Raw genomic sequence first — 219,598 nt, 5'->3', positions numbered from 1 at the left:
TTTTTATATTGTTATTTATATTATTTTTTTGTTACATTTTGGTCTGTCAGTTATTAGGTTTTGGTAAGTTAGATATAATCTAGGCGTCTCGGCAAGAGCAGTCGTTCATGCAAACATGCAGCAATTCTATCTATATTTACATAAAAACACTCGGGAGAAGACGATGTTCAATTTGAAAATAAAAAGCAAGATGAAGAAGACCGCAGTTTTATGCGCTTCGATTCTTGTATCTGGCAGTTTATATGCACAACAAGACACAGGCGTTGTTACAGGTCAGGTGGTCACCTCGCAAGGGGGCAATTCAGTCGAAGGTGCCATTGTACGAATTAAGGAATTAGGCCGCCAAACCAGCACTCAAAGTGACGGTAGTTATCGAATAGGGGCTATTGAGCCTGGCACTTATACGCTTGAAGTCGATTACCTTGGCGCCGGAACGCAAAGCTATCAAATTACTGTGGAAGCAGGTGGTCGGGTCACCCAACTTGTGCAACTGCAGGGTGACGATTTTGAAGTGATTGAAGTCGAAGGTAATTTTGCCAGTTTAAACTCGGCTCGTAACTTACAACGAGCGGCTGATGTTGTGAAAGACGTGGTTGATGCAAGCCTTACTGGAAGATTTGCAGACTTGAATGTTGCGGAGTCTCTGCAGCGTTTGCCTGGTGTGAATATTGATCGAAGTGAAGGCGAAGGACGATTTGTGACCATTCGGGGTTTAGGACCAGAATTTAACTCTGTAAGTGTGAATGGCGTAACAATGGGTTCATCCTCCAGTGGTTTTGATTTAACAGGTTCGGCAGCTTCTCGTGCGGTGGCGCTTGACATTATTCCTGCTGACTTGATTGAAACCATTGAAGTATCGAAAACAAGAACACCCGACATGGATGGCGATTCAATTGGTGGTCAAATTGAGCTAAAAGCTTTGTCGGCATACGACCGAGGTGGGTATAGTTTTGATGTTAGAGTAGACGGGAGCTATCAAGAAATATCGGGAGATACTAGTCCTCGCGCTTCTTTTAAGTATACCGACTTTATTGACGATGATAAAAAATGGGGAATCGCCTTATCGGGTAGTTATTTTGACCGGTCTATAGAGGGTGAGGAGTTGCGTAATGGCGAAGGTCTGGCATTCGCTGAGTCATTTGTTGACCCAAATACCGGTATAGAAATAGAAGATGAAGACGCTCGTCCAGAGTTTTTGGTGATACAGGAGATTGATCAACGCCGAGAAATTGGGGAGCGCGAACGATGGGGTGTAACCGCGAATATTGATTTCCGGCCCGACCAAGACAATCAGTATTATTTTAGATATACAGGCACTAAGCTAACCGACCACGATACTCGACTACAGCAAGAATGGGAAATTCGTGACGCAAACTCCGACGATGAACTGCTTTTATTAAGACAAAACGGCGGTATTGTCACCGATGTTGATTTAGAAAAGCTCACCTTCTACAAGTTAACAGAAGAAAAAGTGAATACCTTCTCAATTGGTGGTGAACATTTCTTTAGCGATTGGAATATTGATTATCAACTTGCCTATTCTAAAAATGAATTTGATGACTTTGGCACACGGGGACGATTTCGTGGCGATGACATTGCAATGGAGTGGCAAGTCAACGGCATTTATGATGTAAGTGTTGATCAGTTTGATGGAGACCCAGATTCTCCTCCCCTCAATGCTGCAAGCAGCAGTGATTATCCAGGAAATGTAAACGATTTAGAGAGTTTTGAGTTTAATGACTTTTTATACATAAAGGATGCTACTCAAGATACCGTAAAAAGCTTTACATTTAATGCAGAGCGTTATATTGAGCTTGGTGATATGTTTGGTACCTTAAAAATGGGTATTAAAAATCGTATTCGAGAAAAAGAAAACGATCGCATTGAAGAGTTCAGTGCTGACCCTGAAGCCGACATTGATGAAATAACACTAAATTCCCTTGATCAGTACCGGCCTTACAATCCCAGCACTGAGTTGTTTGGACCTGAATTTCGTAATTTTGCCGATTTGAGACAGTTTCGTGATGTGATGTGGAATAACATCGATTTAGCTAGAGCAAATCAATCAGATAATCCAAATGCCTTCGCCAATACTGTGCGCGGTGACTATACCTCTGAAGAAGATATTTTAGCAGGTTATGTAATGGCGGCGATAGATGTGACTGACGAAGTTAAAGTAACTGCCGGTGTTCGTGTTGAACGTACCAAAGTTGAATCTAGCGCGTTTGAAACTCGCCGTATTGAAGTTGGCGGCGACTTTGACGAAATATTTGCGCCTCAAGTACTCGGTTTTGAACAATTTACCAACGAACAAAGTTATACGGATGTCTTGCCGGGTGTGCATTTACGCTACGAACCCACAGATGATATCGTTATTCGTGCATCGTACACGGAAGGTGTGCAGCGTCCGTCTTTTTTTGCTGCTATACCAAGGTTTGATGAGGTACTAGACTTAGAAGGGGATGACATCGTTGCTTATTCTGATGCCGACGTTGAAGTTGAAGTGTTTGTCGGCAATCCTGATTTAGAAGCGGCAAGTGCAACACAATGGGATGCCAATTTAGCATGGTATCCAAGTGAAACAACGTATGTCTCAATTGGCGTATTTTATAAAACGATTGATAAGTTCTTTGTAGACTCGCGTATTCGCGGTACACAAGACATAGCCAACTTAGGATTCAGCGGCAGTAATTTTAGTGTTGAAAATCAGAATACTGGCGAAATAGTCAACTTTGATGGCTCTTACGACATCATGAACATTACCTTGAATGGACAAGATGCCACCGTATCAGGAGTAGAGTTCGCTTACTCCCAGCAATTTCCTTATGGATTTTTTATCGACAGCAACCTTGCCATTATGGATAGCGAGGCTGTTTTAGGCGAGCCTCGTCCCGATGAGAAGTTGAGGTTACCAAACCAGGCTGACAGCACGGCGAACTTATCAGTTGGATGGGAAAATCAAAAGGTATCTGTTCGTTTGTCATGGAATTACAGGGCAGACATCCTTGAGCAAGTGTCTGGAAATGAATATGAAGATGTCATTCGTGAAAGTTATGAACAAGCAGATTTTGGTGTGAAATATCGAATCACTGATAAATACCGCGTATTTTTTGATGTTACAAATCTGTTCGAAGAAGAAGATGTGGCAGCTTATCGAGGTACTGAAGCAACAGGTCGCTTGTTTGAGAAAGTTGAGCGTTATGGCAGGACTTTCCAGTTAGGTATTTCGGGTAATTTTTAGCAACTAAGAAAATTGCGATATGGATAGGCGGTCATGAGTATTAATGCTTACTTTCGGCGCCTATTGATATCGTATTTATGTCGGGAGCTAGGCTATTGCGTTCGACTCGCTTGTTCTCCCTGTTAAGTAGATTTCTTTTAATTGGTTAATAGTAGATGGTATTTGACACAAACGAACATCCCCATCGCAGATACAATCCGTTATCCGATGAATGGATATTGGTGAGTCCGCATCGTAATAAGAGGCCATGGCAAGGAAAAATAGAGCCTTCTGTGGCGCAAGAGGCTGTTGAGTACGATCCCAACTGTTATTTGTGTCCTGGGAATCTTAGGGTAAATGGTAATCGCAATCCAAATTACAAAGGTCCATTTGTATTTGATAATGACTTTTCTGCTTTGGCTTCTGATGCACAAGCATATCGCCACGATGACACATTTTTTGTAGCAGAGTCTGTGCACGGCATAAGTCGTGTCGTATGTTTTAGCGAAGATCACGGCAAATCACTTGCCGAGCTTGATAGCCCTCAAATACTCGCCATTATTAAAGTGTGGAACGAGCAGTATCAAGAGCTTGGGCAAATCTACCCATGGGTTCAGATATTTGAAAATAAGGGCGCGATGATGGGATGTTCCAACCCACATCCACACGGACAGATTTGGGCTCATCAGCACATACCATCCCTTGTTCATCGAAAGCAAATACAAATGAGTAAGTACTATGAGCAACACCAAACTTCCCTGTTGCTCGATTATGCCAAGCGCGAGCTAGAATCGAAAAGCAGAGTAGTGTACGAAAATGATGATTGGCTAGTGGCAGTGCCTTATTGGGCTTCTTGGCCCTATGAGACGCTATTACTGCCTAAGTTTGCTATTCAACAAATGACTCAATTAAGCAATGTGCAAGCTCAAAATCTTGCAGATTCGATAAGCGTCCTGACCTGTAAATACGATAATTTATTCGAATGTAGCTTTCCCTACTCTATGGGATGGCATTGTGCTCCATTTGACCAGCAGTCTCATCCCGAATGGCAATTACACGCCCATTTTTATCCACCATTGTTACGCAGTTCAAGTGTTCGTAAATTTATGGTGGGCTACGAAATGTTAGCTGAAGCGCAGCGTGACTTAAGTCCAGAACAGGCGGCTGAGACCTTACGCCAATTAGATTCAATACACTATTTAAAGAGGCAGTAGTTGATGTTGAATAAAGTAAAATCTGAGTTTACGTCGATATTTAACGAAGCACCATTAATTACCCGATTTGCACCGGGGCGCGTGAATATCATTGGCGATCATACCGATTATAATGGCGGTTATGTCTTTCCAACTACTCTAAATATCGGAACTTATATCGCGGGTTCGTCGCGTAAAGACAAATTAGTAAATGTCCTTGCACTAAATTTTAATCAACAAATCCGCTTTGAGTTAAATGACATTCAGCACGACACCTTACACCCTTGGTCGAATTATATCAGAGGTGTGTATAAGGTGCTGCTAAATAAAGGATATCAGCTAAGTGGTGCAAACCTGGTTATTGGCGGTAACTTGCCGCAAGGTGCTGGATTGAGTTCCTCCGCCTCACTGGAACTTGCGCTACTTAAATTGCTGGATGACCTTCATCATCTTTTGCTAGACGGTACAGAGGCAGCCAAGATAGGACAGGCTACTGAGAATGAGTTTGTGGGCTGTCAGTGCGGAATTATGGATCAAATGATTAGCGCCAAAGGTCGAGCCAATTCTGGCATGCTTTTGCACTGCGATACTTTGCAGTATGAGTATATTGCTATACCTAAAAACGCACAGCTATTAGTCATCAACTCGAACATTCAACGCGGTTTGGTAGATAGTGAATACAATTTAAGACGAGAGCAGTGCGAACAAGCGGCGCAAATATGCAAAGTCGGGCACCTCAGCGAACTAAATATAGATACCTTAGAGGAATTCGAGTCAGCACTGGGTGCGCTATTATTTAAACGGGCAAAACATGTTGTTAGCGAAAATCTGCGCGTACTTGAATTAGCCGAGGCTATCCCTGAACTTGACTGGACTAAAATTTCAAATGTGATGCGCCATTCACATGCGTCGTTACGAGACGACTTTGCGGTCAGCACCCGCAACATGGATATACTGGTAGACATTATAGACACTGCACTTGCAGGTCAAGGTGGGGTCAGGATGACAGGTGGTGGCTTTGGGGGTTGTGCTGTTGTCTTGTGTGAGCCCAATCGAAAAAATGCTGTGATTAATGCAGTCTTAACGGAGTATTTAAAGTTAACGGGCTTGCAAGCAGAGGTATACGAATGCAAAAGTGTTGACGGCGCTTTTTACACCAATGATTCATCATCTGCCAACATCGCAAACGTTGTTGCCTCTAAAGTTGTGAGTAACTAAATATGCAGTTAGAAAATATCGATATCACTATTTTTGCTTTTTATGTGATTGCCTTAATCGCCATTGCATCGTGGATATCTCGACGTGACCATCATGGCCCTGAAAGCACTCAGGATTATTTTTTAGCCAACAAATCCCTTCCCTGGTGGGCAATAGGTGCGTCTCTTATCGCATCAAATATCTCGGCTGAACAGATCATTGGTATGTCGGGCTCTGGCTACGTTGTAGGACTTGCGATTGCGTCTTATGAATGGATGGCTGCGATTACATTGTTGTTAGTCGGGAAATACTTTTTACCGATTTTTTTAAAGCAAAAAATATACACCATGCCGCAATATTTGCTTCAGCGCTATGATCATCGAGTACGCACAGTGATGGCAATTTTTTGGGTAGCGGTTTATGTATTTGTGAATTTAACCGCTGTACTTTGGTTGGGTGGTCTTGCTATTAACACCGTTACCGGTGTTGATTGGTTAAGTGGCATGGTATTTCTTGCCCTATTTTCTGTTGCGTATTCTTTATATGGTGGCCTTAAAGCGGTTGCCTTTACTGATATTATTCAAGTGGTTTTATTGGTATTGGGTGGCCTAATGCTAAGCTACCTTTCTCTGAATGCGGTCAGTGATGGTAACGGCGTTATCGCAGGCTTTGCTCGGCTCACCGCCGAACTTCCTAGCCACTTTGATATGATATTGTCGTCCGAAAACCCACAATATATGAATTTACCGGGTATAAGCGTACTGATTGGTGGTCTTTGGATAATGAACATCTCTTATTGGGGATTTAATCAATACATTATTCAACGGGCTTTAGCAGCGAAAAACCTGGCAGAGGCGCAAAAAGGTATTGCACTGGCTGCATATCTCAAACTGCTAATGCCTATTATAGTGGTATTGCCCGGTATCGCTGCAGTTGTTTTGCATCCCAATTTAAGTGCGGCAGATAAAGCTTATCCCTCACTTATTGCGCTGATGCCAACGGGTTTGAAAGGACTGATTTTTGCAGCTTTAGTGGCGGCTATCGTGTCTTCCCTAGCGTCGATGACCAACAGCATTTCGACTATTTTTACAATGGATATTTATCGTCCAATCCGACAGAGTAAGTCAGAAAAGCACTATGTTTTCGTGGGCAGAATTGCGGCATTTAGCGCTTTAGTGTTGGCATTGGCTATTGCCCAACCTTTATTAGGCCAATTTGACCAAGCCTTTCAATATATTCAGGAGTTCACTGGATTCTTTACTCCCGGCATCGTTGTCATATTTTTAACCGGTATGTTTTGGCGAAAAGCAAATGCAAACGGCGCGCTCACCGCTGCTTTAGGTTCGGCGATTTTGTCTCTTGTTTTACGCGCTTGGTGGCCGGAACTGCCATTTATGGATCGCGTCGGTCTTGTGTTTGTTATTTGTTTACTATTGTCGATTTTGGTTTCTTCTTTAAGTAATAAAAAATCCGACTTGGCTTTGGCTGAGAATATCGATTTTTCTACAAGTAAAAGTTTTAACTTAGCCGCATTTGGCTGTGTGCTGGTGCTTGTCGCTTTATACAGCACTTGGTGGTAGTCGTTCTTTTTTATTCAATATTAAAGGTAGAATTATCAATGAAATCGTTGCGAAAAATATCATTGTTTTTATGGCTTGGATTTAGCGCCTTGCCCGGTACGAATTTTGCGGCAGAGAACCAAAAGCCGCCGATGGAGGGTGCACTCGACAGTGCTCCGGTTAATTTGTATGGCCGCGACACCTTAGATTTGTCGGGTACATGGCAATATATTGTAGATCCAATGCGCGAAGGTTTATATTTGCCCAGAAAAGGCATCCGCCACTTTGCTGATGACTCACCACGAGAGGGCAACCGTTTAATTGAGTATAACTTTAATTATTCTCCCGATATTCAAGTACCCGGTGACTGGAATACTCAAGTTGATGAACTATTTTGGTACGAAGGGCTACTGTGGTATCGACGCACTTTTGACTACTCACCCAATGATGACAAACGTCATATATTGTATTTTGAAGGCGCAAATTATTGGAAGCGTGTCTATCTAAATTCAACGCCATTAGGTGAACACGAGGGAGGATTTACCCCATTCGCTTTTGATATCACTGACGAACTGAAGGAAGGAAAAAACTCCCTAGTAGTAGCGGTAGATAATACTCGGCGCGCTCACCAAATTCCGTCTTTAAAATTTGACTGGTTTAATTACGGTGGACTTACGCGCACAGTGCACGTGTTTTCGGTGCCCAAAACGTATATCCAGGATTATGAGCTTGCTTTGCAGGCCGATGGCAGTATAGCCGGTATGATTCAGCTCAACGGTGATAGCCCCACTGAGCAGGAAGTATCGTTGAAGATTGATGAACTCGGTATCGATGTTAGGGGTAAAACAAACAACGATGGCGTTTATCGCTTTTCATTTACACCCAAAAACCTATCACGTTGGGCACCTAGCAATCCAAAACTGTATGCGGTGGAGATACACAATGGAGGCGAAAGTTTAAGCGAGAATATAGGCTTTCGCACGGTAGAAACCAAAGGTCAAGACATTTTATTAAATGGTCAGCCGGTATTTCTTGCAGGCATTAGTGTGCATGAAGAGGTGATTGGCAGTTCGGGCGGACGCGCAATAACATGGGCTGAGGCAAGGGCGCTGTTACATGAAGTTAAAGCCCTAGGTGCTAACTACGTGCGTTTAGCACATTATCCACATAGCGAAAAGATGCTTAAGCTTGCTGATGAATTGGGCTTGATGGTGTGGAGTGAAGTACCGCTTTGGCAAGAGTTGACATTTAATGACTCGCGTACTTTTGATATTGCCAGTCAAATGATAGAAGAGAGCATCGACCGAGATTTTAATCGTGCCTCGGTGGTTATTTGGAGCGTTGCGAATGAAACGCCACAAACCGAAGAGCGTTTAACTTTTTTGCGTAAGCTCATCGACAAAATGCGTGCACTGGACGACAGCCGTTTGATATCGTCTGCTTTAGATAAAAACAAAGAAGTAGACAAGACATTTCGCGTGGTAGACCCATTAGGTGAATACCTCGATATTTATTCGGTAAATACCTACGAAGGATGGTATGGAGCTCGAACGCCTGAACAGATTGGTGAACTAAACTGGGAAAGCATTTACGACAAACCTATGACCTTCAGCGAATTCGGTGCGGGTGCACTTAAAGGTCATTACGGACCGGAAAGCCAGCGTTGGACTGAAAATTATCAGCTTGCTATTTATCGAGAGACACTCGAGCTAGTTAATCGTACGCCGATGGCTAGAGGAATTTCGCCCTGGATATTAAAAGATTTCCGTTCCCCACGCAGATACCACGGTTTTTATCAAGACTATTGGAATCGCAAAGGCGTGATCAACGAAACGGGACAGCCTAAGTTAGCTTATGACTTACTGCAATCTTGGATCACCGATAAAGTTGAAGAGCAGAACTAACTATGAAGAATCGTAATTTATTGTTAGGTATATTCTTGCTTGCAACCTTGCTTGTCAGGGATGCCGTGGGCAAAGAGTTAATCTCGACCCCGAATGACTCTGCCATTGAGCAGTGTAATGGGTGCGAAGTCACACTCGCTGATAAGCATTTATTGATTGCCAATCAGCACTTTGCGCGAGAATACGATTGGAATAATGGGCAGATTATTGGGCGCAGCATTACTGATAAGCACACCGGAGAACGCATTGTACTCAATGGTACTGAACCAGATTTGGCGTTTCCAGGAGAGATAAAAAGAAAAGGTACATTGCAGTACGAGTGGGTGTCAAACGATAATATCGTGCCGGAGCACCTGTTGATTACAGTGTTGAGTCAAGTGGATGCACTTTATATAAAACGTCAATGCAAGTTATTTCCTGATGTGCCTTCGCTGCCGTGTCAAACCAGCATAAAAGGCACATTGAGCGCGGATATGATAAATGTGATGGATGCTCAAACTCCAGTGATATCTGATAGAAGTGTGGTGGAGGATCCGCATAAAAAAGCAGCTTCCGCTGATAGCTTGCAAATTGATCAATTAAGACTCGATGGCAAACATTGGCAGGCTGAGGCAGTCGCATTTACAGTGGCTACTGATTATCACGACACCCTTGTCGAAAAAACGCATGCCATGGTATTTCGTAAACCCCTTTCGCTTAAGGGGAATGTATTACTGTTGCGCGACCCTGTATCGCAACAACGCTTATTTGTGAGTAAATCTTCTCCAGCGCAATCCGATCAGTTGAATTACCCAGGCTTTGATTTTCAAATTGATAACAGTGGTGTTGGCGTTTTTGGAAGCGGCTTGTTCTCAAATGATATTCAAGTAAATGAGTGGACACCGATGTATTCGGTTAGCGTCGGTGTAGGCGGCAAAAGCGAACTAACTCAGTTGTTGGCGTTTCGTCAACTTATGTTATCTCAACGACAGTGGATAGCTGATAGAGATGATATGGTGCTGATGAATACATGGGGAGACCGCTCAAGAGATGGTCGCGTCAATGAAGCATTTATTTTAAATGAATTACCCTTAGCTGCTCAATTAGGGGTTAGCCACTATCAAATTGATGATGGCTGGCAGGCGGGTTTGTCACAAAACTCTTCGAGCCCGAGCGGCGACCGCTGGAGTTACTGGAAGGATGAGGATTGGCAGGTCCATCCCACTCGTTTTCCTTCTGGTTTAGGGGCTGTGGTAGATAAGGCGAATGGTTTAGGGCTTAATATTGGCCTATGGTTTAATCCCTCTAGCGCAAATGATTATCAATATTGGGAGCGCGATGCGAATATCATTATTAATTTATTTGATACCTATAAGATCACCACATTTAAGATAGACGGAATTGAAATTCCTAATTTAAAAGCGCAGCAAAACTTGCAAAAATTTTTCAAAAAAGTGCTCGAGGCGACTGATAATCAAGTCGTATTTAATCTTGATGTTACCGCAGGTCGACGAGGTGGATTTTTTTATACGAATGAGTTTGGGAATATTTTTTTAGAAAATCGATATACCGACTGGGCGAATTACTATCCCTATCGCACTTTAAGAAATCTTTGGATGTTGAGTCGGTATGTGCCCGCTCAGCATCTGCAAATAGAGTTTTTGAACATTTGGCGAAATACTGATAAATATAATACGAATGACCCTTTAAGCCCAGCACAAGTGCCCTTTGATTATACTTTTGCTACGACCTTGATAGCTCAGCCTCTAGCGTGGTTTGAGGCTTCTGGTTTACCTGACAAAGCGTTTGCGATCGGCGAGACTATCAATTTGTATCGCGCGATACAGCAAGATATACATGCCGGCATAATATTACCGATTGGTGAGGAACCGAATGGTACTAATTGGACAGGGTTTCAGTCTTTAAATGACAACAAAGGTTACTTGCTGATAATGCGCGAGTTTAATCAGCAGGCCAGTGCTTACATTAACACTTGGCTTAGTCCCGGAAGCAAAGTAAAGCTCAATGCTGTTTTAGGGCATAAAGAAAACGTAGATGGCATACAAACTGTTGCAGAAAACGGCGACTTGCTTGTTAATTTGCCAACGCCGCATAGCTTTACCTTGTATCGTTATGAAGTATTAACTGAAGAGTAAACTTAGGCCCAATGCCTACCCTCTGATGGGTGGGCAAAATGAAAGTTAGTATAAACATTCATAATTAAGCTTACTCAAATAGCACTGCTTTCATCATGTCGTCTAACATATTTTTCACAAGCGAGAAGGCCGCTAATGAGTTGCCTTTATCGATTGCATGGAATATTGCTTCATAAAATGCTAAGTTAATAAGTTTTATACCCTGCAAGCGATTAGAGTATCGTTGCGTGACTCGAAGTGCAGTACTCACAAAGTCAATTAGTTGTAGAAAGAATCGATTATGCGTGGCTTCGAAAATTGCGGTGAAAAACGCAATGTCAGCTTCAAGTGAATCATCTAACCCTGCGTCAGCATCGCGAACTCTTTGTAAAGCAGCTTCAAGTTTACTTATATTGTCGGTATTGGCGTGAGTAGCAGCAAGGCTTGCAGCTTGCGAGTCGGTAACAATACGCATTTCAAAAAATTCGCGTAACAAATCGAGAGTAGGTTTGCTGACTAAGGTCCATTTTAAAACGTCGGCATCAAACATATTCCAATGACGTTCTTCTTGAATTCGAATACCTTGTTTGGGGCGAGAGCGTATTAAGCCTTTAGTGGTAAGGACTTTGACGGCTTCTCTGGTTGCACTTCTGCTAACGCCATATTGTTCGCATATGTCTGCTTCAGAAGGTAAAGAATGCTTGAAATCTCCTCTTACAATCGCCAAGCCTAGTACGTGCGTCAGATTTTGTGTAATATTTAACGCGCTGCCCTGATACATAACAGTAAAACAACCTCACAGTAATTTATATTATAAATAGCATAAATCATTTGTGCGCGCTTTGCCTACGTATTTTATTGTTGGCAATGGTGTAGTGAGGATATTAGCTACTCAATTAACCGCAGAATATATCTCTAAAGTGTATGTCAGACAAATTTGTTAACTGCTGAATAAACCTTTCATGATTGGACCACATTAGCATGTTTTTGCCGATACCGAGTGGCTCGTACGTAGCGACGTAACGACCTGAACTGCGATCAACATTCCACTTTAATTTGCATCCGAGCGTCGTCATAAATAAGTTGTCATATCGCGTGGCTAATTTTACTAAGAGTTGTTCAAGGGTATTTCGTTGTTTGACACTACACTGAGGTAATAAAGAAATATCTTGCTTCGGCCGTATGAACGTTTGATGACCAACAAAGGCATGACTGGGGCATACAACTTCCCACTCGCTGTTTGCAAGCACCACATGACTTTTAGTCGAACTTGCATTCGCATAAGCATCTAAGGAGCCGATGCATAAATTAAATTCGCTACCCTCGGTCACTAATGTGTTGCGCATGTGCTGCTTTTCCTTAGCGTTTCGCAGCCATAAATCAATAAAGCTAAGCCTCTGCTCATGCGATAGTTCGACAAGAGTTTCTTTTGTACTAAGTAATGTGGGTGTGTTTTTTAAGTCACTCGCTCGCGGGTAACTAGATGGAAAATAGCTTTCTGTTGCTATATGAGTGGCTGATTCACGTAATGACAACATAAGCATTCCTCTTAAAACGTTAAAATTACGTTAAAAGGGTATACGCTTTCCCTTTGGTAGTCAAAATAAAATTTACGTAATTTCTTTACACATAATTAACAATAAGATATATATTTGATTTAACTAAATAATTCTATAAAAATACATTGTTCAAAATATTTCTTGTGGAAGTGAGGTTTTGTCTATGCTCATATTTAGAATTTTCCTAGAAATAGGGTATTCGCTTACCCTTAGTGGTTGCTTTTTCAAAGTGTTGGTATAAAGACGTTTTTGGTAGTCAATGTTCCTACAATAAAGGCCAACATGCCCTGAGCAAGCTAATTAATTTTCGTCTGTCGATTAATTCATAATAGAATGTTGAATTTGCACGACAACATAGAGCATTTAAGTCCTATATCATTTATAGAAGGTAAGTATGGCAACCATGAAAGAAATTGCGGAAGCTGCAGGGGTGTCTCAAGCGACTGTCTCAAGGGTATTAAACAATGGTCCAAAGGTAGGCCTTATTACACGCCAGCGTGTTCAACGTATTATAGAAGAGCTAAATTATCGGCCAAATGCAAATGCCAGAGCGCTTGCAACAAAAAGGCGTAACGAGATCGGAGTGGTGTTAGCTGATTTATACGAACCTTTTTTTGCAACCTTAGCACACGGTATAGATGTAGTAGCGCGTAAGCACCAATGTCAAATTTTAATAAGTTCAGGTTCAGTGGGCGCCGACTCAGAGCGTAATGCGATTGAACCTCTGCTCGAACATCAATGCAATGCGATGGTCATTCACAGTAAAAGTTTACCTGACGAATATTTCGTAGACTTAGCCAGAAGTGTTCCTGGTTTAGTACTTATCAATCGTCACATACCAGATATCGCTAACAGGTGCGTTTGGTTAGACAATATTGCTGGCGGAAAACTGATGGCAGAATATATTGTTCGTCAAGGGCATCGCGATATTGCAGTCGTATCGAGCGATTTCTCCATAGATGATCCTATAGACAGAATTAGTGGCATACGTCAGGCCCTAAAAGAAGCAGGTGTTGAACTCAAAGAAAGCAACATTGAATATGCCGAGCCGAATCCAGAGGGTGGAGAAAAAGCGGTGCAAAATTTACTGGCAAAGGGAGCAAAATTCACGGCAATTCTTGCATACAACGATGCCATGGCCTCTGGCGCGATAACCACCCTAATTGACCATAACATTGATGTACCCAACGATGTCTCTATCATTGGTTATGATGATATTTTATTAGCAAAGTACTGTCGCCCGAAGCTAACCACTTTACGCTATCCCATTGAATTAATGGCAAATAGAGCAACAGAATTGGCGATAAGCTACGGCAATGGTCTTATCCCGGCACAAGACGCTAGTTTTAAATATAGCCCAACCCTTATTAGAAGAGACTCGGTGAAACGTCTTTAACAATCAAGTAAGAAAACATTTACACTCGCCAAAAGAGTGCAATAGTTACAATCATACGAAACCTAAAAAGAGATGATTAGTGTTCCCTAATAGCATCAATTATCGGACAGTGAATTTCCTCAATGATCTGAACTTCTCGTTGTAAACATTGCTCACGAACGCGAAAATAAAATTATCACTAGAATCAACGAAACCACCCAAAAAGCTGACATTAGCTGCCAAAATAATAGTCCTTTGCTATTGTCAATTTGAGGATCATCCAATAAAAAGTCTGGGTTGGGATGACTGACATCGCGCACAAAATCGATGAGTCGTTCGTAGCGTTTCTCTAAACGTAAATGGCAGCCTTTCTCTAATGCTCTGTCAAACCACAGCGGAATGATGGGGTTATGCACGATTGCACTTTTATAACGCAACTTGTCGAAATCGCTTGGGCTTTTACAGCTTTCAATTTTCTCGCCATAAGGTAAATGCCCGGTGAATAATTCGTAAGTAATGGTGGCAAGTGCGTAAATATCGCCCTGAATACCCGTATTTTTGCCCATGAGATAATGTGGGTCAGAATAGGTAGCTGTGCCCAGCGCGCCTAAATGTTCAATAGGAATGAATATTTCAGCGATACCGGCCACAAAAACCGAGCCAAAATCAATCACTTTAATATTCAAGTTCTCATCAATCATGATATTGGCAGGCTTAAGATCCTGATGAATGGTATCGGCCTGATGAAAAGCCTCAAGTGCGTTTGCAATTTGCTTAACAATTCCTATTGCACGCTTAGGCGAGGGCAAGGGGTTTTCTTGCATCCATTTATCCAGTGATATTCCGCTTACTACTTCCATCAGATAATACAGACAGGTGCGCGGTCGGTTTTGCTGGATTATCTTAACCACGTGTGGACTGTTAATACGTTTGCCTATCCATTCTTCCTGAATGAAGCGGTCGATATAATGGGTGTCATCCTCGAAATTGATTGAGGGTGTTTTCATGATGAACTGCTTTTGACTTTCCATGTCGGTCACCAAATAAATTTGACTTCGGCTGCTTGCAAATAGCGCCTTTTCGACTCGATATCCGTCAAGCGTATTGCCTTGGGTAAGATCAGGCGGAAAAGGCAGTCGCGTCAGTTTAGCATTGTAATCGTCGATACTTTCTTGAGGTAAAGCGTCAATACGAGCGACAATACAACTCACGTTATCATCACTGTTGTTACTAATTGCCTCACTAACGAGCATGTCGCTCAAGGTCTGCATATTCGGCGATGTTTTTGCCAGCTCTTGGTTACATAACTCAATGAGGCGTGTATCGTCGATAAAATCATGCAGGCCGTCGGTTGTGGCAATAAGGATATCTTGCTCTTCAAGGGCAAATTTGCCGTAATCCAACTGTAAGGTATTGTCCATACCAACAGCTCTTGCCAAGATGTTTCTGCCACCGCCGATGTTCACCGTATGGTCGCGTGTAATCTGTTTAAGCGCAGCTTTTTCAAACGAAGCGCTCGTTGCATCTTTGCGTAGAAGAAATAGGCGAGAGTCGCCAGCGTGAAAGAAGTGAGCGGTTCTTGATTTTATTACCACACCAATAAATGTGCATAAGTAACCCTTTTCCTGGTGAGTAAACTCATGACTTTTTTTAAACAAATGCAGATTAATGGCCGAAAGCGTCAGCTCACCTGCATGTTTAATCGACCAGGTATCGGGTGTTCGAAAGTATTCAGCGATGAAGGTGTCGGCAGCGTATCGGCTAGCCTCGCGCCCAGCTTCTGCGCTACTTACACCATCTGCTATTGCAAAGGCGGCACCTTTGTTACGGTTAAGGTGTGCTTCTGTCGCAAGATGAAAGTCCACCGCGTCTTCATTGACCGGTTTTACACCCGCAACAGAGGCGCTCCCCATTGAAACGATTAAGCGTTCTGAGTTTTCGGCCATATTATGTTTTACGCTCTTGATGCATTTAAACGCAACAAGCGCTACTTAAATTAGTAGCGCTTTCTCAACAATAAGATACTACGAACTAGCTTACGTCAATCATGTGAACACTGCCATCTTCTGCCACTTCTGCGATTTGTCCGCGAGGTTCATCCATAAATATTAAGGTAATCAATCCGATTACAGCGGTTCCGGCAATAACATAGAAGAAGGTGCTGTAATCCACAAAAGAAAGCACGGTCAGGAAGGTGACGGCGCCAACATTACCAAAAGCGCCTGTCATTCCTGCTATTTGCCCGGTCATACGGCGTTTGATCAAAGGAACAACGGCAAATACCGCACCTTCACCTGATTGTACGAAGAAAGAGCAACCCATTGCGATGGCCACTGCCAGCCACAAAGGCCATTGTCCATCAACCATACCCATTAGGGCATATCCACCTGCAAGACCAGCGGTTAGAATCATTAGCGTTGATTTGCGTCCAAATTTATCAGAAATCCATCCACCTGCCGGGCGAGACATTAAGTTCATAAATGCATAGGCACCTGCAACCAAACCCGCCAATACAGGGTCAAGGCTAAAGGTTTCAGCGAAGAAAAGAGGAAGCATTGATACTACCGCAAGCTCTGAACCGAAATTGGTGAAGTACAGAATGTCGAGCACGGCAACTTGCTTAAAGCTGTAGCGATGAAGTTGAGGTATTTCAGTGGTAAAAACCTCTTTATTAACTTGCCAAACTTTATACACTTCGAGTAAATACAGGGCAAACAGGCCAACATAAATGCTATTTACTACAAACTGACTGAGCATATCGACGCCAGCAGGTGATAGTTTCCAAGCCAGTAATGCAATTGCCGCATACATAGGCAATTTCATAATTAGTAGAAAAAAGAAATCGCCTTTAGATGTTACTTCCATTGCACCTAAATTTTTGGGTTTGAAATAGGTTGAGCCTTTGGGCGTATTTGTTACGTTAGCATAATAAATGAAAGCAAAAACCAGGCTGATAACTCCGGTTAGGCCTATAGCATAACGCCAGCCATCTTCACCCCCGAACAAAACCGCAACGGTAGGAAGCGTAAAGGCCGCAGCCGCAGAGCCAAAGTTGCCCCAGCCACCATAAATACCTTCTGCGGTACCTAATTCATTGTGCGGAAACCACTCTGATACCATGCGAATGCCAATGACAAAGCCGGCGCCAATAAAGCCTAAAAGAAATCGCGCTATAGCAGCCTGAATAAAGCTGTCAGCAAACGCAAACATAAAGCAGGGAATTGAACATATCGCGAGCAGGGCAGAATATACCAAACGAGGCCCGTATTTGTCTGTCAGCATACCAATGAACACGCGTGCTGGAATGGTTAAGGCGACGTTCAGAATGAGCAAGGTTTTTATTTCGTCACTCGTCAGGCCTAAGCTTTCTTTTACTGCCTGCAACATGGGTGCAAAGTTAAACCACACCAAAAATGTAATGAAAAACGCCATCCACGACAGATGCAGTATTTTCATTTTACCGCTGAATTTAAAGATGTTGAATGTATCGCTAGTCATGGGACTCTCCACATGGATATAAATAAAGTTGTGAGTATTATCGGCTCAGGTTCTTGACGTTTATTGATGTAGGTCAATGTGCGAAACGCCCTATCACTAAAGGTATTGAACTACCTATTTGTAGGTAACGAGGCGCATTTTTTAACTGAATCACAGCATTGAGTACAACTTAAGCTTCTACTTTCAAGCCTAAACCTTATGAAAATAATTCCTATTGCATCGAGTCGGTAGAAAGCGGTTTTTTAGTGGTAGCCATATTCAGATTCATTCATAAAAAATCAGATGGAAATTGCCTAAGATGTGTGTGTAGGGCTTATTTTTACAAGCTTGTGGCGATATACCTATAAAGGAGTAGTGAGTGTTTTCCCTAAACTCTGTGAGGTTTATTTACGCTAGAGAGAGAATGCGTGAGCGAGTATAGTTTGTAGCAATCCGCACTCATTCAACTTTATGCAAATCGTGGAATATCAAAGTTTAAAAAAATCCCAGTCAACAAAAGCGCTTATTATGGCGACCCTTGCGTTTGCTGTGAACTTTTCGGTGTGGACCTTGTATGCTGTGATGAGCATCGACCTTAAAGACAGTCTTGATTTAAGTTCAACCCAAATTGGCCTATTGCTTTCAGCCCCCATTTTAAGTGGGGCGCTTTTAAGACTACCGGTAGGCTTGTTGTGCGAGCGCTATTCCTCCAAAACAATCTATTTTTGGCAGATGCTTTTTGTTGTGCCGCCACTTTTCTTTTTATCTGAGGCGCAAAGTTTTTCAGCCTATTTATTAACAGGTCTTTTGATAGGCATATCGGGGATATCCTTTACCATTGGTATTCGATATTTAAGCGACTGGTTTGAAAGTTCTGAGCAAGGCACGGCCATGGGCGTTTTTGGGGCTGGCAATGCCGGGGCTGCACTTAGCCTTACCCTTGTGCCTTACATTCGAGACGTGTTTGGTACAGCGTTTGTTGGGCCAAGCTATGCCTCTATGCTCGGTGTCACCGCTGTGTTATTTTGGCTGATCGCACCGAATACGCCTTTGCATATTCGTAAGCGTGCTCCCAAACGCTTTGGTTTTTTTATAAAGCCGCTCGCGCATGCCCGCGTGTGGCGATTTAGTCTGTATTATTATTTTGTATTTGGCAGTTTTTTGGCCTTGCTTTTGTGGCTTCCTCAATACTATGTTAATGCCTATCAATTACCGGTTAATCAAGCGATGGCGCTTACATTGTTATTTGTTATCAGCTCAAGCATGGCTCGCGCTGCTGGTGGCTGGTTTGCCGACCGTTACGGGGCGCGTAACGTAAACTGGGGCGTTTTCTGGATATGCCTGATTTGTTTGTTTTTTTTAAGTTACCCACCTACCACCATGACAATTCACGGCGTAGAGAAAGATGTGAATATTAGCATCAATTTAAACCTGTGGATTTTCACCTTTTTGCTTCTGATCATTGGCTTGGCGCAAGGATTTGGTCGAGCAAGTGTTTATAAACTGATTAACGACTATTACCCTGAACAGATGGGGAGCGTAGGCGGAATGGTGGCGATGATTGGGGCACTAGGTGGATGCACACTTCCTATACTTTTTGGTTTGGCGGTTGACTTTGCAGGTGTCTATAGTGCGGCATTCATGTTGCTATACGGAGTCTTGGCGGTATGCATGTTTTTAATGCACTTTGCTATCAAACGCGAACGCTACCTGAATCGTTTACAACGTGCAGAGCAATATAATTTTTTGGAGCAAGATGAACTATGATCAATATCACCGATAATGCAAAAGAGCAGAAAATTATGCCTTTTTGGCGCTTGGGGTTTCGACCTTTTTTTCTGTTTGGCAGTGCATTCGCATTTATCGCGATAGCCTTATGGCTATTGGCGCTTAAAGGTGTATTGTCGAGTAGTCCTTTTCACAGCGTAATATGGTGGCATAGCCACGAAATGCTGTTTGGCTTTACCACAGCCATTATTGCCGGATTTTTGCTTACTGCCGTTCAAAATTGGACTGGTATTCCGGGACTAAAAGGAAAATCGCTCATTTTTCTCTTTTCAGTTTGGTTAGCTGCGCGATTGCTGCTTTTGGCAAATCTGGAAATACCCGTTTTCATTATTGCTTTGGTCGATTTAGTGTTTTTGCCGCTTGTCGCGTTTTTTCTGGCGCGTCCGGTGCTCAGAATAAAGCAATATCGCAACTTAGTGTTTGTTCCGCTTTTATTATTGATGACGATAGCAAATATCTTCACTTATTTGCCAGCCTTTGGCTTGAGTGAAAGTTTTGCGCGTCAGGGTTTTTACGCTATGGTCATGCTCGTGACTGTGGTTGTCGCCCTAATTGGCGGCCGCGTTATTCCTATGTTTACTGCAAATGGTACGCAAACACAAAAAGTGCAGCCTATTCGCTGGGTAGAGTTAAGCTGTATTGCGCTATTGATAGCCATAGCTGTTGGCATGCTGTTTTCACTTAACGCAAACATTCTTGGCGCTTTAAGTGTACTTGCAGCGGCTTTCCATTTATTTCGAAGCTTGTATTGGCGCCCGTGGGTAACACTTAAAGTGCCTTTAGTCTGGTCATTACACTTGAGCATGTTTTTTATCCCGCTCGGGCTTGGGCTGCTGGCGCTTCATTATTTCACGAGCCTTATCAGCTTAAGCGCGGCGATCCACAGTCTTACGGTAGGGGTCATAGGGGGGATGATAATCGCTATGATGTCTCGTGTTTCTTTAGGGCATACCGGTCGGATGCTGCAAACCTCATCAATTACGGTTATTGCTTATGTGGCCATTGCGCTTGCAGCAATTAGCAGAAGTTTGTTGGTGTGGTTAGTGCCTGCTCATATCACTAATCTATGGGTACTATCCGGTTTGCTATGGTGCCTTTCATTCGCATGCTTTTTATGGATCTACTTGCCGATTTTAATCAGTCCAAGAGTAGATGGGCGCCCGGGTTGACCTTGAGCGGGGGGGGTAAGTAAGGAGCAATAAACAAACCAAGAAGCGAGTTTTAAAAATCCTCACATAACTTTCACGAAGCATTTGATTAAATCATGGTGAATGGCAAATGAATATGACATTTGACAATTCAGTTTTTTTAATTAAGTGCTGTCACAAAAAATTAATAAAAAATTCATCAAAACATCAAAAAAATGTCATAATTAGTGTTCGTTTACTTAAACAGAGAGGTTTAATTTGCGCTTTCGCCTTACTCAATTGTTGCTTTTCATTGTGTTTTCAACAGTCTTTTACGCATCCAACGTGATTGCTGCCAATATTTCAGGTGTAATGGGGCCAAATATAGATCCGAATGACCGAAGTTTCCAAGTACGACTTGCCATGTCGCCCGCTGATGACGATGATCGATTTGGGGATATTTGGCTTTATCGGATGCACTATCAGCACGCTTTTAACGCAGATTTCCGTGGGCGTTTGGTTTTACAAATGCGTGATAGAGAGGGTTTCGAGTATGATTTCGCGCGCGCTGAATTACTTTATAATTTCAGAAAGGCCAGTGAGTATCGTTGGTCGAGTGCACTGCGCTTTGAGGTAAGAACCCGTCGGGGCAGTCGCCCTGATGAAGTTGCCGCTCAGTGGGGAAATGAGTGGGATTTAGGAAGCGCATGGCGTGCCAGAGCCACCCTGATTGTATCGCAATATATTGGTAGCAATGATGACGGTGGCGACTTGGGTATTCAAACGCGAGGAAGTGTGAGCAAAAAACTTGAAAATGGTGTGCGTGTGGGGCTTCAGCTTTTTAATAGCTATGGCGAACTAGGCGATTTTGGCTCTTATAATGAGCAATCCCACGAGTTTGGCCCTGCTGTTAGTGGCAAATTTGCCGACATTAACTATGAGTTCCGTTATCTGCATGGTTTAAGCGACGACAGCCGCAAACATAACTTTTTTATGCGATTTACTAAAAAGTTTTAAGTTGAAGGCAGTAAGAATAAGTGCTGGTGATCTTGTGAATCAATATTATTCATTTATTGATGAGTTGAGATGCAGACAATTAAAAATGTCAGGTGCGTGAAAGTTTTACATATCAGTAGCTGAAAGCGTAGAAGAGCTTACACAAGTGCATAATAAAAAATTGTGGATCTTAGTCGAGCAAAAAATCCGCTATCTATTTTTCGCTTACTATAGTAGTATTACGGTTTCATGACACTTTTGTTAAAAGTGTCCTGATTTGTTTTTGCTTGTTGTTAGTTAGTTGGCTTGTTACTTGCTAGTTGCCAATAGCGAATTGAAATAAACTATTTTACCTCCACATAATTTGTGTCGCGACATCACTCTAGATCACGTCTTTCATAACAAAAATAAAAACGCTAAAAATAGACGGTTTAACGAGCGCGATACACCATTAGGCGGAGTCTGTTTTTGAGAGGGGATTATGATATTTAAAAAGTTTTTTAAGCGAAAGTATCCTTATGCGCCAATCGCATTTTTAGGTAGAAAAACCGTAGAGCGCGCGCTTGATGCCGATATTCGAAAATTTAAAAAAGTCGAAAAAGAGCTTGAGCAAGAGCAAAAAGAGGATGCAAACTAGGGTGTTATGCTTTCTGCGGTATAATTTTATTGCACTGTGTGCGGAAGTTTACTGCTGAGGCCTAAAATGACGAGCAAACTGCGCAATCATCTTGTGCATTTACATTAAAGTTTTGCCAATGTGATTGCATGGCATCAAAAACTTGAAGTTGGTTTATCGCAGGCTTTCCAAAATCGCATAAAATTTTTATGGCTTCCAAAGCCTGCGAGGCGCCTACAATACCCACGACAGGTGACATAATACCTGACTCTACACAGCTTAAGTTTAGTTCGCCAAAAAAACGGCTAATGCATGCATAACAAGCACTGCGTTTTTCCGGTATTACACAAAAGATTTGACCTTCCATACGAATGGCAGCACCTGAAACTAATGACGTGCCATGTTCATAGCATAAGCGATTCAGTAAATTTCGCGTATCCAGGTTGTCGCTACAATCAAGTACAATATCGTGACTTTCAATCAGTTCCGGTAAATTATCTTCTGAGGCTCGTTCGATAATGGCATCGACGCTAACACCGCTGTTGATTGATTTAAGCGTGTCTTTTGCCGAACACGCTTTACGTAAACCTACATCCTTTTCAAAATGCAGTATTTGGCGCTGCAGGTTGGTAATTTCTACGGTGTCGTCGTCCATTACGCTAATGTGTCCTGTGCCGGCAGCACATAAAAACTGAGCAGCACTGCATCCTAAACCGCCAGCCCCCACGATTAAGACCCTTGCACTAAGTAAAATTTCCTGTTTATCCAGGTCAAAGCCTGGGATCATAATTTGACGGTTGTAGCGCATTGCCTCAGCGGTACTCAATTCTCGCGTGCTTGTTTGCCTATTTTTTTGCATATTATTTTGCATTAAAAAAGCCACCTCTTTTGATAAGTTACTCAGATGTAAACGCTTGTATCACCTCGGCGAAACAGGTTCAATGCCTATTAATGGGTAAACTTGCCTAACCACAAAATCACCACTGAAGTTAATGTTGGTATCTTTATGTTTTTATTAATATTTTTCTTTAAAAAGTGAATTAAAGGCCTACAATCAATTTCATTGTTTTTACCATTCATTGCAGGAAAATATTATGAAAACACGTTTAGCCACATTGATTGGCGCAAGTTTAGTAGGTCTTGGTGCTTTAAGTACACCCACAATGGCAGCGAATGATTTTTCATTCGCAAATTTTCAAAGCGCAATTACTGAAGGCGATGCAGATCTTACTTTGCGCTACCGCTATGAGCGAGTGTCACAAGACAATATCGATAAAACCGCGAATGCTTCTACGCTTCTCACGCGCTTATCCTATACAAGTGGTGACTTCAATGGCTTTTTTGCTGTTGTCGAGTTTGATAACGTCAGTGCAATTGGCAATGAAAACTACAACAGTACTGTAAATGGAAACGTGCAGTATCCGGTAGTGGCTGATCCAACCGACACCGAAACAAACCAAGCTTATGTTGGCTATAAAGCAGGTGATTTTGTGTTTAGTGCTGGCCGTCAACGCATTAATCACAATGATCAGCGTTTTATTGGCGGGGTTGCGTGGCGTCAAAACGAACAGACCTACGATGGCTATCGCTTACAATACAATGGTAATCAGGGATTGCATGTTGACTACAGCTTCATCCACAACGTTAATCGAATATTTGGCACTGACAGTCCAAATTCTGATTTAGCAGGCAATTTGCACTTACTCAACACACATTATCAAATAAATGATAAACATAAAGTCACCGGCTTTGCCTACAGTTTGGATTTTGACTTGGCCAATGCCATCAGCACAAAAACCATTGGTGCAAGTTACGATGGTACGCTTGCAATGGTAACGGTGCATGCATCGCTTGCTCGTCAAAGTGAGGAAGGTGACAATCCCAATGATTTCTCTGCTGATTATCTGGCATTGGAGTTATCTACTCCTGTATCTGGCGTAAACTTGGGTATCGGATACGAATCCTTAGGAAGCGACAATGGAGTGGGCTTTAGCACACCTTTGGCAACCTTACATAAATTTCAGGGCTTTGCAGACAAATTTTTAAATACACCTGCACAAGGCGTGAATGATTTATACGTTAAGGCATCAGGTAAACTCGGCGATTTAAAACTTAGCGCCATATACCATCAATTGGAATCTGATGTAGGCAGTATAGATTATGGCAACGAACTTAATCTGGTCGCCAATTATCCGCTTGCTAAAAACACAGGTTTGTTGCTCAAATATGCGAATTACAGTGCAGATGAATTCTCAGTCGATAGCAATAAATTTTGGGCAATGGTGACGGCAAAGTTTTAGGCCGTGTACCTACTAGTGAGTATTCCTTCAGCATCATTTCAATTTGGTCTTTTTTGGACCACAATAGTTTGTATCACAATTAAATGAAGCTATCACTTCGAGCATGTCAACCTAAGGCCAGACAACACGTCTAAACGTCTGACTATGGGTGGCATGCCGCGATTCAATCAAATTCATTCAGTTTTGACTTTATTGTTTCGCCGGGTCAGGATAAGAAATTGCCTGGCCTCCCGACGAGTTTACTCGAAATTGGAAAGGTGTTTGTGTGGAAAATCAAAAGCAGCAATTACAAGACTCATTTGGCAGGCGCTTCAAGTATCTGCGCCTGTCCATTACAGAACTATGCAATTTCAGATGCAATTATTGTCTGCCTGACGGTAATCCTTGCGATACGCCAAAAGGCGGCATGTCACTGTTGCAGATCGAAACCTTAGTAAAAGCATTTGCCAGGTTAGGCACAACAAAGATACGAATTACAGGCGGTGAGCCTGCATTGCGAAAAGATTTATGTGAAATCATCGCCCTATGCAAGTCGGTTGAAGGTATCAAAACCGTGGCATTGACGACAAACGCGTTTTTGCTCAAACGTGACGCGCAGGCTTATAAAAATGCAGGACTTGATGCGCTAAATGTGAGTGCAGATAGTCTGGATCCTAGAATGTTCGCTGCTATTACGGGTAAAAATAAACTTCAGGATATTTTAGCTGGCGTAGATAAAGCCGTTGAAGCAGGTATCGCGCAGATCAAGTTCAACACTGTGATGCTCAAACAATTTAACTACAAAGGCCTCGATGCATTTTTTGAGTATTTGCGCAGTCATCCAGTCACCTGGCGCTTTATTGAATTAATGCAAACCGGCGATAACGGACAATTTTTTAAAGCGAATCACGTTGCTGGAGAACAAATAAAAGAAACGCTTTTGGCTCAAGGTTGGCAACGTATCATTCGTGGTGAAGAAGCCGGTCCTGCTCAAGAATTTTCACATGCTGAATTTGCAGGCAATATTGGCTTGATCATGCCATATAGTAAAGACTTTTGTGCGACGTGTAATCGTCTGCGCGTGTCGTCTCAAGGTAAATTGCATTTATGTTTATTCGCCGAAAATGGCGTAGATATCGCTCCGCTTTTAGCGTCTGGCGATGTGGATGCAAGCTGTGAAGCCATTCGTCATCATGTCATGGAGAAAAAGTTTGGACACTTTTTAGATGAAGGTTTTACAGGCGCAACAAAACAGCTTGCCATGTTAGGCGGCTAAAAGAGGATAATATGCAAACATTAGGTGTAGTTTTAGCAGGCGGACGCTCTTCTCGAATGGGTCAAGACAAAGCCTTGCTTGAAATTAATGAGCTAAGCTTGCTTGCACGAGCAATAAAAATCCTCTCAGGCACATCAGTTGACGAGGTAGTTGTAAGCCGAAATGATGGCCATCGTGGTCATATTGCGGATCTAATTCAAAACAAAGGTCCGCTTTCGGGCATACATGCAGTGGCTAACCGATTTGTTCAGCATCATCTACTTATTTTGCCCGTCGATGTGCCGTTAATTGAAATAGAGGCGCTCGAATTTATGCTGACGGTGGGCCGAAAACAGAATCTAAACGTCTCAATTGCCGGACATAACCTACCGCTGTATTTACGTAATACACCCACTACCCGCATAGCGCTTGATTATACCTTGCGCTGCGATTCATGCTACTCAGTGGGGCAATTTTGTCAGCATTTTCCAATGCAACGCATTCAATGCCAAAATAGTATTTCGTTACTCAATACAAATACGCCAGCAGATTGGCAGATGGCAAAAGAATTTTTGGTAAATAATTCCACATTGATTTCAGGAGAGTTTGCTCATGGGGCATGCTAATAAAACATTTACCGCATTAAACATAGCGGTATTAACCATTTCTGACACGCGAACCTTTGAAACGGATACCTCAGGTGAGTTTCTGGCTACCAGTGCAAAAGAAGAGGGGCATAGTGTGGTGCGCCGCGATATTGTGATTGATGACGTCTATCTCATCCGAGCCAAGGTATCAGATTACATTGCCGACCAGAATGTACAAGCCGTGCTTATTACAGGCGGAACGGGATTCACCCAACGCGATTCAACGCCAGAAGCTGTTAGCGTTCTGTTTGATAAGGAAGTTGAAGGTTTTGGCGAGCTTTTCCGCTATTTGTCTTATAAAGAAATTGGCACATCGACCATTCAATCGCGAGCAATTGCAGGTTTGGCGAACGGAACAATTATTTTTTGTGTACCCGGTTCAACCGGGGCATGCAGAACAGCGTGGCAGGGCATTATTCAGCCACAACTTAATGGTGCGCAGGGTCCTTGTAATTTTGTGCCGCACTTATCAGATGCACCGGCATGCAAAAGCAGAGATACAGCTTGACTCTTAACGGATTGATGAGCGAGCAGGTGCTGTGAAATAGAGAATAGAATGATGATTAACATTAAATTTTTTGCCGACTTCAGAGAAAGAGCCGGTGTAGCCTCACTCAAGCTTGAGCAAAGCGGCGAAACGACGGTGGCTTCTTTAGTAGAAACCTTGCTCGAGCAAAATAACGATTTTGAATTTTTATCAAGCAAAAACGTCTTGATTGCGGTTAACCAGACGCTAAGCGCTTCAGACGCAAAAATAAATGACGGTGATGAGGTTGCATTCTTCCCGCCAGTGACAGGGGGATAATGATGATAAAAGTACAAAGCGCTGACTTTTGTGTGGGTGAAGAGTATTCGCGCCTGCGTCAAAACGCAGATAGTGACGGGGCCATTGTTACCTTCACGGGCTTGGTCAGAGATTTTAATCAAGATGGTTCGGTGTCGTCCATGTTCATTGAGCATTATCCGGGAATGACGGAAAAATCGCTTATGAAAATATGCAGCGAAGCGCGAATGAGATGGGAACTTGGGCAAATTAGCGTTATTCATCGAATCGGACATTTAACAGCTTCTGAACAGATTGTATTTGTGGGTGTGACGGCAAAGCATCGCAAAGAAGCTTTTGAAGGTGCGCAATTTATTATGGACTACCTTAAGAATAGCGCGCCTCTCTGGAAGAAAGAGGGCACGCTTTCAGGAATGAAATGGGTAGATAGCAAAACATCTGACGAGCAGGCCTTGACGCGCTGGTATGAAGACAAGCAGGTGTCATAATCCTGAGCTTTTGACTACACTAGTGTTCATGAGAGTTGTTTACATAAAACGATTTTAAGAAAAACGAACAGTAGTGTTATGGATGATTTAGCTAAACAATTTATTGAAAATAACCAAACAACCATCCACCTTGCCATTGCGCTTCTTTTAGGCGGTATCATCGGCCTTCAGCGAGGCTGGGATGCAAAAGAACAGCATGCAGGCGAACGTATTGCCGGTATCCGTACCTTCTCACTCATTGGATTGTTAGGGGGCATCGCAGTGGTGCTTGCCCAGGAAATTACTACCTGGGTGTTTCCCATCATGATGGTGAGTATCATCGCCATCGCCCTGGTAGCCTATCACGAACGCATAGAACAAATTCGCAATTTTAGTATCACAACCATGATTGGTATTTTGGTTACCTTTTGTTTAGGCGCGATGGTAGTGGCAGTGGATGCGATGGTAGCTACATCCCTTGCGGTAGTGACGGCCTTTATTCTCGACAACAAAAAGGAGATCCATGGCTGGATCCAAAAGCTTCAAGAGAAAGAGCTTGATGCCGGCTTAAAACTTTTGCTTATCAGCGTAGTCATGCTCCCGCTTTTACCCAATAGAGAAATGGGGCCGGGTGGCGTGCTCAACCCTCAAGAAATTTGGTGGATGGTCGTGATGATCGCCTCTATCTCATTTGTGGGTTACTTTGCTATTCGTATCGCTGGCGCGAAAAAGGGCATATTGTTTACCAGTTTATTTGCGGGTTTAAGTTCTTCAACGGCGTTAACCTTGCATTTTGCCAAGCGGGCGGCGAAAACACCTGAGTTAAACAATCAATACGCCGCAGGCATTCTCATCGCCTGTGGTACCATGTTTCCGCGGATCCTGATTTATTGCTTTGTTATAAATAAGGCTTTACTTCCCACTTTAGTTTGGCCTGTGGCTTTAATGACGGTACTTTTGTACGTCCCCGCTTATTTTTTGTGGCAACGAGACGATAAGTCTGAACAAATAAGTCAGCCTAATATGAACCAGAATCCACTCGATTTATCATCTGCTCTCATATTCGGTGGCTTACTCGTCGTTATTCTGCTTCTTGGCGAATTTTTGAAAAATGCTTTTGGCGATGCCGGTGTGTACGCACTAGCTGCAGCGTCAGGTATAGCCGATGTTGATGCTATAACTTTATCATTAACGCGCATGTCAACAGAAAGTATCGACCTTAGTACCGCTACGCTTGGTATCGTGATCGCAGCTGCGGTTAATAATCTCGTAAAATCGGGAATGAGCTGGAGTATAGGAAACAAACAGCTAGGCGTATATGTGGGTGTTCCAATGGTGGTTTCGCTAGGTGCGGGTTTGGCTTTAGCTTGGTTTTTATAGCTTGCTTATAACTGTGTTTAATTTATTGGTTGAAAGTATCTACGTTGGGTCGCTGTGCGTTAGATGAAAAATTGTTGCACAGCAACTCTTATTGCAAGTAGGACGACATCGCTTCGGCGTAATAAAGTTGCACAAATAATATTGTTATGGCTTAGTGGATAAAATATACACAATATATGATTGAGAAGGATTTTATGACCATTAATAAAGCAACAGGGATATTAGTGCTCAGTTTCATTCTGGGGTCTACTTTTTTGTTCGCTAACAACGCGCAGGCCGCACCGCGTGTTATTGATTGGCAAGACTATCCTTTTGCCCTTAAGGAAGATGTAAAAGACCGCGTTGCCTATGGTTCCGTCACAGTGAGCGCTTCTAAATCTGCGATGGAGCAGAACTATGGTGATGTCACACTGGCATTTGCGGTTGTTCAGGCTACGCCAGGCAGTTTTAGTGAAAATGCAATTTTAGCGATTCCGGGTGGACCCGGTCAGAGTGCGACTGATGTTGCGGGGCGTTTTGCGTCAAATCCGTTTTTCCAAAGGATTCTTAAAGAGGGAAAGCGCGATATTGTGCTTTTAGACCCCCGGGGAGTAGGCAAATCGACACCTTATTTGTGTAATGAGTTACATCAGTTGGACAAAACATACTGGTTTTTATTCGGTAAAAGTAAACAAGACGCCATCAACGAGCATATTGATGCCATCAATACTTGCAAGCAAAGACTTCAAAATACCGGCCTTGCATTTTCGCAGTACAGCGCAAAAAGCTATGCAGACGATGCTGAAACAATTAAAAACTTGCTTGGTTACCAACGATGGTTATTGTGGGGTCACTCTTATGGCTCTCGATACGGGCAGCAGCTGATGTTGTCCTATCCAGACTCAATAGAGGGCGCTTTTTTATCTGGCATTGTGCCCATCGAATCTTTCAAAAAGGAACGCGAGTTTCAATATTTTTACCAGGTACTGCAACGCATTTTTGATGAGTGTAAAGAAAATAGTGTTTGCGATGAAGCATATCCTAAGCTTGAGTCAAAGCTATATGACACTTTCAAACGCTTTAAAAACGCCCCCGTTAGTGTGCCGATTAATCATTCAAAACACTCTCATATAACCATTGACGAATTCGGATTGATGAATGCTATATTTGGGCTCTTATATGTAACAAACAGCATTGAAGTAGTACCATTATTTATCGAAAGTCTTCACAGTGGTGACGATTGGATACTGAATAATTTGGCGACAATTCTCTTGGATAAGTTTGCAGTTAATCGCAATGATAATTTCCTCGCGGTAAGCTGTAACGATGCGTCAGAAATCGATAAAGAATTGACGCAAGTGTCGATGCAAACAGATTTAGCTTCAGTTATGCGAGAGACTTGGCTTACCAAACGGCTAGGATTTTTTTGTGATTTGATCGGTGCTTCTGATGTGTTTGTACAGAAAAGTTTTCCCAGCAATGTTCCTGTTGTAATTGCCGATGGCGTTTATGATCCTGTAACACCGCCTCAGCGTTCTCAAGTCTTAATTCCACAAGTCGCTCAAGCCCAACACTTCACTTTGAGCAATCGTGCTCATGATGTGACCGCTGGCGCGAGAACAATATTACGCGTATTTTTGAGCAATCCTCAACAGCTTGTAAATACAGATGAGTATAAAAATTTGGGGACGATCGTCTACCGCACCGATGTGGTATTGAATAAAGGCATTGCAAACATTAGCAAGTGGATTATGAACGATACTATTTGGTCCAAAATCGCTATCTTGGCCTTAGGAGGTATATTGATTTCAGTTGCGCTCATAGCAAGCGTTTTTACCAGAGAATCGTCCATAACGGCAGTTATTTTCAGCAGTATTTTTGCAGTCGTTTTAGCGATATCACTAATTGGTGCATTTTATCAAAGTTGGTCGGCAAACCCGTTTCTGACATCTTTTGGTATGCTCTCGCACTGGGCATGGTTGCCTTATTTTGGATGGATTATGCTAGCTAGCAGTATTTATGCGCTTTACAGGATGACCACGCAGTGGAGAGACAAGCAAACACCTGTGAAAACCTGGTCGGCAATTAACTGTATTGGCACTTTTTGTATTGTGGGATTTTGTTTGTATGCAGGTGTTGTGTAGACATTGTCACTGCTTTAACGATCGTTTGAGAGCCGCTATTAAAAACGAATAAAAAATTTTTGTTCTAATAAACTTCGTTTGGCTGGGTTAGCCACACAAGCACCTTGAGAATTTAATAGTTTGGTGCTGTGTTGCTTCTCCAGGTGTGATGAAGAAGATCTTACATGGTTGATTGACTTTTGCAGTGTGCCATGTGTTTTTGGCACTATTAAAAAAGAGCCAGTTGTGCTCAGCGTTTTATGTTGTTCTAAATTATCAATACGCAAAACGACTTCTATTGCACCATGCAATAAAACAATAACTTCAACTCTAAAAGGATGAATCTTCCAAGATTGCCAATCTTCTGTGAACTCATAACATGACATCAATTCATGATGCTTGAATCCTGCAAAATTGGCTTCCAATAGTTTGTATAAAGCGACGTCAGCAGTTTCGATTGAAGCCTCTTTTGTAGGGGGTGATGAGAATTAAGTGATTAAAAAGTGATGGTTCCATTTTTCGTGGCAAGGAAAAGTAAGTCTGAACAAATAAGCCAGCCTAATATAGATCAGAATCCACTCGATTTATCATCTGCTCTCATATTCGGTGGCTTACTCGTCGTTATTCTGCTGCTAGGCGAATTTTTGAAAAATGCCTTTGGCGATGCCGGTGTGTACGCACTTGCTGCAGCGTCGGGTATAGCCGATGTTGATGCTATAACTTTATCATTAACGCGCATGTCAACAGAAAGTATCGACCTTAGTACCGCTACGCTTGGTATTGTGATCGCAGCTGCGGTTAATAACCTCGTAAAATCGGGCATGAGCTGGAGTATAGGGAACCGACAGCTAGGCGTATATGTGGGTGTTCCAATGGTGGTTTCGCTAGGTGCGGGTTTGGCTTTAGTTTGGTTTTTATAGCTTGCTCGTAGCACCGCAATGTGAAGCTAGCTATTGTTGTAAAATAGTAAGAGCATCAAGTTTTTTGAGAAACAGGCGTGCGCTTTGACGGTCGGGTCCAAATAAATAGATTCACTGCAAGCATAAAGCAAATCACGATCGCCTGAATAATAATACTGTCGATCACAAAGAGGAGCGGGTAAGTCACCAACACGAGCATAGAAATAGTTGAGGTCCACTTTGCCTTTAGACTAATCGCGCCATGCTGCTCCCAATCGATGATGATTGGGCCCAAGTATTTATGAGTTATTAACCAGTTATGCATGCGCACAGAGCTTTTTGAAAATAGAAAAGCGGCTAGCAGAATAAATGGCGTGGTGGGTAGTAGTGGCAGAAAAATGCCAATTACACCAATGATAATGCTAAGCCAGGCAAAGACAAAGTAGCTTGATTTTCTAATCACATTTTTGCTTACATTTTTACTTTAAGATAAGACTATTATTTGCTTCAAAAACAACACTGTCATTATAAAACCAATTCTATAAAAGCGGCTTCTCAAATGGCAGAATAGTGACTGGTTCGCCCTTATTTACGCTCGCCCGTTCCTGTTCCAATACGATATAACAATTACTGGTACAAAAGCTTGATAGAACCCCAGAGCTTTGTGAGCGGGCTGAGGTCACCACCAATTGATTATTTTCATTCCGTGTAAAATGACCGCGCTGGTAATCTGTTCGACCGGGCCGCTTTTTGAAATTTTGTCCTGCAAGCGCAACAAAACGCGCGGGTTCAACTGTATGCTCCCCACTTAAGGCTTTTAGCGCTGGTACGGCAATTTGATCAAAGGTCACCGCCGCGCTGACCGGATTTCCCGGTAATCCAAAAAAGAGACTATTAGCAAGCCGCCCAAAAGCAAGGGGTTTTCCAGGCTTTATGGCTAGTTTCCAAAAATCAATTTTGCCCATTTCATCCAGCACTTCACGCGTATAATCCGCCTCACCAACTGACACCCCACCACTGGTAATAACGCAATCCGCGTGAGTATCTGCGTATAGAAAGGCCTCTGTTATCGCGTCTTTACTATCTTTAATCAGCCCTAAATCAAGCACTTCAACACCCAAGCGTTTTAACATGGCAACGAGCATAGGGCGGTTAGAATCATAAATTTTACCCGATTCAAGCGGTGAGCCTAGAGAAAGCAATTCATCGCCAGTAGAAAATACGGCAACTTTAAGTTTTGGAAAAACATTAACGTGTTTGAGACCTAATGACGCTAATACGCCCAGCCCTACAGGTGTAATGCGTGTACCTTTTGCTAATACAGTCGCGCCTTGCTGAATATCATCACCGGCGGGTCGAATGGCTTCGCCTTTTCCGCTACATTTAGTAATTTCAATGCCTTTAATTTCGTCATGTTCGTCACGGTGAACAAGCGCATTTTCTTGCATGACCACAGCATCAGCGCCTTTGGGTATTTGGGCGCCTGTCATAATACGCACACATTGCGCTTCGCCCACTTTACCCTCAAAGGGCAAACCAGCAAAACTTTTACCGATTTGTTTGAGCATTTTGTGCTTGCTAAGATCAGCGCTTCGAATGGCGTAACCATCCATGGCTGAATTATCATAAGCGGGCACGTTTAAAGGGGAGACCACGTCTTCGCTTAGCACCCTGTCGACTGCGTCAGTCAATAATACACGTTCGCTTAGCTTGTTTTTTATTGCGGGTTTGGCGAGAAATTCGCGAATTAGCTCAGTAATCAAGGCTTGCGCATTTTCGATTGGCATAAGTCCGCTTGAGCTGCATCCACATTCCATTTATTGTGCTCCTTTTTGGTGGTTGACCATCCAAACAGCGGCCTCCACTCGAGAGCGTAAGTTCAGCTTCTTTAGAAAGTGTTTTACATGGACTTTAACTGTGCCGTCTGAGATATCCAGTTCTCGTGCAATCAGTTTATTGCTCATTCCTTTTGCAATCAACTTGAGTATCTCAAGTTCACGACTGGTTAAACTTGCCAGAGCGCGCGAGCCTGCGCGTTCAGGCTTGCGAAGCGCAGTTGCCAGAATTTCGGTTAATTTGGCGCTCATTACCATTTTGCCCAAGCTTGCTTCGCGCAATTTTTCGATGATTTCCTCAGGGTCCATATCTTTAAGTAAATAGCCATCAGCACCACAGCGGATAGCCTCAACAACATCTTCATCATTGTCTGAAACGGTGAGCATAATTATTCGAGCGTCAACCCCTTTATCGCGAAGCTGTTTTAAGGTTTCCAAGCCATCCATTCCCTGCATGTTAAGATCAAGCGTAATCAAGTCGGGCTCAAGCTCTAAAGCGAGTTTTATGGCTTCTTGCCCCGAACTTGCTTCACCAACAACCTCCAAGTCGTCTTCAAATTCAATGAGTTGATTCAGGCCTTTTCTTAAAAGGGGATGGTCGTCTACCATCATAATTTTTGCTGGCTTCTCTTCAAACATGCTTTTGCCTTACTGTTTTTACATAACACTATGATACATGAATTTAATTTGGTAGTTCAGGTACTTATAGGTAAGGTATCTACCCCATTAGAGGTACATGCTAACAAATGACGTTTGCCTTTGCACATGTGCCTTTGCGCCACGATTTCTTTTAAATTGGGGTAGCGGATAAACAAAACCAAGCGTAAATATCTTCCCACAAAATTCTCAGTTTGTACCCACTGATGCAGATAGGCAGTCACGCTAATTTCGCGCATAGTTTCCGCTGTAATTTAATCACATCTCAATGGAGAAGTAGCATGTCCGACCTACAAAAGTGGGATCCAGAAGATAAAGACTTCTGGGAAAGCGAGGGTAAAAAAATTGCTAACCGAAACCTATGGATCTCAATTCCCAGCCTTTTGGTGGGTTTTGCGGTTTGGCTGTATTGGGGCATTATTACCGTACAAATGTTGAACCTGGGGTTTCCCTTCCAAAAATCTGAATTATTCACCTTGATGGCGATAGCGGGTTTAACGGGCGCGACCTTGCGTATACCCAGCAGTTTTTTCATCCGATTATGCGGTGGAAGAAACACCATCTTTTTTACGACTGCCCTGTTAATGATACCCGCAGTCGGCACAGGCTTTGCCTTGCAGAGTCCTGATACACCTCTTTGGCAATTTCAGATACTGGCGCTTTTGTCTGGTTTAGGCGGTGGTAATTTTGCGTCTTCCATGTCAAATATCAGCTTTTTCTTTCCTAAAAAGCAACAAGGTTTGGCTTTGGGGCTAAATGCCGGTTTAGGTAATTTTGGGGTAACAACAATGCAAGTTGTTGTGCCACTGTTTATGACTTTTGCGGCATTTGGCGCGCTAAGTGGCGACCCCATGACGCTTATTAATACCTCAGGTACATTGATAGGTAAAATTCCGGCGGGTACCGAAAGCTATATTTCAAACGCCGGTTTTGTATGGTTGCTGCTGTTAGTACCGCTATTTTTCTTAAGCTGGTTTGGTATGAATAACATCCGTACGCAAGATGTGTCTCCTGATATCGGCAATCCACTGACCTCCTTTGCACTGATTACCGTTATGCTAGGCATTGGTCTTGTGGTGGCTGCCTTTGGTTTATGGCTAATGCTTCCGGAATCCGCAAATGGGTCTGGCTTCGGCGTTCCCAAAGAAGTGGTGTTAGTGCTGGTTGTGGTAGCAACTGTTGTAATCTTAAAAATGATGCCTGGAACCATCGGTCAAAGCCTGACTCGACAGTATAAAATATTTAATAACAAGCATACGTGGGTAATGAGTATTATCTATACCATGACGTTCGGATCGTTTATCGGATTTGCAGCGTCTTTCCCCCTTGCTATCAAAGTCATTTTTGGATACAGCCACGTGATGGTTGATGGCGTAATGACGCACGACACAGTCAACCCAAATGGCCCAAGCGCACTGATGTATGCCTGGATGGGGCCGTTTATTGGCGCCTTGATTCGTCCTGTAGGTGGCTGGATTTCAGATAAAATCGGCGGCGCTTTAGTAACGCAAATTTGTTCAATTGTCATGATTTTAAGTGCCTTAGGTGTGGCTTATTACATGCGAGAAGCCTATCAATCAGCGACCCCGGAAGAGTTCTTTATTCCATTTTTTGTCCTCTTTTTAGTCTTGTTTGCTGCAACTGGAATTGGCAATGGTTCTACTTTTAGAACGATTGCAGTAGTCTTTCCTAAAGAGCAAGCGGGGCCTGTATTGGGCTGGACATCAGCAGTAGCGGCTTACGGCGCGTTCTATATTCCAAAAGTCATAGGCGAACAAATTACCGCCACTACGCCAGAAGTTGCGCTTATCGGTTTTGCAGTGTTTTACGGCATATGCGTATTAATAAACTATTGGTTTTACTTACGCAAAGACGGTGAATTCTACAATCCTTAAGCAAGTGGATTTCCGTGTAGCAATTGGGGGCGATTTTCGCTCCCTTTTGTGCTTTCGAGAGATGATAGTCAAGAGCGTGTATGGAATATTTGTTCATTAAAAAGTTGCATATGATACTTGTTATAACAAGTATCAGTCTTTTCATACTTCGATTTTACTGGGCCTTAAATCAAGCAGATATGCTTCGGCATCAACTGATCCGCTCCTTGCCTCATATTATCGATACCTTGCTTCTTAGCGCAGGAATATATCTAATGATCAGTGCAAAGGTATGGCCTACGCAGCATCCATGGTTAGGTATAAAACTGATATGCCTTATTGTGTATATTGGTTTGGGTACGTTTGCGATAAAGCGTGGCAAAACGCAGGGTAACAAATTAATAAGTGGGCTAGGGGCTATTAGTGTTTTTGCCTATATGGCGGGCCTTGCCTTTTTCAAATCGCCGCTTTGGTTTTTGCCTTGATTTTATAAAAGAGCATCGCTGGTATCGAATAGATATATAAACACATTGGTGCCAAGAAAACTATCTGCGCGCATTCATTTCATCTCGTGAAAACTTAAGGTCGCCAGTTGATTTCGACTGAAGTTGCTTAATTACAAGCGTCGCGTCTTTGGCTCGATCCTGCTTTTGCTCCTCGTGCCAATGAATCGTTTTATAGTCAAAGCCTGCATCTAAAGTGGGTTTAATAATCTGAAAGTAGGGCGACAAATCAAAATCACGAGGTACAAAATGACTGTAATGGCGTTTTTGTAATTTGAGACGTTTAGAGGTTTTTGTAAACGGATTAAGTGCATGCAGAAGCGAGCTTTTTTTGGTTTGCGCCAATTCATGGCTTAAATCGATAGGTAAAATCGGATAATGAATAGCATGAAAGGCTTGTGCTACCAAAGTTGAACAAATCGCTTTGGTGGGATCGCCGCTCCCAAAGGCCAGCATTCGTCGCCTGAAACGTTGGGGGACAGGAGGGGTGGGGAACAAATAACGTAATAAGTCAAAAATGTGTTTAGTGTCGTACTGATGCCCAATAGAATCGTGAATGAATTTAACCAGTGTCATTTTATCTTCATCAGTCAAACCAACGGGACGACAAATACGCAAATTAAAACCTTCATACTTGTCGATCGGAATGCGTATGACGCCTTCTACAACATCTGCCTCAACGAGCGGAAAATTTTCTATGCTTTCTTCAACCTTGCTTTCTTTAACCTTATCTTCAGCAATCTTACTTTCACCAACAAAGATGCACACATGCGACCAAGTGGACTGAGTCAAATATTTTATCGCTGTGCTAACGCGGCTTTTCCCTTCCACCAAAAGCACATCACCCAATTGCAGGGTTGAGGCCAAGGCATCTTTGCTGATTGGGCTAAATGAGTCATATTCGGCGCTGGGTTTTGTTAAATAATTGGCAAGCCAATTACCTAAACGCTGTTTAACAGAATCAGACATTACTTTTAGGCCTGTTGCAATTTGAGCTCTGCCTGTTTTGCGTATTCTGGCACAAAACTAAATGATACAGTCGTGCCGCCTTTTTCATTTAGACTAATATCTATCGCGCCGTCCAAACTTCTGCTTCGCTCCTGCATAATGGCTAAACCATAGTGATTGAGTTTATTTGGGTCTTGCGGTATACCAATTCCGTCATCGGCGATTTGCATAACCACTTCGTTCAACGCGTTATTACTGATTTCAATAACAATTTTTGAGCCTTTTGAGTGGTAAAAACCATTCTGCATGGCTTCTCGCGCTATTTGTAACAAGTGAATTTCTTCCTGCGGAGAAAAGGGAATATTGCTTACGCTATAGTTCAGTTCAAACTCAAAATCTTCGTTGCGCGTTTTAAGTTGCGCAATGGTTTGCTCAAGTGCCGCTTTGATCCCTTGTCCATCAAGCTTCAAGCGAAAGGTGGTTAGCAATTCTCGTAACTCTGAGTAAGCCGCGCCCAAGCCACCCTTTAATTCTTCAATAACCTGATCAATCTGCTCATGACCATTGTCTTTTTGCCGTAAGCGCTGCAAGCGAGTCACTTGTATTTTTAAATAAGATAAAGCCTGCGCAAGAGAATCATGCAGCTCTCTTGCAATAACGGTTCGCTCATTCATCAGCGCCATTCGTCTGCTTTGTTCAAGCTGATGCTTCATGCTTAGACCATTTGCAACTTGTTCTGCAAACGCCTCAAAAAGCTGATGTTGCCAATCTTCCAGTTGGTGACTGTCGGAGGGGGTCACGGTAAATACACCATAGTTTTCGTGACCATGGCTAAGTTGATAGCGCATTTTGTTTGAGGATTCCTGAAAAATTTGAGAATGCTCAATACAGCCACTGCATTGGTGTTTAATACATTTGTCAGGTAAGTCTTTCTTTGTACTGACTAAATGCTCATAAGGTCCGTCACCTTGGGCTGTCATAATGCAAAGATCCATATCCTTAATGTCTGTGACGCGTGCTAGCTGGTCTAATATAGGCTGAAAATCAAAGCTTAATGGATCAACTGCATTGAGTTTTCGAGATAAAGAAAACAGCAAATCTAGCGACTCATTGCTTCGACTCAGTTTTTTGGTTTTTCGCTTAACCTGTTCTTCCAACTGATTCTGAGAGCGATATATAGCGTTGCTCATTTTATTAAATGTTCGCCCTAATATGGCAAGCTCATCTTGACCGGATTCGTCTGCACGGGCGGTAAAGTCACCTCTTGCCAGTTGACTGGCCACGTGAGTAAGTTTTGATAATGGCTTTTCAATATGTCGGTTTACAATCACCATGGCAAAAGCAATGAGCAATAAAGTACTAAACAAAGCCACACTTTGTATAAGCCTTATAGTGGCAATATTTTCTTCGGCATGACTTTGAAAATTAGTCACCAACTGTTCGATGCCTGAAACAAACTCTGCAATGAGCCGGTTGAGTGCTTGCCCGTCAACTTGCTCATTTTCAATTGCCTGCAATAGCATTGGTTTTATTGTTTCAAACCATTGCGCGGTGACTTCTTCCAGCAGTTTTTGCGATTGTCCGGTACCAATTAAACTCTGTTTATTTACCAAAATGCCTGTACTTAAATCATCCTCAAAATCGCCTATTTGTTTGAGCAATACTGCGATGTCTTCTGGCGTTTTATTTGGCACTTGCACATGACTTGCCAATCGATAGCTCTGCATTCTAAGCGAACCGGCTACGTTGATTGAGGCGGCATCATTTTGCGCACCATCACTGATAAACACAGAACTGAACATGCTCACAATGGCTAAAAAGCTAATAGAGAACATCAGCGCGGCAATCTTGAAAACAGTGGAGTGGAAAAATTGTTTATTCATACTGGTCACTTTTGTTATCAATTTGTGCGTTTTTTTGATTCTGAGGGGATACCTACAAAGAACAATCGCAAAGGCTGATAAGGCCAAAAAATGTAAACCTTAGTCTATACCCCTTTAGAACAAAGGAAAACCCCCATCTACCCCTATACCCCTTTGGTGGTAGCCCACTGTTTTTGCGGCATTTTGGCCCTCTTGTGCACCTTTGATGATTAGTCTTTAATCCATCCATAGCTTGAAATTGCCGCTCATTTTCAGCGCGCAGTTATTTACATTAAGGAGTTTGACGTGAGTCACTTTTTAGACAGATTGCAGTTTTTTAAACGCAAAGAAGAATCCTTTTCAGATGGCCACGGTGTGACCACCGAAGAGAACCGTGCCTGGGAGGATGGTTATCGTCGTCGCTGGCAACACGATAAAATCGTGCGCTCAACGCATGGCGTAAACTGCACAGGGTCGTGTAGTTGGAAAATTTATGTGAAAGACGGTTTGGTTACCTGGGAAACCCAGCAAACTGACTATCCTCGCACTCGACCTGATTTGCCTAATCACGAGCCGCGTGGATGTCCGCGTGGTGCAAGTTACTCATGGTACATATACAGCGCGAACCGCCTTAAGCATCCTAAAATTCGCAAGCGCCTGGTTAAACTTTGGCGAGCTGCAAAACAACAGCATTCGGACCCGGTTGCGGCGTGGGCCTCAATTGTTGAAGATCCGGCAAAAGCTAAAGAATACAAGCAACAGCGCGGACTAGGTGGTTTTGTTCGCGCAGACTGGCGTGAGGCAAACGAAATAATTGCAGCTGCTAACGTATATACGGCCAAAAAATACGGACCTGATCGTATTACGGGCTTTTCACCTATTCCAGCCATGTCAATGGTGTCTTACGCGGCAGGCGCGCGTTACTTGTCATTAATTGGCGGTAACTGCTTAAGTTTCTACGACTGGTATTGCGATTTACCTCCAGCGTCACCGCAAATATGGGGTGAACAAACTGATGTGCCTGAATCGGCCGATTGGTATAACTCAAATTACATTATTTGCTGGGGCTCAAACGTTCCGCAAACGCGTACACCAGATGCCCACTTTTTAACCGAAGTGCGTTATAAAGGCACCAAGGTAATTGGTATCACGCCAGACTATTCAGAAGTGGCCAAATTGACCGATCAGTGGCTTGCACCCAAGCAAGGTACCGATGCAGCGCTTGCGATGGCCTTTGGACACGTCATACTCAAAGAGTTTCATCTTGAGAAGCCTTCTCAGTATTTCACTGAGTATTGCAAAACGTACACCGACTTCCCTGTACTGGTAATGTTGGACAAAGCCGAAGATGGCAGCTTGCATCAGGGACGCTTTTTGCGCGCCTCCGACTTGTCAGACAATTTAGGACAGGAAAACAATCCTGAATGGAAAACTATTTCTATCAACAACCAAGATGGTGAACTGGTTTCACCCACAGGTTCTGTTGGCTATCGCTGGGGCGAAAAAGGCAAGTGGAATATCACCCAAACCGACGGTAAAACCGGTGATAAACTGGATTTACGCGTAAGCCAAAAAGACGAGCATGATGCTTTAGTTGAGGTGTCATTCCCTTATTTCGGTGGCGCTGAGCATGAGTTTGGCTATTTTCAGAATACGCAACACGATGACGTGCTTGTGCGCAAAGTGCCTGCGAAAAAACTGACACTTGCTTCGGGCGAAGAAGTGCTGGTTGCGACCGTATTTGACTTGACGCTCGCAAACTACGGCGTTGACAACGGCTATAATGACCCTAATGTCGCCTCAAGCTTTGATGATGACATTCCTTATACACCTAAGTGGCAAGAGCAGATAACCGGTGTGCCGGCTGCTGATGTAGTAAAGATTGCTCGCGAATTTGCCAGCAACGCAGATAAAACGCGCGGCCGCTCAATGATCATCGTTGGCGCGGGTATGAACCACTGGTATCACATGGACATGAACTACCGTGGCTTAATCAATATGCTAATGATGTGTGGCTGTATTGGTCAAAGCGGTGGCGGCTGGGCTCACTATGTGGGGCAGGAAAAACTGCGTCCGCAAACCGGATGGCAACCATTAGCCTTTGGTTTGGATTGGCAGCGTCCACCACGCCATATGAATGGTACTTCGTTTTTCTATAACCACTCTAGCCAATGGCGCTATGAAAAATTGGAAATGACCGAAGTCGTTTCGCCGATGGCGAATAAAGAAAAATGGTCTGGTTCGATCATCGATTTCAACACGCGTGCAGAGCGCATGGGGTGGTTACCGTCAGCGCCGCAGCTTGGCATGAATCCGTTGCAACTGTGTAAAGATGCAGAAGCGGCCGGTCAGAGCCCGCAAGACTATGCGGTAGAAAAGCTCAAGTCTGGTGAACTGAACTTTGCCTGCATGGAGCCTGAGAATCCTCAAAACTTCCCACGTAATATGTTTATTTGGCGTTCGAACTTACTCGGCTCATCAGGTAAGGGACACGAGTATATGCTTCGCCACCTTTTGGGCACTAAACATGGCCTGATGGGTAAAGACTTAGGTGAAGACGGCGGCAAGAAACCTCAAGATGTGAAATGGGTAGATGAAGCCGCTGAAGGTAAAGTGGACTTGCTAGTCACGCTTGACTTTAGAATGTCAACCACCTGTTTGTATTCTGACATAGTGTTACCTACCGCAACGTGGTACGAAAAAGACGATCTGAATACCTCAGATATGCATCCTTTCATTCATCCATTAAGCGCAGCGGTTGACCCTGTTTGGGAATCACGCTCAGATTGGGAAATATTTAAAGGCATTGCGAAAAAATTCTCAGAAATGACAGAAGGTCATCTGGGAATTGAAAAAGACTTAGTCACTGTACCTATTTTGCACGACACGCCAGCCGAAATTGCACAGCCATTTGGGGTTAAAGCCTGGTGGAAGGGCGAGTGTGATCTCATTCCGGGAAAAACAGCACCAAATATGGTGGTGGTAGAGCGAGATTATCCAAACACTTATGCGCGCTTCACTTCTTTAGGACCTTTGCTTGAAAAACTGGGCAATGGCGGTAAAGGCATAAGCTGGAACACCGAACAAGAAGTCAAGTTTCTTGGCGAGCTAAACCGAACGCATGTTAAAGAAGGCGCAAATAAAGGGCGTCCGAAAATTGAAAGTGCGATTGATGCTGCTGAAGTTATATTGTCACTGGCACCAGAAACCAATGGTCAGGTGGCAGTGAAGGCATGGGAAGCGCTCGGTGAATTTACCGGACGCGACCATACCCATCTTGCTAAACCCAAGCAGGAAGAAAAAATTCGCTTCAGAGATGTGGTTGCACAACCGCGCAAAATCATTAGTTCACCTACCTGGTCTGGACTTGAAGATGAGCATGTGTCTTACAACGCAGGCTATACCAACGTCCATGAATATATTCCATGGAGAACGGTAACGGGGCGTCAGCAGTTTTATCAAGACCATGAGTGGATGCGTGACTTTGGTGAAACCATGTGCGTATATAAGCCACCCATTAATTTAAAAACAGTTAAGCCAATCATGAACAAACAGCCAAACGGCAACACTGAGATAGCGCTTAACTTTTTAACGCCACACCAAAAATGGGGCATACACAGCACCTATTCAGACAATCTTTTAATGCTGACCTTATCTCGAGGTGGCCCAATTGTTTGGATGTCTGAAGTAGACGCTAAAAAAGCGGGAATTGTTGATAACGACTGGATAGAAGTATTCAACGTTAACGGTTCAATTGCTGCACGTGCCGTAGTGTCTCAGCGCGTACCTGAAGGGGTGAGCATGATGTACCACGCGCAAGAGAGAATTGTGAATGTACCCGGCTCGGAATTAACTAAAACCCGCGGCGGAATACATAACTCTGTTACCCGTGCAGTAATGAAGCCAACCCACATGATTGGTGGCTACGCACAGCAGTCTTATGGATTCAATTATTACGGCACAGTTGGCTGTAACCGTGATGAGTTTGTGGTGGTTCGCAAAATGGCAAAAGTTGATTGGCTCGATGACGATAGCGTCGACCAGAGTACAGCAGAATTTAATGATGCTGTTTTAAGTAAAAAGGCGGAGGGCTGATCATGAAAGTTAGAGCTCAAATAGGCATGGTGTTGAACCTGGATAAATGTATCGGTTGCCACACCTGTTCAGTAACCTGTAAAAATGTATGGACCTCACGCGAAGGCGTTGAATACGCCTGGTTTAATAACGTAGAAACCAAGCCAGGTATTGGTTATCCCAAAGAATGGGAAAATCAGGAAAAGTGGAATGGTGGTTGGAAGCGTCATAGCAATGGCAAACTGACCCCTAAGCAAGGTGGTAAGCTTCGCATTTTGGCCAATATCTTTGCCAATCCAGACTTGCCGACCATTGATGAATACTACGAACCCTTTGATTTTGATTATCAGCACTTACATAAAGCGGGTGAAAGTAAACACCAACCTGTTGCCAGACCGCGTTCTTTAATAACCGGTAAGCGCATGGAAAAAATTGAGTGGGGACCAAACTGGGAAGAAATTCTCGGTACGGAGTTCTCCAAGCGTAAAAAAGATAGCAACTTCAATCAGATGCAGGCAGATATTTACGGAGAGTTTGAAAAGACTTTCATGATGTATTTACCGCGTTTATGCGAGCATTGTATTAACCCTGCCTGCGTTGCATCGTGTCCTTCTGGTGCCATTTATAAGCGTGAAGAAGATGGCATTGTGTTGATTGACCAAGACAAATGTCGTGGCTGGAGAATGTGCGTCAGTGGTTGCCCATACAAGAAAATTTATTACAACTGGAAAACCGGGAAATCAGAGAAATGTATTTTCTGTTACCCCAGAATTGAAGCCGGTCAGCCTACCATATGTTCTGAGACCTGTGTTGGCCGTATCCGCTATCTTGGCGTAATGCTTTACGATGCCGACCGTATTCAGGAAGCGGCTTCTGTGCCTAACGACAAAGACTTGTATCAGGCTCAGTGCGACATTTTCTTAGACCCGTTTGATGAAGCCGTTCAAGAGGCTGCACGCAAAGAAGGGATCCCTGACGCATGGCTAAAATCAGCGCAAGAATCGCCGGTTTACAAAATGGCGATGGATTGGAAAGTAGCCTTACCGCTTCACCCTGAGTATCGCACCTTACCCATGGTTTGGTATGTACCGCCTTTAAGCCCCATTCAAAAGGCAGTAGAGGCGAAACAGGTACCTACGGTAGATGGCATTTTCCCTGATTTGCAGCAACTTCGCATTCCAATGAAGTATTTGGCGAACATGTTGACTGCCGGTGATGAAGCGCCTGTTGAACACGCGCTCCAACGCATGATGGCGATGCGCATTTTTAAGCGCTCACAACAGGTAGACGGAGAGGAAAATCTTGAAGCTTTAGAGCGAGTTGGTCTATCAGTAGAGCAGGTGGAAGAAATGTACCGCTATATGGCGCTTGCGAACTACGAAGACAGATTCGTCATTCCAACTAGTCATAAAGCCTATGCAGAAGACGCTTATGACATGAAGTCTGGCTGTGGCTTTACTTTTGGCAACGGCTGTTCCGGTGGCGATAGCGATCTGGACTTATTTGGCGGCAAAAAACAAACGGTTCGTCAGGTCATTCCGATTGAAGTGCAGGATGTATCTGACGTGCTGCCGGTGGAGGTAAAAAGCTAATGAAAATATTAAGTCTATTAGCAAAACTCATCGATTATCCCAATGAGCAACTTTATGCCCATAAGGACGATGTTATTAAGATGATCGAGGCAGACGCTGATTTAGCGTCTGCCGACAAAGCAAACATGCTTGAATTTGTAAAACCTCGTTTTAGCGATAGTTTGCTCGATTGGCAGGCAGATTACGACGGACTGTTTGAACGAGGTCGCTCATTGTCACTTCTGATTTATGAGCATATTCATGGTGAATCACGTGATCGTGGTCAAGCGATGGTGAACTTACTTAAGCAATATCGAGCCGCTGGCCTGGACATTGGCGTGAGAGAATTGCCTGACTATATTCCGCTCTTTTTAGAGTTTGTTAGCACGCAAGGCAGTGAGAATGCGGTGGGTTGGCTACAGGATATCTCACACGTTCTGTCACTGTTATATGTACGCCTTGAAAAACGTGAGAGCAATTATCAGCATTTGTTTAAGGTACTTTTATCGTTATCAAAAGCAGATATAGACCTAGACGCCTTGCGCGAGCAGGTTAAAGACGAAAAACGCGACGATACCAAAAAAGCATTGGATAAAGTCTGGGAAGAAGAAGCTGTGACCTTTGGTGGAGATGCCATCAACGGCGGGTGTCCTACTTCTCAGTCCAAGCCAAGTGAAACACAGCGCCGCGACCAAGATGTTCCCATTTCATTTGTAAACGCAGCTGACGCCACACCTAAAAGCGAACCTGCGCAAAGCTTAAGGAGCTAGTCATGCAATTTTTAGACATGTTATTTTTTGGCATATATCCTTACATTGCCACGGGTATATTCTTTTTAGGTAGCTTAATTCGCTATGACAGAGAGCAGTACACTTGGAAGACTAAGTCGAGTCAAATATTGAGCAACAAGCGTTTCCGTATTGCCAGCATCTTATTTCATGTGGGAATCATTATGATTTTGCTTGGGCATTTTGCCGGCTTGGTATTGCCATGGGAAATCTGGCATGCCTTAGGTATTTCTTTAGCTGTAAAACAGGTGATTGCGATGGGAATAGGCGGCTTTTTTGGTGCAGTGTGTGCTATCGGACTCACTATGCTTGTCTATCGTCGCTTATTTGACCCTCGAATTCGAGCCAACAGCAGTGCCATGGATACTGGCATATTATTACTAATATATCTCCAGTTAATTGTAGGCATGTTTACAATTGTGATTTCAACAGGGCATATGGATGGTGCGGTCATGTATAACCTTATGAGCTGGTCACGCCATATTCTTACTTTCCGACCTACAGAAGCCGTTGAGTTTATTTCTACCGTGCATCCTGTATATAAGTTCCATGTGACGTTGGGTATTACACTGTTTGTGCTTTTCCCATTCAGTCGTCTGGTTCATATTTGGAGCGTTCCAGTGCAATACGTACGTCGTAACTATCAAGTTGTGCGTCAACGCTAGCGAATAAGTAGGAGAAAAAGATGGCATTAACTAATACTCCCGAAATTATTGTAAATGGCGCAGCGATCCCCGCTGCCGCCATTGATGCTGAAGTTCAGTATCATCCGGCACCTACGCGACGACAGGCGATGGTTAAAGCGGCAGAAGCCGTTATTATCGCGGAAGTTTTGGCGCAAAAGGCGCAAGAAATAGGTATTGCATCTAATGCTCTGGCGCAAAAAATTGACCGAGAGCTCTTAAGCACAAAGCCTGAATTAATTGATGCTGTGCTCGATCAGGAAGTGGCTAAACCCAATGCTAGCGAAGAAGAATGCAGACGTTACTTTGAGCAAAATACAGAGCGTTTTACAACCTCACCCTTAGTTGAAGCCAATCATATTCTTTTAGCTGCTGATCCCGATGATTTGGAGCAGCGTGCTGAAATGAAACGATTAGCAGAAACGCTGCTGAATCAAATAAAATCAAAAGACATCGATTTTACCAGCGCCGCCAGACAGCACTCGATGTGTCCATCTAAAGAAGCAGGTGGAAATCTGGGACAGTTGTCAAAAGGCCAGACAGTCTCTGAGTTTGAGCGTCAAGTATTTGCTGCAAAAGAGGGTTTGATGCAAACCCCCGTAGAAACGCGCTATGGTTATCATATCGTTGAAGTTATTCGTAAAATTGACGGTGATGCGCTGCCCTATGAGTTAGTAAAAGAAAAAATTCAGATCTATCTAAACGACAAAGTACATCGTAAAGCTGTGTCGCAGTATTTGCATCGACTGATCAGCGAGTCGGATATTCAGGGATTTAACTTTGATTTTGACGATTCAATGCTAATGCAGTGAATTAGATAAAGTAATGAGGCACCTTAATTTAGGTGCCTATCATTTCTGCGTTTTTACGCTTTTTATTTCGTAGCTTTTTATTTCTAAAATGAGCACAGACAACAATCCTTTTCAGGCAAAATGGACGGCACAGGGACACACTCTTTGCCTGGGTCATTGGGAAATTCAATATCAGGGCAAAGCGATTGAATTACCGCAGCAAATAAAAGAAAACCACATGGATACTTTTGGTATATTTTCATGGTTATATCCTGACGATGAAGATTTTGCTGAAGGTCTCGAGTTAGCGGATTGGATAGCTGAAAAAGCCGATTGGCTTATTGAGTTGTTCGATGCACATGACATTCCATTTGAAGAGCAAACCATTGCGCAATTCTATGAAGCGGTCAATAAAAGCGATTGGCGCTGTGGCAGTTGTGGTGGATGTATGTAAATTTGTTTGTTCAATATGCACTATTTAGACATTGTTAAATGGTCTTTCGTCCTCAAATTATAGCGAGGAGGGCTTATGTCTCAACTTCATACTGAAACGGTTACATTCGTAAAACACTGGAACGAAACCTTGTTTAGTTTTCGCACCACGCGTGCTTCGCATATAACCTTTGAAAATGGGCAGTACGTCACCATTGGTTTAGAGATAGATGGTCGAGTGATAATGCGTGCTTATAGCATCGTTAGTCCTAATTACGACGACGAATTAGAGTTTTTTAGTATTAAGGTGCAAAACGGCGCACTGACTTCACACCTTCAAAACATAAAAGAAGGCGACAAAATACTGGTTAATTCAAGGCCCACAGGAACACTTGTAGACGGCCATCTGCTACCTGGGAAACACCTTTACTTACTTAGTACCGGCACTGGACTCGCGCCGTTTTTAAGTATTATTCAAGATCCCGATATTTATGAGACATATGAAAAAGTCATTCTGGTGCACGGAGTGCGCTTTCGTTCTGAGTTGGCGTATCAAGACTTTATTTGTAAGCAATTACCTAAAAACGAATATTTCGGAAATGAGCTTGCCAAAAAACTTATTTATTATCCTAGCGTCACGCGTGAAGTCTATCATTTTAATGACGAAAAACGAGTAGGTCGTATTACAACCCTACTCACGTCTGGTAAGTTATTTCTTGATATAAATATGCCGCATGCAAGGCCGCAAAGCGACCGCTTTATGATTTGTGGAAACGACGCAATGCTTAATGACGTAATGCAGATACTTAACCAACGAGGATTCAAAAAAGCAGATGAAAGTCAGCAAGGTCATTATGTGATTGAGCAGGCATTTATTGAACAGTGAAATTCTGCGTTCAATTGTGAATGTAGTTGTCAATAAAAACTTAATCACAATGCTGAGTTAATCATCTCACTGTGTTAACTTACGCCAAAATCATAACGAGAATCGATTTATCTAATGACATTACTAAAACCCCAAAAAACGCATCTTTGGGTTTGGTTGCTATGCTTAATGGGGTTTTACGCGGTATGGCTGTACTTAGTTGTGGGTAATGCCTTGTGGGATACGGCACTCGCTCATTGGCCCATGGCGCTGGCTATGGCTATTGGCTCCTATGCAGCAGGCTCTACGCCTATGGGAGGAGGCACAGTCGGGTTTCCCGTATTGGTACTATTGTTTGAACTTCCAGCCAGTTTAGGGCGAGACTTTAGTTTTGCCATTCAGGCAATTGGCATGACGAGCGCCAGTATTTTCATTCTTGCCAGACGCCAACCGCTGGCTGTTTCCATTTTAAGTGGTGCGATGCTCGGTTCGTTAGTGGGCTTACCTTTGGGCATTTTCTTTATTGCGCCGCAATTTCCTGAACTGTGGATCAAACTGATTTTTGGGGTGGTTTGGGCCAGCTTTGGTTTATTGCACCTGTACCGAATTAATGAGATCGCCGGACACACTGGCATGACTGAAATGGACGAACGCTGGGATTTTCGCTTTGGTATTTACCTTGGCTTAATCGCAAGCGCGACCGTTACATCCGTTACTGGCGTTGGAATAGATATGGTCATTTATACTGCGCTGATTCTAGTGTGCCGAGCAGATTTGAAAATCGCGATCCCAACCTCCGTATGTATTATGGCTTTTAATTCTATTTTGGGCGTATCGGTTAAAGTATTTAGTGGCCAAGGCTTACAGCCCGGCGTATTTGAAAATTGGTTGGCCGCAGCCCCCGTGGTTGCATTGGGCGCGCCACTTGGTGTTTATATTGTTGCTAAAATTGGCCGAAAACCAACGCTCTTGGTAGTGGCAGCCTTGTGTGTAGGGCAATTTATTTGGACACTGCATTCGGAGCAAGAGGTGCTTGGATTTTCGGGTATGGCAATTGCACTTTGTTCTGTAGCAGTATGCCTGATAGGCTTTGAGATATTGCGCCGTTGGGGCGCATCTCGACTCGAAGGACTGCGAACGCAAAGACCACTTAATTAAAGACGACGGTTCAATGCAAGGACATTTCAGGCACAGCTTAACTTTAATATTTAGATGAGGGCTTATTTTGAGCAAACTTACCCACGTAGATGCGTCTGGCGCAGCAAACATGGTAGATGTGAATGACAAAAACGAAACGACTCGACAAGCGACAGCAATTGGTTTTGTGTATATGTCGGCAGATACTATCGAAGACGTGCTGGCGCATCAAAACAAAAAGGGCGATGTTCTTACCACTGCAAAAATTGCAGGGATCATGGCGGCAAAGCGATGCAGTGAGTTAATTCCTCTTTGCCATCCATTAATGCTCAGCAAAGTCGATGTGCAGATTGAAGTGGAGCAAAGCAAGGGCCGCTTAAAAGTAGAATCACTTTGCAAATTAAGCGGTAAAACTGGCGTTGAAATGGAGGCTTTAACAGCGGTAAGTGTTGCTTGTTTAACACTTTTTGATATGTGTAAAGCCTCAGATCCTGCCATGCGAATAGAGGGTGTTAAAGTGCTCACTAAAACCGGTGGAAAGTCAGGCGATTGGACACATCCTGATAAAACCGATTATTTGAGGTGAAAAAATAAGTAAATGGTCAGGCTTATTGCGATAAGTAGCAGCGAACTAGCTATCCCCGAGTTTCCGGTTTGAGTAAAGTGGTAGATAGATAATAACAAGACCGTGATCACGCACAATGCAATCAGCGTTAAAAAGCAAATTTTTGCGAGCTTCGTGAGACTTTTAATATTCATAGGTTAATAAAACTTTGGCTATATGTTATTTGTCGTTTGGATAAGATAGCTCTTTCGAGCTATCTTATTTTTCGTGGACTAAGTTAGATTTCTTACTCCAATATATATTCCCCATGCGCCAGCTGCAGTGGCGCCACCTGCTGCTGCTCCTTTACCAAATGCAATTAATATGTCGGCACGCGTCACTGTTCAATCGCTAGGCCTACTATAGCCCAAACTGACGATATGATTTTGCACCTCATCAGACATCAAAAATGTTAGAAAATCCCGCGCAGTTACTTGGTTCTTTGCACCTTTAACAATAACAGCTTGTTGCTCTATGGGAGCGTAAAGTGAGGCGTCGATCAGCGTGTAGTTTAAGTATTTCTCATCGTTAAAGCTGGCATGGGCTTGCAACAACTGTGAAACAGACAGCAATCCAATGTTAGCGTTCCCACTGTCGACAAATTGAAATGCTTGCGCAACGCTATTACCCATCACCAAGTTTGGGCTTTGTTCAAGCGACATGCTTTGCAGAACTTGCATGGCGGCAAGTCCAAAGGGTGCAAGCTTGGGGTTAGCAATGCTTATTTTATTGGCGCTTTTGAGCTGCTGTTTTAGCGGTAACTTATCGTTATAAGGATACAAAGCAAGTTGACCCACCGCATAGCTAACTGGTTCACTACTCATACCTGCTGCAAACAAAAGCTGAGGGCGTTCGGCGTCTGCTGATAAGTATAAATCGAAGGGCGCGCCGTTTTTAAGCTGAGAATACAGCATACCGCTTGAGCCTGAAATCACCGTTACGTCGAAGTTGTGAGCGTGGGAGCTCAATATTTGCTGTAAAGGAAGATAAAAATTGCTCGCCACTGCCACAACCACGGCTTGCTTTTTTGTTTCATTTGAATCATGCGCTGAAGCATTCGTTGCATTCAGAATTAAGCATAAAAGAGCCAGGAGAAAGGTTCCCAGTGCTTTTTCTCTTGCAGTTTCTCTTACAGTTTCGCTTACTGTTTTGCGTAACTTAAGCAACGATGTATGATTCCATAGAAGCATTGAATTATGTCTGTTTAAACGTTTTACGCTATTGTAAGGCTTTACATCACAATCACTATACCTAAAAATGATTACTCCCTTCGCTTACTTGCTAACTGTGTAAATATAACGAAGACTAATACAAAATATTCCAAAGTGCAGGAGTTCACTGGCGACTTGACAGATTTAAGCCTTTTTACAGCATTGAGCCTACAAGATTGGCAAGCCATAAGACTTACGCTCAGTCTGGCGTTTTACACAGTGATCATATTGCTTGTGATTGGCTTGCCCTTAGCCTGGATAATTGCAAACTATCAAGGGGCCTTACGTCCGGTGATTGAAACGATTATCGCGCTGCCGCTGGTGCTGCCACCAACTGTGTTGGGATTTTATCTTATAACGGCTTTCTCGCCAGATACTTGGTTGGGGCAATTATGGATAGAAATAGTGGGTGGGCAGTTTGTGTTTTCTTTCACAGGCATTCTGGTCGGTTCTATCATTTATTCACTGCCATTTGTGATGCAACCGCTTATAGCAGCATTCTCAAGTATATCGAAAGGACCGCAGTTAAGTGCAATCACGCTTGGCATGCCATTTTACTACCGGTTTTGGTATGTTGTTCTCCCTATGGCAAAACCCAGTATCATCACCGCAAGTACCTTAGGCTTTGCTCATACCTTGGGAGAGTTTGGTTTGCTGCTGATGATTGGCGGCAATATTCCGGGATCTACGCAAGTGGTGTCAATTGCCTTGTTTAACTATGTAGAAACGCTTGAGTATGATGCTGCACACCGGCTTGCACTGCTTTTAATGATGTTCAGTTTTATTAGCCTTTTCTTGCTTTATAAATTTAATCGTCCTAAGTATTTATTAACGGATGAATAGCGTGCAAACCAATGTAGCAATTCACAAACTTGCGTTTTCAGCGAACTTTTCCTTACGCAAAAGCGGGCGGAACGTGATGCATGCGCAGTGTGAGTTCAAGAGTGCATCACCTTGCTTTAAAATTGGTATATTTGGCGCATCCGGAAGCGGAAAAACAACGTTGATGCAAAGCGTTGCTGGTTTGAAAAAAGCGGCAGACTATCATCTGTATTTTGAAAACCAGCATTACAACAGTTTTGCTGATATAAAACATCCCGGCGTATATGTGGGTGCTGATGCGCCGCTTTTTGAGCACTTAAGTGTTTTGCAAAATCTCGAATTAGCTCAGGGTAAAACCTATAGCGGTTCCAGGTTCAAAAGGTCAAACAAAAGTAGCGGTTTGGACCGAGAAAGCATGCTCAGACAGATTATCGAACGTTTTGAGATTGCTCAGTTACTGGAACAATATCCCAAAAGCCTCTCTGGTGGCGAAAAACAGCGCGTGGCTTTGGCTCGAGCCCTGGTGTGCGGTAAAAAATTACTCCTGCTAGATGAGGCGCTGTCTGCTTTGGATTGGCCGCGAAGAATGCATATGCTTAATCAGTTAGCGCACTTGTGCGCACAGCACAGTATTAGCGTTATAATGATAAGTCACTCTCTGCAGGAGCTGGCAATTTTTTGCTCGCATCTCATGCACATCGACAAAGCTAAGTTAATTGATGCTGGCGAGACAGAGCATATGCTTCCCAAGCTCTTGGCCGGCCAGACCGATTCGAGCCATTTTGATGAGCCCTCCATTGCACATCAACACTGGTGGACAGCATTAGATGTGCATTCACCCATACCGCAAACTAAAGAAGCATTAATTCAGTGGGAAATTACCGGGACTATTAATGAGGGTGAGCGTCGCCTCATTTATGAAAAAGCGAGTCTGAGCAACACGGAACAAGCATCGAATCGCAAGAAATTCGTGATTGAGGCATCGGATGTCAGCATTGCCAAATCACCCTTGTCAGATACCAGTTTTATAAACCAGATACCGGCTGAAGTGCTTGTTATCAATCAACTCTCCGATGCAGTTATAATTGAAGCCGGCTTGAGTGGGCAACGTGTATTTTCAAGAATATCTAACGCTTCTATGCAGCGATTGAATTTGCGTGTAAAAGACAAAATATGGCTAATATTTAAAGCGCTTGGCTAACTAACCTCAATTCGCGTTTTTATCGCCACATGGTGATAATTTAATAAGTACACTGTTTAAAACAAAGATCTGCGCTATCGCCTATCCCGAGTTGAACTTAAGTAAAAATTTGATAGGTTTGTTTTGAAGTTCAAAAAGCACTGATAACGGTAACGATCATTAAGGAGACAAATATGGATGCATTGACACAACAAGAGCGAAACGAAATTGAAGCAAAAGTATTGAGACGATTAATTGATCATCTCGATAGTCGAAAAGACGTGCAAAACATTGACCTGATGAATTTAGCGGGCTTTTGCCGAAATTGTTTGTCTAAATGGTATGTTGCCGCTGCAGATGAAAAGGGCATTGATGTAAATTTAGACGAGGCCAGGGAGTTCGTTTACGGCATGCCCTACGATGAATATAAAGCCAAGTTTCAAAAAGAGGCCACAGCGGAGCAAAAGGCCGAGTTTGAAAGCAATTTTCCTAAGAAAACTTAGTTATTTAGACAATACTTCTCTAAATACTCAAAATGGTTAGGTATCTTTGGTAAAGCGTTCTCAAGCACCTTTTCGATGTGCCTAATCTCATCAATCCGTTTTTCTTCCGGCATAATATCGGCCAAGGGATGAGGGGCATCCGGATAAATATTTTGACCTAAAAATACCGATATCCAGCTCGTTTCCCCAAACAACTCGCTATCTTGCCGCCAAAACCTGCCGTTATTCTGAAATAGATCAAATTTCTCTTGCAAGGTATCGGGAATAGTCATGTTTTTGCAATATTGCCAAAATTCTGAGTCTTCCCTTTGCGTTGCCTTATAGTGGAGAATGATAAAGTCTCTTAGACGTGCAAATTCGGCATAGGACACCTTATTGTATGCATCTATATCTGATTGTTTAAATTGCTTCGTCGGAAACATCACCAGTAATTTTGAGATAGCATTTTGTATCGTATGTAAACCTGTAGACTCGAGCGGTTCAACAAACCCTGCGGACAAACCTATTGCTACCACATTTTTAACCCACGGTGTTTTACGGCAACCTGTCACCCATTTTAAATCCCTAGGCTCAGCAAGAGGTTCACTTTCCATTGTCGAAACCAAATTATGAACTGCTTCATCCCGTGTCATGAATTTGCTTGAATAAACGCAACCATTTCCGACCCTGTGCTGTAAGGGAATTCGCCACTGCCAACCAGCAGAATGCGCGGTAGATGTAGTATGTGCGTTTACGTCGCTCTTGATATGACAGGGAGCTACCACTGCGCTATCGCAAGGCAGCCAATGACGCCAATCCTCGTAATGAGCGTCCATGGTTTTATCGATAAGCAAGCCATTAAAGCCTGAACAGTCTATGAATAAATCTCCGTTAACTTGTTGTCCGTTTTCTAAAATAAGGCTTTCAACAAATCCGGTTTGCTTATTTTTTTTAACCTGCTTCACTTTACCTTCAATTCGTCTTGCGCCAAGACTTAAAGAAAACTTCCTTAAGTATTTAGCGTAAAGCGTGGCATCGAAATGGTAGGCATATGCAATACTTCCAAGAGGAGAGTTGGGTAAGTTAGCGGGGCGCATAAATTTGCCCTCTCGGGCTGCTCTTGCCTCTATCGAATAATATTCTAAAGGTTTTAATTTGGAGACTTCTCTATTTTTGAGCCAATACTGGTAAAAAGATAGAGGACCAATTGTTGTGCCTGGATTGCCGAATGGATGAATGTAATCGTCACCAATCTGTCCCCAGTTTTTAAAGCGTATTCCTAACTTAAACGTAGCCTTTGTTTCGCGAAGAAACTCGTTTTCATCAATGCCAAGGACACGATTAAACTGCAAAATTTGCGGAATAGTGGCTTCTCCAACGGAAACAGTGCCAATATCCTCAGATTCAATTAGGATAATATTGCAATACTGTGTCGAAATTTGACGTGCGAGCGTAGCGGCGCTCATCCAGCCAGCACTTCCTCCACCTAAAATAACGATGCGTTTAATTTGTTGTTCTTGCGTATGATTTGATGAAATATGATGTTCCATGATTTTTCTTTAGATAGGAAACTACTAAATTTAGCACCACAATGAGTAAAACCCAATGACAACTTTTTAAGACAATTTTTTGCACTTGGTATTCAAAAATGGTTCAGCTAAATATAAAAATGCAATATACCTTCTCAGTATATTGCATTTTACCTTTACAATAAGCAACTCATAGTTCGACTAGAAGTTACCTCTCACAATAAGCGAGAATCTGCGGTCATTATTAAACCATGATCGGTTTAATCGTTTCCCGTCTTGTAACATAGTCAAATGAATGGTTTCGTCGAGCAGGTTTACTGCCTGAATACCTATATCGATGTTTTCTGAAACACTATAAAATATAGAACCATCCAGTTGCCCAGTTGCTTCATTAAATACAGGTTTTCTTGTAATTACATCCCGACTGGTCAGCAAGAACTCAGAACGCCAGTTATAAGCAAGGCGTGCACTCACACCAAATTTTTCATACATCAGTACAAAGTTAGCTGTATGGTCGGATAATTGCTCCAAAGGAAGCGTTTCATCGATATTTTCATCTAATGCGACACCATTTTCCAAATTGGCATTAGGAACACCTTTAGAACTAAGTCGCGTATAGTTTGCTTGAACGCCTATGCCATCAAATGGTTCAGGTAACATATTAAAGAACTGCTGATAGGCTATCTCGAAACCACGCATACTTCCATCATCACCATTTGTTGCACCATTGATGATTACATCTCGGGTTACGCCGGTTTCTGGATTCGTAATCGTTTCACTACGCTGTCCATTCACAAAGAAGTTTTTGAGATCTTTGTAAAACAACGATACTGTCAAGCTGTTTGCATCATCAAAGTACCACTCGTAAGATGCATCCAAATTGATAGACTCCATTGGTTTTAAGCCTGGATTACCGCCGCTTGCCCGATAAAAACTGACTTCGGCGTTTTCGATAACCTGAATCGGATCGCCGTCCTCATCAAGTAATATGTCTCCGTTTTCGTCAAAAAGAGGAACACGTTCTACATCAATCGTTTCAGCACCCACTGTCAAGAATGCACGTCTATTTCCTAATGATGGATACGCTACGGCTTTAGACGCTGCAAAACGAAGGTACATTCCTTCATCTATTTCTGCACGTATGTTAAAGCTTGGCAATGCTTTAGTGAATGTGCTTTCAAAGGTCGTAGGCGCTGAGATACCAGAACCAAAGGATCGGTCATCTGCGGGTAAGTTTAACTCCGGAATCCTTCTCGGATCCAAAACTTCGCCTGGGGGAGTTTCATTTTCAAATCTTTCTAGCGTGTAATCGGGGAATAAAACGAAACCGTTGGTTATAAAATCCGTTTCAACATACCGAACACCAAAGTTACCGTCTATATATGTATCTCCAAGTTCAAAATTATAATTTGCTTGTAAATAAATACCGGTATTGGTTTCTTCGATATCGTTAATTTCATCGCGCAAGAAATCGCCTCCATCGACTGTTCCCTCTCGCTCGTTGAGTAAGCGATAAGAATCACCCGGTAAGGAAATTTCTGACAGATTTTTTAGTAAATTAGAATATTCGGGTACACCGTAATTTTTCACAAGTTCCATAGTCGGTGCAATAAACCGTCCGCCCGCTACTATGGCACCATCGTTCATATCAGATAAATCAACGACTTCGTAGTATCTTGCTAAGGCCTGAATTTCCGGTGTATTTAAATTTACCCAGCCTGGACCATCGTTCTGAGACCAGTGTGGTTTGAGTCCTCGCCACGCATCGCTATAATCGGTCGCTCGGTTAGTTTGTTCACGCTCTGCACGTCTAGCACCGAACTTGATGGATTCGATAAACCCTGAATCAAATACTTTTTTTGCATCAAATTGGAAAGCCGTCGACTCACCTTCATTATCAGTAATGTGAGGCATACTTGCACGCCAATGTGCATTATTGGGGCTATCCAATCCTAATTGACCTTCAAAGTCTGCATCAGGCACCCAATAAGGGTCATAAAAACCAATATCAGCAATATCGTCACCGTTATCTTTATAATAAACAACAGCGCCTTGGCCAATAAAAACGGAATTATCTAACGTTGATTGGCTTGCTTCAACACGTTGCACGTCAAATTCTAAAAACCAAGAGTCGTCATAGACATGTTGAATATTCAACGATATGTCTTCAACAAGGTTCTCATCGTGCCTGAAGCGAGTGCTAGTTTCAATAAGTCCACCGTAAGGTGTCATACCTTCTACTGAACCATCCCAAGTTGTTGTGTTTGGCATGCGGCCGAATTCATCACCATTGAAATCACTGGAGCGATACTCAGCAACGGCTGTCTGAAAGCCCTCTACCATATATCCATGCGCATCAAAAATAAGAGGTGAGCCTTCTACTGGAATTAGCACTGCATCGTCGTTACGCTGATACTCAATGACTCGTTCTTGCCATTCTAGGGATGAATCAGAACGAATATATTCCGCGGTTACTAGTGTATTTTCATCAGGTGAACGCCATTGTAATGAAAGTGAACCGCCATCGCGTTCACGATCATCTATTTTTTGTCTTGCGCCTGCACCACGAACCGTTCGCTGAGGTATCGGATTACCAGAGGCGTCAATCACCTCATTACCATTAGAATCAGTTACATTTCCCAAAATCCATGCCGCATTTCCGGTTCGTGCATCATTTACAAGAGGATCAAGAATTGCGCGGTTATCCCATTGTACGGCGCTCTGAATGCCGTCTGACTGGAATTTGTTTTCAGCATGAGTATAGTTAATCAAAAACCCAAATTCACCAATGTCGGTGTTCCATCGATCGCTAAACAGTAGCGAAAACTGACCAGCGCCTTCTTCACGTAAATCGCCGTAAGAATATTCCGTATTAAAGGCGAATAAGCGGTCTGGATTGTCGAAAGCTTTTCGAGTTGTTAAGTTAATCGTACCTGATAAACCTCCCTCAACCATTTCAGCGGTTTGGTTCTTAAATACTTGTACTGAGCCAACTAATTCGGGAGGCACGTCTTGAAAGCTCAGACCACGGCCACTGTTGGCGCTAAAGGTATCACGTCCGTTAAATTCACTGCGAGTTTGCGTTAAACCGCGTATGACGACTCCGGTACCCTCTACACTAAAGTGGTCGGGGTCATTTCTTGCTGCAAAACGTTCAATCGCAACGCCAGGCACACGTTGCAAGGCCTCTGTAATACTTGTATCGGGTAAAGAAGAGATATCTGTGGCATCAATGGCGTCCAAGAATGTGTCAGCATTTCGTTTTAAATCGGCTGCTCTCATTAAGTTACCGCGCTGACCTTTGACTTCAATAGTCTCTGTCATGCTTTCTTCGTCGGACGGGTTTTGTTCCTCTTGTTCTTGTGCCATTACCGCGCCTGATGTCAGACCGGCTATAGCTAAAGCCAAAAGACTCTTTCTAAAACGGTTTTTTTGCGAATGTGTGTTTGGTTTTATGTGCCTAGCCATAAATACTCCGATTATTGATTATCAAACATCAATGAAGAGTGAGCCCATCGCCTTTAAGAAAATGTTGCTTCGAAGAGCAAAAAACTCACTCGATGTTATTTATTCCTTTCGAGTAACTGATGAATCGAGTGTGTGTACAATTTATCAATTACGTCCGTTGAACGCTTCAACGTACTAGCAAACTAAACGATAGCATTGAAAATGTAAACAATATGTAATAGAGGTAAAAATTCATAAACGAGAAAGGTGATACAAATTCAGCAAGCTATGCAACTTTTTAAGCTTTTTTGTCGAAAAATTCGTGAAATTGCCGTCTTTTCTTAAAATGCTAAGTAAAAATCATAAAATTTAAGTGAAAAAAAGCAACGTTAGAAAAGAACGATCTTTAAGGTTTAATCGTTTCAGAACATACATGGATACCAGCCTGTCAGTCCTATTTGTAAAACCTCTACAATGTCCATCGCAATCATTAGTTTTGACTTGTCTTGAGTTAAATAAATGAGAATTGTTAAATATCGTAACGATTCGTTCGTGTTTCTATTTGAGAAGAATGCAAGAAAGTCTGCATTTGGCGCAGCATCTATAAAAACCAGAAATTACTCTTGTAATACCTCTTTCATGTTGAAAAAATTACAAACTATTAACAACATGATTAATTCACTAAGTAGCGTCTATTGATTTAATAAATGCTTCATATAGACATTTGTTTCGGGTAATTGCTCACACGTAACTGAAATAATGTTTTTAATTCTCTCTAATATATCTCTCGTTTCAGAAGGTATAGCGAGCATTTTATTGTAATTATTTGGTGAGCCTGCTAAAACAAGAAGTATATTTAACCAATATGTATTATCGACTACTTGATTAGCTTCACTCATATATCGTCCGGTATTTTGATAAAGCTTTAGTACACGGCTCGCTTTCTCGCTCTTTAATTTAGCGGCTTGTTTTTTGCTCATCAGATGAATAACTAACTCTGCAAAGCTATTGTATTCATTGTGTCGTACAACAAATTGTCGATTGTATTCATTTCGAAGACTGCTGTGTGCTGATGTGTTTGGCGCAAGGTCTATAAAGCTCATCACGTTTTCCAAATGTAAGGCAATACTCCCTTGTAAAACTGGACAAAGCTCATATAAATTGCTTGCCTTGATAACATTGGCTTGCCAAGGCAATGACTTTAAAGGTTGCTTTGACGAAATAACTGTATTGACTTTACCTTTCGCAATCTCGTCATTGATTAAGGGTAGGTAAGGATAAGAGCTTGCAAATTTCCTAAGAGCCGTCTCCCCGTCAATCAACGAAACACCGTCTTGCAGAAAAAGTTGAAGGCAGAGAGTCTTCGAACTCGCTCTTATGAACAACTGGCCAACCTCCAGACTGAGACACTGAGGACTGAACAATCGCGGGCTATTTACTTCTACTGACATCGAAACTTGCCGTTGAATTGAGGGGCTTATATCGTTTTCGAAGATGTTATCAAGCTGCGCATCAGCGCGTAACGTGTAAGAAGATTCGGCACTATCAATGAGGAAATCAATGTTGTGGACCTCTAAAACATCTTTGCTTGACGTATTACAGCGCAAGGTTTTCACTTGATTTTCACTGGCGTTTTCACAAAACGCCCAGTCAAAGCTTAGTGTATCAGCATGAATAATTTCTATGTTTAGATATTTAGCATATGCATTCAGGAAATGAGCGAATTTGATGTTATCGACATTTACACCGTAATCGAAGCTGCTTAAAACGGAGTTATCATCATTGACAGGATGAACAAACTTCCCTTTTCTTGACATCTGAGCACCCAATGAAAATGCTTCAAATTCTTTACCATTAATTTTATTTAGGGTATTAAATGCGACCGAGTGAAAATCAAGTCCGTTGATGTTTGTGCCAATTGGCGAGAATGGCAACATTACATTGTAGGCATCCGCTGTTGTGACTTCTATCGCCGTACAATAAACACCATCCACTTCAGGTAACCATTGCTGCTCCTTCAAGCCCAATTGATTTAATATACGCAGAGTATCCGGTAAAAGCGTTTCAATATAGCGATGTGGTTCAGGTTGATTTATATCTTTGATCAAAATCACTTCACACGATAAGCGGACCTTGATTGCAATTGCATATAAAACAGCCTCAGAAGATTGCCCTAAAATAACGACTTTTTTCATTTTTCAGTGGTTCCATACAGAGACTTGGATGCTCTCAAGCGACTGTAAAGTTCATATTCCTTGCTTGATTTGTTGGCTAAAAATGACATTAGACTATCCTCATGATTTTTCATGGCAGCCGCATTGATGTAAATGTCGTTTTCAATATTTTCCATCATGTTCGTCAATTCAGTTGTATCCAAAACATCTACCGAAGGATGATAATGTTTAATTTTGAGCTTTTGACCAATTAATACAGCAAGCCAACTTGGGGCCAGAAACTCTCCCTGACCATAATTGACAATATGGCCTTGTGTCTCAAACACAGAAAGTTTATGCGCCAACGTATCGGGAATTTGCATATTTCGAACATAGCGCCAAAAATCGCTGTCGTCGCGATTATTAACATGATAGTGAGCAATCAGAAAGTCTCTTATGTGGTAAAACTCTTCGTCCATCAGACGATTGAATTCATTTTGCAGCTCTGCGCTGAAATCTGCGTCAGGAAACAAGTCAATAAGATTGCCAATTGCCTCTTGAATCAAATAAATACTGGTTGATTCGAGTGGTTCCATAAAACCGCCTGACAAGCCAATTGAGACAACATTCTTGTCCCAGAATTTGTCGCGCTTTCCGGTGATAAACCTAAGTTGAATTGGCTCTCTAATTGGATTGCCATCTAAGTGCATCAAAAGCTCATCTTGCGCATGTTGGTCTTCACAAAATGAAGAGCAATAAACGTAGCCATTTCCTGTACGGTGTTGTAATGGAATTCTCCACTGCCAACCTGCGCTCCTTGCACTTGCCCTTGTGTAGGTAATTAATGTGTCAGGCCGCTCGGACGGCACCGCCTGTGCACTATCACATGGAAGATAGTGCGACCAATCATGATATTTGACCTTTAAACTTTCTGAAATCAAAAGCCCTTTAAACCCTGAGCAATCAATAAAGAGATCACCGTCAATGATTTGACCAGAATCAAGACAAAGCGATTGAATAAAACCAGAGTCACCAGCCTGTTTAACTTGTGAAATTTTACCTTCAATTCTGACAACACCTCTCTGGTGTGAGTAATCTCGCAAAAATTTCGCGTATAGCCCAGCATCTATGTGATATGCATAATTAAATCGAGAAAGCATTGAGTTTTGATCGGGCTTTGGATGCTGGAATTTGTTGTTTTTTGCCGCAATCGCAGCCATGGAGTACTGTGTTATGTCTTTAGCAAGCATCAAATCTTTTGCGCGCAGCCACCATTGATGAAATTCGATATTTTGGTGGCGTTTTCCATATTCACCGAAGGCATGCATGTAGCAATCACCTAATTGTGCCCAATGACAAAATTCGATGCCCAGCTTGTAGGTTGCTTTTGTGGCAGACATAAATTCACGCTCGTCGATGCCGAGCTTTTGATTGAAAAAGCGCAAGTGTGGCAGCGTAGCTTCACCTACGCCAACTGTTCCGATGTCGTCAGATTCAATCAAAGTAATGCTTATTGATTGCTTTTTAAGTAAGTGCTCAAATTGATTTGACAACGCGGCAGCGGTCATCCAACCGGAAGTTCCCCCACCGACAATGACGATTTCGTTTATTTGCATGTTTGACATGGTGATTCAGCATAACGTTTGCTAATTTTTAAAAAGAGTAAACGAAATAGAAGCGCAGACTCAAGCTGTTTCTAAAATCACTGTAGTGTTAATTATCAACACACAGTTATTTAAACGCTTGGTACTGACTTCGATGCAGAACCTGAAAACCCCCGAAACTTTATGTCAAAGCTTCTAGATGGAATCTTTTTACAAAGAGAGTTAATGAAGCTAAAAACAAAAGTAGCTCACTCTTCTCGAATACGTGTTTTTCCCATCGTAATGTCTTTATTGCCTCGCAACATAATCATTTGGCTGTGCATCGCCAATATAGCTATTATCTGCCGTTGTTAAAGTCGCCGTATTCGAAAATACCTGTTGAACAATAAGTGGGGTAGGGTGAAGCACAAACTGTCTGTATTCATGCCCAAAAGTGTCGCTTAGTTGTTTAACATTAAACAAGGTTAGCCTGTCTCCCGGCTGGACTTTATGGTTACGTCCCAAGTTGATTTGCACCTGATTATTTGCCACTGCCAATACCCGCCCCATAGTAGGTTCGCACTGCGCAAACTCGTTAATATCGCTTAAACCCTTGTTGAGTTGTTTGATAACATTTTCACCATAAAGACTTCGCCAAAATTCTTTAGAGCCAACATCGACGCTTGCACGACTGTCAAATTCCCAAGGGGTCTTAGAGCGGTATGTTTGAGTAAATACGGTTTCGCCGCTTGCACCGTCAACCAAAGTGAGTGTGTAATCAAAAGCACGAACCTGTTGATCACCTTTATAAAATTCAAAAGCTGAACGCTTGTGTTTATCCACAGAAATATCATCAATGCTGACAAACACGGCGTATTGAGAATTTGCTTTTTCGGCCAGGTAACGCGCTTGTTTGGCAATATCCGCTTTATGCCAATCAAATACATAAGGCTCTAAATGCGATAAGGCTAGATGAGCACTTGTACGGTTAATTAAACCTTGAAATTTTAGCGCGACTTCTTTTCCAAGTGCGTGCAGTTGTCCATTTGCCGCCTGAGCCTGATAGCGAATAGGAAAATAGGTTGAAGCCACTCGCTTGGTATAATCAGCAGCGCTGCATTTTGTTTTATTTGCAAAAATGTCAGCGCGAATGGAGACGGTGACAATCCCGTTTTCATAGACTTCGTCAATCAATTCTACGGCCGATACTTCACCTGAAGCGCGTATTTCTAACTGTTCATCCTGAAGTAAGCCATTGCTAATTTGCTGCACGCTGCTTACCGATGCGCCAGCAAATAGAAGTGCTTGTCGAATCGCTTCTTCGGTTGCCTCTTGTCTGGCGGCCTCTCTATCTCCATGAATAACAATCGCTTGCCCGCTAGCTGTAAACCAAGCGGCATGACTTTGCCGACTATGACCAAAAAGGCTTGCTCCAATGATAATAAAAAGCAAAGCGTGGCTCGTGATGGCTATTAATCTCTGTAAGGTCATTTTCGTGTCTCGTTTTCAAACTACATTTTCATGTTTTGTATTCCATTGAGCTTTTCAAGTTATGTGCCATATATGCATGGAATCAGACGCTTTGCATGAGTTTGTATGAAGTAACGTATAAATTTGTAAACCAGCTTACAATGGCACAGCCCTTGCTAAAACTTGCAGTAAAATAAGCTTATAATTTATTTGGCGAGTGCCTAACTGAACAGCAGACATTCTGTTTTCAGTTGTGCGCGCGAAGCAGAGACAGTCTATGAAATTAAATCAATCGATCAAACATTCGGGTAGTCGACGCCCATTTAAAAAGCTTAGGCTTTTTACTCAGCAGAGCATTTTGCTTATTGGCTTAAGTACTGGATTATCTGGCTGCGGCTCAATGATAGCCAAGCATGTGGAGTGGGAAACGATTCAGCCAGAGACATACCCGGTGTTAAGCGCAGTGGGCTACGCGCCAATCCAATCTCAATTGGGCAATACTGAATCAAGCAAGCGATTACAGGCAATTAAAGCATCTAAACTCGATGCCTATAGAGAGTTAGCTGAACAGGTCTACGGTCAAAAAATTGATGGTGAGCAGTCGCTTGCCAATATGATCTTAAGCGATAATCAATTAAAAGCCTCTGTGGAAGGAGTGATTCGCGGCGCAAGAGTCGTTAAAAGCTACCCGGTTGGTGATGATACTTATGCGACTGAATTAGAGCTTGATATGGCAGTTGTCCACGATCTATATCTAACTACCGCAAAACCCAAGCGCGTTAAAAACGTTACTTACTACTAAATACTGGCATTAGTAATAGCGAAATGTCAGCGCTTTAGGTAATCAGTTTTTGCGTAGGGAAGTGGGGAGGAAGGGGGCGGTATTGTAATGTGTCCAAAGGCATGGATGCCTTTGGTCAAGCGGCCATGGATGGCGCACAGCGACATTACAATACCGAACCCTTCCTCCCCGCTTTTATACTCACAAACACAAACAAAAAACGCACTATTAAAAGTGCGTTTTTTTAGAGGTGGTGTTACGGTGAAACCTTAAACGCTGATCCCTTTGCCAGCGTGGTCGCCTTGTCTGCGGCCAGCGCGGTCGTAGGTCATAGACTCTTTCGCGCGAAGTTCCATCATCATGTTTCTTAGATGAACCAAACGTAGTTGCCCGTGCTCAACCGATTTCGCATTGATTTCGGTTAAATATTTGCATTCAGACAACACTTTTTTGCAGTCTTCTAACAAAGAATGACATGACGCAGGAACCTCAGACTTTTGCGCAACGCGGTTATACATAATTTCAACCGCTTGGTCTTGAGATTCGATGTCAGCCAACAACGCTTCTTTGTCTTGCAGAAGTTGCATCAAGGTTTCGGGCTCACGAGAGCTTATCAAATGTAGCTCTTGTTCAAGCACCGCTTTCAATTCGCACAAAAGTGCGAGTTGTTTACCAATAGCATTCTCAAGACTTGTACTCATAATTTACTCTACGATTTTACGCCTAAAATTTGTGATTCAAGTACAGCAATTTTGTTTGCAAGTACTTCAGGATTCACGCGGTATTCACCAGAGTTGATTGCCTTTTTCAAGCGATCGACTTTTTCTTGATTAACCGGTGCTTCACTCCCTTTTTTCTGCACATTTGCCAATTGCTGAGCAGACTGGGTTAAAGACACAGAATCCTGTTTAGCCGGTGCAGCGGTTTGCCGAGCTGCTGAGGCTTTTTCATTAGCAGATGATTGCGTCTGGCTTTGCTGTTGAGCAAGCTTCGCAGCATCTAGCTGTGATTTGTTTGAGTTGTTTATATTGTTTATTGACATAATAGTTGCACCACCATTTATTACCTCTACGAAAACTGTATCGGCCGCACTTTTGAAATCTTTAGTGCTAACTGCGACATTTTTTTGTCGCTTTTAAATATCATAGCATTTAATTGACATTTCACTACTGTGTATCACGAACTTAGCAAATCCTATACCAGAATATGGCCTATCAGATTTTAATGGTCACTTCATCTGTGCCAGCTACCGTCGCGAGTACCATTTTGTCTGAGGATATATTACGCACCTGAATAGTTTCTCCTAATGTTCCATCTTCCTCAGCCACGCCATAAACCTGAATGCTTAAGCTTCCGGTAACTGCGCTTATCGTGACTCTGTCTCCTTTACAGACGAAACAAAGCATCGATTCAGTCAGTACCGTTCCAGGTCTTACTCTGCGTTTTACTCGCGCTCCCCTGATATCTTCAAGAGAATAGAAAGCAGACCCGCGCAATCGGCTTTGCTCTATATCGGCAAGTTGAATGTTTCCTGAATTAATCATTGCACCAGGGCTAAGTGTTTCGCTTGTTACAACAACTTGCTTCATGTTTTGAACCTGAACGTGCGTGAATAAAAACCACTGTTTGTCAGGACAGCTTATTTTTACAGAAACATTAGATAAACGTGGATCAAAATTTGGGCTTTCGAATTGGAATCCTTGCGGACAGACTGGAACTTGAATGCGAGGATCGATTGAACGCACTTCAATTTGGGTGTCCTCACCTGGTGAATTCAATAAACTATCACGCACAAAATCAGCTGCCTGTTTCTCAATTATTCTGTGGGTTTGCTGACTGGCAATTGCAGCCATACTCACAAAAAATAAAGTAAAGACAATGCTCAACTTGGTCGATAACGGAATATGTGTCATGTAATGCATATATAAACTGCCTTTAAATACGCACTTATTTTAACGACCCAACATTTGTCAAATTTTTGCCAACAGTCGTCATAAATAAGTCGCTTTGCTTCTTATATATCGCATTACGCAACTATCGTGCCGAACCATTTTGGGGGTTTTCATGTCAGGTATTTTAGATTCGGTCAATCAGCGTACGCAGCTCGTTGGTCAAAATAGATTAGAGTTGCTTTTGTTTCGCCTTAATTCTCGGCAGCGCTTTGGCATAAACGTTTTTAAAGTACGCGAGGTACTGCAGTGTCCACCGCTTACATCCATCCCAAAGCTAAATGCTTTAGTAAGAGGGGTGGCACACATTCGTGGTCAAACGATTTCAGTCATTGATTTGTCGATGGCAACGGGCGGCGCTCCAATTGCCGACCTTAAATCTGCATTTATTATCATTGCTGAATATAATCGCTCAGTTCAAGGGTTTTTAGTTGGCTCGGTCGAACGCATCATCAATACTAACTGGGACGCGATTATGCCGCCACCAACCGGTGCCGGTAAAGCCAGCTATTTAACTGCGGTGACTGAAGTCGACAAAGAGTTGATAGAAATTTTAGATGTGGAAAAAATCTTAAATGAAATATCACCATTATCGACTGATGTATCATCTGAATTTGCTTCAAATGTTGATGTGTCAAAAAGTGATGGCAAAATTATATTCATCGCTGACGATTCATCCGTAGCGCGTAATCAGGTGAAGAAGGCCTTGAATACTTTAGGCTTGGAAATCGAAATGGCAAAAAATGGTCTTGAAGCATTAAAGCGTCTCAAGCAAATTGCCGAAGAAACGGGCGATGTAACAGACAGAGTAGGTATTCTGGTATCCGATATTGAAATGCCAGAGATGGATGGCTACACCCTTACCGCTGAAATCAAAAATACGCCAGAGTTATCACGCTTACATGTCATTTTGCACACTTCTTTGTCTGGGGTATTTAATCAGGCCATGGTGTCAAAAGTAGGCGCAGATGACTTTATTGCGAAATTCCATCCTGATGAGCTGGCAACTGCCGTTCAAAAGTGGCTTCAAACCGATTTGAAAGGCAAGGTATAAGTGACAAATACCGTAGATGATGCGCAGTATTTTGCATTTTCTCGCTTTTTAGCACAGCGATTAGGCATTACGCTAGGCAACAATAAACAATATTTAGTCAATAGTCGGCTCTCGCAAACCATGCGAGAGTTTGACATTACTGATATCAATGTTTTTATACAAGCTGCTATGTCAGGACAAAATCCCAGGCTGACCGATAGAGCACTCGAGTCGATGACTACAAACGAGACCTTTTGGTTTCGTGATGAATATCCTTATCAAATACTCAGTTCTACTTTATTACCTAATTTAGCCAAACAGGTCAAAAAGCTGCGTATTTGGAGCAGCGCATGCTCTTATGGACAAGAGCCATACTCCATCGCGATGACGGTTCATGAGTTTTTACGCAAACAATCAGGCGCGTTTGCCGAGGGGGTTGAAATTATCGCTTCAGATATTTCACAGCGCGTATTGAATGTCGCAAAGGAAGGGAAATATGATGAACTTGCCATTTCAAGAGGCCTGCCCATTGAAATGCAAAATCGTTATTTTGAGCCAACGACTTGCAATCGTTTAGCGGTAAATAACAAGCTGAAAAGCCTGGTGACATTTCGCCAGGCAAACCTAATGGATAGCTTTTATTCTTTTGGCAAGTTTGACCTTATCTTTTGCCGAAATGTGCTTATTTATTTTAGTAATGACGATAAGGCAAAGATACTGCAAAAGCTTACCGCTTTATTGCCACCTCATGGCGCCTTAATTTTAGGAGCGGCAGAATCTATCTCAGGTGCTGAAGACGTACTTAAAATGGAAAAATGTACTCGCGGCCTTTATTATTCCAAGCGCTAATAAGCTCTTTTACACTCTCCGTCACACAAATTTAATATCCTTCAAATTTTTTGGCACAAGCCTTGCTCATTCTAAAGCAACACGATCCACATATTGTTTTAAGGTTTAACTGATGGCCATTAATTTAGACCGACTAGCAGGCTTTCATCATAACGCGCTTAAAGTAAGAGCAGATAAGATGGAAGTTATTGCTGGCAACCTGGCAAACGCAAATACCCCAGGCTACAAAGCCCGCGATATTGATTTTCAAAAAGCGATGCAGCAGGCACAAGGTGCCCAATCTGGCAGCTCTGCAATGATACGTACACACGATAAACACATCGCTGGCACCAAGAATGCAAGATTTGAATCTGAGTTTAGAATTCCTAATCAGCCTGATACAGGTGATGGGAACACGGTAGATGTACAAACAGAGCGAAATGCCTTTTTAGAAAACGGTATGCGCTATGAAGCTAGCTTGATGCTACTTAACGGCAAATTCAGCGGTATGAAAAAAGCCCTTAGTAGCGGTGGAGGTCAATAATGAGCTTATTTAATGTAATGAATATTTCAAGCAGTGGTATGGCGGCAGAAAACGTCCGCCTGAACACCACCGCCAGTAACATTGCCAATGCTAATAGCGTGAGCAGCAGTTATGACCAGACCTATCGAGCGCGTCATCCTGTGTTTGCCGCTGCAATGGATCAGGCAAATGCTCAGCAATCCAAAGGCGTCGGAGTCGAGGTAAAGGGCATTGTAGAAAGCCAAAAACCACTTCAGATTGAATATGCTCCTGGCAATCCAATGGCAGATGAGAATGGCTACATCTATAAACCGAATGTCAACATTGTAGAAGAGATGGCAGATATGATGTCGGCCTCAAAAGCCTACGAAACAAATGTCCAGGTAGCAGACACCACTAAGCGAATTTTCCGCAGAGTGTTGCAGCTTGGTCAAGGGCAGTAAGCAGCGAAGCTGCCACTAAGAGGATAGGTAAATGAACGTATTAGAGCAACAAGGCCTGAATCGTGATTTGTACTGGAACACTGAGAAAGAAGTCAAAGTATCAGACGGGACAGAGCAAACGCTGAAGCAAGAAGATTTTTTCGCCTTGTTAACTGAACAATTGGCAAATCAAGATCCAACCAAGCCAGTAGATAATGACCAAATGGTTGCGCAGATGACTTCATTCACAACGGCCGATGGCATATCGCAATTAAATGAGCAATTCTCAAGTTTTGCTGCGTCAATGACATCAAATCAGGCACTGCAAGCCTCCAGCTTAATTGGTCAGCAAGTGCTGGTTACCGGCAATATCGGTTACAAAGAGAGTGCAGATAGCAATATCAGCGGCGTGATCATAAATGAACAAACTTCTCAAAACACTGAAATTAATATTTATAACAGTGCTGGAGAGGTAGTCAGAACCATGCAAGTAGGCACTCAGCCTGCTGGCAATATCGAATTTAACTGGGACGGCACAGACAAAAACGGCAATCCATTGCCGCCAGGTGACTACGCTGTTCAAGTTCAAGGGGAAGTGTTCGGTGAAGTAACTGCGCTTCCAACGGCAATCAACCGACACGTTGACAGCGTGAGTCTAAGTGGCTCAGGTCAGGGTGTGGTACTTAATTTAGACGGTGATGTCAGTATCAAGCTTGATGATGTCATTCAAATCGGTAATTCATAGGAGAAATACATGTCTTTTAATATTGCATTAAGTGGTGTTTCAGCATCGCAGAAAGACTTAGATACAACGGCGAACAATATCGCAAACGTGAATACAGTAGGTTTTAAGGAATCACGTGCAGAATTTGGTGATGTGTATGCGGCTTCTCTTTTGGCATCGGGTAAAACAAAAGTGGGTGATGGTGTACTCACTCAAGAAGTTTCTCAGCAATTTTCTCAGGGCAGTTTAAGTTTTACCAATAATGCTCTGGATTTGGCAATCACAGGTAACGGATTTTTTGCTACCGTTCCTGAAATTACCTCGCGCGATTTTTCATTTACGCGAGCAGGTCAGTTTAAATTAGACAACAACAATTTTGTAGTAAATTCAAATGGCGATAATCTTTTGGGCTTTCCGGTAAACCCTGATGGTACATCAGCGTCGGTCGCACTTTCTACCACTGTGCCTGTGAGAATTCCGGATTCCTCTGGTTCACCGCAAAAGACCTCTGAAGTGGATGTGCGTTTTAACCTACCGGCAGGTGATCAGGTCAAAAATCCGGCTGACTTTGACCCAACCGACCCTCTTACTTACAACGCGGCTACATCGGTTACCGTATACGACTCATTAGGTGATAGCCATGTAATGACTTATTACTTTCTGAAAGACAATGACCCGGCAGCTGTAAACGAGTGGTATGTTGTTGCAGCAGTTGATGACCAGCTTGTGGATATGACAAATTCTGATGGCTCTGATGCCGACCCGGCAACTGCGGTAAATGCATTAGGCCTTAATTCGGGTAATCCTGTGACAGGCGCTAAGCTTAAATTTACAGAGGGCGGGGACTTTCAGGGAATTGAGTCTGCGGATGGTTTGCCTCAGCTTGATAGAAAAATCATGACTGAAGCCTTAGGTGGCACTATTTTATCGAATGGTTCTGACGCAACACAGCAAATTGCTATTGATTTTAATCTGGATCCGATAGGCGCCAACCCTAATGAACCCACTCAATTTGCTTCTGCATTTGAGGTTACTTCGCTTGAGCAGGATGGTTTGCCGGTAGGGCGCTTAACGGGTATTGATATTTCGCCAGACGGTTTGGTAAGGGCGACTTTTTCAAACGGAACGTCTGAGCCTATCGTGCGTGTAGCCTTGGTGCGTTTCGCAAATGAGCAAGGCTTAACCCAGCAAAGCGGTACGCAGTGGAAAGAAAGTATTCTCTCAGGTGAGGCATTAGCAGGCGAGGCGACTACCGGAACCTTTGGTGACATTAATTCGTCAGCGCTAGAGCAAGCTAACGTAAACTTGACGACTGAACTCATTGATATGATTATTGCGCAGCGTAACTTCCAGGCAAACTCTCGTGCGCTTGAAGTAAATAATCAGCTTAACCAGACTATTCTGAATATCCGATAAGCGAGATGACGACTTAGACTAAAGGAAGGACGCCTATAGTCTAATGTCGCTGTTCGCCATCCTTGGCCGCTTGACCAAAGGCATCCTTGCCTTTGGACACATTAGACTATAGGCGTCCTTCCTTTAGTCTAAATCATCGGCTGCCACTATAGGCAAGTACTTCAGAACACATTGATTCGGCCTCTCTATCTTCCTCATTACTTATAAACATTACTTGGCATCCTTATTGCTTTTCCACTGTAAGTGTCAATTTTTGACGAACAGGCAGTATTTATGGATAAGCTACTCTACATCGCTGCAAGCGGCGCAAATCAAAACCTTTTGGCAACAAGCGTACGTGCCAATAATCTGGCTAACGCACAAACCACAGGGTTTAAAGCGCAGCTAGAACAGGCACGCGCTATGCCGGCATACGGCGAAGGTTTGCCGACTCGTGTCTTTAGCATGACGGAAAATCCGAGCAATAAGTATGAAGGAGGTGCCATGATCACCACCGACCGACCGCTTGATGTTGCCGTGCAGGGTGACGGCTGGTTCGCTGTCCAAACACCAGAGGGAGGCGAGGCTTTTACTCGTAATGGCAACTTCACCATGACAGCCGAAGGCGCTTTGCAGGATGCAAAGGGCAACCTAGTGCTTGGCGACAATGGGCCTATATTCTTACCTATTCCAGTAGAAAACATCACCATTGCCGGTGATGGCACTATTTCAACCAAACTGCAGGGTGCACCCGATAACGCGATTGAAGAAGTCGGCAGATTAAAGCTGGTTAAGCCCGAGCTTGATCAAATCAAACGCCGAGAAGATGGCTATTTCGATTTAAAAGACGGTGGTTTTATTGCTGCTGATCCAACAGTGAGTGTGCGCTCCGGCATGTTAGAAGGCTCTAATGTAAATGCCATTGAAGAGATGGTGCAGATGATTAGCCTACAGCGTCACTACGAAATGCAGGTCAAACTGATGAAAAAAGCGGATCAGCTTGATATGCGCGGCAACATGTTACTAAGAATGATTTAACGCGATAGTTATTCGCAGAGGTATTTATTATGCATCCAGCTCTTTGGATTAGTAAAACAGGATTAGACGCGGCGCAAACCGACGTATCGGTAGTGTCAAACAACTTAGCTAACGCATCCACTGTGGGCTTTAAAAAAGATCGCGCGGTATTCGAAGATTTACTGTATCAGAATATCAATCAGCCCGGTGGCAGAAGCTCCGCGGATACCGAGTTACCTTCAGGTCTAATGTTAGGTGCCGGCTCTAAAGTTGTTGCGACGCAAAAAACGCATACGCAAGGTAACTTGCTTACCACTGAAAACGCGCTTGATATGTCGATTCAGGGGCGAGGATTTTTTGAAGTGCAGATGCCAGATGGCAGTCAGGCTTACACTCGAAATGGTCAATTTACGCTAAATGATCAGGGTCAGATGGTCACGCCTGGCGCGGGCTATTTGCTGCAACCGGTAATTACTTTGCCGCCTGATGCACAGCAAGTCACGATATCACAAGATGGTGAAGTGTCGGCTCAGCTTCGAGGGCAAGCTGAGCCGCAAGTTCTGGGACAAATCAATATTGCTGATTTTATTAATCCTGTTGGTTTGCAACCTATGGGTCAAAACCTGTACGTGGAAACGGCTGTTTCCGGGGCACCAGTTCAGGGTGTGCCTGGCCTGGAAGGTTTGGGCACAATTGCACAAGGTACGCTTGAAACATCGAACGTGAACGTAACCGAAGAATTAGTGAATTTGATAGAAAGTCAGCGCCTTTATGAAATGAACTCTAAGGTGATTTCGTCAGTTGACCAAATGCTCGGTCAAGTTATTCAGCAGCTATAAAACCGTTTCTAACGACGCCTTAAAGAGACTCAAAATGAAATTACGAGTAATTTTTATGATTGTCAGCGCGGCTTATCTGGCCGGTTGTCAATCAACAGCATCGGAGCCTGTAGCGGCGAACGACCCCTTTTATGCACCAGCAGTGCCTGTATTAAAGCGTGATCAAATTGCAGAGGATGGAAGTCTTTTTACCGCCTCTTTAGCCAACAGTTTGTATTCAGATGTGAAAGCTCGCCGTGTGGGTGACATCATTACCGTGCGCTTGAGTGAAAATACTAATGCAAGCAAAAGTGCAGGCACCTCTACATCCAAAGAATCAAATGTTGATTTGCAGCCTATTCTTGGTTTAGGTGGCAATGCAATTAACATCGGCAAGGAATCTATCCAGTTGGGTGTGGATTCGGGCAGTGATTTTACAGGTGACGCGCAGGCAAGCCAAAGCAATAGTTTACAAGGGAATATCTCTGTCACGGTGGTCGATGTATTACCCAATCAAAACTTGATCATTCGCGGTGAAAAATGGCTTACGCTAAATAACGGAGACGAGTATATCCGCTTAACCGGCGTAATTCGTCCGGCCGACATATTGCCAAATAACGAAATTCAATCGACTAAAATTGCTAACGCTCGCATTCAATATAGCGGTACGGGCAGTTTTGCGCGTGCCCAGGAAAAAGGCTGGTTAACGCAGTTCTTTTCGTCCACATGGTGGCCCTTATGAATTTAACTATTAATAAAAACGCGATGCTTGTATGGGCCACCTTAATACTGTTTGTGTGTTCATCGATAAGTCCAGCCTTTGCTGCACAGCGCATTAAGGACCTTGCCAGTGTGCAGGGCGTGCGCTCAAACCAGTTGGTGGGCTATGGTTTAGTGGTTGGCTTGCCGGGTACGGGAGAAACCAGTCCCTTTACCGAACAATCTTTCAGAACCATGCTGACGAATTTTGGTATCAGCCTGGATCCCAATATCAAACCTAAAATTAAAAATGTTGCTGCTGTGGCCGTGCACGCAGAATTACCAGCTTTCTCTAAACCCGGCCAAACGATAGATATAACAGTATCTTCCGTGGGTGAGGCCTCAAGTTTGCAAGGCGGAACCCTTTTACAAACCTTTTTACGCGGTCTTGATGGCGAGATTTACGCTGTGGCTCAAGGCTCGCTTGTTGTGTCTGGATTTGGCGTGCAAGGTAATGATGGTTCGCGCATTGTAAGCAATACGCCTACGGTGGGAACCATTGCAAATGGCGCGGTAGTAGAACGCTCCGTTCCAAGCGGCTTAATGCAAAACGATTATTTGACGCTGAATCTGCACAGTCCAGATTTTAGTACCGCTCAGGCAATGGCCGATAAAATCAATCAGCGTCTGGGCGCCGATCCTAAAAACGGCTATGCAATTGCGACACCGATTGACGCAGCATCGGTGCAGGTAATGGCTCCCCGTGATGTTGCCCAGCGTGTTGGCTTTTTGGCCACGATTGAAAACTTTGAGTTTGAACCCGCGGCAGCGCCTGCGCGAATTGTGGTTAACAGCCGCACGGGCACAATTGTAATAGGACAAGATGTGCGTTTAATGCCTGCAGCTATAACTCATGGCGGGCTAACGGTGACAATTTCTGAAGACCCTCAGGTAGTGCAGCCTAACCCCTTTGGTGATGGAGAAACGGTGGTGGTACCGCAGTCGGTGGTGGATGTCGCGCTAGATGATAGCCGCATGTTTAAATTTGACCCGGGTGTGACGCTTGACCAGCTCGTGCGAGCAGTCAATGAAATTGGCGCCGCGCCAGGCGATTTGATGGCCATTCTTGAAGCGCTTCGTCAAGCAGGTGCGCTACAAGGTGAACTGATTGTTATTTAATTAAGCATGGAAAGTCTGGCTTCAAGGGAAGAGTATGCGACTAAACAATGACGCTTTGCGCCATCCATGGCCGCTTGACCAAAGGTATCCTTGCCTTTGGACACATTGTTTAGTCGCATACTCTTCCCTTGGAGTCAGACTTTCCAAACTGCATAAGAAAGAGAGCATGAATTGTGGATTTGACGGGTAATGTAAAAACACAGCTTGAAATGTCACGCAGCGTTCATGATTTGGGCGGGCTTGATAATTTGCGTGCGGCTGCTAAATCTGGCGATCAAGGCGCTTTGGAAGAGGCAGCTAAACAGTTTGAGGCTATCTTTGTTCAAATGATGCTTAAGTCGATGCGTAAAGCGCAGGATGCTATGGCAGATAAAGACAGTCCGTTCAATTCAGAGCAAGTTAAGTTTTACCGTGATATGCACGACCAGCAACTTGCCACCGATCTGTCAACCAATGGCAGCATTGGTCTTGCTGATATTATTGTGCAGCAAATGAGCTTAAACCAAGGCGTCATGCCTGCAAGTGCCGTGAGAAATGACGGAAATCTAAGCATGTTACATAAACAAGCTATGCATCAGGCAAGCTTGAATCGAAACCTAACTAACGAGATAGACGCAAATGCTAGCTTAAAAACACAAGTAGAAGCAGCTCCAGCAACATTTACTACTAAAAAACAAGCAGCCACAAAACAAGCTGCCTTTGATTCCCCAGCATCCTTTATTCAGTCACTCTATCCAAAAGCAAAAGCTGCGGCCGAGCGTTTAGGCATATCTGCTAAGGCGCTTATATCTCAAGCGGCGGTAGAAACAGGCTGGGGGAAATTTATGATCCATCAAGGCGATGGAAACAATGCGCATAATCTATTTGGCATCAAAGCAGACAAGCGCTGGCAAGGCGAAAAAGCGGTGGTCGACACCCTCGAGTTTGAAAACAATATGCCTAAAAAGCAACAGGCTGCTTTTAGAAGTTATAACGATTTTGAAGAAGCGCTTCACGATTATGTTGATTTTGTTAGTTCAAACCCACGCTATAAAAACGCGGTTGAACAGGCTGGCAATCCACAGCGCTACTTTACTGAATTACAACGGGCGGGTTATGCAACCGACCCAAATTACGCCGATAAAATCATGTCGGTTTACAATAGCTCAACCATGAGTGACCTATTACCATGATCCGTAACGCCGATCTTTTTTCTATTGCTAAAACCGGTATTAACGCCAGCAACCGTTTACTTAATACCACCAGTAATAACATCGCTAACGTCAATAGTGAAGGCTATGTGCGAGAGCGCACAACTTTTGGTAACCATTTACATGGTGGGGTTGATTTCGGGTTTACTGACCGAGTGTTTGACGTATTTGCGCAAAACCAGTTACGACGCGATACATCTTTAGTAGGTGAGGCGCAGGCGTTTTACGATAGAGTAGAAGGTTTAGATAATGTGCTCGCGAGCGAAGCAAATAGCATTGCAAGCTCCATGACGCGCTTTTTCTCGGCTATTCAAACAGCCAGTGATGACCCAACCAATATGCCTTCGCGTGATGCCATTATGGGGCAAGCTGAGGGGATGATGAGCCGGATTAATCAGCTGGGAGACTTCGTTAAAGCAAAAGAAGATGAAGTGGAATTACAAATCCAGCAATCGGTAGACCGAGCCAACGGGCTAATTCAGCAAATTGGCGATTTAAACGAAGCGATACAGGTGGCAAACGGTACATCGGTAGTCGATACGCCTACCAAGCTACTCAATCAAAGGGATCAGGCAATTCTTGAGCTGTCAAAACTTGTATCCATCGAAGTGCGCAATTCACCCAATGGTGATGATGGCTTGGTGGTAAACTTGAGCTCGGGCGAATCATTGGTGATGGCCGATGGTTCATTTAATGTATTTGCAGTCAATGGTGAACCTGATTTTACTAACCGTCAGTTAACGCTTAGAACCAGTTTTAATTCGCCCACTAAAAATGAATCCTCGATAAACATTTTTGAAGAAAATCTGGGCGGGGGTTTAGGTGGACTTTTTAAATACAGAGAAAATGTATTAGAGCCTGCTCAACGTGATTTAGGTAAATTAGCCACAACTTTGGCTGACGCGATCAACACGCAAAACCGCCAGGGAATGGATTTAGATCAGCAACTTGGTAGCGATATTTTTAAAATCGCGGATTTTCGAGGCATTAACTACCCCGACAATAGCAATTTAAGCTCGCTGATAAAGGGCCGTATAACACCGGGCGCAAGCGGTGAAATTACAAACAATGACTATAAAATTACGGTGTTAAGTTCGCCCACAGGGTCGCCTCCGCAATTTGACATTGAGGTGACGGCAATGAAAACAAACGGTCGTCCTCAACTTGACCCTAGTGGTAATCCGATCACGCAAACGCTTACCGTGAGCGCCGAGCCTGGCACCTACAATAAGGTGATGGGCGGCATCGAATTGGAATTTGCAAGTGGAGCAGGGTACGCAGCTGGTGATGAGTTTTTGGTTCAGCCCACTCGTATGGCCGCATCTAATTTAACAATGGCCACTACTCGTGGAGAGGATTGGGCCTTTGCCAAACCGCTGAGAGTCGATAGCGGTGCTAATAACCTAGGCGATGCTGTTTTAACAACAACCGCCTCAACTAACACCCGTGTTGGAACGGGACCGGATCAATCTGCATTTGACGGTGCGGGCGGAATTAAAACGCTCGCCGATTCGCCATCGCCTTTCTTTGGTGCACCTGTAAGCATACGTTTTACAGGCGCAGATTCCTACGAAGTTTTGGATAACTCAAGTCCGGCTAATGTGATTACTTCAGTAAGCGGTGTAAGCGATTTAAACAACCTGATTGAGCAAGCTAAAGTAAGCGGCAGCCCGGCATGGCCTGCTGAATTTGCAGCGCTTTCAGACTATCCGGGCTACGATTTTTCTTTGCAGGGCATTCCTAAAGCAGGAGATGAGTTTACGGTTTCTTATAATACAGACGGTATTAACGATAACCGCAATGCGCTGGCCTTTGGCGAACTGCAGCAAAGCGATGTAGTGCGCCAGTCAAACGCGGGCAACAATAATAAGACAACCTTTAATGAGTCTTATGCAGCAATTGTTGGTTTTGTAGGCGCAGCCGCTGCCAGTGCTGATGTGAATCTCGAGGCAGCAAAAGTCATGCAGGTGCAATCGTCTGAGTGGTTTGAATCAACAGCTGGCGTCAGTCTTGATGAAGAGGCGGCGAATTTGATCCAGTTTCAGCAATCTTACGCGGCAGCTGCACAAATACTTACGTCGGCACGAGAAATGTTTGACACGATTTTAGCGGTTACGCGCTGATATTTTTTGCTTGCTTTTAAAAGGAGCTTTACGCCTTAAATTAATGACGCTTTTCGCCATCCATGGCCGCTTGACCAAAGGCTTCCTTGCCTTTGGACACATTAATTTAAGGCGTAAAACTCCTTTCAGAGCAAGCAGAAATCAGCATTATTCACCCCAAAACATTGTGTAATTTTAGAATATGAGAATCAAATGAGAGTCACTACGAATTTAATTTACGACCAAAACTTCAGGGCAATAAATACCAGTCAGGGAGAGCTTTCAGACTTGCAGAGTCAGCTTGCCAGTGGCAAGCGTATTTTGCGACCCTCTGATGATCCGGTCGGGGCGACGCAGGTGATTCGTATGACTGAAGAGTTAGATAAGATAAATCAGTATGAGCGTAATATTGATTTAGCCACAAGTCAGCTTGAGCTTCAGGAAACCTCTATTCGCAGCATTAATGAAGTGGTGAACCGGGCAAGGGTGCTTGCTATTCAATCGGGTAACGGGATTTTTGCGCAAGCCGATCGCGAAGCGATTGCTGCTGAAATTGATCAAATTCGTAATCAGGTGATTGACTTGATGAACACGCAAAACGCGGCGGGTGACTATATTTTTGCCGGTTACCAGTCGCAAAAACAGGCCTTTGAATTCAATCCCGCCGATGCAGCGAACCCAATCAAGTTCGTTGGAGATGATGGAACAAATCGTATAAAGGTATCCGATAGTGTGTCTATTCAAAGTACCGTTTCGGGTAAAACCTTGTTTGAAAATGTCAGTGCGCGATTAAACTATAGTGTTGCGCCCTCAACAAGTGCGAGCATCAACACGTTTGACATTGCTGATCAGGGGGCCTTTGATGATTTTCATAAAGACAATTTTGACCCGGTAAACGCGGCAAACAATGAATATCGCTTTACCATTACAGCGGCAAATCAGGTGACAGTGAGCAATGTTGCCTCTGGGGCTGTGCTAGATACAATTAGCTTTAATGATTCACAGCCCTTTACGTTTCAGGGGATTGAATTGAATATAAGCGGCACCGTTGGAAACACCGTTGATATTAGTTTAAACCGACCTGAAAAGACAAACCTTGCTGAAACCTTGCACAGAATGTCGCTCGCTTTGAAAGACGATAGTCTGTCAGAGGGAGAATTCTCGAAGATAATCTCAGATACCTTGGTAGGAATCGATAATGGCTTGAACCAGATGTCGCGAGAGAATTCTGCCATTGGTGCTAGATTAAATATTGCTGAATCCATAAGAAGTTCACTGCTTGATGCAGAAGTGACCCATGAACAAGCCCGCTCTGCCATTCAAGATGTGGATTATGCTAAGGCATCGTCAGATTTTGCTCGCCAGGAAACGGCTCTAGAGGCCGCATTTGCCAGCTTCCCGCGTATCGCAAATTTGTCGTTGTTTAATTATATTTAATATATAGCAGCAATTTAGATATTTTCCATACGCTTTTGCTGGCTGCAAAAGCGTGCTTTATCTATTGCAGCCTGCACAGCCTCCAGCGCTTTGGTGTTTTTCCAGCATCGTGAGTGCAGCATTGATGCAACCAAATCAGCAACTTCTGCTGCTTCAAAACGAGCAAGCTTATCTAGAGAATCAATACCTACCTCTTCAAACCGTTTGATAACCGTCTCGCCTACTCCTTTAACGGATAGTAATGCTGATTTTTCTTTCTCAGAAAAAGGCATACAAGACAACCTAGCCTTGAAAAATTTAATTCAAACATTAATGCAATATGCCGCTAATCTCAATCTTGAAAGTCACTTTAAAAAATTTATTTAAAATTATTTTAAAAGCTTAAAAAGTGGTTTTTTCCCGACCAAATCCTTGTTTTACCTATTGCTCAGCTCAGTTCATTTTTTAAAAGCGGCAATTTTTTGCCGCTTTTTGTGATTTTTTTCAAATTTAGATTAAAGGGAATTTTTGTATTGTCGATAAAGTTTTCGAGAGAGCCAGTACATATGCTTTTCAAAACGACTTGAAAAGTGATGTTCTACAATTTGTAAATAAATCACCGGAGTTCGTCCGGCTGCCAGCAAGCGCTGGACTGAGAGTGTAGGAGAGACTTATGTCTATGTTCGTAAATACTAACGTTTCAAGCTTAAACGCACAACGTCAGTTATTCAATTCAAGTAATTCATTAAACACGTCTTTTGAGCGTTTATCTTCTGGTATGAGAATTAACCGTGCGTCTGACGATGCTGCCGGTCTTCAAATTACAGATCGTATGACTACTCAAATCAATGGCTTAAACCAGGCAGTAAACAACGCAAACGACGCTATTTCTCTAGCGCAAACTGCGGAAGGTGCACTTGGTGAAACCACTAACGCATTACAGCGTATTCGCCAGCTTGCTGTTCAATCACAAAACGGGATTAACTCAGCTGACGATCGTTTGGCACTTCAAAAAGAAGTTTCAGCGCTTAGAACTGAAATTACCCGTATCGCTGATACTACGCAATTCAATAAAACTAACATTCTTGACGGTACTTTGGACGCAAGTTTCTTGGTGGGTGCGAATGCAGGTCAAACAATTTCAGTCACTATCGGTGATGATTTTGACGCAGCTGGTCTTGGTATTGATGCTTTGTCTGTTTCTAGCCAAGCAGGCGCTTCAGCGGCACTGGCCACACTAGATACAGCAATTTCAGCGGTAGGTGCCCAGCGTGCAGACCTTGGTGCTTTAACTAACCGCTTCCAGTCAACTATTCGTAACTTGTCTAACATCTCTGAGAATGTGTCTGGTGCACGTTCACAAATTTTAGACACTGATTTTGCGAAAGAAACAGCTAACCTGACGCAACAGCAGATTCTTCAACAAGCTAGCACAACTATCTTGTCTCAGGCGAATCAGCGTCCACAGGCAGCACTACAGTTACTGGGTTAATATTTTACCCAGTAACATGACCCTTCTGTTTGGGGAATGAAGCCAGGAGGTAGTAACTTGTTTTCACAAGCCAAACAGTCTTAAGAGCACGCTCACTCTTTAATCGAGCGACTGGCCAGGCAATGCCTGGCCGCTTATTTCCTTTCTTTTTTCATCTTTTTTAGATTTTTTCTAAAGGTTTTTACGCGCGCTGACGATAACTAGTTTAAGCAGGGCGAAACAAAGCAACAACTTAATAAGACTCTGCATTTAGCACATGTTTGTGTTGAAAGTCATTTTGATTGATTGAAAAGAGAGTCTCACACTCCAGAGAACATCAAAATGGCGATTGGTTAGTAACCAGTCTAAAGCGTTAGGAGCGGTAAGCGACATGTCAAATGACGCTGCCACATGAGTGTCATCAAAATTTAAGAATGCACTTACACAAAAGCGTTAAACAAGTGAAACTACTATGCTTAGTTATGAGCACGACAGGGGCTTTATTTGAGCTTAGCTTCCTTTCACATAAGACATTACGCAAGCATTTTGCTTAACCAACTTCACACAAAAGAATAGATGACCGGTAGGTATATGAAAAGACGCATATCTCGCTGGACTGCCGACTGACAGGAATGATGCCAGGAGGTAGTGAGAGGTATGAGGTCTGGAACACCATACCTGCCGTCAGCAAAGAGCGAAACGCTCTATTACAGCTTATATGCTTTATCGATTGTAGTGAACATTCGATAAATCAAAGCAAGCATTATTAACGACTTGCTTCGCATATAAATAAGCACGTAACGTGCCAAAAAATATAAGTTACTCACAAAAATAATAATTACGAGTAGCCTTTTAAAAATCGTTAGGAGACTATTATGTCATTGTTTGTAAATACTAATATTTCGTCATTAAATGCCAGACGCTATTTAAATGATACAACCACTAATCTAAATACAGCATTTGAACGCTTATCATCAGGTTTGCGAATCAATAGCGCAAAAGATGATGCTGCGGGCCTTCAAATATCTGATCGCATGACATCGCAAATTCAAGGTTTGGATCAGGCAGTGCGTAATGCCAACGACGGCATCTCGCTTGCGCAAACCATTGAAGGCGCCATGCAAGAAATTACCAATGCCCTTCAACGCGTGAGAACTCTGGCAATTCAGTCTCAAAACGGTATAAATTCAGCCGAAGACAGACTGGCACTTCAAAAAGAAGTATCGGCGCTGAAGGTAGAAATTAGTCGAATCGCCGCAACCACTCAGTTCGCCGGGGTAGATGTATTAAAAGGGGATTTTTCATCCAAGTTCCTGGTAGGGGCTAATGCTGGCCAAACCATCAGTGTAAACGTAGAACGAGCTGGCGGCTATGGTACGAGCGGATTATTTCCAGGCTTTGACTTAACGGTTGCGACACCCGGGGAAGCCTCAGCTTCTTTAGTAAGAATAGACCAAGCCATTGAAGCAATTAACGGTAAACGGGCAGATCTTGGTGCTATTCAAAACAGATTCCAGTCGACGATCCGTAATTTATCGAACATTTCTGAAAACGTATCAGCGGCAAGATCTCGTATTAAAGATACCGACTTTGCCACCGAAACGGCAAATTTAACCCGCTTGCAGATTATTCAACAGGCAAGTACGACGATTTTGTCTCAGGCAAATCAGCGTCCGCAGGCTGCTTTGTCACTCTTGCAGGGATAACGGTACAAGGCTAATTGAAAAAACATATCTCAAACAATGACAATAAATTGGCGTTTCATCAATGATGAGCGTTAAGCAACTGACGAGTTAGTAGTGTAAAGGTTTGAAGGCTTGAGAGGCCCTCTCGATGCCATGGACGGCAGCTTTTATTCTTCGCTTGTTCAATACAATGCATGCCTAATAAAGGCTTGCGAATGCAGTTCAAACTAATAGCAATAACGATAGAGGTAAAACGTCGACTAACAAGACTGAGAGTGTAGAAGTTAGGTTGAGAGGCCAGTACTTACGTTCTACAATCCTGCCAGTCGACTAAAAGAGTTTGCTCCAACTCCTAACGTGAGCAACTTGGCCGAGCCGCCCCATGGCTCGGCCTTTTTTGTACTTGTCGTACTAAAGCAAATGCGCCTGAAAACAGCTGATAGTGTCCTATCACGTCCCTATTTTTATTCGACTAACTATTCAAATAATTATTCGATACTGCTTTTACGCCTTCCATAGCGCTGTTTAAACACGTCTTTCAACATTACTGAATTTAAAAGCAGAATGCGTGCCAATATTCTTGAGAGATCGTGATCAAAATTTTTTTAAAAAAGTGCTAAAGATTTTTAAGAGGCGGTCGATACCCTTAGTTGAGAGGTAATGCATTTCAAATTTACGCTTATAAAAACAAGCAATGATTGCATTATTAAAAGAGGTCGTTGATGCCGGAGTAGTGACCCGACATTAACAAATAAAAAAGTAGCCAGTGGACTGCCATGTTTAACGTTCACGCAACGCTGGCTTTTGGAGGTAGTATGTCATTATTCGTCAATACGAACATTGGAGCAATGAACGCGCAGCGCCAATTGTTTAGTTCTTCTAACGCACTTAATACGTCTTTTGAGCGATTGTCTTCAGGGCAACGCATAAACCGTGCATCTGATGATGCAGCGGGTTTACAAATTTCCGATCGTATGACTGCGCAAATTAACGGTTTAAATCAGGCCGTACGCAATGCAAACGATGGCATTTCTATCACGCAAACCGCTGAAGGTGCCCTCGGTGAAACTACAAATGCGCTTCAGCGTATTCGCCAACTTGCGGTACAGTCGCAGAATGGCATTAACTCAGCAGAGGATCGCCTGGCACTTCAAAAAGAAGTATCAGCACTTAAAACCGAAATTACACGCATCGCTGATTCAACTGAATTTAACGGAACTAGTTTGCTGGACGGAACCTTAGATGCCAGCTTTTTAGTGGGTGCAAACAGTGGTCAAAATATTGATGTTGCTATCGGTACAGACTTTGATGCAGCCGGCTTAAGCATCGATAGTCTGACGGTAGCTAGCGCCGGAAGCGCAGGTTCAGCCTTAAGTTTAATCGACAATGCGCTTTCTACGGTGGGTGCACAACGAGCTGATTTAGGGGCTTTAGCCAACCGCTTCCAGTCAACCATTCGTAACTTGAGCAACGTAGCTGAAAACGTAAGTGCTGCGCGCAGTCAAATTATGGATACGGACTTTGCAAAAGAAACGGCAAACCTGACTCAAAACCAGATCCTACAGCAGGCATCCATTTCGGTTTTAACTCAGGCGCGTCAAACGCCTCAGGCTGCATTAGCCTTGCTTGGATAAGTTCAAACTGGGTGAGCTGTTGATGAATCAATAGCCCTTTGATTGCAAACGCAGGAATGGATGCAATCGCCCGTTAAAAGTTGCGTTGAACGGGCGGTTCACCAGCAAAATCGGTGCAACCGCTCTTCCTTTTTAAATAGGAGTAGATTATGGACAATATAAATTCACAAATTGGTCAAAATATTGCAAGGGACGCTGCTAGTGTCTTGACAGAAAAATCATTCACTAGCAATAACTTGATTGGTACAGCTTCAGGAGCGAGCCAATTCGCAAAAAGTGATAATCCTGTTGTGATGCAGCAGGTGAGAAATCTGGATAAAACAGCATCATCAAATGCGGAAAACACACGCACTGATGAGCAAAAAAAGCTAAAGAATACGGGACTTACCGCCGATACTAACAAAGGAGAGGAAAGTCTTAATTTCGCGGCTACTTTAGATAGCATCAACAGTTTTATGCAAAGTGCTTCTACTGCTTTGTCATTTAGTGTTGATGATGCAACTGATCGACAGGTAGTGACTGTTAAAGATCGGCAAAGCGGCGAAGTGATCCGGCAAATACCTTCCGAAGAGGTGTTAAATTTTGCCGAACGTATCAAAGAACTAGAGTCTGAGGTTAGCAAACCAATAGGAGTGTTAATCGACAGGCAGGCTTAAATACACGGTTATGCCAGGCTTGTGGCATAACTACGGTATAGACATGAGGTAAATTATGAGCATTCAATCCCTTGGTGTAGGTTCAGGATTAGATCTTGAGTCTTTGGTACGCCAGCTTTTGGCAGCGGAACGCTCCCCAAAGCAAGCGCGATTTAATGCTCGAGAGGAAGCACTTGATGAAGAAATCTCAGCAATTGGAAAAGTTAAATCAAAACTTTCCGAGTTTGAAGATATCATTAAAGAGCTCCAGCTTTCGGATAATCTAAGCGGTCGAGAGCCGACCATAGAAAATCCCTCTGAAAGCAATGAACCTTTCAGCGCCACGCCAAGCAATTCGTCTTTGCCTGGGACCTACGATATCGCTGTTGAGCAACTTGCACGCGGCAGTCGTATTGAAACAGCCAGCGCAATAGACGGCGGATTTACTTCTTCCGATGATGTGGTGCTAAGCGCTGGCACTGCCGATTTAACCTTCAAGATTGGCAATACGGGAGATGAATTTACTATCACCGTAGCGGCTGGAACGACGCTTGCCGAATTAAGAGAGCAAATCAACAGCGACGAAAACAATTTTGGCATATCGGCTAACATTATCAATACCGGTACTGCCGACGGCGGCGCTCGCTTAGTATTTACCTCTGATATTACCGGAGAAGGTAATGATTTAAGCATTGTTAACACCAACAATGCAGCCGAACTTAATCGTGTAGCAACAACAGATTCATCAGAGACGGCAAGCTATTTAAGTGCAGTAGAAAATGCACAAAATGCGATCGCTTATGTTGACGGTATTCAAGTGCAAAGCGACACGAATAAATTTGAGAATACCATTCAAAGCGTCCGTTTTGATGTGAAAAGCATTTCTGATAAAGATTCCAATGGTGACCCTATTGCTTCGCAACTTACCATCGGTTTTGATCAGGAAGGACTGCGCGAAACCATTGATTCCTTTGTTGAAAAGTTCAACAGTCTTGTTGACGAACTCGATGAGCTAACAAAATACGGGTTGACGGAAGATGCCGAAGATGGCGCATTAGCCGGTGACTCCATGGTAAGAGGTATTCGTTCAGGACTTGCCAGCATTCTTGGTTCAAGCGTAAGTGGGTCTGAAATTGGCGGATTGTTTGCGCTTGGAATTGAATTGACCGCTGACGGTAAGCTTGAGATAGGCAGCAATGATTTTGGTTTAGGTTCAGGCAGTGAGCGATTGACCAACGCACTCAATGACAACTTTGATGATGTATCAAAATTATTTAGTGGCGAAACAGGCATCGCGTCGCGCATCCTCGCCTTTACCGAAGAGTATACCCAGGGTTCTGGTTTGCTTTCTTCCAGAGAAGATACGATCAAAGATCAACAAAGTGTCCTTGAGACCGATCGAGAACGTTTTGAACAGCGCATGGAAACCTATGAAGCCACACTTAGAGCGCGATATCTGAATTTAGATTCAACAGTGGCCAGTCTTCAACAAACGGGCAATGCACTCTTTGCATCCTTAGGATTCTAATATGTCTTTAAAAGCGATTAACGCATATCAAAAGGGAACGCTTAAGCAAGATATTGCCAATGCTGACCCTCACAAAATTACGCTGATGCTTATGCAAGGCGCGCTCGACAGGCTTGCTTACGCTAAAGGCTGTATTGAGCGCAATGATTTAAAAGGGCGTTCTGACTACCTTTCGAAAGTCATCGCAATATTCGTACATTTGCGTGATACCCTGGATTTAGAAGTGGGCGGAGAGTTTTCGTCTAACCTGTATTCGCTTTACAATTATTTTTTACAGCTGTTATCGGGGATAGAGAAAGATAATGGTAAAGCAGTGATAGATGAAGTAATCGAGTTATTCTCTCCCATTAGAGATGCGTGGCTTCAAATTCCGGAAACCGCGAAACAAGAGGCATATGCACAAGCCAACGCCTAATTGAAAATATCACACTTGAACTCACTCACGCATTCACAAACGCCTGAAGAACTTCAGGCCATCAACATTCAAATCGAAGCTTGCCTCTCTTCAGTCATTGAAGAACAGAGCAAGACCTTTGATCATGCACACTTTAAAGTGTTGGTCGACCAGCGTGCAAAACTGGTCGATAAATTGCTTAAGGTTTTAAGGCCCGCCAAATTACAAGCTTTTGCTGAAGAAGAAGTGAAGGTCAATCAGTATTTAACTGACCTGACCATTGAACTTCGTAAAGAAGCAAAACTTGCATTGACGGGCTTGAAAAAATCTTCTCAGGCAATTAAACAATACCGACAAGTGTGACAAATGCTAAATGATATAAGACTTCATCTAAATAAAAACGAAAACAAACAAAATGCGATAGAAGCTCAATTATCAAAAGCTTTACAGCAGCGCTATTCCAAAAATATAGCCGCTTTTGATTCATATATTCCTAACATTGGGGCACAACTGCGTGCTCGACACTTGCAGTCTATGCAGCTATTCGTCGATAAGAACGCGCAAGTTAATCTCGTGAATATTTCAACGGGAAAGACCTTTTACCATCTAGACGTCGATACGGAGATCCAAAAGCAGCTAAGCAATTATTCTCAGCACAGTTGTTTGCTTAATTTGGATAAGCCTGGTCAAAATATTGTCATTGAAGGAGAAGACTTTGATGGCTTTAAGACGTATTGCAACAAACTCAGTGAGCATATTGCTCAAAGCCAGATTGACGCGCTTGTAATGCTCGGCTTGGGAAAAGGTGCACATGTTTCTTCTCTGGTAGAACAGACTTCGCCACAAGTACTTATAATTTATGAACCGAGCTGGGATGTCTTTCAGGCATCACTTTTCGCAATAGACTGGCAGGGACTTCTTGAAGTGGCTAACGCTCGAAACCTGCCGATTTTTTTACAAGTAGGTAAAGACGCCAGCGATTTGGCAAATGATATTGGCGAGCTTAGAACGGCCATATCAGTTAATACGGCACTTATATACAAGCACTACAACCATCCTGTATTCGACGCCATCATGCAACTTGGTCGTTATACGCACTTTGACTTGCTGGCTCTACAGGGCCAAAAGATCACAGCCTCGCAGCAACAGGTGAACTTTGAGCACATAATTCAAACCTGGACGCCTTCGTTTGACATCGCACAATGGGAAAGTGTTAAACAAGATAATGAGGCATTTCAAGAAAATTTAGAGGCATTTGGTCAATACTTTCCCGATATTCATAGCAAGTTTGAAAACTATGAATCGCGCTATTGGCAGGTAATTAAACATAAACGCAGTCAGGCAATTAATCTGTTTCATGTAGCGTCTTGCACTGTTTTAAATAGTGAAACAGCGAAAGACTCCGCCTCTTTATTGGCACAGCATTATGCAAATCATCCGAATCAGGATGGTTTAATCTTTGGCTATAATAAGCAAAAGTTAAAGTTTTATTGTCACAATACCTTTATTGAGCGAGCAGCCAATATTTTAAAAGGGCTTGAGAGTGAAACTGCAAGCTTATCAAAAGACATCAAATCATTAGTGATTTTCGGCACTGAAAGCGGCTATATCGTAAATCATTTGCTTAAGACACATAAGGTAGAAAATCTTTTTATCAGCGAGCCAAATCCAGACTTTTTCTACGCATCCTTATTTGCCATCAATTGGCGAGCCATTTTCGAAGATATCGATGCGAGCGAGCGCCGAATTTACATTAATGTTGGGGAAGCAAGTTCCCAGCTATATGCAGATATTAATGCGCAGTTTATGGTGCTTGGCCCTCATTTACTCAACGAGACTTATTTTTTGCAGACTTATCAAAATAGTGTGCTGGATTTAGTCATCAAAGACGTGCGAGATCAATTGCGAATTACTTTTTCGCTCAGTGAAAATATCGATCATGTGATTTACGGCATGACGCATACGCGACATGCCTTGGCTCAAAAAATTCCGGTGATGGCAAAAGATGCCCCTAAACGCCTGAGCAAAGCAACGCGTAATTTACCCCTTTTTATTGTTGGAAACGGCGCGTCTTTAGACAATACCATCAATGAGCTTATTCAAGTACGCGACAAGGTATTAGTAGTAAGTTGCGGTACTGCGTTACAAGCGCTCTACCAATATGGTGTAACGCCAGATTTTCATGCAGAGGTGGAACAATGTCGAGCCACATTTGACTGGCCATCCCGTATTGCGGATTTTGATTACCTTAAAAAGATTACACTCGTGAGCATCAACGGGATCCATCCAGATACCTGCGCCCTTTATAAAAATACGCTGATGGCGTTTAAGGCAGGCGAGTCGTCGACCTTATCCGCTTTTGCAATGTTGGGTAAAGACTTTAGCAATAAAACCTTTGCTACCCTTAAAACCGCTTTTCCAACGGTAGCAAATCTGGCGCTTAATTTCTTTTTGGAATTAGGATTTAACAATATTTACCTGATGGGAGTGGATTTAGGCTTTGTGGATTACGACAAACATCACAGCGCTAAATCAGGTTACTACGAACAAGGCAAAGAAATCCTGAATTATCGGGCAAGCGTGGATAAAGGCTTACCGACATGCGGTAACTTCAGAGATACAGTCTATACCAAAGCTGAGTTTCATATTTCCCGGTTAATACTCGAGCAAACGCTGAGCGCTTACAAAGCAGATTGTTATAACTTGTCAGACGGCGTATTGATAAAAGGTGCAAGCCCCTTAGCAAAAGAAGATGTGTTCATCATTAACGATGACATTCCTCGCGAGGCGCTTGAAAAAGAGCTAAATAATGCATTTATTACCATTGGTGGAGACATACACCATATGTACGAAGAAGCATTTAATCAAACAGCTTTTACAGAGCAACTTTCCAAGCTCCACCAAATTTGTCTTAGAGATATTGCACAACCAAGCGATATTCATGAAATGATTGAAGATTGCAGAGAACATCTGCACAATTCGATACGCCGACACAATTCGTTTTTTGGTTATTGGTTTTTCGGTAGCGTTAATTATTTTTGCGCAACGCTTGGCAAAACCTTGCAAGCTAGTAATGAACTTGAAGCTATTCAAGCGGCAAATCGAATAAGGGACGCTTGGTTACTACTCTTAAACGATATTCAATCGCTCGATTTTACATGTGATTCACTATTGGATTCGGCCACTTCGTTTCCGGAAAAAAGGGAAAAAGTCCTGTACCAAGCAAACCCAATTAATCTTGTTTGTAGTAATCAGGATTTACTATCCTACATCGAAGCTTGTCTACCATCATTTGTTGAAAAAACAGATTCATTCGATGCTTTTCAGGACTTAAGCAAGGCCAAGCGGCAAGCTAGGATAAACAATGCACCAACCATAATTTTGTTAAGCACAATTGCTGAAGTCTTATCGCTTAAACAGCATGAAAATGCACTGCGAGAGCTAACACACCACTCCAATCTTATGCTGGTGTATACAAACGCGAAAATCCTTCCTTTTTTAGAAAATTTTGTAGCCGAGCTTAAATTAAGCAAAGGACGTGAAAGAGCGATTGATTCAGAAAAGCTCTGTCTGTGCTATATCACGCTCACACCATACTCTGAAAAAGAAGATAGCGCTTATCAACGCGCGTATGGGATCAGGGCTCCTCTTTTAGACAAACAAATTGCGGTGGATTTTCTCCTTGCCCGCGCAGCTGATATCGAGCGATATTCGCATATTTTTTATAAACCTCGATTTGATAAAAGTGGCTCAGATTCTGCTAGGTTAAGTTTTGAAGAGGCAAGTAGTCGCGCTTCTGACGCAGCTACCAGTTTAAATAGCGCGCGCACTAAACCTTATCGCGACAACTTTAATAATGGCGCAACCGATTATTTGGGCCATGTATTTTCGTCACTATTAAGTAAAGCTTATGCTTATAATTTTTACCCATATATTGGCTTTTGCGAGGAAAAACATGGGCAAACCATCGTTGATAGTCTAGCCAATAGAGGTTTACTCGTCAGTAGAGCGCTCGAGCCATTTGAATTGCTTGGTAATTGGTACAAACAAGATAAGGCGCAAGAAATTCGACTGACAAGTTGTAAGGAGCAAACAATCAGTGTTTGACAACAAAAGTATTTTTATCACAGGCGGAACGGGTTCGTTTGGAAAGCGATTTATTCGTCACATTCTTGATAACTACAAACCAAAACGATTGATTGTATTCTCAAGAGACGAGTTAAAGCAGTTTGAAATGCAGCAAACCTTTAATCAAAAATGTATGCGCTACTTTATAGGCGACGTGCGCGATAAAGACAGGTTGCTCACAGCAACAAAAAATGTTGATTATGTGGTGCATGCAGCCGCTTTAAAACAAGTCCCGGCTGCGGAATACAATCCGAACGAGTGCATCAAAACCAACATTAACGGGGCGCAAAACGTCATCGATGCATGTATCGCAAATGGCGTACGAAAAGTCATAGCCCTTTCAACCGATAAAGCCGCCAACCCTGTTAATTTATATGGTGCAACCAAGCTTGCTTCTGACAAACTCTTTGTTGCGGCCAATAATATAGCGGGTGCAGATGGCCCTATATTTTCGGTAGTGCGCTATGGCAATGTGGTTGGCTCTCGTGGTTCTGTGGTGCCTTTTTACCGCGATTTAATTCAAAAGGGAGTGAGTAAGCTTCCGGTCACTCATGAAGGTATGACTCGATTTTGGATCACGCTTGATGAAGGTGTGGATTTTGTATTAAAAAACTTTGCACGTATGCAAGGTGGCGAAATCTACGTGCCTAAAATTCCCTCCATTCGAATTCTGGACTTGGTAGAAGCGATGACTGGAAAGCGAGAGTATGAGCTAATAGGCATTCGCCCCGGCGAAAAACTTCACGAAGTGATGGTACCTGCAGAAGTTGCGCATCAATCCGTCGAGTTTAATGACCACTTTGTGATTACCCCGGCTATCAAATTTTCGGGACTTGACGTCAATTACGAGCAAAATGTTTTGCTTGAAAAAGGCAAGTTCGTAAGTGAACAATTTGAGTATCATTCGGGTACAAATCCGCATTTCTTATCAATTGAAGAATTGGTTGAACTGGATAAACAAACCTTATGATCTCTGACGCTAAGATCCCCTATGGCAAACACAGCATCAGTCAAACAGATATTGACGCTGTCGTTGAAGTCTTAGAAACGCAATATTTAACGCAAGGTACGCAAGTCCCCGCCTTTGAAAAGGCCATTTGTGACTATGTTGGTGCCAAGCATTGTGTTGCGGTAAATAGCGGTACTTCTGGTTTACATGTGGCGTGTTTGGCTTTAGGAATAGGCCAAGGTGATATTGTATGGACATCGCCCAACTCGTTTGCGGCTTCTGCAAACTGTGCGCTTTATTGTGGCGCAAGCGTTGATTTTGTTGATATCGATCCGCTTTCGCGGAATATGTGCCCCATCAAACTGGAAGAAAAACTACATTCAGCTCAGCAATTAAACGCACTTCCAAAAGCTATTGTTGTGGTACATTTTGCTGGCGCGAGTTGCGATATGCAAACCATTCACGCGCTTTGTGCTCCTTTAAATATTGCTGTTATTGAAGATGCCGCACATGCTCTAGGCGCTACTTATCATAACAAGCCTGTGGGTAACTGCGAGTTCTCTGACATGGCGGTATTTAGCTTTCATCCAGTAAAATCGATTACTACAGCAGAAGGTGGTGCGATTGTTACCAACAAGCAAGCACTGGCAGATGCGTGTGCGCTTTTTGCAAAACACGGTATCACTAGAGAGTTAGATAAAATGCAGGGCGAGCCGCACGGCCCCTGGTACTATCAGCAGTTAGTCTTGGGCTACAATTATCGATTATCCGATGTTCATGCGGCGCTTGGCATAAGTCAGTTAAAACGCTTGGATGACTTTATTGCGAAGCGAAGAGCAGCTGCAGACTATTATGTTAAAAAGCTACGTGACTTGCCTGTTCAGTTACCGTTATCAACTTCACCTGATTCAAGTGCCTGGCATTTGTTTATGATTGAGCTGAAAGCGCACGATCGACCGCAGATTTTCAAACAACTGCATGAGCATAACATTGCGGTTAACGTCCACTACATTCCAATCCATTGTCATCCTTACTATCAGTCTCTGGGATTTAAAGCGAATGACTTTCCCAATGCACTATCGTTTTATGAAAATGCAATTACACTTCCTTTGTTTGCCGATTTTCAGCAAGAGGAACAAGATAAAGTTGTGTCTGTGTTAAAAGACTTGCTAAAGTAACTAAAAATCCAATAAAGCTTAGCGCACATGGCAAAACGACTTGCTGGCAAACAACATGAACTAGGTGGCTTGGTTGTCACGCGAATTCTGCCGCATATTGAGAAAAAAATGGTGGGGCCATTTATTTTTTTTGATCATATGGGGCCCACTGAATTTGAAGCCGGGCAGGGAATTAATGTTCGCCCCCATCCGCATATAGGCTTGTCCACACTCACTTACCTTTTTACCGGTTCTATTTTGCATAGAGATTCACTGGGCAACCATCTGGAAATTTTTCCAGGCGACGTGAACTTGATGACAGCAGGAAAAGGTATAGTGCATTCTGAAAGAGAAACTTTCGAAGTGCGAGCCAACCCTCATTCCATAGATGGCCTGCAGTGCTGGGTCGCATTACCAGCGCATATGACAGAGCTTGAACCAAGCTTTCAACATGTTAAAAAGGCGCATTTACCCACCCTAACCAAAGAAGGCTTAATGATGCGTTTAATCGTAGGAGAAGCCTACGGGATGAGCTCTCCGGTCAAAACGTATTCACCCATGTTTTACCTGGATATTGCCGCTTGTGAAGGCAGTGAAGTATCGCTTCCTTGCTCAAATCAGGAGGCAGCGCTTTATGTGATAAGCGGTGAAATAACAATTGGCGATAAAACTTATACAAACGGCGATTTTATATTGTTTGAGTCAGAAGATGCCTTTTCATTTGAGCAAGCGGGCCGCGTGGTCTTACTTGGCGGTGATAAATTCGAAAAAGCGCCTCACATTACCTGGAATTTTGTCGCATACGATAAAGCAAGAATTGAGCAAGCTATTGAAGACTGGCGCTCGGGCAAATTTCCTCTTGTACCGGATGACAATAAAGAGTTTATTCCTTTTTGAACTTCATTCATCCACTGGTCACTTAAATAAGTAATCGAAAGCACCTCAATATGCGTAGCCATCAGTAAGCATAGTTACGGCAAGAGGCGCTTTAGTTCGTGGAACTCATTTTTTTCGATTTAGACGGTACTTTGCTGAATAAAGCATCTGAATTGACCCCATTCACGCGCGAAACCCTGACTTTATTGTCAAAAAAAAATGTCGCCTACAGTATTGCGACCGGGCGGACGATGTTGTCTGCCCAGTCCGTTTTATCCGGTCACCGTTTTAATTTACCTCATGTTTTTAATAATGGGGTGACGGTTTGGGATCCGAAAAACAACTTTGTGTCTTTTGATAATTTGTTATGTGCCAGTGAAATATCAACCATCATTGAGTGCGCGTTAAAAGAAAAAATCGCGCCTTTTGTTAATACTATCGTCAGGCATCAAAATGGGGATATTGAACATCATATTTATCATGGGCATTTGCACCATCACATCGAACAAAATCTGGTTGATAAGTATCTTGCCAAAACAAGCGCGAATCTTCAGCCACTCTCGTCCTTACCGGAAAACAGTCAAATTACCAATATCAGCATGATTGGCGATGCGAAGATCATCAAAAAGATTTGGCAATATTTAAATGAGTTTGACAGTTTAATTGCGTATTCAGGTCCGGCGACGGAGGGCGACCATTTTAGTTGGATGGATGTCCATCACAAACTGGCTAACAAGGGCAGCGCAGTAGAAAACCTCAAAAAACAGCTCGGGGCAAGCAGCCTGATTTGTTTTGGTGACAGTGACAATGATTTGAGCATGTTTTCACTCGCCGATGAGGCCTATGCAACGGCCAACGCAAAACCTTCAATAAAAGAATCAGCCAGTGCAGTCATTGGTCATCACGATGAGGATGGTGTTGCGCATTTTCTTCGAGAGCGATTTTCGCTTTAAAACACCTATTTAAAGGCATCTTGCTTGAAGGCAGTGCATGTCTGGATAGCGTTTTAACACACTTTAAAAAATAAAAAGGAGAGAAAATAAATGATTGATTATATTAATATTGCCATGGCGATTTTCAGCATCGTACTGGGCTTGGTGGGATGGCTAAAACCCGGCTATACCATGAATACTCTCGATTTAAAGACCGGAAATTCGGTGATGGGAATTTCTGAGATCCGTGCAGCATCCGGGGCGCTGTTTGTTGGCTTAGGCCTTGGCGCCATGTTTTTAGGTTCAGCGCATGCTTACGCTATGATTGGCTTTGCCTGGGGTGGCGCATCCATCGGTAGGCTTACTTCAATCATTTTGGACGGAGCAACCCGCAAAAAATGGGTGTTTTTTTTGTGCGAGATTGCGGTTGGGATTATTCTGATCAGTATTAATCTTCTCTAGCGATTTTATTGCTTATTGATCCTGCAATTTATTATGGTGACAGAGAGGTGGATATTGCCATGACGGAGCTATTTGGTGGTTTTCTCTCAGTCTTTTATGAGAGCTACAACGCGCATGCTCCCCTCAGTGACCTTTATCATATTAAAAAACACATCTACAACCTTTATCACAATCTTAATCATTTGAATCTTTTCGGAGAGGCTTACTTGGCGTCATGTCGCCAGAATATTGCAAAAATAGAGCAATACTAAATTATTTGATAGGAATCATGCAGCGAGAAACCTCAACTGCATGGCAGTAATGTGTAGCTGAGGAATATTGCGATACAAATTTCGCGACGCAAGTTTCCTTAATAAATAGGTTTTAGCTACGTAAAGCTTGATACTCATCATCAAGTTGCAGCGAATAGTAAATAAAATGACCGACAAAACCAAAAACCAAGGATAAGACTACCCATTTTGCCCGTTTGTTTTTATTGATTAGCACTCGGCTTGTTGCGGCTTTTATTGCAAACGTAATGTGCATAGAAGCGAATAGAAACAACATAAAATACTCGAACATAAACTGACTCCGCATTGATTTAACGAGATGTATTTTACCCTATCGAAATGCGGAATACGCAAAAATTGGTATCGATTTTATCGTCGCTTTAAACAGATTAAATAGATGTTGAAGGACCGCGATACTTGCACCTTTTAACGCCTTCCATGCCTTATGTTTTTCATTATAGGTATTTAGTAGTATGATTACGTATAGGTTTTGGGTAATATCCCACGAATAAAAAAAGAATATGGAAATAAGCGTAAGCAATGAGTGATATCTTGATCATCAGCGACAATCAGACTCGCATTGACCACCTTAATATCATTTTGACCTTTTTAGGTGAAAATACACGTCATACTGGTTATGCAGACTGCTTGAAAATTATCGGTAAAGGAGATAACTGGTCTGCGGTACTTATTGATGGTGAAATGCCCGAAGTTGCTGAAGACGTGATAGAAAAATTTCCTGAAGTTCCTTTTATTAATATTGGCTTTCAACTAAGTGGCGAACGAGAGTTTAAAAACCTACTTGGCTCCTTATTTGAACCTGTTACTTATCCAAATCTGACTGAGCTTTTACAAAAAAGTCATGATTACTACACCGCCAATCGACCTCTGGATACTCTTGTGTCGGGTAAAACCAAACTTTTCAGAAGCTTGGTTGGAAACAGTCGCGGCATTACTGACGTGCGTGACTTAATCGAGCAAGTTGCCCCGGTAGAAGCAAACGTGCTGATTTTAGGTGAATCAGGTACGGGCAAAGAAGTGATCGCGCGAAACGTTCACTACATGTCCAAGCGTCAAAAGGGGCCATTTGTGCCGGTTAACTGTGGCGCTATTCCCGGTGATTTGTTAGAAAGCGAATTGTTTGGTCATGAAAAAGGCGCCTTTACCGGCGCGATTAGCGCCCGTAAAGGCCGTTTTGAAATGGCAGAAGGTGGAACCCTGTTTTTGGACGAAATTGGTGATATGCCTTTGCAAATGCAGGTTAAGCTTCTTCGCGTTTTACAAGAGCGGATATTTGAGCGGGTAGGTGGCACAAAGACCATGCAATGTGATGTGCGCATTATTGCTGCCACTCACCGTAATTTAGAAGACATGATTGCACAAGGTAAATTCAGAGAAGATTTATTTTATCGCTTAAACGTATTTCCAATTGAGTCGCCGGCACTGCGAGAGCGGGCTCAAGACATCCCACTTTTACTTCAAGAATTGGCTTCGCGACTTGAAAACAGCAAACAGGATGCTGTGCGATTTACCCAAAGTGCCATGCGTTCATTAATGGCTCACGACTGGCCGGGTAACGTTCGAGAACTATCGAATTTAGTGGAAAGGCTTTCAATACTGCATCCTAAGCAGGTGATTGATGTGGAGCATCTACCACACAAATATCAATATGATGATGATGGACAGCAACAGCCGCTTGCGGCAGCGCAACAGGATGAAAACGCCGAGCGCGACGCCATTACTGCGATGTTTAAATATGCTGAAGCGAATCCTATTAGTACGGATGCGAATTTACCCACTGCTTCAGATACACAGTTGCCGAACGATGGCGTGAATCTCAAAGAATACCTTTCTGACCTGGAAATAAGCCTTATTCGTCAAGCGCTTGATAAACAGGATTGGGTGGTGGCTCGCGCAGCAGACCAACTGGGTATGCGCAGAACCACGCTTGTTGAAAAAATGCGTAAGTACGAAATTGTTCGTCAGAAAGAAACCGACGAGAGCGAATAACAAACCGGCTTTATAGCTTCAAAATGCCATCATTTTGACAGCGTCAAAAAATCAGTTTAGCTTAAGTTGTTGTAAATAATAGAAAAAATGTTGGCATATAGGATGCATTACTCCACGTAATCGTGAATTAGAGTATGCAGTATATGTCAACATTATCATTCAATGCCCACGAAGGCCTTCATCAACAAGGTAAAACGGTTAGCTATACAATGGCACCGTCTATTCGTGACGTATATGCTCAACGCACGGCGCTTGATAAAGCCAACAATCCATCGACTGAAGACAGTTCGCATAATCCCAATCGATTTTCTCATTTGGTGTCTATCATGCCTGCTGGCGTGGTTGTATTGGACCATCGCGGGATTATTACCTTGGCGAATCAGCAAGCCAGTAGCTTGCTCGACGAGCCGCTTGAGGGCGAATTATGGCGGGATGTTATTCATCGTGCCTTTACGCCAAAAGCTGACGATGGTCATGAAGTGTCTATGCGAAATGGGAAGCGCGTCAAAATTGATATCTCTCCTTTGACAGAAGAAAAAGGTCAGTTGATAGTGATCACTGATTTGACTGAAACACGACAGCTTCAGTCTCGCATGAGCCACATGCAGCGCTTATCGTCGCTTGGAAAAATGGTGGCATCTCTCGCGCATCAGGTTAGAACACCGCTTTCATCTGCCATGCTTTATGCAGAAAATATCAAAAGCGTTCAGCCTAATGATTCAATGTCTTCAAGGTTTAGTGAAAAGCTTATTCTGCGTTTAAAAGACTTAGAAGCGCAAGTTAACGATATGCTGCTCTTTGCCAAAAGCGGAGACAATCAAATCGTCAAATCAATGACAAGTTCTGATGTGATAAATGCCAGCGTGCATAATCTGGAGGCTCAGTTTGCACAGGCTAACACTAAATTGAGTGTTACAAACAAAGCCAAGAATGCGCCGCTATTATGCAATATTACTGCTTTGTCAGGCGCAATAGGTAATTTGCTTGGCAATGCTTTACAAGCAATAAGCACAAATCAGGCAACAACGGATACTCTTGATAGCGCCCGCAAAAACAGTAATAAGGGTTCTCAAGCCCATGTTGAATTGACGGCTAGTGAAGTCAGCTTTGAAAACAAGCCTTTTATCAACTTTGAAGTTAAAGACAGCGGTCCGGGGATATCTGAAGAGGAACTGCAGCGGATCTTTGAACCTTTTTATACAACCAAATCGCAAGGTACCGGTTTAGGTCTGGCCGTTGTCAAAACCGTTGCTCAGTCACACAAAGGTTTTGTGAAGTGTCAAAACCGAAGTGATCAACAAGGTGCGCAATTTAGCATATACGTGCCAGTTGCGTCACAAATGACATCGCAAGTCGCATTTCAAAACACAAACGTTGAGCAACTTAGCGCAAAGCGTACACAAAAATCAAGGCCAGATACCGCCGAACAAAACCCATTTGAAACAAGCAAGCAAGGAGTCAGAGCATGACAAAAACCAAAGTTCTTATCGTAGAAGACGATCACGGATTACGAGAGGCCTTAGTGGATACTTTGTTGCTTGGTGGCTATCAAGTCACTCCTGTTGAAAGTGCCGAATCTGCCATGATTAAACTGTCTGAAAATGAATTCGATCTGGTAGTGAGCGATATTCAAATGCAGGGAATGGACGGTTTGTCGCTTTTAAAAAGTGTCAAAAAGAAGTATCCAAAGTTGCCAATGATATTAATGACCGCTTATGCCAATATCAACGATGCCATTCAGGCGATGCGGGACGGGGCAACAGACTATTTGTCAAAACCGTTTGCACCGCAGGTGCTGCTTAATTTGGTGGGACGCTATGCGCCAGCACAGCGTGTTGAATCAACCAACCCCGTAGTGGGCGACGAAAGCAGCATGAATATGTTAAGTCTCGCTCGAAAAGTCGCTAAATCAGATGCGACGGTTATGGTGCTTGGTCCAAGTGGTTCAGGTAAAGAAGTGATTTCGAGGTATATCCATGATCAGTCGAATCGAAACGAATGTCCATTTGTGGCGATCAATTGCGCCGCGATCCCGGAAAATATGCTTGAAGCCACCTTATTTGGTTATGAAAAGGGTGCCTTTACAGGCGCTATCCAAGCCTGCCCTGGTAAGTTTGAACAAGCGCAAGACGGCACGCTGCTTTTAGATGAAATCACTGAAATGGATTTAGCCTTACAGGCTAAATTGCTTCGTGTGTTGCAAGAGCGTGAAGTAGAGCGTTTAGGCGGACGCAAAACCATTTCCTTAAATGTACGCGTTATTGCAACCAGCAACCGAGATTTAAAAGAGGCGGTAGCGCAAGGCAAATTTAGAGAGGATTTATACTATCGGTTAAACGTGTTTCCAATTACCTGGTTACCGCTTGCTCAGCGCAAAGGCGACATTTTGCCTTTGGCAAATCACATGATTGCTCGCCACAGCAAGCAGCAAAGTATAGCAATAAGTGAGTTGACGCCCTCTGCTCAGCATAAATTGCTAAGCCATGCCTGGCCGGGAAATGTCCGAGAATTGGAAAACGTGATCCAACGTGCTCTCATTCTGGCAGAAAACGGCATCATTGATGCCAGCGATTTATTAATAGAGCCCGCTGAATCCATTTTTGAAACCGCAAAGTCAGGTTTTTCAACAACACCTGCATTTTCTGCTCAAGAGAGCAGTGAAGATGCCGATAAAAAGTTATTAGGTTCAGAGCTTAAATACCAGGAGCATCAAATTATATTGGATGCGCTTCAGGCTTATAACGGAAAACGTAAAGACGTTGCCGAAAAGCTGGGTATCAGCCCACGAACCTTACGATACAAGCTCGCGAAAATGCGCGAATCAGGTATCGAAGTACCCAATTAAAGGTTTTTGTAAGCAGAAGGATATGGATGTCGATCCCTATTGCCGCTCTAATTTGGAGCGGCTTTTTTTTAGTTATTACTTGTGCTTATAATTTTTTTAGACGCAATTTGATAAATTGAATTAAAAGTCCGACTAAACTAGACATTGCCTGATACTCGATAGGCATTTCAGTAACGTAATATTGCTACCGAAACTATTGCTACAACCGTGTTACCTTCGTTCGCTAGATTTTTTTTAAAATTATAGTAATTGAAGTTTCAGAACAAAACCGGCTTCAACTTAAGATGCTTTACAAACGGCATAAAATCACGGTCGGTAAATAGCAAAGAAATGTGTTGCTGGATGCAGAAAGAGGCGATGATCACGTCATTTGTCTTTCTAATCGTGATCCCTTTTTTTCGTAGTTTTCGATAGTTTTGCGCGCTTTTCAAAGCAAGACCGTGATTTAGCATTGAATGTTGCTCTAAAAGAGATAACTTACTTTTAACCGTTTCAAACTGTTTGTCATCTTTTATTCCCTGCAGAATCTCAAGCAAAATCAAATCTCCCATCGCGACAGTGCCATCCAACAGGCACTGATCGAGAAGGTCTGTCTGGGTATTCATCGTTCCGTTTAAATAGTCAACCCAGACACTAGTATCGGCAATAATCAACCGCTTTCTCTCATTTCATCAAGGTTACCTTCCCAATCAATTTTTCCCCTCAATGTCCTTATTGACTGCTGTTTTTTTCGCTCTATTAGTAGCTTTAAGCCTTGTTCAACAACATCTTTCTTAGTCTGAAGGCCAGTCGCTTTTATTGCCTGCGCCATTAAATCATCATCAATAACAATATTAGTTCGCATAAAGCACCTTGTGTATAAATTTTATTTTTATACACATAATAGTTTCGTTTTGTAGCATCTACAAGTTTATTTATTTGCAACTAAAAAAGACGTAGGTACAAGTATGCGAATAATAAAGTCAAGTTTGAATCAAAAGATGTCACTTCAATAGGGCATACTTATCTTCATTGCCTTTCAAATAATGCTCGGCAAAATAGTCCATGGCATCAAAATAATGTTCTGCCATGCCTTGTTGATAAGTTTCATAAATATCGACGACGACTTCGTCTTGTCTGCCTTCTTCGTTGCAGGCTTTTAATAAGGCGTAATTCAAGCCTTCAAAATTATCAACGCTTTGATAGTACATGCGATTCATCATAACGTAAGCTTCTTCCATGAGTTCCTGCACCTTTTTATCGTTAACAGGGAGATGCGTTACTTTTAAATAGCGTTCTGTCCACTCATCAGCAACATGCTTTAAGGCATGAATGTCATCATCAGAAATTTTGCCGTACACCTCTAAAACCTTCTCGCCAGTTTCATGCTCCTTTATATCAGATTTCCACTTTTTGACTTTAGCTGATGGTAAGCCTTCAAAAAGTACATCCAAATTTGCTTCGCCTCTTGCTATTTTCATAGATACCTCGATTCGTTCAATCATTTTCTCAGTGTCATTTCGACGTTTTGTTAGTAGTTGGTGCTGCTTTTGCAGAACGCTGAGCAAGTCGAAGTCATCAGCTTGGATGATGGAGGCAATCTCATCTAAGGGCATATCCATTTGTCGATAGACGATGATTTGTTGCAGAAGAGCAGCATCATAATTTGAGTAAAAGCGATAGCCATTATTATCTCTTTTGGCTTTGAGTACGTTTTTCTCGTCGTAAAAATGCAGTGTTCGCACACTGACACCACTTAACTTACTTAACTGTCCTACGCTGTATTTACCTTTATCATTCATTTTGTAACCTGATTAACCCAGTCTTTTTCTACTAACGGTTTTTCTCTATTGAGAAAACCATCATGAAGTATCACCTTGCGTGAGGGTCAAACTATATTTGTAAAAAATTTTTTTAAGCTCGTCTATTTATTTACCAGCAAAGCTCATCCTGCAAGCCTTTGCCGTCTATTCGCCATATTTTGCCACATGCAACCATAAATGGCATTGCCATTGCATAGCCTTCAATAACTTAGGCTAAGCGCCATGAAACAGGCGCCTTTGTCCAAATGACATCAATAATATGACGGGTGAGGTAATTACGATGGACGTCAAAGCCAATTCGCTTTATCAAGAAATGCAGGCCATGGCCATGCAAGCAAGTGCAGCGCCAGCACCCATGCAGCGCATGGAAATTAGCAACTCGGGTAGTGAATTTGCCGACATGCTCTCGCAGGCAGTAAACAATGTAAATAGCATGCAACGCGAATCGCGCGAATTGCAACAGCGTTTTGAAATGGGTGACCCAGACCTGAGCCTGGTTGATGTGATGGTTGCAAAAGAAAAGTCTGGAATTGCTTTTGAGGCGACTGTGCAGGTGCGCAACAAGCTTTTAGAATCATATAAAACTATTATGAATATGCCGGTATAAGAAGGAACTAAGTTGTGGCCGAGTCAGCAAGCACCGAATTAGCCGTTTCAGAAGACATTAGCGATAAAGAAGTATCAGACGGGCGTCGGAATCCCGTCGTCGAGTCTCTAAGCAATGCTGAAACAATACGCCAGATGACAATGATCGTGACTTTGGTGATTTGTGTGGCCATCGCTATCTTTATTTTTTTATGGTCAAAAGAGCCTACGTACCGCCCTCTGGCACAAATGCAGCCGCAGGAGATGATTGAAACGCTTGATTATCTTGACCAAAACCAAATTCAATACAAGATTGAAGGCAACACGATCTATGTGGTCGAAAGCCAGTTCAAAGATGTGCGTATGGGCATGGTTCGACAAGGTATTACTTTGCAAGAGCAGGGCGGTAGCGACATCATCATGCAAGACATGGGATTTGGAGTAAGCCAGCGGGTCGAATTGGAGCGTCTTAAGCATGCCCGTGAGCAAACCCTTGCCCGAACCATTGAAGATATTAATGCAGTAAGTAAAGCACGCGTATTATTAGCCTTACCAAAAGAAAACGTTTTTGCTCGCAAAGAAAAACAAGCCAGTGCAACTGTTGTGGTGACTCCAGCAAGAGGTTCAGTGTTATCTGGCGAAGAAGTGGACGCAATTGTTGATATAGTGGCATCAGCGGTTCAGGGCATGGAGCCGTCTCGTGTTACGGTGACCGACAGTAACGGACGATTGCTTAATTCAGGCTCGCAAGATTCAATGAGCGCCAGAGCGCGTAAAGAATTTGAGCTTGAGAAAAAGCGCGAAGATGAATACATCCAAAAAATTGACTCTATTCTGATCCCGGTATTGGGCTTGGGTAATTATACAGCTCAAGTGGATGTCAGCATGGATTTTACATCGGTAGAACAAACGCAGCGTCGCTACAATCCTGATTTACCCGCGGTACGCAGCGAGCAGATTTCAGAGCAAAGCTCGGTGGGCTCGGTGATTGCCGGTATTCCAGGTGCGCTTACTAACCAGCCACCTCTTGATTCAGATATTCCAGAAAATGCTGTTGGCGGTAATGGCGGTGGTTCTTCTGTGCCGACTAACAGCACAAAAAACGAAACGCGCAATTATGAACTCGATACAACGATTAGTCATACCAAACAGCAAACGGGCGTTATACGTAGACTAAGCGTTTCAGTTGCGGTTGACCATATTAGTTCCGTAGGAGCCGATGGCGAGCCTGTTACCACGCCGATGTCGCAACAGGAATTACTGAATATTCGCCGACTGTTACAAGGTGGTATTGGATTTGACGTAACCCGCGGAGATTCGCTTGAAGTAGTAAGCATTCCATTTAACCGAATTGATTTAGGTGCGCCAGAAGAGCAAAAGGTATGGGAAGAAGAGTTCTTCATGCCAATTCTCAAATTGCTCGTAGGTGCTGCGGTAATTATTGTCCTCATCCTTGCGGTAGTGCGACCTATGCTCAAACGCCTCATTTTCCCTGAAGCAGATATGAGCGCCGTTGCCAGCGACGATGATATAGAGCTGGATCTGGGTGATGAAACTATGTCGATGCTCAGTGAAGACTTTGACGAGAGTAAAGTGGGTTTTGCTTCAGACGGCTCACTTACCTTACCTAATTTGAACAAAGATGAAGATATTCTTAAAGTGGTCCGCGCCTTAGTGGCAAATGAGCCTGAGCTTTCAGCTCAAGTGGTGCGCGGCTGGTTATTGGAAGACGAGTAAAGCATCATGCCTGAGAGTACAGAATTACAAACACAAAATGCTACGCCTGAATATGATGTAAGCAAGCTGGATGGTATCGAGAAAGCAGCCATATTATTGCTCTCGCTGTCTGAAGATGACGCAGCGCAAATTCTTAAATTTATGCAGCCTAAACAGGTTCAGGCTTTAGGTTCTGCCATGGCTGCGATGGACGATATGACTCAGTCCAAAATTAACTCGGTTCATAGACATTTTATTGAAGAAATACAAAATTATTCGACCATAGGCTTTAAGAGCGAGGATTTCGTTCGCCGGACCCTGACAACCGCACTTGGTGAAGATAAGGCCGCGCATTTGCTTGATCAGATTTTGGCAGGCGCGGGTGCGAAAGGACTTGAATCACTTAAGTGGATGGACTCTAAGCAGGTGGCGAATATTATTCGCAACGAGCACCCGCAAATACAGACCATTGTTATGTCTTATCTTGAGCCAGAGCAGTCGGCTGAAATTCTTTCGCAGTTTCCTGAAAAAGTCAGACTGGACTTATTGATGCGTGTGGCGAATCTTGAAGAAGTGCAGCCGGCCGCACTGCAAGAACTTAATGAGATTATGGAGAAACAGTTTGCCGGACAAGCTGGCGCGCAAGCAGCGAAAATGGGTGGCTTGAAGTCAGCTGCCAATATTATGAACTATCTCGATACCAACGTAGAAGCGCAATTGATGGACGCAATACGAGAGCAAGACGAAGAAATGTCGCAGCAAATCCAAGACCTTATGTTTGTGTTTGATAACCTTATTGACGTTGATGACAGAGGTATCCAGGCGATTTTGAGAGAAGTGCAGCAAGAGACGCTCATGAAAGCCATCAAGGGTGCAGATGACGATCTTAAAGCCAAGATTACGGGCAATATGTCCAAGCGAGCCGCTGAAATGTTGCTCGATGATATGGAAGCAATGGGGCCGGTTCGTTTAAGTGAAGTGGAAACGGCGCAAAAAGAAATGCTGTCTATTGCTCGTAAGCTTGCTGACGCCGGGGAGATTGTGCTTGGCGGCGGTGGCGGTGATGAGTACGTCTAATTATGAGCCAAGCCAGCAGTAAAGCAAACGATCAGGATAGCAATTCAAACTCGCAGGACTATTCACTTTCGTCTTTCGAAGAGGCAAAGCTGTGGGACTTACCTGTAGTTGATGACACTGCACCTGATGATGAAAACAAAACCACAGCGTTTAATAAACCGTTTACAAAATGGAAATATGAAGCGCCTGAGCAAGAAGAAGAGGTAACTCCTTTAACCGCCCAGGATATTGAAGAGATTCGGCAATCTGCCTATCAGGAAGGCTTAAGTGCAGGTCACGAAGAGGGCTTTGCAAAAGGTCATGAAGAAGGCCTTATAGCAGGTAAAGAAGAAGGACTGGCGCTTGGCAAAGAAGAAGGATTGGCACAAGGCAAGCAAGCTGCAGAAGATGCCGCTCGTGAGCATATCGACGCGTTGCAATCTTTCGTAAAACGCCTAGAGCAGCCTTTAAAATCCATTGATGAAGAAGTCAAGAATGAGTTAGTCCTGCTAAGCGTAAGTTTAGCTAAAGCGGTCATTAATACCGAGTTAAGTACATCAATCGATAGCCTGAAAATGGCCATAGAACAAGGCATTGCGGCGCTACCCATTAATGAAAGCGTTTATCAGATCCATCTACATTCGCAAGACAAGGCGCAAATAGAAGCGCATTTAACGCAAAACCCATCGTCTGAAAGTGAACTAGCTTCTGGCGCTTCAAAGTGGCAACTGGTTGCTAACGATGAACAAGGGCGCGGCGGATGTAAAATCATCAGTCAAAACAACGCGGTTGACATGTCAATTTCGCGGCGCTGTGAAAATGTGTTTGAACCACTTTTGCTAAATCAAGGCTTGGCCAATGACCCACGCGCTAATTGAAAGTCTGTCTAATATCCGTGCATCGGTTAATACACCCAGACCCGTCGCTTCTGGTAAGCTTGTAAGAGGCGTTGGCTTAACGCTTGAGGCGGTAGGGTGTCAAATTCCTATTGGCGGTCGTTGTCGCGTGCAAACCATTAGTGGCAAAGTAGAAGCTGAAGTGGTTGGGTTTGCGAATGACACCACGTTTTTAATGCCAACAGAATCCATAAAAGGCATAGTACCAGGCTCTCTGGTAGAGCCCATTGCGCATGATGCCGGACTTGGCGTAGGAGATGCACTGCTTGGCCGCGTCATCGACGGAAACGGTGAGCCCCTTGATGGCAAAGGTCCGATAAAGGTTAGCAAACGAGTTTCGACTTCTCCACCTCCAATTAATCCATTACAACGAAAACCCGTCTCAGAACCGCTTGATGTTGGTGTTCGCGCCATTAATTCGATGCTAACGGTTGGAAAAGGGCAACGTATGGGACTATTTGCAGGCAGTGGTGTAGGTAAAAGTGTGCTAATGGGTATGATGACCCGTGGCACAACAGCTGATGTTGTGGTGGTAGGCCTAATTGGCGAGCGCGGACGCGAAGTGAAAGAGTTTATCGAAGATATTTTAGGTGAGGAAGAGCGGAATAAAGCAGTAGTGGTTGCTGCACCTGCCGATACCTCACCTTTAATGCGTCTTAAGGGAAGCGAAACAGCTATTACCATTGCTGAATACTTTCGCGATCAAGGTAAAAATGTATTGCTACTAATGGATTCATTGACTCGTTATGCCATGGCACAGCGAGAAATCGCACTTGCCGTAGGTGAGCCGCCTGCGACAAAGGGCTATCCGCCCTCAGTATTTGCAAAATTACCCGCCTTGGTTGAACGTGCAGGAAACGGCAGTCCTCATCAGGGCTCAATCACTGCATTTTATACCGTACTGACAGAAGGTGATGATTTGCAAGATCCTATTGCAGACTCGGCAAGAGCGATTTTGGATGGCCACATTGTTTTATCGCGAACACTTGCTGAATCCGGTCATTACCCTGCTATAGATATCGAATCGTCAATTTCGCGTGTCATGCCTCAAGTGGTGAAACCTGAGCATGAACAAAATGCGCGAAGTATCAAACGCGTATATTCAGCTTACCAGCAAAATAAAGATCTCATTAATTTAGGAGCGTATGCCAAAGGAAGCGATCCTTTGATTGACCTTTCAATCGCCGCTGCTCCCGCCATCAATGCTTTTTTACAGCAAACGACCAAACAGGTTGTTCCGTTTGAAAAAGGTGAAGCAGCCATGCAGACACTTGGAAAAGGTTTGCAGGCGGCTAATCAGGGTCAATAGAGGTTAATTTGCCAGCCAGCATTAAACAGTTGAGTCTCGTTGCGCAACTTGAAAAAGAAAAAGAGCAAAAACTGTCTGAGCAATATCAGCAGGCTCGACAGCACTTATTCCAAAACCAACAAAAACTGTCATCGTTAGAGCAATATCGTTTGGACTACCTAAAGCTTATTCGCGAGAAAGCGAGTCAGGGCTTAGGCGCCAAAACGCTCATTCAACATCAAAGTTTTGTGGGAAAGCTCGATAAAGCCTGCGAGCAACAGGTGCAAGTCATCAATCAGGCTGTTTTGGTCGCTGATCAACGAAAAAACCAGTGGTTAAAACAGCAGACCAAAGCAAAAGCCATAGAAAAATTAATTAATAAACAGCAGCAGAACTTAAGGCTGCAGCAAAACCGACAAGAACAAAAGCTCTTTGACGAGCTTTCCAGCCTTGCATTTTCTAAACGTTAACAAAGACCTATCTCATTTTTACGTTTTTGGTACGCCCTTTGCAAAATTACCCTCAAGCACCAGTGTTATTTTACTTAAAATGTATAAATAACAATGGTTTATAGGATAATTGAATCAGGAATCCAGGATTATGATGCAACAACTTGCCACGTCATCATCAAAAGTTGCCGATAGTGCTTTGCCGTTTGATATGTCGAAAGACAGTCAAGATGTCATTCAGAGCTTTGAAAGCAAACGTTCTGCCTTTGAGCAAGCCTTTGATAGCGCACAAAACGGTGCTTTCAGGCAGGCATTCGATAACGATGTTATTCGTGAAAAACCGGTCTATACAGATAAAGTAGATGAGTCTGTCAGCGCTTTTACGGCAAGTGATGCAAAAGCAAACAGAAAAGCGCAGGCGCTTAGTCAAAATAAAGAGCAGGAAGGCAACGCTCTCGTTCATCGCGGTGACGCAGATAAAAGCGCCAATGCTGCTAGTACTGAAACGAAAGAAACGGCAAACCTAAAAAATGCAGTTGATGGCGAGCCGCAAAATACCATTATCAGTGAGGGTGAGGATACGCCTCGCATTCCAATGAGTTTTAAAGAGCAACTGCTTTCTAACCCTGATCCAAAAGAGGGTTTTGATTACGTTACCTTTGTTTCAGACTTGCAAGCCTTAACAAAAGACGCAAATGGCACTGTGATTAATGACGATTTATCGACAGCGGTAAACACTTTGACCGAGAGCACAGAATTAAATGGCCTCAATACCCAAAGTGAAGATAAGCAAGGCTTTATAAATATCAGTTTGTCTAAAGATGACTTACAAAATATCTTAGACGCGCAGGCAAGTGGGCTGGATTTGGATATGCCGCTTAGCGATGAACAACTCGCTAAACTATCAGAAACAATTCAAAAAATGCTCAGCCAATATAAAGAGCAAATAAGTGATGCACAAAACAAAACTGAGATTGTGCCAGAAATGAATGCCGACTTTGATGCGAGCGATTCAGAACTTGATGCCGAACTGCTTGCAATAATGCTGCAAAAAAATATTAAAACTGATGAAAATATAGTTGGTGCGGCACAAAATTTAGAAGCGCTCTCTAATGCAGACGCACGTAATCAAAACGCAAAAATGCTTAATGACACAGATCAGGTGTTAGAAGCTACGGCGTTAGAGAAGACTCTTGCAGAAGATGAAGAAGCATCGCTTCTTAAGTCTTTAGCGAGTGACTTACAGGCTTCTCTAGGTGCCAACTCACAAATTAACGCTTTAGAAACAACAGGTATTGCTGCCAAAGAGGAAGCAAAATTACTCGTTTCCCTCAAAACGCAAAATGCTGACAACCAGACTAATGAAAGTGATATGTCGATACTCAATCAGCTTTCTTCTCTGGATGAGCGTTCTCAAACTAATATTCTTGAAAATATCAAAGCCCGTGTAGAAAAGTTTGCTGCTGAACTTGGCTCAAGTCCAGCTAAAGGCAGTGAGTTTGTAGCAGCGATGCAAGCAGGCTTAAAGGAAATTAAAGAGCAGCTTCAATCGGGAAGAGAGCCAGGCATTGATTTAAAAGCCATGGTAAGTGAGGCCTTGAGTCAGGTAAGTGTCGAAATTCCACCACAGCAACAAAGCAAATTTGACAGTGCATTGACGCAGTTTGCCGGGATCTTAAATTTGGCAAATAGCGTTAATCAATCGACCTCTGCCCAAGCGCAGCAGATATTTGGCGTGACAGAAACATTAATAGCAAAAGAAAATAATCTTTTGCACGCAGAAGGTACGAAACTTGCTCAGCAAGCTCCAACAGCGTTTGATAAAGCCGTCAACATATTTAAACCCGACGGTCAGCAGCAACTGGCCGATAAAGTGAGATGGATGGTTAATACCCGAAATCCAGCAGCTGAGATTCGCCTCGACCCCCCTGAATTAGGGGCGATGCAAATTAAAGTGAATATGAACGGTGATGCAGCTTCAGTGAGTTTTACTGTTCAATCTGCTCAAGCAAAAGATGTCTTAGATCAGGCGGCTCCAAGACTGCGAGATATGCTGCAAGAGTCTGGCATTGAACTAGGGCAGTCATCGGTGCAGCAGGAAAGTCGCGGACAGCAGCAGAATGAACAATCCTTAGCAGACAAGGGGTCATCGAGTAATAGTAATGCTGCCTCGCTAGCTAATGAGCAGAACACCGATGCACAAAGCAATCAGTCAGTGATTGAACAACGAGTCACCAATGGTGCTCTTGGTGGCATAGACTTTTATGCCTAAACACCAATATATCAGCGCTTAAAGCAAAAGTGGTCGCGAGGGGATGACATATCCCGCTAGGATTTTAACCGTAATAAATAGGTAGTGGAGCAATGGCAGAGCCAGAATTAGAAGCCGGTGGTAAGAAAAAAAGCAAGATGATGTTAATCATCATCGTTGCCGTGTTAGTGCTAGGCGGCGGTGGTGCCGGTGCCTATTTTTTCTTATTTGCCGCAGATGATACGGTAAATACCGACAATTTAGATGGCGCCATGCCGCTTGCAGAAATCGAACAAAGTAGCGGAACCGCGCTTTATGTGGGCATGCCAAGACCCTTTCAATTTAATGCCCCTGGCGTGACGCGAGAGCGCCTGGTGCAAATCGAGGTGCAGTTGATGGTACGCGGGCCTGAAAATGAAGAGCGAGCTAAGCGTCATATTCCCATGATTGAGGGCACGCTTCTACGCGTTTTTAGTACCGCAAATGCAGACGATTTAGTTACCGAAGCAGGTAAAACAGAATTGCGTTCTAAGTCTACAGCGCAAGTGCGCCAGGTTATGAACGATTTAGAAAAAAGTCCAGTGGTAGAAGAGGTTCTCTTCACTGGCTTTGTGATCCAATAGACGAGCGAAACGGGATACTGAGTGAGCGATTTATTATCACAAGACGAAATTGACGCGCTATTACATGGTGTCGACGATGTTGAAGAAGAAGAGGTCGAAGAGGTAGAGCACGACGGCTCTGCGCTGGAGTATGACTTTTCTTCGCAAGACCGTATTGTGCGCGGGCGCATGCCAACCCTTGAAATAGTTAACGAACGGTTTGCAAGGCATATGCGCATCAGTTTATTTAACATGATGCGTCGCAGCGCAGAAGTGTCTATCAACGGCATACAAATGATTAAATTTGGGGAGTACATTCACACCTTGTTTGTACCGACCAGCCTCAATATGGTTCGCTTCAGACCACTAAAAGGAACGGGGCTTATTACTATGGAGGCGCGCCTTGTGTTCATCATGGTAGATAACTTTTTTGGCGGCGATGGGCGTTATCACGCTAAAATTGAAGGGCGCGAGTTTACGCCAACCGAACGTCGCATTATTCAAATGCTTTTGAAGTTAATTTTTGAAGACTACAAAGAAGCGTGGGCACCTGTGATGGATGTCTCATTTGAATATTTGGACTCAGAAGTTAATCCCGCGATGGCTAACATTGTTTCGGCAACGGAAGTGGTCGTAATTAGTTCATTTCATATCGAGTTAGACGGCGGTGGCGGTGATTTTCATGTGTCTTTGCCTTATTCCATGCTGGAGCCTATCAGAGATACGCTTGATGCGGGTGTCCAAACTGATAAAGAAGATACCGACTTTAGATGGAGTAAAGCGCTGCGTGATGAAATCATGGATGTGAAGGTTGACCTTTCGACTCATTTCCTGGATATCGAAATGCCCCTTGAAAGACTGATGAACTTAAAAGATGGGGATATCATCCCTATCAATATGCCTGAGACTGTAACCGTTTTAATTGAAGACTTACCAACATTCAGAGCAAAAATGGGTAAGTCAAGAGACTGTGTGGCCCTGCAAATTGTTAATAAAATCCCAAGACCAGTTTCGGTGAAAACCGAGCTGAACGCCTTTACCAAAGGCGGGAAGAAAATAGATAGTGATTCTGAATTACAAGTGCTTGAAGAAGACTTGTTAGATACCTTAGTGAGGAAGTAATTATGAGTGAAGAAGGCGACGATTTAGACGCATGGGGCGAAGCAATGGCAGAGCAAGCCCAGTCTGAAGCAAAGGCAGAAGCCAAAACTGAAGCAGGCGATGAGGCCGAATCTGTCGAGCTTGATGAGTTAAAAGAGAAAAACACTGCAAGTGATGACGGTGATACAAAGCTGGACACGATTTTAGATATTCCAGTGACCATTTCAATGGAAGTGGGGCGCACCAACATTAGCATCCGAAATTTATTGCAACTGAACCAAGGTTCAGTGGTGGAATTAGACCGAGTTGCCGGAGAGCCATTAGATGTTTTAGTAAATGGCACGTTGATTGCTCATGGAGAAGTAGTAGTGATTAACGATAAATTTGGTATTCGGTTAACGGATGTTATTAGTCAAGTCGAAAGAATTAAAAAACTCAGATAATAAAAAGTCTGCAAATGCATGTAAAGCAGGGCTTGTGGCCCTGTTTGCATCTTCTCTAACAAACCCGGTTCACGCGCAAGATACCGCTTCCTCATTGGGTAGCGAGTTTGGCGGGGCCTCTTCTTTTATATCAATATTTCTGTCTTTAGTGCTGGTGATCGCCATTATTTTTGCGCTTGCCTATCTTATGCGCCGGTTTAATGTCACTCAGGCAGGAAATGGTCAAATGAAAGTCGTTGCCAGCATGATGGCAGGGGCAAAAGAAAAGATAATGGTTATTGAAGTTGGGGATGAGCAACACCTTATTGGAATAACCAGCCACAACATCAATCATCTTGCCACGCTGAAACAAAACCTCGACGTCAGTAAATCCAAATCCGGTCTTTTTGAATCTCAATCAGGCAAAGTCGGCTTTCAGCAAAAACTGGTTCAAGCCATGGCGCAGACTATCTCTGGGCAGGGCATCAACGGGAATAAAACGGGCGCAAGCGCTCCGGCGACTTCTAAACCGGGAGTAGCTCGTGATTAAGCTTTCAATGTGGATCAAACTTGCCTTATTTATCTGCCTGGTTTTAGGCATCAATGCCGACTTATTTGCACAGCAACAAGGTATTTCTGCCGTTACCGTCACCACCAATGACGATGGCTCGCAAGAATATAGCATGACCTTACAAGCGCTGTTTATTATGACTGCGCTGAGCCTTATTCCGGCTTTTGTTATGATGATGACGTCTTTTACGAGGATCATCGTTGTACTGTCTATCTTGCGTCAGGCCATTGGTTTGCAGCAGTCACCTTCAAATCAAATATTAATCGGCGTCAGCTTGTTTTTGTCGATGTTCATAATGGCGCCCGTGTTTGAAGAAATGAACCAAACAGCACTTCAGCCTTACTTAAATGAAGAAATGACCTCGATGCAGGCCTTTGAGGCGGCCAAAGCGCCTATGCGTGAGTTTATGCTGAGTCAAACGCGGATAACAGATCTTGAAACCTTCGTGCGCATTGGCGGATACGAGGGGCAATTTGATTCACCTGAGCAGGTTCCCATGACAGTGCTTATCCCGGCGTTTGTTACCAGTGAACTTAAAACCGCTTTTCAAATTGGTTTTATGCTGTTTATACCGTTTTTGATATTGGACTTGGTAGTGGCTTCTATTTTGATGGCGATGGGGATGATGATGCTCTCCCCCATGATTGTGTCTTTACCTTTTAAGTTAATGCTTTTTGTATTGGTCGACGGCTGGAATCTGATTTTTGGAACGCTTGCTACCAGTTTTGGAATGGGAGTCTGACATGGCACCAGAGGCTTTTGTCGAAATCATGCGCGACGCAATGTTATTAATTGTTATTTTAACGAGCGCAATCATCATGCCTGGCTTGCTGGTTGGCTTAGTCGTTGCGGTTTTTCAGGCGGCAACTTCCATTAACGAACAAACCATGAGTTTTCTGCCGCGTTTGGTAGTGACCTTAATTGCCCTCGCGTGGTTGGGAAACTGGCTTGTCACAAAGCTGATGGACTACACCAATAACTTGGTGCTCAGTATTCCTTCCGTTATAGGGTAAGTACTCAGAGTGGATATCCTCAGCAGCACTATCATGGACGCCATCAGCGATTATATGCTGGCGTTTATGCGTATTTCAGGTTTATTTATTGCGATGGTAGGCATTAGCGCCCGGACTATTCCAACGCCGGTTCGCAATTTGCTGGCGATTTTACTGACCTTAATGATAGTGCCAATGCTCCCACCAGTACCCATTGAAAATATTGTATCTCTGGGTACCTTCATTGAAATTGGCAAGCAGCTTATTGTTGGTATCGCCATTGGCTTTATTTCGATGATGGTTATTAACACCTTTGTGTTGGCCGGGCAAATTATTGCGATGCAGACAGGTTTGGGCTTTGCGTCAATTGTTGATCCGATTAATGGGATCAACGTTCCAGCGGTTGGTCAATTCTATTTAATTTTGGCGACGCTGATTTTTTGGACAGTAGACGGGCATTTGTTGCTCATAAACATGATTGTTATCAGCTTTGATGCATTCCCTATTGATGGTCCTTGGTGGACGGGTGAACAGTTTAAGCAAATTGCACACTGGGCAGGGTGGATGTTTGTATCGGCGGTGACAATATCGCTGGCTCCCATTGTGTCGCTGCTTATTGTGAATCTAGCCTTTGGCGTTATGACCAAAGCTGCGCCGCAGTTAAACATTTTTAGTTTGGGATTTGCCATTGCGCAAATCATGGGTCTGGTGGTGATTTGGATCACCCTTTCAAACCAGGTATATCATTTCAATTTACAATGGGGCCGTGCGCAAGAATTTATGTGTAAGCTCCTGCTGACCTGCTAAGGCACAACTGGAAAAGTTATGGCAGAGAACGAAAACGGTCAGGAAAAAACAGAAGACCCCACGTCCAAAAAACTCGAGGACTCCCGAAAAAAGGGGCAAGTCGCGAGGTCGAAAGAATTATCCACTGCTCTTGTTTTACTATCAAGTGCCGTTGCCATGATGGCAATTGGTTCCTTTATCGCAACTGCGATGTACAAAATCACGCAACGGGCTTTTACGCTATCAAGGGATGAAACCTACGATTTAAAGCATATGTTTCAAATACTTGAAATGGCAGTGATTGAAAGTGCTGGGCCGCTTATGGCTTTTATGGCAATTGCATTTGTTGGTGGGGTATATGGCAGTATCGCTTTGGGTGGCTATAATTTTAGTTGGGAAGCTGCCGCGCCAAAAGCCAACAAGGTAAGTCCTATTCAGGGATTTAAGCGCATGTTTGGCATGAATGCCTTGGTTGAACTATTAAAAGGCATTGCAAAAGTGGTAGTGGTGCTGGGGATGGCTTATCTTGCCTTGCTAATATTTAAAGATGAAGCCTTACACTTGGATATAGAGCTTTATCCACTTAACCTCTTTCACGCTATGAATATGGTGGAATGGGCGTTTTTACTGCTGTGCGCGGCAATGATCCCCATCGCTCTTATCGACGTGCCGTATCAAAGTCATAAGCACAACGAAGAGATGAAAATGACGCTTCAAGAGGTAAAAGACGAGCGTAAAAACGCTGAAGGCGATCCACTTGTAAAAAGCCGCGTGCGACGTTTACAGTATCAGGCCGCGGCCAATCGCATGATGCAGGAAGTTCCGAATGCCGATGTGATTGTCACCAACCCAACCCATTATTCCATTGCTATTAAGTACGAAGAAAATGGCTCTCGAGCACCCGTAGTGGTTGCTAAAGGTTTGGATGAACTGGCCATGCACATTCGTAAGATTGCTAACGCGCACGAGGTACCCATCGTAGAATCTCCGGCTTTGGCTCGTGCGATTTACTATTCAACAGAAGTAAATCACGAAGTGCCGCAAAAGCTCTTTATGGCGGTTGCGCAAATTCTAGCTTATGTATATCAGCTTAAAGCCTTCAAATCAGGCAAAGGCAAACGTCCTAAGCCACTTAAGAAAGACTTACCAATACCGGATGAACTGAAGCGTTAGTGCATTTGCCATGCAATATTGGCTCTTGCAATACAGTGCAGACCGCTGCCCGCAATTTAACGCGGTCATCCTAAAGTAAAGACCGTCACCCTCGAATAAAGACCGTCAACCTCGAATAAAGGCCGTCATCCTCGAGTAAAGACCGTCATCCTCGAATAAAGACCGTCATCCTCGAATAAGACCGTCATCCTCGAGTAATCGAGGACCTCCTCAGGAGACGAACCGGCCTATTTTACAACCAAGTTTGCAGGCTCTTGTGTTGTAAACATTTTTTCGGTAACAGCTTTGCCCTCTAATGTATAAAGCGCTACTTTAATTTGATTGAAGTGTGTAAAGTCTTTTACTTGTCGCAAAATACTCCATTGACCGCGAGAGTTCCCCCATAGTGTGTCACTTGAGATATCTTGCTCTAGACCGTTATCTGCGATCCCTGTCCACTTGACGGCGAGTAGCGTTAAATCAGAATTGCGGTCAAGACCAGGCATATCCACACTAGGTTTCGCGCCATAATAAATTTTATCGTCGTCAATAAGAGCACGATCGAGTTGATCAGAGATCCAGTCCATCGATTTTTCTTTGCCGTATCCTCTATCATCTACGTAGCGAAATATTCCGGTTTCATCAAAGCTAACTTTACTGTCGATGTTGTCTACGTTAAATACATCGGCAAGTGCCTCTAGAATCCGGGAAAACTGTTCCTCAGAAAAGTGATGTGAAGAAAGAATATGTGGCAGCTGATGTCTTAAGAGACGCTTTGCGTGATCGAATTCGTAGGTTTTGTCACTACCGAACTCTTCAAGCTTCATTCGCTCAATACATCTTTGTAAGTTGCTAATTGGCGCTGGGGCAGAGCAGTCGACTCTGGCTTGAACAAGGAGATTGAGTCTACTATCGTCCTGCTCGACAGCAGTATCAATCAATTCTCGAGCTTTTTCCCAGCTTTGTTCTACTAGCTGGCCGGACATGTAGAGTTCTGCGAGTTTTCGTTGCGCATCAGCATCATGAAGTTCTGAGGCTCGTGTCAAAAGTTTTATGGCTTTGTTGATGTCTTTTTCGGTTCGCAGACCTGTCAAAAAGTTGCTAGCCAGCAATTGCATGGATTCTGGATGTTCGTATTTTGCTGCTTTTGAAAGATATTCCATCATAAGGCTAGGGTTCTCTTCGATATATCTGTTGCTTGAATAGAAGTTTCCAATCAGCGCGAAGTCGTCTCCTAATGCTTCTTTTTCCAAATGGGACAATGTGTCTATTTCGGGAAGCTCAATACCCAATGTATCTAAAATAAAGTCGTAAGTAATAGCAGATTGATGCCTATCGCCTATCCAGCTTTCGTGTCCGTGGCCAGTTTCTTTGTAGTAGATTTCTTTGACGGACTTATCATGACGCTTGAGCATATACGCAAAACGATGTGTGTGCTCGAAGCTTGCTCGTTTATCTTCTATCCCCGCCAGTAGTAATACTGGCACTGAAATATGCTGAGCAAGGTAAACGGGCGAACGCTTTTTGAGCAATTTACTGTACGGCCCGACGACTCTGGCAATTTTCTTACGTTTCAATTCTGTTGTTGCGTAGTTATTCTGATTAAATAGCAAGGGCAAATCGTAGATCCCAAATGAGCCAACCGCGCAGTCGTAAACATCGGGGTTGAGAATACTTAACATCATCGCTGAATAGCCGCCATAGCTTGAACCGACGGCGCAGACAAACTCAAAGCTATGCTTCAAAAGCAGTGCGTCAACGACAGTACTGATATCTTTTTCTATCAACTCGCCAAACTCTCCTTTGCCTCCGTCTTTAAAGCTTCTACCAAATCCTGCACTGCCTCTGAAGTTGACACGAAGCACTGAAAACCCGCGACTTGTGTAATACTGAACTTCTCGATTAAATCGCGCGCTCTCTTTTACTCCGATGGGACCACCGTGAGGCATAACAATCAAAGTGTTTAAATCGAGCCCGCTTGGTGTTGCTAAAAATGCTTCAAGTTTTTCGCCGTCTTCGGTTTGAATCTCAAGTCGCTTAGTACTGGCAAAAGTGCGTCCGGACAAATCTTCATTTACGGCAAATAAGCGTTCCAACACATCTTTTTGCCTGTCGTAGTAAAGATATTCTCCGGGTTGTTCCGGGCCCTCTACACGTATGAGGAGAATTTCGGCGCTTTCATCATAATCGACGTAATAAAATTCCTGTCCAGGAAAAGTCACCGAAAGCCGTTTGTCCAACGCTTCGCTTACGGGGTCGAACACTTGCCGTTGTGTGAGGCCATGTTCTTCATAACTAACTGCCAGTAGCAGTCCGTCGTCAGTAAATTGCGCTGACATTAGGTCATAATCTGGATGCTCGTAAAGCACGTCGCCAAATTGATTTGTAGCTGGATCAAACATTTGCAATGCAATTTTATCGGTTTCGAGGTTGGTCAATACAGCATATTGATTATTCGAAAGTTCAGCAACGGGTCTAAACAGGTGTTCGCCGGTCACTAGCGTGATCACCGTTTGCCACTCCCCGCCGGTAATAGGAAGCGTTTTTACAGTGAGCTCTTCTTTTTCATGGTCAAAGTCGAGACTGAAAAACTGGCGTTCTTTTTCATCAAAGTAATAATCCTCAACTTCATCTGAATCCAGTTCTATTTGTTGCGCATTATCAAAATTAAGCTTTTTAAGCTCTTCAATATCAACTATGTAGATCTCATCTTCAAAACTGAGTGAACTTCGGGAATAGGCTTTATGCAAAAACATCACTTTGGTTTGGTTTTCGGGGTAGTCATAAATTATTCTGCCCCGAGAATCCACCATCTCTATTTTTGCGTCATTGCCGTCAAAGTCGATGATAAAGTTTCGTTTCGACCGAGCACCGCGAATGTGTAAGTATATTTGAGAGTTATTTAACCATTCCAAATCAAGGATCGATCCGCGCTCTCCCAGGTCAAACGTCTTGACCACATGCTTTTTTTTTCGATCGAAAATGTGCAGCAGGTTTTCCTTTTGTCCATGAAAAGGCAGGACCATAAAATCTCCGTTGGGAGATAGCTTCACGATGCTTATACTTTCGTTTCTGTACAAAGATTCAGACTTTAAGATTTCAGAGGAAGCCGACTGCATTAGCTGAATACTGATTGTACTGAGAATTAAGCAGTAACGGATAAAAGCGTGCATCTTGCGAGAGGTATTCATGGGGCCACCTCTGATATCACATATTCTAGAAAATCATCCTCTCCTGGTCCGCCATATCGTATCGCGCGTTTCTCCAAAATATTCGGGAAGTTTTCGCTCATATAAACGTAGGCTTCACTGCTTCTGTTATCTAATTGAAGAAAACTGGCGAAGCCAAAGTAGCCTCGAGTAACTATTTCAAAATGACCCACATAGCTGATGGTGTTTGGTTTAACTGAGAATTTAAAGTTGAGCTCATCGTCGAAGGAAAAGGAGGTATGTTTAGTAGTATACAGTCGGCTAACCTCATAACTTCCGGCTTTGACTTTGGTCAGAATGTAGTTTGTTGAGTGGTCAAGATTGGCAGACGAAAGCGAATAATCGGAAGGTCCGTTAAGCGTAATTCTAAAGAGATCTTTATTTGTATCCAGCCCTATCAGGACGTAACCAAAATCCTCGGCGACTAGCTCATCCAAGTCATTTTCAACCGTTTTAACGGTCGTACGACAAGCCGACAGAACCACCAAACTCGCAACAAGAATAAATCCTTTATACTTCATAAAAATCCTTTTCACATCAACAACGGTTTGTTTGTAATACATCAACCCTAGCGTTGTCAAGGACCAAGGTGACAGGTGGCCTGAACTTAGCTTTTCCCGGGAGTTTCTGGGGAAAAGTTCGTGTCAATGCTGGCGATGTATTGACCCAAGTTATCCTAGTACTGCAGGTTGTTAATGTGCATGTCATGGTGTTTCGGTATTTTTAAAGCCCCGTCCTTAATTTGGCATCTGCCGTCTTTGCCGCAACTTTCGCTATACAATAAACTATCTCTTATTTAACGTGCAATGTACTTGGTCTTGCTTGCAATGCGCATATATTAAGCGCATGCTGAGTGTGCATATTTTTGGAGAAAGACATGCGACAAAAAGTGTCATGCAACACCACAATATCTAAATCGCTTTTATCTGAGGCTAAAACTCTTAATTTAAAGCTATCTGAAATTTTCGAATCTGCGCTCGCTCAAGAGGTCGCAAGGAAAAAGAGTGATATTTGGTTGAAAGAGAATCACGATGCAATAGCCAAACACAATCAAAACATCGTAGAGAAGGGCACTTTTTCAGAAAACACTGGCCAACTGAATGATTGAACAGTTTTCCTTATACAACTACTCATCAGTGTTAGTGGTAGTGCTCAATAATACGATTTTCAATGAAGTCGAAAGTATTTTAGTTGCTCCCGTAAAACTCAAATCAAATGAACAGCTTATTCAACATTTACAAATTCCATGCACCTTAGATGATAAACTACACTTTATAGACTTACTGGACATAGCAACAGTTTCCAAAAGAGGTCTTAAGGCAATTGAAGGGTTTCATTTACGTTTCAAACGAGATGAAATTAAGTCAGGGATCGATTTGTTAATTGATGGATTTTGATAACTCCATATTGAATAAGATTTTAATTGTCGCCAAAATACAGCGATGCTTGGGAAAAAGCGCGTTAAAACAGGCTTTAGCTCGCAAATTAAAAGAAAAATATGATGATATTGAAGGTTTATAAAAGTCTATGATAGAGACTGCAAAATTCCTCGCTGTACCTGGCTCCAATATTGAATTAACTAGCTTGGCTAGCAAAGAGCAAGTCGGCTTGTCAGAGCATGAAGGTAAACAACTAAAGCAGGTATTGGCCAAGCGCCTGAGAAAGTTGCAGGAATTGCTTTATGCGAGTCGACAGAAGGGCTTGCTAGTTGTTTTTCAAGGGCTTGACGCAAGCGGAAAAAACTCAACTATCAGAAGATCATTCCAAACGCTCAACCCCACAAATATTCGGGTGAAAAGCTTTACAGCACCAACAAGGCGTGAAAAACAACAAGACTTTCTTTGGCGAATACATTCGCATGCGCCAAGAAAGGGCATGATTTCAATATTTAATCGTTCTCATTATGAAGATGTGGTAACTGCCAGAGTGCGCAAACTTGTAGATGAATCATTATGGAGTCAGCGCTTTAAGCACGTTAATGCCTTCGAACAAATGTTGGCTGAAGAAGGCACAATCATTATTAAGTTTTACCTTCATATTTCCAAGGACTACCAGAAACAAAGGTTACAACGTCGATTGAATCGAAAAGATAAATTATGGAAATTTGATCCTGCAGATATCGAAGACAGACAACACTGGGAGGATTATATGCAGGCATATAATGACGCTATCCAGCATTGTTCAACGCCCTGGGCACCATTTTACATAGTGCCTTCTGAAACGAGATGGTATCGCGACTTGATTGTGATGCAAACTTTAGTAAATGCACTTGAAAAGCTGGATATGTCCTATCCTGATGTCGATTTCGATCCCTCTAAAATATCCCTAAGGTGATATAAGGCTACGAGCGGATATTCTGTTTGGCAAAATCAACCAGCCTTTATTGTTGCTAGTTCTCGTTCGCTTGTCTGAGCGTCTAAGAAGAGCAGCTATAGTGAGATACTCCGCCAGTGTCAAAAAATGCTTGAGGCCGAAGTTGGTAAAACTTTTGTTCAGTCTCGGCAGATTGCTCTTCATAGGGATTATTTAATACCTCTCGCAGCTCATGCAAGAGTGAATAGTCTCCTTCCATTGCTTGCTTATAGGCTGGCACAACCAGCCACTCTCGCCAAGTGAACTTTGGGTTTACTCTTTTCATCTTTTCAGAGACATGCGCGGGATCTTCACGCTTAAGTACCGCACTTCGCCATTTTGTCAGCCAGGCTTGCCATTGCTCTGAGAGAGCTTGCGAAGGAGCTTCGTAAAAACTTTTTTTAAGTTCCGACAATTCACTGGGTATTTTTGAGAGTTCCCGGAAGAAAATTGTATAATCTACAGAGCTTTGCATCATCAACTGAAATAGCTGCGTATACAGTTCATGGTCAAAAGCATTGAGGCCCAGCTTTGCCGTCCACATTTTTTCCAATTTGTCTTGCATTAGAGATGAAAACCCATCGCGGACATCGTGTAGTTTCTTAAGTGCATCTGATGTTACAGTTAATAACGGCTCCAGGGCCTTACAAAACATAATAAAGTTTGTTTGAGCAGCAGCACTTTGGTTAAAAAATGAAAAATGACGTCCGCCGCCAGTCCATGGCTGAAAATACGGGTCGAAGCGCTCACAAAATCCAAATGGGCCGTAATCAAGCGTGTAGCCGCCGCACGCGCAATTATCACTGTTAAAATTACCTTGGCAATATCCCACTCTCATCCAATGGGCAATAAGCGAAGTGAGTCGTTCTCGAAATTCAATGGCCAAGAGCACCACTTTATCGGTAAATGCTAAGTTCGCGTCAATCTGATTTCTATATTCTCTCTCAATCACATGTTCAACAATTAACTTTAGTTCGCTTAGCGCATTTGGATGTTCATTTTTGCGCGCGCGTCGCCCGAACAATTCTATTTGTCCTACACGCAAAAAAGAGGGGGCAACGCGTGTGGATATTGCGACTGGATTAGATACCATTATATCTGGATCCATGGAATATGAACCTTCGGAGTACCAAGGGCGGTTTACCCTTTCGGTTTCTGATACAAATAAGCTCAATGATCTCGAAGTAGGCACGCCTAAAGCATGCATATACTCTTGCGCTACAAACTCTCTAATACTTGAACGAAAAACCGCTCGCCCATCTGCACCGCGACAATACGGAGTAGGGCCCCCTCCTTTAAGTTGCATTTCCCAACGTTGTCCATTTAACACTGCCTCAAGCACCGAAATTGCGCGGCCATCTCCGTAACCATTCCCTGTGCGAAAAGGGCACTGTTGTGTATATTCAGTACCGTATATCGAAAGCGCGTAGCCTGTGGCCCAACCGTAAGGATTCATTGACTTTGGTAGCGCAGACGTGTCACCAGAAAAAAATTGCTTGAAAGCGTCAGTGTGAGCGAAATCGTCATCAAAGCCTAGCTCGCGAAAAAAAACTTCGCTGTGCGCCACGTATTGAGGATGCGCAATAGGGGTCGGTTTTACTGGTACATAATGCCCTGAAAAAACTTGTCGAGGGGCAAAATCTTCGCCCGACTCTGTTGCCTGCGGGTCGCAATTTAGCTTTTCTAATAATGAATAATCTGCGGCCTTTGCAAGGTCTTCGAGACTACGGACCTTTGTTGGCGTATCGCTGCTTGAAATCTTGGGCATACGGATAATTATACCTATAAATTAATTCACAACTTTTAGAGATGTGAGCCTTTTGTTTTTGCAATCTCTTTGTTTCGTACATTCACAGAATGTATTGCATAAATTTACGAATGTCGAATGTTACATCACTTCTAGCAAACATACTGACGCTAACTTGCAAAATGCGCACACTGCTGCATTGTTTGTTCAATAAACTCTGCGAATTTTTGTTGGTTTTGACTTTCTTCAAATGCATTAAGGGTCTCACTTGTTTGAGATTTAATGGTATTTAAACGGGTATCAATCAGCGCACCGTCTTTGTCTTCAAGCGCGCTAGCTTCTTGTTTGGCATTTAAGTAGATATCATTGAAGGTTTCGTGCCAGGTATCCATATCTTGATATAAGTTGCTTTCGTAGGATCTAAGCACCTCGCTTGATGCGGTACAAAAAACAGCTTCTGCCAAGCGCGACTCTCCCTCTCCTTTGGACAGTCCTATGTCTACCTCCGGATCCTTCTGAGAACAAGCGGATAGCGCGCTTATAAACAGGGTACACATAAGCATAGAACAGAGGCCTGGATTATTAAGACATTTATTCATAACTAGCTCCTTAAAATAAAATTTGCACGCGAGTTGAAATTGTCACTATTCGCTTATTCGAAAAACTTAAAGGTCAATAATTTAGTTAAGGTTAGTTAAACAAAAAGCGTTCCAAAACATTATGTAAAGAAAACAGAGGCCTACAAAATGATTGGCAACTCATTAAAGCGTTTATTCGCAATATTTTGAAAAGTTTTCATTCTGTTTGACCAAATTTAATTTCAAAATTTAATGTGCGGGCCAGTTACTGACTGACTCAACAACATAGAAGTTGCTATCAGGTTCTAGCAACATGCAGCTCTTGGGCATTTACATTATTAAGCATAAGATTGGACTGAACGTTGCTATCTTGAATAGATGGCTGCACATCGGCGCCATAATCAAACACCACGGCCAGCACCAATACAACTGATGCAGCCAGTGTTAATTTGATAAACAAGGGAAAACAAAATTTGAACCAAAGATGATAGGGGACGCCCGCCATTCCTATAATGCCCATCAATACCGCATTAGTTGGAATAATCATATTTGAGAAGCCGTCTCCAAATTGATAAGCCAATACAGCTATTTGTCTGTTAACGCCAATAATATCGCCTACAGGCGCCATTAAGGGCATTGTCACGTAAGCTTGTCCGCTTCCTGAGGGGATAAATAGATTCAGGATAGATTGCATCAGAAACATGCCCACAGAAGCGATTTCGGGTCCAAGATGTGAAAGCGGCATCGACATATAATGCACGAGAGTATGCAGAATTTGACCATCTTCCATAATCAGTGCAATACCTCTTGCAACGCCAATTAAAATGCCGGTAGTTGCCAAATCCTGCACACCTTCAATAAATCGAATTGCCGCTTCATCGGCACTGAGTCTTCCCACCAAAGCAGTAAAAATTCCCCATATAATGAATACTGCGCCAAGCTCATATAAATACCAGCCCTTTTGTGAAATTCCCCAAACGGCGATCCCAATGGAGATAACCAGTCCGCTTAAAATGAGCGCATGTCGCGCATTAAGGGGCGGGTATTCAGTTTGCTCAGTTCCGGCTAATGGGCAACTAAGTTCGGCAGTAAGTGACCTTTTAGGATCCTTTTGTACCATCAGCGCATATTTCCACACATGATGAAAGCCGATGAGCACGAAGGGAATGAATATCGCTAATCGTAGCTCAATGCCAGAATACAGTGGCACATCCGCAACTTGTTGCGCAACCATCACCGTGAAGGGACTGAAGGCCGATACGCCATAGCCAATGCCATAACCAACCACAACCATTCCCACGGCCGTCATTGCATCTAAGCGCATGGCTTTACATAGCCCGACTAAAATAAGCACAAAGGGTATGTATTCGCCAGCGGTGCCAATGGCGCCTGAAGCAAGGGCAAAGGTAAAAATCACCATAAAAATTAATAAATAGGGCTTTTCACCAAATCGCTCAAGCAATCTGCCTATTAGCGCGTCGATAGTGCCGGTCGCTCGCGCAATGGCGAGCACGCCTCCTACGATAAAGACAAAAAAGATGACATCCTGAGCGGCAGCTAACGCTCGTGGAATGGCAACAAAAAAGTCCTTAGGACTTAATCGTATTTGCGTGTCGGCCAAACTGTAAGTGCCTGCCACAACGGCTTCTCTGCCATTTTCTAAAGTGACCGTTTCAAAAAATCCTTGTGGAATAAGCCAGGTGGCGATGTAAGCCACAAGCATCATAAACAAGAGTAAAACGAGGGTGTGCGGGACTTTAAATTTGTCTGTCATTATTCTGTCTTTTTAATTTATCAAGCTGATACGAATGTTTTTCAGATTTGGCGCTATTGTTTGGTGCTTTCAATTTTGCTTTCGGTCTTTGCTTTCCATCTTTTGCTGTTAATACTGGCTGCTCTAAGGGTCATTGGTGCTATCAACTTCTTGAGGTCGGTTTGCGGCGTTGATTTCATCCAGTTTAAGCAATAGCGCTTCACGATATTGATAGGTATCTAAAAAACCTTTTGCCTGTTCGCTATTGTTTCCTCCCAAGGCGTAATATATGTTCATCGCGATATTTATCTGTTCATTTTCTGACTGAACTTTATGCAGGTGTTGACGAGCAAAGTCAGTATTTTGGTAGGCGCTGGTATTAAGGATGCGAGTAATTGCTTCCTGAGTATCAACATTTGTCTGCCTTTCCACCCAGTCCAAGGTTTGCTGAGGCGATACATAGCTTAGATGCGACGCAACGTCGTTAATACGTTGGCTCAATTCCGCAGGACTCGCGCTTTGCATATACCATTGGGTTGCAGCATCAAAATCCGACATCCCCCATACAGCCAATGCTTGGCGTTTGTAGTTAAGACTTTGCTCACCGTTGTAAGCAGTATCTAGCCACTGAGCAGCATCCACTGGTGATTTTTGAACCCAGGCTGTTACTGCAAAGTCATAAGCATATGGGTCATCAAATTGTTCCATTTCCTCAATAAACCCAGTAATTTGTGCTGTATCGTTAGCGCCATTAATTGCACCGGTAATGGCGGCGCTTACATTTCCGTTGGCATCTTCAAGCTCTCTGAGTTTTTCAAGCGTAAGCTGGATATCCTGCTTTGCCAAATGACTGAAAATAGGTGTTAATTCGACGCCCATATTACGAAACATGGCATGGCTCTGGCGCGGATCTTCATTTAGTACAAACTCAAAAGCCGCGAGGGGATCTTTTTTTGCCCATACTTGCATCACAGACGATCTACCCATCATTTCTAACTGGGGATCTTTAAGGGTACTTTTCAGCATCGACATGGCATGCATGGGATCATGTTCGGCAAGTTGTGCAAAAAATATCATAACAGGCTGAAAGTTTTGTTGGCTGCTACCCTCTTTGGGAATGAGGCGTATCACGTCCTCAATTTCGCTCACCGACATTTGAGAGATGAGGGCGTATATCTCGCTTAATTGCTTGAGATTAAGCGAAAATAAAGTGCCATCCAATAGCTGCCTGACTTCTCTAAGTAGTTTATCAGGGGGATAAGCATTTAACGAGGGTGCCTGATGACCTTCATCGCTAGTTGGTACTTGTGAAGTGGTGTCAATATCATCAACTGAGGCTTCATTGAGATGAGTTTCTGGATAAGGGGGTTCTTGTCTATCGAATGCATTGTTTTGCGTATGTCTGAAAACCGATGGGCTTTCAGGCGTATCGGTATAAGGCCCGCTTGCCACCAAAAAACCGGCTACAAAACATATCACCGCTGAAACGAACCAGAGGCTCGCAATTATTCCTTTACTCATCATTTTCCTTATATTGCCAAGCATCTTTTCTACATTTTACTTGCCGTTTGAAAAATAATCTACGCGCATTAATTGTGATTGATTCTATGGATCCTTCATTGTGACTGCACCTCGTAAATATTGCGTCTGCCAACTAAATTTTGATTATTTGTATAAGCTCACAAAGTCTGGCACGCATGTTGAAATAGACTCGATAATTATTCCTAGCTGTCAAAAATTTGTTGTATGCAATTAGCCTCTTACTTTCAGCGTGTCGATAAAAATCAATTAAAACAATTCACCACGGGTATGGGTGCGCCAATTATCGTGCTTGCACTTATGGGAATGGTCATTTTGCCAATGCCTCCGGTGCTACTGGATGTGCTATTTAGCTTCAACATTGCTCTTTCTCTTGTCATTATTTTGGTCTGTGTATTCACTGCAAGACCAATTGATTTTGGTATTTTTCCTCTCGTTCTGCTTGTCGCTACTGTTCTGCGTTTGGCCTTAAATGTTGCCTCTACCCGAGTTGTGTTGCTTGAAGGACACGAAGGTGGCGATGCAGCCGGTAAAGTCATTCAAGCCTTTGGCGAAGTGGTAATTGGTGGCAACTATGCTGTTGGGGTTGTGGTGTTTGCTATTTTGCTCATTATTAACTTCAAAGTTGTTACCGCTGGCGCTGGGCGTATTTCCGAAGTTAACGCACGTTTTACCTTAGATGCTATGCCAGGTAAGCAAATGGCCATTGATGCTGATCTTAATGCGGGTTATATCGATCAGGACGAAGCACGTCGACGCAGAGAAGAAATCACCACAGAAGCGGATTTTTATGGTTCGATGGACGGTGCGTCAAAATTTGTAAAAGGCGATGCAATCGCCGGGCTTTTCATCATGCTTATCAACATCGTTGGCGGCTTGTTCATCGGCATGTATCAGCACGATTTAGACTTTTCAAACGCCATGCAAGTATACACTATGCTAACCATCGGTGATGGCTTGGTTGCACAAATTCCGTCGCTTTTACTGTCGGTAGCTACAGCAATAATCGTAACCCGTGAAAATGACACCCAAGAGATGGGTGATGAAATTCGTGAGCAACTGTCAAACAAACAGGCACTGTATATTACATCCGGCATTTTATTTGTGATGGGCATTGTTCCTGGCATGCCGCACTTCGCATTTTTATCGTTTGCTGCTTTAGTTGGTGGCTACGCGTATTACCGAGAAGTGAACCGTAAAAAGGCAGAAGCTGAGGCTGCACGCGTTGAAGCTATGCCGGAGGTATCTAACGCTACGCAAGAAGTCAAAGAGCTTAGCTGGGATGATGTGCAGCAAGTTGATGTTGTAGGTCTTGAAGTAGGTTATCGGTTAATTCCCTTGGTAGATAAGTCGCAAGGTGGCGAATTACTGACGCGAATAAAAGGCGTTCGTAAAAAGCTTTCTCAGGAACTGGGTTTTTTAATTCCGCCTGTGCATATTCGCGATAATCTGGATTTCTCCCCTAGCGCTTACAATATCTCTATGCTTGGCGTGAGTGTCGGTGAAGCCGAGATCAGTCACGACAGTGAATTGGCGATTAATCCTGGTCAGGTTTTTGGCAAATTGGAAGGTACGCCAACTCAAGATCCTGCCTTTGGACTTGATGCAGTCTGGATAAAGAAAAGCCAGCGAGAACATGCCCAGACATTAGGTTATACCGTAGTTGATGCAGCAACGGTAATTGCCACTCATTTAAGTCAATTGCTTACAACGCATGCCCATCAGCTGCTGGGTCATGAAGAAGTCCAGCAGTTACTCGATATGCTCGAAAAAAATCATCCGAAACTGGTTGAAGGTTTAGTGCCTGATATCTTGCCCTTAAGCACGGTCGTAAAAGTTCTGCAAACCTTGCTGTTCGAGGGAGTTCCTATTCGAGATATGCGCACCATAGTGCAAACCCTTTCTGAATTTGGACCAAAAAGTCAGGATCCCGACGTACTGGTTTCCGCGCTTCGTATCGCGCTTAAACGTCTGATTGTTCAGGAAATTACAAGTGGGGCACAGGAAATTCCGGTGATTACACTTGCCCCTGAGCTGGAACAGATGTTGCATAAGTCACTTCAAGCAGGTGGTGAAGACGGCGCTGGCATTGAGCCAGGATTGGCCGAAAAGCTACAGGATTCGCTGGCTGAGGCGTATCAGCAGCAAGAAATGGCAGGCGAGCCTGCCGTATTACTGACGTCAGGAATGTTGCGTCCAGTTTTATCAAGATTTTTAAAACAGTCTGTAAGTGGTTTACACGTGTTGTCTTATCAAGAAATACCTGACGACAAGCAGATCAAGATTGTATCGTCAGTGGGTCAATAAGCTGACATGCGCTTAGGCAAATAATAAGCAAAGCACACGAGGAAGTTATGAAGATTAGACGTTTTTTTGGCAAAGATATGCGTGAAGCCCTAAAGCAGGTAAAGGATGAATTAGGTGCTGAAGCTGTCATTATGTCTAACAAAAAAGTGGCCGGTGGCGTCGAATTAGTGGCAGCGGTTGATCCAGCACCAGGTTATGCTAAAAGCTCATCCAAAAATGCGGCGAGAGAACAGGTCGCTAATAATCAGCGTTCCTCGGGTGACAATGCGAATCAGCAGGTTAGCTTTGCACAGCGTAAACCGGCACCAACCTTGAGCGAAGTAATTGGCGATGATATTCCGGATTCATTACAGGCATTGCTTGAAAAGCAACAAAGTCATTCTCAACATCGTGACAGTGAATCAAGTATGCATGTATCTCAAGGCGCGTCTCATGTATCGAGACAGTCAACTTCAGGTTACGAAAAAGCGCAAGCCATAGCCAAAGCAAAGGCATTTCAGGATGAACAGGCGCGTCAATCAGCGCGTGCCGATGAGACCATCGTTCGTTCTCCCGCTTTTGTTGACGATACAGATGCAGATTTAGAAAATAGTCAGGCAGCAAGCTTGACGCCGCCTCCAAGTGTATTGGAGCCAGACCAAATGGACATTATTCGTGCCGAGCTGGAATCCATTAAAAATGTGTTGAAATTTCAGGTTTCTGAACTGGCTGACGAGCGCAAAAAACGCAACAACCCCACTCATCATTATCTGCAAGAGCAGTTGATTGGAATGGGTTTAGGCATGCAGCTATCTCGCCAACTGATTGATTTCTTGCCGCATAAAATTGATGAAAAGCAGGGCTGGAAGTATTTGCTTAATTTACTTTCCAACCGACTGCAGGTTGGTGGTAACGACATTTTGACTCAATCGGGTGTAGTGGCTTTAGTTGGGCCAACAGGCACAGGCAAAACCACGACCTTGGCAAAATTGGCGGCAAAATATGCGCAAAAATATGGCGCAGAACAGGTCGCCATGGTCACTATCGACACATACCGAATCGCCGCGTTTGAACAATTAGCCACTTATGGGCGAATTATCGGCTGTAGCGTCAAAAAAGCGCAAAGCGCTGAAGAGCTTAACCAAATTCTTTATCAAATGCGGAACAAAAAACTTGTGTTAATTGACACGGCCGGTTTTTCTCAGCGCGACGCGCGATTAATTGAACAACTTAAAGAATACGAAACGGGTCTGTCGGTGAATATACGCAAGTATCTTGTTTTGCCAGCAGGCGCGCAATATCAGGTGCTTAATCAAACGGTGAAAGCTTATCATTCCACCGATATTTGTGGCTGCATTTTCACAAAGCTTGATGAGTGTTATAGCCTTGGAGAAGCTTTAAGTGTGATCATCGAAAACGATCTGTCGCTTAGCTATGTCACTGACGGACAGCGCGTACCAGAAGATATTAAACTCGCTGACTCTGCCAACTTGACACTGGTAGCGGCAAAACTCTACAAGCGCTATGGCCTTCCCATGACAGGGAGTGAGTCAGTAGCAAGTGCTGGTGGCTTATGATAGTGGATCAAGCAAGTAGTTTAAGAAGAATGAACACAAATAAACAGATAAAAGTAATCGCTGTGACTGGCGGTAAAGGTGGCGTTGGTAAGACCAATCTTACCCTGAACCTTGCCGTATCGGCAGCAAAACAGGGCCAACGAGTGATGGTGCTCGATGCCGATTTAGGCTTGGCCAATGTGGACGTGATGTTGGGGTTACGAGTTGACCGAAACTTATCTCATGTTCTAAGTGGAGACTGCACTTTGGATGAGGTGCTGGTGACAGGCCCTTATGGCGTCAAAATTGCGCCAGCCACCTCTGGAACAAAATCAATGGCTGAACTTGGACCCCATGAACATGCCGGGCTCATTCGCGCATTCAGCGAGCTGCAAACGCCTATCGATATGATGCTAGTGGACACAGCCGCCGGTATTTCAGACATGGTGGTGAGTTTTTCCCGGGCCGCGCAAGACGTCATCATCGTAGTTTGTGACGAGCCTACTTCATTAACGGACGCCTATGCACTTATTAAAATTCTAAACCGCGAACATGGTGTGTTTAGATTCAAAGTGGTTGCAAACATGGTGCGTTCAGAAAAAGAAGGCCGTGAATTATTTAGTAAGTTGTCAAAGGTAACAGGGCGCTTTTTAGATGTCGCTCTCGAATTAGTCAGTATCGTGCCATTTGATGAAAATGTTAGAAAAGCCATTAGAAAGCAAACTGCCTTGGTAGAGGCTTTCCCTGGTTCTCCTGCGGCTAAAGCGATTGCCAAGCTTGCAGAACGCACCATGACGTGGCCAATTCCCACACAAGCAGGTGGACACTTGGAATTTTTCATTGAAAACCTCGTGTCTTTGCATGAGTAGGTAAATAAAAGTGAGTAATAAAGTGACCGTATATCAACAACAAGTAGACAAAAACCAATTGGTTGAGCGCCACGCGCCACTCGTTAAACGAATCGCTCATCACTTAATGGCACGACTTCCTGCAAGTGTATTAATCGATGATCTTATTCAGTCAGGCATGATTGGCTTACTGGAGGCTGCTCGTAATTTTGATGGTTCAAAAGGCGCAAGCTTTGAAACCTTTGCCGGCATTCGCATTCGAGGCGCCATGCTGGATGAAATTCGAAAAGGCGATTGGACACCACGTTCGGTGCATAAAAACTCTCGCGCGATTACTGAAGCGATTAATCTCGTTGAAAAAGAAACCGGACGAGATGCACGCGATACTGAAGTCGCTGAAGTAATGAATGTCTCAGTGCAGGAGTACCATCAAATGCTTAATGAGGTCAATGCCGGTAAATTGGTGGGCATTGAGGATTTAGGTGTTAGTGAGGATGTGCTGACGAACGAAGAAGCAAAGGGCGCAGACAAACCTTTTGAAGAAATGATGCAAGGATCATTTCAGAAAGCGCTCGCGCGGGCGATAACTACATTACCAGAGCGCGAAGCGATTGTTCTTTCGTTGTACTACGACGAAGAACTGAATTTAAGGGAAATTGGTGAAGTGCTTGAAGTAAGTGAATCTCGCGTAAGCCAAATTCACAGCCAGGCCATGCTCAAGCTCAAGGCAAAGATGCAGTCATGGCGGACTGCGGAATAAATCGATTTATTGCTTGGTAGATAGCCATAGCAGAGTAACTAGTTAAACAAAGGTTCCATTGCGGAGGTAGTTTTGGACAAGAATATGAAAATCCTCGTTGTTGATGACTTTTCAACGATGCGGCGAATCATCAAAAATTTGCTTAAGGACTTAGGCTTTACTAACGTCCAGGAAGCTGACGATGGCAATACAGCTTTGCCCATGTTGAATCAGGGCGACTTTGATTTTGTGGTGACTGACTGGAACATGCCAGGTATGCAGGGTATTGATTTGTTACGTGCTATTCGTTCTGACGAAAAGCTCAAGCACCTGCCAGTGCTGATGGTGACGGCTGAAGCGAAGAAAGAACAGATAGTCGCTGCGGCTCAGGCAGGTGTAAACGGTTACGTAGTTAAACCTTTTACGGCGGCGACCCTAAAAGAAAAGTTAGACAAAATCTTTGAACGTCTAGGCTAAGAATCTTACATTGAGGTGACGTCAGATGACGAATGAAGCACCCTTGATTTCGCTAGACGAGGCGAAAGCCCTTGTGGCGCATCTGGAAGCCGGTGAAGTAGAGTCAGTCAATAACATTGTGCATGGCATTACGTTAAGAGAGTCAACGGAGTTATTCTCAGAAGTTGGCAAGCTTACACGTCAGTTACACACGTCTCTTACCAGCTTTCAAGTTGATGAACGCATAGCGAATCTTACAAAACAGCAAATTCCGGATGCTCAGTCACGATTAGAGTATGTGATTACTGAAACCGAAAAAGCAGCAAATTCCACCATGGACGCCGTCGAAAAGAGCATGCCAATAGCCGAAGCGCTCAACGACAGGTTAAATAGCGTCTTACCCGAGTGGAAAAAACTCATGTCGCGGCAGATAGAGCTTGGTGAATTTAAAACCCTGTGTTTGGATTTGGACAAGCTATTAAGCGATGCTCGAGACGACTCTGCTCAGCTTAACAGCATGCTTACTGAAGTTCTTATGGCACAAGGTTATCAGGACTTAACCGGTCAGGTCATTCGACGCGTTATAGAACTGGTCAAAGATGTAGAAGAAAGCCTGGTTGACATGCTGGCCGCTTTCAGTGACGAAGAGGGCAAGCGTGATAAGCGCAATGACACGATTGATAGCAAAGCTCAACCTTCTGCGAAAACTGACGATAAAGTAGAAGCCGAAGGGCCAATTATTAATGCAGCAGAGCGGGATGACGTTGTTCACGGACAAGACGATGTTGACGATTTGCTGTCGAGTCTAGGTTTTTAGGGGAGCAAACGAATGTCGTTTGAAGTTGACGAGGATATCTTGCAAGACTTTCTGGTGGAAGCTGGAGAGATACTTGAACAGTTGCAAGAGCAACTCGTAGATTTGGAAAATAATCCAGAAGATGCTGATTTGCTAAACGCAATTTTCAGAGGCTATCACACCGTAAAAGGTGGTGCTGGATTTTTGTCGCTTGGTGAACTAGTAGACATTTGCCACGGTGCCGAGAACGTTTTCGACGTTATGCGAAATGGTCAGCGCACGCTCACCCCCGAACTGATGGACGTAATATTACAAGCCACGGATGTTGTGGTTGAAATGTTTGAAAACGTTAAGGCGCGAGAACCTTTAGAGCCTGCACCAGCGCATCTGATTGAGCTTTTGCATAAACTCAGTGAACCTGAATCAGAGAACGAACAAATTTTTGAAAATACCGAAGCAGGCGGATCAGTAGCTTCAGTTGAAGAAGCAGTATCGCTTGAGCCAGAAGCGGCCAAAGTTGATACGCTTGCTGAATCAAGCAATACGTCTCAAGATGGCAGTATTGATGAAATCACCGAAGATGAATTCGAAGCGTTACTAGATGAGCTACACGGTGACTCAGCGCCGGGTAAAAAAACAGTTTCAGATTCTCAAACTGAAGTGAAACGAAGTGTCAGTTCACAAAGTGACAGCGGTAAGTCAGCAGGAAGCGACGATATAACCGATGACGAATTTGAAGCCTTACTTGACGATTTACATGGCAAGGGTAGTTTTAAAACTGATTCTTCAGTTAAAGTTGAAAACACTGCATCCAAAGCAGAAGCTGTGTCCACTGACGATGATGAAATCACAGACGAAGAATTTGAGGCCCTGCTGGATGATTTGCATGGTAAAGGTAAAGCGCCGGTAATAAAAGACGAAAAACCAAGCGCTGTAGAAGAAGTACTGGAAAAAAGCAGCACTGCAAACACGCCTGTTGCGTCAGGTCCATCAAAAACACAGATTGATAAGCCAGCAGCATCTTCTAAACCAGTTGAAAAACCTGCTACCACAACAGCTACTGTTACAAAACCTGTAGCCAAGAAAGCGGAAAAATCTTCACAGCCTCAAGCTGAAACTACCGTGCGTGTTGATACAAAACGACTTGATCAAATTATGAACATGGTGGGTGAGTTAGTTCTTGTTCGTAATCGGCTGTTAAGTTTGGGGATCAACGTTGCTGACGAAAGCATGACAAAAGCCATTGCGAATCTTGACGTTGTCACCGGCGACTTGCAAGGTGCGGTTATGAAAACGCGTATGCAGCCAATTAAAAAGGTTTTTGGTCGTTTTCCGCGGGTTGTACGTGACTTGGCTCGAACTTTGAAAAAAGAAATCACCCTGGTTTTGGAGGGGGAAGAAACCGATTTGGACAAAAATCTGGTCGAAGCCTTGGCCGATCCCTTGGTGCATTTGGTGCGCAACTCTGTCGATCACGGTATTGAGATGCCGGATGAACGCGAAGCTGCCGGAAAACCACGCATGGGTACGGTTCGACTAGCTGCATCGCAAGAGGGTGACCACATTCTTCTTACTATTGCCGATGATGGCAAAGGAATGGATGCAGAAAAACTCAAGGAAATTGCGATAAAACGCGGTGTGCTAGATGCAGATTCTGCCGCGCGTATGTCAGACGTTGAAGCCTTTAATCTTATTTTCGCGCCCGGATTTTCTACCAAAACTGAGATAAGCGATATTTCAGGCCGTGGCGTAGGCATGGATGTAGTAAAAACCAAAATCAATCAACTGAACGGCTCTGTCAATATCAATTCGGAGCTGGGCAAAGGAACAACACTTGAAATAAAAGTGCCGCTCACATTGGCCATATTACCGACCTTGATGATTGTCGTTGGGCAACAAACCTTTGCGCTTCCTTTAGGTTCAGTCAATGAAATTATCAATATGGATTTGAGTAAAACTAACACGGTTGACGGTCAGTTAACGATGATTGTTCGCTCTAAGGCAATCCCCTTGTTTTACTTAAACGACTGGTTAAACCTCGGTAAGCCAAGTAAAGATCGATCTCAAGGCCATGTGGTGGTTGTACAGATAGGAACAAAGCAAGTTGGTTTTGTGGTGGATTCGCTGATTGGTCAGGAAGAAGTAGTGATAAAACCGCTAGATGCTCTGTTGCAGGGAACGGCCGGTATGGCAGGCGCAACAATAACATCTGATGGGGGCATCGCACTTATTTTAGACATTCCGAGCTTACTTAAGCGATACGCATAAACTTGTGAAGGATTAAAAAAGGTCGCATCTGTAAAGGTGCGATTTTTTATTTCAAAAAAAAAAGTTGCGCATAAAAATTGCTTAATATCTTTACTCAAGACATTTATATTTCAGGCCGAAAAATAAATACATGCAAGTGTGGACAGTAGTAAATCAAAAAGGGGGAGTGGGTAAAACCACCACCAGTATCTCTTTGGCGGGGAGTCTGGCTTCGCAGGGAAAACGTGTATTGCTTGTTGATTTAGATCCACACGCATCTTTAACCTATTATTTAGGCTATGATGCAGAAGAGCTTGAACACAGCGTGTTTGACATTTTTATTGACGAGGCTGCCAGTAAGAATGACTTGCAGAGTGTCAAAAAAGCGATGCTCTCAAGCAATATTCAATCCCTTACCTTGCTTCCTTCGCATATTGCACTTGCCACCTTGGATAAACGCTTTTCAAGTGAGCCTGGCAAAGGTCTGGTCATTAAAAAGTGTCTTAAGCAATTCAACGGTCATTTTGATATCGTCATTATTGACTGTCCCCCGGTTCTTGGTGTGCTGATGGTCAACGGTTTGGTTGCAGCAGATAAAATCATAATACCTACTCAGACGGAACATTTGGCCCTAAGAGGCTTGTCTCGCATGTTGAGCACCATTGAGCAACTAAAACCCACGCTTAAAACCACTTTCAAACCAGAGCAGGATATAAAAGTGGTTGCTACCTTGTTTGACAGGCGACTGAATGCCTGCGTGAAAAGTTACTCACAAATGCGGCACGATTACAAAGAAACGATGTGGCGAGGTTATATCCCGGTGGATACCTTGTTTAGAGAAGCCAGTGAAAAACAAATACCGATTTGTCATTTAAAAGCGAATAGCCGTGGCGCTTTTGCCTATGACAAACTAACCAACGAGTTACTTAAAGATGTCGCATAGTACTGCATTTGATAGGTCATCAAAAAGTCCAGCTAAACAAGCATTAGACGATTACTTTCAGGCTTTAACTCAGTCAAATGAGCTAACAGAGATTCAAACTGACCAAATGCCATGCACTGAAAGTGAAGAATTGGCAATTGCCTCGCGATTGTTGGCACAAGCAGATGCAGTTCTATTAGAAGAAAGCGCTAGAACTGAAAATCATTATAAAGAAAAGACGCAAACGGTCGAAACAGTAAGCAGAGATGCAGAACCTGAGCCATTGCTTCTTAAAGATAGATTGCCAAAGCGTTTTCAGGCACTTTATTTTGAAGCTGCGGGTTTAACCCTGGCTATTCCCCTGACTGAACTTGGGGGAATTATAAAAATGCAAGCGCTTAGTCAGTTGCCCGGTAAAGCATCGTGGCTATTGGGAGTGCTTTTAAAAGATCAGAGTAAGTACCAGTGCGTAAACACAGCAAAGTGGGTGATGCCTGAAAAATATGGTCCGGCACTTGAAGCATCGATTAATTATGAATATGCCGTGCAGTTAGGGAAAACGCCATGGGCATTGGCCTGTGAAGTGCTCGAGAGCACGCACGAAATTAACCAGGACGAAGTTAAATGGCGAAAGCCTGATACAAAACGTCCTTGGTTAGCTGGCATGATCAAAGAAAAAATGTGTGCTTTGATTGATGCAGAAGCGCTAGTGAGGCAACTCGAGTCAAAGCAAAACACAAAGAGTTAATTAACGAGTATTGCAACGCTTATTGTCCTGTTTAACCAGTAGCACGCAATAAATAACACTACAGCGTATGTTGTAACGGAGTAAAATCTAATGTCTGAAGAAAGAGCAAGCGCCACCGCGGCTGACCCAAATGATGAAGTATTGCAATGGGTTACTTACCGCTTAGACGATGAGACCTACGGCATTAATGTAATGCAGGTGCAAGAAGTCTTGCGTTACACTGAAATTGCACCAGTTCCAGGTGCCCCGAACTATGTAATGGGGATCATTAACCTGCGCGGTAATGTGGTTACTGTAATTGACACGCGTGCTCGATTTGGTCTGCCACCATCGGAAATTACCGACAATTCGCGAATCGTTATCATTGAGTCAGACGAGCATGTAGTGGGTATTTTGGTAGACAGCGTGGCTGAGGTGGTATATCTGCGCTCTTCTGAAATTGATAGCGCACCGAATGTAGGCACTGAAGAAAGTGCTAAATTTATTCAGGGTGTGTCAAACCGCGATAACGAGCTACTCATTTTAGTCGACTTAAATAAACTTTTAAGTGACGACGAATGGGAAGATGTTCTAAATATCTAAATTTATCACTCTTCTCAGATATCCTTCTTAAATGGCAAGTTGCTTGAAGCGCTTGCCACTTTTCGTTGCATCCTTTACGTTTGTGCATATACTCATACCGTTCTAAATATTAAGGTTTCCACCTAAGATTTAAAGTAAACGGATCTAAAGCAAGTGCTTTAACACACCGAAAATAAAAACAATGTGATGAGTCGAATGAACGCGCTAGATGATAACACTCTAATGATTAAACTACTGCTCCTGTCTTCCCTCGTTTTATGTGCGCTACTGATTGCGCTCTGGCTTTACGTAAGGTCGCTAAAAGGTCGGCTTTTGCAGTCTGTCGGCTTAATTGATGAGCTATACAAAATTACACAGACTCAAGCTGCTACAAACAGCGCAAACGAAGCAAAAATAAAAAAACTGATTGATGCGACAGAAAAGCTAAAGACCGATATGCAAAGTCAACTCGCATCACAGTATGAAGCAAATATCCAAGCCTTAGATAAAAAGCTTGAGAGCCTGAGCGCCCAGATTGAACGCGTAGAAGAACAGGATCCAACGCTTAAAATGTACAGTCGTGCCAGCAAATTAGTGGAGCAGGGGGCAAGTATGGACGATATTATCGAAGCGAGTGGCTTGCCTAAAGCCGAAGTTGAAGTACTGCTTGCCTTAAACAAGCGTAAATAGCGCTGCGCTTATCTATTTATTCTTAAAACAGTTATAATAAACGTTTAGACGTCTAGACGTTTATTCTTGACTTTCAGATTAGTTCATCCACAATATCCTCATTCTTGACTAACCAGTTTTAATAAGTGCTATGCCAATTAAAATACCTGCGGAACTGCCAGCGTTAGAGGGGCTGCTTGCCGAAAATATTTTCGCTATGGACTCCACTCGAGCGGGTCAACAAGACATTCGACCTTTGAATGTCGGTATTTTAAATTTAATGCCTAATAAAATCGAAACTGAGCTACAAATATTACGCTTGCTTTCGAACACGCCTCTGCAAATCAATATCGACTTAATTCGCATTGACGATATTGCCCCAAAAAATACGCCAGCGGCTCATATGAACGCCTTTTACCATCCGTTTTCAGAGGTGGAATCGGTTAAGTACGATGGTTTAATTGTCACAGGTGCTCCTTTAGGAAATATGGAATACGAAGATGTACTTTATTGGGACAGAATGTGCGCTATTATGGACTGGAGTAAGCGCAATGTGCAGTCCACCATCTTTTTATGCTGGGCGGCCCATGCTGCCATGTATCGGTTTTATGGTGCACAGCGCGTATTACGCGAAAGAAAGCTTTCAGGCGTTTTTGAGCATCAGGTATTGGATGAAAAGAACGAACTCATGCGAGGTTTTGACCCGCTTTTTTGGGCACCGCATTCGCGAGTAGGAGAAATTCCTGTGGCAAGCTATGCGCAGGCACCTGATATTCAGATACTGGCGCAATCAGACGAAGCGGGTGTTTATATTGCCGCATCAGAAGATAAGCGTCAGGTATATGTCACTGGTCATCCTGAATACGATCCGCTCACGCTGGATCAGGAATATCATCGTGATATTGAGGCGGATTTATCGCCTCACGTGCCTGAAAATTACTATCAAAACGATGTTCCAGGCTCGTCTGTCTTGGTGCGTTGGAAATCACATGGTAATTTGTTTTTCACGAATTGGCTTAATTATTATGTGTACCAGAATACACCTTACGATTTAAATGAGCTGAAAGGCTAAACGACATTCTGCTCATTTTTTTCAATCATCTTTTTAACCAACGGAATTGACGTGACACAAGCGCAAAAAAAACTGACTCAGCTCGCTAAACAAAAAATTCTGCTACTTGATGGCGCAATGGGAACAATGATCCAGGCGCATAAGCTTGACGAGGCTGACTATCGCGGTGAGCAATTTGCCGATTGGCATTGCGACCTGAAAGGTAACAATGATTTACTAGCGGTCACTCAGCCTAAGATTATTAAAGATATTCACCTCGCTTATTTAGCGGCGGGCAGTGATATTATTGAAACGAATACTTTTAATGCTACGGCCATTTCCATGGCTGATTATGACATGCAGGATGAGGTACAAAGCATAAACCTTGCTGCCGCCAGGCTTGCCAGAGAAGCGGCTGACGAAATGACCGCGCAAACGCCTGACAAGCCGAGATTTGTAGCCGGAGTATTAGGCCCAACAAGCAGAACGGCTTCTATTTCACCTGATGTGAATGATCCGGGGGCTCGCAATGTCAGTTTTGATGAACTGGTGCTGACCTATAAAGAAGCCGCATTTGCGTTGATTAAAGGCAACGTCGATTTGATCATGCTGGAAACCATTTTCGATACGCTAAATGCGAAAGCGGCTGCTTTTGCAGTAGATGAGGTGTTTGAAGAACTTGACCTTTACTTACCTGTGATGATATCAGGCACGATCACTGATGCTTCTGGCAGAACGCTATCAGGACAGACAACTGAAGCCTTTTATAATTCTTTGCGCCACGTCAAGCCATTCTCGTTTGGACTAAACTGCGCCTTGGGGCCTGATTTGCTTAGGCAGTATGTTGCAGAGCTCTCGCGGATTTCAGAGGTGTTTGTATCTGCTCACCCAAATGCGGGATTGCCCAATGAATTTGGTGAGTATGATATGGAGGCCGATGAGATGGCAGCGCATATCGAGGAGTGGGCAAAATCGGGTTTAGTAAACATTGTAGGGGGATGCTGCGGAAGCACACCCGCGCACATTAAGGCGTTAGCAGAGGCTATAGAAGGCTGTAAACCGCGCGCCCTACCAAAGCTGGAAGTGAAGATGCGCCTGTCAGGCCTTGAGCCGTTTACGCATGCTTAATGTTGTGCAGGTAAATGTTAGTTATGACTCGAGCTAAAGAAGCAGACCCCATCGTTGCAAAGTGTCCAAAGGCATGGATGCCTTTGGTCAAGCGGCCACGGATGGCGAAAAGCGGCTTTGCAACGATGGGGTCTGCTTCTTTAGCTCGAGTCATCCTTGTATTATTGCGCACATAACGGGCGAGCGAATGAATAGTATTGAAGTGAGAGTGTAGTGAGTACTGAATTTTCGACATTTATCAATGTAGGTGAGAGGACAAACGTAACAGGCTCAGCCATGTTTAAGCGTTTGATCATGTCGGAAGATTATGAAGCCGCGTTAGATGTCGCGCGTCAGCAGGTGGAAAATGGCGCGCAAATAATCGATGTCAACATGGATGAAGCCATGCTTGATTCCAAAGCGGCAATGGTTCGTTTTTTAAATCTGATTGCCTCTGAACCTGATATCTCGCGTGTACCGATAATGATTGATTCGTCCAAATGGTCGGTAATTGAAGCTGGGCTTAAGTGCGTGCAGGGCAAAGCCATTGTAAATTCAATTAGCTTAAAAGAGGGCGAAAAAGAATTTTTAGAACATGCCAAAAAGATAAAACGCTATGGCGCGGCTACTGTTGTGATGGCCTTTGACGAAAAAGGCCAGGCCGATACACAAGTGCGCAAGTTTGAGATCTGCAAGCGAAGTTACGATCTATTAGTTAACACGGTTGGATTTCCGCCAGAAGATATCATTTTTGACCCTAATATTTTTGCGGTCGCTACTGGTATTGAAGAGCATAACAATTACGCGGTCGATTTTATCGAAGCGACCCGCCAAATTCGTCATGAGTTGCCCCATTGCCATGTGTCTGGTGGTTTATCGAATATATCCTTTTCATTCCGTGGCAACAATCCTGTTCGCGAAGCCATGCATTCTGTGTTTTTGTATCATGCCATTAGAGCTGGTATGGATATGGGGATCGTTAATGCCGGGCAATTAGAAGTCTACGACGAAATTCCGTCAGAACTAAAAGAAGCGGTTGAAGATGTGATATTAAATCGCCGCGAAGATGCAACGGATCGCTTATTAGAACTCGCCCCTAAATATCAGGGCGACGGTAAAGCCGCGGCGGTAGAAGATTTAAGCTGGCGTGAGCAAAGCGTAAATAAGCGTCTTGAACATGCGCTGGTAAAAGGAATTACTGAGTACATCATTGAAGATACCGAAGAAGCGCGGCTTGCGGCTGAGCGCCCCTTACACGTTATTGAAGGGCCCTTGATGGACGGGATGAACGTGGTGGGCGATTTATTCGGCGAAGGAAAGATGTTTTTGCCGCAAGTCGTCAAATCGGCACGTGTAATGAAAAAAGCCGTTGCGCATCTTCAGCCATTTATTGAAGCGGAAAAAAGTGGTGATAGTCAGTCTAACGGTAAAATTATCATGGCGACGGTAAAGGGCGATGTGCACGACATTGGCAAAAATATCGTTGGTGTTGTATTGCAGTGTAATAACTTTGAGGTTATTGATTTAGGCGTTATGGTGCCTGCGGCTAAAATTATTCAAACTGCCATTGATGAGAAGGCCGATATGATTGGACTCTCAGGGTTGATCACACCTTCACTTGACGAGATGGTGAACGTTGCGCAGGAAATGCAGCGACTGAAACTAAATATCCCGCTGTTGATAGGAGGCGCGACCACCTCAAAAGCGCATACAGCAGTAAAAATTGAGCAAAACTACGACCATCCTGTCGTGTATGTACCTAACGCCAGTCGTGCGGTTGGCGTATGTCAAAAGTTGATATCAAAGGAAGCACGCATTGAGTTTGCCAAGGCGCTCTCGCAAGAATATGAAAAAGTACGCGAACAACATGCACGCAAAAAACCGCGCACTCAAGCGGTAAGTTTTGAGCAGGCAAGAGCCAATCGTTTTACTTGTGACTGGGAAAATTATCAGATAGCGACACCTAATTTTACAGGCACAAAAACCATCTCTGTCGATTTAAATACACTGCGTCCCTACATTGATTGGACGCCATTTTTTCTTACATGGTCCTTGGCAGGAAAGTATCCGCGAATACTACACGATGAAGTGGTAGGAAAAGAGGCCACGCAACTGTTTAAAGATGCCAATCAGATGCTGGATGAAGTGATTAAAAATGCCAGTTTACAAGCTAAAGGCAGAGTCGGTATTTTCCCTGCTAACAGTCACTTTGAAGACATTAATATATACAGTCCCAACGATACGTCTGCTTTAATTGGCGTGGCGCATCACTGTCGCCAACAAACGCAAAAGCCAAAAGGCTTCAACTATTGTTTAAGTGATTTTGTGATGCCTGAAGGCGTAAATGGGAAAGATTATATTGGCGCATTTGCCGTAACAGCCGGTATTGGTGAAGATGAGCTGGCAAAAGCCTTCGAGCAGGACGGTGATGATTATAATGCCATTATGAGTAAAGCCATAGCCGATAGACTCGCTGAAGCGTTTGCCGAATATCTACACGAGCGAGTACGTAAAGAGTTGTGGGGTTATGCAAAAGATGAGTCACTCGATAACAATGCGCTCATCGCTGAAAAGTATCAGGGGATAAGACCGGCTCCGGGCTATGCGGCTTGTCCTGAACACACCGAAAAGCAGCTTATTTGGGATTTACTGGATGTTGAGAATACCATTGGTATGAAGCTCACAGAATCCTATGCAATGTGGCCTGGCGCAGCCGTTTCAGGCTGGTATTTTGCGCATCCTGATGCTCGCTATTTTGCTGTTGCTAAAATTCAGCAAGACCAACTGGAGGACTACGCAGCCCGAAAAGGATGGACCCTCGAAGAAGCGCAAAAATGGCTGATGCCTAATTTACAGGATTAATTGCGCAGGCTTGCGTAAATTGGACAGCGTTCGGTGAGCGCTTGCCACAGCTCAGTGGCTTTATCGTTTTCACCCTGTTCGCTGAACATTTGCGCCAGGTGACGCTGTGCGCCTGAACTTAATTGCTCTTTGTGATCAAATATACTTTCAAGAGACGTGCTTAACTGATTTTGCAAATGAGCTTGAAGCTTTGATTCGTCTTTAATAGACAGCAAGCGCCATTTGTAAAAGCGTTTATGCACTTCATCAGAGGTATCGGTTATGCCCAAAAGTTCGTCTTTTTCGAGCAAAGTAAGTGCCTTTTCATAGTTTTGACTGGCCAGTTCAGATTCGCCTAGCGCCAGATAGATGTCAGCGATACTTGCCCACACCTGATGAATGTTAATATTCGGCATTTTCCCAATCGCGGCGAGCTTTGCATCTAAAGCATTTTTGAGCTTGCCTTCAAAATAGTACAGGCTACCTAGCTGCTCGTAGCCTAAGTAATTGTCTGGGAACGTTTGATTTAGTCGCGTAAAGGTCATTTCTGCATCATCTGTACTGCCTTGACATAACTGCATTACGCCTAAATTGCTCAATATAATTTCATTTTGCGTCGTTTGCGTCGCTTGCTTAAAGCTTTGTATTGAACTTTCGATATCCCCTTGACGCAAATAAAGACGGCCTAAAGTATTGTGCGCTCTCCATTGAAAGGGATTTCTCTCAATTGCTTTTTTTGCGAATGCAACTGCTGTTTCAGCATCAACAACCTGGGCACTCTCCCTGAAACGTAAAAAATGAATGAGGCTGACAAGCTCTAATGCATCTGAGGAAGGGTAAGCTTGCGTGATAAGTGGATTTAGTAAATCTTGAGCATCATCGATTCGGTTTGAATGAATATAAAGTTCAGCTAAGGCTAAGGATGCTGTTTCACTTGTTGATGCTAACTGTTTGGCATAGTAACAATCTAAAGCGGCCTGCTCGAGCATATCCGGTGCTTCATTTACGTAGCTTTTTCGCACAATTGCCCGACATTTCTGAGAGTAGGCGTCAGCAAATTGCGCATCTTCAACTATAGCCTGAGAGAAGTAGGCTTCTGCTGCATCAAAATCAGGTGCAATGCTGCCGGTAAATAGCGTTCGTAAACCGTTTTGATAATGAAGATTGGCTTGAGAATTTTCACTTAGCCCGATTTGCCAGGGCTGAGAATCTAAAAACTGGCGTAAGTTATTGAAGATGCGAGAAAATGTGACATCCTGATGTTCAATCACATCCAAAGAGTAGACCAGGTCGTGGAATAACAGCGCATCCATCTTATCAGTCACTACGCGGACACGTAGCTCATCAAAGTATCGGCCCGTGTTCCGGCTTATTTCAATCACGAGGTGCGCTTTCCACTTGTCCAAGGCGGTATATACACCTATGTTTTTTAGATCATCGCTACTTGGAATAATGGCGTTGATGTTTGACTGATGATCGATAAAGCGTTGCAAAGAAGGGAGAAATAAACCCGCATTATCAACACCAAGAATGAGCACTCGTAAATCACCTAAAATTGCTTTAGGTGGGCTGAATTCTCCATTTGCATCATTTAGACCATGCAAAGCGCTCTCTTCAACACCTTGTTCATTTTGCGAAGAGAAAAAGAAAAAATACGCAAGCACTAATGATATGAGTAATAAAAAGGCGATATACCCGATATGCCTATTTGCGCCTATCTTTGTAATGCCTGGCTGAGTGGGTTCAGATTGCATAAGCACTGGGGGGACAGAGACGTTGTTTTGTTCACTGCCAGCCGCTAATTCAGCAAATTCAGGTACATCTTTAGAAAGGTAAACGGTGTGTGCTTCAACACCGAGCGCGTGAGCTATGCGAGCCAGGTTGTGTGTAGATACAGGTTGTTCACGAAATACTTTACTGACCAAATCCTTTGGCGGCTTTTCGAGATTTTCGTGCTGGGCGATTGCATCCGCGAGTTGACTTTGGGTATCAAAGCCCGCAGCTAGCATCGCCGCTTCAAGTTTTTCTCGAGAAGCTCTCACTCCTCTTCTTCGTTTTCGAACGTCCATTTAATCGTATTGGTTGAAGATAGCTGTTTATAGAATAAACAAAATGATGGAAAATTGCACAGCAATAAGAGATTTTCAGGCAATTTAGTCAGGTTAAGCGTATTTATGCGCTTCAAATTTATATCGTGATTCCTTAGACGTTTCGCATATCGTCAACTATCACAGCCTGAATCCTCTGCTCTCTGAGCAAATATTCTTAACTTATAATTGTTTTGACAAACCATTCTTCTGTGCAGTTTTTTTATACTCACAAACGTATAAAACTGTAATTGCTTCGATGTGAAGCAGCGAAGACTTAAAAACCGTTTCGTTTTTAGGTTATTTTTAAAAAAAGTGTTAATTATTAATCGGTTTTTCAAGCTGAATAATTGAAATACTTTTTGAATAGAAGGAATAATAAAGATGAATTCTGATAAATTACGAAAAACAGAAGAGATAACAGAGCAATCTACTGAAAGTGTAAGTGGCGGGGTACTTCCATTTATTGTCGCGGTTGTAGCATTCGATATAGGTTTGATTTCAACAATGGCGATAGTGCAATCTTCGATGGGGGAAAAGTAAGTATGACTTCTGAAGCTAATACCCAACTCCTTTCTAAAGAGTTAAGCGCAACCGAATTACAATTGGTTGCAGGAGGACTGGTTCCGCTGGTTTACATTGCCGCCAAAGGTCTTGCAGCAGGTTTCGGTGCTGGAGCAACGGCTTATGGTTTGTATTTTGCAGCAAGGAACTCTTAATATAACAATATAAAAGCTTCTCTTTGAGAAGCTTATTTTAATTAAGATTTGGATTGATGAAAACGAAACAAATAATTAAGATTTTTGTCTCAATATTATTGGCACTGAGTGGTTTTTTTTTATTCCTGCTAATACAGGATGAAGGAATTACGAAACGAGCCAGTATTTTTATGATTCTGTGGGGCGTTTTTACACTCGTTTTTTTTGCATTTCATGCTAGCAGAAATGACGATATAAAGAAAAAGCGTGACCTTGAGTAGTATGCATCGATTTTTTCAAGCAATGAAACTGCACAAGCTTTTTGATCTCATCTAAATAACCGTTCCTATTCTAAGATTTGAGCACTGGAGATAGAATACGTCACTTAACGACACTTAAGGGTGTTTTGCGTCGCTTAAGCGCTTCAGGCTTATTTTGAAAGCGTTTAATCGATGACTTCATTTTCATTACTGTCTAATTTATATCCTAGTCTATTCATTTTTGAACCAGCCAAAAAAGAAAAACAGGGATAAAGTCATGCAATACATAATGCTGCAAAGTGTTAATATCATTACAAGCTTAACGAAAATACCGCAGAATATAAAACAAACCCTTGCCGCCCTAATTGATGGCGTTAGAGTAAAGACAGTCACATTTGAAAACTCGCTTGAAAACACAAGAATCTGCGCGAGCACGGGAATAAGGAATTGTATATCGTCCGGGCAAATGCATTCTAGTTTTTGCCATAAAATTCTTAACAAATTGGCAATCGCACTTACAGTATGTATGACGTTGCAAGGTTGTCTATCAACTGACCCGAGTATGGGAGGCAGTAGCGGAAATATCGTCTCAGGCGGTGCCGCAGGAGCAAACAGTGCCAACAATAACACCGCACTTGAAACGTGCGACGAACCATTGGGTACAGCATCGCTATTTGAAGATCGCTCACTGCCTTGGTGGGGTGATTACCGTCGACGATATCCGGATTTAGGTTCAACCATCCCTGTTATTCGTACCATGGTTCAGCAATCAAACTGTTTTGTAATTGTTGAGCGCGGTGCCGCGATGAACGCAATGAACAGAGAACGTGAGCTAATGCAAGCGGGGCAATTGCGAGAAGGCTCAAATATTGGCGGTGGACAAATGGTGACTGCAGATTACACGGTGAGTCCATCTATTCAGTTTTCGCAAAAAGATACTGGTGGCTTGAAAGGTGTCGCTGGTGGTATTTTCGGCAGCATAGGTTCTGTGATTGGAGGCGGCTTGGGCAAAAACGAGGCAGCCACAACCTTACTGCTAATTGACAATCGCTCAGGGGTACAAGTGTCTTCAGCTGTGGGTAATGCTGCTAATTATGACTTTGATATTTTTGGTGGCTTTTTTGCAGGCATTGCTGGTGGCGCAAAAGGATATTCAGACTCACCTGAGGGTAAAGTGTTAATGGCATCCTTTGCTGATTCTTACAATCAAATGGTCATGGCACTTCGAAACTATAAACCGCAGCAAGTGAAAGGCGGATTAGGTACTGGTGGACAACTAAAAGTTGATGGTGCAGTGCAGGCAACCAACGATGCGACCATTGTATCAGGACCTAACCAGAATCGACCTGCAGTCATCTTAAGCACGCATACCACGACTAATGCAAAAACCATGAACCCGAGAATTAACGAATACGATGAGCGTGCCTTACAAAATTATTATGATATGTTGAAAGAGTTTTCGTCCTCTCTTTCGGGAATAAGTGAAATGGCGAGTGGTGAAGATGTCGACCCAAAAGTGAAGTCAACTTTGCGTATTGCGGTGAATATGTTCGTTGGACGCTTGGAAACCAGTCAGATTGAGCTTGCTGTATGGCCATATCAGGCAAAAGTTGAAGGTTGGAATACGCTAGGTGCCAGAATTGAACAATACAACACCATATTTAATCGAAACCGGGATAATGCGCTTAAGTCTGGCGTACTAGATGACGATATGGCCAGTCTTTTGTCGGGCGTGAATCTTATTACTAAAGAATCGCTATTAAATTAGTAAAGCGTGTACAGTTCTGTGTAAAAAAATTTGGATAATGCACGGTTAGCTATTGTTTATTCAACACTGTTTGGTTACAAAGGTTCAAGTAAACGTAAAAATCCAAACGAATGTTAGATATGACAAATCAGTTTGAAAAACCCTTTTCTCAAGCTTGCGAAAATAATAAAACGGCTATTCTAAATGTGCTATTAAGCGCTTTTTCCAACAGCAGGAAAGTCTTGGAAATTGGCTCAGGCACGGGACAACACGCGGTGCATTTTGCCAGACATTTGCCCCATTTGATGTGGCAAACTGCTGACCAGTACGAATATCATCCCGGGATTAAACAATGGATAAATGAATACCCCTCAGCTAATTTGATGCCACCATTAACGCTCAAATTGCCAGAAACCGGCCTGCCTGATACAGAGTTTGATGCAGTGTTTAGTGCAAATACTGCGCATATCATGCAAAGAAGCGAAGCGACGTGGATGATGCAGGCAATTGCGAAGCGTTTGCCGAAAAACGGAGTGTTTTGTCAGTATGGACCATTTACCTTTGATGGTGAGTTTACCAGTCAAAGCAATGCAGATTTCCATGCGCATCTTGTTCAATCTGGCTACGGTGGTTATCGCGATATTTCTGAACTTAAAAGTTGGGCAAAGCCGCTTAAGCTAGATGAAGTGATTGATATGCCTGCAAATAATCATCTCTTGGTGTGGCGAAAATCGTAAATAACAATCTGAAACAGTAAACCTAAGCGCTTACGCGCATGAAAAAGGCCGTCTATTGAGTGACGGCCTTATCGATAGCATGCGCGTTAAATGCGTACGCTAATCTTTATTACCAAATTCTAACGCGCTCTTCAGGCGCAAGGTATAAAGCATCACCCGGCTGCACATCAAAGGCCTCATACCAGGCGTCGTGATTTCGAGGAGCAAGCGCTCTGTAACGCCCTGGAGCATGAGTTCCTGCACGAAGCTGGTTTAACATGCTTTCTTCAGTACGTTTTTCGCGCCAAACCTGAGCCCAGGCCAGGAAGAATCGCTGATCGCCGGTAAGCCCGTCGATGACTGGCGCTTCTTCGCCATTGAGGCTGAGTTTGTAAGCATGATAAGCCATTGCCAATCCGCCTACGTCACCAATGTTTTCACCTAAGGAGTTTTCACCGTTTACAAAATTGCCTTCTATTGGCTCATAAGCGCTGTATTGCGCCGCAAGCTGCTTCGTTTTTTCCTCAAATGCTGCTCTGTCTTCTTCGGTCCACCAATTGCGCTGAATACCATTTGCATCCGATTTAGAGCCTTGATCGTCAAAGCCGTGCCCCATCTCATGTCCAATAACCGCACCAATGGCGCCGTAATTAACAGCAGGGTCAGCGTTTGGATCAAAAAACGGCGCTTGCAGAATGCCAGCCGGGAACACTATCTCGTTAAATGACGAGTTGTAGTAAGCATTGACTTGTTGAGGCGGCATAAACCAATCGTTGCGATTTGTTGGTTTCAGTTCATCTTCCACGCTCTTAGCCTGAAAGAATTTACGGATATTTTGAACATTGGTCACCAAATCGTCCGCAGTAAGCGTTAAGCCTTCAAACGACTCCCACTCATCGGGATAGCCAATTTTGGGGTTAAATGCTTCAAGCTTTGCCAGTGCATTAACTTTGGTTTCTTCTCCCATCCAGTCAAGGGTCTTGATGCGCTCGCCTAATGCGGTTCGTAAATTTTCGACCAATTCCTGCATTTGTTCTTTTGAGCTTTCAGGGAAATATTCATCGACGTAGACTTTACCAATCGCAAACCCCAGAGAGTTGCTTCCTGACATGGCTGAAACAGCACGCTTCCATCGTGGACGAGGCTCCTGTTGACCACTTAAGGTTGTGCCATAAAAGTCAAAGTTTGCCTGATAGATTTCGTCGGACAATAAACCAGCATTACTGGAAATAAGGTGATAAGTTAAATAGTCTTTCCAAACCTGGAGGTCGGTTTCATTAATTAAAGAAATGACGTCTTTAATAGGTTCAGGCTGAGATACATTTAGAGTAGGCACTTTAAATCCTGAGGGCTCGAAAAAAGTATCCCAATCAAAATTAGCGTACTCTGTATTTAAATCATCGCGAGATATTTGATTTAAGGTAAGGTCGCGGTTGCGTCGTTTTTCGCGCGGCCACTGTAGTTCAGCAATTTTTGTTTCAAGTGCAAGAATTTCCTTTGCTTTGTCCTGTGCATTCTCAATTCCAGCAAAACCCAGCATCGTTACAATATTGTCCAAATAGGCCTGACGAATATTTTCGAAACGCTCTGCTTCTTCAAGATAATAAGAACGGTCAGGCAAACCTAAACCGGATACGCCAATGCTTACCTGATATTCGTCAGGGTTTAAACGGTTAAAGCCAAGGCCGCCTGCAATGGGAGTATTTGTGCCGGTCAACCATGCGTTACCGAAAGCTCTTGTCAAATCGGTTTTATCGTCGATGCTTTGAATATCTTCAAGCATCGGTTTTATGGGTGTTATGCCTTTTTCATTAACAGCTTCCACATCCATGTATGCGGTATAGAAATTTGCGATTAGCTCCTGCTCTAATGTTTTGTTCTCAACATCAGACGCGCTCTCAATAATGCCTTTTACTCGTTCTTCCGAGCGCTCAGCCAATTTTGTAAAAGCCCCATAACGAGTTTTGTCAGCTGGCATTTCAAAATTGTCATACCAAGTGCCGCTGGCATACATGAAAAAATCATCGCCTGGTTTTACTTCTGTATTGCGTGCATCAAGTTCAATCCCAAAAGTCCCTAACTCCGGACCAGATACAGTCGGCTCTTGAGCCGTCTGCATTTCTTGGGTTTCGGTGCCGGTAGGAGCAGCGTTTGAAGCACTTTCTTGAGGCTGGCTACAGGCCATTAACGTTAATGAACTGGCAACTGCCAACGCTAGAATTGTCGGTTTCATGTAGATTCCTGTCTTATAAATCATTTTAGGTTTTGTAAACGAGGTCAAAAGTAAGCTTATTCGGGCATCAAAGCAATACTCAGACAAATTCTGTAACATTTTAGTTCGCTAATTAACTCTGTTTATACGGCAGAATAGCGCTGGCTTGTTCAAAATATTGTTCAATCGCCGGTTTTTCCCGTTTAACAAAGTCAGCCACTGCGTTGTCAAAACTTTCGTGAGCTAAAAAATGATTGGAATAACAAAAGCTAGGTGCGAAGCCTCGCAAGATTTTGTGTTCGCCTTGCGTTCCCGGATTGAAGGTTTGTAGCTGTTTTGAAATAGCGAATTCGATCCCGCGATAGTAGCAGCATTCAAAGTGTAGCCCAGATACTTCTTCCAGACTTCCCCAATACCGGCCGTATAAAGTGTGCGAATTATAAAAGAAAAGCGATGCAGCTATCATTCGCTCATCTTTAAATGCCCCTACAATGCATATTTGCTTGCGCATAACATCAATGAGCTTTTCAAAAAACGTGCGAGTTAAATAACCGGCGTGTCCGGAGCGTTTGAAGTATGTTTGCTGGTAGCATCGATAAAAGTCCTCGACAGTCTTTTTATCTAAATTGTCTTCAAACAAAGTGCGTATTTCGATATTCGATGTATTTACAAAGGGTGCTCGCTCTTTTCTAATGCTTTTTCTTTTACGCGACGTTAACGCTGCTAAAAACTCATCAAAATTTGCGTAAGCACGGTTTTGCCACACAAATTGAACGCTTAATCGCTGATGGAGATGATTATCTCTGAGTGCATCACTAATGCTTTTCGGTGTGAATAAAACGTGTAAAGAGGACGCGGATGCGCGTTTTATGATTTCGTCTTTTTGACGTGCGAGATAGGAGAATATCATCTCCTCATCAAGATTTATCTCATACGCTTTTGTAGACAATAATGCCCTGCTACCCGTTACCGGCGTGAAAGGTATCGCGACTACAAGTTTAGGGTAGTAAGGCAACTGGTATTGGTGATACGCATTTGCCCATGCGTGATCAAATACATATTCACCATAAGAATGGGTTTTCAAATAGCAAGGCACTAGCGCCAAAATCTTTTCATTCTCAATTTTATTTTCAGATATGCCCTGTTCAAATATAAGTATGTGATTCGATTGCCAGCCCGTGTCACCATCTACACTTTTGCTATTAGCTAATAACTGCAAAAAGGGCAGGCTCAAAAAAGGCGAATCGTTTCCAGTTGATGATTGCCATTCAATATCCGAAAGGCTCGATAAATCATCACAAAATCGCCATGACCATGATGTGAAAGTGTTTTGTTCCTCTAATTGATTCTGCGTCATTCAGTGTGAAGTCTCTTATCAATAAATAGGGTGGGTTAAGTGATTTTTAATGGTTTAGCTACGATGTAATACGCGGATTTTCACGATAAGTTTTTAAATTGCCAGCGTTGAGCAAAACGCTTCATCTTTTTCAGCATTAGCCACTTTTATGAATAAGACTAAAGGAGATATTAGACTAATCGCTGATATCGATTTGTATATTTAATGTTAACAGTTCTTAACGCTTGGGTTACACAACTCAATAGACAGCTCACCTTTGATTTTGCCCATTGGAAGGCATTTACGTTTTTTGTTCGTACCATTAACAAAGATAAAACACATCTCAAGCGATTAAATGTAAAACAATAGAAACATAATTTACTTTCAGTTAACAATGTAGCGCTTTCATTTCACATAGTATGAATTTGTTTTAAATCACTGCAACAAGTAAATACTTGATGGAGGACACTATGAGTGCAGAAATGACGGGAAAAACAAGTGCAGCTTCAGCAAGTAACACATCTACCATGAATAAAGACGCTGAGAATAAGCGCCATGTTGATAAAGACAGTTACGAAGCGAAACACAAACCAAGTAGTGAATTCGAAACGCGTGAGCAGTATTTGGAGCATGAGCTACAAATTATGGCGCCAAAGCGATGGCGACCTAACTTGCCGTTTAGAGATTACCGATTTGAATGGGAAGATACTATCCCGGCAATGGCAGGCACTATTGGCAAAGTTGTCATGGTAGGCGCAATTGCTGCAACCTTCGCCGGTCCTTTAGGCCTGGCAGATAATTTTGTACTGGAAAATGTGCGTTATGAACTCATCATCGTTTCATTCTTTATTATTTTATTTTCAGGTTTTTTACTGCCTACAGCTAACCTTGCGGGTACCCACGGTCCTTTAATTCCGCTGATCCCGATTGTAGTGGCAGCAGGTGGTCACCCCATGGCATTTGGGCTGTTGATTGGCGCCTTTGGTTTTTTACTGGCGATAAGCAAAGGGGGAAGTTTGCTGGCAAAGCTCACCAGTAAAGGGGTATGTGGAGGCTTACTACTCTATTTAGGGTTTATTGGAACCATTTCACAGGTCAAAAAGCTATTTAGTTGGGCAGATGCTATTCAAATGAGTCATATCGCTTTTATTGTGATCATTGGCACCATTCTTTTATATGCATTACTTGAACACTGGAAAAAACGTTGGCTTGCCGTACCTCTTAGCTGCTTGCTAGGTGGTGGTACTGCATTTTTATTAGGTGCGCCATTTAGTTTTAAAACTGCACCTGGCTTTCCTAACATGAACCCAATGTACTGGTGGGGTGAAAATACCGGATGGATGCTTGGCATGCCTAGCGTCGAAAGTTTTATTGTTGTGCTTCCTTTTGCGGTTTTAGCTGTCGCGATGTGGTCACCCGATTTTTTAGGACATCAGGTTTTTCAAAAAATAAGCTATCCAGAGCGCAGTGAAAAAGTGCAAATGAATATCGACGACACGATGGTCAGTGCGTCAGCTCGGCAAACGATTGGCTCACTTATGGGCGGAGCAAACTTTACCTCTTCCTGGGGAACCTACATTGTGCCAGCTGCCATCGCTAAACGTCCCATCCCTGCCGGAGCAATTTTGACCGCTATATTTTGTGTGATTGCCGGTTTATGGGGATATCCGATGGACTTGGCCATTTGGGAACCGGTGCTGTGCGTGGCGTTAATTGTTGGCGTGTTTATCCCTTTACTTGAAGCAGGAATGGAAATGACAAGAGAAGGGAAAACAACCCAGTCAGCTGCCATTGTTGTTTTTGCATCGACTCTGGTCAATCCTGCATTCGGTTGGTCACTTACGATGTTACTGGATAATCTTGGCTTAATTGGTTGTAAAGAGAGAAGCTCTGAACTCACTCGCATGAGTAGATGGATTATTCCGGGGATCATGTTTTTAACGCTTACCTCAGTAATGGCAATTGTTGGCTTGCTGCCAGGTATTCCAGCCTTATTGGAAGGGTTTCGTCAATAAATTAGCACCGTCAGGGCGTTGATGGCATATAGGACGGCAAAATTCAATACGCCCTGGTCTTGTGAGTTAAGTAAAAATGCTTATCATCCTAAGCAAACATAGTGATAAGCATGCCTTAATAATGAAAACTGAAAACACAAAACAAACGCAAGAGGAATCAACTGATACGCAGCGCAAAGCGATACGTCATGCAATTACTCGCATGTTGTCAAGACGCGAACATAGTCAGTTCGAAATACTGCAAAAATTAAAGCAAAAAGGCTATGAAGCGAGATTGAGCCAATCGGTTCTGCAACAGTTTATTAATAATAAGATTCAGTCAGACGAACGCTACGTTGAGAGCTTTGTAAAATCGGCGTATCAGAGAGGAAAAGGCCCCGCATTTATAAAACAAAGCCTCGAGCAACAGGACATTGTTAGCTTAAATTTAGAGTCATTTCTTTATTCAGAAGAATTCAACTGGTTTGAGCTGGCAGAAAACGTGCGCATAAAGCGCTTTGGGCCTGAAGTACCTCAAAATTGGGATGAACAACAAAAGCAAAAGCGGTTTTTGCAATATCGCGGTTTTTTAAGTGAGCATATTCAAGAAATTTTTTAGTCTCCATTGCGTTAGACCGCTTAATTTTGCTCCTTAACCATGATATCTTTGCGCGCTGGAAATAAGCCGCACAACCAAATAGGAAATTGCATGACCCGCTCTACCGCTGATATTCGACGCGCATTTATTGAGTACTTTTCAAAAGCTGGCCACCAAGAAGTAGCAAGCTCATCGCTCGTGCCGGCTGATGATCCCACATTGCTTTTTACAAATGCGGGCATGAATCAGTTTAAAGATGTGTTTTTAGGGGCAGAAAAGCGTAACTATACTCGCGCCGTTTCATCTCAGCGCTGCGTGCGTGCAGGCGGCAAGCACAACGATTTGGAAAATGTGGGTTATACCGCTCGCCATCACACTTTTTTTGAAATGCTTGGCAATTTTAGTTTTGGCGACTACTTCAAAGAACAAGCGATCAAATATGCATGGGAGTTTTTAACAAAAGAACTTGGCTTGCCTAAAGAAAAACTGCTAGTAACCGTGTATTCGGAAGACGACGAAGCTTTTGATATCTGGCACGACCAAATTGGTGTGCCAAAAGATAAAATCATTCGCATTTCTACTTCGGATAATTTCTGGTCAATGGGCGATACCGGCCCTTGCGGACCATGCTCTGAAATATTTTATGACCATGGCGAGCAGATTTGGGGCGGGCCTCCCGGGTCGCCTGAAGAAGATGGCGACCGATTCATAGAAATATGGAATCTGGTTTTCATGCAGTTTAATCGTCAAAGCGATGGCACCATGGAGCCTTTGCCGAAGCCCTCCATTGATACCGGAATGGGCCTCGAGCGCATCTCAGCGATAATGCAAAATGTGCACAGTAATTATGAAATAGACTTATTTGAACGCTTAATAAAGTCTGCCGCGGACATCACAGGCACGAAGGATTTAGAAAATAAATCACTGCGGGTTATCGCTGACCATATTCGCTCTTGCAGCTTCCTAATCTGCGATGGTGTAATGCCATCAAACGAAGGGCGTGGTTACGTACTTCGCCGAATTATTCGTCGGGCAGTCCGACACGGATACAAATTGGGCTGTGAAAACGTTTTCTTTTATCAACTTGTTAATCAACTGATTAAAGAAATGGGCCAAGCCTATCCAGAGCTTGCACAACAAAAGCAAGTGATTGAAAAAGTTCTGAAAGTAGAAGAAGAACAATTTGCCAACACCTTAAGCCGTGGCATGAGCATCCTTAACCAAGCCCTGGAATCACTAGACGGTAAACAAGTCCCGGGCGACTTGGCATTTAAACTGTACGACACTTACGGTTTTCCAGTTGATTTAACCAATGATGTTGCAAGAGAGCAGGGCTTGACCGTTGATGAAGCCGGCTTTGAAGAGGCAATGCAAAAACAAAAAGCATTAGCGCAGTCTGCAAGTAAGTTTGGTGCAGACTACAACGACATGGTTAAGGTCGATGAGGATACTCAATTTTTGGGTTACGAAGCCTTAAGCGGCCAAGGAAAAGTCATACAGCTTATACAGAACAACAAACCAGTGTTAAGTGCAAGTGATGGCGAGGTCTTGGTTTTTGTCGATGCGACCCCATTCTATGCAGAGTCGGGCGGGCAAATTGGCGATACCGGCACGCTAATGTCAACAAAGGCTCAAGGTACAGTGAGCGACACCCAAAAAATGGGCAAGGCCTTTGCTCATCAAGTAAAACTGTCAGGTAGCCTGAGTATAGGTGATGAAGTAAGGCTTGAAGTTGACGATACGCGTCGAGAAGCTATAAAGCTTAACCACAGTGCGACCCATTTACTGCACGCTGCATTGCGAAAAGTGTTGGGAGAGCATGTTACGCAAAAAGGTTCTCTGGTAGATGAAGACAAACTTCGCTTTGATTTTTCCCACTTTGAGAGTATTAGCAGTGAACAGTTGCAGACTATTGAGAACCTGGTTAATGCACAGATAAGAAAGAATCATCCCTTGACAACTAAAATGATGGCATTGGATGAAGCAAAGGCATCTGGCGCGATGGCACTTTTTGGTGAAAAGTATGATGATGAAGTGCGCGTGGTGCAAATGGGCGAATTTTCTACAGAACTTTGTGGCGGCACGCACGTAAGCCGAACGGGGGATATTGGGCTGTTTAAAATTGTATCTGAAGGCGGTATTTCCAGTGGCGTTCGACGAATTGAAGCCATTACAGGTGAAAAAGCACTTACTTTTGTACAAAATGAATCCTATACTTTAGTCGAGTTAGCTGCTCTTTTGAAAGCCGATAAAAGTAGTATTAAGCAAAAACTCGAGCAAGCGCTAAACCAGGCAAAACAGCAAGAAAAAACTTTGGCGAAATTAGAGCAACAATTGGCAGGACAAAAGTCCAGAGACTTGTTGTCTAATACAGTTGAAGTAAAAGGCATAAAAGTGCTTGTTGCAAAATTAGAAGGTGTGGAGCCAAAAGCCCTTCGAAATATGATGGATGATTTAAAAAATCAATTGCAGTCTGGCGTTATCGCGCTTGGACTTGCTGGGGATGGTAAGGTCAATTTGATCACAGGGGTTACCAAAGATCTTATTGGCAGAATCAAGGCGGGTGATTTAGTCAATCATTTAGCCTCGCAGGTAGGCGGAAAGGGTGGTGGTCGACCTGATATGGCCCAAGCAGGTGGTTCTCAACCTGAAAACTTAGATAAGGCTTTGTCTTCAGTTGAAGACTTTATTAAAGAATCAGTAAATTGAACGCAATTCGTTTAGTTTGAGTATATAAATTGCTTGGTTGTTGATTGAAAATGCGCCATAGCCCTGTTTTCTTGGCGCAACAAGAACTTATAGAGTATAGTTTTTACATGACTGTGAAAATAACTCATAACAAACAACTAGCGGTCATCATTTAAAGGAGCTAAAAATGCTTATTTTGACTCGTAGAGTAGGTGAAACATTAATGGTTGGCGATAACGTTACTGTGACTGTTTTAGGTGTAAAGGGTAATCAGGTGCGTATCGGCGTAAATGCTCCAAAAGATGTGTCGGTGCATCGCGAAGAAATTTACATGCGCATTCAGGCTGAAAAAGGCCAAGGCAACGGAAACAACGCTGACTAAGCGCCATCTGTTGCGTGATATTCAATAAATTGAAGCTCAGCCTTGCGCTGAGTTTTTTTGTTTTAATGTTAGGCTGTTTGATGATTATTTCACCAAATAGCATTATGATTGTGTAAAATACTGGCGAACGACTCAATCGCGCTAAAAAAGCATTGACTTAAGAGTCTGATTCAGTAAACTTGCGCACCACATTTAGGAGAGGTGGCCGAGTGGCTGAAGGCGCTCCCCTGCTAAGGGAGTATAGGGTTTGTAGCCCTATCGAGGGTTCGAATCCCTCTCTCTCCGCCATTTATGTACAGCGTGTAATTTATCGCGAACATAAGGAAAATGTGATTCGTCAAAGATGTAAAAGTCAAAGATGTAAAAGTGTAACAGCGCGTGCGTAGCTCAGCTGGATAGAGTACCTGGCTACGAACCAGGCGGTCGGAGGTTCGAATCCTTCCGCACGCGCCACTTACCTAAAAATTGTTGTACACCGGCAAAGACTGTTTTTAGGTAAGTGATACCTTCTTAAATCTATCACTTCCATTTTGCGCGTGCGTAGCTCAGCTGGATAGAGTACCTGGCTACGAACCAGGCGGTCGGAGGTTCGAATCCTTCCGCACGCGCCACATACACAAAAACCACCTCAGGGTGGTTTTTGTGTATGTAGTGCATGTGGTTGGTTGAGAAGCTCCTCAGGTTCGACAAAATTGCCGGGAGCAATTTTGCCCGCGCTTTAGCGCGACCGCGAAGCGGCGAAGGGCAGGATGCCCGAAGTCATCCTTCCGCACGCGCCACATACAGCAAAACCACCTCAGGGTGGTTTTTTTGTGCGATTTTATCCTAAAATTTTTATTTGTATGGATCAATCAGCCACGCATTTGTAATTGTTTTTTGCCAATCAGCGTGATATTAAATAGTGCTGAATTTTGGGAGCTTGTTTTCAATACGCTTATTTATAAACAAGCGGATTTTATTCAAATAACAAGCAAAAAGTAGGGAGCGGAGAATGCAGGAACAATTGATAGAAGCAGCTATGCTATTAGGTGTTGGTATGTCTGTCGTTTTCGCATTTTTAAGCTTATTGATAGCGGGCATACATACCATCGCATGGTTTGTACGTCAGTATCCCGAACCGCTCCCTGTTTCAGCTACAAAAACAAAAAATAATAAAAATCAATCATCAACGACGACAGTAAAGCCCGATATAGTAGCTGCTATAAGCGCTGCCATTCACACACATCAAAAAAAGAACAAGCAAAATTAAAAAGGGACAAACATGTCAAATCCGTTGAAACTCACCGAGTTAGTGTTTCGTGACGCTCATCAATCCTTGTTGGCTACTCGCTTACGTTTAGAAGATATGCTGCCAATGGCAGAAAAGCTTGATGCTTTAGGCTATTGGTCCATGGAATCTTGGGGCGGTGCCACCTTTGACGCCTGTATTCGCTACTTGGGCGAAGACCCTTGGGAGCGCATACGAGCCATAAAAAAAGCGATGCCCAATACCAAGCAGCAAATGTTGCTTCGTGGTCAAAATTTATTGGGCTATCGACACTATGCTGACGATGTGGTTGAAGCGTTTGTTGAACGCGCACATAAAAACGGCGTAGACGTCTTTCGTATATTTGACGCGATGAACGATGTACGTAATTTAGAGACTGCCATCGCGTCTGCTATCAAAGTGGGTGCGCATGCTCAAGGTACGCTAGCCTATACTGTAAGCCCTGTCCATGATTTATCTTTTTGGCTCGATATGGCTAAAAAACTTGAAGATATGGGCGTGCATTCTATCTGCATTAAAGACATGGCAGGTTTGTTAAAACCCTATACCTGCGAAGAGTTAGTGAGCGAACTCAAAAATACGGTTTCTGTTCCTATTGCCATGCAGTGTCATGCCACAACGGGTTTGAGTACTGCCAGTTATCAAAAAGCTATCGATGCAGGTATTGATATGCTCGATACCGCTATATCGCCAATGTCAATGACCTATGGTCATACTGCTACTGAAACAATTATTGCGATTGTTGAAGGAACAGAGCGTGACACCGGCATTAAGCTTGAGGCTTTGGAAGACATTGCTGATTACTTCAGGGATGTTCGAAAAAAATATGCAAAATTTGAGGGTAGCCTTAAAGGCGTAGATGCGCGTATTTTAAGCGCGCAAGTACCGGGCGGAATGCTGACTAATATGGAAAATCAGCTGAAAGAACAAGGCGCTGAGGATAAGTTCCCTGAAGTTCTGCTTGAAATCCCTAAGGTAAGAGAAGATTTAGGTTTTATACCCCTTGTTACGCCAACCTCGCAAATTGTGGGTACACAGGCGGTGATGAATGTGCTCTCAGGTGAACGTTATTCCTCTATATCGAAAGAAACTGCTGGCATTTTACGTGGCGAGTATGGCGCTACGGCAACAGAAGTAAATAAAGAACTTCAGGCGCGCGTGCTGGCAGGAGATGAGCCGATAAGCTGTCGCCCCGCAGATTTACTTGAAAATGAAATGCATGAGTTGACCGAGGCGCTGGATGAGTTGGCTAATGAACGCTCTATTCGACTGGCTGAAGATAAAATTGATGACGTGCTAACGTATGCACTCTTCCCGCAAATTGGCCTTAAATTCTTAGAAAACCGAGACAAGCCCGAAGCCTTTGAACCAAAAGTTGAGGCTCAATCACAAGGTATAGATAAAAAACAAAACACGCAATCTCAAAGCAGTGGCTCATCAGCAGATAAAAGCAAAGCCGCGAGCTACTCCGTGCGCGTAAATGGTCAAATCTATCAGGTTGAAGTTGCTGAAGATGGTCAGCTAAGCTCAGTTAATGGTGAGACTCAGAATAATTCAAAGCCTCAAGCCCACCTAAATTCACAAAGCGAGCAAGGTGAGCAAAAACCCCAAGCTCAAAGTGGTGGGAACCCGATAAACGCGCCCCTGTCGGGAAACATATTCAAGGTAATGGTTGCCCAGGGAGATGAAGTGGAAGAGGGTGACGTCATTTTGATTTTAGAAGCCATGAAAATGGAAACAGAAGTTCGAAGTGCTTTTTCCGGCCAAGTACAATCGATTAGCGTAAAAGAAGGCGACTCTGTTCAGTCTGGTCAGACGCTTCTAATTATTGCCTGATCAGAGGATACGCGCATGGAAAAATGGATGACCCTCTGGCAAAGCACTGCCTTGCCTCATTTTGAACTTGGCCAAATCATAATGATGCTTGTGGGCTTTGGCCTTTTGTATCTTGCCATTGTAAAACGATTTGAGCCGCTTTTGCTCATACCTATTGGATTTGGTGCGTTGCTAACCAATATCCCTCTGGCGGGCTTTTCAGAAGCGGGTGGATTGCTTCACTATATCTATGAAGTTGGCGTAGACACAGGCATTTTTCCGCTCCTTATTTTTATGGGAGTAGGGGCAATGACTGATTTTGGCGCGTTAATCGCCAACCCCCGAATGCTCTTATTAGGCGCGGCCGCGCAATTTGGTATTTTTGCCACCCTTTTTGGCGCAATATTGCTCAACGGTATACCGGGTTTTGAGTTTAGCCTGCAAGATGCTTCCGCTATTGCCATAATAGGCGGCGCAGACGGGCCGACGGCTATCTTTCTTGCCAGTAAACTTGCGCCAGATTTACTTGGAGCCATAGCCGTTGCAGCATACTCGTATATGGCATTGGTTCCCATTATTCAACCCCCAATTATGAAACTGCTTACCAGCGAGGAAGAGCGGAAGCTGCCCATGGCGCAATTGCGTGAGGTCAGCCAAAGGGAAAAGATGCTCTTTCCACTGGCAGTGTTGGTGTTAACGCTTATTTTTTTACCTTCTGCTACGCCATTAGTGGGGATGTTCTGTTTTGGTAATTTGCTTAAAGAGTGTGGTGTAGTAGAAAGACTCAGCAATACCGCGCAAAACGAGTTAATTAATATTGTAACGATATTTTTAGGCTTGGCAGTGGGCTCAAAACTTAGCGCCGATAAATTTTTGACGCTAGAAACCCTCGGAATTTTGGCGCTTGGAGCGGTGGCGTTCTCAATTGGTACTGCCGCTGGCGTATTAATGGCAAAGCTTATGAACAAACTAAGCAAAGACAATATCAACCCCCTCGTTGGCGCAGCTGGTGTGTCTGCCGTTCCTATGGCGGCGCGAGTGGTGAATAAAGTGGGGCTTGAAGCTAACCCTCACAACTTTTTACTGATGCATGCCATGGGGCCTAACGTTGCGGGTGTACTAGGGTCGGCCGTAGCGGCTGGGATATTGTTGGCTTTGGTGGGGTAGGCACAGGCTAAGCTGATCAATTAAATTAAACAGCTGTAAAATTAAGTATCTAAATAGATGGAATATAAATTGCAAATAAGCCGCAACTGATACAACCCTGCATTTGCAATCTTATAGACCATACTGAATGAAGTGCGTAACGACTTTAATTTTTGCTGTGATATTTGTCATTCAATCTAGCGCATACGCGCAAGATGAGGGTGATAGAAATTCATCGCTTGATCGGTTTTCAGAAGAACGATTTGCCAATGGTGAAGAACTCATCCTCACTCTTAGAGTGGAAAACTACACATTTGGAGAAATTTTCGCAGTAAAAACAGAAAAAGGCGTGAGCGTCGAGTTTGAGGGCTTTGTACAAGCGCTAGATTTTCCAATATTTTACAATGATCAGCTAAATCGCTTTGAGGGCTGGTTTATTCGTCTTGAGAACGAATTTGTTTTGCAAACATCGTTACGAAATACCGATCCACTTATCTTTAATTCGGACGTATCAGGGAAAATCGAGATAGATAGAGGTCAGTATCAATTTATTGACACGAGTTTATATATTTCATCTGATTTGCTTGTAAGCTGGTTTGGAATTGAGTCAGAAATCGATCTTCAGAAATTAGAAATAAGATTAATACCTCAGCAGTTGCTTCCTTTTCAACAGCGTCTGAAACGCAAAAAAAAACAAGTGAGGCAATCGCGTTCAGATGAAGTTATTTACCCTCGTCTACAACGAGGGTTTGGCTTGCTTTCTCCACAAGCAATAGATTTGCAACTTAACGCCTCATATACAGAGCGGAATGACAACGTAGTTGGAAGTTATGGATTACTAGGTGGACGCGATGTAGCACTTTTCAATTCACAATTTTTCTTTTCAGGTAATCAGAATGACTGGCTTGAAATTGCGCGTTTACAGCTTAATAAGTCAGACGAGAATAACCGCCTTTTTGGTATCAACAATTTAAGTAATTTTGAATTCGGTGATATCACGCCTGTTCGTCAAGCTAACGGTATTACCGCCCAACAGTCCAGAGGTTTCTCAATTGACAACTTATCTGGCGGTACCGATATAAATCTTGATGCGACCTCAATTAGTGGAGAAATACAAATAGGATGGGACGTTGAGCTATATCGTAATGGTATTTTAGTTGCACAGCAATTTGAAGTTAATACAGGCCGCTTTGAGTTTAATGATATACCGCTGGATGCAGGATTAAACAAATTTACTATCAGAATGTATGGTCCTCAGGGACAAATCATTGAGCGAAATGAACAACGCTTGCTCGACCGTGAGTCAATAAATACAGGAAAGCTTCGTTATAGAGCATCTTTGACACAGACCGACCGTTCACTTTTCGGTATAGAACGCGATAATTCCCGTTTACAAGATGATTTAGGATATAATTTTTCTGCCAATTTCCAATATCACTTATTTAACAAAACTGCTATTAATATGGGTGTCGTATCTCAGTTTGGCGGAGATATCCAGAGCAATCAACTAAACTTAGCGAGTAACACCGCAATCAATGAAGCAATTTTACTTGGGAGCAACTTTCAGATAAGCGATCAAGGAGCGTATTTAGGAGAGCTGTCATTACGCACTGAATTATTTGGACAGTCTATTGCAGCGTTTACGCAGTATACAAGTACAGAGTCTGAAACTGACGCTTCAGTATCTGTGCCTTTGACTTCAGAAGTCGACAACTTCCAAGCATTAAACGCTGCCAGCACCGAAACGCGAGAAGTCAATTTAATAAAAAGGGAAGAGGGTATTAGCACTCGCTTAGATATTAGCGGACAGTTCAGACTTAGTGATCAAATTGGTTTGTCTTATCGAAATGAATTATTACTCGCATCTAAAAACGACGCTTCTCACTCTACCTTTAGAAATTCTCTGGGGCTCACTTCACGATTCATAAACATTTTTAATAATCTGACAGTTATTAATAATCAACTAAATGGAGATAACCAATTTGGAGCTTTGTCATTACAAAAGCCTTTCGGTCCGGTAATGGCTCGACTAAATGCTGGATACACGTTTGATGAAGCGTTTGCATTTAATGATGTTCGATTTGATCTTAGCTGGTCTCCGTTTGAAGATATATCCACGCGCTTTGTTTACTCAAGGCAACTTGATACATCTACCAATGCTTATGAGTTACAAACCTCTTGGAATCATGATTATTTTAGTCTTACCAGCGTTTTGCGACAATCGGACGCTGCGGGATTTTCAGGTGGAATTTCTGCGCGTTTGAGCTTCGGTGGGGCTCCTCTACAATACAATAGTGTATTTAACACGATTACTCCTCTGGCATCAAAAGGCACGCTTCTTGTACGCGTATTCATTGATTCAAACGTAAATGGCATTTTTGATGCTGATGAGGAGGTTATAGAAGGTATAACAGTCACCTCTGTACAGTCTCGGCGGCGCGGAGAAACAGACCGAACTGGCATTGCCGTTTTAAGTAATTTGCCCACAAACGTTCCCACCGATATTACATTAGACTATGCAACGGTTGAAGATCCGTTTTTAGTTCCTCTCATTAAAGGCGTCGCTATAAAAGCTCGCGCGGGGAGCATTGATAACTTGGACTTTCCTCTGGCCGTTTCAAATGAAATTGAAGGACAAATTATTACGGTAAATGAAACGGGGATTGAAATACCACTGTCAAGAGTGCCAGTTGAATTGGTTAACAGTGCTGGTATCGTCAAACATCAGACAGAAACTGCATTTGATGGATTTTATATTTTCACTGGGGTGATAGCAGGTGATTATCGCTTGAAAGTAAAAGATGAATATCTCGAGCGAGCGAGATATAAAACGCCGCCCGATGTCGCTTTGCATATTTCCAATGATACTGCTTTGCTCAGTGGTGTTGACTTATATCTTGAAGAAAAAGAATTTAAGCAAGGTTATGTTCCTTATATTGCGAAGATGAGGAACACAAAGCTGCTTAATTTGTTCTGGGAAAAATCAAAGGATAAGCCTCCACTATCTGTATTTAACGACACGGCTTTTAATTTAACGATGAAGAACAATTTTGCGCTAGGTTTAGGACTATTTGATAGCCTTGATTCGGCCCAACGTGTCTGCAATTTAATATTGAATCAATATCCAGACTGTCAGATTCACGCTCACGCGATTGAAATCAATACGCAAAAGCAAATGAGTCTTTCCCAATTACGAGCACTTCGTAATTAAGAACAAATCATAAGTTAAAGCACTGGATGCGTTAAACCGGCTCTTGTTTTGCTTAACTGGTTCGTATTTTGCTAATTGCATATATTAAAATTTTTCAGTCAAAAATATGACCATGCTATGTGCTTAAGAATATTAAACCTATTTTTTGCAATCATTAGTCTTACGGTTCTCGCTTCTTGCGTTACGACCGAAAAGTCAGACGATGCAAAACTTCAAAACAGTATTGCCGAGATTGACAACATAAGTGAGCAACAAAAGTTCACTTCACTCGCACAAGAGTGGGAGGCAATGAAGCCTGCTTTAGTTAGTCTTATTGCTCTTGAGTCTGACTTAAAATATTTTCTTGAAAATATCGAAAATGCGGCTAAGCCGCTTCCGAGCACAGCTTCTCTTCAGCAACTTGTTCAATCGCAAGAAAAGCTAAACGCATTTGAAACCATGAGTTTTGATGAATCGCAGGATTTGACTGAAAATTTTAGTGACACGCCAGAAGAAGTTAAAAAATTAAAAGAGGAATCTGTTTTTGCGGACGAGCAATTGCTAGAAGAACTTGAATTGGCAATACTAGAGACAGAAAGTCCTAAAAAAGTGATATCACCAACACAAGAGACTCGATCGGTTGTACCCTCACTTGAGTTGGCCGTTGAAACCGTTGCAGACGATCTGGAATTAAGCCTTTCTGAAAGTAAGAAAGAAAATGAACTGACGGTAAGCGCCGTTGCTTCTGTTCCCAACTATTTGAAGGACACAGAAACACAAAATCGCAACATAGCTAATGTAAATGTCGACAGGCAAAATGCGAGCAAAACGAATATAAAGCCACAGCTAACTACTTATGCAGCTAGTCTTTCAAGCTCAATTACAACTAAAAACCTTAAAAACGCTACGCGACCACCTACTGATGCAACGAAATCCAATATTCATACGCTTGATAAAAGCTCCATAAGTTCAATTGATAGTAAATTTTCCCGTTTAACTAGAGATAATAACCAGGTCAAATCGCAAACAGACAAAACCTGCGAACCGGCTGCCACAATACCTGGTCAGGGATACGCACTTCATCTAGCCTCATATTCAAGCGAACTAATGCTAGAAAAAGGGTGGTCTGAGATCTCTAGACAATACAAGCAGTACGTATGCGGACTAATACCGGCAGTTGATAAAGTGACGGTCAGTTCTAAAGAATATTATAGTTTACGGATCGGTGGTTTTATAAATAAGCAAAGTGCTGAAGCACGTTGTTCACTATTTGACAAGCAAGGGGCATATTGCAGAGTCATTAAGTTCGAAGGAAAAGCAATATTGTGAAACAGATGAGGTTTTTAACTTTCCTAATTGGCTGCGTATATTCAGGTTGCACCCAAGCGAATATCACTGAACTGCAAAGCTTAAATTTTGGAACAATTGCGCTAGTAGATAATAGCTCCGTAGGCGATATTATTGTTGATAAATTCGGGAATGTTACCAGTACTTCACATTTTCGAGTTGTGATCCCTCCTCAGCCCGCACATTTTTTAATAGATGGCTTGGCTCCAAATACAGGCGTGAGTATTGCCATATCGCATAGTGCGACACAAATGTCGCCTCTTACTAGTTCTCCTGAAACCTTAACTTTTTCCTTAATCGAAAGCGCTGAATATGTAGTCGCTGATGCAAACGGAGAAGCAGAAATAAAAATTGGAGCAAAACTTAGTACGTCAGGTAATGGCTCGCTAAATTTTGCGCAAACCGACTATCGAATTAACTATCAAGTTACATTTTTATATTAGAGGTACAAATAATGAAACTTTTGCAATGCTTTGTCTTAGCCGTTTTACTTACGAGCAGTATATTAAGTCATGCTAATTTATTGGTAACCCCTAAACGAGTCGTATTTTCTGATCGAGATCGTACTCAACAGGTGGTGTTAGTAAACGCAGGAAACAAACCGCGATCTTATCGAATTGAATGGAAAGAATACCAGCAACTTCCAACTGGTGGATATAAAATACTGAGCGAGGAAGAAGCCCAAGGCCGAAATAAGGCTAGTGATTATATGCGCTTTTCACCTCGGCAGGTCAGACTAGAGCCGGGCGAGCGTCAAGTTGTAAAAATTATGGCTAGGCGGAAAGCGGGTATGCCTCGCGGTGAATATCGCTCGCATCTACTTTTTACTGCTCTACCTCCAGAGGAAGAAGTTGAAGCTCCGGAAGAGGGTATTTCAATGAAATTGCATGTGCTTGTAAGTTATTCAATTCCGGTAATGATGAATATTGGATACGAAACGCCGAACTTTTCAATAACGAACATTGAGGTTGCACAAACACCTGAGGAGGGTGATAAGTTTGCAGACCTGAATGTTGGCTTAGACAAGTTGGGCGACTTTTCGGCATATGGCAGAATCAATGCTTTTTTCAAGCCTGAAGGTGTTGACAACTTTTCGCAGGTAGCTGTGCTTAACGGAGTAAATGTGTTTGGTGAGGCTAATGAATATAATGCGAAATTGACATGGCTAGAAGCGCCTCAGAGTATTTCAGGTATTCTAAAATTGCAATTTGAAGGACAAGCCGAAAATGCTGGTGTCATCTTTGCTGAGAAGCAAATACAACTATAAATGAAAGTTTTTTTTAAATTGTCTCTAATGTTTTTTAAAAGCATGGCGATAACAATCATGTAGGTTAGATTGAATAACCTTTGCAAAGCAAAGTTGCTTTGTTAGAGACAGAGAGGTCGCGAGTCTCCTTGCGTTTCTGTGTCGTAGATTTTTCAAAACAATCGGAGAATTCCATGTTTAAACGCAATCAATTATACATCGCGTTAGTTGCGACATCACTATCATTAGGGGCTTCGCAAGCTTTCGCACAAGAGTCTGTTAATTCAGTCGCCACAGTAACTGTTTCTAACGCATTTACTTTACAAGAAGTTGCGCCAATTGATTTTGGTACATATCGAGTCCAGTATGCTCACGATGGTACAAACGATTTCACCACTGGTGCTTCTGCAGAAATTTTTGCTAATGGCAACCCCGCCGATTTAGTTGATGGTGTTGACGGCACAGGTACATCAGAAGCTAGTTTTGTTGAAATTTTAGCAGGTGCTCCGGCTGAATATGCGATTACCGGCGCTGCTCCATTTACAGCTTTGAAAGTAAGTGCGCTCCCTACGGCAACCCTAACTAATCCGGCTTCTCCAGGCGCGACCTTTACTTTATCTGTTGCGGCGACCAACTTTGAAATTGTTGGTGGTACAAACGACGGTGACGCCTATGATCAGTCTGGAACTTCAAATATGATTACTGATGCTACTGGTGCCGTTGGCTTTAAAATGGGTGGTAAAATTACTACTGCATTGACCGACGTTACTTATGGTGATGGTGCTTATTCAGGTTCTTACACAGTAACAGTAGACTACTAAACCGCATTTAAACGTTTAAATGCGTTTGTACGACGTCATTCAAAAGCCCGCTTAACGCGGGCTTTTCTTATTTTACGGGTAAACGAAAGCCCCTTATTTGGCATATTTAAAGCGCTGGTCACAAATTCGCAAAATGCTTTTCTACCATTGCAAAATGCGACTGAATCAATTTTTGTGTCAAAGGCTCTTGCGGGTCAATAAATACATCTTTGGTTGGGCCTTGTTCAATGACCTTACCCTTATCCATCACAAGTACTCTATCGCTAATATGTCGCACAATTCCAATATTGTGCGAAATAAACACAAAACCCAGGCCCAGTTCTTTTTGCAGCTTGAGTATTAAATTAATGGTTTGCGAGCGTACTGACGGGTCAAGCGCAGCAAAAGGTTCGTCTGCCACAATGATTTTAGGGTCGAGCAATAAGGCTCTTGCTAACGCAACGCGTTGCTGCTGACCATCTGAAAGCATGTGCCTGTAGAAATAATAATGCTCGCGGAGCAGGCCCACGCGTACTAGCGTTTCTTCGATTTTCTCGCGCTTTTGATGTTCGCTTAATTGCGTATTTAGCGTAAGAGTTTGCGTAAGTATACTACCGATAGAAAGCGCAGGGTTTAATGCATCTTTGCTGTGCTGCAATATCATTCGTACGGCTTGCGCATGCTTGGCTTCAGTATCAATTTCGATAGTGCCTGAGTCTATACTAATTGCACCCGCTAATGCTTTAGCTAACAGACTTTTACCACTGCCGTTGTTGCCAATAATCGCGATGGTCTCACCGCTGTGCATATCAAAACTGATTGGACCCAGCTCAAAAACCTGAAGTGGACTAAACACACCGCGTTTTACTGTGTGGGTGTATCGAATGTCCTTAACACTAAGAATTTTAGTCATGTTTAATCATCCTCATACGATGTTGCCGTCAAACCCTGCGCCATCCGTGGTGGCTTGGTTGAAAGCTTTTCAGGCATATGAAGAGGGAAGTGGCAACTGTATGTATGCTCCTGAATTGAACGAGGAGCCGGTACTTGAACGCATTCTTTTCTGGCGTTAGGGCATCGAGGGCCGAGTCTGCAGCCTGCCGGCAAATGCTGTAAAGTTGGAATGGTGCCATCGAGCGCTACTAAAGGTGACTTGGGTGCAAGCGATACTTGAAAGCTCGGTGCACTGTCTAAAAGTGCTTTGGTGTAGGGATGTAAGGGGCGCTTTAGCAATGAGCGTGTTTTGCCTGATTCTACGGTTTGTCCGCAATATAAAACGGTCATGCTTTGGGCGATACTGGTGATGGCCAATAAATCGTGGCTTACAAATAAAATGGCGAGTTTTTTGGTTTTATTTAATTTTACCAAAAGCCGCAAAATTTGGGTTTTTGTTGTACTTTCCATGCCTCGAGTGGAGTCATCGGCAATCAATATTTTAGGCTCTGACGCAAGCGCCATTGCAATCATGATTTTTTGACTCACGTCTTTTGGAATTTCGTGAGGGTAGGCGTTTAAATACCTGGCATGATCTCTGATGCCAACTTTATGAATAAGGCCAATTGCAATTTGTTTGCGTTGCCTGTTTTTTTCCCAAAACCAGCCTTTATCGATAAATTCTGGCGGAATACTTTCTTCAATCTGTTCGCCAATCGTTACTGATGGGTCGAGCGAGGAAGTGGGCTCCTGAAATACAACCGCAATTTCCCTGCGCATGATTTGACGACGTTTTTCGTAACTCATGTTCAGTAAGTCTTGCCCATTATAGGTAATGCGATCTGCCTTTATAGACCAATAGTCAGGGATTGCTCCAATGATGCAACGTACAACAAGACTCTTTCCTGAGCCTGACTCACCTACTAACGCGCGTATCTCACCTTCGTTCAGCGTTAAATTCACTTTTTCAAGGGCTTTGACGGTCGTATCATCGCCGGTATCGATATATAGCGTCAGATTTTTAATTTCAAGTAAAGCCATTAGTGTTGCAACCTGTTTCGTAAGGCAGAGCGTAAGCCTTCACCCACCACATTTACACTTAGCACCATCAAGAAAATAAACAAGCCAGGTAAAATAATGAGCCAGGGCGCTACATAGGCGACTTCTAAACCTTGCGATAGCGTTTGGCCAAGTTCAATGGAAGGATCTTGCGCGGCCAGGTTTAAAAAGCCCAGAGCAGATATATCCAGTATGGCAACTGAGAGCGCTATAGTTGCCTGTACAACAATCAATTCGACCATGCCCGGTAAAATCGAATGTGTAAAAATACGCATTGAAGACGCACCGTCTAATCTATCCAGAAGAACATAGTCTTTTTGTAGTTCACTGCGAACAAAGGTTCTGGTCTGGTGGACAAACTGGGGAATGAGGGCGAGGGTGATAGCCAACATTGCATTAAACAAGCCGGTACCCATTATGGCAACAATCACTATAGCAATGAGTAAGGTCGGAATAGACATTATTGAGTCTAGAAGGTGATTGACCACGCTGGAGCGCACGCCACTTAACACGCCCGCTAATGCGCCTAGCCCCACTCCGATAAATACAGATATCACAACAATAAGTAGGGAGCTTCCAAACGTTGTGCGACTTCCATATAAAAGTCTGGAGAACACATCGCGTCCTAAACTATCAGTGCCAAGCAAATGTCCTACGGTTCCGTTTGGTTCCCATACAGGTGGCAATAAAATAGCATTCGTATTTTGAAGCTGAGGATCATAAGGCGCAAGAATTGGCGCTAAAATCGCGATGATTAAAAACACCACGAGCAAAATAAAGCCCGCCAAAGCGATGTGGCTGCGCTTAAACTCCAACCAAACGTTTATCAGCGGCGAAGGATGATACTCTTCCTGATACAGGCTAAATCGTTGCACTTTCTGCTCGCTCACGCGCCGGATCAATGGCACGGGTGATAAATTCGATAGTAATGGTTAAGCTCATCACAAATAATGACACAATGAGCATCCCAATACGAATGGCAGGGTAGTCCTGTTGATAAATCGCCTGAATTAGCCAGCGACCCACGCCAGGCCACGAAAATATGGTTTCGATAATCATGACATTGGTGATCAAGGTTGAAACTTGAAGCGCTAACATTGGCAAAATAGGCAGCAAGGCATTTTTAAACGCATGTTTAAAGAATATCTGACTTTGAGTGAAACCACGTGACTTAGCTGCCACAATGTAGTCTTTTTTCATTACATCCATGATACTGCGGCGGGTAAAGCGAATAAATAAGGCAGTAGTCACTATCGCCACTGACGCAGTAGGTAAGATCAGGTGGCGTAAAGCATCCAAATACGCGTCGTATTTATTGCTGATATCAGACAGGGCAATGTCAATGAGTATAAAACCCGTGTTGACGGGCACATCAAATAGTAAATCGATGCGCCCTGATAAGGGCAACCACTCTAACTGCAGGCAGAAAATGGTAATAAAAATCAAAGCTAACCAGAACACCGGAAATGAATAGCCCACGATACTAAATGTTACAACAGAGAAGTCCGCCGGATTGTGATTTTTTAATCCGCTTAAAAAACCGAGCGGAATCCCTATAACTATCGAAACAAATAAGGCATAAGCAACAAGCTCCAAGGTAGCAGGGAAAGCAAGCTGTATATCATCATATAAGTTTGCCCGATCCGATAAACTAATTCCCCAATTTCCAGTTATCAGACTTTCAATGTAAAACGCAAACTGATGAAAAACAGACTTATCAAGCTGATATACGCCTTCTAATGCAGCTCTTTGTTCAGCGCTTTGTGCAACAATGCCAGAGATATTGGTTAGCGTATCTCCGGGAAATAAAAAAGGCAGGAAAAATGACAAAAGCACAAGCGCGAAAATGGTCAACACCATCAAGTTAAGATAACGAACTAGCAACTTAAGCATTTAGTTACGATCCTCATCGTCATCTTTATTTTCATTTTGCGTTTGTATTGATAATTCAAAAGTCTGGCTATCTCCTCTTCGTATTCTTTCTACCGTGTCAAATCGAATACCGCCATAGGGGTTTATTTGCATGTTGCCGATGTCGTTGCGTACGGCTTGATATTGAAAGGCATGGGCAATTGGCATTAAGGGCATTTGTTCGAATATTAATGCATTTGCCTGATGATAAATTTGCGTACGCGCTTCAAAATCATCGGTCAAAAGCGCTTGCTCGATTAAAGCATCATATTGCTTGTTACACCACATTGCACGATTGGTACCCGAGGGAATGGCATCGCAGGTTAAAAGTGGTCGATAAAAATTGTCAGGGTCGCCGTTGTCAGCATTCCATCCAATAAGAACTGAATCGTGTAGTCCCAACCTTAAGTTTTCACGGAAAATATTCCAATCATAGCTTATGATGTTTACTCGAACACCAACATCCGCCAGATAGCTTTTAATTAGCTGTGCCATCTTAAGTGCATTAGGGTTGTAGGCTCGCTGCACCGGCATAGCCCAGATGTCCATAGAAAAATCGTAAGGTATACCGGCTTCATCCAAAAGTTCTCTGGCGCGAACAGGGTTATAACCGAGCTCTCTGGCATTGGACTGATAAGCCCAGGAAGCAGAGGGAACCAAACTCTTAGCTCTTGTCGCCTGCCCTAAATATACCGCCTCAAGCAACGATGTTTTATCAACAGCTAAAGCAAGCGCCGTTCGCACTTTTGGGTTATCAAAAGGCGCTTTACTGGCATTAAATGCCCAAAAGCCAACATTTAATCCCGGTTTTTCTAGCAGGGTAAGATCCGTACGTTCTTCAATAACGGCCAAGTCGCTTTGAGAGGGAAAAGCAACGGCATCACACTCGCCTGTGATCAATTTGGCCATGCGTAAACTGGCCTTGCTGGTAATATCAAACACCAATTGATCGGGGCCAGTAGTTGGTAAAAAGTAATTTTCGTTTCTTGTAAATCGAATATATTGATTTTGTCTAAACTCTCTAAATTTGTAAGGGCCTGTGCCAATAGGTAGTCTGTCAATTTCAGCCGGCCGGCCTTCAGTCATTAATTTTATGGCGTACTCTTCAGACAAAATAACGGCAAAGTCGGTGGCCAAATTCGCTAAAAATGAGCTGTCTGGTTTAAACAGGGTGATTTCAACCCGGTAACCATTTATGCGTTCGACGCTTTTAATTCGCTGATCCAGTCGTAAACTATCAAAATACGGATAAAAGCCGCCGTTTACATCATGGTATGGATGAGCGGCATTTCGCCATCGTTCGATGCTGAAAATCACATCATCTGCATTAAAGTTGCGTGTAGGCGTAAAATAATCAGTTTCATGAAAACTGACATCCTTGCGTAACTGAAAGGTATAGGTCAGGCCATCTTCACTTACTGAGTAACTGCTTGCGAGACTTGGCTCAATGCGTCCATCACTTGGGTTGAACTCTAACAAGCGGTCGTATATTTGATGGGCAGAGGCATCTGCTGTTGTGCTAGACGTATCGAGTTGAGGATTGAACGAAGCTGGATTACTCTCGGAGCAAAACGTAATTGCGTTCACGCCATGGGGCGCAGGTTTACCGCATGCAGCAACAAACAAGCATGCGCAAGCAAGAAATGTGGCCTTAATCAGGGCAAATTTATCACCTTTACGCGCTTTGATGCTGAGCATGGTCTTGCTAGTTCGTTGCTTTGTCATGACTATCGAGTAAATTGTACTTTTTCAAGTATCCTCTTAGCTGATGATAGGTCAATGAAAGCTTTTCTGCAGTCTTTTTCTGATTAAACTGTGAATCTTTTAAGGCTTGTTTGATCAGTTGTATTTCATACTCTTGGGAAACCTGCTTGAGATCAAGCGGAAAAGCAGGTGAAAATGCATGCTGTGCGCTTACTGTGCTGTTCATTTTGCTTTGAGCAGCATTCTGCGTACTGCCGTAATTGCTGTGACTAACCGTATTTTCGCCTTCTGCTGACGACGAATAAAAGCTAGCGTCCTTGATGTGTTGTTTATCTGTATTGTTTGGCACCACGCTAACTTGTGTAGGCGCTTTTATCCGACTGGTTGGGCGATATTTGGATTCGAAGGGGTCAATAACAATATCGTGCACCGGTAAATGCGGAGAGTTCCGGTAGACTGCTCTTTCAACAACGTTTTTCAGCTCCCGAATGTTGCCCGGCCAGCTGTAATCGAGCAAGATCTCTTTGGCTCGCTTGCTGAAACCACTAAATAGTTCCATTTCAAGCTCACGCGCCATATTGATGGCGAAATGCTCAGCCAATCTTAAAATATCTTCTTTTCGTTCTCTAAGCGGCGGGATTGTTACAACATCAAACGCAAGCCGATCGAGTAAATCAGCGCGAAACTCACCTCGCTCAGCAAGGGTAGGCAAATCTTCATTAGTTGCCGCGATGAGACGAACATCAACTTTTACTGTCTTAGTCCCTCCAACGCGCTCAAATTCACCATATTCAATTACTCTTAACAGTTTTTCCTGAATAAGTGGAGAGGTATTGGCTAGTTCATCTAAAAATAGCGTGCCCTGGTCTGCGTACTCAAAGCGACCTTCGCGGCGTTTACTTGCACCGGTAAATGCGCCGGCTTCGTAACCAAAAAGCTCACTTTCAAGTAAATTATCGTTTAAGGCGGCGCAGTTGAGTTTGACATAGTTCTGCTCCCAACGCTTTGAAAGAAAATGCAACCTTGCAGCAACAAGCTCTTTACCGGTTCCTCTTTCACCAATGACCAGTACCGGTTTATCCAGTGGGGCAACCTGTGATATTTGTTCGAGTACTTCAAGGAAAGAATTGGCTTCGCCTATCAGATTATCAGATTGAGAAAATACGCTCACGCAGGAATCCTTAAGAGTTAGTCAAATCGACTAAATAATAGTGTACTTTAAAAAAAGAGATAACCCTACTATTTCTTTTAAAAATAAAATAGATAATAAATTCATGAGTTTATGCGTTATTGATAACTTGGCAGAGTATTTGTATAACAAAGGCTAAGAGAAATAAAAACACCGAATTTAAGTAAAAACGATTCACCGTTTATTATACGACAAGAGGTAAGTTACCATGGGTATATTTTCACGTTTTACGGATATTATTAATTCGAATATAAATGCACTGCTTGATAAAGCAGAAGATCCTGAAAAAATGGTGCGTTTAATTATTCAGGAAATGGAAGACACGTTGGTTGAAGTTCGAAGCGCCTCTGCCAAAACAATTGCAGCGAAAAAGGACGTTACGCATCAAATCAACAAATTAAAGGCAGAAGCCAATGACTGGGAAAGTAAAGCAGAGTTGGCGCTTTCTAAGGATAGAGAAGATTTAGCCCGCGCTGCTTTGCAAGAGAAATCTAAAGCGAACGAAGCGGCTGAGTCTTTACAGCACGAACTTCAAATTATTGAAGAAGAGTTGTCTAAACTGCAAAGTGAAACATCACAGCTGCAAGACAAGCTAGCTGACGCGAAGAGTCGCCAAAAAACGATTATTATGCGTCAAAACACAGTAAGCTCACGCTTACAGGTGAAAAAACGCTTAGACTCAGGCACTGTAGATGCTGCGATGGGAAAGTTTGAACAATTTGAACGTAAGATAGACGATCTAGAGTCTCAGGTAGAGTCTTATGATGTCGGCAAGCGCTCGCTTAAAGATGAATTTGCTGATTTGGAGTCAGACGGCAAAATTGATGATGAGTTAGCCGCATTGAAGAAAAAAATGCAGGGTAGTAACGATAGTGGAACGAGCGCGGCTAAAAAATCAGCTAGTGTGACGGAAGTTAAATCCAAATCGAAAAAAGCGTAAGCTATACTTTTTTAAGGTCTCTTGTATCAGGAATATATGAGAGACCTCAATCAAGGCAATTTTTATAAAGATTTACATTAGCGAGAAGAAGCAAGGTTTCGAGGAGAATTCAAATGGAAGAGCTATTTGTCATATTAACAGGTTCATCACTCATCATATTTACACTGTTTGTTGCACCCATTTGGTTAATACTTCACTACCGCAGTAAAAAACACGTCAGTCAAGGATTGAGTCAAAACGAGATGCATTTATTGCAAGAGTTGGCCACAAAAGAAGAGCAGATGTCTGAGCGAATTAAAACCTTGGAAGCTATTTTGGACTCTGAGTCACCTAACTGGAGAGAACGAGCATGAATACAAAACGCAGCTTATATAGAGATCCTCAAAGAGGAAAACTCGGCGGAGTATGCGCTGGTTTAGCTGAATATTTAAATATAGAAACATGGCTAGTCCGCATTCTGACCTTTACTGCTTTTTTGCTTACCAGTGGTCTGTTCGTTTTAGTGGTATATATCGCAGCTTGGTTAATATTGGAAAAAAAACCACACGATTTTGCTCATACTCAAGGTAATAGCTACGTACCATCGGGAAATCAGGGTGGTCAGTATGTAGGTAAGGGTTATACAAATGCGAATGGTGGGAGTACAGATGATAAAGTGCACGTGAAGTCGAAAGTATGGGAAGCGGGAATGCCACCCAAACAAGCTTTCACGAATATTCAGCAGCGTTTTATCAGAAGTGAGAATCGTTTGCGCAAATTGGAAAGCTATGTCACCAGCAACGAGTTCCAGTTAAAAAGAGAAATTAATCGACTGTAAACGCGTTGCTCCTCCCTTACTAGACTAAAGTCTAGGCATGCCTTTCCGCTAATCAGATAGCCTGTATTCATACAAAAACCTCTCATAATTGCTAATGAGGGGTTTTTTTATGCAGATTCGGAAAATGCATTATTAGCCAATAGTATTATTAGAGAACGGCTCACAATTGGTTAACCTGCTGCTAACGTTTAAATAATTAAATTCTATCAGTATCGCCAATCTAAAGGCACTCACATGATAGATTTTCCACTACAGGCGGCAGAATGTATGTCTTATCAGAAAGAATATAACGCATCCATCCAAAACCCAGTTAAGTTCTGGGCAGATAAAGCTAAAGCTCTCTCTTGGTATAAATCACCCCAAACTATTCTGAGTCAGGATGAAAACGGCGCGGATAGATGGTTTGCAGACGCGCGTTTAAATACCTCTTATTTGGCTCTTGATTACCATGTGGAACAGGGGCGAGGGAATAAAACCGCTTTAATTTACGACTCGCCTGTTAGTGCAAGCAAAGAACGCTATAGCTATCAGGAACTGCGTGATCAGGTTGCACTTTTCGCTCAAGTACTTGCTAATCAACATGTAGGGAAGGGGGATACGGTAGTCATTTATATGCCCATGATCCCACAAGCACTAATTGCCATGCTTGCGGTTGCTCGTTTGGGCGCTATCCATTCTGTTGTATTTGGCGGCTTTGCTGCAAACGAACTAGCGGTAAGGATTGATGATGCTAAACCCAAGGTGCTCATCACGGCATCCTGTGGAATAGAGGTGAGCAAAATAATTGCCTATAAACCTATGGTAGACGCGGCCATCTCGCAAGCTAAGCACTCGGTAGAAAACATTATTTGCGTACAAAGAGAGCAAGGTCCTGCCAAACTAGATGGCGAATTCGAACTGGATTACCACGAGCAAATGGCCTTTGTTGAACGCTCTGGACAGAAGGCAGATCCGGTTGAGATACAGGGTAGCGACCCGCTATATATTTTATATACTTCCGGTACTACAGGTAAACCAAAAGGGGTAGTCAGAGACAACGCCTCTCATGCAGTCGCGCTTAAGTATTCGATGTCTGCTGTTTATGATATCAGCCAAGATGATGTATTTTGGGCAGCATCTGACGTGGGTTGGGTCGTTGGCCACTCTTACATTGTTTATGCGCCTTTGATACACGGTTGTACAACTATCTTATATGAAGGAAAACCAGTAAGAACACCCGATAGTGGTGCATTTTGGCGGGTAGTTGAAGAATACGGCGTTACTGCGCTGTTTGCTGCTCCAACTGCGTTTAGAGCGATCCGCAAAGAAGACCCTGAAGCGAAAGAGTTGGCCAAATATGACCTCTCCAGTCTGCGTACAATTTTTATGGCAGGAGAGCGGCTTGATCCGCCAACCTACGAATGGACACACAAGCATACGAAAAAGCCTGTGATAGATCACTGGTGGCAAACAGAAACCGGCTGGGCGATATGCGCGAATTGTTTGGGGCTTGAGGCAATGAGTGTTAAACCGGGCAGTGCAACAGTCCCCGTGCCGGGATTTAATATTCAAATCCTAAACTCAATGGGCGAGTCGCTTGGTGCAAATGTTCAAGGCAGTATTGCAATAAAACGACCTCTTCCGCCAGGATGCCTACCAACCATTTGGGGGGATTTTGAGCGCTTTAAGCAAAGCTATTTAAGTGAATATCCCGGGTTTTATACGTCGGGCGATGGCGGATATATCGATGAAGATGGGTATTTGTTCATTATGGGGCGCACTGACGATGTCATTAATGTAGCGGGACATCGCTTATCTACAGGCGAAATGGAGGAAGTGATTGCTTCTCACGATGCGGTTGCTGAGTGCGCTGTTATCGGTATTCACGATCCTCTGAAAGGTCAGGTACCCATTGGTCTAGCCTTGTTAAAAGACGGTGTCGACATCACTGAAGAACGGCTGCAGGATGAGCTGGTCGCTATGGTGAGACATTCCATTGGCGCTGTTGCCTGCTTAAAGCGAACAATGATAGTAAGTCGATTACCTAAAACACGTTCTGGAAAAATTCTTCGCAAATTGCTTCGTCAAATTGCAGACGACGAAGTATTGAATATTCCATCGACTATCGACGACCCACAAAGTGTTGATGAAATCAGGAGTGTTATTAAACACAATGGCTTGTTAAAGACTAAAGTGAATGAGGCGGTCTAAAGTCGAAATACGCCTGATTTGCGGGAGCGATAAGTTAAGCGCATGTAAAAATTATATTACAAAAGCTACTGGTAATACCAGATGTGATTGGGTGCGGTGAGTCTAACTATTTACACTTTTTGATTACCATATAGTCGTGTTCAACTAATTTACAGCGATTTATGTCAGAGCAAACGAAGTATGTTTCAAAGCAAGTAAATGAAGACGGTTTTATTGAATGGTCAAAAGATGAAAACGAGCGCTGGTCTCGTTTATATCATCGACAAATAGAATTGCTCAAAGGACGTGCGTGCAATGAATATATGCAAGGCATTTCTTTATTGAATATGCCTGCGGACAAAATTCCGCAATTACCTGATATTGATAAGGTGTTACAAGAAACTACTGGCTGGAAAACAGCGCCAGTTCCTGCGCTTATCAATTTCACCGAGTTTTTTACGCTCTTGGCAAACAAGCAGTTCCCGGTCGCGACTTTCATCCGAAGCGAGGAGGAATTTGATTATCTGCAAGAGCCTGACGTATTTCATGAAATATTTGGCCACTGTCCACTCCTTACTAATCCAGCATTTGCGCATTTTACGCATACCTATGGTAAACTCGGGCTTGCTGCCAATAAAGAAGACCGCGCTTATTTAGCCAGACTGTATTGGTTCACAGTGGAGTTCGGATTAGTCAATACCGATGAAGGCTTGCGTATTTATGGCGGAGGCATATTGTCATCTCCTGGCGAGACGATTTATGCACTAGAAAGCGATAAGCCAGAGCGCGTCGATTTAGTGCCACTTGATGTACTGCGTACTCCTTATCGCATTGACATCATGCAGCCCATATATTTTCAACTGGAGCGCTTTAATCAGCTGTTTGATTTGGCTGAATTAGACATAATGTCCTTAGTCGAGCAAGCGAAAGCGTTAGGCCTCTTTGAACCTAAATTTCCACCCAAATTAAAACAAGCAAGTTAAAACGCACAGTTAAAGGCGCCTCGGTCTTTTTTTGAGGCGCTTTCATCAATTACACTTCGCTGATTTCACATCCTACAACATTACAAAAATGTCACCTATTGAGAGCCATTGCGGGTGATCTAGGGATGCCCCTGCGCGTATTTAATTGTGTACAAGTTAAGCTTGGTTTACACATTTATATTGCACTCGTTTTGATACTCACAGTGCTTCAAAATTTCTACAGGACAATCAGTTTATGCGTTTGGAAATTAGTTGTGAAGACAGATTAGGCATCACGCAGGACGTGCTTGATATACTCACAGATTACCATATTGATTTACGTGGTATTGAAATTGATGCTATGGGTAAAATTTTTCTCGATTTTCCTACCATTGAGTTTACCGATTTTCAGGTTTTAATGCAGAAATTGCGACGCGTCGACGGAATCACTGACGTAAAAACTACGCCTTTCATGCCCATTCAAAGGGAGCGTAATCAGCTTCGGGCAATATTGCAGACACTCCCGGATCCGGTTTTATCAATTGATACACACGGCAAAGTGATACTTTTCAATGATGCTGTTAAACGAGGCTTAGAGCTTGAAGCTAAAGACATCATCGGTATGCATATTGATGAAGTGATCACCGGTTTCAATTTTACCAAATGGCTTGAGGGCAAAGAAATTTATGCGCAAACGCAACGTGTGAAATTCATAGAGCAAGATTATATTGCAGATTTACTTCCGGTAGATGTACCCGACTCAGACAAATCGATTTTGGCCGGTGCAGTAGTCATGCTCAAGTCAGAAGTTCGCTTAGGTCAGCAAATGACTATATTTCACAGAAGCGCAAGCAACAGTTTTGATGCGTTTGATGCCCATTCTAACGCCATGAAAAAGGTGATTAGAGAAGCTAAACGCATGTCGGAACTAGACGGTAATATTCTCATAACCGGCGAAACCGGAACCGGAAAAGAGCAACTTGCAAAAGCCTGTCATGATAATTCGCGCCGCAGTGAAGGTGAGTTTGTATCAGTGAACTGCGCTTCATTACCCGATGATGTATTGGAAACCGAATTATTTGGGTATGCGCCAGGCGCGTTTAAACAGGAAAATGGAAAATCGGGATTATTTGAACAAGCTGCCGGTGGCACGCTTTTATTTGACGAAGTGAGTGAAATGTCTGCACAACTTCAAGCCAAACTGTTGCGTGTTTTAGAGTATGGTACTTATCATCAGGTTGGCGATAGTCGGGTAAAGTCTATAGATTGCAGAATTATTTGTACTACGTGTAAAGATCTCGCCGATTGCGTTGAAGAGGGGTCGTTCAGAGAAGATTTATATTATCGATTAAATGTATTGTCGCTTGTTGTACCGCCCCTTAGGGAGCGAAAAGCCGACATCGTTTCTTTGGCGAATCGTATTTTATTGCAACACAGCAAAAAGCTGGGTATTGAAGTACCCAAACTCAGCAAATCCTGTGTCGAGTATCTACAGGGCTATCCGTGGCCGGGTAACATTCGTCAGTTAAAAAACGCGCTATATCGCGCCATCTCTTTGATGGAAGGTAGTGAAATTACAAAAGAAGCCATTCAGGTACCTTCTTGCAGTGCAACCGTTACTTACATTGATGAAAACTTTGACGGTACATTGGAGCAAGAGGTTAAAAAGTTTGAAAAGGATATGCTGCGACGACTTTATCCCTCTTATCCGAGCACTCGGCAGCTCGCACGCAAGCTAGGCTTAAGTCATACCGCAATTGCGAATAAACTAAGAGAATACGGAATCAACAAGACCACTGTGAAGTATTAGTGTGAAGAATTAAGGGATCATCCGCTTTGAAAATTCAGAGCGGATGCGTTTTACTATTGCACTAATTACAACACCCATAACTAATACAACAAGACTAAAGTTAACAAAACAAGAGAGCTTAAATGAGTTTAAAATTATACGGCTACTGGCGTTCATCAGCTTCCTACCGTGTTCGAATAGCCCTTAACTTAAAGGCCCTGGACTTTGAGTATGTGCCGGTGCATTTGGTTAAAAATGGTGGCGAGCAAAAAAGCGAAACATACCAGCAACTGAATCCAAGCAAACTTGTACCCACCTTCGTTGATACAGACGCCGATATCATGCTCAATCAATCTCTTGCGATCATTGAGTATCTTGACGAAAAATATCCCAAACCCAATCGCCTGATCCCTGAACATGCTCAGGACAGGGCGAGAGTTCGCATGCTCGCTTATGAAATCGCTTGCGATACTCAACCGCTCGCTAATTTACGCGTGCTGAATAAGTTACGTGACGAATTTAATGCGGATGATGACGCTGTTAAATCGTGGGCCAAATATTGGATAGAGGAAGGTTTTACCGCACTAGAGAGAAAACTTGAGACACGAGCGGGTAAATTCGCATATGGTTATCAGGTCACACTGGCAGACGTGTGCATCGTGCCTCAGGTATATAACGCGCTACGTTTTGGCGTTAAAACTGAGCAATTTAAGCTAATTTCCAAAATCTATGATAATTGTTTGGCGCTTGAAGCATTTGAAAAAGCCATGCCAGAAAATCAGGCGGATGCGCACAGTTAGCATAGCTAGATGCGAAAAAGCAAGGTTCGGATAAAGATAGGTTTAAGTGAAAAGACATCCTCATCACCTTAATATTGGTCGATAAAGATGTCTTTGCTTATGTCTTAAATCGGCAGCTGTGTGGTGTTCTTTACCTGCTTTAGAGCAAAAGTTGAACTCAAATGGTCAACTAATGGCAAGGAAGTCAAACGGCTTTTAAGAAGATGCTCGTATTCTTCTATGCTTCTGACAATCACTTTTAGAAGATAATCCTTTTCACCGCTTGTGGTATGGCATTCGATGATTTCATCAATGTCTTGCACTGCGTTCTCAAATTTTGTGAGCGAGTCCCCGTCATGATTTTTAAGCGTGACATAAATAAAAACAGAAACGCCAAGATTGAGCTTTTTAGCGTCTAGCAGTGTTACTTTTTGGCGTATAATACCTTCAGCTTCCATTCGTTTGACACGACGCCAGCATGGAGTGTGTGATAAACCGACATATTGTGAAAGTTCAGCCATTGATACGGTGGCATCCTTTTGCATGACTCTTAATATTTCACGATCAAACTTATCTAATTTCATAAACCTGTGCGACTCAATTGGGTGAAAAACTTAAGAAGTGCTTCGCATTTTAATTTGTGCGCCTAACTTTCGCACGTAGAGGATCAAAAGTAAGCGAATGGCTTCTAAGCACCAGTTTTAATATTCCGCTCTATTATAGGATGCTTATCCTATAAAGTGGAAACAATAAAAATACTTTTTTAACAAAATAAAATGTATAGCCTTGATTTATGCAATAACTGTCCTCAGCATTGTCAGATACTATGGCAGGCTGATTGAGAGTCAATCAGGCATTTATAACAATAACAACAGAGGTCTAATAATGTCGCTTTTTGAACATCCTGATTTTGATCAGCATGAGCAAGTTTCCTTTTTTCACGACGCAGAATCTGGTTTAAGCGCGATTATTGCCGTACATAACACTAAGCTTGGCGCTAGTCTCGGCGGATGCCGTATGTGGCCTTATGCGAATTCGCAGGAGGCACTTACCGATGTGCTTCGTTTATCTAAAGGAATGACCTACAAAGCCGCAATGGCGGGCTTGCCACAGGGTGGCGGTAAAGCGGTCATTATTGGTAATCCACGACACGATAAAACTCAAGCGTTAATGTATGCTATGGGTAAGGCGGTCGATACCTTTAAAGGACAGTATGTGATTGCAGAAGATTCCGGTATTAGCGTACAGGATTTGCAGTATATGGCTACGCAAAGCCACCACGTAGCCGGGACATCAGCAAAATTTGCTTACGATGGGAGCCCTGCCGATGGAAATCCTGCTCCATCAACGGCCTATGGTGTGTATATGGGAGTAAAGGCCGCTGTAGAGCATGTCATGAATTCTTCATTAAAAGGAAAGACGGTGGCTATTCAGGGAGTGGGGCATGTTGGTTTGCGCCTTGCTCGTCATCTTCACAAAGCGGGAGCAAACCTGATAGTTGCGGATATTTTCAATGAGGGGGTTGAGATCGCCAAAAATGAATTAGGCGCGCGTGTAGTAGACCCGCAAGAAATTCATGCGATGGAAGCTGATGTCTTTGCACCTTGCGCAATGGGAGGGGCAATCAATGATAAAAGCATCAGTGAAATAAAAGCGCCAATTATTGCTGGGGCTGCGAATAACCAGTTAGCGAGCAAACAAATGGATAAGCTTCTGCTTGAAAAAAATATTGTTTACGTACCCGATTATGTGATTAATGCAGGCGGAATTATCGATATTTATCATCAGCGCAATGAGAGTAGTGCACAGGCATTACGCGCGCAGTTAGAGCAAATTGGCGATACGGTTAAAAATATCATTACACGTTCACAAACTGAGAAAAAGCCAAGCGAAGAAGTGGCAAACATTCTTGCAGAAGAAAAGTTTAAATTCAGTTGATGCTATGCTTGCAAGGGCGCGCTTAGTTCGTCATAATGCGCGCCTGCTGAAAATGCAGTAATAAAATTAGTTCTATGGTAGGCCTTAGTTCTCCCGCAATGACAACTTAGGAACCCGGTCAGGCCCGGAAGGGAGCAGCCGTACTAGGGGACTCATGTGCCGGGAACGGGCTGAGGTCTGCCACCACTTTTATTCATTTTTATCCAGAAACTTCAATGCCGACCGAATGGCGTTTTCAACATTCATTTCCATTTGCTGCCGCTCTGAATTTGGCAAATAAAAGGCCATATCCACATTGTGTCGTATGTAGCGCGGAGGAAGTTGGTTAAGAACTAAACAACAAAGGTCTGCAATTTGTTCATCATCTTTGTTTTTTACAAGTTCCATTTGTTCTAACTTCTCGAGCATCATTTGTTCATAAAAGTTATGAATATCATTATGTAATTTCACCTTATATTTCCCCGACATAGCTGTTTTGTTCAATTCTCATACTTATCGACTGAAGATGAAATATGTTAATTGCAGTCTAAAATTTAACTTAAAGTGTGAAACATCAGCATGTAAAGACTACTTTTTGCCATTGACCATTTAGCACTTATGTGTATATATTATGTTCATTGAACGAAAGTTCATGTTATATAAATCAATACGAAATTGATAAATAATAATAATGTCTAGGGAGACATGCATGTTTACAAATAATAGATTAGCCAAAGCTGTAAGGCTGGCTTGCGCCTTTGGTGCTGCGTCAGCGATTACCCTCTCTGGTTCTGTGTTAGCACAGGAAGAAGAGACAGAAGAGGATGTCGAGAAAATCCAGGTTACGGGTTCTCGTCTTTTATCTAACTCAAACCTTGCTGCAGCAACACCTGTACTAAGCGTATCTGGTGAAGAAGCTGGTTTTCGTGGAAACCTTCGTGTAGAAGACTTTGTTAACGTTCTTCCTCAGGTGTTTGCTGGACAAGCATCAGAAGTATCAAACGGTGCATCGGGTACGGCAACCCTTAACCTTCGTGGTTTGGGCGCAAACCGTACTTTGGTGTTGATTGACGGTAAGCGTCTTCCTTACGGTTCATCGCAAATTAGTGCAGCAAACGTGGACTTGGTTCCTACTCAAATGCTTGAGCGCGTTGACATCCTGACAGGTGGTGCATCTGCGGTATATGGTTCTGATGCGGTAGGTGGTGTTGCAAACTTTATACTTCGTGATGATTTTGAGGGTGTAGAGTTTGGTGGTCAATTCAGCTCAAACTACAACAGCAATGACGATGATTTCTGGGCAAGCGTGTTAGAAGCTGCAGACCAACCGGTGCCAAGTTCTGGTTTCGATGGTGAAGAAACACAAATTTACACCATGTTCGGTGCTACTACAGCAGACGGTCGTGGTAACGTAACAATTTTTGCTCAGTATGAAGATCGAGATGAAGTTATTCAGGCTGACCGTGTTTATTCTGCTTGTTCTCTAGGACAAAGCAACGGCGCCCAAAGTTTCGGTGGTTTTGGTTGCGTAGGTTCAGCAAACTTCCGTTTATTTGGCGGTCCAGGCGGATTTGGTTTCCAGGAAGCAAACGGTAATATCGTTCCTTATGCAGGTGGTCCATCACAAACATTCAACTTTGGTCAGTTCAACTTCTTCCAAAGACCATCAGAACGCTATCACTTCTACGCGAAAGGTGATTATGAAATCACTGACGATTTAGAAGCTTACGCTGACTTCTCATATGTTAACAACACGTCTGATGCGCAAATTGCACCTAGTGCTTCATTTGGTATCGGAGCATATGACATAAACTGTGATAACCCGCTTATTCAAGGGAACTCTGGCGTTGCATTCACCGACATCTTTGGCTGTACAGCGGATAATATCGCAAATGGCGACATCGTTAGCGGAATCACTGCTTCTCACCGAAACGTAGAAGGTGGCTCACGTAATTCAAGACTAGAAAACAGCACTTGGCGCTTTGTTGGTGGGTTTAAAGGTTTCATTGACGACATTTGGGCCTGGAATGCTTTTGGTCAAATTTCTGAAACGCGTGATCAAAGCTCAGCGACTAACGACTTTGTAATCGATAACCTACAGCAAGCATTGTTAGCCACTACCGACGAAGCCGGTAATGTTGTATGTATCGATCAAAGCGGCGGCTGTGTACCTTATAATATCTTCCAGCGTACATCTGGTGGAGAGTCTTTAGTTACAGACGATCAGTTGGATTTCATACAAGGTATTGGTATTGTTAATGGCGAAACCTCACAGAAGATTTTTGGTGCAGATATCCAAGCTAACCTAGGAGACTATGGTATTCATAGCCCGTTTGCTGAAAGCGGCATTGGTGTATTGTTTGGTGTGGAATATCGTAAAGACGAACTTGCTTCTTCACCAGATGAAATAAGCCAGATCCCTGGTGGTGGTTTCACCGGTGTGGGCGGCGCTACTACTGAAGTATCTGGTAAGATTGAAGTTCGCGAGTTCTTCGCAGAAGTTCAAATACCTTTAGTTGAAGATGCTGCATTTGTTGAAGAACTTACTTTCAGTGGTCAATATCGCTTCTCTGACTATGATGCTTCTGGTAATGGCGTAGAAAACAGCTTTGATACCGATGCTTTCGGTTTATCACTAGCGTGGGCACCTGTTGAAGATGTACGTTTACGTGCACAGTTCCAGCGAGCTGTTAGAGCACCAAACGTAATTGATTTGTTTACCGCGCAAGATGCTGGTCTACTTAACTTAAGCCCTGCAGGCGTTAACTCTGCTGGCGAACAGTTGTTTGACCCTTGTGCATCAGCAAACCCAATTGCGTCACTTGAAGTTTGTCAAAGAACAGGCGTTACTGCTTCTCAGTACGGTACAATTCTTGATGTAATTTCCGGTCAGACTCAGGCAATTACTGGTGGTAACCCATTACTGGATCCTGAAACTGCCGACACAGTAACTTTGGGTGTAGTATACACTCCATCACAAATTGAAGGATTATCAATCAGTGTTGATTACTTCGATATTGAAGTTGAAGATGCAATCTCAGCCGGTATTCCAGCGCAAACTGTTTTCAACGAGTGTTTGGAGACAGGCGACCCAACGTTCTGTAGTTTGATCAACCGTGCTCCGTCTGGAACCTTGGCGGCTGGCACTTTAGGTGTAGGCTTCCAGGCAACAAACCTGAACATTGCTACTCTTGAAACGTCAGGTTTCGATATTCAAGTTGGTTATAGCTTCGATGTAAGTGATATGGGTTCTATCAACCTAGATTATGCAGCAACGATTCTTGATACTCTTGATACCGTTCCATTCCCTGGTGGTACACCAATTGAATGTGCCGGTTTCTTCGGAAATGAGTGTGGCGCACCAAATGCTGAGTTCCGTCATCGCTTCTTAGCAACTTGGAGTACTCCTCTTGATATCGATATCACTGCTACATGGCGTTATTTCGGTGGTACAGATAATGACGACACCGGAGATACATTAGAGTCTGAGTTTGATACGGTAAATTACATTGACCTTACCGGTACTTACTATGTGAACGACAATCTTCAGCTGCGCGCTGGTGTGTTGAACTTACTTGGTAAGCAGCCTCCAATTTATTCCGGTGCAGGTCCTGCTTTAGGAAACGGTAACACTTATCCAACTGTGTTTGATACCAGCACAAACTGGTTCGTTTCATTCAAGGCTACTTTCTAAGTCTAAACATAGCTTAGAAGTTTAAAACAAAAAACCAGTCAACTTGACTGGTTTTTTTTATCTCTTTTTTTGGTAACGAAATTTTTCAATCGAGCTTTTTATTCTTCTCATCTGTGACTAAGACTCTTGTGAAATATGGCTAAAATATAAGCGTCGACCGTCCAAAGCTTCAACAAATTTTACGCCAGAGCTTTTTAACATTCGCACAGTGCGCAGATTTAATCGTTTTCAAGTAAAGTTTTTACGTACATATCCCACGGATTTCTTGACATTTATGTAACATCCTGTGACTATTTGTGTGTTGCCCTGACAAAGCTCGGGCAAAAATATGAACAAAATAAAGCGCAATGACGATTGTCATATGTAGCAATTAACTAGACTAAAACGGTTGGGAATATGTCCAAAATGAGCAAGAGAACTCACATTGCTTCTTGTGTGTTAGGCGCAATTGCCTTATCTGCAAGTAGCGTTGCATTCGCGAACCCACTTGAACAGTTACAGGAAGAAGAACGTAAAATTCAAGTTGCGGCGGCCAAATCACAGCAAAAAATCAATAATTTGTTTGAGCAATCTCAAGAGTTGCTTGTTGAATATCGAGCAGTTGTTGATCAAACAGAAAACCTCAAAATCTATAACGATTACCTTGCAGGTTTAGTGGCTGACCAACAGCGTGCCATTGATTCACTACAACGCCAAATCGATTCAATTGAAGATACCAAGCAAAAAATTGTTCCGCTCATGTATAAGATGATTGATAGCCTGGAGCAATTTATACAGCTAGACGTGCCAATCAACCTGGAAGAGCGTTTAGCGCGTGTTGAGCGTTTACGTACGCTGATGACCCGTTCAGATGTAACAGTATCTGAGCAATTTCGTTTAGTGCTTGATGCATATTCAATTGAAAATCAGTACGGCCGTACTATCCAGTCTTACGATGGAACAATCAACGTTGGCGGAACGGATGTATCTGTTGACTTCTTTAACTTAGGTCGTACCGCTCTTTTAGCACTCACTCTTGACCAGTCAACAGCTTACGTTTGGAATAACGAAACGCGTGCCTGGGAAGAGTTAGGCGGCGAATATCTTGATTCAGTTATTACAGCTGTAAGAATGGCGCAAGGTCTAGTGCCAGAAGATCTTATTGAACTACCAATCAAAGCAGCGGAGTAAGGGTTAATGAAAACAACAATAAAGACACTTGTCGCATCAGCATCCATTGCTTTGGTAGCAGGTTTTGCAAATGCGCAATCATCACCAAATACACTTGATGAACTTCTTCAACAAGTAAAAAATGACCGTGTATCTCAACAGCGCATCAATGAAGCGCGCGAGCGAGAGTTTATGGACGAAAGAGCAGATAAGCAGGCGCTTTTACGTCGTGCTCAAGCCGCTCTTCAAGCTGAAGAAGAACGTGGAGATCGCTTACAAAATCAATTTACTCAGAACGAACAAACCTTAATCGATAAAGAGACAGAACTTGATCAAGCATCTGGAACTTTAGGTGAAATGTTTGGTGTAGTTCGTCAAGCATCAGCAGACGCTTACGGTGTTATTTCAACATCGATTGTAAGTGCTGAGTACCCAGGACGTGACGAATTTCTTGCTGAAATGGCACAGGATTCAAAAGGTCTTCCAAACATTAACGAGTTGGAAGAATTATGGTTAGCCCTTCAAACTGAAATGACTGAGTCTGGTAAAGTTTCTCGCTTCACAACAGAAGTAGTAGATCTTGACGGTGGTTCAACGACTCAGGAAGTTGTTCGTATCGGTACCTTCAACTTAGTTGGTGAGCAAGGTTACCTTGTTTACAACGATGAAGACGACAAAATTCAGCCGCTAGGTCGTCAACCTGAAGGTTATCAGGTTGCTTCAACGCAAGACCTAATGGATGCAAGTAGTGGCTTTGTTGGTACTTATGTTGACCCATCTCGCGGCGCAATTCTTGAATTGTTCAAGCAGAAAGCAACTTTGTCTGAGCGTTATCATGCAGGTGGTATCGTTGGTTACATTATTACTGGCTTACTAATCATTGGTCTGCTTATTGGTGTATTCAAAATTGTTTCACTTACCGCCGTTGGCGCTAAGATGAAGTCTCAATTGAATAACATTGATAATCCTTCGAACAGCAACCCACTTGGTCGCATTTTGACAGTATATCAAGCAAACAAGTCTGCTGATTCAGAAAGTTTGGAGCTTAAACTGGACGAAGCTATTCTTAAGGAACTTCCTCGTATTGAAGCGGGTATTAATATCATAAAAATCTTCGCCGCAATTGCACCGCTATTAGGTCTTTTGGGTACGGTACTAGGTATGATCGCGACTTTCCAACAAATCACGTTGTTCGGTACTGGTGACCCACGCATCATGGCAGGATCGATTTCAATGGCTCTAGTAACAACTGCACAGGGTATCATTGCAGCATTGCCGTTGATTCTTATGCACAGCATCGTTGCAGGTCGCAGCAAGTCTATTGTTCACATTCTTGATGAGCAAACGGCTGGTATTATCGCTCAGCACGCTGAAAATGAGCGTCCAGTAACTACGACGACTACTCCAGGGAGAATGTAAAGATGTTATACCTGATTGGATTATGGGAATCTGTCAGGGAATTCATCGCAACCGGCGGTGACGTACTTTACGTCGTTGCTGCCGCGCTCTTTCTAATGTGGGTGTTAATGATTGAGCGCTATTGGTATTTAACTTCAGTGTTCCCCGGAATTAAGAAGCAAATTATTTCCGATTGGGAAGCACGTGAAGATACGACCTCTTGGTACGCGCATAGAATTCGTGACGCATGGATTTCACAAGCAGCTGATGGTTTACAAGCAAGATTGTTAATGATCAGAACTTTAGTGGCAATGTGTCCTCTAATAGGATTATTGGGTACAGTTACCGGAATGATTGGTGTGTTTGAAACCATGTCAACACAAGGTACTGGTAACCCTAGATTGATGGCCGCAGGGATCTCGATGGCTACTATTCCAACAATGGCAGGAATGGTTGCAGCACTTTCAGGATTGTTCTTTAGCTCACGTATTGAAGCAAAAGCAAAAATGCTGAAAGAGTCATTAGTTGATAGCTTGCCGCATCATTAAACGAGGTTGTTATGGGACGTAAAGTAAGAGAGCCAGAAGAAGAAGCAGCGATTGATATGACGCCGATGCTCGACATCGTGTTTATCATGCTTATCTTCTTCATTGTAACAACCGTTTTCGTCAAGCAAGCTGGTATTGAAGTGAATAAGCCAGAAGGTGAGACGGCGGTGCAGTATAAAAACGCCAATATTTTTATCGCTGTTACTGAAGACGGTGATGTTTGGATGGACCGCAGAGAGATTTCAATTGATGCGGTACGAGCTAACCTTGAAAAGCTATTACTGGAACAACCGACTGATGTTGTGTTTATACAGGCTGATGCAAAAGCAAAACACGGCTTGGTGATCGAAGTAATGGATCAGGTTAAAGCTGCAGGTATTGAACGTGTAGCAGTTGCGACGAGGGGCGAATAAAATGGTTAGATTTTTAGTCTCGATTTTATTAGGCGCAGGTGTTGCTTTCACACTTTTTGTTGTGATGGCAAAGCTTGTTGAAAATACAGGTGAACCTGGCGAAAAGCCGCCACCTCCGCCAGTGATCGATATCGTCATGAACGAACCTGATGACCAGGCAAATACTCGTGTTAGAACGCCGCCTCCGCCTCCACCTCCTCCTCAGGAGCCACCAAAGGTTGAGTTGGTAGAGCCAGACCAAGCTGAACCAAACACCGACGGTTTCAGTTTAAGTATTCCAGGAGTTGATACTGGTGGTGTGAACGTCGGTATAGGCGGAATAGGAGATATGATGCGTGACGGTGATGCAACGCCGATCGTTCGTATCGAGCCCAAATATCCACCAGAGGCCGCTCGTGACGGTAAAGAAGGTTGGGTGCTTTTATCTTTTTCAATTAACGAAGTAGGTGGTGTTGAAGACGTAGAAGTTTTAGATGCTGATCCAAAACGAGTTTTTGACAGAGAAGCTAAAAGGGCCCTTAGAAAATGGAAGTATCGTCCAAAAGTGGTTGATGGAGTCGCTCAAAAGCAAACTGGATTGCAGGTAAAACTAGATTTCACATTGGCAGGTAATTAATTATGAAATTATTGAAGAATACGTTTCAAAGAAAATCTGTCGCGCTGTGTTCACTTGTAATGCTTAGTAGCGTGGCTGCAAATTCTTTTGCACAGTCAAATCCAGCAATTGCATGCCCTGGCTATAAGCAACCTAAAACTCAAATTTTGAGTGAAAGGACAGGTAAAAAGCTTCAGTCTGCAATTGAAGCTTACAACGAAGAAAAACTGAGTGAAGCTATCTCGATTATCAGAGAAATTGATCCTAAAGAAGAGTTTGATAAGGCAGCGGTAGATCGTTTGTACGGTCAAATGTTGTTGATGCAGGACCCTAAAAACGCTCCGCAAGCTTTGACGCTTCTCGAGGGTGCCGTTAAGGCGAAAGTCCTTAATGATCGTGATCAGGCAGACTTATTGCAATTAGTCGGCGATTTGTCGCTTCAGGAAGAGAAATATCGTGAAGCGATAAGCTACTACAATCAGTGGATGGAATTTACCTGTAAAGAAGAAGAGAAAATGTACACGCGCATGGCGCAGGCATATTCTGAACTTCAGCAGTACGACAAGGTAATTGAAGCCGCTGACAAAGCGATTGCGTTGCAGGAAAAGCCGGATAAAAATCCTTACGCGTTGAAAGTAAACGCCTATCATGAAACCAAGAACTATCCAGAGGGTTTGAAAACGCTCGAAACACTGGTTCAGCTTTTTCCTACAGAAAAGCAATGGTGGACGCAGTTAGGTTTTTACTACATGTTGACTGAGGATTATCCAAAGGCGCTATCAACCTTTTCACTGGCTTACAAGCAGGGATTTGTTCAGCGTCCAGCTGAATTCAAGGCACTTGTGCAGCTTTATGCCAGTCAAGAAGTACCTTTTAAATCCGCTGAGCTTCAAAAGAAGTTTATGGAAGCAGGTGAAATTGACAACGACGCTGATTCAATAGCAACGCTTGCCAACAGTTATCATCAGGCGAAAGAGTTTAAAGAAGCTGCGCAATATTATGCACAGGCTGCTCAAAAATCTAACGATCCTGAGATGTACAGAAAGCAAGGCGCGTTACTGCTAACTGCGGAAGACTACAAAGGTGCAATCACGGCGCTTGAGAGAGCATTGGCTGCGAATATTAGTGACCCTGGGAAAGTACATTTCTCGTTAATGGAAGCTAATTTCTATGCGGGTAATTACAGAGACGCATTTGAACATGCTGAAGAGGCTGCAAAGGACGCTCAGCTGCGTAGAAATGCAAACGCCTGGATCCCGTATATCAAGGAAAAAGCGAAAAATAGAGGCATACGCCTTTAATAATCGGTAATTTTTAAAGCCCGTTCTAAACGGGCTTTTTTGTGCTCTTTCGAAGCATGTTCAAGTTATGTTTTAGTCAAGTGTTTTTGTAAGTCACAAACTCAGTTTCGCATTGAACGCATTTGAGTTTTAATCAATTCGCTTAGATTGGCCTTCTCTTCAGCACTTAGATGCTTTTGATGTAAGGCGTCAAAACTTTTTAAAACCTCTTCGTTCTTACACTTAATTAAATCTGCATAGATAAATGCTTTTGCCATTTTGAAGCTTACTTCCCCATCTAAAAAGCGCTTTATTTTCAAATTAATTTCATTTGAAGAGTCATTTAAATGTGCAAGCCTAGCCCGCAGTGATTCAGGGATAAGGGAAAAAGTTCGTGGACCGTACTTTCTTAGATATGCCAGTGTTACTGCCGCCATGTTCTGCAGTTTTTGCACATTTAATTGTTTGCATGTCAAAGAAGTTGATTGCTGATGCACATACAACGCGCTAAGTGTTCCGCTACTGGTGTCTACACGTTGACCAAGTTTAACCAGATCGTAGCCTTGAGAATACCAAAAATTGTCTAATGCAGGGCTCAAGCCAAAAGAGGTGATAAGCTGTTTGCTGACATTCAGTTTTTGAAGCTGAGTGAGCATATGCGAGCCAATCCCGCACCGACGGTAATCTTGATGCACTGCAATACGATGTATGCGCAAGAAAGGATATCTTAATATCTCAGGTTCTTGTGTAAGTTGGCTTAGCGCTTGCGCAGACAAATGTCCTTGAACACGTCGACGTCCTTCACTTATTGCCTTGCGTATCGTCGGGTCTGTGAAAACGCTTTCTCCTCCTTCATCGATAGTACAAATGATGCCAAGGGGAAGAGTAAGTGCAGGATGCTTCATCAACCAGATTCGATTATCAGGCGCATCTAACATTCTCAGCATATCCGTAGGTGTAGATTGATAATGTGCGTGCATGAGCAAAGAAAAGCAGCTATCAAAAAGCGACTTAGAGTTTACTAGCGCTTCTTTATTTATTTCTTGCAAATGTGCACTTTGGACTAAAAGCTTTAGGTCGTCTTTGTTTTCTGCGGTGTCTTCTGGCTTATTTGCCATTTCAGTAGTGGGCATCCTTGGCGCAAACAAGTTTTGCATAACAGATTCAAGTGCATCGTTGTCATCCCACCTGAGCGCTTTGGTAAGGTTTAGATGTTTTGCAACCCTTGAATGCTTGGGTAGCCAGCGCTGCATTAAACCCATTGCGCTGCCTTCATAGCCGTCAGTGGTACTGGTCATTATTACAAATTGAGAATGTGAAACGATATTGTCCAAACACATTGGCGCAATACTGCCTGCTTCATCTACAAGCACAATGTCATTTTTCGAGATTTTACTGGCTTGGTCGGGCGCCAGATGGGCGATCGTATTTTTGTTACCAGAGATGTCACACAAATATTGGTTTACTACGTCAGACTGGGCTTTACTCGGCGCGCATAAGTATATTCTGTGCTGATGATACATGGTCGTATCGCTCAAAATATAGTGAGCAATTTGCGCCAGCAGCGTAGATTTACCTCTTCCTCTCGAGCCTGTAACAACAAAAAGTTGTGCTTCTTTTTTCCAGGTTTCGCAAACTAACTGTAAAGCATCTTCTTGCGTAAAACGTTTGATTGACCTGACTTCATTTTTCTGTGGTTGAGGGATCGCTGGAATGGGCAATTGAATACCTTGCCTGCCATACCAGGCGGTACTTGCGTTATTTAAAAGCACTTTTTTAAAGTAACGAGCAAAATAACTGACTTCTACTGAGTATTTATAGCTAGTTGGAAAACCAGATTTATGTGCGTAATATGTCTTCCAAATGGACGCTGGAGGGCAGATAAGAACGAATAGGCCCATACCTTTAACCAAACCAGAAGCTGCGTAAATCGTGTTTGGATTTAATCCTTCCATGCAGTCAAGTACAACGACTTCATGCTCCCGGCCGAGACTTTTTAACACCTTATCTGTGGACTCAATCCGCGCTTTAACACTAGTCTCGTGATTGTGCTTATCCGCATCAGCATTCAGCTCTTTAAACCATTCTTTGTTGCTATCACTAAAGACGGTGATGTCATTAAAATAGTCAACGATTTGTTTTAAAGCTACACCAGTTTCATGATGGGTTTCTTTGTCGTGCTCAATAACGAGTAATTGCCGTGAACGTGTGAGTTCATGTCGCTTTTTCAGCCAATCAGACAATGCTTCTAGGTCTGCACAAGGAATCATTCGAAAAATAGGGTATGATCAAATTATCAAATTAGTTTACATGTAAGAGAGCACATATGCGATTTTTATCAAGACGATTGGTTATGCCTCAAGATTTAAATTACGCCAATTCGCTGTTTGGTGGACGGGCCTTGGAATGGATAGATGAAGAGGCGGCTATATACGCAATTTGTCAATTAGAAACCAATTGTTTGGTCACCAAGCATATTGGTGAAATAAGCTTCGAGTCACCAGCCACCATGGGCGATATTGTGGAGTTTGGCCTTGAAACCAAACATGTGGGGCGAACTTCAATCACGGTCAGCTGTTTGGTGCGCAATAAAGCAAGCAAAAAAACAATTTGTTTGGCTGATGATATTGTTTTTGTCGCAGTTGATCCTGAAACACGTCAGCCAGTTCCCCATGGCAAAACGCCTGAAATTTTAAAAGCGCAAACCGAACAGGAGATAAAACAATTAAACTTATCTTCGTGAAGATATTGACTTAAAAGCTCGCATTGTTATTATTCTCGCCTCTTGAAGTGTTGCTTCAAGAAATGAGAACGATTTTAAACCAAGGGGTGCAGCAAACGCTGCTGAGATTCGATTGAAAACCCTTATTCACCTGATCCGGTTAGTACCGGCGTAGGAATGGTTGACTCAAATCACCTTTTACCTGCCGTAATACCGGGTCTTTTCATATAGAAGAGATCCAAATATGCAAAATTTATCAACACTTTATAAGAACCGTTTTCTGACTTCGCTTGCATGTAGCCTTGCATTGGTGCAACCCGCTTTTTCACAAACTCAAGCGAGCACAAATATTGATGAGGTCGAGCGAATCATTGTGACGACAGATTTATCAATGCGCGCCTTATCGGAATTACCTGGAAGCAATATTGTGCTGAGCGAGACGCAGATTGCATCGCAAGAGGCGCGCCATCTGCAGGATATATTAGCGATTGCGCCAAACGTCAACTTCACCTCCGGTTCAAGTCGTGGAAAGTTTATTCAGATTCGGGGGATAGGGGAGCGCAGTCAATTTGCTGAGCCCATTAATCCATCAATTGGCCTGCTTATTGATGACATTGATGTCTCAGGCTTGGGAAGTTTAGCGACCTTATTTGATTTGAAGCAAGTAGAAATTCTTTCGGGTCCGCAGTCGGTCGCGGTGGGAACGAATAGCTTGGGAGGGGTAATTAAACTGGTAAGTAACCCTGCATCGACTGAAGAGTCGGCACTGCTCACGACTTCCCTAGGACAATACGGCGCATTTCAATTGGGCGGTGTTTATTCAAACGCCATCACAGACAGCACTTCTTTTAGAGCGAGCATTCAAAATACAAAAGAGGACGGCTTTGTAGAAAACGCGTTTTTAGATGTTGATGATACAAACAACATTGACGAAACAAGCGCGACACTGTTTTTTAATACACAGATGAATAAAAGCCTGTCACTTGATACACGCTTCTATTTTTTTGATATTGATAATGGCTACGATGCCTTTTCATTAGACAATGACAATATTACCCAATCAGACGAGCCAGGTTTTGACAAAACCCAAGCCTATGCGGCAAGCATCAAAGCGACGCAAACATTCGAAAACGCACAAGCTGAAATTACCGCATTCTATCTGGATGGTGAGTTTGATTATGCTTACGATGAAGACTGGACGTATCCGGCCTTTCATCCTTTTACTTATTCTTCTTTTGATCGATATTTAAGAGATGTGACAAGAAGTGGCCTTGATGCCAAATTAAACGGTAAATCAGATAAAAACTGGGTGTTAGGACTGAGTTACCGAAACACAGATGAAGCACTACTCAGACAGTATACGTTTAACGAGGGCGATTTTAGCAGCGTTTACACACCTCATTCACTGGCGGTTTTTGGGCAATATGGCTTTACTGTCTCTGAGGACATGGCGATAACAGTGGCCGCTCGTGTGGAGGAGTTTTCGGCTGATTACTCTGATTCAGATGCGTTCGCACAAAAACTATCAGATACCTTGGTAGCGGCTTCAATCACTCTTGATTATCAACTTGCCAACGCTTTATTGTTTACCAGTCTTTCGCGAGGGTACAAAGCAGGCGGTTTTAATTTAGACGAGCGTCTGTCCACTGATGATCGTACATTTAATCCTGAGTATAACTGGAACATAGAGGCTGGCGTAAAAGGCGAGTTAGAAAGCTTTGATGGTCGTTATCAGGTGACGCTTTTTCACATGAAGCGTGATGATGCGCAAGTGAATGATTTTGCTGTTTTTGAAAATGTGCTTGAAGATGGAAGCGTGGTGACTTCTTTTGCTGACGCTATCAGAAACACAGATACAGGAATTAATCAGGGAGTTGAACTAACCTCGCAATGGCAATTAAGTCCGTCTTGGCAGCTTATAGCCAATCTTGGTTATTTAGATGCGACCTTTGGCGATTACGAGCGACTGGATGGGTCATTTGTGCCAAAGCAAGACCAGGCGCAAGCTCCCGAGTTTACGTTTTATATGGCCTCAACGATGGCACTTTTCCAGCATTGGACGTGGTTTGCAGACTTAAGCGCCAAAGATGATTATCGCTTTTCTGATGGGCATGAAGAGCGCTCGCCATTTACAGCAATTGTAAACACCAACCTGACGTGGGAGAAAAATGAATACCTGGTTCGGCTGTGGATTAAAAACGTGTTTGATCGGCGTGTTTATACTCGCGGATTCGGTGGATTCAGTAACGATCCAAGAGATGAATATGCGTTTGACGAACCTTACTTCCAATTTGGACAGGAGCGTCAAGTGGGTGTGAGCTTCCAATATCAATTTTAAACCTCGCACCTAGTGTATGTTTATCTAGTCTGCGTTTAACGGTAACAGAAAGAAACAGGAACGTTTATGAAACTATTAGTTGAAATCTCTCTTTATCCACTGGCTGAAGAATATGTCGTGCCAATTCAGGACTTTATTGATAGGCTAAACAGCTATGGAGAGCTGGAAGTTAAAACCAGCACTACCAATACCCTGGTTAAAGGTAATTATGAATTTGTAATGGACATACTTGGGCGCGAAATAAAGCGCACACACGAAGAAGTTGGGCAAGCCATCTTCGTTTGTAAGTTTTTAAATGGTACTCACTTGGACGTTCCAGCTTGAATGAAGTAGCTGACATCATTATACAACAGTGGCAGCAGCAAAGCGTATTTGAGCTGCTTGCTGTTGTATTTTCTGTTACTTACGTTTGGTTGGCGGCAGAAGAGTCGGTTTGGTGTTGGCCAGCCGCACTGATTTCAACGACTTTATACACCTTTGTGTTTTTCGATGTTTCGCTTATTTTTCAAATGTTACTCAACCTCTATTATATGTTGATGGCAGTGATTGGCTTCTACCACTGGAAAATAAATGAAACGGAAGATTTTAATGCCCTGGTCATGCCGTTAAAGCTGCATATCCTGTTTATAGGGGCAGGTTTAATAATGACTTATCTGCTGGCAAGTAATGCGAACAGATGGTTTGCCTACGAGCTATTAACGCTTGACGCTGCGATCACGGTTTTTTCTTTACTGACGACCTATTTAACCGTTAAAAAATATCTTCAGTCTTGGGTTTACTGGACCTTAATCAACATCGCCAGTATCTATCTATTTTGGTCAGCAGGGCTTTACCTGACGGTATTGCTCATGTGCCTTTACATCACCATTGCAATTCGCGGCTATATCAACTGGTCAAAAGACTTAAAAATTTCCACTCAAGTTGAGCATGGATAAAGATAGATGCAAAATCATCAGTTACTCATGTATTGCGTTCAGCATCTTTCACCCGGCGGGCAAATTAAGTTAGAAAACTTGCATGCTGGCGCGCTCAACGCCAGTTATTGTCTGACAATCGATAACAGACGCTACTTAGTAAAGCAGTTCATGGGAACACGCCACTTGCCAATCAAACCAAAACACAGTTTTGCGCTACAGCTCGAATTGGCCAAATATGGACTGGCGCCAAGGCCTTTGCACCTCTCAAGCGACCAGAAGGTATACATAGAAGAATGGGTGTCGCATAAAGTTCACGGCCTATCAAAGCCAGCTAGTGAGAATGACATTGACCTTTTAGCTCAAAGTCTTTTAAGGATACACAAACAGCCGCTTCTCCATGACACAGTTTCCTTATCAAAGGATAGCGAAATCGTAGGCTTGCCCATCCGTTTGCTTCCCAAGATTGATTTGCCTGGCCACTGGGGAATATACCTAAAATCAATTAAGGACCCTCAGCGTAAATGGAAAGCAAAAGCAAAAGAGTATACAAACACGTACCAGCAATATTGTTTGCGCCTCTCTGATGATTTTACGCTGTGTCATAACGACTTAAGCGCAGATCACATTGCCAGTTCAAAAGGACTATTTTTTGACTGGGAATATGCGGGATTAGGCTGCCGATTTTTCGATCTTCTCGCCTGCGGGTTAGCCAACGGATTCTCACAAGAAGAGATGGATGCACTCGTTTTACGCTATGTCGAGTTGTGTGACTATCATCGGGAAGAAGTGTTTCAGCGCGTGAAATTATTGCAGCCTTTGGTGATTTTTACCTATCAATTATGGTGGCAAGCGCATCAGGCAATTTGCTCAAAGCGCGAGCAGTCGCCTCAAAAAGCCTAAAAATTTGCTTTATTTATTGCTATGCATCGCTATAATGCCCAGCAAGCTAGGGGTGTAGTTCGAATTGGTAGAACAGCGGTCTCCAAAACCGATGGTTGGGGGTTCGAGTCCCTCCACCCCTGCCACTTCTTTTGTTTCATCTTTGTCGATATTCCTTTACTATCTCCACATCTCGCCAATTGATTAAAGGCCAAGTGATAAACTGCCAATCGATAAATGTATATAATTTGCCATGACGACATCAGCTAACCAAATGCAAACTTTCAAAGAAAACGCTGCGCTTAAGTCAATTTCAAAGAAACAAACCGCTTTGTTGCAAGCAATGGGCATTGATGTATACCGTGCTTATGAGAGCGAGCAAGAGCAGGCTGTTATAAGCTTGAAACCTTGGTTTAATGACGTATTGGCGCTTCTTAATATCCAGCAGGAAGACTGTGAGTTTAGTGATGCGCAAACAATAAGCTTTGATCCAATTAGTCGTCGACTAACCCTGCCTTTCACGCTAACTGTCGCCGACAGCGACTTAAAACGCAGTATCTGGCAAGCAATTCAAGAGCACGTAGATCTTCTTAAACATGCCTGAAAAAAAGCCTGCAATCAAAGCGCCTGAATTTCGTATCATAAGGGGAAGTGATTGCAATGATGCAATGATGCAATCCGCATATAAACATTTTAGCAAAAATCGCACTGTCCCCTGGTCTTACACAAGCTTTAAGGGCTCACTGAGCAATACTACCAGCGCTTTAATGGTAGGTGCAAATCATGATTACCATACAGTGCTTGGTATGATAATTATCAATCCGATTATACTATCTTCAAGTGAGTGTTTTGACGCAGAAGCAGATGCAAAAGCAGATTCTAACCTAGATTCTCTTCTCATTGATTCCGCTGAACTAGAAGATATTTGGGTAGTTTCAAGCTATCGCCGGCAAGGCCTTGCAAAAACGCTTTTAGAGTGGGGGATACACGAATTATGCGCTCTACAGTGCCCGGTTTTACATCTTGAAGTAAATGCAGATAATCATGCAGCCATAAAACTTTATGAACGCTTCGGCTTTGTCAACGTGGGAAGGCGAAAAAACTACTATGATGACGGAAAGGGGAACAAAAGTGATGCCTTCCTCTACTCTTTAAACCTGTAGTGAGTTAACGATTCTTAGGTTTCTTTGTTTTTGTCGTTATTTTTGTTGTTATTTTTGTTTTGATGCCAATCCAATTGCAATAATAATTAGCACCAGCCCCGTGAGGTGATACATTGTGAATGCTTCTTCGAGAAACACGACAGCTAAAATCGAGGTAATAACCGGCCCGCTTGTGCCAGCAATACTAGTGCGTTCAGGTCCTATCCGTTGAATTGCCTCTGCAACGAGTAAAGACGGGATCACGGTACAGAAAAACGCCAGCGCAGCGCAAATCAATAGTGCCTCTTTTGATACTGCGAGTGAAGATAGCGATTCGCTTACCGTAAAAAACGTAAAAATCACCACACTTGCAGCAATCATGGCAATACTGGTAAACACTTGCGAGCCCATTTTAAGCATTAAAGGTTTACTCCAAAGCACATAAACTGAAAAGGCTATCGCACTTAAAAACACTAAACCTGTGCCCAAGGCAACTTCACTGCCTAATGTAGTTATATCATGTGCGAATATAAGCAAAATCCCGCAATAAGACATAGCAAGCACAAGCCAGATATTTTTAGGCAATTTGGTGTTGAAAAAAATTGCCGACATTAATACTACAATGGTAGGGAAACAAAAAAGAACAACGCGTTCAAGTTGGGCGCTTATGTAATTAAGCCCCAATAAGTCTAAATAGCTTGCGACGAAATAACCGAGTATTCCAAGTACTGCAACCGGAATAATATGTTTAACAACCACTTTGCGTCGCTCTGGTTTTTTAAAATAATAGTAGATAAGGACGCCCGCATAAAATGGCAAGGAAAAGAGCATTCGCAGACAAATGACCTGTGCGCTACTAAGCCCTTCAGCGTATGCATATTTGATTACTATAGGTTTTAATGAAAATAAGAAAGTTCCTGACAGGGCAAGCAGCATTCCTGACAGAACTATCGGCGGAAGACTTATTTTTGTGTGAGATTTAATAAAGATGAAGCCCGAGCTTTGTTTATGAGGAGAGTTTAGCGTAAAAGTAATTTAATCAACAGGCGTGTTTTGCTACAATCGCGCACCCTGAAACGACCGTATTAATTACTCAATTTGCAAAAGCAGATTGTACTGCCTAAGGAAGTATGTCATGGCCTCTGCCACAAGCACCCCTGCAACTGATGCTAAAAAAAAGGCAAAAGTGTCCTCTAAGGTGTCTGAAGAAATAAACAAACGCCGCACTTTTGCCATTATCTCGCACCCTGATGCCGCCCAGCCTTTCAACGCTTAAAACCACCTTTCATTGCACACCACAATCACATCTCTACGTACTGAATTTAAAGGCTTTTTGTCTTTTTCTCGTTTCTTTGCTTTTCAATGATGTTCAAGCGTAACCTCGGAAAGTGTGTACAAACTTGAGTACAAATTCCGTTTTAGAGGCCTTTGGCGAAAATTCCATGACACAAATCTGGCTGTAGGCCTTGTGGTTATTGGGTTTGATGAAGAAAGTACCTCCTGCTTTTGGTACTTTGGTTTCGACATTACAAAAACGGAATAAATGCGATCATCTCTAGTTTTTTGTTTATAAGTTTATGAATTTAAAGGGTTCGTCATTGTAGTTTTTGGTGTGTCATCGTTGCGAGTGTACAAACAGTGTGTACAAATTTTTCTCGTTAGGCGTGTTGATTGCTATTCATGACACAAACCGCCTTGTAGCCCTTGTTATTCATAGGTTTGAGCTGAAAAGTACCTAATAGCAACATTTGTGTTTTGATAAGGCTGATCTTCTGAACAAATCATGCATCTTTCTGACCATCAACAAGTGATGAATCAGGCGATGATAGCTTTACATTGATTTTCAGGAGAAAGCAGATGACAGCAGTAGCGCACCAATTAACCCCTTTTCTAACATCTTACGAAGTTATGGCTCGTTACCACATTAGCTATACGACGCTCTGGCGAAGAATAAAAGATGGCAGCTTGCCGCAACCTCGTATCAACCGAAATACACGAAACAAGCTGTGGCACATTGAAGATTTGGAGGAGTATGAGAAGAAAGAGGACTGAGCCTCTTTCTTTTATTTTATTGTCCGAAACGCCAGTTGAATGGAAAGCCTGTCGGCTCGATGATGGTCTCTAGCTGTTGATACCAAACGTCGTAAGCATGACGCATTTCATCCAGGTACTGATATTGGTTGTAGATAGCATCCAACCCTTTTTTGCTGTGGCCAATCATCAACTCGGCAACTTCTTGCGTCGTGATGGCCGACATACGCGTTCGCATCGTTCTGCGAAGATCATGCATAGACCAATGTTCCATCTCAATACCAAGCGACCTGCGAGCCCAGATTTTCACATTGTTAGGAATAGTGGTATCAAAGCCATTTGTGGCAAGCTCATCTTGTCCGTTCGCGGGAAACAGGTAAGTTGATTTACTCATCTGCATCGCCAATTCAATCAGCTCTATAGCAGGTTTAATCAATGGCCGCATGATTGGCGCTCCAATTTTCTCACCTTGTTTGCGGATCTCTATAGGCACTGTCCACATTGCAGATTGCAAGTCAAAGTGATGCTTTTCAGCTTGAATGAGTTCTCCCTTGCGACCGCCCAATAGCAGAAGCAATTTAATGTAGATGCGGTTCTTCTCAGTAATTTTTGACTCGTGCAAATAGCGCCAAAGTATCCTGATCTCGTTATCGTTTAGCACCCGAGTTCGTTTACCTTTCTTACCACCGACTTTCTTTGCTGTGATCCCTGCGGCAGCGTTAATTTCCAAAATTTGTTCATCAATCAGCCAGTCATAGAACTTATGCAGTACAGACACTAGGCGCTCTGTGTTTGAAGGGGACGACTCCGAAACCTCACGAAGACAGTTTCGCAAGGACAATTCATTGATGTCAGTTAATGGGTACTTGCCAAGTCGGGGCAGCAAATATATTTCACTGCTGCGTTTTTGGTAGTGCCACGTTTTCTCCTTTAGCCCTTGCTTACCGGCAGAGTCTATCCAGTCTCGAAAAATCGATTCGAAGCTTTGGTTGGCAGAATACTTGGCCCGTTCCTGCTGAAGGTAGAGCTTGGGATTTCTGCCCTGATCAAGTACTGCCCTTAACCTATCCAGCTCATTCCTGGCTTCAGCAAGCTTCATTAGTGGGTATGTACCTATGTCTACCCGCTGTTGCTTGCCATCGAAACGATAACGAAACTGAAAAACAATTTTGCCCTTGGGCGATACCCGAGCACTTAGCCCGTCTCGGTCGGCTTTTACTACGGTTTCTTTTGCTTCTTTATTTAACCTGGCATCGAGCCAGCTAACTGATAACGCCATGTTATAAGCCCAGCCCTAGTTTTGATTTTAAAGATTGTTTACGTGATTCTGCTTTGGGTTCAGGCGCTTTACTCACAGAAGTAATTTCAACTTCTGGAGCATGGCCATCCACCGGTGCAGGTGTGGTGGGTAGATTGGGCTGGCTCATGTGAATTAAGCCAAAGGTGGCCAGCATCCTCAGACGCTCAGCACGTTCCCGTGGCGGCGTCTTTTCCAATTCTTTGAGTAGTTCTGGGTGGCTCCCTGGGGGAATGTTGACGACAACTCTCATGATCACGCCCCATAAAACCAGAAGCCTCGGACGTTCGCCAAAACAGACTGTTCAGGCACGATGATCTTGCTTCGTGAAAAAATCTCCTTGGCCGCTTCCTTATAAGCCAAGGCTCCACCTCCGGCGATCAATACCAAGTCCGCATTAATGCTTTCGTCGCGCATAGATTGGCGCATGGCTGTAAGAGCAACAGGCGCTACCTTTTTCATGGCAGCATTCAGATAAGGTGAAATATCGACTTTTTCTCCAAATAGCAGGACCTGCAAGTCGCCGGTTCTCATGGCTTTTTCAAGTCGATCCATACCTACTTTGGCACCATGATCTTCCGAAATCAGCTTATCAATGGTTTCCAGTAGCACGGACATTGCCTGAAGACTGGTTCCTGATGAGCTGTAGCGAATTTCTCCGGCTTCAAGGGCAACCCAGTCAACAGAAAAGAAGCCGGGATCTATGACGACGACGCGACCTTCTTCAATCAAGCCCAAATCACCACCTGTTTGAACCAGATCCATATAGGCACCAGCAGGCTGCGGCAGCACTTTGACGTCATGAACTGTGATGCTGCGCTTAGGCGTCACTTGATGGACACCTTTTAAACGCTGCACAAGGTCAGACTTACGTTGTGGTTCATGAAACTGGGAAACCGGTAATCCAGTGACAACCAAATCGATGGACTCAGTTTCAGCCATTAACAAGGCGGCATGAAAAAGCGCCTTATAGGTTTTTGTGGTGGGATATTCCGGGTGAAGCTCTCGTTCCCAGCCTTGAAGGCGTCCAGCAGGCACACCAGCGGCCCAACGCTCATTATCGACAGATACATACAAACAAGTTTCATCATCGCCTCCACCGATACGCTCTGGCATACGATCCGCAGGACCGGCACCCGCAGGCAGAATAATGGTTTTCGGTTCACTGCCTGATTGGCCAATTGCCAGCTTCAGGTTTGAGTAACCGATATCTACGCCCAGTACAAACATACTTATCTCCTGTGCACTCAAAGTGCTCTAACAGTTTTCAATCAACCGCACTGGTCACGCTTGGGCTTTTCCAAGTGCTCTGGCGGTTCACTCAAATGTCATTATCAGGATTCGGTGCACTGGCGGTGGGCAGAAAGGTGACAAATCCTTTCATCTATCTGCCTATTGCATTTTCGTAAAAGTATGAGAATAGGCTCTGTTTGGCGGCGGATGACTTAGCCAAAAAAATCGAGACGCCAAACGTCGTTTGCATTCTGGCCTGAACTCGCCAAACGGTTTGTATCTTCATGGCGATACGTCGTTTTAGGCGTTTTTAAGTGAAATCGGGCTGTATCCCTTGTCAGGTATGGGATTGCGCGAGTTGATTTATATCGAGACGCCAAACAGTGATTGTTACGGCAGTTTTACGTTTGGCGTTTCGATCCAAAAGCCAAACGGATAGTGGTTTTGGCTTTTGGGGTTAATTGGATGGGGAAATTGGTTTGGTAGAAATCGTCAATGAACAATGGAAAGCAGAGGTATCAGATTTACTTCAGCAAGAAACAGACAGGCTAAAAGCGCTAGCACGAGCTGAAGTTGATGACTTTTGGGTTACCCATTACAAGGTTCGTGAGAATGAGCTCTTTAAAGATTGGGGGCTGCTTGGTGTCCGTATCAGAGACTTTAAGTATGGCTTTGGCATAGAGTGGTACATCAACAGCTTTCACGGTCAACGAGGCAAGCGCGTGGTCTTTAGCAAGGGACTGCGTATTTCAAAGACGAAGCTGAGATACTCATTTTTGGACTGCCAAGGTCTAGCCAAAGAATGGGAGTTAGCGCTGGCCATGGAGAAAGAAGAATTCTTCAGTGATGTTCGACGCCAGGTTGATAAGCTCAACATGCTACGTCGCAGAGTGAATGCCTATTGAATCACAGGGTCTACTTCACTCGTGGTAACTGGTCCCAGCGTGTTGTATAAGCGGGAGACAAATGCTCTCGCTTCATCGACCAATCTTTCTTCGTACCTTGTCCAGCAAAGAAAACCTTTCCGGCACCGCTTTGGTTAATGGTGTCCAATACAGACATTAACTGCTGGCTATTAGAGCGGGTCGATACGTCATCGAATAGTCCTGGTTGAAACATGCCTGGATCGTAAAAGTCAGACAGCATGACGCCCGCTTTGGCATAACGAAAACCATCCTTCCATATCCGCTTGAGTAAGTGACTGGCCAGCTCGATAAAATCCCGCGTATCGCAACTGGGGATCAGTAACTCACCGGATGCGGAATTGCTGTACTGCGGCTCGTTGTCCTTAAAGGGGCTGGTTCGTATAAACACGGTCATCACTTTGGCTTGCTGCTGTTCTTTGCGTAGCTTCTCAGTGGCGCGGGTTGCGTATTCGCATACGGCCTCACGTAACAATTCAAATTGCGTTACTTTTGCGCCAAATGAACGGCTACAGACGATTTGCTTCTTAGTTGGCGGGATCTCTTCAAGTTCAATGCACGACTCACCATTGAGCTCTCTGACGGTTCTTTCTAAAACCACCGAAAACTGGTCTCTGATGGCTCTAGGAGAGGCATTGGCGAGATCTAAGGCTGTGGTGATACCCAACGCATTTAAACGCTTAGAAAGCCGTCTACCAACGCCCCAAACATCATCAACCGGAACTAATGCGAGCAATCGACGTTGCCGTTCTGGATTGGTCAGGTCTACAACGCCCTGAGTGGCTGGATACTTTTTAGCGGCATGGTTTGCCAGTTTGGCGAGTGTTTTAGTCGGTGCAATGCCTACACAGACGGTGATCCCAATCCAGTGGCCTATGCGCTCTCGCACTTGTTGTCCGAACTCGACAAGAGATATGGCAGACTCAATACCGGTTAAGTCCAAAAACGCTTCGTCAATGGAGTAAACCTCTACTCGTGGTGCCATCTCCTCCAAAGTGCGCATCACTCGACTGCTTAAATCCGCATACAGCGCATAGTTAGACGAAAATGCCAAAATGCCATGGCGCTGCATTTCAGATTTGATTTGAAAGACGGGTACACCCATTTTAATACCGAGTAACTTAGCTTCACGCGAGCGTGCAACCACGCAGCCGTCGTTATTGGACAGCACCACAACCGGCGTATCTTTTAAATCAGGACGAAACAGCTTCTCACAACTGGCGTAAAAGTTGTTGCAGTCCACCAAAGCAAACACAGGCATGGGATAGTCACGACTTACGGCGCATGTTTCGCACCACATTGGTGACCACACCAAATATCTCTAACTCTGTCCCTTCAGGAATATGGATGGGCTCATACGCCCGGTTTCTTGGGATCAGCATGACGCACGGCCTAAGTTGAAGCTCCTTTACCGTGAGTTCTCCATGGATACCAGCGATGACAATGTCACCGTGTTCTGCTTGGACAGAGCGATCAACCACCAAAATATCATCTGGGTGAATCCCGGCATCAATCATTGAATCACCTTCAACACGCACAAAGAAGGTTGCAGCTGGTCGCTTGATGCACAGCTCGTTGAGGTCGAGCGTTTGCTCAACATAATCCTGCGCTGGGGAGGGAAAACCAGCAGAAACACGTTCCATGAACAATGGAATACGAAGGCGCTTGGCTTTGATGAAGGCAAGTGCGCCGCTACGGCCTATCAGCGAGACACTCATGACGAACCTCGAAAAATCACAATTGATACTGTTTGTTTATACAGTATCTAATGCTATGCTGATTTCTACAAGTAAAATTGTAGGTAAAACTGTAGTTGTTCGAGTAAGACGCTGTGTTGTCGGTGATTTATTTTTTGTGTTGAAAAACTAGATGTGGGGGATCGCTCGCCCTCGTCAAAGCCTGCAAGGCTTGGACAATACTGCTTCTGCCTACTGCTCTTGTTTCTGTTACTGATCCTGTTACTGCTACTGGTTAACGCATGGGTCAAGTAACCGTCAGACAAGGCTTGTTGAACCCTTTGCAAAGGGTTTAAAAACAGTTAGTAAAATTCTGCTTCGTATTGAATTTACTGGCTTAAAGCGAAGTTAGGAGCACCATTAAAATGCTCAGTCGAATTCAGTTCAAGCCTTTTGCAACCGTTTGAAAAGGGGTTGGCTAAGCCATACGTAAAGGGTATCGGTAAGGGTTACCTAAAGGGTTTAGCTAAGGCTTTCTGAAAGGCTTAGCCAAAGCCTTCATACATGGGTTCACCCAGTAGAAAGATTAAAAAAACGCTTAGGTATCCAAGGTGCATTTAGAAAAACCTGTGGCACAGTGAAATCACCTAAAGCGAACAATAGAATTGAAGAGGAACCATCAATGACAAGAGCCCCTGCGCCATTTCCGCTAGAGCGCCTCGCGGATATCCCAGACAGACCAGAAGATTTTAGATTGCTGGAGCGCATTCCATTAACGCGTGAGCCGCAGACTTGGCCACTTGAACTTTCTCCTATGGTCGGTGATGAACAGCCAATGGTGCTGCTCGATACAGAGACAACCGGACTGTCTTCCGATGATGAGTCCATTATTGAGCTTGGTATGGTTAAGGTGCTTTACAGCCCCTCTGCTCAGCGGATTGTGTCGATTGTTGATGTGATCAGCTTGTATGAAGATCCCGGCAAGCCAATCCCCGAGCTGATTACCGACTTAACGGGTATCACCGATGATATGGTGCAAGGCCAGCACATTGATGATTCACTGGTAGCGAGTTGGTTATCCGATGATCCGCTGGTGGTTGCACACAATGCACAGTTTGATCGTCCTTTCTTTGAAAAGCGGTTTGCTGCATTAGGACATCTATCTTGGGCCTGTTCAGCCAGTGGCATAGATTGGAAGGCGCTGGGTTTTGAAAGTCGAAAACTTGAGTACCTGCTGCTTCGCTTAGGTTGGTTTTATGAAGGACACCGAGCTGCAACCGATTGTTTGGCGATGGCCTGGCTGTTTCATTTGTTGCCCGAGTCCGTTGCAAACTTGTTGTCTGAAGCAGACAGGCGAACTGTGTTAGTTCGTGCGTTTGGTGCGCCGTTTGACGTAAAGGACTATTTAAAAGAGCGTGGTTACCGCTGGCATGACGGTGTTAAAGGTGCCAACAAACATTGGTGGCGCGAAATCAGCGAAGACGAGTTGCCGCAGGAACAAACTTACTTGGATGATTTGTATCATCGTGGCTCAGAACATGCCCACTATGACTACAAAGATGCCCGCAATCGATTTAAAGCTTTGTAGCTCTCTACAAGGTAAGCCTTGCATATTTGAAAACCTATGGAAAATGGAAAGTGAACTCATGGTTTAACCAACAAGAGGAATCTTTCCATGTACCAAGACACCTACATTGAATACTGGGGCGAAATCTTCGTCTCTGCCCGCATCATTGAATTTGGCATCACGTTCGAGCGCTTTCTTAAAGATCCATGGAAGCATTTGATGTCCTGTGGCCAAGAATCGGCCCCAGACGCGATTGCTGAAGGGATGCTGCCATTGCTACCAGCCCAGGCAGAAGTTGCTAGGCGTGTTCGGGAGAGTGAGCAACGAGCCTTGATGTCTACAGAGACGGACAAAGGGGTATCGCTTCGCGGTAACATCGTGGTGCCACTGGTTCGGGTAGCGCATTAATAGCAGCTATCAGCGATGACATGAAACAATGTCTTAACGCCCATACCTGAGCGGCAATTGCAATCAAGATCAAAAAGTTGCCGCTTAGTCTTCCCTACAAAATAATTTGTGATAGGATGATACCTAATAAAATTAATTAGGTTGAGGCCTATTCAGTGTTTTATGGCCATCTGTCCAGCTTCAACCGGTAGAGATTGATTAGTCATTGCGGATGAAGAGCAGCATTGAGTGACGCTTTTCAATGTGATTACGCGATGTCGGTCCGTATTTTATAAACAGAGTTTTAAGAATCTGGTTGAATTGGATAAACAAGACGCATGACAAATGATGGTCTGAAACAAACGGTAGTGGCGAAGCCAGATAGGCTTTCGCAGATAGCGCAGTTGCCACAAGCAACCAGGGATCGCATTGCCCACATCGATTTCACCTTATTGTTTAAGGGAGAAGCGGTACGGGCAGACTTAGTAGATCGGTTCAGCATAGCTGCTGCACAAGCAACGAAAGACTTCACAATGTACCGAGAGCTTGCACCAGGCAACATTGAGTATGACCAAAAGCTCAAGTTGCATAAGCGTGGTGAAGCTTTTGAGCCCTTGTTCGACTATGACGTTGTGAGAACACTGGCAACCATTAGCCAAGGGTACGGTGATGGCTTTACTGGAAAGGTAACACCACCTCTTGCGTGTGAAGCGCCTTATCACCTTAACAAGCCGAGTTTATCGATAGTAGCGAAAGTCACCGAGGCCATACACAAAGGCAAAGCCTTGCGTATCACCTATGTGTCGTTATCGAGCGGTGAAACCACGCGTGAAATTGTGCCGCATACGCTGGTGGACAATGGCCTGCGTTGGCACGTTCGTGGTTTTGACCGCAAGCATAATGAGTTTCGTGACTTTGTACTGACCCGAATTAAAGCAGCGGCTGTGCTTGAAGGTTCCACTTTGTCTGAAACCGAGCTCGAAACCCAAGACCGGCAATGGAACCGCTTTGTAGAGCTAGAGTTAGTGCCGCATCCACGCATAGAGCACAGCGAAGCGATAGAGCTGGACTATGGCATGACGGGTGGCGTTCTAAAGGTTGAGATTAGAGCGGCAACCGCTGGGTATTTGCTTCGCCAATGGCATGTGGATTGTTCCAAAGCACACAGCCTTCAAGGCACTGAATATCAACTTTGGTTAAAGAATACTCCGACACTCTACGGGGTCGGAAATTTGAATTTAGCTCCAGGGTTTAACGAATGATGTTCGACGACAGTGAATATTGCATAACCCATAAACGAATTATGACGAATTAAAAGCAGGAATTAACATATGACAAGTTTACAACAACGTGCCGAACTTCAACGCCAAATATGGGCGATTGCCAACGATGTAAGAGGCTCAGTTGATGGTTGGGATTTTAAACAATATGTACTGGGTACGCTGTTCTACCGTTTTATCAGTGAAAACTTTGTCAACTACATCACAGGCGGAGATGAGAGCGTTAATTATGCTGCCATGTCTGACGATGATGAAAACATCAAGTTTGCTAAAGAAGATGCCATTAAAACCAAAGGCTATTTTCTTTACCCTAGCCAGTTGTTTAGCAATGTGGCGGCTAATGCACACAAAAACGAAAATTTAAATACGGATTTGGCAGCAATTTTTGCTGCAATCGAAAACTCAGCCAATGGCTATGATTCAGAAAAAGACATCAAAGGCTTGTTTGCGGATTTTGATACCACCAGTAATCGTCTGGGTAATACGGTAGAGGCAAAAAACAAACGCCTTGCAGCGGTGTTAAAAGGCGTAGCAGGTTTAACCTTCGGTAATTTTGAAGACAACCAAATTGATTTATTCGGTGATGCCTACGAGTTCCTGATTTCAAACTATGCCGCGAATGCGGGTAAATCCGGTGGCGAATTTTTTACCCCCCAGCACGTTTCAAAATTGATCGCGCAGCTGGCCATGCACGGCCAAACCAGTGTGAATAAAATCTATGACCCTGCGGCGGGTTCGGGCTCGTTGCTCTTACAAGCTAAAAAGCACTTTGATGCGCATATCATTGAGGATGGTTTTTTTGGCCAAGAGCTTAATCACACCACCTATAACTTGGCGCGTATGAATATGTTTTTGCACAACATTAACTACGACAAGTTTAATATTCAGTTGGGTGATACCTTAACCGAACCACACTTTTTAGATGATACACCGTTTGATGCCATTGTCTCTAACCCGCCTTATTCAGTGAAATGGATTGGTAGCGACGACCCAACCCTAATCAACGATGACCGCTTTGCGCCCGCAGGTGTTCTCGCCCCAAAATCAAAAGCAGACTTTGCTTTTGTATTACATGCACTTAGTTACCTATCAAGCAAAGGTCGTGCAGCGATTGTTTGCTTCCCCGGTATTTTTTACCGTGGTGGAGCTGAGCAAAAAATTCGCCAATATCTGGTTGATAACAACTATGTTGAAACCGTGATTTCACTGGCACCTAACCTGTTCTTTGGCACCACCATTTCCGTGAATATCTTGGTGTTGTCTAAGCACAAAACCGACACCACCACCCAGTTTATTGATGCCAGCGGTTTATTTAAAAAAGAAACCAATAACAACGTACTGTCTGATCAGCACATCGAAGACATCATGAAAGTGTTTGCCAGCAAAGAGAACGTGGATCATTTTGCTAAATCGGTTGAATTGGAGATCATAGCAGGCAATGGTTACAACCTTTCGGTAAGCAGTTATGTAGAGTCCGAAGATACTCGTGAGTTAGTAGACATAAATAAGCTCAATGCTGAGCTTAAAATTACCGTTGCGAAAATAGACCGACTTCGCAGTGATATTGATGCCATAGTTGCGGAAATTGACGGTGAGGAGGTTGAGGCATGAACGATTTTAGCTATGTAGAGAAACTACTCGATGGTGTTGAAGTGGTTTGGTTTCCGATCAGCGAAGTTACTGAGCGAACAACGAATATAAAGTGGCGTGAAACTTCTGAAAGCCATCAGTATATTGATCTAACTTCAGTCAGCGTTGATACAAAAAAAATAATAGAAACAACTGAGGTAAAAGCTAGCAATGCGCCCAGCCGTGCTCAAAAGCTTGTAAAAAAAGGCGATGTATTATTTGCAACAACTCGTCCGACACAAATGCGCTATTGCTTAATTGATGAGGAATATGATGGAGCAGTTGCGAGCACAGGATATTGTGTATTGCGAGTGAAAAGGGATGTGACTCTACCTAAGTGGATTTTGCATTTGATTTCCTCAAGTGATTTTAAAAAGTACCTTGAAGAGAATCAGAGTGGTTCTGCATATCCAGCTATTTCTGATGCGAAGGTCAAAGACTTTAGTATCCCAATCCCTTGCCCAGATAACCCAGAAAAATCGCTGACAATACAAGCTGAAATTGTGCGCATTCTTGACGCATTTACCGCTATGACCGCTGAGCTGACCGCTGAGCTGACCGCTGAGCTTATTATGCGGCAGCAACAATACAATTTTTACCGCGACCAGTTGTTAAGTTTTGATGATGGGGAGGTAGAGTGGAAGAACCTAGAGGATGTTGCATCTTTTAGGCGCGGTTCATTCCCTCAGCCCTATGGAAACAGTGAGTGGTTTGATGGAGAGGGCTGTATGCCTTTTGTTCAGGTTGCAGATGTGGCAGATTTTGGCTTCGAACTTAATACAAAAACGAAACAGAAAATTTCTAAACTGGCTCAGCCTAAAAGTGTATTTGTTGAAAAAGGTACTGTTATAGTTTCCTTGCAAGGTACGATTGGGCGTGTTGCCATCACCCAATATGATTGTTATGTAGATAGAACTTTAGCTATATTTACCAATTATAAGTCAGACATAAATAAAAAATATTTTGCACATCAGCTAAAGGCTAAATTTGATAAAGAAAAAGAATTCGCCAGAGGAAGCACTTTGAAAACGATTACTAAGGCGGAGTTTTCGAAGTTCCAGATACCTATACCATCAATTGAAAAACAGAATCGCATTGTTTCCATTTTAGATAAATTTGATGTATTGACTCACTCAATTCAAGAGGGGCTTCCACGCGAAATTGAACTGCGCCAAAAGCAATACGATTATTATCGTGACCTACTGTTGAGTTTTCCTAAACCTGAAGAGGCGGCAGCTTAATATGGGTAAGGAACTAAAGGACATAGCTAGAGACTTAAAAAGCAAGAATAAAAAGGTACAGTTGATCTATGCCTTTAATGGCACAGGGAAAACTCGATTGTCACGAGCTTTTAAGGAGGAAATCGTTCCTTCTACACAGAACGATGATAGTGAAGGAGATGGAGAGAAAACTCGTGATAAGTTCTTGTACTACAACGCCTTTACGGAAGACCTGTTTTATTGGGATAACGATTTAAAAGTAGATTCAAGGCCAAAGTTAAAAATACAACCAAATACTTTTACGGGTTGGTTGATAGACTTGTTAAAAGAGTTGGGCGAAGACGGCAACATCGCTACAAACTTTCAACGTTATACGGGTAGCAAAGCTACCCCAATATTCAATGAAAAATATAAAGCTAAAATTGATGAAAAGGAAGTAACGATACCTGCGTTTTCTGAGGTCATTTTTCAAGTAGCCGCAAATGAACCTGTCAACTATGAGCTAGATACTGCCGCGACTGATGCTGTCGAAAATGTCGTTCAGGGTAAATACGAAGTAATAAAAATTTCAAAAGGTGAGGAAAGTAACTTTGTATGGAGTGTTATGTACACTCTTTTACAACAAGTTGTTTCCACCCTTAATGAGGTAGATGCTACTAATAGAATTACTGATAAGTTTGATGCTTTAGAATACGTATTTATTGATGATCCAGTGAGTTCATTGGATGATAGTCATTTAATTGAATTAGCGGTTGATTTAGCAGGTTTGATCAAGTCTAGTTCGTCAGACTTAAAATTTATCATAACAACGCATAGTCCCCTTTTTTATAATGTGCTCTGCAATGAGCTCAATAATAAGGCTTATCAAAAGCAGGCCGATGGTACTTTCAAACCAATCTATAAGCCAAATAAGGAATTCCAAAAATACCGATTAGAAAAGCTGGCTGATGGTGATTTTGAACTACCTGAACAACCGACAGACTCGCCGTTTTCTTATCACTTATTCCTTCTAAATGAGCTTCAGAAAGCCATTAATGATAGACAAGTCAGAAAGTATCATTTTAGTCTTCTGAGAAATGTTCTTGAGAAAATGGCCACTTTCCTAGGTTACAACTATTGGCCTGCACTTCTTCAAAAATCTCAAGACGGAAAGCCAGATCCATTCGCCAATAGAATCCTTAATTTATCCAGCCACTCTGCTCATGCTGGCGACGAGATCTCGGATCTAGAAGATAAAGACAAGGATAAATTAGAAACCTTGGTTGGTTACTTAATAAACACTTATGGATTCAAGAAGCAGGAATTACAATGACCAACTATAAAAGTATTGCAGAATCGAATAACTTTATTGTTTTAGATAAATATACACGACAAGACCAAATTGCTGAGGGCTACCAGAGCGAAAGTGATTTAGAGCGTGAACTGATTCAGGACCTAAGCAACCAAGGCTATGAGTATTTACCTGCGCTAACGACGCCAGACGCCATGCTGGCGAATGTACGCAAGCAGCTACAAGCCCTTAATAAGGTCGAGTTAACTGATGCCGAGTGGACTCGCTTTTGCGAGCAGTATCTGAACACACCCAGCGACAATATTCTCGACAAAACCCGCAAGGTGCACAGTGACTATATCTTCGATTTTGTCTTTGATGATGGCCATATAGAAAACATCTACCTGTTCGACAAGAAAACCATTGCGCGTAACAAAGTGCAGGTGATCAAGCAGTTTGAGCAAACGGGAAGCCATGCCAATCGGTACGATGTGACGATTTTGGTCAATGGTTTGCCTTTGGTGCAAATTGAACTGAAAAAGCGTGGTGTGGCGATCCGTGAGGCGTTTAACCAAATACATCGCTACAGCAAAGAAAGTTTTAATGCAGAGAACTCGTTGTACAAGTTCTTGCAGTTGTTTGTGATCTCGAATGGCACCGACACGCGCTATTTTGCCAATACCACTAAGCGCGACAAAAACAGCTTCGACTTCACGATGAACTGGGCGAAGTCAGACAATACGCTGATCAAGGATTTAAAAGACTTTACCGCCACTTTTTTCCAGAAAGAGACCTTACTTGAAGTGATCTTGCGTTACTCGGTATTTGATGTCAGCAATACCTTACTTGTAATGCGCCCCTACCAGATTGCGGCCACTGAGCGCATTTTATGGAAGATAAAGAGCGCGTTTAACGCTAAGAATTGGAGCAACACCGAGAGCGGCGGGTACATTTGGCACACCACGGGTTCAGGAAAAACACTCACTAGCTTTAAAGCGGCACGTTTGGCCACCGATTTAGACTGTATCGATAAAGTCTTTTTTGTGGTGGACCGAAAAGACCTCGACTATCAGACCATGAAAGAGTACCAGCGGTTCTCACCTGATAGTGTGAACGGTTCAGACAGTACCGCAGGGCTAAAAAGCAAC

At 43.2% G+C, this 219,598-nt stretch carries 198 protein-coding genes, 4 tRNA genes, 1 other RNA gene and 2 riboswitches (1 of these 205 cut by a window edge); of the genes, 151 read left to right on the top strand and 52 right to left on the bottom strand.

The window, feature by feature from the left end; all coding sequences use genetic code 11:
- Window positions 1-190: 190 nt before the first annotated feature.
- The 6 genes from D6V41_RS03445 to D6V41_RS03420 all read left to right on the top strand — a co-directional run bounded on the left by D6V41_RS03445 (window position 191) and on the right by D6V41_RS03420 (window position 11,208).
- Window positions 191-3,241, top strand: a complete 3,051-nt coding sequence (locus D6V41_RS03445) for a TonB-dependent receptor (RefSeq protein WP_168710950.1) — start codon at window positions 191-193, stop codon at window positions 3,239-3,241.
- 155 nt (window positions 3,242-3,396) lie between these two features.
- The gene (locus D6V41_RS03440; protein WP_136250040.1) at window positions 3,397-4,434 is read left to right on the top strand and encodes a UDP-glucose--hexose-1-phosphate uridylyltransferase; all 1,038 of its coding nucleotides are present in this window, start codon (window positions 3,397-3,399) and stop codon (window positions 4,432-4,434) included.
- A gap of 3 nt (window positions 4,435-4,437) precedes the next feature.
- Window positions 4,438-5,631 (top strand): galactokinase, encoded by a 1,194-nt coding sequence (gene galK / locus D6V41_RS03435; protein WP_136250039.1) that lies wholly within the window; start codon window positions 4,438-4,440, stop codon window positions 5,629-5,631.
- Between the two features lie 2 nt (window positions 5,632-5,633).
- Entirely contained in the window at window positions 5,634-7,190 is a 1,557-nt protein-coding gene (locus D6V41_RS03430; protein WP_136250038.1) for a sodium/sugar symporter, read from the top strand.
- Window positions 7,191-7,228: 38 nt separating this feature from the next.
- The gene (locus tag D6V41_RS03425) at window positions 7,229-9,073 is read left to right on the top strand and encodes a glycoside hydrolase family 2 protein (protein ID WP_136250037.1); all 1,845 of its coding nucleotides are present in this window, start codon (window positions 7,229-7,231) and stop codon (window positions 9,071-9,073) included.
- Between the two features lie 2 nt (window positions 9,074-9,075).
- Window positions 9,076-11,208 (top strand): alpha-galactosidase, encoded by a 2,133-nt coding sequence (locus D6V41_RS03420; protein WP_136250036.1) that lies wholly within the window; start codon window positions 9,076-9,078, stop codon window positions 11,206-11,208.
- Window positions 11,209-11,278: 70 nt separating this feature from the next.
- Here the strand turns inward: D6V41_RS03420 and D6V41_RS03415 are convergent, their stop codons facing one another.
- Together D6V41_RS03415 and D6V41_RS03410 are read right to left on the bottom strand one after the other, a co-directional pair.
- Entirely contained in the window at window positions 11,279-11,968 is a 690-nt protein-coding gene (locus D6V41_RS03415) for a FadR/GntR family transcriptional regulator (RefSeq protein ID WP_136250035.1), read from the bottom strand.
- A gap of 115 nt (window positions 11,969-12,083) precedes the next feature.
- Window positions 12,084-12,725, bottom strand: a complete 642-nt coding sequence (locus D6V41_RS03410) for a hypothetical protein (protein WP_136250034.1) — start codon at window positions 12,723-12,725, stop codon at window positions 12,084-12,086.
- 415 nt (window positions 12,726-13,140) lie between these two features.
- Between D6V41_RS03410 and D6V41_RS03405 the strand changes: the two genes are divergently transcribed.
- Window positions 13,141-14,142 (top strand): LacI family DNA-binding transcriptional regulator, encoded by a 1,002-nt coding sequence (locus D6V41_RS03405; RefSeq protein ID WP_136250033.1) that lies wholly within the window; start codon window positions 13,141-13,143, stop codon window positions 14,140-14,142.
- 152 nt (window positions 14,143-14,294) lie between these two features.
- On the opposite strand, the gene D6V41_RS03400 is transcribed toward D6V41_RS03405, so the two are convergent.
- Window positions 14,295-16,067 (bottom strand): bifunctional protein-serine/threonine kinase/phosphatase, encoded by a 1,773-nt coding sequence (locus D6V41_RS03400; protein WP_136250032.1) that lies wholly within the window; start codon window positions 16,065-16,067, stop codon window positions 14,295-14,297.
- Between the two features lie 85 nt (window positions 16,068-16,152).
- The gene (locus D6V41_RS03395; RefSeq protein ID WP_136250031.1) at window positions 16,153-17,619 is read right to left on the bottom strand and encodes a NarK family nitrate/nitrite MFS transporter; all 1,467 of its coding nucleotides are present in this window, start codon (window positions 17,617-17,619) and stop codon (window positions 16,153-16,155) included.
- A gap of 507 nt (window positions 17,620-18,126) precedes the next feature.
- Here D6V41_RS03395 and D6V41_RS03390 point away from each other — a divergent pair.
- The 4 genes from D6V41_RS03390 (at window position 18,127) to D6V41_RS18130 (ending at window position 22,146) form a co-directional block, all read left to right on the top strand.
- Entirely contained in the window at window positions 18,127-19,365 is a 1,239-nt protein-coding gene (locus D6V41_RS03390) for an MFS transporter (RefSeq protein WP_136250030.1), read from the top strand.
- Window positions 19,362-20,555: an NnrS family protein gene (locus tag D6V41_RS03385; protein WP_136250029.1), complete on the top strand. Its 1,194-nt coding sequence runs from the start codon at window positions 19,362-19,364 to the stop codon at window positions 20,553-20,555. The genes D6V41_RS03390 and D6V41_RS03385 overlap by 4 nt, the downstream gene beginning before the upstream one ends.
- Window positions 20,556-20,792: 237 nt before the next feature.
- Window positions 20,793-21,530 (top strand): hypothetical protein, encoded by a 738-nt coding sequence (locus tag D6V41_RS03380; RefSeq protein ID WP_241664406.1) that lies wholly within the window; start codon window positions 20,793-20,795, stop codon window positions 21,528-21,530.
- A 460-nt stretch (window positions 21,531-21,990) separates the two neighbouring features.
- Window positions 21,991-22,146: a hypothetical protein gene (locus tag D6V41_RS18130; protein ID WP_168710949.1), complete on the top strand. Its 156-nt coding sequence runs from the start codon at window positions 21,991-21,993 to the stop codon at window positions 22,144-22,146.
- A 61-nt stretch (window positions 22,147-22,207) separates the two neighbouring features.
- Here D6V41_RS18130 and moeB read toward each other — a convergent pair whose 3' ends face one another.
- Window positions 22,208-22,984 (bottom strand): molybdopterin-synthase adenylyltransferase MoeB, encoded by a 777-nt coding sequence (moeB, locus tag D6V41_RS03375; RefSeq protein WP_136250095.1) that lies wholly within the window; start codon window positions 22,982-22,984, stop codon window positions 22,208-22,210.
- Window positions 22,985-23,219: 235 nt separating this feature from the next.
- Between moeB and D6V41_RS03370 the strand changes: the two genes are divergently transcribed.
- The 8 genes from D6V41_RS03370 to D6V41_RS03335 all read left to right on the top strand — a co-directional run bounded on the left by D6V41_RS03370 (window position 23,220) and on the right by D6V41_RS03335 (window position 31,060).
- Entirely contained in the window at window positions 23,220-24,425 is a 1,206-nt protein-coding gene (locus D6V41_RS03370; RefSeq protein WP_136250028.1) for an alginate export family protein, read from the top strand.
- Between the two features lie 83 nt (window positions 24,426-24,508).
- Window positions 24,509-24,701: riboswitch (molybdenum cofactor riboswitch) on the top strand.
- Window positions 24,691-25,680, top strand: a complete 990-nt coding sequence (moaA, locus tag D6V41_RS03365; protein ID WP_136250027.1) for a GTP 3',8-cyclase MoaA — start codon at window positions 24,691-24,693, stop codon at window positions 25,678-25,680. Its footprint overlaps the riboswitch before it by 11 nt.
- A gap of 11 nt (window positions 25,681-25,691) precedes the next feature.
- Window positions 25,692-26,285, top strand: a complete 594-nt coding sequence (gene mobA, locus D6V41_RS03360; RefSeq protein WP_136250026.1) for a molybdenum cofactor guanylyltransferase — start codon at window positions 25,692-25,694, stop codon at window positions 26,283-26,285.
- Window positions 26,272-26,814 carry a molybdenum cofactor biosynthesis protein B gene (gene moaB, locus D6V41_RS03355; protein WP_136250025.1) on the top strand — a complete coding sequence of 181 codons (543 nt, stop codon included), beginning with the start codon at window positions 26,272-26,274 and terminating at the stop codon, window positions 26,812-26,814. The genes mobA and moaB overlap by 14 nt, the downstream gene beginning before the upstream one ends.
- Window positions 26,815-26,865: 51 nt before the next feature.
- Entirely contained in the window at window positions 26,866-27,111 is a 246-nt protein-coding gene (gene moaD / locus D6V41_RS03350; protein ID WP_136250094.1) for a molybdopterin converting factor subunit 1, read from the top strand.
- Window positions 27,112-27,113: 2 nt separating this feature from the next.
- Window positions 27,114-27,578: a molybdopterin synthase catalytic subunit MoaE gene (moaE, locus tag D6V41_RS03345; protein ID WP_179952535.1), complete on the top strand. Its 465-nt coding sequence runs from the start codon at window positions 27,114-27,116 to the stop codon at window positions 27,576-27,578.
- Window positions 27,579-27,656: 78 nt separating this feature from the next.
- Window positions 27,657-28,937, top strand: coding sequence for an MgtC/SapB family protein (locus D6V41_RS03340; protein WP_136250023.1), 1,281 nt, complete (start codon window positions 27,657-27,659; stop codon window positions 28,935-28,937).
- A 194-nt stretch (window positions 28,938-29,131) separates the two neighbouring features.
- Window positions 29,132-31,060, top strand: a complete 1,929-nt coding sequence (locus tag D6V41_RS03335) for an alpha/beta fold hydrolase (protein WP_168710948.1) — start codon at window positions 29,132-29,134, stop codon at window positions 31,058-31,060.
- Window positions 31,061-31,098: 38 nt separating this feature from the next.
- Here D6V41_RS03335 and D6V41_RS03330 read toward each other — a convergent pair whose 3' ends face one another.
- Window positions 31,099-31,464, bottom strand: a complete 366-nt coding sequence (locus D6V41_RS03330) for a hypothetical protein (protein ID WP_136250021.1) — start codon at window positions 31,462-31,464, stop codon at window positions 31,099-31,101.
- A gap of 81 nt (window positions 31,465-31,545) precedes the next feature.
- Between D6V41_RS03330 and D6V41_RS03325 the strand changes: the two genes are divergently transcribed.
- Window positions 31,546-31,959 carry a DUF4010 domain-containing protein gene (locus D6V41_RS03325; protein WP_136250020.1) on the top strand — a complete coding sequence of 138 codons (414 nt, stop codon included), beginning with the start codon at window positions 31,546-31,548 and terminating at the stop codon, window positions 31,957-31,959.
- Between the two features lie 55 nt (window positions 31,960-32,014).
- Here D6V41_RS03325 and D6V41_RS03320 read toward each other — a convergent pair whose 3' ends face one another.
- From D6V41_RS03320 to D6V41_RS03305, 4 genes are all read right to left on the bottom strand, one after another.
- Window positions 32,015-32,401: a YbaN family protein gene (locus tag D6V41_RS03320; protein WP_241664405.1), complete on the bottom strand. Its 387-nt coding sequence runs from the start codon at window positions 32,399-32,401 to the stop codon at window positions 32,015-32,017.
- 76 nt (window positions 32,402-32,477) lie between these two features.
- A complete protein-coding gene (gene moeA, locus D6V41_RS03315; protein WP_136250019.1) occupies window positions 32,478-33,755 on the bottom strand; it encodes a molybdopterin molybdotransferase MoeA in 1,278 nt (425 codons plus the stop codon).
- A complete protein-coding gene (gene narL / locus D6V41_RS03310; protein ID WP_136250018.1) occupies window positions 33,756-34,412 on the bottom strand; it encodes a two-component system response regulator NarL in 657 nt (218 codons plus the stop codon). It lies immediately after the preceding gene.
- A 56-nt stretch (window positions 34,413-34,468) separates the two neighbouring features.
- Window positions 34,469-34,669 (bottom strand): hypothetical protein, encoded by a 201-nt coding sequence (locus D6V41_RS03305; protein ID WP_136250017.1) that lies wholly within the window; start codon window positions 34,667-34,669, stop codon window positions 34,469-34,471.
- 42 nt (window positions 34,670-34,711) lie between these two features.
- Between D6V41_RS03305 and D6V41_RS03300 the strand changes: the two genes are divergently transcribed.
- Window positions 34,712-36,325: an MFS transporter gene (locus D6V41_RS03300; RefSeq protein ID WP_136250016.1), complete on the top strand. Its 1,614-nt coding sequence runs from the start codon at window positions 34,712-34,714 to the stop codon at window positions 36,323-36,325.
- A gap of 80 nt (window positions 36,326-36,405) precedes the next feature.
- On the top strand, window positions 36,406-36,789 hold the full coding sequence (locus D6V41_RS03295) for a SirB2 family protein (protein WP_136250015.1): 384 nt from the start codon (window positions 36,406-36,408) through the stop codon (window positions 36,787-36,789).
- 60 nt (window positions 36,790-36,849) lie between these two features.
- On the opposite strand, the gene D6V41_RS03290 is transcribed toward D6V41_RS03295, so the two are convergent.
- Window positions 36,850-37,776 (bottom strand): C40 family peptidase, encoded by a 927-nt coding sequence (locus D6V41_RS03290; protein ID WP_136250014.1) that lies wholly within the window; start codon window positions 37,774-37,776, stop codon window positions 36,850-36,852.
- A gap of 5 nt (window positions 37,777-37,781) precedes the next feature.
- A complete protein-coding gene (locus tag D6V41_RS03285; RefSeq protein WP_136250013.1) occupies window positions 37,782-39,638 on the bottom strand; it encodes a histidine kinase in 1,857 nt (618 codons plus the stop codon).
- 285 nt (window positions 39,639-39,923) lie between these two features.
- Between D6V41_RS03285 and D6V41_RS03280 the strand changes: the two genes are divergently transcribed.
- The 9 genes from D6V41_RS03280 (at window position 39,924) to moaC (ending at window position 50,544) form a co-directional block, all read left to right on the top strand.
- Window positions 39,924-43,712 (top strand): nitrate reductase subunit alpha, encoded by a 3,789-nt coding sequence (locus tag D6V41_RS03280; RefSeq protein ID WP_136250012.1) that lies wholly within the window; start codon window positions 39,924-39,926, stop codon window positions 43,710-43,712.
- Between the two features lie 2 nt (window positions 43,713-43,714).
- On the top strand, window positions 43,715-45,283 hold the full coding sequence (narH, locus tag D6V41_RS03275; RefSeq protein WP_136250011.1) for a nitrate reductase subunit beta: 1,569 nt from the start codon (window positions 43,715-43,717) through the stop codon (window positions 45,281-45,283).
- Window positions 45,283-46,032 (top strand): nitrate reductase molybdenum cofactor assembly chaperone, encoded by a 750-nt coding sequence (narJ, locus tag D6V41_RS03270; protein ID WP_136250010.1) that lies wholly within the window; start codon window positions 45,283-45,285, stop codon window positions 46,030-46,032. Before narH ends, narJ begins: the two co-directional genes overlap by 1 nt.
- Window positions 46,033-46,034: 2 nt before the next feature.
- Window positions 46,035-46,715 carry a respiratory nitrate reductase subunit gamma gene (narI, locus tag D6V41_RS03265; RefSeq protein ID WP_136250009.1) on the top strand — a complete coding sequence of 227 codons (681 nt, stop codon included), beginning with the start codon at window positions 46,035-46,037 and terminating at the stop codon, window positions 46,713-46,715.
- A gap of 20 nt (window positions 46,716-46,735) precedes the next feature.
- On the top strand, window positions 46,736-47,545 hold the full coding sequence (locus tag D6V41_RS03260; protein ID WP_136250008.1) for a peptidylprolyl isomerase: 810 nt from the start codon (window positions 46,736-46,738) through the stop codon (window positions 47,543-47,545).
- An 88-nt stretch (window positions 47,546-47,633) separates the two neighbouring features.
- Entirely contained in the window at window positions 47,634-47,978 is a 345-nt protein-coding gene (locus D6V41_RS03255; protein ID WP_136250007.1) for a hypothetical protein, read from the top strand.
- A 75-nt stretch (window positions 47,979-48,053) separates the two neighbouring features.
- Complete coding sequence (locus tag D6V41_RS03250) at window positions 48,054-48,842, top strand: ferredoxin--NADP reductase (protein ID WP_136250006.1); 789 nt, start codon at window positions 48,054-48,056, stop codon at window positions 48,840-48,842.
- 114 nt (window positions 48,843-48,956) lie between these two features.
- Window positions 48,957-49,979, top strand: coding sequence for a sulfite exporter TauE/SafE family protein (locus D6V41_RS03245; RefSeq protein ID WP_136250005.1), 1,023 nt, complete (start codon window positions 48,957-48,959; stop codon window positions 49,977-49,979).
- Window positions 49,980-50,046: 67 nt separating this feature from the next.
- Window positions 50,047-50,544 carry a cyclic pyranopterin monophosphate synthase MoaC gene (gene moaC / locus D6V41_RS03240; RefSeq protein WP_136250004.1) on the top strand — a complete coding sequence of 166 codons (498 nt, stop codon included), beginning with the start codon at window positions 50,047-50,049 and terminating at the stop codon, window positions 50,542-50,544.
- A 362-nt stretch (window positions 50,545-50,906) separates the two neighbouring features.
- Here the strand turns inward: moaC and modA are convergent, their stop codons facing one another.
- The gene (modA, locus tag D6V41_RS03235; RefSeq protein WP_168710947.1) at window positions 50,907-51,728 is read right to left on the bottom strand and encodes a molybdate ABC transporter substrate-binding protein; all 822 of its coding nucleotides are present in this window, start codon (window positions 51,726-51,728) and stop codon (window positions 50,907-50,909) included.
- Between the two features lie 207 nt (window positions 51,729-51,935).
- Between modA and modB the strand changes: the two genes are divergently transcribed.
- The 3 genes from modB to D6V41_RS03220 all read left to right on the top strand — a co-directional run bounded on the left by modB (window position 51,936) and on the right by D6V41_RS03220 (window position 54,278).
- Window positions 51,936-52,616, top strand: a complete 681-nt coding sequence (gene modB, locus D6V41_RS03230; protein ID WP_136250092.1) for a molybdate ABC transporter permease subunit — start codon at window positions 51,936-51,938, stop codon at window positions 52,614-52,616.
- A gap of 1 nt (window position 52,617) precedes the next feature.
- Window positions 52,618-53,796 (top strand): ATP-binding cassette domain-containing protein, encoded by a 1,179-nt coding sequence (locus D6V41_RS03225; protein ID WP_206663231.1) that lies wholly within the window; start codon window positions 52,618-52,620, stop codon window positions 53,794-53,796.
- 182 nt (window positions 53,797-53,978) lie between these two features.
- The gene (locus D6V41_RS03220) at window positions 53,979-54,278 is read left to right on the top strand and encodes a DUF1244 domain-containing protein (RefSeq protein ID WP_136250091.1); all 300 of its coding nucleotides are present in this window, start codon (window positions 53,979-53,981) and stop codon (window positions 54,276-54,278) included.
- Here D6V41_RS03220 and D6V41_RS03215 read toward each other — a convergent pair.
- The 5 genes from D6V41_RS03215 to D6V41_RS03195 form a co-directional block, all read right to left on the bottom strand.
- Window positions 54,275-55,807 (bottom strand): tryptophan halogenase family protein, encoded by a 1,533-nt coding sequence (locus D6V41_RS03215; protein WP_136250001.1) that lies wholly within the window; start codon window positions 55,805-55,807, stop codon window positions 54,275-54,277. The genes D6V41_RS03220 and D6V41_RS03215 overlap by 4 nt on opposite strands.
- A 180-nt stretch (window positions 55,808-55,987) precedes the next feature.
- Complete coding sequence (locus D6V41_RS03210) at window positions 55,988-59,254, bottom strand: TonB-dependent receptor (RefSeq protein ID WP_136250000.1); 3,267 nt, start codon at window positions 59,252-59,254, stop codon at window positions 55,988-55,990.
- A 671-nt stretch (window positions 59,255-59,925) separates the two neighbouring features.
- Window positions 59,926-61,428, bottom strand: a complete 1,503-nt coding sequence (locus tag D6V41_RS03205) for a tryptophan 7-halogenase (protein WP_136249999.1) — start codon at window positions 61,426-61,428, stop codon at window positions 59,926-59,928.
- Window positions 61,425-63,011 (bottom strand): tryptophan halogenase family protein, encoded by a 1,587-nt coding sequence (locus D6V41_RS03200; protein ID WP_136249998.1) that lies wholly within the window; start codon window positions 63,009-63,011, stop codon window positions 61,425-61,427. The genes D6V41_RS03205 and D6V41_RS03200 overlap by 4 nt, the downstream gene beginning before the upstream one ends.
- A gap of 267 nt (window positions 63,012-63,278) precedes the next feature.
- On the bottom strand, window positions 63,279-64,460 hold the full coding sequence (locus D6V41_RS03195; protein ID WP_136249997.1) for a flagella assembly protein FlgT: 1,182 nt from the start codon (window positions 64,458-64,460) through the stop codon (window positions 63,279-63,281).
- A 256-nt stretch (window positions 64,461-64,716) separates the two neighbouring features.
- On the opposite strand from D6V41_RS03195, the gene D6V41_RS03190 reads away from it, so the two are divergent.
- Window positions 64,717-65,241 carry an LPP20 family lipoprotein gene (locus D6V41_RS03190; RefSeq protein WP_168710946.1) on the top strand — a complete coding sequence of 175 codons (525 nt, stop codon included), beginning with the start codon at window positions 64,717-64,719 and terminating at the stop codon, window positions 65,239-65,241.
- Between the two features lie 248 nt (window positions 65,242-65,489).
- Here the strand turns inward: D6V41_RS03190 and flgN are convergent, their stop codons facing one another.
- From flgN to flgA, 3 genes are all read right to left on the bottom strand, one after another.
- Complete coding sequence (gene flgN / locus D6V41_RS03185) at window positions 65,490-65,921, bottom strand: flagellar export chaperone FlgN (protein WP_136249996.1); 432 nt, start codon at window positions 65,919-65,921, stop codon at window positions 65,490-65,492.
- Window positions 65,922-65,929: 8 nt separating this feature from the next.
- Window positions 65,930-66,262 carry a flagellar biosynthesis anti-sigma factor FlgM gene (gene flgM, locus D6V41_RS03180; RefSeq protein ID WP_136249995.1) on the bottom strand — a complete coding sequence of 111 codons (333 nt, stop codon included), beginning with the start codon at window positions 66,260-66,262 and terminating at the stop codon, window positions 65,930-65,932.
- A 172-nt stretch (window positions 66,263-66,434) separates the two neighbouring features.
- Window positions 66,435-67,142 (bottom strand): flagellar basal body P-ring formation chaperone FlgA, encoded by a 708-nt coding sequence (flgA, locus tag D6V41_RS03175; protein WP_136249994.1) that lies wholly within the window; start codon window positions 67,140-67,142, stop codon window positions 66,435-66,437.
- A gap of 142 nt (window positions 67,143-67,284) precedes the next feature.
- On the opposite strand from flgA, the gene D6V41_RS03170 reads away from it, so the two are divergent.
- The 10 genes from D6V41_RS03170 to D6V41_RS03125 all read left to right on the top strand — a co-directional run bounded on the left by D6V41_RS03170 (window position 67,285) and on the right by D6V41_RS03125 (window position 75,807).
- Window positions 67,285-68,223: a chemotaxis protein CheV gene (locus tag D6V41_RS03170; protein ID WP_136249993.1), complete on the top strand. Its 939-nt coding sequence runs from the start codon at window positions 67,285-67,287 to the stop codon at window positions 68,221-68,223.
- Complete coding sequence (locus D6V41_RS03165) at window positions 68,224-69,051, top strand: CheR family methyltransferase (protein ID WP_136249992.1); 828 nt, start codon at window positions 68,224-68,226, stop codon at window positions 69,049-69,051.
- A gap of 112 nt (window positions 69,052-69,163) precedes the next feature.
- Window positions 69,164-69,574 (top strand): flagellar basal body rod protein FlgB, encoded by a 411-nt coding sequence (gene flgB, locus D6V41_RS03160; RefSeq protein WP_136249991.1) that lies wholly within the window; start codon window positions 69,164-69,166, stop codon window positions 69,572-69,574.
- Window positions 69,574-69,996, top strand: a complete 423-nt coding sequence (gene flgC / locus D6V41_RS03155) for a flagellar basal body rod protein FlgC (protein WP_136249990.1) — start codon at window positions 69,574-69,576, stop codon at window positions 69,994-69,996. The genes flgB and flgC overlap by 1 nt, the downstream gene beginning before the upstream one ends.
- Window positions 69,997-70,027: 31 nt before the next feature.
- A complete protein-coding gene (locus D6V41_RS03150) occupies window positions 70,028-70,720 on the top strand; it encodes a flagellar hook assembly protein FlgD (protein ID WP_136249989.1) in 693 nt (230 codons plus the stop codon).
- A 9-nt stretch (window positions 70,721-70,729) separates the two neighbouring features.
- Window positions 70,730-72,115 carry a flagellar hook protein FlgE gene (gene flgE, locus D6V41_RS03145; protein WP_136249988.1) on the top strand — a complete coding sequence of 462 codons (1,386 nt, stop codon included), beginning with the start codon at window positions 70,730-70,732 and terminating at the stop codon, window positions 72,113-72,115.
- A gap of 273 nt (window positions 72,116-72,388) precedes the next feature.
- Window positions 72,389-73,132, top strand: coding sequence for a flagellar basal-body rod protein FlgF (gene flgF / locus D6V41_RS03140; RefSeq protein ID WP_136249987.1), 744 nt, complete (start codon window positions 72,389-72,391; stop codon window positions 73,130-73,132).
- Window positions 73,133-73,161: 29 nt separating this feature from the next.
- On the top strand, window positions 73,162-73,950 hold the full coding sequence (flgG, locus tag D6V41_RS03135; RefSeq protein ID WP_136249986.1) for a flagellar basal-body rod protein FlgG: 789 nt from the start codon (window positions 73,162-73,164) through the stop codon (window positions 73,948-73,950).
- 34 nt (window positions 73,951-73,984) lie between these two features.
- Window positions 73,985-74,671, top strand: coding sequence for a flagellar basal body L-ring protein FlgH (gene flgH, locus D6V41_RS03130; protein WP_136249985.1), 687 nt, complete (start codon window positions 73,985-73,987; stop codon window positions 74,669-74,671).
- A gap of 23 nt (window positions 74,672-74,694) precedes the next feature.
- Window positions 74,695-75,807 carry a flagellar basal body P-ring protein FlgI gene (locus tag D6V41_RS03125; RefSeq protein ID WP_136250089.1) on the top strand — a complete coding sequence of 371 codons (1,113 nt, stop codon included), beginning with the start codon at window positions 74,695-74,697 and terminating at the stop codon, window positions 75,805-75,807.
- Here D6V41_RS03125 and D6V41_RS18425 read toward each other — a convergent pair.
- Window positions 75,804-75,926, bottom strand: a complete 123-nt coding sequence (locus tag D6V41_RS18425) for a hypothetical protein (RefSeq protein WP_277750963.1) — start codon at window positions 75,924-75,926, stop codon at window positions 75,804-75,806. The two genes, D6V41_RS03125 and D6V41_RS18425, sit on opposite strands and share 4 nt — an antisense overlap.
- A gap of 54 nt (window positions 75,927-75,980) precedes the next feature.
- Between D6V41_RS18425 and flgJ the strand changes: the two genes are divergently transcribed.
- The 3 genes from flgJ (at window position 75,981) to flgL (ending at window position 80,536) form a co-directional block, all read left to right on the top strand.
- On the top strand, window positions 75,981-76,979 hold the full coding sequence (gene flgJ / locus D6V41_RS03120) for a flagellar assembly peptidoglycan hydrolase FlgJ (protein WP_421907452.1): 999 nt from the start codon (window positions 75,981-75,983) through the stop codon (window positions 76,977-76,979).
- Window positions 76,976-79,120, top strand: a complete 2,145-nt coding sequence (flgK, locus tag D6V41_RS03115) for a flagellar hook-associated protein FlgK (RefSeq protein ID WP_136249984.1) — start codon at window positions 76,976-76,978, stop codon at window positions 79,118-79,120. The genes flgJ and flgK overlap by 4 nt, the downstream gene beginning before the upstream one ends.
- 192 nt (window positions 79,121-79,312) lie before the next feature.
- Window positions 79,313-80,536, top strand: coding sequence for a flagellar hook-associated protein FlgL (flgL, locus tag D6V41_RS03110; protein ID WP_136249983.1), 1,224 nt, complete (start codon window positions 79,313-79,315; stop codon window positions 80,534-80,536).
- A 14-nt stretch (window positions 80,537-80,550) separates the two neighbouring features.
- Here flgL and D6V41_RS03105 read toward each other — a convergent pair whose 3' ends face one another.
- Window positions 80,551-80,808 (bottom strand): helix-hairpin-helix domain-containing protein, encoded by a 258-nt coding sequence (locus tag D6V41_RS03105; protein WP_136249982.1) that lies wholly within the window; start codon window positions 80,806-80,808, stop codon window positions 80,551-80,553.
- 380 nt (window positions 80,809-81,188) lie between these two features.
- Between D6V41_RS03105 and D6V41_RS03100 the strand changes: the two genes are divergently transcribed.
- From D6V41_RS03100 to D6V41_RS03035, 14 genes are all read left to right on the top strand, one after another.
- Complete coding sequence (locus D6V41_RS03100) at window positions 81,189-82,007, top strand: flagellin N-terminal helical domain-containing protein (protein ID WP_136249981.1); 819 nt, start codon at window positions 81,189-81,191, stop codon at window positions 82,005-82,007.
- An 854-nt stretch (window positions 82,008-82,861) separates the two neighbouring features.
- On the top strand, window positions 82,862-83,692 hold the full coding sequence (locus D6V41_RS03095; protein ID WP_136249980.1) for a flagellin N-terminal helical domain-containing protein: 831 nt from the start codon (window positions 82,862-82,864) through the stop codon (window positions 83,690-83,692).
- A 794-nt stretch (window positions 83,693-84,486) separates the two neighbouring features.
- Window positions 84,487-85,305 (top strand): flagellin N-terminal helical domain-containing protein, encoded by an 819-nt coding sequence (locus D6V41_RS03090; protein ID WP_136249979.1) that lies wholly within the window; start codon window positions 84,487-84,489, stop codon window positions 85,303-85,305.
- Window positions 85,306-85,454: 149 nt separating this feature from the next.
- Complete coding sequence (locus D6V41_RS03085) at window positions 85,455-85,961, top strand: flagellar protein FlaG (RefSeq protein WP_241664402.1); 507 nt, start codon at window positions 85,455-85,457, stop codon at window positions 85,959-85,961.
- A 55-nt stretch (window positions 85,962-86,016) separates the two neighbouring features.
- Window positions 86,017-87,468 carry a flagellar filament capping protein FliD gene (gene fliD / locus D6V41_RS03080; protein WP_136249978.1) on the top strand — a complete coding sequence of 484 codons (1,452 nt, stop codon included), beginning with the start codon at window positions 86,017-86,019 and terminating at the stop codon, window positions 87,466-87,468.
- 1 nt (window position 87,469) lies between these two features.
- A complete protein-coding gene (gene fliS, locus D6V41_RS03075; RefSeq protein WP_136249977.1) occupies window positions 87,470-87,883 on the top strand; it encodes a flagellar export chaperone FliS in 414 nt (137 codons plus the stop codon).
- The gene (locus D6V41_RS03070) at window positions 87,884-88,225 is read left to right on the top strand and encodes a hypothetical protein (RefSeq protein WP_136249976.1); all 342 of its coding nucleotides are present in this window, start codon (window positions 87,884-87,886) and stop codon (window positions 88,223-88,225) included.
- A 3-nt stretch (window positions 88,226-88,228) separates the two neighbouring features.
- On the top strand, window positions 88,229-91,969 hold the full coding sequence (locus D6V41_RS03065; protein ID WP_136249975.1) for a motility associated factor glycosyltransferase family protein: 3,741 nt from the start codon (window positions 88,229-88,231) through the stop codon (window positions 91,967-91,969).
- Entirely contained in the window at window positions 91,962-92,960 is a 999-nt protein-coding gene (gene pseB, locus D6V41_RS03060; protein ID WP_136249974.1) for a UDP-N-acetylglucosamine 4,6-dehydratase (inverting), read from the top strand. The genes D6V41_RS03065 and pseB overlap by 8 nt, the downstream gene beginning before the upstream one ends.
- Window positions 92,957-94,117, top strand: a complete 1,161-nt coding sequence (gene pseC / locus D6V41_RS03055; RefSeq protein WP_136249973.1) for a UDP-4-amino-4,6-dideoxy-N-acetyl-beta-L-altrosamine transaminase — start codon at window positions 92,957-92,959, stop codon at window positions 94,115-94,117. The genes pseB and pseC overlap by 4 nt, the downstream gene beginning before the upstream one ends.
- A gap of 27 nt (window positions 94,118-94,144) precedes the next feature.
- Window positions 94,145-94,993 carry a pirin family protein gene (locus D6V41_RS03050; RefSeq protein WP_136249972.1) on the top strand — a complete coding sequence of 283 codons (849 nt, stop codon included), beginning with the start codon at window positions 94,145-94,147 and terminating at the stop codon, window positions 94,991-94,993.
- A 98-nt stretch (window positions 94,994-95,091) separates the two neighbouring features.
- A complete protein-coding gene (locus tag D6V41_RS03045; RefSeq protein ID WP_136249971.1) occupies window positions 95,092-95,925 on the top strand; it encodes an HAD family hydrolase in 834 nt (277 codons plus the stop codon).
- 90 nt (window positions 95,926-96,015) lie between these two features.
- On the top strand, window positions 96,016-96,366 hold the full coding sequence (locus tag D6V41_RS03040; protein WP_136249970.1) for a DUF4345 family protein: 351 nt from the start codon (window positions 96,016-96,018) through the stop codon (window positions 96,364-96,366).
- Between the two features lie 8 nt (window positions 96,367-96,374).
- Window positions 96,375-96,617 carry a fructosamine kinase family protein gene (locus D6V41_RS03035; RefSeq protein ID WP_241664401.1) on the top strand — a complete coding sequence of 81 codons (243 nt, stop codon included), beginning with the start codon at window positions 96,375-96,377 and terminating at the stop codon, window positions 96,615-96,617.
- A 112-nt stretch (window positions 96,618-96,729) separates the two neighbouring features.
- On the opposite strand, the gene D6V41_RS03030 is transcribed toward D6V41_RS03035, so the two are convergent.
- Complete coding sequence (locus D6V41_RS03030; protein ID WP_136249968.1) at window positions 96,730-96,927, bottom strand: hypothetical protein; 198 nt, start codon at window positions 96,925-96,927, stop codon at window positions 96,730-96,732.
- A gap of 248 nt (window positions 96,928-97,175) precedes the next feature.
- Here D6V41_RS03030 and D6V41_RS03025 point away from each other — a divergent pair, with 248 nt between their 5' ends.
- From D6V41_RS03025 to D6V41_RS03015, 3 genes are all read left to right on the top strand, one after another.
- Window positions 97,176-98,645, top strand: a complete 1,470-nt coding sequence (locus D6V41_RS03025; protein ID WP_136249967.1) for a sigma-54 dependent transcriptional regulator — start codon at window positions 97,176-97,178, stop codon at window positions 98,643-98,645.
- 143 nt (window positions 98,646-98,788) lie between these two features.
- Complete coding sequence (locus tag D6V41_RS03020) at window positions 98,789-100,114, top strand: sensor histidine kinase (RefSeq protein ID WP_241664400.1); 1,326 nt, start codon at window positions 98,789-98,791, stop codon at window positions 100,112-100,114.
- A complete protein-coding gene (locus D6V41_RS03015) occupies window positions 100,111-101,490 on the top strand; it encodes a sigma-54-dependent transcriptional regulator (protein WP_136249966.1) in 1,380 nt (459 codons plus the stop codon). The genes D6V41_RS03020 and D6V41_RS03015 overlap by 4 nt, the downstream gene beginning before the upstream one ends.
- A 257-nt stretch (window positions 101,491-101,747) precedes the next feature.
- Here the strand turns inward: D6V41_RS03015 and vapC are convergent, their stop codons facing one another.
- From vapC to D6V41_RS03000, 3 genes are all read right to left on the bottom strand, one after another.
- Window positions 101,748-102,143 carry a type II toxin-antitoxin system VapC family toxin gene (vapC, locus tag D6V41_RS03010; RefSeq protein ID WP_136249965.1) on the bottom strand — a complete coding sequence of 132 codons (396 nt, stop codon included), beginning with the start codon at window positions 102,141-102,143 and terminating at the stop codon, window positions 101,748-101,750.
- Entirely contained in the window at window positions 102,140-102,334 is a 195-nt protein-coding gene (locus D6V41_RS03005) for a type II toxin-antitoxin system VapB family antitoxin (RefSeq protein WP_136249964.1), read from the bottom strand. Before D6V41_RS03005 ends, vapC begins: the two co-directional genes overlap by 4 nt.
- A gap of 139 nt (window positions 102,335-102,473) precedes the next feature.
- The gene (locus D6V41_RS03000; protein WP_136249963.1) at window positions 102,474-103,271 is read right to left on the bottom strand and encodes a MerR family transcriptional regulator; all 798 of its coding nucleotides are present in this window, start codon (window positions 103,269-103,271) and stop codon (window positions 102,474-102,476) included.
- Window positions 103,272-103,572: 301 nt separating this feature from the next.
- On the opposite strand from D6V41_RS03000, the gene fliE reads away from it, so the two are divergent.
- From fliE to flhB, 15 genes are all read left to right on the top strand, one after another.
- Window positions 103,573-103,899, top strand: a complete 327-nt coding sequence (gene fliE, locus D6V41_RS02995; protein ID WP_136250085.1) for a flagellar hook-basal body complex protein FliE — start codon at window positions 103,573-103,575, stop codon at window positions 103,897-103,899.
- Between the two features lie 14 nt (window positions 103,900-103,913).
- Complete coding sequence (fliF, locus tag D6V41_RS02990) at window positions 103,914-105,614, top strand: flagellar basal-body MS-ring/collar protein FliF (protein WP_136249962.1); 1,701 nt, start codon at window positions 103,914-103,916, stop codon at window positions 105,612-105,614.
- A gap of 6 nt (window positions 105,615-105,620) precedes the next feature.
- Window positions 105,621-106,670, top strand: coding sequence for a flagellar motor switch protein FliG (gene fliG, locus D6V41_RS02985; protein ID WP_136249961.1), 1,050 nt, complete (start codon window positions 105,621-105,623; stop codon window positions 106,668-106,670).
- A 2-nt stretch (window positions 106,671-106,672) separates the two neighbouring features.
- On the top strand, window positions 106,673-107,527 hold the full coding sequence (locus D6V41_RS02980) for a flagellar assembly protein FliH (protein ID WP_136249960.1): 855 nt from the start codon (window positions 106,673-106,675) through the stop codon (window positions 107,525-107,527).
- Complete coding sequence (gene fliI / locus D6V41_RS02975) at window positions 107,508-108,854, top strand: flagellar protein export ATPase FliI (RefSeq protein WP_136249959.1); 1,347 nt, start codon at window positions 107,508-107,510, stop codon at window positions 108,852-108,854. Before D6V41_RS02980 ends, fliI begins: the two co-directional genes overlap by 20 nt.
- An 8-nt stretch (window positions 108,855-108,862) precedes the next feature.
- Window positions 108,863-109,303: a flagellar export protein FliJ gene (fliJ, locus tag D6V41_RS02970; protein ID WP_136249958.1), complete on the top strand. Its 441-nt coding sequence runs from the start codon at window positions 108,863-108,865 to the stop codon at window positions 109,301-109,303.
- 130 nt (window positions 109,304-109,433) lie between these two features.
- On the top strand, window positions 109,434-111,554 hold the full coding sequence (locus D6V41_RS02965) for a flagellar hook-length control protein FliK (protein WP_136249957.1): 2,121 nt from the start codon (window positions 109,434-109,436) through the stop codon (window positions 111,552-111,554).
- Window positions 111,555-111,646: 92 nt separating this feature from the next.
- Window positions 111,647-112,156, top strand: coding sequence for a flagellar basal body-associated protein FliL (fliL, locus tag D6V41_RS02960; RefSeq protein ID WP_136249956.1), 510 nt, complete (start codon window positions 111,647-111,649; stop codon window positions 112,154-112,156).
- A gap of 21 nt (window positions 112,157-112,177) precedes the next feature.
- Entirely contained in the window at window positions 112,178-113,257 is a 1,080-nt protein-coding gene (gene fliM / locus D6V41_RS02955) for a flagellar motor switch protein FliM (protein ID WP_136249955.1), read from the top strand.
- 2 nt (window positions 113,258-113,259) lie between these two features.
- Window positions 113,260-113,679, top strand: a complete 420-nt coding sequence (gene fliN, locus D6V41_RS02950; RefSeq protein WP_136249954.1) for a flagellar motor switch protein FliN — start codon at window positions 113,260-113,262, stop codon at window positions 113,677-113,679.
- Window positions 113,639-114,208 carry a flagellar biosynthetic protein FliO gene (gene fliO, locus D6V41_RS02945; protein ID WP_136249953.1) on the top strand — a complete coding sequence of 190 codons (570 nt, stop codon included), beginning with the start codon at window positions 113,639-113,641 and terminating at the stop codon, window positions 114,206-114,208. The genes fliN and fliO overlap by 41 nt, the downstream gene beginning before the upstream one ends.
- Before the next feature lie 31 nt (window positions 114,209-114,239).
- Window positions 114,240-114,971 (top strand): flagellar type III secretion system pore protein FliP, encoded by a 732-nt coding sequence (gene fliP, locus D6V41_RS02940; RefSeq protein WP_479680817.1) that lies wholly within the window; start codon window positions 114,240-114,242, stop codon window positions 114,969-114,971.
- A gap of 1 nt (window position 114,972) precedes the next feature.
- Window positions 114,973-115,242, top strand: a complete 270-nt coding sequence (gene fliQ / locus D6V41_RS02935; RefSeq protein WP_136249952.1) for a flagellar biosynthesis protein FliQ — start codon at window positions 114,973-114,975, stop codon at window positions 115,240-115,242.
- Window positions 115,243-115,275: 33 nt separating this feature from the next.
- Window positions 115,276-116,028, top strand: a complete 753-nt coding sequence (gene fliR, locus D6V41_RS02930) for a flagellar biosynthetic protein FliR (RefSeq protein ID WP_421907441.1) — start codon at window positions 115,276-115,278, stop codon at window positions 116,026-116,028.
- A gap of 18 nt (window positions 116,029-116,046) precedes the next feature.
- Window positions 116,047-117,180 (top strand): flagellar biosynthesis protein FlhB, encoded by a 1,134-nt coding sequence (flhB, locus tag D6V41_RS02925; RefSeq protein ID WP_136249950.1) that lies wholly within the window; start codon window positions 116,047-116,049, stop codon window positions 117,178-117,180.
- A gap of 227 nt (window positions 117,181-117,407) precedes the next feature.
- Here flhB and D6V41_RS02920 read toward each other — a convergent pair whose 3' ends face one another.
- Complete coding sequence (locus D6V41_RS02920) at window positions 117,408-120,350, bottom strand: prolyl oligopeptidase family serine peptidase (RefSeq protein WP_136249949.1); 2,943 nt, start codon at window positions 120,348-120,350, stop codon at window positions 117,408-117,410.
- The gene (locus tag D6V41_RS02915) at window positions 120,347-120,889 is read right to left on the bottom strand and encodes a hypothetical protein (RefSeq protein WP_136249948.1); all 543 of its coding nucleotides are present in this window, start codon (window positions 120,887-120,889) and stop codon (window positions 120,347-120,349) included. Before D6V41_RS02915 ends, D6V41_RS02920 begins: the two co-directional genes overlap by 4 nt.
- A 356-nt stretch (window positions 120,890-121,245) precedes the next feature.
- Here D6V41_RS02915 and D6V41_RS02910 point away from each other — a divergent pair, with 356 nt between their 5' ends.
- The 3 genes from D6V41_RS02910 (at window position 121,246) to D6V41_RS02900 (ending at window position 122,702) form a co-directional block, all read left to right on the top strand.
- Window positions 121,246-121,476: a type II toxin-antitoxin system CcdA family antitoxin gene (locus D6V41_RS02910; RefSeq protein ID WP_136249947.1), complete on the top strand. Its 231-nt coding sequence runs from the start codon at window positions 121,246-121,248 to the stop codon at window positions 121,474-121,476.
- Entirely contained in the window at window positions 121,469-121,765 is a 297-nt protein-coding gene (locus tag D6V41_RS02905) for a CcdB family protein (RefSeq protein ID WP_136249946.1), read from the top strand. Before D6V41_RS02910 ends, D6V41_RS02905 begins: the two co-directional genes overlap by 8 nt.
- A 130-nt stretch (window positions 121,766-121,895) precedes the next feature.
- Complete coding sequence (locus D6V41_RS02900) at window positions 121,896-122,702, top strand: PPK2 family polyphosphate kinase (protein ID WP_136249945.1); 807 nt, start codon at window positions 121,896-121,898, stop codon at window positions 122,700-122,702.
- An 82-nt stretch (window positions 122,703-122,784) separates the two neighbouring features.
- Here the strand turns inward: D6V41_RS02900 and D6V41_RS02895 are convergent, their stop codons facing one another.
- From D6V41_RS02895 to D6V41_RS02880, 4 genes are all read right to left on the bottom strand, one after another.
- The gene (locus tag D6V41_RS02895) at window positions 122,785-124,488 is read right to left on the bottom strand and encodes a protein adenylyltransferase SelO (RefSeq protein WP_136249944.1); all 1,704 of its coding nucleotides are present in this window, start codon (window positions 124,486-124,488) and stop codon (window positions 122,785-122,787) included.
- A 149-nt stretch (window positions 124,489-124,637) separates the two neighbouring features.
- Window positions 124,638-125,066 carry a hypothetical protein gene (locus D6V41_RS02890; RefSeq protein WP_136249943.1) on the bottom strand — a complete coding sequence of 143 codons (429 nt, stop codon included), beginning with the start codon at window positions 125,064-125,066 and terminating at the stop codon, window positions 124,638-124,640.
- Window positions 125,067-125,343: 277 nt separating this feature from the next.
- On the bottom strand, window positions 125,344-126,819 hold the full coding sequence (locus D6V41_RS02885; RefSeq protein WP_136249942.1) for a YfcC family protein: 1,476 nt from the start codon (window positions 126,817-126,819) through the stop codon (window positions 125,344-125,346).
- Window positions 126,820-126,942: 123 nt separating this feature from the next.
- On the bottom strand, window positions 126,943-128,319 hold the full coding sequence (locus D6V41_RS02880) for a hypothetical protein (protein ID WP_136249941.1): 1,377 nt from the start codon (window positions 128,317-128,319) through the stop codon (window positions 126,943-126,945).
- 225 nt (window positions 128,320-128,544) lie between these two features.
- Here D6V41_RS02880 and flhA point away from each other — a divergent pair, with 225 nt between their 5' ends.
- The 15 genes from flhA to metH all read left to right on the top strand — a co-directional run bounded on the left by flhA (window position 128,545) and on the right by metH (window position 145,185).
- A complete protein-coding gene (gene flhA / locus D6V41_RS02875; RefSeq protein ID WP_136249940.1) occupies window positions 128,545-130,644 on the top strand; it encodes a flagellar biosynthesis protein FlhA in 2,100 nt (699 codons plus the stop codon).
- 47 nt (window positions 130,645-130,691) lie between these two features.
- The gene (gene flhF / locus D6V41_RS02870) at window positions 130,692-132,200 is read left to right on the top strand and encodes a flagellar biosynthesis GTPase FlhF (RefSeq protein WP_136249939.1); all 1,509 of its coding nucleotides are present in this window, start codon (window positions 130,692-130,694) and stop codon (window positions 132,198-132,200) included.
- Window positions 132,197-133,048 carry a MinD/ParA family ATP-binding protein gene (locus D6V41_RS02865; protein WP_136249938.1) on the top strand — a complete coding sequence of 284 codons (852 nt, stop codon included), beginning with the start codon at window positions 132,197-132,199 and terminating at the stop codon, window positions 133,046-133,048. The genes flhF and D6V41_RS02865 overlap by 4 nt, the downstream gene beginning before the upstream one ends.
- Before the next feature lie 10 nt (window positions 133,049-133,058).
- Window positions 133,059-133,787, top strand: coding sequence for an RNA polymerase sigma factor FliA (locus D6V41_RS02860; protein WP_136249937.1), 729 nt, complete (start codon window positions 133,059-133,061; stop codon window positions 133,785-133,787).
- 72 nt (window positions 133,788-133,859) lie between these two features.
- A complete protein-coding gene (gene cheY, locus D6V41_RS02855; protein ID WP_136249936.1) occupies window positions 133,860-134,243 on the top strand; it encodes a chemotaxis response regulator CheY in 384 nt (127 codons plus the stop codon).
- A 25-nt stretch (window positions 134,244-134,268) separates the two neighbouring features.
- Window positions 134,269-135,039 (top strand): protein phosphatase CheZ, encoded by a 771-nt coding sequence (locus D6V41_RS02850; RefSeq protein WP_136249935.1) that lies wholly within the window; start codon window positions 134,269-134,271, stop codon window positions 135,037-135,039.
- A 12-nt stretch (window positions 135,040-135,051) separates the two neighbouring features.
- On the top strand, window positions 135,052-137,286 hold the full coding sequence (locus D6V41_RS02845) for a chemotaxis protein CheA (RefSeq protein ID WP_136249934.1): 2,235 nt from the start codon (window positions 135,052-135,054) through the stop codon (window positions 137,284-137,286).
- A gap of 130 nt (window positions 137,287-137,416) precedes the next feature.
- Window positions 137,417-138,208, top strand: a complete 792-nt coding sequence (locus D6V41_RS02840) for a ParA family protein (protein ID WP_136249933.1) — start codon at window positions 137,417-137,419, stop codon at window positions 138,206-138,208.
- Window positions 138,198-138,935: a chemotaxis protein CheW gene (locus tag D6V41_RS02835; protein WP_136249932.1), complete on the top strand. Its 738-nt coding sequence runs from the start codon at window positions 138,198-138,200 to the stop codon at window positions 138,933-138,935. Before D6V41_RS02840 ends, D6V41_RS02835 begins: the two co-directional genes overlap by 11 nt.
- A gap of 90 nt (window positions 138,936-139,025) precedes the next feature.
- Complete coding sequence (locus D6V41_RS02830) at window positions 139,026-139,517, top strand: chemotaxis protein CheW (protein ID WP_136249931.1); 492 nt, start codon at window positions 139,026-139,028, stop codon at window positions 139,515-139,517.
- Between the two features lie 195 nt (window positions 139,518-139,712).
- Window positions 139,713-140,186, top strand: coding sequence for a DUF2802 domain-containing protein (locus tag D6V41_RS02825; RefSeq protein WP_168710945.1), 474 nt, complete (start codon window positions 139,713-139,715; stop codon window positions 140,184-140,186).
- 130 nt (window positions 140,187-140,316) lie between these two features.
- On the top strand, window positions 140,317-141,237 hold the full coding sequence (locus D6V41_RS02820) for a homoserine O-succinyltransferase (protein WP_136249929.1): 921 nt from the start codon (window positions 140,317-140,319) through the stop codon (window positions 141,235-141,237).
- Window positions 141,238-141,288: 51 nt separating this feature from the next.
- Window positions 141,289-142,344, top strand: coding sequence for a homocysteine S-methyltransferase family protein (locus tag D6V41_RS02815; protein WP_206663230.1), 1,056 nt, complete (start codon window positions 141,289-141,291; stop codon window positions 142,342-142,344).
- Window positions 142,345-142,367: 23 nt separating this feature from the next.
- On the top strand, window positions 142,368-142,520 hold the full coding sequence (locus D6V41_RS18125; protein WP_168710944.1) for a hypothetical protein: 153 nt from the start codon (window positions 142,368-142,370) through the stop codon (window positions 142,518-142,520).
- 37 nt (window positions 142,521-142,557) lie between these two features.
- The gene (gene metH, locus D6V41_RS02810; RefSeq protein WP_136249928.1) at window positions 142,558-145,185 is read left to right on the top strand and encodes a methionine synthase; all 2,628 of its coding nucleotides are present in this window, start codon (window positions 142,558-142,560) and stop codon (window positions 145,183-145,185) included.
- Here metH and D6V41_RS02805 read toward each other — a convergent pair.
- A complete protein-coding gene (locus tag D6V41_RS02805; protein WP_168710943.1) occupies window positions 145,182-147,206 on the bottom strand; it encodes a tetratricopeptide repeat protein in 2,025 nt (674 codons plus the stop codon). The two genes, metH and D6V41_RS02805, sit on opposite strands and share 4 nt — an antisense overlap.
- Window positions 147,207-147,635: 429 nt before the next feature.
- Between D6V41_RS02805 and D6V41_RS18120 the strand changes: the two genes are divergently transcribed.
- The 4 genes from D6V41_RS18120 to D6V41_RS02790 all read left to right on the top strand — a co-directional run bounded on the left by D6V41_RS18120 (window position 147,636) and on the right by D6V41_RS02790 (window position 150,693).
- Window positions 147,636-147,794, top strand: a complete 159-nt coding sequence (locus D6V41_RS18120) for a hypothetical protein (RefSeq protein ID WP_168710942.1) — start codon at window positions 147,636-147,638, stop codon at window positions 147,792-147,794.
- Window positions 147,795-147,796: 2 nt separating this feature from the next.
- Window positions 147,797-147,970: a class IIb bacteriocin, lactobin A/cerein 7B family gene (locus D6V41_RS02800; RefSeq protein ID WP_136249926.1), complete on the top strand. Its 174-nt coding sequence runs from the start codon at window positions 147,797-147,799 to the stop codon at window positions 147,968-147,970.
- Window positions 147,971-148,735: 765 nt separating this feature from the next.
- Complete coding sequence (locus tag D6V41_RS18250) at window positions 148,736-149,977, top strand: CsgG/HfaB family protein (protein ID WP_179952526.1); 1,242 nt, start codon at window positions 148,736-148,738, stop codon at window positions 149,975-149,977.
- A 119-nt stretch (window positions 149,978-150,096) separates the two neighbouring features.
- Window positions 150,097-150,693, top strand: a complete 597-nt coding sequence (locus tag D6V41_RS02790; RefSeq protein WP_136249925.1) for a DUF938 domain-containing protein — start codon at window positions 150,097-150,099, stop codon at window positions 150,691-150,693.
- 109 nt (window positions 150,694-150,802) lie between these two features.
- Here the strand turns inward: D6V41_RS02790 and D6V41_RS02785 are convergent, their stop codons facing one another.
- Together D6V41_RS02785 and D6V41_RS02780 are read right to left on the bottom strand one after the other, a co-directional pair.
- The gene (locus D6V41_RS02785) at window positions 150,803-152,905 is read right to left on the bottom strand and encodes a M13 family metallopeptidase (RefSeq protein WP_136249924.1); all 2,103 of its coding nucleotides are present in this window, start codon (window positions 152,903-152,905) and stop codon (window positions 150,803-150,805) included.
- Between the two features lie 112 nt (window positions 152,906-153,017).
- Entirely contained in the window at window positions 153,018-154,241 is a 1,224-nt protein-coding gene (locus tag D6V41_RS02780) for a GNAT family N-acetyltransferase (protein WP_136249923.1), read from the bottom strand.
- A gap of 506 nt (window positions 154,242-154,747) precedes the next feature.
- Here D6V41_RS02780 and D6V41_RS02775 point away from each other — a divergent pair.
- The 15 genes from D6V41_RS02775 to D6V41_RS02705 all read left to right on the top strand — a co-directional run bounded on the left by D6V41_RS02775 (window position 154,748) and on the right by D6V41_RS02705 (window position 170,714).
- Window positions 154,748-156,235: a DUF3360 family protein gene (locus D6V41_RS02775; RefSeq protein ID WP_136250082.1), complete on the top strand. Its 1,488-nt coding sequence runs from the start codon at window positions 154,748-154,750 to the stop codon at window positions 156,233-156,235.
- A 121-nt stretch (window positions 156,236-156,356) separates the two neighbouring features.
- Window positions 156,357-156,833, top strand: a complete 477-nt coding sequence (locus D6V41_RS02770) for a regulatory protein RecX (RefSeq protein ID WP_168710941.1) — start codon at window positions 156,357-156,359, stop codon at window positions 156,831-156,833.
- Between the two features lie 90 nt (window positions 156,834-156,923).
- On the top strand, window positions 156,924-159,521 hold the full coding sequence (gene alaS, locus D6V41_RS02765; RefSeq protein ID WP_136249921.1) for an alanine--tRNA ligase: 2,598 nt from the start codon (window positions 156,924-156,926) through the stop codon (window positions 159,519-159,521).
- A 166-nt stretch (window positions 159,522-159,687) separates the two neighbouring features.
- Window positions 159,688-159,882 carry a carbon storage regulator CsrA gene (gene csrA / locus D6V41_RS02760; RefSeq protein WP_136249920.1) on the top strand — a complete coding sequence of 65 codons (195 nt, stop codon included), beginning with the start codon at window positions 159,688-159,690 and terminating at the stop codon, window positions 159,880-159,882.
- A gap of 195 nt (window positions 159,883-160,077) precedes the next feature.
- Window positions 160,078-160,170, top strand: a tRNA-Ser gene (locus tag D6V41_RS02755).
- Between the two features lie 88 nt (window positions 160,171-160,258).
- Window positions 160,259-160,335 (top strand) — tRNA-Arg (locus tag D6V41_RS02750).
- A gap of 81 nt (window positions 160,336-160,416) precedes the next feature.
- Window positions 160,417-160,493: transfer RNA gene (locus D6V41_RS02745), tRNA-Arg, on the top strand.
- Window positions 160,494-160,873: 380 nt separating this feature from the next.
- Window positions 160,874-161,131 carry an OadG family protein gene (locus D6V41_RS02740; RefSeq protein WP_136249919.1) on the top strand — a complete coding sequence of 86 codons (258 nt, stop codon included), beginning with the start codon at window positions 160,874-160,876 and terminating at the stop codon, window positions 161,129-161,131.
- A gap of 12 nt (window positions 161,132-161,143) precedes the next feature.
- The gene (gene oadA / locus D6V41_RS02735) at window positions 161,144-162,985 is read left to right on the top strand and encodes a sodium-extruding oxaloacetate decarboxylase subunit alpha (RefSeq protein ID WP_136249918.1); all 1,842 of its coding nucleotides are present in this window, start codon (window positions 161,144-161,146) and stop codon (window positions 162,983-162,985) included.
- 15 nt (window positions 162,986-163,000) lie between these two features.
- Complete coding sequence (locus tag D6V41_RS02730) at window positions 163,001-164,131, top strand: sodium ion-translocating decarboxylase subunit beta (RefSeq protein WP_136249917.1); 1,131 nt, start codon at window positions 163,001-163,003, stop codon at window positions 164,129-164,131.
- 127 nt (window positions 164,132-164,258) lie between these two features.
- Window positions 164,259-167,321 carry a collagen binding domain-containing protein gene (locus D6V41_RS02725; RefSeq protein WP_136249916.1) on the top strand — a complete coding sequence of 1,021 codons (3,063 nt, stop codon included), beginning with the start codon at window positions 164,259-164,261 and terminating at the stop codon, window positions 167,319-167,321.
- Window positions 167,322-167,438: 117 nt separating this feature from the next.
- On the top strand, window positions 167,439-168,629 hold the full coding sequence (locus tag D6V41_RS02720) for an SPOR domain-containing protein (protein WP_136249915.1): 1,191 nt from the start codon (window positions 167,439-167,441) through the stop codon (window positions 168,627-168,629).
- A 5-nt stretch (window positions 168,630-168,634) separates the two neighbouring features.
- On the top strand, window positions 168,635-169,090 hold the full coding sequence (locus tag D6V41_RS02715) for a DUF4402 domain-containing protein (RefSeq protein WP_241664413.1): 456 nt from the start codon (window positions 168,635-168,637) through the stop codon (window positions 169,088-169,090).
- A gap of 11 nt (window positions 169,091-169,101) precedes the next feature.
- Window positions 169,102-169,914: a fimbria/pilus periplasmic chaperone gene (locus D6V41_RS02710; RefSeq protein WP_136249913.1), complete on the top strand. Its 813-nt coding sequence runs from the start codon at window positions 169,102-169,104 to the stop codon at window positions 169,912-169,914.
- 173 nt (window positions 169,915-170,087) lie between these two features.
- Window positions 170,088-170,714, top strand: a complete 627-nt coding sequence (locus tag D6V41_RS02705; RefSeq protein ID WP_136249912.1) for a hypothetical protein — start codon at window positions 170,088-170,090, stop codon at window positions 170,712-170,714.
- Window positions 170,715-170,832: 118 nt separating this feature from the next.
- Here D6V41_RS02705 and D6V41_RS02700 read toward each other — a convergent pair whose 3' ends face one another.
- Genes D6V41_RS02700 through pspF form a run of 6 tightly spaced genes read right to left on the bottom strand, consistent with a single transcriptional unit; the run spans window position 170,833 to window position 177,471 of the window.
- Complete coding sequence (locus D6V41_RS02700) at window positions 170,833-171,606, bottom strand: ATP-binding cassette domain-containing protein (RefSeq protein WP_136249911.1); 774 nt, start codon at window positions 171,604-171,606, stop codon at window positions 170,833-170,835.
- Between the two features lie 2 nt (window positions 171,607-171,608).
- The gene (locus D6V41_RS02695) at window positions 171,609-172,667 is read right to left on the bottom strand and encodes an oligopeptide/dipeptide ABC transporter ATP-binding protein (RefSeq protein ID WP_136249910.1); all 1,059 of its coding nucleotides are present in this window, start codon (window positions 172,665-172,667) and stop codon (window positions 171,609-171,611) included.
- The gene (locus D6V41_RS02690) at window positions 172,667-173,560 is read right to left on the bottom strand and encodes an ABC transporter permease subunit (protein WP_136249909.1); all 894 of its coding nucleotides are present in this window, start codon (window positions 173,558-173,560) and stop codon (window positions 172,667-172,669) included. Before D6V41_RS02690 ends, D6V41_RS02695 begins: the two co-directional genes overlap by 1 nt.
- Entirely contained in the window at window positions 173,547-174,578 is a 1,032-nt protein-coding gene (locus D6V41_RS02685) for an ABC transporter permease (protein WP_136249908.1), read from the bottom strand. The genes D6V41_RS02690 and D6V41_RS02685 overlap by 14 nt, the downstream gene beginning before the upstream one ends.
- On the bottom strand, window positions 174,579-176,321 hold the full coding sequence (locus D6V41_RS02680) for an ABC transporter substrate-binding protein (RefSeq protein ID WP_241664399.1): 1,743 nt from the start codon (window positions 176,319-176,321) through the stop codon (window positions 174,579-174,581). It lies immediately after the preceding gene.
- The gene (gene pspF / locus D6V41_RS02675) at window positions 176,302-177,471 is read right to left on the bottom strand and encodes a phage shock protein operon transcriptional activator (protein ID WP_136249907.1); all 1,170 of its coding nucleotides are present in this window, start codon (window positions 177,469-177,471) and stop codon (window positions 176,302-176,304) included. The genes D6V41_RS02680 and pspF overlap by 20 nt, the downstream gene beginning before the upstream one ends.
- 226 nt (window positions 177,472-177,697) lie before the next feature.
- Here pspF and pspA point away from each other — a divergent pair, with 226 nt between their 5' ends.
- From pspA to maiA, 7 genes are all read left to right on the top strand, one after another.
- Window positions 177,698-178,429 (top strand): phage shock protein PspA, encoded by a 732-nt coding sequence (pspA, locus tag D6V41_RS02670; RefSeq protein WP_136249906.1) that lies wholly within the window; start codon window positions 177,698-177,700, stop codon window positions 178,427-178,429.
- A 113-nt stretch (window positions 178,430-178,542) separates the two neighbouring features.
- The gene (pspB, locus tag D6V41_RS02665) at window positions 178,543-178,782 is read left to right on the top strand and encodes an envelope stress response membrane protein PspB (RefSeq protein WP_136249905.1); all 240 of its coding nucleotides are present in this window, start codon (window positions 178,543-178,545) and stop codon (window positions 178,780-178,782) included.
- On the top strand, window positions 178,779-179,246 hold the full coding sequence (gene pspC, locus D6V41_RS02660; RefSeq protein WP_136249904.1) for an envelope stress response membrane protein PspC: 468 nt from the start codon (window positions 178,779-178,781) through the stop codon (window positions 179,244-179,246). Before pspB ends, pspC begins: the two co-directional genes overlap by 4 nt.
- Before the next feature lie 267 nt (window positions 179,247-179,513).
- Window positions 179,514-181,436, top strand: a complete 1,923-nt coding sequence (locus D6V41_RS02655; protein ID WP_136250080.1) for a propionyl-CoA synthetase — start codon at window positions 179,514-179,516, stop codon at window positions 181,434-181,436.
- Between the two features lie 161 nt (window positions 181,437-181,597).
- On the top strand, window positions 181,598-182,398 hold the full coding sequence (phhA, locus tag D6V41_RS02650) for a phenylalanine 4-monooxygenase (RefSeq protein ID WP_136249903.1): 801 nt from the start codon (window positions 181,598-181,600) through the stop codon (window positions 182,396-182,398).
- 235 nt (window positions 182,399-182,633) lie between these two features.
- On the top strand, window positions 182,634-184,187 hold the full coding sequence (gene tyrR / locus D6V41_RS02645; protein WP_136249902.1) for a transcriptional regulator TyrR: 1,554 nt from the start codon (window positions 182,634-182,636) through the stop codon (window positions 184,185-184,187).
- A 122-nt stretch (window positions 184,188-184,309) separates the two neighbouring features.
- Entirely contained in the window at window positions 184,310-184,966 is a 657-nt protein-coding gene (maiA, locus tag D6V41_RS02640) for a maleylacetoacetate isomerase (RefSeq protein ID WP_136249901.1), read from the top strand.
- A gap of 104 nt (window positions 184,967-185,070) precedes the next feature.
- Here maiA and D6V41_RS02635 read toward each other — a convergent pair whose 3' ends face one another.
- Window positions 185,071-185,529, bottom strand: a complete 459-nt coding sequence (locus D6V41_RS02635) for an Lrp/AsnC family transcriptional regulator (RefSeq protein WP_136249900.1) — start codon at window positions 185,527-185,529, stop codon at window positions 185,071-185,073.
- A 301-nt stretch (window positions 185,530-185,830) separates the two neighbouring features.
- Between D6V41_RS02635 and D6V41_RS02630 the strand changes: the two genes are divergently transcribed.
- Together D6V41_RS02630 and ffs are read left to right on the top strand one after the other, a co-directional pair.
- A complete protein-coding gene (locus tag D6V41_RS02630; RefSeq protein ID WP_136249899.1) occupies window positions 185,831-186,883 on the top strand; it encodes a Glu/Leu/Phe/Val dehydrogenase dimerization domain-containing protein in 1,053 nt (350 codons plus the stop codon).
- A gap of 82 nt (window positions 186,884-186,965) precedes the next feature.
- An RNA gene (ffs, locus tag D6V41_RS02625) (signal recognition particle sRNA small type) lies at window positions 186,966-187,062 on the top strand.
- Between the two features lie 10 nt (window positions 187,063-187,072).
- On the opposite strand, the gene D6V41_RS02620 is transcribed toward ffs, so the two are convergent.
- Window positions 187,073-187,333 carry a late competence development ComFB family protein gene (locus D6V41_RS02620; RefSeq protein WP_136249898.1) on the bottom strand — a complete coding sequence of 87 codons (261 nt, stop codon included), beginning with the start codon at window positions 187,331-187,333 and terminating at the stop codon, window positions 187,073-187,075.
- A gap of 238 nt (window positions 187,334-187,571) precedes the next feature.
- On the opposite strand from D6V41_RS02620, the gene D6V41_RS02615 reads away from it, so the two are divergent.
- From D6V41_RS02615 to D6V41_RS02585, 7 genes are all read left to right on the top strand, one after another.
- Window positions 187,572-190,556: a TonB-dependent receptor plug domain-containing protein gene (locus D6V41_RS02615; RefSeq protein WP_136249897.1), complete on the top strand. Its 2,985-nt coding sequence runs from the start codon at window positions 187,572-187,574 to the stop codon at window positions 190,554-190,556.
- Window positions 190,557-190,961: 405 nt separating this feature from the next.
- Window positions 190,962-191,726 carry a DUF3450 domain-containing protein gene (locus D6V41_RS02610; RefSeq protein ID WP_136249896.1) on the top strand — a complete coding sequence of 255 codons (765 nt, stop codon included), beginning with the start codon at window positions 190,962-190,964 and terminating at the stop codon, window positions 191,724-191,726.
- Window positions 191,727-191,732: 6 nt separating this feature from the next.
- Window positions 191,733-193,124, top strand: coding sequence for a MotA/TolQ/ExbB proton channel family protein (locus D6V41_RS02605; protein ID WP_136249895.1), 1,392 nt, complete (start codon window positions 191,733-191,735; stop codon window positions 193,122-193,124).
- Between the two features lie 2 nt (window positions 193,125-193,126).
- Complete coding sequence (locus tag D6V41_RS02600) at window positions 193,127-193,651, top strand: MotA/TolQ/ExbB proton channel family protein (protein WP_136249894.1); 525 nt, start codon at window positions 193,127-193,129, stop codon at window positions 193,649-193,651.
- Between the two features lie 11 nt (window positions 193,652-193,662).
- Window positions 193,663-194,064: an ExbD/TolR family protein gene (locus D6V41_RS02595; protein WP_136249893.1), complete on the top strand. Its 402-nt coding sequence runs from the start codon at window positions 193,663-193,665 to the stop codon at window positions 194,062-194,064.
- 1 nt (window position 194,065) lies between these two features.
- The gene (locus D6V41_RS02590; RefSeq protein WP_136249892.1) at window positions 194,066-194,680 is read left to right on the top strand and encodes an energy transducer TonB; all 615 of its coding nucleotides are present in this window, start codon (window positions 194,066-194,068) and stop codon (window positions 194,678-194,680) included.
- A 2-nt stretch (window positions 194,681-194,682) separates the two neighbouring features.
- Complete coding sequence (locus D6V41_RS02585; protein WP_136249891.1) at window positions 194,683-195,960, top strand: tetratricopeptide repeat protein; 1,278 nt, start codon at window positions 194,683-194,685, stop codon at window positions 195,958-195,960.
- A 101-nt stretch (window positions 195,961-196,061) separates the two neighbouring features.
- Here D6V41_RS02585 and D6V41_RS02580 read toward each other — a convergent pair whose 3' ends face one another.
- Entirely contained in the window at window positions 196,062-198,182 is a 2,121-nt protein-coding gene (locus D6V41_RS02580) for a GNAT family N-acetyltransferase (protein ID WP_168710940.1), read from the bottom strand.
- A gap of 83 nt (window positions 198,183-198,265) precedes the next feature.
- On the opposite strand from D6V41_RS02580, the gene D6V41_RS02575 reads away from it, so the two are divergent.
- The 8 genes from D6V41_RS02575 to D6V41_RS02540 all read left to right on the top strand — a co-directional run bounded on the left by D6V41_RS02575 (window position 198,266) and on the right by D6V41_RS02540 (window position 203,958).
- Entirely contained in the window at window positions 198,266-198,682 is a 417-nt protein-coding gene (locus D6V41_RS02575) for an acyl-CoA thioesterase (RefSeq protein ID WP_136249889.1), read from the top strand.
- A 72-nt stretch (window positions 198,683-198,754) separates the two neighbouring features.
- A riboswitch (TPP riboswitch) is annotated at window positions 198,755-198,856 on the top strand.
- Between the two features lie 49 nt (window positions 198,857-198,905).
- Window positions 198,906-200,999 carry a TonB-dependent receptor gene (locus tag D6V41_RS02570; RefSeq protein WP_136249888.1) on the top strand — a complete coding sequence of 698 codons (2,094 nt, stop codon included), beginning with the start codon at window positions 198,906-198,908 and terminating at the stop codon, window positions 200,997-200,999.
- Window positions 201,000-201,065: 66 nt separating this feature from the next.
- Window positions 201,066-201,323 (top strand): hypothetical protein, encoded by a 258-nt coding sequence (locus D6V41_RS02565; RefSeq protein ID WP_136249887.1) that lies wholly within the window; start codon window positions 201,066-201,068, stop codon window positions 201,321-201,323.
- Entirely contained in the window at window positions 201,320-201,934 is a 615-nt protein-coding gene (gene pnuC, locus D6V41_RS02560) for a nicotinamide riboside transporter PnuC (RefSeq protein ID WP_136249886.1), read from the top strand. Before D6V41_RS02565 ends, pnuC begins: the two co-directional genes overlap by 4 nt.
- A gap of 6 nt (window positions 201,935-201,940) precedes the next feature.
- A complete protein-coding gene (locus D6V41_RS02555) occupies window positions 201,941-202,816 on the top strand; it encodes a phosphotransferase (protein ID WP_136249885.1) in 876 nt (291 codons plus the stop codon).
- Between the two features lie 48 nt (window positions 202,817-202,864).
- Window positions 202,865-202,941, top strand: a tRNA-Trp gene (locus D6V41_RS02550).
- A 128-nt stretch (window positions 202,942-203,069) separates the two neighbouring features.
- Window positions 203,070-203,399: a hypothetical protein gene (locus tag D6V41_RS02545; protein WP_168710939.1), complete on the top strand. Its 330-nt coding sequence runs from the start codon at window positions 203,070-203,072 to the stop codon at window positions 203,397-203,399.
- Window positions 203,392-203,958, top strand: coding sequence for a GNAT family N-acetyltransferase (locus D6V41_RS02540; protein ID WP_136249883.1), 567 nt, complete (start codon window positions 203,392-203,394; stop codon window positions 203,956-203,958). Before D6V41_RS02545 ends, D6V41_RS02540 begins: the two co-directional genes overlap by 8 nt.
- A gap of 48 nt (window positions 203,959-204,006) precedes the next feature.
- On the opposite strand, the gene D6V41_RS02535 is transcribed toward D6V41_RS02540, so the two are convergent.
- Complete coding sequence (locus tag D6V41_RS02535; protein ID WP_136249882.1) at window positions 204,007-204,873, bottom strand: DMT family transporter; 867 nt, start codon at window positions 204,871-204,873, stop codon at window positions 204,007-204,009.
- 199 nt (window positions 204,874-205,072) lie between these two features.
- Between D6V41_RS02535 and D6V41_RS18115 the strand changes: the two genes are divergently transcribed.
- Together D6V41_RS18115 and D6V41_RS02530 are read left to right on the top strand one after the other, a co-directional pair.
- Entirely contained in the window at window positions 205,073-205,213 is a 141-nt protein-coding gene (locus D6V41_RS18115) for a hypothetical protein (protein WP_168710913.1), read from the top strand.
- Window positions 205,214-205,794: 581 nt separating this feature from the next.
- The gene (locus tag D6V41_RS02530) at window positions 205,795-205,989 is read left to right on the top strand and encodes a helix-turn-helix transcriptional regulator (RefSeq protein ID WP_136249881.1); all 195 of its coding nucleotides are present in this window, start codon (window positions 205,795-205,797) and stop codon (window positions 205,987-205,989) included.
- A gap of 16 nt (window positions 205,990-206,005) precedes the next feature.
- On the opposite strand, the gene D6V41_RS02525 is transcribed toward D6V41_RS02530, so the two are convergent.
- From D6V41_RS02525 to D6V41_RS02515, 3 genes are all read right to left on the bottom strand, one after another.
- The gene (locus tag D6V41_RS02525; RefSeq protein ID WP_022614392.1) at window positions 206,006-207,247 is read right to left on the bottom strand and encodes a tyrosine-type recombinase/integrase; all 1,242 of its coding nucleotides are present in this window, start codon (window positions 207,245-207,247) and stop codon (window positions 206,006-206,008) included.
- A gap of 1 nt (window position 207,248) precedes the next feature.
- Complete coding sequence (locus D6V41_RS18110) at window positions 207,249-207,395, bottom strand: hypothetical protein (protein ID WP_168710912.1); 147 nt, start codon at window positions 207,393-207,395, stop codon at window positions 207,249-207,251.
- A gap of 125 nt (window positions 207,396-207,520) precedes the next feature.
- The gene (locus tag D6V41_RS02515; protein ID WP_000497807.1) at window positions 207,521-208,495 is read right to left on the bottom strand and encodes a ParM/StbA family protein; all 975 of its coding nucleotides are present in this window, start codon (window positions 208,493-208,495) and stop codon (window positions 207,521-207,523) included.
- Between the two features lie 464 nt (window positions 208,496-208,959).
- Between D6V41_RS02515 and mobI the strand changes: the two genes are divergently transcribed.
- Window positions 208,960-209,403 (top strand): conjugative transfer protein MobI(A/C), encoded by a 444-nt coding sequence (gene mobI / locus D6V41_RS02510; RefSeq protein WP_119788507.1) that lies wholly within the window; start codon window positions 208,960-208,962, stop codon window positions 209,401-209,403.
- A gap of 10 nt (window positions 209,404-209,413) precedes the next feature.
- On the opposite strand, the gene umuC is transcribed toward mobI, so the two are convergent.
- A complete protein-coding gene (gene umuC, locus D6V41_RS02505; protein ID WP_136250079.1) occupies window positions 209,414-210,682 on the bottom strand; it encodes a translesion error-prone DNA polymerase V subunit UmuC in 1,269 nt (422 codons plus the stop codon).
- Window positions 210,683-210,689: 7 nt separating this feature from the next.
- The gene (gene umuD, locus D6V41_RS02500; RefSeq protein ID WP_005394623.1) at window positions 210,690-211,139 is read right to left on the bottom strand and encodes a translesion error-prone DNA polymerase V autoproteolytic subunit; all 450 of its coding nucleotides are present in this window, start codon (window positions 211,137-211,139) and stop codon (window positions 210,690-210,692) included.
- Window positions 211,140-211,779: 640 nt separating this feature from the next.
- Here umuD and D6V41_RS02495 point away from each other — a divergent pair.
- Entirely contained in the window at window positions 211,780-212,685 is a 906-nt protein-coding gene (locus tag D6V41_RS02495; RefSeq protein WP_136249879.1) for a 3'-5' exonuclease, read from the top strand.
- 63 nt (window positions 212,686-212,748) lie between these two features.
- On the opposite strand, the gene D6V41_RS18420 is transcribed toward D6V41_RS02495, so the two are convergent.
- Complete coding sequence (locus D6V41_RS18420; protein WP_262593537.1) at window positions 212,749-212,880, bottom strand: hypothetical protein; 132 nt, start codon at window positions 212,878-212,880, stop codon at window positions 212,749-212,751.
- A gap of 3 nt (window positions 212,881-212,883) precedes the next feature.
- On the opposite strand from D6V41_RS18420, the gene D6V41_RS02490 reads away from it, so the two are divergent.
- The 6 genes from D6V41_RS02490 to D6V41_RS02465 all read left to right on the top strand — a co-directional run.
- Window positions 212,884-213,072, top strand: coding sequence for a hypothetical protein (locus tag D6V41_RS02490; protein WP_479680815.1), 189 nt, complete (start codon window positions 212,884-212,886; stop codon window positions 213,070-213,072).
- Window positions 213,073-213,389: 317 nt separating this feature from the next.
- Window positions 213,390-214,313: a WYL domain-containing protein gene (locus D6V41_RS02485; protein ID WP_136249877.1), complete on the top strand. Its 924-nt coding sequence runs from the start codon at window positions 213,390-213,392 to the stop codon at window positions 214,311-214,313.
- Between the two features lie 69 nt (window positions 214,314-214,382).
- The gene (locus tag D6V41_RS02480) at window positions 214,383-215,942 is read left to right on the top strand and encodes a type I restriction-modification system subunit M (protein WP_136249876.1); all 1,560 of its coding nucleotides are present in this window, start codon (window positions 214,383-214,385) and stop codon (window positions 215,940-215,942) included.
- A complete protein-coding gene (locus D6V41_RS02475) occupies window positions 215,939-217,201 on the top strand; it encodes a restriction endonuclease subunit S (protein WP_136249875.1) in 1,263 nt (420 codons plus the stop codon). The genes D6V41_RS02480 and D6V41_RS02475 overlap by 4 nt, the downstream gene beginning before the upstream one ends.
- Before the next feature lies 1 nt (window position 217,202).
- Window positions 217,203-218,492, top strand: coding sequence for an ATP-binding protein (locus tag D6V41_RS02470; protein ID WP_136249874.1), 1,290 nt, complete (start codon window positions 217,203-217,205; stop codon window positions 218,490-218,492).
- Window positions 218,489-219,598, top strand: the 5' end (the start) of a protein-coding gene (locus tag D6V41_RS02465) for an HsdR family type I site-specific deoxyribonuclease (RefSeq protein ID WP_136249873.1). The gene runs 2,004 nt beyond the window's last position; 1,110 of the gene's 3,114 nt are visible here — the first part of the coding sequence; it begins with the start codon at window positions 218,489-218,491; its stop codon lies off the right edge, out of view. Before D6V41_RS02470 ends, D6V41_RS02465 begins: the two co-directional genes overlap by 4 nt.

Source organism: Ningiella ruwaisensis, assembly GCF_004798935.1.
Classification (GTDB): domain Bacteria; phylum Pseudomonadota; class Gammaproteobacteria; order Enterobacterales; family Alteromonadaceae; genus Glaciecola; species Glaciecola ruwaisensis.
Note: the sequence above shows the minus strand (reverse complement) of the source record. Positions and strands in the feature narration are given on the sequence as shown.

What these genes read in the sequence shown, in the direction of transcription:
- D6V41_RS03445 (WP_168710950.1), top strand. Translation starts at nt 191, where the DNA reads ATGAAGAAGACCGCAGTTTTATGCGCTTCGATTCTTGTATCTGGCAGT.
- D6V41_RS03440 (WP_136250040.1), top strand. Translation starts at nt 3,397, where the DNA reads ATGGTATTTGACACAAACGAACATCCCCATCGCAGATACAATCCGTTA.
- galK (WP_136250039.1), top strand. Translation starts at nt 4,438, where the DNA reads ATGTTGAATAAAGTAAAATCTGAGTTTACGTCGATATTTAACGAAGCA.
- D6V41_RS03430 (WP_136250038.1), top strand. Translation starts at nt 5,634, where the DNA reads ATGCAGTTAGAAAATATCGATATCACTATTTTTGCTTTTTATGTGATT.
- D6V41_RS03425 (WP_136250037.1), top strand. Translation starts at nt 7,229, where the DNA reads ATGAAATCGTTGCGAAAAATATCATTGTTTTTATGGCTTGGATTTAGC.
- D6V41_RS03420 (WP_136250036.1), top strand. Translation starts at nt 9,076, where the DNA reads ATGAAGAATCGTAATTTATTGTTAGGTATATTCTTGCTTGCAACCTTG.
- D6V41_RS03415 (WP_136250035.1), bottom strand. Translation starts at nt 11,968, where the DNA reads ATGTATCAGGGCAGCGCGTTAAATATTACACAAAATCTGACGCACGTA.
- D6V41_RS03410 (WP_136250034.1), bottom strand. Translation starts at nt 12,725, where the DNA reads ATGTTGTCATTACGTGAATCAGCCACTCATATAGCAACAGAAAGCTAT.
- D6V41_RS03405 (WP_136250033.1), top strand. Translation starts at nt 13,141, where the DNA reads ATGGCAACCATGAAAGAAATTGCGGAAGCTGCAGGGGTGTCTCAAGCG.
- D6V41_RS03400 (WP_136250032.1), bottom strand. Translation starts at nt 16,067, where the DNA reads ATGGCCGAAAACTCAGAACGCTTAATCGTTTCAATGGGGAGCGCCTCT.
- D6V41_RS03395 (WP_136250031.1), bottom strand. Translation starts at nt 17,619, where the DNA reads ATGACTAGCGATACATTCAACATCTTTAAATTCAGCGGTAAAATGAAA.
- D6V41_RS03390 (WP_136250030.1), top strand. Translation starts at nt 18,127, where the DNA reads ATGGCGACCCTTGCGTTTGCTGTGAACTTTTCGGTGTGGACCTTGTAT.
- D6V41_RS03385 (WP_136250029.1), top strand. Translation starts at nt 19,362, where the DNA reads ATGATCAATATCACCGATAATGCAAAAGAGCAGAAAATTATGCCTTTT.
- D6V41_RS18130 (WP_168710949.1), top strand. Translation starts at nt 21,991, where the DNA reads ATGATATTTAAAAAGTTTTTTAAGCGAAAGTATCCTTATGCGCCAATC.
- moeB (WP_136250095.1), bottom strand. Translation starts at nt 22,984, where the DNA reads ATGCAAAAAAATAGGCAAACAAGCACGCGAGAATTGAGTACCGCTGAG.
- D6V41_RS03370 (WP_136250028.1), top strand. Translation starts at nt 23,220, where the DNA reads ATGAAAACACGTTTAGCCACATTGATTGGCGCAAGTTTAGTAGGTCTT.
- mobA (WP_136250026.1), top strand. Translation starts at nt 25,692, where the DNA reads ATGCAAACATTAGGTGTAGTTTTAGCAGGCGGACGCTCTTCTCGAATG.
- moaB (WP_136250025.1), top strand. Translation starts at nt 26,272, where the DNA reads ATGGGGCATGCTAATAAAACATTTACCGCATTAAACATAGCGGTATTA.
- moaD (WP_136250094.1), top strand. Translation starts at nt 26,866, where the DNA reads ATGATTAACATTAAATTTTTTGCCGACTTCAGAGAAAGAGCCGGTGTA.
- moaE (WP_179952535.1), top strand. Translation starts at nt 27,114, where the DNA reads ATGATAAAAGTACAAAGCGCTGACTTTTGTGTGGGTGAAGAGTATTCG.
- D6V41_RS03340 (WP_136250023.1), top strand. Translation starts at nt 27,657, where the DNA reads ATGGATGATTTAGCTAAACAATTTATTGAAAATAACCAAACAACCATC.
- D6V41_RS03335 (WP_168710948.1), top strand. Translation starts at nt 29,132, where the DNA reads ATGACCATTAATAAAGCAACAGGGATATTAGTGCTCAGTTTCATTCTG.
- D6V41_RS03325 (WP_136250020.1), top strand. Translation starts at nt 31,546, where the DNA reads ATGGTTCCATTTTTCGTGGCAAGGAAAAGTAAGTCTGAACAAATAAGC.
- moeA (WP_136250019.1), bottom strand. Translation starts at nt 33,755, where the DNA reads ATGGAATGTGGATGCAGCTCAAGCGGACTTATGCCAATCGAAAATGCG.
- narL (WP_136250018.1), bottom strand. Translation starts at nt 34,412, where the DNA reads ATGTTTGAAGAGAAGCCAGCAAAAATTATGATGGTAGACGACCATCCC.
- D6V41_RS03305 (WP_136250017.1), bottom strand. Translation starts at nt 34,669, where the DNA reads ATGCGCGAAATTAGCGTGACTGCCTATCTGCATCAGTGGGTACAAACT.
- D6V41_RS03300 (WP_136250016.1), top strand. Translation starts at nt 34,712, where the DNA reads ATGTCCGACCTACAAAAGTGGGATCCAGAAGATAAAGACTTCTGGGAA.
- D6V41_RS03295 (WP_136250015.1), top strand. Translation starts at nt 36,406, where the DNA reads ATGGAATATTTGTTCATTAAAAAGTTGCATATGATACTTGTTATAACA.
- D6V41_RS03290 (WP_136250014.1), bottom strand. Translation starts at nt 37,776, where the DNA reads ATGTCTGATTCTGTTAAACAGCGTTTAGGTAATTGGCTTGCCAATTAT.
- D6V41_RS03285 (WP_136250013.1), bottom strand. Translation starts at nt 39,638, where the DNA reads ATGAATAAACAATTTTTCCACTCCACTGTTTTCAAGATTGCCGCGCTG.
- narH (WP_136250011.1), top strand. Translation starts at nt 43,715, where the DNA reads ATGAAAGTTAGAGCTCAAATAGGCATGGTGTTGAACCTGGATAAATGT.
- narJ (WP_136250010.1), top strand. Translation starts at nt 45,283, where the DNA reads ATGAAAATATTAAGTCTATTAGCAAAACTCATCGATTATCCCAATGAG.
- narI (WP_136250009.1), top strand. Translation starts at nt 46,035, where the DNA reads ATGCAATTTTTAGACATGTTATTTTTTGGCATATATCCTTACATTGCC.
- D6V41_RS03260 (WP_136250008.1), top strand. Translation starts at nt 46,736, where the DNA reads ATGGCATTAACTAATACTCCCGAAATTATTGTAAATGGCGCAGCGATC.
- D6V41_RS03255 (WP_136250007.1), top strand. Translation starts at nt 47,634, where the DNA reads ATGAGCACAGACAACAATCCTTTTCAGGCAAAATGGACGGCACAGGGA.
- D6V41_RS03250 (WP_136250006.1), top strand. Translation starts at nt 48,054, where the DNA reads ATGTCTCAACTTCATACTGAAACGGTTACATTCGTAAAACACTGGAAC.
- D6V41_RS03245 (WP_136250005.1), top strand. Translation starts at nt 48,957, where the DNA reads ATGACATTACTAAAACCCCAAAAAACGCATCTTTGGGTTTGGTTGCTA.
- D6V41_RS03215 (WP_136250001.1), bottom strand. Translation starts at nt 55,807, where the DNA reads ATGGAACATCATATTTCATCAAATCATACGCAAGAACAACAAATTAAA.
- D6V41_RS03210 (WP_136250000.1), bottom strand. Translation starts at nt 59,254, where the DNA reads ATGGCTAGGCACATAAAACCAAACACACATTCGCAAAAAAACCGTTTT.
- D6V41_RS03205 (WP_136249999.1), bottom strand. Translation starts at nt 61,428, where the DNA reads ATGAAAAAAGTCGTTATTTTAGGGCAATCTTCTGAGGCTGTTTTATAT.
- D6V41_RS03200 (WP_136249998.1), bottom strand. Translation starts at nt 63,011, where the DNA reads ATGTCAAACATGCAAATAAACGAAATCGTCATTGTCGGTGGGGGAACT.
- D6V41_RS03195 (WP_136249997.1), bottom strand. Translation starts at nt 64,460, where the DNA reads ATGACCTTACAGAGATTAATAGCCATCACGAGCCACGCTTTGCTTTTT.
- D6V41_RS03190 (WP_168710946.1), top strand. Translation starts at nt 64,717, where the DNA reads ATGAAATTAAATCAATCGATCAAACATTCGGGTAGTCGACGCCCATTT.
- flgN (WP_136249996.1), bottom strand. Translation starts at nt 65,921, where the DNA reads ATGAGTACAAGTCTTGAGAATGCTATTGGTAAACAACTCGCACTTTTG.
- flgM (WP_136249995.1), bottom strand. Translation starts at nt 66,262, where the DNA reads ATGTCAATAAACAATATAAACAACTCAAACAAATCACAGCTAGATGCT.
- flgA (WP_136249994.1), bottom strand. Translation starts at nt 67,142, where the DNA reads ATGCATTACATGACACATATTCCGTTATCGACCAAGTTGAGCATTGTC.
- D6V41_RS03170 (WP_136249993.1), top strand. Translation starts at nt 67,285, where the DNA reads ATGTCAGGTATTTTAGATTCGGTCAATCAGCGTACGCAGCTCGTTGGT.
- flgB (WP_136249991.1), top strand. Translation starts at nt 69,164, where the DNA reads ATGGCCATTAATTTAGACCGACTAGCAGGCTTTCATCATAACGCGCTT.
- flgC (WP_136249990.1), top strand. Translation starts at nt 69,574, where the DNA reads ATGAGCTTATTTAATGTAATGAATATTTCAAGCAGTGGTATGGCGGCA.
- D6V41_RS03150 (WP_136249989.1), top strand. Translation starts at nt 70,028, where the DNA reads ATGAACGTATTAGAGCAACAAGGCCTGAATCGTGATTTGTACTGGAAC.
- flgE (WP_136249988.1), top strand. Translation starts at nt 70,730, where the DNA reads ATGTCTTTTAATATTGCATTAAGTGGTGTTTCAGCATCGCAGAAAGAC.
- flgF (WP_136249987.1), top strand. Translation starts at nt 72,389, where the DNA reads ATGGATAAGCTACTCTACATCGCTGCAAGCGGCGCAAATCAAAACCTT.
- flgG (WP_136249986.1), top strand. Translation starts at nt 73,162, where the DNA reads ATGCATCCAGCTCTTTGGATTAGTAAAACAGGATTAGACGCGGCGCAA.
- flgH (WP_136249985.1), top strand. Translation starts at nt 73,985, where the DNA reads ATGAAATTACGAGTAATTTTTATGATTGTCAGCGCGGCTTATCTGGCC.
- D6V41_RS03125 (WP_136250089.1), top strand. Translation starts at nt 74,695, where the DNA reads ATGCTTGTATGGGCCACCTTAATACTGTTTGTGTGTTCATCGATAAGT.
- D6V41_RS18425 (WP_277750963.1), bottom strand. Translation starts at nt 75,926, where the DNA reads ATGCGACTAAACAATGTGTCCAAAGGCAAGGATACCTTTGGTCAAGCG.
- flgK (WP_136249984.1), top strand. Translation starts at nt 76,976, where the DNA reads ATGATCCGTAACGCCGATCTTTTTTCTATTGCTAAAACCGGTATTAAC.
- flgL (WP_136249983.1), top strand. Translation starts at nt 79,313, where the DNA reads ATGAGAGTCACTACGAATTTAATTTACGACCAAAACTTCAGGGCAATA.
- D6V41_RS03105 (WP_136249982.1), bottom strand. Translation starts at nt 80,808, where the DNA reads ATGCCTTTTTCTGAGAAAGAAAAATCAGCATTACTATCCGTTAAAGGA.
- D6V41_RS03100 (WP_136249981.1), top strand. Translation starts at nt 81,189, where the DNA reads ATGTCTATGTTCGTAAATACTAACGTTTCAAGCTTAAACGCACAACGT.
- D6V41_RS03095 (WP_136249980.1), top strand. Translation starts at nt 82,862, where the DNA reads ATGTCATTGTTTGTAAATACTAATATTTCGTCATTAAATGCCAGACGC.
- D6V41_RS03090 (WP_136249979.1), top strand. Translation starts at nt 84,487, where the DNA reads ATGTCATTATTCGTCAATACGAACATTGGAGCAATGAACGCGCAGCGC.
- D6V41_RS03085 (WP_241664402.1), top strand. Translation starts at nt 85,455, where the DNA reads ATGGACAATATAAATTCACAAATTGGTCAAAATATTGCAAGGGACGCT.
- fliD (WP_136249978.1), top strand. Translation starts at nt 86,017, where the DNA reads ATGAGCATTCAATCCCTTGGTGTAGGTTCAGGATTAGATCTTGAGTCT.
- fliS (WP_136249977.1), top strand. Translation starts at nt 87,470, where the DNA reads ATGTCTTTAAAAGCGATTAACGCATATCAAAAGGGAACGCTTAAGCAA.
- D6V41_RS03065 (WP_136249975.1), top strand. Translation starts at nt 88,229, where the DNA reads ATGCTAAATGATATAAGACTTCATCTAAATAAAAACGAAAACAAACAA.
- pseC (WP_136249973.1), top strand. Translation starts at nt 92,957, where the DNA reads ATGATCTCTGACGCTAAGATCCCCTATGGCAAACACAGCATCAGTCAA.
- D6V41_RS03050 (WP_136249972.1), top strand. Translation starts at nt 94,145, where the DNA reads ATGGCAAAACGACTTGCTGGCAAACAACATGAACTAGGTGGCTTGGTT.
- D6V41_RS03040 (WP_136249970.1), top strand. Translation starts at nt 96,016, where the DNA reads ATGATTGATTATATTAATATTGCCATGGCGATTTTCAGCATCGTACTG.
- D6V41_RS03030 (WP_136249968.1), bottom strand. Translation starts at nt 96,927, where the DNA reads ATGTTCGAGTATTTTATGTTGTTTCTATTCGCTTCTATGCACATTACG.
- D6V41_RS03025 (WP_136249967.1), top strand. Translation starts at nt 97,176, where the DNA reads ATGAGTGATATCTTGATCATCAGCGACAATCAGACTCGCATTGACCAC.
- D6V41_RS03020 (WP_241664400.1), top strand. Translation starts at nt 98,789, where the DNA reads ATGTCAACATTATCATTCAATGCCCACGAAGGCCTTCATCAACAAGGT.
- D6V41_RS03015 (WP_136249966.1), top strand. Translation starts at nt 100,111, where the DNA reads ATGACAAAAACCAAAGTTCTTATCGTAGAAGACGATCACGGATTACGA.
- D6V41_RS03005 (WP_136249964.1), bottom strand. Translation starts at nt 102,334, where the DNA reads ATGCGAACTAATATTGTTATTGATGATGATTTAATGGCGCAGGCAATA.
- D6V41_RS03000 (WP_136249963.1), bottom strand. Translation starts at nt 103,271, where the DNA reads ATGAATGATAAAGGTAAATACAGCGTAGGACAGTTAAGTAAGTTAAGT.
- fliE (WP_136250085.1), top strand. Translation starts at nt 103,573, where the DNA reads ATGGACGTCAAAGCCAATTCGCTTTATCAAGAAATGCAGGCCATGGCC.
- fliG (WP_136249961.1), top strand. Translation starts at nt 105,621, where the DNA reads ATGCCTGAGAGTACAGAATTACAAACACAAAATGCTACGCCTGAATAT.
- D6V41_RS02980 (WP_136249960.1), top strand. Translation starts at nt 106,673, where the DNA reads ATGAGCCAAGCCAGCAGTAAAGCAAACGATCAGGATAGCAATTCAAAC.
- fliI (WP_136249959.1), top strand. Translation starts at nt 107,508, where the DNA reads ATGACCCACGCGCTAATTGAAAGTCTGTCTAATATCCGTGCATCGGTT.
- D6V41_RS02965 (WP_136249957.1), top strand. Translation starts at nt 109,434, where the DNA reads ATGATGCAACAACTTGCCACGTCATCATCAAAAGTTGCCGATAGTGCT.
- fliL (WP_136249956.1), top strand. Translation starts at nt 111,647, where the DNA reads ATGGCAGAGCCAGAATTAGAAGCCGGTGGTAAGAAAAAAAGCAAGATG.
- fliN (WP_136249954.1), top strand. Translation starts at nt 113,260, where the DNA reads ATGAGTGAAGAAGGCGACGATTTAGACGCATGGGGCGAAGCAATGGCA.
- fliO (WP_136249953.1), top strand. Translation starts at nt 113,639, where the DNA reads ATGTTATTAGTCAAGTCGAAAGAATTAAAAAACTCAGATAATAAAAAG.
- fliQ (WP_136249952.1), top strand. Translation starts at nt 114,973, where the DNA reads ATGGCACCAGAGGCTTTTGTCGAAATCATGCGCGACGCAATGTTATTA.
- fliR (WP_421907441.1), top strand. Translation starts at nt 115,276, where the DNA reads ATGGACGCCATCAGCGATTATATGCTGGCGTTTATGCGTATTTCAGGT.
- flhB (WP_136249950.1), top strand. Translation starts at nt 116,047, where the DNA reads ATGGCAGAGAACGAAAACGGTCAGGAAAAAACAGAAGACCCCACGTCC.
- D6V41_RS02920 (WP_136249949.1), bottom strand. Translation starts at nt 120,350, where the DNA reads ATGAATACCTCTCGCAAGATGCACGCTTTTATCCGTTACTGCTTAATT.
- D6V41_RS02915 (WP_136249948.1), bottom strand. Translation starts at nt 120,889, where the DNA reads ATGAAGTATAAAGGATTTATTCTTGTTGCGAGTTTGGTGGTTCTGTCG.
- D6V41_RS02910 (WP_136249947.1), top strand. Translation starts at nt 121,246, where the DNA reads ATGCGACAAAAAGTGTCATGCAACACCACAATATCTAAATCGCTTTTA.
- D6V41_RS02905 (WP_136249946.1), top strand. Translation starts at nt 121,469, where the DNA reads ATGATTGAACAGTTTTCCTTATACAACTACTCATCAGTGTTAGTGGTA.
- D6V41_RS02900 (WP_136249945.1), top strand. Translation starts at nt 121,896, where the DNA reads ATGATAGAGACTGCAAAATTCCTCGCTGTACCTGGCTCCAATATTGAA.
- D6V41_RS02895 (WP_136249944.1), bottom strand. Translation starts at nt 124,488, where the DNA reads ATGCCCAAGATTTCAAGCAGCGATACGCCAACAAAGGTCCGTAGTCTC.
- D6V41_RS02890 (WP_136249943.1), bottom strand. Translation starts at nt 125,066, where the DNA reads ATGAATAAATGTCTTAATAATCCAGGCCTCTGTTCTATGCTTATGTGT.
- D6V41_RS02885 (WP_136249942.1), bottom strand. Translation starts at nt 126,819, where the DNA reads ATGACAGACAAATTTAAAGTCCCGCACACCCTCGTTTTACTCTTGTTT.
- D6V41_RS02880 (WP_136249941.1), bottom strand. Translation starts at nt 128,319, where the DNA reads ATGAGTAAAGGAATAATTGCGAGCCTCTGGTTCGTTTCAGCGGTGATA.
- flhA (WP_136249940.1), top strand. Translation starts at nt 128,545, where the DNA reads ATGCAATTAGCCTCTTACTTTCAGCGTGTCGATAAAAATCAATTAAAA.
- flhF (WP_136249939.1), top strand. Translation starts at nt 130,692, where the DNA reads ATGAAGATTAGACGTTTTTTTGGCAAAGATATGCGTGAAGCCCTAAAG.
- D6V41_RS02865 (WP_136249938.1), top strand. Translation starts at nt 132,197, where the DNA reads ATGATAGTGGATCAAGCAAGTAGTTTAAGAAGAATGAACACAAATAAA.
- D6V41_RS02850 (WP_136249935.1), top strand. Translation starts at nt 134,269, where the DNA reads ATGACGAATGAAGCACCCTTGATTTCGCTAGACGAGGCGAAAGCCCTT.
- D6V41_RS02845 (WP_136249934.1), top strand. Translation starts at nt 135,052, where the DNA reads ATGTCGTTTGAAGTTGACGAGGATATCTTGCAAGACTTTCTGGTGGAA.
- D6V41_RS02840 (WP_136249933.1), top strand. Translation starts at nt 137,417, where the DNA reads ATGCAAGTGTGGACAGTAGTAAATCAAAAAGGGGGAGTGGGTAAAACC.
- D6V41_RS02835 (WP_136249932.1), top strand. Translation starts at nt 138,198, where the DNA reads ATGTCGCATAGTACTGCATTTGATAGGTCATCAAAAAGTCCAGCTAAA.
- D6V41_RS02830 (WP_136249931.1), top strand. Translation starts at nt 139,026, where the DNA reads ATGTCTGAAGAAAGAGCAAGCGCCACCGCGGCTGACCCAAATGATGAA.
- D6V41_RS02825 (WP_168710945.1), top strand. Translation starts at nt 139,713, where the DNA reads ATGAACGCGCTAGATGATAACACTCTAATGATTAAACTACTGCTCCTG.
- D6V41_RS02820 (WP_136249929.1), top strand. Translation starts at nt 140,317, where the DNA reads ATGCCAATTAAAATACCTGCGGAACTGCCAGCGTTAGAGGGGCTGCTT.
- D6V41_RS18125 (WP_168710944.1), top strand. Translation starts at nt 142,368, where the DNA reads ATGACTCGAGCTAAAGAAGCAGACCCCATCGTTGCAAAGTGTCCAAAG.
- D6V41_RS18120 (WP_168710942.1), top strand. Translation starts at nt 147,636, where the DNA reads ATGAATTCTGATAAATTACGAAAAACAGAAGAGATAACAGAGCAATCT.
- D6V41_RS02800 (WP_136249926.1), top strand. Translation starts at nt 147,797, where the DNA reads ATGACTTCTGAAGCTAATACCCAACTCCTTTCTAAAGAGTTAAGCGCA.
- D6V41_RS18250 (WP_179952526.1), top strand. Translation starts at nt 148,736, where the DNA reads ATGACGTTGCAAGGTTGTCTATCAACTGACCCGAGTATGGGAGGCAGT.
- D6V41_RS02790 (WP_136249925.1), top strand. Translation starts at nt 150,097, where the DNA reads ATGACAAATCAGTTTGAAAAACCCTTTTCTCAAGCTTGCGAAAATAAT.
- D6V41_RS02785 (WP_136249924.1), bottom strand. Translation starts at nt 152,905, where the DNA reads ATGAAACCGACAATTCTAGCGTTGGCAGTTGCCAGTTCATTAACGTTA.
- D6V41_RS02780 (WP_136249923.1), bottom strand. Translation starts at nt 154,241, where the DNA reads ATGACGCAGAATCAATTAGAGGAACAAAACACTTTCACATCATGGTCA.
- D6V41_RS02775 (WP_136250082.1), top strand. Translation starts at nt 154,748, where the DNA reads ATGAATAAAGACGCTGAGAATAAGCGCCATGTTGATAAAGACAGTTAC.
- D6V41_RS02770 (WP_168710941.1), top strand. Translation starts at nt 156,357, where the DNA reads ATGAAAACTGAAAACACAAAACAAACGCAAGAGGAATCAACTGATACG.
- alaS (WP_136249921.1), top strand. Translation starts at nt 156,924, where the DNA reads ATGACCCGCTCTACCGCTGATATTCGACGCGCATTTATTGAGTACTTT.
- csrA (WP_136249920.1), top strand. Translation starts at nt 159,688, where the DNA reads ATGCTTATTTTGACTCGTAGAGTAGGTGAAACATTAATGGTTGGCGAT.
- D6V41_RS02740 (WP_136249919.1), top strand. Translation starts at nt 160,874, where the DNA reads ATGCAGGAACAATTGATAGAAGCAGCTATGCTATTAGGTGTTGGTATG.
- oadA (WP_136249918.1), top strand. Translation starts at nt 161,144, where the DNA reads ATGTCAAATCCGTTGAAACTCACCGAGTTAGTGTTTCGTGACGCTCAT.
- D6V41_RS02730 (WP_136249917.1), top strand. Translation starts at nt 163,001, where the DNA reads ATGGAAAAATGGATGACCCTCTGGCAAAGCACTGCCTTGCCTCATTTT.
- D6V41_RS02725 (WP_136249916.1), top strand. Translation starts at nt 164,259, where the DNA reads ATGAAGTGCGTAACGACTTTAATTTTTGCTGTGATATTTGTCATTCAA.
- D6V41_RS02720 (WP_136249915.1), top strand. Translation starts at nt 167,439, where the DNA reads ATGTGCTTAAGAATATTAAACCTATTTTTTGCAATCATTAGTCTTACG.
- D6V41_RS02715 (WP_241664413.1), top strand. Translation starts at nt 168,635, where the DNA reads ATGAGGTTTTTAACTTTCCTAATTGGCTGCGTATATTCAGGTTGCACC.
- D6V41_RS02710 (WP_136249913.1), top strand. Translation starts at nt 169,102, where the DNA reads ATGAAACTTTTGCAATGCTTTGTCTTAGCCGTTTTACTTACGAGCAGT.
- D6V41_RS02705 (WP_136249912.1), top strand. Translation starts at nt 170,088, where the DNA reads ATGTTTAAACGCAATCAATTATACATCGCGTTAGTTGCGACATCACTA.
- D6V41_RS02700 (WP_136249911.1), bottom strand. Translation starts at nt 171,606, where the DNA reads ATGACTAAAATTCTTAGTGTTAAGGACATTCGATACACCCACACAGTA.
- D6V41_RS02695 (WP_136249910.1), bottom strand. Translation starts at nt 172,667, where the DNA reads ATGGCTTTACTTGAAATTAAAAATCTGACGCTATATATCGATACCGGC.
- D6V41_RS02685 (WP_136249908.1), bottom strand. Translation starts at nt 174,578, where the DNA reads ATGCTTAAGTTGCTAGTTCGTTATCTTAACTTGATGGTGTTGACCATT.
- D6V41_RS02680 (WP_241664399.1), bottom strand. Translation starts at nt 176,321, where the DNA reads ATGACAAAGCAACGAACTAGCAAGACCATGCTCAGCATCAAAGCGCGT.
- pspA (WP_136249906.1), top strand. Translation starts at nt 177,698, where the DNA reads ATGGGTATATTTTCACGTTTTACGGATATTATTAATTCGAATATAAAT.
- pspB (WP_136249905.1), top strand. Translation starts at nt 178,543, where the DNA reads ATGGAAGAGCTATTTGTCATATTAACAGGTTCATCACTCATCATATTT.
- pspC (WP_136249904.1), top strand. Translation starts at nt 178,779, where the DNA reads ATGAATACAAAACGCAGCTTATATAGAGATCCTCAAAGAGGAAAACTC.
- D6V41_RS02655 (WP_136250080.1), top strand. Translation starts at nt 179,514, where the DNA reads ATGTCTTATCAGAAAGAATATAACGCATCCATCCAAAACCCAGTTAAG.
- phhA (WP_136249903.1), top strand. Translation starts at nt 181,598, where the DNA reads ATGTCAGAGCAAACGAAGTATGTTTCAAAGCAAGTAAATGAAGACGGT.
- tyrR (WP_136249902.1), top strand. Translation starts at nt 182,634, where the DNA reads ATGCGTTTGGAAATTAGTTGTGAAGACAGATTAGGCATCACGCAGGAC.
- maiA (WP_136249901.1), top strand. Translation starts at nt 184,310, where the DNA reads ATGAGTTTAAAATTATACGGCTACTGGCGTTCATCAGCTTCCTACCGT.
- D6V41_RS02635 (WP_136249900.1), bottom strand. Translation starts at nt 185,529, where the DNA reads ATGAAATTAGATAAGTTTGATCGTGAAATATTAAGAGTCATGCAAAAG.
- D6V41_RS02630 (WP_136249899.1), top strand. Translation starts at nt 185,831, where the DNA reads ATGTCGCTTTTTGAACATCCTGATTTTGATCAGCATGAGCAAGTTTCC.
- D6V41_RS02615 (WP_136249897.1), top strand. Translation starts at nt 187,572, where the DNA reads ATGTTTACAAATAATAGATTAGCCAAAGCTGTAAGGCTGGCTTGCGCC.
- D6V41_RS02610 (WP_136249896.1), top strand. Translation starts at nt 190,962, where the DNA reads ATGAGCAAGAGAACTCACATTGCTTCTTGTGTGTTAGGCGCAATTGCC.
- D6V41_RS02605 (WP_136249895.1), top strand. Translation starts at nt 191,733, where the DNA reads ATGAAAACAACAATAAAGACACTTGTCGCATCAGCATCCATTGCTTTG.
- D6V41_RS02600 (WP_136249894.1), top strand. Translation starts at nt 193,127, where the DNA reads ATGTTATACCTGATTGGATTATGGGAATCTGTCAGGGAATTCATCGCA.
- D6V41_RS02595 (WP_136249893.1), top strand. Translation starts at nt 193,663, where the DNA reads ATGGGACGTAAAGTAAGAGAGCCAGAAGAAGAAGCAGCGATTGATATG.
- D6V41_RS02590 (WP_136249892.1), top strand. Translation starts at nt 194,066, where the DNA reads ATGGTTAGATTTTTAGTCTCGATTTTATTAGGCGCAGGTGTTGCTTTC.
- D6V41_RS02585 (WP_136249891.1), top strand. Translation starts at nt 194,683, where the DNA reads ATGAAATTATTGAAGAATACGTTTCAAAGAAAATCTGTCGCGCTGTGT.
- D6V41_RS02575 (WP_136249889.1), top strand. Translation starts at nt 198,266, where the DNA reads ATGCGATTTTTATCAAGACGATTGGTTATGCCTCAAGATTTAAATTAC.
- D6V41_RS02570 (WP_136249888.1), top strand. Translation starts at nt 198,906, where the DNA reads ATGCAAAATTTATCAACACTTTATAAGAACCGTTTTCTGACTTCGCTT.
- D6V41_RS02565 (WP_136249887.1), top strand. Translation starts at nt 201,066, where the DNA reads ATGAAACTATTAGTTGAAATCTCTCTTTATCCACTGGCTGAAGAATAT.
- D6V41_RS02555 (WP_136249885.1), top strand. Translation starts at nt 201,941, where the DNA reads ATGCAAAATCATCAGTTACTCATGTATTGCGTTCAGCATCTTTCACCC.
- D6V41_RS02545 (WP_168710939.1), top strand. Translation starts at nt 203,070, where the DNA reads ATGCAAACTTTCAAAGAAAACGCTGCGCTTAAGTCAATTTCAAAGAAA.
- D6V41_RS02540 (WP_136249883.1), top strand. Translation starts at nt 203,392, where the DNA reads ATGCCTGAAAAAAAGCCTGCAATCAAAGCGCCTGAATTTCGTATCATA.
- D6V41_RS02535 (WP_136249882.1), bottom strand. Translation starts at nt 204,873, where the DNA reads ATGCTGCTTGCCCTGTCAGGAACTTTCTTATTTTCATTAAAACCTATA.
- D6V41_RS18115 (WP_168710913.1), top strand. Translation starts at nt 205,073, where the DNA reads ATGGCCTCTGCCACAAGCACCCCTGCAACTGATGCTAAAAAAAAGGCA.
- D6V41_RS02530 (WP_136249881.1), top strand. Translation starts at nt 205,795, where the DNA reads ATGACAGCAGTAGCGCACCAATTAACCCCTTTTCTAACATCTTACGAA.
- D6V41_RS02525 (WP_022614392.1), bottom strand. Translation starts at nt 207,247, where the DNA reads ATGGCGTTATCAGTTAGCTGGCTCGATGCCAGGTTAAATAAAGAAGCA.
- D6V41_RS18110 (WP_168710912.1), bottom strand. Translation starts at nt 207,395, where the DNA reads ATGAGCCAGCCCAATCTACCCACCACACCTGCACCGGTGGATGGCCAT.
- D6V41_RS02515 (WP_000497807.1), bottom strand. Translation starts at nt 208,495, where the DNA reads ATGTTTGTACTGGGCGTAGATATCGGTTACTCAAACCTGAAGCTGGCA.
- umuC (WP_136250079.1), bottom strand. Translation starts at nt 210,682, where the DNA reads ATGCCTGTGTTTGCTTTGGTGGACTGCAACAACTTTTACGCCAGTTGT.
- umuD (WP_005394623.1), bottom strand. Translation starts at nt 211,139, where the DNA reads ATGAGTGTCTCGCTGATAGGCCGTAGCGGCGCACTTGCCTTCATCAAA.
- D6V41_RS02495 (WP_136249879.1), top strand. Translation starts at nt 211,780, where the DNA reads ATGACAAGAGCCCCTGCGCCATTTCCGCTAGAGCGCCTCGCGGATATC.
- D6V41_RS18420 (WP_262593537.1), bottom strand. Translation starts at nt 212,880, where the DNA reads ATGCTTCCATGGATCTTTAAGAAAGCGCTCGAACGTGATGCCAAATTC.
- D6V41_RS02490 (WP_479680815.1), top strand. Translation starts at nt 212,884, where the DNA reads ATGTCCTGTGGCCAAGAATCGGCCCCAGACGCGATTGCTGAAGGGATG.
- D6V41_RS02485 (WP_136249877.1), top strand. Translation starts at nt 213,390, where the DNA reads ATGACAAATGATGGTCTGAAACAAACGGTAGTGGCGAAGCCAGATAGG.
- D6V41_RS02480 (WP_136249876.1), top strand. Translation starts at nt 214,383, where the DNA reads ATGACAAGTTTACAACAACGTGCCGAACTTCAACGCCAAATATGGGCG.
- D6V41_RS02475 (WP_136249875.1), top strand. Translation starts at nt 215,939, where the DNA reads ATGAACGATTTTAGCTATGTAGAGAAACTACTCGATGGTGTTGAAGTG.
- D6V41_RS02470 (WP_136249874.1), top strand. Translation starts at nt 217,203, where the DNA reads ATGGGTAAGGAACTAAAGGACATAGCTAGAGACTTAAAAAGCAAGAAT.